We start from the raw sequence: 225,235 nt of genomic DNA, 5'->3' as shown, positions 1-225,235 counted from the left end.
CATCAGTTCGGTGCCGGCGTCGCCCGCTCGGACCGAACGGCACGTGTCGATCGCCGGCCCGGCGAAGGCGAGCGTCGGCGTCGAGAGTCGGTTCCTCGTCTCGGTGGACGGCGTCCGGACCGACGCGGCGGGGCCGGTCACCGTCTCCGTCTCCGTCGACGGCGAGGAGGCGCTCTCGCAGACCCTTCAGGAGGGGCCGGCAGCGTCGAACTCGTCCACGAGTTCGACGAGACGGGGTCCCACCGCGTCACCGCCTCCGTCGAGGGCGGCGACTTCTACCGGGCCAACGACGTCTACCGCAAGACCGTCCGGGTGGTCGAACGCCCGAAGATCCTCTACGTCTCGCGGGGGTCCTACCCCTTCCGCGACTACCTCGGCGAGCTCTACGACGTCGAGACGGCCGAGTCGGTGCCGGCGGATCTCAGTCCGTACTACGCCGTCGTCGTCCAGGACGTCGCCGCCCCCGACCTCGGCAACGTCGACGCGTTACAGGAGTTCGTCATCGACGGCAACGGGCTGTTCGTCGTCGGCGGCGACAACGCCTACGAGAACGGCGGCTACGAGAACGCCCCCATCGCCTCGATGCTCCCCGTGACGTTCGGCGAGTCCAGCGTCGGGAGTACGACCATCGTCTTCGCCATCGACGTCTCCGGGAGCGCCGGCGAGGGGATGCAGGTCCAGAAGTCCATCGCCCTGAACGCCCTCTCGCAACTCGGCGACACGAACACCGTCGGCGTCGTCGGCTTCAACTACCGGGCCTACAGCGTCGCCGATCCCCGACCGCTGGCGCGGAACCGGTCGGCGATCGAAGACCGGATTCGTCGCCTCCAGGCGGGCGGCGCGACGAGCATCGCCACCGGCCTCCGCGGGGCCGACGAGATGCTCGGGAGCCGCGAGGGGACGATCATCCTCATCAGCGACGGGCGCGACGACAGCCCCGAATCGGCCGTCGTCGCCAACCAGCTAGGGCGGGAGGGGACCCGCGTCATCGCCGTCGGCGCGGGGCCGAATCCGAAAGAGGAGACCCTCCGCCGCATCGCCTCCCAGTCCGGCGGGAACTACTTCCGCGCCGACCAGACCAACCGCCTGCGACTCCTGTTCGGCGGTGCCTCCCGTCGCTTTGCGGGCGACGGGCTGACCGTCGTCGACACCAGTTCCTTCATCACCTCGGGGGTGACGCTCGAGTCCAACCCCGGCAGAGCGAACGACGTGTCGGTGCGAAGCGGAGCCGACTACCTCGTGGCGACGGCCGACGGTGGCCCCGCGCTGACGTCGTGGCGCTACGGCCTCGGGCGCGTCGTCTCGCTGACCGCCTACGGAGCCGACGGAACGCTCGACGGCCTCCTCCGCGAACCCGACTCGTTGCTGTTGACGAAGTCCGTCAACTACGCCATCGGCGACCCCGAGCGCAAGGAGACGGGCGTGACGTCCATCTCCGACACCCGCGTCGGCGAGTCGACGACGATCACCTACCGCGGGTCCACCCGCCCCTCGGCTCCGGGCGTCCAGTTCAGCGCCGTCGGGGAGGACGTCTACCAGGCGCAGGTGACGCCGACGACCCCCGGCTACCGGACCGTCCTCGGCGCGGACTACGCCGCGAACTACCCCGCGGAGTACGGCGCGTTCGGCCCCGCTCCCGGACTGGCGTCCGCGGTTCGAGCGACCGGTGGCAGGCAGTTCGCGCCGACCGAGTCGGCGGCCATCGCCGAGTTCGCCCGCCAGCAGTCGACCCGGGTGCGCGACGTGCGCCAGTCGTGGGACTGGCTGTTCTACCTCGCGGCGTTGCTCGCCTTCCTCGCCGAAGTCGTCGTTCGGCGACTTCAAGTGTACCAAGGCCGTACACGGCACGAGAGTGGCTTGCCATGACCCTGATTGGCCGTTCGAGTAACCTCGCGCTCGTCCTCCTGCTGTGCGTCGCCGTCGCCGGCACCGCGGGAGCGACGCTGTTCTACCAGGAGTCTGTCGGCGAACTCGACGCCGAGAACAGCCAGCTCCACCGGGAGAACGAACAACTCCGCGAGGACCTCGAGCAGACGAACCGGGAACTCGAACGGGCGAGAGGCCGCCTCCGCGAACTGAACCAGAGCCTGAACACGACGAAAAGCGACGTCGAACAGGTGTCCGATAACCTCGAGAGCACCGAGGAACAGCTCGAAGCCACGGAGACGGACCTCGCCCAGACCCGGCAGAACCTCGAATCGGCGCGACAGCGCGTGGACGAACTCGAGAGCCGGACGGCCCAACTCCGCGATCAGGTGAATTCCCTCGAAACCACGAACGAGGAACTGCGGGCCGACAAGCGCGACCTCCAGAACGAAGTCGAGGACCTGCAGGCGGACATCGACGACCTGAACAGCGAGATCAGCAGCCTCGAAACGGAGCTCAGTCAGAGGGAACGACGCATCGAGAGCCTGGAGATCGCGCTCCAGCAGGCCTGCAACGCCATCAACGGCAGCAAACCCAGCGGGTGTAGTCTGGTCTGACGATGAACGACGAAACCGCCGCCCCGCGAATGCGTCGGGCCATCCGCCAGATCCGCCGCGAGGGGTACAAGATAGCCGTCGTCTACGCCGTCGTCGACGCCGCCGTCGCGACGTTGCTCTCGAATCTGCTGTTGCAGATTCTCGACGTGCCCGTCGTCCCGGAACGCCTCCCGCTCCCGGACGTCGTCGTGACTGCGCTCGAACGCGTCGGCGTCGCGCTGTCGGATCCGACGGTGGCCGCGGCGTCGGTGGTCGGCGTCGTCGTCGGGCTTCTCGTGTTCGCCGCCGAGGCGGTGATTCGGGCCCGGCGGCCGCTGGTCGAGCAGTTCGAGGCGGCCAATCCCGACGTTCGGGAGGCGCTTCGGACGGCCAGGGACGCCGTCGAGGATGGCCTCAAGAACCGTATCGCTCGGTCGCTGTACGAGGACGTCCTCGACGAGTTGCGACACGCGTCGAGCGTGGGGCTGCTCGACGTCCGGCGGGTCGCCGTGACGCTCGCCCTCGTCATCGCGTTGAGCTTCGTGAACATCCAGGTGGCGGTCGTCGACGTCTCCATCGGCGGGTTCGACGGCTCGGCCACCCCCAGCCCAACGGCGACCGGGAGTCGACGTACACCGGCCTGCAGAACGGCAGTTCGATCCTCGGCGATCCGACGAACGTCTCCGCCGGCGACGACGAACTGGAGGCGGGCATCGAGACGAGCGGGGACGGCACCGGCAACGCGAGCGACGTCCCGCGCGCGTACGACACCAGCGGATTCGCCGCGGGTGGAACCGTCGAGAGCCAGCAGGCGGGCTTCTCGGAGACCGAACGGCTCGAAGACGCGGAACTGATCCGTGAGTACAACCTGAGAATCAGAGAGAATGAGTGACCCACAGACCGACGTCGAGACCATCCAGGAACGCCTCTCAGCGGCGCGCGAAGAGGTCGGCAAGCGCATCGTCGGCCAGAAGGACGTGCTCGAACAGCTGTTCGTCTGCATCCTCGCGGACGGCAACGCCCTCCTGGAGTCGAATCCGGGCCTGGGCAAGACGTCGATGGTGCGGACCATCGCCGAGGTGACCGACCTCGAGTTCTCCCGCATCCAGAACACGCCCGACCTGATGCCGTCGGACATCACGGGCGCGGAGATCATCCGCGAGTCCGCCGGCTCTCGGGAGTTCGTCTTCGAGGAGGGCCCCATCTTCGCCAACGTCGTCCTCGCGGACGAGATCAACCGCGCGACGCCGAAGACCCAGGCCGCCCTGCTGGAAGCGATGCAGGAAAAACAGGTCACCGCCGCCGGCGAGACCCACGACCTGCCACGTCCCTTCTTCGTGCTGGCGACGCAGAACCCCATCGACCAGGAGGGGACCTACCCCTGCCGGAGGCACAGACAGACCGCTTCCTGCTGAAGATCCTCGTCGACTACCCCTCCTTCGAGGAGGAGCGCGACATCGTGAACCTCTACACGGCGGGCACGCCGGCCCCGCCCGTCGACAAGGTACTGACGCAGGCGGAGATCCGGGAGGCCCAGTCGCTCGCCCGCGACGTCCCCATCGCCGACGACATCCGCGACCGGGCGATCGAACTCGTCCGCCTGACCCGGGAGGTAGCGGACATCCAGTTCGGAGCCAGCCCCCGCGCCAGCATGGGGATCGTGTTGACCGCGAAAGCCCGCGCATTCCTCCGGGGACGCAACCACGTCAGTTGGGAGGACGTCGAGGCGATGGCCCCCGCCGTGTTGCGCCACCGCATCATCCTCGACTTCCGCGCCGAGCGCGAGGGCCGCACCACCGACGACGTGGTCGGCGAACTCCTCGACGCCGTATGACCATCGACCCCGACTTCCTCGACGAACTCGACCGCCTCGACGCGTCGCTGAAACAGCAGACCTCCTCGCTGAAGAAGGGCGAACACGAGTCGCCGAACGTCGGCGAGGGACTCACGTTCAGCGACTACCGGCGGTACGCCCCCGGCGACGACACCCGGCTCGTCGGCTGGCGTCTGTACGCCCGCACCGAGGAACTGTTCGTCAAGCAGTTCGAGGAGGAGCGCAACCTCACCGTCCACGTCCTCGTCGACGCCAGCGGGTCGATGGATTTCGGCGACGGCGACCACCACAAGTTCGAATACGGAGCGAAACTCGGCCTCGGGTTCGCCTACCTCACCGCCGAGGAACACAACGAGTTTCGCTTCTCGCTGTTCCGGGACGAGCCCGAACGCCTCGACACCGGGAAGTCGAACCGCGGTGAGGTGCTCCGCCTCGTCGACCGACTGAACGACGTCGAACCCTCGGGCGACGCCGACTTCGGGACCGCCTTCGAGGCGTACGCCGAATCCATCCGCTCCCGATCGCTGGTCGTCGTCGTCAGCGACTTCCTCGGCGACCTCGACGCCCTGGAGACGGGGGTCGCCGCCCTCTCGCGCAACGACGTCCTCCTCGTCCACGTCCTCGCGCCGGAGGAACTCGATCCGGACGCGGGCGGCGACACCATCTTCGAGGACCTGGAGTCGGACCTGACGCGACGGACCTACTTCGGGACGACGCTCGAGAAGCGCTACCGCCAGCGGCTCGAAGAACACGTCGAAGCCGTCGCCGAGCGGTGCCGTGACCTCCGGGCGACACACGTCACCGTCCGCACCGACGAGGAGTTCTTCGACGCCTTCGCCTCCCTCTGGATGGACTGAACCGGGCGGGTTTTCCCGCTGGCAGTCGTACCGCGACGACATGCCGTACGACGAACTCGCTCGTCTCCTCCGCGAGGACGAGCGATCGGTCACCGTCGGCGCGCTCCCCGACGGGAGCGTCGACGAGTACTACCGGGTCCGCGACGCGGAATCGTACGTCGCCTCCCGGGACGCCATCGCGGAGGCGATCCTCTCCGGACGCGACTCCTTCCGCCTCGAACACGTCATGACAGACCCCGGCGGGCAGTCGGTGAACATGGCTCGGCAGGCGGCCGCCCTCGGCGATCAGGTGACGCTGTACGGCCACCTCGACCACCCGATTTTCGACCTGGACTTCGAGACCGTTTCGATGGGTGCGCCCGCCGTCGTCTCCGTCCTCCTGTTCGACGCCGACGACCTGATGCTCGTCGAGGAGTCGGCCGACGTCAGAAACTGGACGTTCGCGGACCTCCGGGACGCCTGCGTCCACGGCGTGTCGGACTTTCTCGAACGCGACGCCATCTGCTGTGCCAACTTCGCCTCCGCGTTCGGCCTCCCGGACGCCCTCCACGCGATGGCCGCAGCGACCGACGACGGCAACACGTTCGTCCTCGACCCCGGTCCCATCTCGGCCGTCCGCGAGTCCCGGCTCGACGCCCTGCTGACCGCGCTCGAACGCCTCGCGTCCCCGTTCGACGTCGTGTTGAGCATCAACGCGGACGAGTGGCGTCGGCTCGTCGAAGTGACGGACGGGGCCGAGGTCGACGGCGCGGGCGTGACCACGGACTCCTCGACCGCATCCGTCGGCACGCCGGGATCGACGCCGTGGTGGCCCACCAGGAACGCGTCGCCGTCGCGGCGACGCCCGAAGGCGGCATGGAGGTGCCGAACCTGGAGATCATCCGGAACGTGACCGAGACGGGCGCTGGCGACCGGTTCTCCGCCGCCCTCGCTCGCGGTCTCGCCGCGGGGTGGGGGTGGGAGACCTCGCTCGCCCTCGGCAACGCCTGCACGTCGTACTACGTCGCCACGGGCCAGACGGCCGACCGGGAGGACCTGCTGACTCACGTCGCCGTCCACGATCCGATCTGACGAACCGAAACGCTATACTCCGTGGCCGACGCCCCACCGGCATGAGCTACCTCCCGTGGACCGTTCTCGCCCTCGTGGCGTACTCTCTCGTCGCCCCCTCGTCGGCTACGCCACGACGGGCGACGCGAGAGTGCCGAGTTTCGTCGCCGCGTTCTACACCAACAGCATCCTCGTCGTCGCTACCGTCGCCGTCGTCGTCTACGAGAACCAGAACGTCCTCACGTACGCTACCCACCCGAAGTCGCCGTATCTCTACGCCGCCGGCATCTGTCTGGCCGTCGGCATCCTCGCGTACTACCACGCCCTCTCGCTCGGCCCCGTCAGCGTCGTCGTCCCCGTCTTCGCGATGTTCCTCGTGACGAGTTCGCTCATCAGCATCGCCTTCATGAACGAGTCGCTGACCGCGCGCAAGCTCGCCGGCATCGGGTTCGCCGTTCTCGCCGTCGTCCTCGTCTCCGGGGAGTGAGACGGCGGGCGCACGTTTTATACCGGGGGACCCGCTACGGGGAGGTATGCCGCAATGCGAAATGTGCGGCGCCACGGGGGCGTCGCTGACGACCACGAAAGTCGAGGGGGCCGAGCTGGAACTCTGTGACGACTGTACGGACTTCGGCACCGAGGTCCGTTCGGAGTCGAGCGGCGGTTCCACCTCGACGAAATACTCGACGTCGTCGAGTTCGTCCGGCGGGGCCTCGAACTCCGACTCCGGCGGTTCGTCCGGCTCCGGCTCCCGCCGTCGGCGCGACATGTTCGACGACATGGAGGAGGTCGCCTCCGACTACGACGAACGCATCCGCCAGGCCCGCGAAGGCCGCGGGCTGAGCCAGGAAGACCTGGCGAACGAACTCAACGAGAAGACGAGTCTCATCCGCAAACTCGAACGCGGGGACGTCCTCCCGAGCGACGGCGTCCAGGAGAAACTCGAACGCGAACTCGACATCTCGCTCACCGAGGGCACCGACGTCGACGACGACGACTGGTCCGGTGGCTCCTCGACGACGACGACGCTCGGCGACGTCGTCAAGCGCAAGGACTGAGCCTCCCGTCGCGGCGCGTCGATGCGGTTCTGAGGCTGGATTCTTAACTTTCGGTCGGTCCTCTACCCGCGTATGCACCGCGTACCCGACTTCGACCACCAGAGCGGCCGTCACTGCGGAGCGGCGGCGCTTCGAAACCTCGCGGAGTACTACGACTGGGGCTACTCGGAACCCGTCTGCTTCGGCGTCGGCGGCGGCGTCGGATTCGTCACCGCCGACGAGGGGGCGTGGCGTCGGTTCCGCCCCTGTCCCGCGTGGCTCGAACGCGCCTTCTTCGAGAACCTCGACGTCCCGCACCTCGCCCGCGAGGACGAGGACGCCGACCAGGCCTGGAGCGACGTAACGGACCGCCTCGACGACCACGACCCCGTCGTGGTGTATCTCGATCCCGGTCGGCTGCCGTATCTCGACGACGACCACCTCCCGCCACACGTCGCTCTCGCCGTCGGCTACGACGACCACACCGTCCTGCTCTCGGACGCCACCCGCGAGGACCCACAGGAAGTGTCACATGCGACGTTCCGCGAGGCGTGGGTCGCCGAACGCGACGACGACGCGTACGGCTTCCTCGCCGTGACGCGCCCGGAGACGCTCGAAGACATGCAGACGGCGGCGACGCGGGGCGTCCGAGCGACGGCGACGGGGATGGTGTCCCCCTCGACGCCGGGTTCTCCACCGGCGGTCCGGGCGAGGAGGGGATTCCGGCGATGCAGTCGTTCGCGGCCGACGTGGCGGCCTGGGACGCCCTCTCGCGGCCGTCGGCCCCGTCGGCGCGGCCGTCCGGAGCGTCGGCTGGCACGGCGAGGGAGCGGCGCTCCGCGGACTCTACGCCGACGCGATCGACGAACTCTCCTCGTGGGCCAGGATCGGCGGGGGCGGGCCGGGACGATGCGGAGCGTCGCCGACGAGTGGCGGACCGTCCGCGAACTGTTCGAGGAGGCCCACCGCGACCCGGGCGACCCGTCGGACGAACTGGCGGAGGCCGCGAGCGTCCTCGGCGATGTCGTCGACCGGGAGGAGGCCTTCTTCGAGGACGTCCTCGACGCGCTCTGATCGACGCCCGGCGGGCGGCAGTATAAACCTATTTCTCCCACTCGCCTCTCGTACCGGGCATGTTCGTCCTCGTGAATCTGAAGGCGTACCCGTGTGATCCCGTCGAAGTGGCGACCGCCGCCCGCGACGTGAGCGACGAGAGCGGCGTCCCGATCGCCGTCGCCCCGCAAGCGGTCCACCTCCACGCCGTCGCCGACACCGGCGTCGAGACGTGGGCCCAACACGTCTCCCCGGTCGAACACGGCAGTCACACCGGGAGCACCCTCGCCGACGCCGTCGCCGACGCGGGCGCGACGGGGACGCTCCTCAACCACTCCGAGCGCCGCCTGAAACTCGCGGCCATCGACGCCGGCCTCGACGCCGCCGCGGACGCGGGTCTCGACACCGTCGTCTGCGCGAACAACCCCGAACAGGTGGGGGCGGTCGCTGCCCTCTCGCCCGACGCCGTCGCCGTCGAACCGCCGGAACTCATCGGCGGCGACGTCTCGGTCAGCACCGCCGACCCGGGAATCGTCGAGGCCGCGGTCGCCGCCGCCGACGCCGTCGATCCCGCCGTCGACGTCTACTGCGGGGCCGGCATCTCGACGAGCGACGACGTCGCGGCCGCCGAATCGCTGGGCGCGTCGGGCGTCCTCCTGGCGAGCGGCGTCGCCAAGGCCGACGACCCCCGGGCGGCCCTCGAAAGTCTCGTCACCGCCCGGTAGTCGCTACTCGATGATCTCCGCGTCCCGCCGGTCATCCTCGTCCGCGGGGGTCTCGTCCGTGTCGTCCGCGTCTTCGGCGTCGTCCAAGGTGGGGTACGACTCCTCGACGATTTCGGCGTCCTCCTCGACAAACCCGTCGTCTCCCTCGACGGACTCGTCGTCGACGAACTCCACGTCGTCGTCCTCGCCGTCCGCGGGCGGGCCGCCGGCCGACATCTCCGCCGCCAGCGTCTCCTCCTCGACGAACGCCTTCTCGACTGCGGCGACGAGGACGCCCAATTTCTCGCCGTCCAGTCGGTCGTCGTAGGCGTCGCGCACCAGATCCGGTACCGCGTAGCGGTAGGTGTCGCGACCGGCGTGCTCTATCAGGTTCCGCCGTCTGAGCGGTCGGTTCCGCCCGTAGGCCATGGTCGAGTCGCTGCTCCCGCCGGCGGCGACGTGCGCGTCGACCGGTTCGGCCGTCCCCGCCTCGCGGTAGTGGCGGAGCATCGCCAGCGAGATGTCCGGCAGGTCCTCGATTCGCGAGCGGAGCTTTCGGACGACGGCCGCGCGCGTGCCGGGCTCCGGCGCGTCCGTCGTCCCGTCCGTCGTCGACGGCACCGACGACACGTCCGGCCAGTCGGCCCGTTCGTAGTCGAACCCCGACTCGTCGTCGGCGTCACTGGCAGCCCCAGCGTCGTTTTCGACCGCGTCGACGGCGTCAGGATCTTCCTCGACCGCGTCGGAGTCGTCCGCGTCGTCCCCAGCGCCGTTGTCGCCGTCGGCGGGGTCGATCGTGACGTCCGCCGTCTGGCCGCTGGCGGCGTCCCCGTCCGACGTGCTCGCCGCGTCGGCGTCCGCCGCCATCTCCGCGCCGTTTCGGACCGCGTCGGCGTCCTCGTACGCGTAGAGGTCGGCCTGTTCGGCCGGAGCCGATCGGGGGTCGCCGCCGCGGTACGGCGCTTCGGCCTTCTGGAGCATCGCCTGTGCGAACTTGTCGGCCATCCGCTTGAGGTCGCGCGCCTCCTCCAGTTCCCCTCGAGTTCGCGGATCCGGCGCTCCTTTTTCTCCAGTTCCTGTCGCAGATCCGCGAGTTCGCTCTCGCGGCGTTCGCGTTCGTCGGTGATGTCGCGGAGTTCGTCCACCAGTTCGGCGTTCACCGACTTGAGTTCCGGCCGCTCGAAGTCGTCGAGTCCCGGCGTCGCCCCGGCGTCGAACGTCTGCTTGCGGTGGAACTGCACCCGGCGCACCGACTCGCTCCAGTCCGTCATCAGGAACGCCTCGCCGTCGTCGAGGTCCTCCACCGCGTCGGCGTGTTCCGCGTCGATGATGCGGGAGACGACCTTGGTGTCGTTGTTCCACGTCAGGCGGTGCCACACCAGCCAGTCGCACTGCGTGATGAAGTCCTTTTTCACGTCGGCCGGCCGCTGACTGATGCCGACGATGCCGAGGCCGTGTTTTCGCCCCCGCTTCCCGATCTTGATGAGCATCCGCCCCGTCTCGTCGAGACCGCCGCCCTCGGGGATGTATTCGTGGACCTCCTCGACGAGCATCAGGAACGGCTTTTTTAGTTTCTTCTCCTTGGCGAACAGCTGGCGGGCCGTCGCCAGGAGGAGTTCCTTCGCCACGTCGTCGTCCAGATAGCCCGACACGTCGAGGATGATGGGCACGTTGCCCTCGAGCGCGAGGCTCGCGAGTTTCTCGGCGTGTTCGGGGCTGACCTGGATGTCGCACTCGTCGTCGGCCCCCGCATGGAGGAGTTCGAACTCCTCTTTCAGGCCGTAATACTCCCCGTCGGTGTCGACGATGAGGATGGGGAAGTTGTTCGACAGGAGGTTCTCGACGACCACCGACGCGGTGTTCGACTTGCCGGACCCGGATTTGCCCGTGATGAACCCCCGTCCCGTGAGCAGCTCCACGACCGGGAGCGACACGGGCGTTCCGGGGCCGTCGGTTCCGCTACCGCCCGGTCCGTCGCTCACGTCCGCTACGGTGATGGTTTCCGTCTCCGTCATTCGATCGGGCGAATCGACGACGGCCGGCCCCATAGTTCCGCGTCAGACGGCCGTCTGACTGCCCGGGACGGAACCCGGTTTACTCGCCGTCGAAGTCGGTGAGCGTGGCCTGTCCCTCGGGTGCGACGTCGGAGCGGTCCGCCGGCGCGTCGGCGGTCGAGTCGCCGGAGCCGGCCGGTTCTGGTGGATCGTCGCCGCCGGCGTCGACGCCGTCCGTACCGTCGTCCCCGGGATCGGCGTCCACGCCTTCGCCGTCCCATCCGTCGAGGCGCGCTTGCTCGCCGTCGGCGAAACTCAAATTCGAGACGCGGACGCCGGCCTTGCGCACCGCGGTCTCCGAGAACTCCGCGAGCAGGTCGAGCGCGACGTCCGCGACGAGTTCGGCGTCGTCGACGGGGCCAGGGAGCGACCGCTCGCGAGTGTTCACGTCGAAGGGCGGTGTCACGACTTTGATGCCGATGGTTCGGTAGGTCGCGCCCCGCTCTCTGGCGCGTTCGGCGACGTCCGACGCCAGCGATCGCACCGTCTCGCGGAGTCGCTCCGCGTCGTCGGTCGCCTCGGCGAACGCGGACTCCCGCGAGAGGCTCTTGGGTCGGCCCGTCGGCGTCACCGGGCGGTCGTCGTCGCCGCGGGCGCGGTCGTAGAGGGCGCGGCCGCGTTCGCCAAAGCGGTCCCGGAGGCGCGCCGGGTCCGTCGCGGCGAGGTCTCCCGCCGTCTCGACGTCCAGCGACCGGAGTTCGCTCGCCGTCACCGGACCGACGCCGTGGACGTCCTCGACCGGGAGCGGCGCGAGGAACTCCCGGACTTCGCCAGGGCGGACGACGACGAGACCGTCCGGTTTGTCGTAGTCGCTCGCCACTTTGGCGGCGCTCATGTTCGGCGCGACGCCGACGCTCGCGGTGACGCCGACCTTGCGTTCGATGCGCTCTTTGACGTGACGGGCGTAGCCCTCCGCGAGCGGCCGGCCGTTCGCCTCGCGCCACGCCGTCCGGTCGGTGACGTCGAGGTAGGCCTCGTCGACGCTCACCTCGCGCACCACGTCGGCGCAGTCGTGGAGGATCGCTTTGATGTCCGCCGCGACCGACTCGTAATATCCCATGTCGACCGGGCGGTAGTGGCCCGCGTCCGTGGCGTCGAGGTCCGGATCCGCTCGGGCCGTCGATTTCGGCGGGAGCCGCCGCACTGCCTCGGAGATAGCCTGGGCGCTCTCGACGCCGTACTCGCGGGCCTCGTAACTCGCTGTCGCCACCGCACCGTGGGTCGCGCCGTCCTCGTAGCCCATGCCGACGACGACGGGTTCGCCGCACAGATCGGGATCGCGCAGTCGCTCGCAGGCCGCGTAAAAGCAGTCCATGTCGACGTGCAGGACGATGCGCTCACCGCCGTCGGCGTCCGCACCGGGCAACGTCTCCGTGCCCATACTCACCGTCCGCGCTGGACGGCCCTCAACGTTGGCCTTCCGGAGCGAAAGTGAACCTCGTCAGGAGTTTATTTCAACCGTTCCTGCAGGAACGACGGGTGGGCGGCGGTGACGCCGTCGATGGCGAGGATGTCTTCGCTGATGACGTCGCCGAGGGCGTCGCCGTCGGCGGCCCGGACCTCGGCCATCAGCATGTGGTCGCCGGAGGAGGTGTAGAGCGCCTCGACGGAGTCGAGTTCCTTTATCGCACGGGTCGCTTCGACGTAGCGCTCGCTCTCGACGTCGATGCCGACGAACGCGATCGACTGTCCGGAGAGTTTCTTCGGGTCGACGTCGGCCGAATAGCCGACGATGACGCCCTCCGACTCCATGCGCTGGATGTACTTTCGCACGGTTGGCTTCGAGACGCCCGCACGCTCCGCGATATCCGCGTAGGACGCCTGTGCATCCTCTTCGAGCACCGAGAGGATGCGACGTTCCGTAGACGAGGTTCCCATATCGGATGACTTTGTTCCCCCGAAAAAATATGTTGCGAAGCGAAAAAACGGTTCTCGACCGAAGAAAACAGAGACGCCCGGGACTACTTGTGCTTGTCGAGGAACAGGTCGTGGGAGCGCTCCCAGTCGTACTCCTCGTCGAAGTAGCGTTCGGCCAGCGGTTCCTCGGGCATCTCGCCGATGGCGCGTTTCTCCTGTCCGTAGGAGGGGCGATCGGAGTCGACGTAGAAGCGGCCGGTGAGGACTTCGCCCTCGTAGAGCGCTTCCTCCGTCTTCTGCATCATCTCGGAGGCCTCGCTTCGGTCGGTGGTGTCGAAGTCGTAGTCGTCGGATTCGTTGACGTCGATGTAGGGGACGTACTGCCGGGCATCCTTGTTCCACGTCGGACACTGCGTGAGGAAATCGATGTGCGCGAATCCGTCGTGTTCCATCGCCTCGACGATGATCTCCTTGGCCTGGTTCGGATTGACCGCCGCAGTCCGAGCGACGTAGGACGCGCCGGACGTGAGCGACAGCGACAGCGGCTGGATCGGTGACTTGGCGCTGCCGTGTGGCTGGGTCTTCGATTTGTGGCCCTTCGGCGACGTCGGCGACGTCTGCCCTTTCGTCAGCCCGAAGATCTCGTTGTTGAACACGATGTAGGTCATGTCGTGATTCTCGCGGGCCGTGTGGACGAAGTGGTTGCCGCCGATGCCGTAGCCGTCGCCGTCGCCGCCGGCCGCGACGACCTCCAGCCCTGGGTTGGCGAGTTTCGCCGCCCGAGCGATGGGAAGCGACCGGCCGTGGATGGTGTGGAAGCCGTAGCTCTCGAAGTAGCTGTTCAGTTTGCCCGAACAGCCGATCCCCGTACAGAGCAACACCTCGTCGGGCGAGCGCCCGACCTCGGGCATCGCCTGTTTCAGCGCCTTCAGGACGCCGAAGTCACCGCATCCGGGACACCACGTCGGCTGTGGCTCCATCCCCGGGGTGAACTCCTCTCTCTCTACCTCTCCTCGTTCGCCGATTGCTGAGAACGCGCTCATGTTTAGTCACCTGCTGCTGGGACGTATTTCGTGTTCTGCCCGGGGAGGTCCTCCCCGTCGATGCTCGCTTTGAAGCCCTCGACCACTTCGTCGGGCCGGAAGGGTTCGCCGTCGTACTTGAGGAGGCTCGACATCTTCTCGCCGTAGCGGCCGAGTTCCTTCTGAGCGAGGCCGCGGAGCTGTCCCGACGCGTTCATCTCGACGACGACTGCCTCCTCGACGCCGTCGAGGAACTCCGCGAGCTCCGCCGTCGGGAACGGAGCCATGTCGCTGATGCTGACCGCGCGGACGGAGTGGCCGTCGTCGTTCAGACGGTCGACGGCTTCCTTGACAGTTCCCTGCTGGCTTCCGAACGTTATCATCCCGTATTCGGCGTCCTCGGGGCCGAAGTAGGTCTGGTTGTCCTCCTCCTCGAGGTCGGCGCTGATGTGGTCGAACTTGCCGAGGCGGCGGTCCATCTGCAACACCCGGTTCTCCGGGTCCTCGTCGATGTGTCCCGGCTGGTGGTGTTCGTTGCCGGTGACGAGGAAGCGGCCGTCCTTCTGTCCGGGGAGCGAGCGCGGAGTGACACCCTTCTCGGCGTCGTACTGGAAGCGCTGGTATTTGCCCGTCGCGTCGTGGGGGGCGTCCTCCAGTTCCGCTTCCGTGATGACGCTGCCGGGGTCCGGGTTCGGCTCGCGGTCGAAGTGGCTCGCCGGCACGTTCGTCATCTCGCCGCCGAGTTTCTGGTCGTAGAGGACGATTGCCGGGAGCTGATACTCGTAGGCGAGGCGGAACGCCTGGCGGGTCTGGTCGTAGGCTTCCTCCGGCGTCCCGGGTGCGAGGACGACGCGAGTCGAGTCGCCCTGACTCGTGTAGAGGACGTGTTCGAGGTCGGCCTGTTCGGGTTTCGTCGGCAACCCGGTCGAGGGGCCGGCGCGCATCGCCTCGACGAGCACCACCGGGGTCTCCGACATCTCGGCCAGGCCGAGCGGTTCGGACATGAGCGCGAACCCGCCGCCGGACGATCCGGACATGGATTTCACGCCCGCGTGCGAGGCACCGATCGCCAGCGCCGCCGCCGCGATCTCGTCCTCGACCTGTTCGGAGATGCCGCCCACCTCCGGCAGGTTCTGGGACATGATGGTGAACACCTCGGTCCACGGGGTCATCGGGTAGCCCGCGATGAACCGACAGCCGGCGTCGAGCGCGCCGTAGGCGATGGCGTCGCTGCCCGAGAGCAGCGCCTGCTCTTCGTCGTGTTCGCCGCCGGGGACGGCGACGTCGTGCGTGTGATCGAACTCCTCCTGTGCCCGTTCGTAGGCGTGATGGAGGATCTCGACGTTCGGTTCGAGGATCTCGTCGGGCATCGCCTCGCCCATCAGGTCCTCGATGTGGTTGAGGTCCATCCCGGTGAGCGCCGCCGTCACCCCGACGCCCGCGGTGTTACGCATGACCTCGCGGCCGAAGTCGCGGGCCATGTTCCGCAGATCCATCGGGTAGACGTGCCAGTCGTTCTCCTCGGCGCGTTCCTCGAAGTCGTCGATCTCCGAGGCGTCGAGGAGGCCGGTGTCGTAGACGATGACGCCGCCCTCGCGGAGTTCGTCGAGGTTCTCTTCGAGCGGTTTCAGTTCCTCGTTGCCGTAGTAGGCGTTCTCGGACGGATTCCGCGCGAAGGAGTCTCCGAGCGCTAACAGGAAGTTGAATCCGTCGCCTCGCGCACGTACCGGTGTTTCCGATACACGTACTTCCGTGTACGTGTGACCGCCACGGATGCGCGAGGGATAATGACGATGCGTGAAAACGTGTCGCCCCGAACGCATCAGGGCCTTTGCGAAGTTCTGGCTCGTCGACGCGATCCCGTCACCGGAACCACCCGCGATTCGCCAGATGAGTTCGTCGTCAGTCATATGTGAATCACGGCCCTCGCGGGCCACTACCGGGATGATTTACGATGGCCTGACTAAAGCCTTTGCTATGCTTTACCAAGGAAAGATGATGAAGGACCTAATATAGCTAATGAATCGTGGGCGATCTTTCATGGGGCTTCGGCGGACGACGCACCTACTCGTTCTGTGGGCTACTCGGATGGTAGTCGGTGTCGTACTCGCCGGGTCGATCGTCCAGACGATCCGGATTGATTCGGCCGCCGAGGAGCATGAAGTCCACGAGCGTCAGCGCCACCATCGCCTCGACGACGGGGACGCCGCGCGGCGGCAGGACGGGGTCGTGTCGGCCGACGACCTGGATCTCCTTCCTTTCGCCCGTCTCCCAGTCCACCGTCGTCTGCGTCTTCGGGATAGAGGTGGGGGCGTGGAGCGTCAGTTCGCCGTAAATCGGCTGCCCCGTCGTGATGCCGCCCTGCAGGCCGCCGTGTTTGTTGCCGGCTGGCGTCGGGTCGCCTCGCGGCCCGTCGCCGCTCGACTCCGAGGCGCTCCCCGCCTCGCTCCCGTCGAACTCCCAGTCCTCGTTCCGTTCCGACCCGGTATAGCTGACGGCTTCCGCCCCGAGGCCGAACTCGAACGCCGTCGCCGCCGGGACGGCCATCAGCGCCTTGCCGAGACGGGCGGGCACAGAGTCGAACCGCGGCGCGCCCAGCCCGCGCGGGACGCCGTGGGCCTCGAAGTGGATGGCCCCGCCGATGGAGTCGCCTTCCTCCTGGTACTGTTCGATGCGTTCGCGCATCTCGGCGGCCGTCTCCGGGTGCGCACACCGCACTTCGTTTTCCTCCGAGTGTTCGAGCATCTCCTCGAAGGTGACCTTCGGCGCTTCGATGTCGCCGATCTGGCTCACGTGCGCCTTGATCTGAATCCCCTGCTGGTCGAGGATCTTCTTCGCGATCGCGCCCGCGGCGACCCAGTTGACCGTCTCGCGCGCCGACGACCGCCCGCCGCCGCCCCAGTTGCGCGTGCCGAACTTCGCCGAATACGTGAAGTCGCCGTGGCTCGGGCGGGGTGCCGTCACGAACGGCTCGTACTTGCCCGAGCGGGCGTCCTTGTTCTGGATGACCATCCCGATGGGCGTCCCCGTGGTGTAGCCGTCCTGAAGCCCGGAGTTGATGGTCACCTCGTCCGGTTCGCCCCGGCTGGTCGTAATCATCGACTGCCCGGGTTTGCGCCGGTCCAGGTCCCGTTGGACGTCCTCCTCGGAGAGTTCGAGGCCGGCAGGACACCCCGAGACGGTGACGCCCATCGCCGGGCCGTGACTCTCCCCGTACGTCGTGACCTGAAACAGTCGGCCGAAACGATTTCCGTTCATTGACGGGACAGTACCGCTCCAGGTCATAAAGCACGTCGAAGAAGCCGGGGAACGAGACGTCGACGTGTTCGGCCCCGCGGATCGTCGTCTCGCCGTCGGCGACGAGGCCCGCGACGGCGAGCGACATGATGACGCGGTGGTCGTCGTAGCCGTCGACCGTCGCGCCCCGCAGGTCCGTCTCGCCGCCGTGAACCGTCAGCGTGTCCGCCTCCTCGGTCACCTCGGCACCGAGTTTCTCCAGTTCCGTCGCCATCGCGCTCACCCGGTCCGTCTCCTTGTAGCGGACGTGTTCGCAGTTGACGATTCGCGTCTCGCCGTCGGCGGCCGCGCCGAGAACCGAGATCGTCGGCAGGAGGTCCGGCGTGTCGCCGACGTCCACCTCGACGCCCGTGAGCGCCGACCGCCGGACGGCGATGCGGCCGTCGTCCCGGTCCCAGTCGACGTCCGCACCCATCCGTTCCAGTATCTCCACGATCGCCGTGTCGCCCTGTGCGCTCGGATGCGCGCCGCCGACGAGCACCTCCTCGCCCTCCTCGGCGCCGAGCGCGCCCGCCGCGAGGAGATACGACATCGAGGAGAAGTCACCGGGGACGTGGTACTCGCCGTTCGGCGGTTCGTAGGACTGCCCGCCGGCGACGGCGAAGCCGTCCGGCGTCGCCTCGGCGTCGACGCCGAACGCCTCCAGCACCTCCAGCGTGATGTCGACGTACGGCGCGGATTTGAGTTCGGTTTCGAGGTGGACCCCTATCCCCTCCTCCGTCACCGCGCCGGCCATCAACAGCGCGGTGATATACTGCGAGGAGACGTCGCCCGGGATGGACACCTCGCCGCCCGAGACGGGCCCCTCGACGACGAGCGGTGCCTGTCCGTTCCCGCGGGTGCTCTCGGCGCGCCCGCCGAGCTGGTCGACGGCGCCGAGAAGCGGCCCCTGCGGTCTGGAACGGAGCGAGTCGTCGCCCGTCAGGACGGTGACGCCGTCGGCCAGCGCGGCACAGGCCGTGACGAGCCGCATCGTCGTCCCGCTGTTTCCGCAGTCGACGACGTCTGCGGGGACGGCCGGCCGGCCGCCGAACCCCGTCACTTCGACGTGGTCGCCGTCGCGTTCGACGTCGCCGCCGAAGGCGTCGACGGCGCGCGCCGTCGCCTGCGTGTCCGCGCTGTCGAGGGCGTCGTAGACGAGCGCGCCGTGGCTGTACCCCGCCGCGAGGATGGCGCGGTGGGTGTAACTCTTCGAGGGCGGAGCCCTCGCGGCACCCCGAACCGAGGACTGGGATATCGTGACGTCCATACCGTGCGGTGCGCGGGTAGGCGTATCAGCGTACCGGACGATGGCGGTTCGGCCGGTCGGCGTCGCGGTCGCTCGCGGGGCGGTCGCTCGCGGCGTCGGTCTCCCGTCCGCCGACCGTGGCGAAGCCAACGCCTTTCACCTCGCCGCCCGACGGTCCGGCATGGATCCGGACCTCTCCGCCCTCGACGACTTTCTGGGCGACGACTACGACGGCTACCTGCTGGACGCCGACGGCACCGACTCCGACCAGCGCTACCTCTCCGGCTTCGACGCGCCCGACCCCTTCGTGACCCTGTACACGCCCGACTGGACGCACCTCCTCGTCTCCGGGCTGGAATACGGCCGCGCGCGAAAGGAGAGCCGGGCGGACTCGGTGTCGCGGCTCGTCGATCACGGCTATCACGACCACGTCGACGCCAGCGGCCGCACCGTGGGCCGGGCGAAGACGATCGCCGACTTCCTCGACGCCCGCGGCGCGTCGTCGGTGGCGACGCCGTTTCGCTTCCCGCTCGGTCCCGCCGACGCCCTGCGCGACGCCGGCGTCGCCGTCACCCCCGAAGACGCGGACGTCGTGACCGAGATACGGGCCGTCAAACGGCCGGACGAACTCGATCGCATCCGTGAGGCACAACGCGCGAACGAGGCGGCGATGGCCGCCGCCGAGGAGCTGCTCGCGGCCGCCAGCGTCGACGACGGCGTCCTCTATCGCGACGGCGACCCCCTGACGAGCGAGGCGATACGGACGGAGATCGAACTGACGCTGCTCCGGAACGGGTGTGCGCTGGACGAGACCATCGTCGCCTGCGGGGCCGACGCGGCCGATCCTCACGACCGGGGAAGCGGCCCGATTCGGGCGAACGAAGCGGTCGTCGTCGACATCTTCCCGCGCGACAAGGCGTCAGGCTATCACGCCGACATGACTCGCACGTTCGCGGTCGGCGACCCGGGCGAGACGCTCCGGGAGTGGTTCGATCTGACCGACGAGGCGCGGCGTGCCGCCCTCGACGCCATCGAACCGGGAGTGACGGGCGCGGCCGTCCACGACGCCGTCTGCGACGTCTACGAGGACGCCGGACATCCGACGCTTCGGTCGGACCCGGCCGCGGAGACGGGCTTTATCCACAGCACCGGCCACGGCGTCGGCCTCGACGTCCACGAACTGCCGAGGGTGAGCCCCGACGGCGGCGAACTCGAACCGGGACACGTCGTCACCGTCGAACCCGGCCTCTACGACCCCGACGTTGGCGGCGTCCGAATCGAGGACCTCGTCGTCGTCACCGACGACGGCTACGAGAACCTCACCGACTACCCGATCGAATTCGTGGTCTGACTCGGTGAGGGCGCTCGCCCACTGGGATGTTCCAGCCGACGTTCCCGGTACCACAAGCGACTTTACCGCGATGGACGGAGAGCGACTGTGAACTGGCGGTACCGACACACGGTCCTCGCGCTCTGTACGCTCGCGTTCGCCGCGACGATGGTCGCGCGCCTCGTCATCAGTCCGGTCGTCCCCGACGTCACTGCCGGCTTCGACGTCTCGACAGGGGCCGTGGGGCTCGCGCTCTCGGGCATGTGGGCGGCCTACGCAGTCACGCAGTTCCCGTCGGGTATCCTCGGCGACAGATACGGCGAACGCGTCGTCATCCTCGCCGCCGTGGGCGTCACCGCAGCGGCGAGTCTCCTGCTCTCGGTCGTCCCCTCCTTTCCGGCCTTCGCCCTCGTCGTCGTCGTCCTCGGGGCAGGAGCGGGACTCCACTACAGCGTCGCGACGACGCTGCTCACGCGCGAGTTCGACGACATCGGCCGCGCCATCGGCGTCCACGTCGCCGGCGGGCCGATCGCGGGCCTCGTCGCGCCCATCGCCGTCACCGCCGTCGCCGCGCGATACGGGTGGCGGTCCGCGCTCGCTCTCGGTGCCGTCGTCGCCGTCCCCGTCTTCGGCCTGTTTCTCTGGCGCGTCCGACCGACTCCCCCGGTCCGCCCCGACCAACCGATGCGCGAACGCGTCGCCCTCTCACCGCTCACGGAGTTTCTCACCCGCCCCGCCATCGCCTACACGACGGCCCTCGCCGTCGCGGGGGCGTTCACGTGGCAGGCGACCGCCTCGTTTCTGCCGACGTTTCTCGTCGCCTACCGGGGCCTCCCCGAGACGACTGCGGGGCTCCTCTTCTCGCTCTACTTCGTCGTCAACGGCGTCGCACAACCGATCATGGGGTGGGTTTCGGACCGGTTCGCGCCCGACACCGCCGTCGTCACCAACATGAGTACGGGCGTCCTCGGCTTCGGGTTGCTCGTCGCGGGGCCGGACGTGGGGATGATCCCCGCGGTCGTCCTCGTCGGCGTGGCGATGACATGGGGCGCGCCGCTCCAGTCGCGCTACTTCGACCGCTTCGAGGCCGACGAGCGCGGGGCCGCGTTCGGCCTCGTCCGCACCGTCTACATGATTCTCGGCGCGTCCGGGAGCGTCGTCGTCGGCGTCCTCTCCGACACCGTCGGGTGGGCCGGCGCGTACGGCCTCCTCGTCTGCGTCATGGCCGTCGGCCTCTCGTTGCTCGCGGCGAATCGGGCCTTCCGCCTCGGCCTGTGATCGGGGCGACGGCGGCGACGACGTCGAGTTCGACCACGCTCGTCTCGTAGAGGTCCGCCACTTCGACGACACACCGGACCGGATACGGCTCGGAGACGTACCGCTCGTACACCTCGTTGAACTCGTCGAAGGCGGCCAAATCCGTGACGTAGACGGTGACCTTGAGTACGTCGTCGAACGACGCGCCGCCGGCTCCGAGCGTCGCGTCGACGTTCTCGAGGACTCGCTTTGCCTGTTCGGTCATCGTCTCCCCGACGATCTCGCCCGTCTCCGGATCGCCGGGGAGCTGGGCGACGTACAGCGTCTCGCCGTGAATCACGCCCTGGCCGATGGGGAGCGAATAGAGGTCGGTGAACGAGGGCGCGTCGTCCGTCGTGACTGGTTCCATACGTGAGCTTTCGGGCCCCACCGACGAATAGCTAGCTCTCCCGAGCGCCGGCCGTTCGCGGCGTTTCGGACGACGGCGGTCGTGGTCGAGTCGCGTGACCAACCCTTTTTGCACGTCGGGAATCAGAGCACCTACATGGATCTGCTGGTGGTCGGGGCGGGCGAGATGGGTCGATGGGTCGCCCGGACCGTCGACGCCGACGTCGCACTCGCCGATGTCGACCCGTCGACGGCCGACGCGGCCGCCGCCGAACTCGACGCCCGGTCGGTCGCGATCGGCACCGACGAGACGTTCGACGCCGTCTGTCTGGCCGTCCCCATCTCGACCGTCGCGGACGCCGTCGCCACGCACGCCCCCGCGCCGAGCGCGCCATGTTCGACGTGTCGGGCGTGATGGACGCCCCCTCCGCGCCATGCGCGAACAGCTGCCCGACCGCGAACGGGTGAGCATCCACCCCCTCTTCGCGGCGGCAAACGCGCCCGGTAACGTCGCCGTCGTCGCCGACGCGCCCGGCCCGGTGACCGACGCCGTCCGCGAGGACTTCCGGGCCGCCGGCAACGACTGCTTCGAGACGACGGCCGCCGAACACGACGAGGCGATGGAGACGGTCCAGGCGGGCGCACACACGGCCATCCTCGCGTACGCCCTCGCGGCCGAGGACGTGCGCGACGAGTTCGCCACGCCCGTCTCCGCCCGCCTCGACGACTTGGTTCGGACGGTCACCGGCGACACGCCGCGCGTCTATCGCGAGATTCAGGAGATGTTCGCGGGCGCGGACCGGGTCGCCGACGCCGCGCGCCGCCTCGCCGCCGCCGAGGGTGAAGCGTTCGACGAACTCTACCGCGAGGCCGGCCGCCACCCCACGACCGAGGCCGGGACCCGCCGAACCGAGGGCGAATGATCGACCGCGACGCCGTCCGCGCGAACGCGAAGTACCTCCGCAACGTCCGTCCGATCGACCCCGAGGAGATCGCCGACTACGTCGAGGGCCAGCCCCACCCGGCCGTCGTCCGGCGCGTCCTCCGCGAGGAGGCCTACGACCTCGCGCTCTTCGAACGCGACGACGGCACGTTCGTCCCCGCAGCCGACGACCCGGTTCCGCCGGGGTGGACTCCCGAGGCCCTCCCCGAGCGCTACGAGGACGCCCTCGCCGACCTCCTCGTCGAACGCTGGGGCATCGAGTGGTACGACGGCCCCTCCGGCGACCACCTCCGCGACGTCGTCAGCCGACTCAAGGCGGATTACTACCACCAGAACCCCGTCGAGTACGACTACGACGCCGCTCTCGGCTACGCCATCTACCACCTCCCCGACTACTACGCCGCCGTCGGCTACGTCCTCGACGACCTGGCCGAGCGGTCGCTGCTCCCGCGTCGCCTCCGCGTCCTCGACGTGGGCGCGGGCGTCGGCGGCCCCGCGTTCGGCCTCCACGACTACCTCCCCGATGATTCGGTCGTCGACTACCACGCCGTCGAACCGAGCGACGCCGCCGACGTGTTCACCCGCCTCGCCGACGAGACGCGGCGGAACTTCCGGACGGCCGTCCACGACGACCGCGCCGAGACGTTCGACCCCGAGGGGAGTACGACCTCGTCTTGCTGGCGAACGTCCTCAGCGAACTCGACGACCCCGTCGCCGTCGTCGAACGCTATCTCGACGCCGTCGCCGACGACGGGTCGCTCGTCGCGCTGGCCCCGGCGGACCGCAACACGAGCGTCGGACTCCGCGAGATGGAGCGCGCCGTCGCGCCGCCGGACGGCGACGTGACGATCTATTCGCCGACGCTCCGCCTCTGGTCCGGCGAGGCCCCGTCGGACGTCGGCTGGTCGTTCGACGAACGCCCCGAGATAGACGCGCCCGGAGTGCAGCGGCGACTCGACGAGGCCGGCGATGCCGACGGCACGTTCGTCAACACGTCCGTCAAATTCTCCTACTTCGTCGCCCGGACGGACGGAAAGCGACGGTGGGAGGGGCGCGCCGACGCCGATCGGTACGCGAAGATGGCCGAGATGGAACGCCACGTCACCGAACGGGTGGACGTGCTGGCGGTGAAACTCAGTCGCGACCTCGCGGACGACGGCAACTCCCTCTACAAAGTGGGCGACGGGAGCGAGTCGGTCGAACAGTACGCAGTCTGTACCCGGGAGTCGTCGCTGAACCGCGACCTGCGGACCGCCGACTACGGCGACGTCCTCGCGTTCGAGAACGTCCTCGTCCTCTGGAACGACGACGAGGAGGCGTACAACCTCGTCGTCGACGGCGAGACGGTCGTCGACCGGGTCGGCTGAATCGATGGGCCTTTTTCGGCCGCCGTCGGATGGGGTGGCATGGAATCCCCTCGCGTTCTTCTGACGAACGACGACGGCATCGAGAGCGTGGGCTTTCGAGCCGTCTACGACGCGCTCTCGGCGTTCGCGGACGTGACCGCCGTCGCCCCGGCCGCCGACAAGAGCGCCGTCGGCCGCGCCATGTCGAACGAAGTCGCTGTCAGGGAACACGAACTCGGCTACGCCATCGAAGGAACGCCCGCCGACTGTACGGTCGCCGGCCTGGAGTCGCTCTGTCCCGACGTGGACATGGTCGTCGCCGGCTGTAACAAGGGAGCCAACCTCGGTGCGTACGTGCTCGGGCGCTCCGGGACCGTCAGCGCCGCCGTCGAGGCGGCCTTCTTCGACGTCCCCGCGATCGCCGTCTCGCTGTACGTCCCCCTCGGCGACAGCGACTGGCGGGAGAAAGCGACCGACCCCGAAGACTACCGCGACGCCGCGCGGGCGACGGCGTATCTCGTCGAGAACGCCCCCGACGCCGGCGTCTTCGACCGAGCGGAGTATCTGAACGTCAACGCCCCGCTCCCCGGCGACGGCCCCGCGCCGATGGAGATCACGACCCCCTCGACGCTGTACGACATGCGCGCGGAACCGAACGGGGAAACCATTCGACTGCACGACTACGTCTGGGAGCGCATGCGCGAGGGCGACATCCCCGATCCGGAGGGCACCGACCGACGGGCCATCGTCGACGGGAAGATCTCCGTCTCGCCGCTGACTGCGCCCCACACCACTGAGCACCACGAGTCCCTCGACGCCCTCGCCGAGTCGTACTAGGCCGGCGACGCCCGCGGGGTCACTGCAGCGGACGCCGCGAGGCTGTCACCGCGGAACGACAGAGTCTATGTCGACGAGTGCGTTCGCACACCCATGCATCAGGCGTTCGTCGAGTTGCTGGAACGCAACGCTGACCACGCGGAGACGTTCGACTCCCGCTTCGACGACGTTCAGGACGCCCAGCGTCCGGACGCCGTCACGGTCTGTTGTTCGGACTCCCGCGTCCTGCAGGACCACGTCTGGGACAACGACCGGCCGGGGCACATCTTCACGTGCGGCAACATCGGCAACCGGGTCGTCCAGCGAACCGCCGACGGCGACGTCGTCTCCGGCGACGTCCTCTATCCCATCGCCCACACCGGAACGGACCTCGTCGTCGTGATGGGACACACCGGCTGTGGGGCCGTCACCGCGACGTACGACGCCCTGACCGACGGACTCTCCGAGCCACCGGGCATCGAACACTGCCTCGACCTGCTGAAACCGCATCTCGAAGCGGGGGTGGAGGCCCTCCCGGAAGACCTGGGCCGCGACGAAGCGATAAATCGTCTCGTCGAGTACAACGTCGACCGCCAGGTACAGTTCCTCGTCGCGAGCGAGCAGGTAACCGATGACGTCACCGTCGTCGGCGTCGTCTACGACTTCCAGGACGTCTACGGCGGCCAGCGAGGGGAAGTCCACGTGATCAACGTCGACGGGGAACGGGACGTCGACCGGCTGCGGGCGGCGCATCCGGACGTGGAATCGCGGATCCGTCGCCGCTGGGAGTACTGAACGGCGTCTGTCAGCGACGCGTCCGTTTCTCGGCCTGGTTCAGGTCTCGAACTGGCATCACGGGCTTTGCATAGATTGCCGCGTTCGTCGTGAGCAGTAGTGTTGGCACCAGCGTCACTCGATATCGGAAACGAGCGCACGGAAGGCCTTTGTGTAGTACTACCGTAGTACAAAATATGGCTCAGTCCGACGCCACTGCCAACGGGAACGACGAGAAGGTGAACCTCCGGCTACCGAAGGGTTTCCTCGCCGACTTGGACGAGCAGTGGCAAGAACAGGGGTACAATTCGCGTTCCGAGTTCATGCGTGAGGCCTTGCGCGACGCGGTGTACGGGACGCGACTCTCAAAGCGAGCACTCGAAGACCTGCTGGAGAGTGAACGGCAGTTCGAGGAAGGCGAGACGGTCAGTGCAGAAGAGGCCCGCGAACGGTTCGGCACGGATGGGTGAGGAGTGGGCGTGGGAACTCTCGAGCCGAGCGGCGGACGGACTCGGAGCACTCGACGCCGAGACGCAACAGCGAATCCTCGATAAGCTCGACGACGTGGTTTCGGACGAGTTCCGCGACCCGCCCGATTTCGCTAAACCGTTGACCGGCGCGAAGCCGTGGCAGTCGTTACGGGTCGGTGACTACCGGGCGATAGTCCGGTTCGACCGCAAAAACCAACAGATGCAGGTCGGTGCGGTCGGTCACAGGTCGTCCATCTACGACGAATTCCGGTAAAGGCACGACAGAGCGTCCCGGGGATAGAACGGGAACGGCCACCGCGGATCCGGAGAACAGCTATCGAAAAGAAATTCCGTAGCCGAACAGACGATACACAGCCTGAGCGGCCTTTTACAGCACCGACTTTCGCGTTTCTCGGCCTCGTTCGGGTCTCGAACTGGTGTTACAGATCCCGCATCCATTCTTCACACACCGCGTTCCTCGAGGCTCGGTGTCACGCAAAGATTGTATATCCGCCTTCGAGACGTCGGTGTATGGAAACGAGACGAATCGAGGAGCTCTCGACCGGACACGTCGACGACCTCCACCGGCTGTATCAGAACGAGTGGTGGACGGAGACGAGAGACCGGGAAGAACTCCCCCAGATGCTTTCCAGTTCCGACGAACTGTTCGGGATCGAGAACGCGGATTCGAGAGAACTCGTCGCGTTCGCCCGCGTCCTCACCGACTACACGTATAAGGCGCTTATTTTCGACTTCATCGTCGCTGAACCGCATCGGAACGAAGGGCTCGGAGCGCAACTAATGAGCGAAGTGCTCGGTGAGCCCCGCTTGGCCGACGTAGAACACTTCGAACTGTACTGTCTCGAAGAGATGACTGGCTTCTACGCGCAGTGGGAGTTCACGGAAGAACTCGGAGACCTCCGCCTGATGAGGCGCTGATTCGCTCCATCGATGAAATCCGTTGATTACCGAGATTCCCGTTGCTCGGCCTTGTTCAGGTAGCTAAAACCCATGATTCGAAGCTGCGTACTTTTTCGGTTCGTTCACTATTCCCGGCGTCAGGAAGTCACACCGGCTCGAACGATTCGATAACCTCACTGGTCGTGAACACCGACACGAGGTCTTGTGCATCGAAGTCGGAGTCGTCGCTCCACAGCCCAGCGTCACGAGCGAGCGCACAGGCGACGTACAGCACGTCGTCCGGGTCGGTATCACCTACCGCGTCTTCTGCCTCCTCGATGTACGGGTAGAACTCGCTGGCAGGCACCACCTCGATATACTGGAACAAGAGGTCGATAAACTGTTGAACTCTGTCCGAACTCAGTCTCGATTGCTCGACGATGAGACCTTCGTAATTCCCGATTTCGTCGTGGACGACTTCGGGTGTCAGAAGGTCCGGTTTGAGGGTGACAATGAGTTCTCGGGTCTTCGAGTCGGCAATGAGTGCCGAGATGACGACGTTCGCGTCGACGACCAACTTCATCCGTCCATGTTACTCCGACTCTTCTTCGAGGCGTTCCCGTGCGCTCTCGTTGATTTTGGCGGAAATTTCGTCTACGTCGGCTTCCGTGAGTTCGCTGTCCGCAGTGAGTTCATCCATCAGTTCGAGTTTCTCGATTTTATCTTGGATGGCCTGCCGAGTGACCTCGCTCCAGTTGAGTTCCGGGTGCTTCTCCATCCGCTGTTTGAGTGCATCGTCTACGTTGACCGTGATGGTGGGCATAGTAGAACTGTGGGGACACAGGATACTGTGTCTTACGGTGGACAGAATATACTAGTCGAACTAACCAGTTATGACCTCCGCTCGTGCCCAGTACGATTTCTCAACCGGGGCACCCGTAGAATACACATCCGAACACCAGATACAACGGAACGTAACCCAGCACGAGCAAGAGACCGAATTTAACGAACGCTTTCGAGGTGGTACGCGAAAAGCGACTGAACGGATAGATGATCGTTGCGAACAGGATCGCCGAAACGCCGATGATGGCGAGAGAGAACACCCCGATGATGCCGACCCCGGGAACCGACCGGCAAGCCCAACGAATTCGACGAGATTAATGACCAGAACGACCGCAATTAGCGCGCTTCCCGCTTCGAGCGGCTTCCTGAGTCGGTGCATGCTTCCTCTTAAATCCGGCCGACGGCGTTCATCAACTTTCTGTTCGTGTGAATAGCGACTCCTCTGGTGATCCCACTTCGATGCGAAAACCACACGTCGGTCGAACCGGCTACCAGAACTATTTTGCAGACGGCACCGTGGCGGAAGCTACCGATTTTCTCTCTGCTCCGCCTTGTTCAATTCGATGAGCAACCGGAAGATGGCCTTCACGAGGTTGCGGTCGACGTCGAACCGCTCGGCGAGTTCGGACACGCGTTCCATCACGCGCTCCTCCTGTGTCTCGTCGGTGGTCGGCAGGCCGCGTTCCGCCTTCACGTCGGCGACCGTTCCCGCGATGTACGTCCGACGTGCGACGAGTTCGACCAGTTCGCGGTCGATCTCCTCGATCTCCTCGCGGAGTTCGTCGAGCGTCATCCCGTCGGTAGTCATATCGTCCGTGCTCCGTCCGTTCGTGTTGTCGTCAGCCATGTCGTTCCCTCACGTTCGTTCCAGTAGTTGCGCACCTGTTCTAACGCCGATCGCTCGCCGACCGCGACGACGCTCGGACCCGTCCCCGAGAGCGAGACGCCCGCGACGTGGGGCATCGCCTCGACCGCCGGATCCGTCGGGAAGCCGAGCGCCGCCGAGAACGCCAGTCCGTTGACCGTCATCGCCTCGCCGTAGCGCCCGTCGAGAGCGAGCTCGGCGACCAGGTCGGCCATCGGCGCGACGCGTTCACAGCGGTCGACGGGTGCCTCCGCGCTGAACGCCCGTTCCGGCGGCGTCCACACGAGGACGTCCCAGTCGCGTTCGTCGCGCCGGCGGAGTTCGTCGTCGACGTTGTCGGTGACGGTGACGCCGCCGAGCATCGACGCGCTGGCGTCGTCGAACGCGCCGGTGACGGTGACGCCCGCCTCGCGGGCGGCGCGGACGCCCAGTCGGCAGGCGTCGACGCGTGACACCGCCGCATCGGAGTCGTCGCCCACGTCGACGCCGAGCGCGTCGAACGTCGCCAGTACCGTCGCGTTCGCCGCCGCGCTCGAACTCTTGAGACCGGCCGCCATCGGCACGTCGCTCTCGGTGTGGACGTGTCCCCCTCGCCGTCGCCGAACTGCTCGATTACGAGTTCGACACAGCGCTCGACGAGGCGCGTGTCGGCCTCCGGCGCGCCGTCGACGTCGCCGTCGACGCCGCTCGTGTCGTCAAGCGTGACCGTCGCCGTCGTCTCCGCGTCGATGGCGAACGCCGATCCGGTCCCCGTGGCGAGGGCGTTGAGGACCGTCCCCGCTCCGAGGGCGACTGCGCGGCCCTGTGCCTGCATACCGATAGGCGCGCGGACCGGACAGTTAGGTGTAGCGATTACCGCACGAACGCAGACCCCAGGAGGCCGCTCACCCCGCCGACGACGCCCGTGGCGACGCCGGCGACGAGGAGCGGCCCGATCGCCTGGTCGACGGCGTAGATCTGCTCCGTGCCCGGACCGCCGACCAGCGAGAGGCCGAACGTTCCGAGGCCGGCCATGACGAAAAACCCGACGAGCGATCCGCCGCCGGCGACGCCGCCCGCGAGCCGCCAGTCCAGAAACCGCGATCCGACGAGCACGCCGACGACGGTGCCGACGACCGGTCCGGCCAGAAACAGGGTCACGGTCGTCTGGAACGCCGAGAGCGAGACGAAGACGGGCCCGAACTCGGCGAGGGTCGCGCCGCTGGCGGCCGAGGCGAACTGGACGCGCGCCCAGTCCGTCGCCGCGTAGCTCACGACCCCGAGCGCGGCCCCGAGCGCCGCGAAGACGCCGACGACCAACCACAACTGTCTGGTGGCGGACCTCGACGACATCTATCGTCTCCAGAGCCACGTCCGGTCGAGCGGCCTGCTCCAGCCGACGCGTTCCTCCCACGCCACCCGCGACGGCGCGGCGACGAGCAGGTATCTGCCCGCTCGAATCAGAAACGCGTAGACGACGTCGCCCTCGTAGGTGTAGTAGATGCGTCGCCACGCGTCGCGGCCGAACGAGTACGTCCCCTCCTGGGCCACCGGCCCCTCGGTCAGGTTCGCGATGGCCCGCCCGGACGCGGCCGCGTCGGTGAACCGCTGGAGGAACAGCGACGTCGAGCGGTACGCCGTCGGGTCGAGCGTCTCCGGTTGGTCGTCCGCGGGCGGAACCGCGTACGACAGCAGGTAGACGTACTCCTCGCGACCGTCGGATTCGCCGACCGCTTCGAACCGGTCGCGAACCGGTGCGAGCGTCGCGTCGGGAAACGGGTCGCGCTCGACGTACCGGGGGCCGTTGTAGGCGTACGCGCGGTATCCGGTCGATCCGTGGTACAACTCGAAGAGCCCCGGGGCGACTTCGTCCTCGTCGTCTTCGTCATCGTCTTCGTCGCCGAAACCGTCGCCGTCGCTGTCGTGGAGCCACCGGTAGAGCCGGTTGTCTATCTGCCGGTCGGAGAGGCTGCGTTTGATGAACAGTTGGTTCCGGATGCTGCGGTAGAACGTCGCGAGGCGGGCCAACTCCTCGTCGACCCTGTCGAGGTCACCGCGCCCCGAGAACTTCCGGATCGTGTCGAGGTGGTGAGACGCCTCCTCCTCGACGAGCGCCTCGACGTCGAAGTGTGAGCCGAGCGCCGTCTCGGCCACGGAGTGGGCGTCCTCGGCGGCGGCAGCGACGTTCTCGATCGTGTTGGCGTTTATCTCCGCGTCGCGACGGACGCGCTCTATCGTGGCGATGGCCCGAGCGAGCGCGTCACGATAGGCCTCGACGGCGTCGTCGTACTGCCGGGCGAACCACGCTATCTCCCCGTCGATGCGTTCGAGTTCGGTCGCGAGGCGACGGTGACTCGGCGGTTCGTCGACCTGTGCGGGGGCCTCGTTCGCGGCGGTCGACCCCGAGTCGACGAGCGCCCGAGCGTCGCTCCCGCCGGACGTCTTCGGGTAGCGAACGTTCGAACCCCGCGAGAGACAGCCCGCAGCCCCGACGCCGAGGCCGGCACAGAGACCGACCAGATCCCGGCGTGAGAGTTCCATGCCGGCCCATCGAACGCGACCGATATATATGTGTGGCCGAGCCATGGCGCGACGTTTTCCCTCCGCCAGCGGTAGCTACCGGTATGCAACTGCGAAACGACGTGGCTCCGAGCACCCTCGGCGTCGACCTCCTCGAACACGGCGTGCAGGTGGAGTATCTCGACGGCCGGACCGTCCTCTATCGCGGCGTGCCCGAGGCGGTGACCGGGACGCTCCGGACGCCCCCGGAAAGCGGACGCACGTCCTCGTCACCGATCCCACCGAGACGGAGGGCGTCATGATGTACGTCAACGACCACAAGACCCACGACGACGTCCTCGAATCGACCGGTGTCGGCCGCATCATCCTCGACGCCGGCGAGGAGGAAGAACTCTTCCCGGGCGTGACCGTCCGCAGCGGCGAGGGACAGCGGACGGAGGTCGAGGCCGATCCGGAGACGGCCGGGGGTCGCGTGTTCGTCTTCGTCGAGGACGACTGGGGCGAGGACTCCTACGAGATCGTCGGCGAATGAGCCTCCGCAAACGCTGGCAGGAACTCGATCGGTCGACGGTGGCGAACGCCCCCGACCGGTACGGCGTCTACGAACTCGGCGACGAGAGCGGTGAGACGGTCGAGATCGACGCGGGCGTGCTACGGGACGAACTCAAGGAGGCGCTGGCCTACGGCGACGCCTCGAAGGTCAGGTGGACGACCGCGACCTCGCGGAAACACGCCGAGCGGTTGCTCGCCGAACACCGGTAGCCTACTGGAGATAGGACGGGTCCGACTCGTCGCAGTTCTCTTCGTGTTGACCGGCGTCCTCTTTCGAATCGAACAGCATTCCACACACGTCACACTTGTACCACGTCATGCCGTCCCGCTCGGTCGTGGAAACCATACGGGAACGTGTGTCGTCCCGCGATAAAACGATTGTCCCGGTTGCCGTCACGCCGCGGGCCAAGCGTCAAATGGTCCGCCGGCGAATCACTCCCCATGGCAGACGACGGCGCGGTGGAACTCACGGTTCGCGGCGCGGAAAGCGGGACGCCGGGCGCGGCATCGCGCGCCTGCCGGAGGCGGCCCGGCGCAAACTGGGCGTCCTGAGCGGCGACGCCGTCGTCGTCGAGGGCGAGCGCCCGGCCGTCGCCAAACTCTGGCCCGCGCGGGCGGGCGTCGATGCCGGCGCGATACAGGTCGACGCCGACACGCGGTCGAACGCCGGCGTCAGCATCGGCGACACCGTCCGGGTCCGCCGGGCGTCCGTGACGGACGCCGAGTCGGCGACGTTCCGCGCGCCCGCCGGCCTCGACGCCGACCGCGACGACGCCCGGTCGGCGCTCGCGTCCCACCTCCGGAGTCGCCCCGTCCGAGTCGGCGAACGCGTCCGCGTTCCGCGGCTCGGCGACGCCCCGTTCGTCGTCGCCGACACCGACCCCGAGGGGACGGTCCGCATCACCGACCGCACGACCGTCTCCGTCTCGTGGCCGTCGCGGGGAGACGCGGACACCGGCGAGGAGTCCATCGACTCGACCACCAGTGAGGGATTCCCCGATTCGACCACCAGTGAGGACGGGGGCGACGCGGCGCGTCGAGAGGCCACCGGGCCGTCGACGGCTCTCGCTCCGGAGACGGGCGTCACCTACGAGGACATCGGCGGCCTCGACGAGGAACTCGACCTGGTGCGCGAGATCATCGAACTCCCGCTCTCGGAACCGGGGCTGTTCGCCCGCCTCGGCATCGACCCGCCGAAGGGCGTCCTGCTCTACGGCCCGCCGGGGACGGGGAAAACGCTCATCGCCAAGGCCGTCGCCAACGAGGTGGACGCGACGTTCTTCCACGTCTCGGGGCCCGAGGTCATGTCGAAGTACAAAGGCGAGAGCGAGCAGCGCCTCCGCGAGACGTTCGAGGAGGCGGCCCGGTCGGCACCCGCCATCGTCTTCTTCGACGAGATCGACTCGATCGCGCCCGAACGCGAGGACGGCGGCGACGTCGAGAGCCGCGTCGTCGGCCAACTGCTCTCGCTGATGGACGGCCTCGACGCCCGGGGCGACGTCGTCGTCGTCGGCGCGACCAACCGCGTCGACGCCATCGACCCCGCCCTCCGTCGCGGCGGCCGGTTCGACCGCGAGATCGAGATCGGCGTCCCGAACGCGAAGGGACGACGCGAGATCCTCTCGGTTCACGCGCGGCGGATGCCGCTCGCCGAGGGCGTGGATCTCGACAGACTCGCCGAACGCACTCACGGCTTCGTCGGTGCCGACCTGGAGTCGCTGGTGACCGAGGCGGCGATGACCGCCCTCCGGCGCGCCCGCCGCGAGAACCTGGACACGTCGAGCCTCGAAGTGACCCGCGAGGATTTCGAGGCGGCATTCGTCTCCGTCGATCCGAGCGCGATGCGCGAGTACGTCGCGGAGTCGCCGACGGCGGGGTTCGACGAAGTGGGCGGCCTCGCCGAGGCGAAGCGCGTCCTCGAACGCGCGGTGACGTGGCCGCTCACCTACGGCCCCCTGTTCGAGGCGGCGAACGCCGACTCGCCCTCGGGCGTCCTGCTTCACGGCCCGCCGGGGACGGGGAAAACGCTCCTCGCGCGGGCTATCGCCGCCGAGAGCGGCGTCAACTTCATCCACGTCGCCGGCCCCGAACTGCTCGACCGCTACGTCGGCGAGAGCGAGAAGGCCGTCCGCGAGGTGTTCGATCGGGCCCGCCACGCCGCGCCGGCCATCGTTTTTTTCGACGAGATCGACGCCATTGCCACCGCACGCGGGAGCGGCGGCGACGACGCCGTCGGCCAGCGCGTCGTCTCGCAACTGCTGACGGAACTCGACCGCCTCACCGAGAATCCGAACCTCGTCGTCCTCGCGGCGACGAACAGGAAGGACGCCCTCGATCCGGCGCTGTTGCGCCCCGGACGCCTCGAATCTCACGTCCCCGTTCCGCCGCCGGAGGCGGACGCCCGGCGGGAGATACTCGACGTCCACACCCGGGAGACGCCGCTCGCAGACGACGTCGACGTCGACGAACTCGTCGCCCGGACGGACGGATACACCGGAGCCGACCTCGAAGCCGTCTGCCGGGAGGCCGCCCTCCGGGCCGTCGAGGACGTCGCCGAACGGTATCCCGGTCCGGCGGCCAACGCCCACGCCGACGAGGTGGTCGTCCGCGCCGAACATTTCCGCGCGGCCCTGGACGTGGTGCCGCCGTCGATCGGCTGACTTCGCGGCCGTCGCGTCCTCGGTGGCGGCATCGACGCCCTCAAACCCCGGTCGACCCTATCGGTCGGCGATGACTGACGACTGGATTCCGGACGACGAGTGGCGGACGATCGTCGCGAACGCGCCGATCGTCTCCGTCGACCTCGTCGTCCGCGTCGGCGACGACGGACACGTCGAGGACGGTATGCACGGCGAGGACGGCGTGCACATCGGAGGCGGCGTACTCCTCGGAAAACGCCGGAATCCCCCGCGAGCGGCGAGTGGTTCGTCCCCGGCGGGCGGGTCAGGAAAACGAGCGACTCGACGAAGCGGTTCACCGCGTCGCGCGGGCGGAACTCGGCGTCGACGTCGCCGTCGAACGCCGACTCGGCGCGTACGAACACCTCTACGACACGTCCGAACTCGACGGCGTCGACAGCAAACACTACCTCGCGAACGGGTTCGTCGTCCGCCCGGAGTCCGAGTCGTTCGCTCCCGACGACCAGCACGCCGAGTTCCGGCGGTTCTCGCCGCCGTTCCCCGACCTCCACCCGTACGTCGAGGCGTACCTCGCCGACGCCGGTCTCGCCGAGTAGCGGCCGGAACTCAGTCCCAGAACGACTGCGTTCGGGCGTACTGGCGCTCCTGCGCGAGGATGTCGCGGTAGAAGTCGTCCTCGTCCTCGCGGAGTTTTCCGATGATGCGGGCGGCGTTGTGTGGTCCGACGCCGCGGGCCGCCATCGCGACGACGGCCTGTTTGCCGTGGCTCTGGACGAGATTCGCCGACCGGTAGGCCCGCTTCGTCAGTCGCTCCTGTTCCTCGTCTTTGTCGTTCGATCGGACGGCCTGCACCGTCTCCTCGTCCCACGGGTTGAGCGCCGCGATCCGCGTCGATTCGCAGTGGGGACATTCGGGGCGGTCGGGGACGCGCTTGACCTTCGTGCGTCGCTCCCACTCCGCGCAGTGCAGACAGAGGAGGATGACCCGGTCGTTCCGGATGCGCTCTCTGATCGTCTCGATGACGCTGGCGTCGGCGTTCTCGGGGACGAGCAACTCTCGGCCGCTGGATCGGCCGCCCGTCCCGACGGGCGTCAGTTCGCCGACGGTCGCGACGTCGAGGTCGCCGTCCTGAACCCGACGGAGTACGTCCGCCGCCTCGTCGACTGCGAGGTCCGTGTGGAACACCTCCCTGACCGCCTCGTCGTAGACGGGCGTCCCCTCCAGCGCCGCGAGGAGGCGGTCCGCGCCGAACCGCCCCTCCCCCTGGTAGCGTTTGAGCGCGCCGAACTTCGCCGCCACCTGTGCGAGCGTGAACTTCAGCGTGTCCGAATTCTTCAAAGCGAGTTCGAGCAACGCCCCGACGTGGTCGGGGTCAGTCGACTCCAGCACGTCGACTACCTGCGACGGCCCCACTTTCGACGGCATCTCGAACTCGATTCGGTAGGGGTCGACCTCCATTCCGACCGAGGAGCCGGTGCGCTGGCCGACGAGGGCCGAAACGAGGCGTCCGAGCGTCTCGTTCACCCGGTGGCCGAAGGCTGCGTTCATCACCACCGTCCGGGCGCGGCCCTCGACCACGAGTCGATCGTCCGTCGGCATCGGAACGCCCGCCTCGACCTGTTTTTCGAGGGGTCGAGCGCCTCCGAGACGGTGTCCTCGTCGGCGGGATACCGCGAACGGAACTCGCGGGCGACGCCCGAGCGGTCCCCCCGGCCGCGAACTGGTCGGCGGCGACGCCGCGCATCTCGCCGACTTCACCCGCGACGGCCGCCGGCACCGGAATCTCCTGGCCGACCCACGACGGCACCTCGCCGCCGGGGTCCTCGATCGGTGCGACGTTCACCCGCGTCTCGTCCTCGTCGACGTCGTTGATGCGCCACAGCTCCCCCGCTGGATGAACACCTCGCCCGGTTCGGCGAAGTTGAGGACGAACCGCTCGTCCAAGGTGCCGACCTGCGTCCGCGAGGACATGTCGTACACCTCGTAGGTCTCCTCGTCGGGGATCATCGAGAGGTTGGCGTAGAAGTACCGCCACGTCCCCCGGATTTCTCCAGCAGGTCCTTCTCCTCGTCGAGCCACAGCAAGCGGTTCTTCGACAGTTCGCGTACCACTTCGCGGAATCGCTCCTCGGAGAGGTCGCGGAACGGGTAGGCGCGGGTGACGAGTTCGTAGGTCCGACGGGCGCTCACGTCGCCGTGGTCCATGACGATGCCGACGATCTGGTTGGCGACGACGTCGAGACTCCCGTGGTGGATGCGCGCGGGCTCGACGTCGCCGGCGGCGGCGCGGCGGGCGATGGCCATCGCTTCGAGGGTGTCGTCGGCGTGGCCCGTGACGATCGTCCCGTGGGACACTTCGTCCCGGCGGTGGCCCGCACGGCCGACTCGCTGGAGGAGGCGAGCGACTTCGCGCGGGCTACCGTACTGGACGACGTGGTCGACCCGTCCCACGTCGATGCCGAGTTCCATCGACGACGTACAGATGAGGCCGTCGATCTCGCCGGTCTTGAATCGCTCCTCGACGTCGACGCGGGCCTCTTTCGAGAGCGACCCGTGGTGGACGCCGACGGGTTCGCCGAGCGCCTTGAAGCGCGACCCAAGGGCCTCCGCCGTCTGCCGGGTGTTGACGAAGACGAGCGTCGACTCGTTGTCGCGGACGACGTCGCGTATCGCCCGGACGTGGCTGGCGATTTCGGCCTCCGTCGCCAGCTCGCCGGCCAGTCGCTCGTCTTCGTCCGTCACGTCGGGGTCGCGAACCGCGAACGACACGTCGCTGCCGGCGTCGACCTCGACGAGCGCGCAGTTGCGCCCGCCGGTGAGGAAGTCCCCGACGTCGCGGGGCGATCCCACCGTCGCCGAGAGGCCGATGCGCTGGAAGGGATCCGAAAGGTCGCGCAGGCGTTCGAGCCCGACCGTCAACTGCGCGCCGCGCTTCGAGGAGGCGAGTTCGTGTACCTCGTCGATCACGACGTGTTCGACGTCCGAGAGGGCTCTCCGGAGTTTCTTGCCCGTCAACATCGCCTGTAACGTCTCGGGCGTCGTCACCAGCACGTCCGGCGGATCGTCGGCCTGTTTCCCCCGTCGGTACTGCGTGGTGTCGCCGTGGCGGACGTCGACTTCGACGTCGAGATAGTCGCCCCACCACTCCAGTCGCTCGCGCATGTCGCGGTTCAGCGCCCGGAGCGGGGTCACGTAGAGCGCCGAGATGCCGAAGGTCGGTTCCCTGCGGGCGATCGCGTCGAACACGGGGAGCATCGCCGTCTCCGTTTTGCCCGTCCCCGTCGGGGCGATGACGAGGAGTTCTCGCCCGCCGCGAGCGGCGGGATCGCTCTGCGCTGTGGCTCCGTCGGCGTCGTGAATCCGCGCTCCGAGAGGGCATCACGGACCGCCTCGCCGAGATGCGTGAACGCGTCCATGCCGGCGACCGCTCGGTCTGCCATCGGCCGGCCCAGCGGGGCGACGGGATTAAGGTCTCCGTTCGACGCGACTCAGACCTCGCGGTAGGGCCCGAGGCGCGTCCCGTCGAGGAGATACGCCTCCGCCGAGTCGACAGCGTCGGGGAGGAACGGCGCGAGAAACGACTGTCCGTCGACGTTGATCCACGTCCCGCCCGACCTGTCGTTGAACGCCGGGAAGACGACCAGTTCGGGGTCGTTCCACACGGCGTCGTCCCCGCGCTCTTCGAACGGGCCGCGGCGGAGTCGACCGCGAAGCCACGCTCGTTCGACGCGACTACCGCCGACGCTGTCCCGTAGGCGGACGGCCGGATGTTCGTGCCCCAGACAGACCGTCTTCGCGCCGAGGACGGTCGGGTCGGGCCACGTGTGGCCGTGCAGCAACCCGACGTCGCCGAGGCGGACGCCCTCCGGCGGAGCGACGTCGATGCGGTCGCCGTAGGCGTCGTCGAGGCCGGCGTCGTGGTTGCCGGGGACGAGCGTCATCGGCACGCGGTCGGTCACGGCGTCCACGAGTGCCGTCAGTTCCTTGCGTTCCACGGTTCCGGGGTCGCCGATGCGGTGAGCGAGGTCGCCGAGGACGATCACCCGATCGGGGTCAGTGCGGTCACAGAGGGCGAGGAGGCGCGCCCGGCGTTCGTCGGCCCGGCTCTCCAGTTCGACGCCGCGCTCGTACCGCAGACCCGCCTCGATACCGGCGTGGTAGTCGGCGACCACGAGGGCGCGTTCGCCACCGATCCGTGCCGTCGCCGCGGGTTCGTTCGGAACCGGTTCGACCAGCGACACCGTCAGATCGCCTTGAGGCTGTCCTCTGTCGGTTCGTAACACTTCCCGCTCATCAGCGCGTTCTCGATGGCGTCCTCGGCGGCGTCGACGCCGACGCCGTGCTCGTCGACGACGGCCGCGACGACCGCGCTCCGGTCCGCGCCGTCGCCGTCGTCCAGTTCGTCCATCGCCTCGACGACGACGGCTTCGAGATCGAGGTCGTCGACCGACGCGTCAGTCGACGCGTCGGCGTCCGTCCCCGTCGACGCGTCGCCGTCCGCCGTCGTCTCGCCCGCCAGCGGTTCGTCGACGTCGGTGGCGTCGGTCGCCTCGGCGTCGACCGATTCAGTCGCCTCGGCGTCGACCGATTCGGACAGTTCGTCCGCGTCGGGGATGTCGATGCCGGCCTCGCCGGGGTCACCCACGTCGGCGGCGCTCTCGAAGCCGACGTCGTGGTTCGCCTCGACTTCGCGGCGTTCCTCCTCGCTGAGTTCGTACATCCCCTCCTCGACGTCCGACTGGTCGTCACCGGTGGGCTCGTCCGCCGCCTCCGACGCGGTCCCGTCCGGCGTTTCGTCCGCCATTCCCTCGGTGACCGACCCGCTCGTGTCGAAGTCGCCGAGTTCGTCGGTAGCCCCGTCGTCGGAGTCGGTCTCGGCGTCGGCCTCACCAGCGCTGGCCGTCGCCGACTCCGTCGACGGTGACTCGGCCGCCGTCGTCGTCGGTTCGGAGTCGGTCGTCGGTGCGGAGTCGGTCGTCGGTGCGGCGATCGATTCTTCGCTCGGTTCGTCCGACGCCGTCGATTCACTCGCCGTCTCCGTCGACGCGGCCGCCGGCGTCGTCGACTGCTCCGCGGCGAGCGCGTCGGGGACCGGGCCGACGCTCGTCGAGTCGCCTTCGCCCGGGGCGCGGTCCAGCGGGCGGACGCTCTCGCGTTCGTCGGCGACGACCTCCAGCGCGTCGACGGCGAGGCGGCGCAGGTCGTCGAGATACGCGCGGGTCGTCCCGTAGTGTTCGACGGCGAGCGGAATCCCGCTGGCCAGGGATTCGCCGTACCCTCGTTCGCGGAGCGCGGACTGCAACTCCGCGCCCGTCGCGTCGAGGTCGAGTGCGGCGTCGAACGCGCTCACCCGCTCGAGCGTCGCCTCGGCCGCCGAGACGACCCAGCGGTCGCGGGTCGACGCGTCCACCGTGCTGGCGCTCTCGGGACGGACCGAGGTGAAGATGCGATCGCCGTCGTCGGGTTCGAAGGTCCGGGCCTTCCCTGTCAGGGCGACGAACGACGGTCGTTCCGCCCGGTCGAAGAACGCCATCTCGTCGGGCTGGTACTGGCCGGCGTAGGTGACGAACGCGCCCGTCGGGTCGACGACGCGCGCCCGGAGGAGTTCCTCGTTGACGTCGTCGACTTCCGTGAGGACGCCGACGGCGAACAGCCGATTCACCCGCGCGCCGCTGGGTGTGACGACGTATTTCGGCGCTCGTTCCTCGTCGCTCTCGGAGTAGGAGACGGTGGCGTCGTCGAACTCCGCGGCGAACAGGCGGTGTGCGACTTCGCGCCCGGGGACGTCGCGCTCGCTCATTCTGCCACCCCCTCTCGGGCAGCGAATCGAGCAGCCGCTTCGCCCGGTCGGCCGGGTCGTCGTCGGTTTCGGCGAAGGCGTCGGCGTCCAGGTTCGCGCCGTACTCGTCGACCGAGAGCGTCCCGCGGACGCGGAACTCGCGGCCGACGAGGCGGTCACTGATCTCGTCGGAGACGACGTCCTTGTCCATCGCTTCGCGGGCCGCTTCCCTGGCTTTCTCGACGCCGCCGCCGTACACTTCGGCGGTGAGGTCGGAGCCGAGGACGGCCGTCAGCGTCCCGTGGCCGTCGTCGAGGATGGCTTTCACGCGCAGGTCGTCCTCGCCCTGAACGTCCCCGTGGACGCGACACTGGTCGTTCTGGACGACGCGCCCGCATTCGGGACAGCGCTCGATGAGCCCCGACCCGTCGCGCACCTCGATGACGTTGCCGACGACCTCCACGTCGAACAGCCCGCCCGTCGAGACGGCCTCGTCGATGCGCATCCGCGTCGCGGATTCGACGGCTTCCACCTCGCGGTCGAGGGTCGCGACGGTCGTGAACTCGGTGAGGTTCACCTGCGGGACGCCGCGGAACTCGCGGACGTAGACGTCTTCGAGTCGGAGGATCGCACCCTCCGTGAGTTCCTCGCGTCGCTGCCAGTCGGTAAAGGGCAGACGCGCCGTCTCGTCGGCGAGGACGCCCGACCGGATATCCGTCTCGCCGTCACGTCCGTCGATGGTTCGATCTTCGACGTCCAGCACCTGAACCTCGACGTTGTGCCCCCTGTCGCCGGGTCGCAGGTCGACGAGGTCGGCGTCGCCGCCGACTTCGTACGGCACCTCCACGGGGTCGCTCGCCATCGCGACCGTCGTGTTCGCGCCGAGGTTGAGTTCGGGTTCGCCGTCCCACTCGCGGACGTTGGCGTTGCCGATGGTCACGGTGTCGCCGGGTTCGAAGCCGAACTCCTGCCACGCGGTGTAGGAGATTTTTCCGGTTTCGTCGGCGAGTTGGCCCTCGCGGATGACCTGGTCGTCACCTTGATAGCGAATCGACCGGGTCCCTTTCGTCAGGACGCGGACGGTGACGGTTACCGCGCCGCTATCGGGGGTCACGTCGGCGACGTCCATCGCCGTCGGCGTCGAACTCGTCGCCTCGCCGCCGTGTTTCCGGCGGACGCTCTGTTTGGCTTCGTCTATCGGGACGCTGTACTGGAGCAGGTTCTCCAGGTCGGATTTGACCTCCTCTTTGTCGACACCGAGGTCGGAGGCGAGTTCCTCGGCATGGTCGTCGAGTTGCATCGCCGCGAGGTACGTCCCGACGTTATAAAAACCGTCGTACCTGCCAGCACCGAAAGCGGTTTTCCTCCCCGCCGCGACGCCTCGCGCATGGAGGTCGTCGTCAACGCCGCGACGAGCGTCGACGGGAAACTCTCGACGCGCGACCGGATGCAAGTCGAAATCAGCGGCCCGGAGGACTTCGACCGCGTCGACCGCCTGCGCGCCGCCGCCGACGGCGTCATGGTCGGCGTCGGCACCGTCCTCGCCGACGACCCGCACCTCACCGTCGACGAGGAGCCTCGCCGCGTGAGTCGCTTGCGGAACGGCCGCCCGGCGAACCCGGCGCGCGTCGTCGCCGACTCCCGCGCCCGCACACCGCCCGACGCCCGAGTCCTCGACGCCGCCGCCACGACGTACGTCCTCGTGAGCGACGCCGCCCCCGAGGAACGGACGGCGGCCCTCGACGACGCCGGGGCCGAAATCGTCGCTGCCGGCGACGCCCGCGTCGACCTGCCGAAGGCCCTCTCGGAACTCGACTCCCGCGGTGTCGACCGACTGATGGTCGAGGGCGGCGGCGAACTCATCTTCTCGCTGTTCGCGGCCGAACTGGTGGACGAACTCTCGGTGTTCGTGGGGTCGGTCGTCGTCGGCGGTCGCGACGCGCCGACGCTGGCCGACGGCGAGGGGTTCACCGACCCCGACGAGTTCCCGCGGCCGACGCTCGCGTCGGTCGAGCGTCTCGACGACGGCGTTCTGCTCTCGTACTCGGTCTGACGCGTTCGCGCCCGGCGTCGCCCCGGTCGTGCGCGGCGTCGACACACTACTCAACCGTTAAGGGTCCCCGGCCGTTATCCCCGTCCATGAGCACGCCCACTGCGGAGCTTGACGAGCCGATTCACGTCGAGAGCGAGGCCCACTTCGAGGAACTCGTCGCGGAGCATCCGGTCGTCCTCGTGGACTTCTACGCCGACTGGTGCGGTCCGTGCAAGATGCTCGAACCCACCGTCGAGGAGGTCGCAGCCGAAACCGACGCCGTCGTGGTGAAAGTCGACATCGACGAACTGCAGGAGTTCGCCCGCGACAGGGGCGTCCGGAGCGTCCCGACCCTCCAGTTCTACGCGAACGGCGAACCCGACGAACGCCTGGTCGGCGTCCAGGACAAGGCCGACCTCGTCGAAATCGTCGAGCGCCTCGCCTAACCGCCGTCGGCGAGAACTTTTAACGCCAGGGGTGGTAGGCCGTCGTATGATTTCACTCGACGAGGCCGTGACGGCCCGACTCGAATCACACGGCACCCGTTTCGAGGTTCTCATCGACCCCGACGCCGCCCTCTCGATCAAACGTGGCGAGTTCGAGGGGGACCTGGAGGACGTCATCGCCGCCGAGGACGTCTTCGAGGACGCCTCGCGCGGTGACCGGCCGGCCGAAAACGACCTCGAAGAGGTGTTCGGGACGACCGATCCGATGGAGATCATCCCGGAGGTCGTCAAGCGCGGCGAGATCCAGATCACGGCCGAACAGCGCCGCGAGATGCAAGAACAGAAGCGCAAGCAACTCATCAACCGCATCGCTCGCAACGCGGTCAACCCTCAGATGGACGACGCTCCCCACCCGCCGGAGCGCATCGAGCGCGCCCTCGAGGAAGCGGGCTTTCGCGTCGACCCGATGGAACCGGTCGAGACACAGGTCGACGACGCCCTCGACGCCCTCCGCCCCGTCATCCCCATCCGGTTCGCGGAGGTGACCGTCGCCGTCCAGGTCCCGGCCGACCACGCCGGTAGCGCGCAGGCCCGAATCCGGAAGTTCGGCGACCTGGAGCGCGAGGAGTGGCAAAACGACGGGTCGTGGGTCGGCGTCCTCACCTTCCCCGCCGGGATGCAAAACGAGTTCTACGACCTCGTGAACGAACTCACGAGCGGCGAGGCCGAGACGCGAATCATCAAGGACTCGGACGACCTGAACGTCCGCTAACCCTTCCGGAACCCGAGGAAGAAGCCGCCGGCGAATCCGGTCGAGATCGAGAGCGTCGAGAGGACGGTCATCGCCCAGTCAGGCGGCGCGCCACCCGCCGCGCTCTGTCCCGACTCGACGAACCCCGCGGTGAGTCGGCCCCAGTCCACCGTGAGGATGCCGCGCGATTCGAGGAATTTGAACAGCGCGAGTTCGAGACCGACCAGCAGGGCGATTATCTTGGCCACCTTCTTGGCCGCGAAGCCGATGACGCCGCCGATCACCGCCCCGCTGCCGAACTCCAGGCCGAGCTGCTGGAGGTCTATCTGCAGGAGACCGAGTTGTAACTGCGCCCACGCCATGCTCAGTGCCGTCACGTCCATACCGTATCTCCGCCGCAGTGCGTTAAGTCGTTTGTGGCGAGACGGAGTGCTCACGAAGGTTCAAGACCCAGGGCGAACAACGGTGGCGCATGTGTGACGCCGCGACAACCGAGGTGACGGACCCCCGCCCCTGAAAGCCCGTCCCGAGCGGAGTTTAAGTACGTCGAGCGACTAGTTCGAGTCGAGACAGTGCAGGAGAGCTACATATCTACGGGTCGCGAGGTGAACGCATGAAGGCGGTCGTCGCGAAGCGCGTCGACTCCGGGAGCCCGGACCTGAACGAGATCACGGACCTCGCCCGCGCCGCGGGCTACGAGGTGGTCGCCACGCTCGGCCAGACTCGGACGGAAGACGCCGCCTACGGCTTCGGCGAGGAAAAGTCGACGAACTGGCCGCGCTGGTGGCCGAGACGGACGCGGACGCCCTCGTCGTCGACAACCGACTCGGGCCGTACCAGACCTTCAACATCGGCGGGAAGCTCCCCGCCGACGCCGAAGTCGTCGACCGGTTCACGCTCATCCTCGACATCTTCGGCCAGCGAGCCCAGACGCGGAAGGCCCAGCTACAGGTCGAACTCGCGGAACTCCGGTACGAACTGCCGCGCGCGGAGGCCAAGGCGAGCCTCGCGAAACGCGACGAACGCCCCGGATTCATGGGTCTCGGCGAGTACGACGAGAGCCGCGAGCGCGACATCAAGACACAGATTTCGGACATCAAGCGGGAGCTCGACTCCATCGCCGAGAAGGAGGAAACCCGCCGCGAGAAGCGGCGCGAGTCCGGCTTCGACCTCGTGGCCCTGGCGGGCTACACGAACGCGGGGAAGTCGACGCTGATGCGCCGTCTCGCGACCGAACTCGACGTCGACGAGAACGCGGACCTCCACCCGGACCTCGATCCGACGGCGGAGTCGGAAGACCGTCTGTTCACCACGCTCGGCACGACGACCCGCCGCGCCGACGTCGGTACCCGGGACGTCCTCGTGACGGACACGGTCGGGTTCATCTCCGATCTCCCCCACTGGCTGGTCGAGTCGTTCCAGTCGACGCTCGACTCGGTCTACTACGCCGACCTGGTCCTGCTCGTCGTCGACGCGAGCGAGTCCGTCGAGGAGATGCGCGAGAAGCTCGTCACGTGTCACGACACGCTCTACGAGCGGAACGAAGCGCCGATCGTGACGGTGCTGAACAAGGTCGACCGGGTCGACGACGACGAACTCGCCGACAAGCGCGAGGCCCTTCAGGCCCTCGCGCCGAACCCCGTCGTCGTCTCCGGGCTCACCGGCGAGAACGTGGACGACCTGCGGGAGCGAATCGAACGGGAACTCCCCGACTGGCGCGAAGAGCGCCTCGTACTCCCGATGACGGACGAGACGATGAGCCTCGTCTCGTGGGTCCACGACCACGCCCACGTCGAGAACGAATCCTACGAGACCGACCACGTCGTCGTCGAGTTCGAGGCCCGACCCGCCATCGTCGACGAGGCCCGCGCGAAAGCCGGGGAGCTGACCCCGCCGAACCGCGGTAGCTTCGCACCCCGATCCAGTTACTATACCAACACTTATTGCCGATAGCGACGCCGTTCTGCGGAGAGTTACCATGCCAAGCGTTACCGAACTGCGCGAGATATACGAGGAGATGGTGACGGCCCGTCGCTACGAAAAACGCCTGCAAGAGGAGTATCTCGAGGAAAGCAACCGGCGTTCGACATCTCGGCGGGGCCGATTCCCGGCGAACTCCACCTCGCGGCGGGCCACGAAGCGTCCGCGGCGGGCGTCTGCCAGCACCTCCGCGACGCCGACACCGTCACCGCACCGCATCGACCGCACCACATCGCCATCTCGAAGGGGTGGACCTGAACCGGATGACGGCCGAGATCTTCGGTCGCCGGACCGGCCTCTCCAAGGGGAAAGGCGGACACATGCACCTGTTCGACCCCGACGTCAACTTCGCGTGTAGCGGCATCATCGCCCAGGGATGCCCGCCGGCCGTCGGCGCGGCGATGGCCGCGAAAAAGCGCAACACCGACGAGGTAGCCGTCGCCTTCCTCGGCGAGGGAGCCATCGACCAGGGCGGATTCTTCGAGTCGCTCAACCTCGCGAGCGTCCGGAACCTCCCCGTCGTGTTCGTCGTCGAGGACAACGACTGGGCCATCAGCATGCCGAAAGAGCGCGTGACGGACGTGTCGAACGGCGCACAGCGCGCCGAAGGTCACGACATGCACGGCGTCCGCGTCGACCGCGACGACGCCGTCGCGGTCTACGAGGCGGCCGCGGAGGCCGTCGGGCGCGCCCGCGACGGCAACGGCCCGACGATACTCGAAGTCCAGGTCCACCGCCGGATGGGGCATTTCATGGGCGACGCCGAGGGCTACCGCCCCGACGAGGACGTCGAGGCGGCGGAGATGCGCGACTCCGTCGAGCGCCTCGCCGCGGACCTGCGCAAACACGGCGTCGACGACGACGAACTGACGGCGATCCGTGACCGGGCCAGCGCCCGCGTCGAGGAAGCCATCGAGTTCGCCAAGGAACAACCCGAACCCGACCCCGAAGAGGCCTACGAGGACGTGTTCACGAATCCGCCGGCGGGCGCTACGGGGGTGAGGACTGATGTCCGAGACGCCGGGCGAACCCGTGGCGACCGAGCGCGAACTGACGATGAGTCGAGCGATGGTCGAGGCCATCAGCAGCGAGATGGCGGCCGACGAGGAGGTGTTCGTCATGGGCGAGGACGTCGCCGACTACGGCGGCATCTTCGACAGCACGCAGGGGCTCTTAGAGGAGTTCGGCCGCGACCGCGTGATGGACGTCCCCATCAGCGAGACGGGGTTCATCGGTGCCGGCGTCGGAGCGGCCCAGGCCGGAATGCGCCCGATCGTCGAACTGATGTTCGCGGACTTCTTCGGCGTCGCGATGGATCAGATCTACAACAACATGGCCAAAAACACCTACATGTCCGGCAGGTCGGTCTCCGTCCCCATGGTGTTGACGACGGCCGTGGGCGGCACCTACAACGACGCCGCACAGCACTCACAGACGCTCTACGGGACGTTCGCCCACCTCCCCGGGATGAAGGTCGTCGTCCCGTCGAACGCCTACGACGCCAAGGGGCTGATGCACAACGCCATCCGCGACGACGACCCGGTCGTCTTCATGTTCCACAAGCGCCTGATGGGACTGGGCTGGATGCCCGCACCGGAGGGGCCAAAGACGCCCGTCCCGGAGGACGACTACACCATTCCGTTCGGCGAGGCCGACGTGAAACGCGAGGGGACGGACGCGACGGTGGTCACCCTGGGCCTCCACGTCCACCGCGCGATGGAGGCTGCCGACGAACTGGTCGACGAGGGGATCGACACCGAGGTGATCGACCTGCGGACGCTCGTCCCCCTCGACGCCGAGACTGTCCTCGAGTCGGTCCGCAAGACGGGCCGTCTCGTCGTCGTCGACGAGGATTATCGCTCCTACGGCGTCACGGGTGAGATCGTCGCCCGCGCCGCCGAGGACGCCCTCGCCGACCTCGAAGCGGTCGAACGGGTGGCCATGCCCGACGTCCCCATCCCATACGCCCGCCCGCTCGAAGAGGAGGTCAATCCGGGCGTCGAAGACATCGCCGCCGCGGTCCGGGCGACCCGATGACCGGTGCCCGCGTCGCGGTGGATTCGGCCGCCGTCTGGCCCGAGGACACCGACGAGGACGAGGGCGTCGTCTCGAACTGGTTCGTCCGCGAGGGCGCACGAATCGAGGAGGGCGACGTCGTCTGCGAGATACAGGTCGAGAAGGTGAGCGTCGACGTCCCCGCGCCCGCGACGGGCGAACTCGACGAGATCGCCCACGGCGAGGGCGACGAGTTCCGCCGCGGCGACGCGCTGGCGTGGGTGACGACTTAGCGCGAGAGCGCCAGTTTCCGCGCGGTGTCCGCCGCGGGGTCCACCTCGTCCTCGAGGGCGATGCGCGTGACCCACTTGACGCTCTCCCAGCAGTCGCCGTCGGCGTCGCGGGGGACGAGGCGGGCCGGCCCGCCGCGGTCGGTCGGTATCGGGTCGCCGTCGAGTTCGAGAGCGAGGAGCGCGCCGCCGAGTCTGTCCAGCGGGAAGCGACACGCGTAGGACGGGTCGGCGGCGTGAACGACGCCGTGCGTCGCCGTGTCCGAGGGCCCGGCGCGGGCGAGGAGAGCGCCGACCGGAACGCCCCGCCACGTCCGCCCCTCGGCGTCGTCGTTGTGGACACAGGAGAACGCCTCGTCCGTCGTTTCGGTCGCCATCGACCGCAGATAGCCCCGGTCGAGCGAGAGCGGCCGGTCGACCGTGCCGCCGACGTCCAGCGCCCACTCGTCGGGGATCGGTGTGTCGGCCATCGCCGGTCGTCTGGGCGGGGGACGGATACGTCTTCTCCCGAACGAGTGCGGGATGCCAACACATATTTTCCGTCGGCACACGAGTAGGGGTATGACTCAACTGACGGCGTCCGCGTGGGGGATGGTCGAGGAAGCCGAGGCGGACGTGCCTTCGGTCACCGTCGAGGAACTGCGCGAGGAACTGGAAGCCGGTACGTGTACCGCAGTCGACATCCGCGACGTCCGCGAACTGTGGCGCGAGGGGACGATTCCGGGGGCGAAACACGTCCCGCGCGGGATGCTGGAGTTCTGGTCGGACCCCGACACCGAGTATTACCGGGATTTCATGGTCCCCGATCGGCGATACGTCCTGTTCTGTAACGAGGCCGGTCGGTCCGCGCTGGCCGCCAAGCGCCTCTCCGAGATGGGCTACGAGGACGTCGTCCACCTCGAGGGTGGATTCACGGCGTGGGAGGAGAGCGGCGGCGACGTCGAAGACGTCTCGCAGCGCGACTACGAGAGTTAGTCGGGGACCGGCTACTCCGGTCGGGGGATCGCTACGTCCACGCCGGTCTCCTCGGGCGACGATGGGTCGACGAGAACCGTCGCCTCCCCTCGACGACGACGCCGTCGCCGTCGGAGACGGTGGTTTCGAGGCGATAGCGGTTCTTCCCGAGGCGCTCGATGACCTCGCAGCGTGCGGTCACGGTGTCCCCGACGTCGACCGGTGCGACGAACTGGACCGACTGCGAGAGGTAGACGACCAGCCCCGGGAGGCGCGCCAGCGCCGCGCTCACGACGCCCAGCGCGAGGACGCCGTGGACGATGCGGCGGCCGAAGCGCGTCTCGCGGGCGTAGTCGGCGTCGAGATGGAGCGGGTTGGTGTCGCCGCTGGCCCGCGCGAACCGCTCGACGTCGCCCACCGAGAGCGTCTTGCTGAACGTCGCCACGTCGCCGACGTCGAGGCCGGCCTCCGACTCGTCGCTGTAGGTGAACTCCCAGTCCTCGACGTCCGAGTCGGGCGCTCCGACCTGACGCAGGAGGACCTGTGGGAGGTAGTACGAGAGCAGTCGGACGGAGACGAGGCCCGCGAGGTCGTCGCCGTCGAGGACGGGCAGTTGATCGACGCCGTGATCGCGCATCCGCCGGGCCGCGTCCTCGATGGGCTCCGACGCCGACGCGGTGACGAGGTCCGTGGACATGAACTCGCTCACCGTCGTTTCGAGCGGGCGGTCGTCGGCGAGGAGGAGACGAGGTCCGAATCGGCGACGATGCCGACCGGTCGGCCGTCCTCGCCTGCGACCACCAGCGATCCGACGTCCTCCTCGCGGAAGCGCCGCGCCGCCTCGCGTGCCGTCTCGTCCGGGGAGACGGTGACGACGTCCGTCGCCATCACGTCGCTCACGGGAACCGGGACAATCATACGGGGCAGTTCGGCCGGATCCGGCTTAACGTCCCCGACGGTGCTCACGCACCGGGCCGGCGCTCGCTCGCGACGCCGACTGCGGCACCGCTCTCGTCGGTGACGACGTGGACGGTCGTCCGCTCGCGCAGCATCCGGTCGCCCAACGACGCGAGAGACGTGGTCGCCGGAACGGACGCCGCCTCACGGGTGGCGATGCCGCCGACGGTGATCCCCTCCGGCAGTTCGTCGACGAGGACGGCCCGGGATTCGGTCGTCGCCGCCCCGTAGACGAAGAAAGCGAGCGGGACGAGGATGATCTGGAAGTTGAGGACGCCGACGACGGCGAACAGGAACGCGAAACCGACGCCCGTCGTCCCTGCGATGAGTGCGGCGTACAACTCGATCTGCTGGACGCTTCCGATGAGCCGCGCGAGGATCGAGAAAGATCAACAGCGAGGTGTTGATCCGAACGGGAACGCTCCAGATTTCACCGACCGTGAAGCTCCGCGTTAATCTACCGCCGCCCACGGAGAACTTAATTCCACTCCGGTGTCGACGGGGCTAACTGCGTAGGTGGCGATATTTTATTCCTATCCGGAAACTGATACACGTCCATGGGAACGGCACACGAGACGGGGACGGCCCCGGAAAACGCGAATCGGGTGGGGGAGGCCCCCGAGTCGGAGCTGCCGGCGACGCCGGGCGACGGCGAGGTGTCGGTCACCGAGGAGGGGACGGAACTCGAACGGACCATCGGTCTCGGCGGCGGCATCGCCGTCGGCGTCGGGACGATGATCGGTGCCGGCATCTTCGTCTTTCCCGGACTGGCGGCGGGTCGGGCCGGGCCGGCGGCGGCAGGGTCGTTCGCCATCGGTGCCGTCATCGCCCTGTTGGTGGCGCTGCCGGCCTCCGAACTGGCGACGGCGATGCCGAAATCGGGCGGCGGCTACTACTTCATCTCCCGGGCCCTCGGCGCGCTCCCGGGGGCCGTCGTCGGCATCAGCATCTGGCTGGGACTCGTCTTCGCCACCGCCTTCTACCTCGTCGGCTTCGGTAACTACGCCGCGGCCGTCCTCGACGAGGCCGGCGTCGCGATCGGCGGCGTCCCCGTCGTCGTCCCGCTCGCGCTCCTCTTTGGCGCGTTTCTCACGCTACTCAACGTGATGGGGACCGAAAACGCGGCGAAACTCCAGAGCTACGTCGTCGGCCTCCTATTGACGATCCTCGTCCTCTTTCTGGGCTACGGCGGCCTCGACGCCGTCGGCGTCTTCGGAACGGCGAGTACGCCCGAGCGATTCATGCCGTTCGGCCCGATGCCGATGTTCACGACGGCGGCACTCGTGTTCACCTCGTATCTCGGCTTCGCACAGGTGGCGACCATCGCGGGCGACATCCAACGACCGGGTCGGAACCTCCCGCTGGCGATGATCGGCTCCGTCCTCGTCGTCGGCGTGTTGTACGTCGCGACGATCTTCGTCTCCACGAGCGCGTTCGGAAGCGCTCGCCTCGCCGGGTTCGGAGAGACCGCCATCGTCGAAGTCGCGCGGGCCTTCGTCGGTCGGTTCGGTGCCGTCGCCATCCTTCTCGCCGGCCTCCTCGCGACGGTCTCCAGCGCCAACGCTTCCATCCTCTCGACGTCGCGGGCCGTCTTTGCGGTGAGCCGCGACGCCCTCCTGCCGAAGTTCGCGAGCCGGATGAATCTGCGCTACGGCACGCCCCACGTCGCCCTGTCGATGGCCGGCGGGCCGGTGTTGGTGCTGGTCGCGCTCGGCGAAGTCGAGGTGCTCGCGGAAGTCGCCTCCTTTCTCCACCTCGTCATGTACGGCCTGATGTGCGTCGCCCTCGTCGCGATGCGCCGCGACGAACCCGAGTGGTACGATCCGAACTTTCGCGTCCCGGTCTACCCCCTCGTCGCCGGCCTCGGGGGCTCTCCAGTTTCGGCCTCATCGCCTTCATGCAGCCCGCCTCGCAGATAATCGGCCTCGCCATCATGGCCGCGTCCGCCGGTTGGTACAAGTATTACGCGTCCAACGTCGCCCTCAAGGGGTGATCTGAATGGCCGACCCGTCCATCCGCGAACCGCCGCTGGTGCTCGTGCCCGTCGCGGTACTCGAAGGGCAGACGATTCCGGAACCGCTCGTCGAGTTCCTCGCCCCGTCCGACGTCGTCGTCCTCGGCTACCACGTCATCCCGGAACAGACGCCGGCCGAACAGGCGAGCCTGCAGTTCGAGGACCGTGCACAGGATGCCGTCGAGGACATCGCTCGGGTGTTCCGCGAGGGCGAGCACGACGTCGAGACTCGGGTGGCGTTCACCCACGACCGGGACCGCACCGTCGAACGCGTCGCCAGCGACGTCGGCGCGACGGCCGTCGCGTTGCCGAACCCCACGGGCGAAATCCGTGACGTGCTCGTCCCGCTCCGTGGGTTCGTCGACGTGGACCGACTCGCCGACCTGGTGGCGACGCTCCTTGCCGCCACGGACGGCCGGGTGACCGTGTGGGGACTCGCCGCCGGCGGGTCCGACTTCGACACGCGACGCGCCGTCGACGACGCCGTCGCCACGCTCACGGAACGCGGCCTTCCGGCCGACCGGATCACCGGCGAGACGAGCGTCGTCGAGAGCCCCGTCCGAGCCATCGTCGAACGCTCCGGAGAGTTCGACGCCGTCGTGATGGGTGAAGGCGGGGAGTCACTCTTCGCCGCGCTGTTCGGCGACGAGGCCGAACGCGTCGCCGAGGGCTCCGTCGCGCCCGTCCTCGTGGTCCGGAAGCGACTCGGCGAGTAAGGTCGGGTCGCGCCAGCGGCCGGTCACTCCGGCCGGAGTTCGAACCGGACGCCGTCCAGGATCTCCGCGTCGTCGACGTGGACCGACCAGTCGTGCGCGAGGACGATCTGTCGGACGCTCGCCAGTCCCATCCCGACGCCCGCATCCCCGTCTTTCGTCGAGAATCCGGGCGTGAACGCGCGGTCGCGGTCGGCCGGGTCGATGCCCGGTCCGTCGTCTTCGTAGTATATCCCGTCGCCCAGGGCCCGATTCGAACGGAAACGTCGTCGCCACCGTGTTCGACCGAGTTACCGACGAGGTTCTCCAGCAACCGCTGGAGCGCGTCGGGGTCGGCCTCGATACTGGCGTCGCCGACAACGGTGAACGACGCCGAGTCGGGCGGGTCGATCGCGATCCAGACGTCTTCGATTACGTCGCCGACGTCGACGCGTTCCGTCTCCGAGACGATCTCCCCAGTCCGGAGCGTGTCCACGAGTTCGGTTCGGAGGTCGTCGACGCGATCCATCGCTTCGGCGGCTTTCTCGACGTGTTCCAACTCCCCTGTCTCCAGAGCCAGTTCCAGCCGCCCACGGACTGCCGAGATGGGACTCTGCAGGTCGTGGGAGACGAGACTGGCGAACTCATCGAAGCGTTCGTTCCGCCGTTTCAGCTCGCGCTCGCGTCGTTTGCGCTCGGTGACGTCGTTCGCGGAGACCACAATCGCAGTCACCGTCCCGTCGTCGGTGACGGGTCTGAAACTCCCTTCGACAACCGTCGATATCTCTTCGTCCGTCCCGTGGACCGCCTCGTACTCGACGTACTCCCCGGACGCCGCCTCGGAGATCCACCGTTCGACGTCGCGTTGCTGGTCGTCGGACCACCACGGCGTCGTCGGGAACGGCTCCCCGATCACCTCGCTTCTCGTCGCGTCGACGTACTCGATCGCCGTCTCGTTCACGTCTAGCGTGGTGCCCTCGGCGTCCAACAGCCCGACGAGGAGGTTCGGATCGTTGAAGATCGCCTCGAAGCGCCGCTCGCGTCGCCTGGACTCCGTGACGTCCATGACGAACCCCTCAGCGTCCCGGCATCGCCCGACGCGTCGACGCCGCGGCCGCGCTCCCACACCCGCTTGACGTCGCCGTCGGCGGTCCGGATCCGATAGGTACACTGGAAGGCGTCCCCGTCCGAGAGCGCGTCCAGGACCTCCGCCCGGACCGCCTCCCGGTCGGCCGGATGAATCACGTCCGCGCCCCAGCTCACGTCGCCGTCTTCGAGTGCCGACGACGCGTAGCCGGTGAGCCGTTCGCACTCGCCTTCGACGTCCTCCATCGGCCAGCCCGGTTCGGTGCGACACCGATACACCATCCCCGGGAGGTTGCTGACGAGGGTTTCGAGCCGTCGCTTCTGGCGTTCGACGGCCCGCTGCGAGCGGCGGCGCTCGACCGCGTTCTCGATCCGGTTCGCCAGCAACGCGTAGTGGTCGGTGCCGCTCCCTTTCTGGAGGTAGTCAGTGACCCCCGCGGAGATGGCCCTGCTCGCGACCTCCTCGGATCCTCGCCCCGTGAACAGGATGAACGGCAACTCGGCGTCGTCCTCGCGAACCGCTTCCAGGAACTCGACGCCGTCCATCTCCGGCAGGTCGTGATCGGAGACGATACAGTCGACGTCGCGGCTCCCGAGCGCGTCGAGCCCCGCCCTCGCACTGGGTTCGGTCACGACCTCGATGCGGTCGTTCTCGCGTTCCAGATAGGCCGCAGTCAGCTCGGCGAATCCAGGCTCGTCGTCGACGTGGAGCACCTGAATCGAGCCGGGCATGGTCGACGCTTTCGGCTCGCAGACGTAAGAGCAGTTCCCTCCCGGAGACCCGCCGACCGGGTCACCCGGCCACGTCCGCACGGACTACGTTCCCGGCCCGAGATACCCCCACGCCAGAAGCCGGTCGCCGTCGCCGTCGATCCACCGCTCGCCGATGTCGTCGCGGTAGTACATATTCGGCATCACGATGTCGTCGATGCGGTCGTACGCCTGCTCGCGCGCCGCGTGCATCGTCGCTCCTTTGCCCGTCACGACAATCGGCATGCCGTTGTTACCGGCCGCCCGCCACTGGCCATCAATTTTCTTCGTGTCTTCGAGGTGAATCCCTTCTCGGCTTTCCGTCTCGAACACCACAGCCGCGTTTCGAGAGTTCTCATCGTACGTCTTCTCGTCGTCGAACGGGAACGGTGGTAGGACGACCCGAACGCCGATCTGGTAGCCGTTGTGAACTTCTAACTCGGGATCGTTCCCGTGGGCGAGGTCGTAGAAGAACTCGCCGGTCGACGACTCGAACGACTCTTCCTGCAACGCGATCGTCGGATATCCGAACCGCGGCGTGAACTCCAATGGATAGATACCGGTCTCGTTCACGATGCAGTTGATGTCGATGCTCCCGACGTAGCCCTCCTCGGCGAGCCAGTCTTCGAGTTTCCCGAAGGTCTCTTTGAACAGTTTGTTCTGGCTGGCCCAGAACATCGACGTTCCCATCTCGCCGGTCTGAGGGCCGATGTTTCCCGGGAACAGTTTCTTGTGCTCGAAATTGAAATTGACCTGGTCGATGAACTCGTTGCCGTTGAAGAACCCGCAGATGGCGATCTCCACACCTTCGACTTTCCGCTGCAGTTGGAACCCCTTCATCCGGTGTCCCCACGCCTTCTTGTAGGCGCGGAGCACGTCGACGACGTCGCTGCCGTCGTCCTCGTTCCCGACGTAGAGCAGTCGTTTAACGTTCTGGACTTCCCCAAGTGGCTTGATGACGTACGGGGCTGGGTTCTCCTGGACGTGCTGGATACCGGCATCGAAGTCGTGGAAGATGTGGTGCTCGACGGTGTTCACGCCGTGGTCTTCGAGAATCTCCATCGCATATCCCCGGTCCTCTTCGAGGTGATCGGTGTTCGGCGTCCCGCCGACAACGGCGTTCCCGTCCTCGCGGAGTTCCTCAGCGAGCGCGCCAGTCCCGATGTCGGAGCCGACCCAGATGTCGTCGAAAATGATGACATCCGCCCACTCGACTTCCGCGCGCCAGTCGTCCATCTTGGGCACGAACCCGTCGCCGATTTCCCGGTCGCTCTCCGCTTCGATGTAATACTTGACGTCGTGACCCTCGCGGTGAACCTGCCACGCGAGGTCGGTGATCAGTGCGGCGTCGGCCGAGACGAAGAGGAAGTGAGCGGACTCCATGGTCGTAGTTCGGGCGAGAGTGACTTGAGTTTGGCTGGCGGTGCCAGGCCGGGGAGTAGCCCCCAGCGGTCGTGCTCGACGTCCGGGTCGAAGGCGGCGCGACGTTCGCGGCGCTCCCCGCGGAGCGCGAATCGGAATCTGGTGATTTTAAACTCCCCAACCGCGTGAACTCGAACGAACCATGACCGAATGCGTCGAGTGTGGGGCGGAAGTGTCCCTCCCTGATTCGCTGGAAGTCGGAGAGATCGTCGACTGCCCGACCTGCGGTGCCGAACTCGAAGTCATCGACGTCGAACCGCCGGTTCTCGAATCGGCTCCGGAACTCGAAGAGGACTGGGGCGAGTAGTCGCCGCGTTCGCCGCCGACCGAGCAGCCGCGCCGCCGGCGAACACGTTCGCCCACAGGCGCAGGGTCGTTCGGCCCCTCCGTCCGCCTATGAGCGCGTTCCTTGGCGACGTCGACGCGGAGAAGCAACCGCCGATGACGATCCCCCTCCGTCATTTCGTCGTGGGCGTCGGACTGGCGGTTCTCGGCGGCGGCGTGGCGTTCCTCCCGGAATCCTCTGCGCTCGCACACGTCCACCTCCTCCTGGCCGGATGGATCTGTGTCACGATCATGGGCGCGATGACGCAGTTCGTCCCCGTCTGGTCGGGGACGACGCTCCACTCGCGCCGACTCGCCACCGCCCAACTCGCGCTCGTCACTGGCGGACTGCTCGGGTTCGTCGCGAGCGTGCAGGCGGGGGCGCTTCGGTGGACGCTCCCGTTCGGCCTCCTGATGGCCGCCGGATTCTGGGCGTTCGTCTACAACGTCGCACGGACGCTCCCGCGCGGCGGCCTCGACGCGACCGAGCGGCATTTCGCGATCGCACTCGGCTTCTTCCTGGTCGTCCCCGCGCTGGGCGTCCTCCTCGCCGCCGACCTCGCGACGCCGCTTCTCCCTCGGTGGGGGCTGGCACGTCCCGCCGTCCGCGCGGCACACGTCACGCTGGCCGTCTTCGGTGCCGTCCTGACGACGGTGCTCGGCGCGCTCTACCAGCTCGGGGGCATGTTCACCCAGTCGGAACGGGGACGCGTCGACGACGCACTCTGCCGCGTCGAGACGGCGACGTATCCTACCGGCGTCGCCGTCCTCGCGGGCGGGCGACTGATCGGCCACGCGGCCGTGGCCCGCGTCGGGGCGGCGGCGCTCCTCGTCGGCCTCGCCGCGTTCCTCGCCTTCTTCGCGCGACGGCTCGTCGGTGCGCGCGTCGATCCCTCGCCCGTCCTCCGGCGATACGCCGTCGCCGCCGTCGCGTTCGCCCTCTGGACGGTCGCGACGGCTCCCGCGTGGCTCTCGGCTCCGCTCGCTCCGTCGTCGCTGTTCGGCGCTCCCGGAACGGCGCACCTGCTCCTGTTCGGCGGCGTCGGCTTCGTCGTCCTCGGGACGCTCTATCACGTCGTCCCCTTCATCGTCTGGGTCCACCGCTACAGCGACCAACTCGGCTTCGAGCGGGTGCCGCTCGTGGACGACCTCTACGACGACCGCCTCGCTCGCGCCGACCTCGTCGCCTGCGTCGTCGGCGTCGGCGGCCTCGTCGGAGGCGACCTGGTCGGCCTGCCGACGACGCTCCCCGGCGGCGTCGCCGTCGTCGGCTTCGCCCTGTTCGGCGCGAACGTCGTCTCGGTCCTCGAAAATCACGGCCCGCACTCGCTCTCCGAACTCGTCCTGGGAGCGACCTTCCGCCGTCTGGTCGGCGGACTACGGTGAGGACGGCGGCCCGTCTCGACCCTCGGGGTCGAACATCCGCCGCATCGCCCGTCGCGTCTCGTCGTCCGCCGCCCGCCGGAGCGTCCGTGCCGGGACCGACGCGATCGACGAGACGACGGCGTCTGCCATCGCGGCCACCGTCTCCCGCTGGCCGTCGGTCAGTTCGCCCGCGGCTTCCAGTTCGGACAGCGCCCGGTCGAGTTCGCGTCGTTTCACGGCCTCGGTCCGCGCGCGGACGCGGGCCAGCGCCTCGCGGTCCGCGGCGTCCTCGCTTCCCGCGAACGTCCCCCGCCCGGCGGGCGCACGAGCGCGCGCTCAGGCATCGGCTTCCCACCGCCCGCCGGTCGGCATCGGTCCGTCGTACCCCGCCGGGACGTACGGACACAGCGGGTCGCTCGCCAGCGGATCGCCCGTGTACGCGAACGCGCGGGATCGACTCCCGCCACAGACACGTCGGAACGGACAGGCCCCGCATTTCCCCTTCAGACCGTCGGGATCGCGAAGAAACCGGAACAGCCCCGCGTCGCGATAGCAGTCCACCAGTCCCTCCTCGCGGACGTTGCCGGCGGACGCCGGGAGAAAGCCCGACGGGAACACCTCGCCGGTGTGGCTGACGAACGCGAATCCGTCGCCGGCGGTGACGCCCGTCCGGCGGCCGACGCCGTCGGATTCCGGGCCGTCCGGCGGCGTCGCCCCGCCGTCGCGTCGGCGCTGCATCGCGACCCGCCGGTAGTGGGGGCTTCGGTCGTCTTGACGCCGAACGGCGCTGATTCGCTCGTTTCTGCCAGCCACTCCATCACCCGCTCGGCCGCCTCGGGCGAGACGGGATCGAGCACCGTCCCGCGACCGACGGGAACGAGGAAGAACACCGACCAGAGGACGGCATCCAACTCCGCCACGAGGTCCGCGAGTGCGGGGAGTTCGTCGACCGTTTCCGCACAGACCGTCGTGTTGATCTGCAACGGGACGCCGGCGTCGCGGGCGGCCTCCGCGGCGGCGACGGTGTCGGCGAAACTGCCGTCCTCGCCGCGGAACTCGTCGTGGGCGGCGGCGCTGGCTCCGTCGACGCTGAGCGCCATCCGGCGGAGGCCAGCGTCGGCGAGGCGGTCCACGACGGCCGGCGTCAGCGACGACGTGCCACTCGGCGTCAGCGTCACGTTCAGCCCCCGATCGACGCCGTAGTCGACGAGTTCGAACAGGTCCGGGCGCGAGAGGGGTCGCCGCCCGAGAGGACGACCAGTTGTCCCTCGCCGAACTCGCGGGCCTCGTCGAGCAGCGCCTTCCCCTCCGCCGTCGTCAGTTCGTCGGGGTGGCGGTTCGGCCGGGCGTCCGCGCGGCAGTGTTTGCACGCCAGGTCGCAGGCCCGTGTCACTTCCCAGACGAGGACGAACGGCCTGCGGTCGGTGTCGACGGCGCGGTTCACGGTTCGACGTCCACCCGGGTGACGTGGCCGCCACAGCCACACTGGTCGACGTACTCCCACGACGCGTCGTCGCCGACCGCGTCTTCGAGCGCGGGGTAGAGATACGACTCGGGATGGCCGTGGTCGCCGTGGGTGACGAGGTTGACGTGGACGCCCGGCACCGTCGCCGCGACGGCGTCGAGCGCCTCCTCGACGACGAGAGCCCGATCCGCGGCGTGACGCGGCGTCTCCAGATTCGCCGACCACGAGGTGTCGTGTCGTTCGGCCGCTGCCGTGTCTCGTTCGCTCATGGCTCTGCGTTCGGTTCCCGTGGAGGAAAGCGAACTCCCGAACGTGTTCGACGGAGCGTCCGGTGAAAGCCGCGGCGTCTCCCACCGCGCCGGTGCGGCCGGCGGAGATGCGATTACACGACCGAATCCGACGAACCGGGATTCGAGCGGCACGAAGCCGACCGACGGGGTGGCCGACGCGACGAACGAGCACTTCCCGGCGGCGAACACGTTCGGGGATGGCTACCTGTTCGCTCCGCCCCTCGGTTCGACTATGGCGTCGACTCCGATCCGCCTCGAAGCGACCGACGCGCCCGCCGACCGACCTACTGAGACGATGGACGTGCGGACGGCACCGCCGCCGGAACCCTCCGGCGGACGCTCGAACGCCTCGCCGAACTCGACGACCGGACGGTGCTGGTACAACTGAACGACCGCGCGCCACAGCATCTCTTCCCCAGACTCGACGACCGGGGCTACCGATACGAGACGGTCGACGCCGACGACGCCGTCGTGACGGCGATCTGGAGGGCTTAGAGCCGCTCCCGGAGTATCGCCCGGTGGCTCCGTTTCTTCTCGCCGCTCTCGCCGACGAGCGCCAGTTCCTCGCCGTCGTCGCGTCGCCGGCGCAGGTCGGCGAGTGCCTCCCGCGCCGCCTCGGAGGCGTCCAGGTAGTCGGCGTAGCGACGGTCGAACGAGACGTTCTCCCACGCGGCGTTGTGCGCGCCCTCCTCGCAGAGGCCCCGCATCTTCAGGTCGTCGCGTTCCGCGGTGAACTCGTCGAGGAGCGACTCCGGCGGGCCGAGTTCCGGCCGGTTCTCGTCGACGACGGCGAGCACGGCCCGCGTCGGCCGACGGACGACGCCGATTCGGGCCGTCCCGTCCGGGAATTCGACCAGACCGTGGTACAGGGCGTCGGCGGACGCCTCCCGGAGCGGCGGCGCGGACTCGGTCATCGCTCCGGGCCGTCGAACACTTTCCCCGGATTGAGGACGCCGTTCGGATCGAGCGCGCGTTTGACGGCGCGCATCGCGTCGACGGCCGCCTCGCCGTGTTCTTTCGCGACGTAGGTCTGTTTCCCGAGGCCGATGCCGTGTTCGCCGGTCGACGTCCCGCCGAGTTCGATGGCCCGGTCGACGATCCGCGCGGACACTTCCTCGCCGAGGGCGACGTGGTCCGGGTCCGTCGGGTCGACGTAGACGGTGTAGTGGAGGTTGCCGTCGCCCGCGTGGCCGAAACAGGGTATCAGCAGGTCGTGTTTCTCGCCGAGTTCCTTCGCGTAGTCGATGATGCCGGGATAGTCGCTGATGGGGACGGTCACGTCGCCCGGCGTCAACGGCTTCATCTCCGGCCTGTAAGGTGCGAGCGCTTCGGCCAGTTCGCGGCGCATCTCCCAGAGGTCGTGCATCCCCGACTCGTCGTCCGCCACCTCGAACCGGCGCACGTCGTGGGCCTCGAAGACGGTCCGACAGAAGTCGATCTCCGCCTCGACGCCGTGGTTGGCGTGGAACTCGACGAACACCATCGGCGTGTCTGGCAGGCCGGCGTCGAGGTGGTCGTTCGCGATTTCCGCGCTCAGGCGGTCGATGAGTTCGATCTTCGCGACGTCGACGCCGGACCGGACGGCGTCGAAGACGGCCTGGGCGGCGTCGTCAGCTCGTCGAACAGGGCCCGTCCGCCTCGGATCTGCTCCGGACGGCCTCTCAGGCGCATCGTCGCCCGCGTGATGACGGCGAGGGTCCCCTCGCTCCCGACGACGAGGTCACGGAGGTTGTAGCCGCTCGACGTCTTGACCGCCTTGCTCCCCGCGGTGACGACCTCGCCCGTCGGGAGGACGGCCTCGACTTCCAGCAGCCAGTCCGAGACCTCGCCGTATCTGACCGTCTTCATCCCGCTGGCGTCGTTGGCGAGCATCCCGCCGATGGTCGAAATCTTTCCGGAGGAGGGGAGCGAGGAGAAAGAGCCCGTGTCTGGCGACGGCCTCGTTCACCTCGGATCCGAGGATGCCCGGCCCGACGTCCACCTGTAAGTCGTCGGGCCGGACGTCGTGGACCGCGTCCATCCGGTTCATGTCGAGGCTGATGCCGCCCGCGACGGGAACGGCGTTGCCTTCGAGACTCGTCCCGGCGGCGTAGGGAGTCACCGGGACGCCGTGGTCGTTCGCCGCCCGCAGCACGGCGGCGACGTCCGCGGTGCTCTCGGGCCAGACCACCACGTCCGGCTCGACGCCGTCCTCGCGAGGCGTCCCCCAGTCGTGGGCGTGATCCGTCCGGTCGGCGCTCGTCGTCGAAATCTGGTCGTCCGCCAGCCCCAGTTCGTCCAGGAAGGCGACGGCGTGGCTCATACGTGTTGTTCGGTAACAACGACCTATAGCTCTTCGGCCGGAACGACGGCGACGGCAAAAATCGAGGCGGAATCCGGCGCGTCACTCGATCTCGACCTGCTCGCCGCCCTCCGAGGGAGTCGCTTTCGGGAGCGTCACCGTCAGCACGCCGTTGTCGTATTCGGCCGTCACCTCGCTTTTGTCCACGGCCTCCGGAAGCCGAATCGACCGGCTCATCGACCGCCGGGTCCGTTCCTGTCGGATGTATCGGCCCTCTTGTTCCTCTTCGTGTTCCTCCTCGTGGTCCGCGTGGATTTCGAGCGTGTCGTCCGTGAGCTGGACGTCGATGTCGTCCTTGTCGAACCCGGGGAGGTCCGCGGTGACGACGAACTCGTCGTCCCGGTCCTCGAGGTCGATGCTCATCGACTCGCCGCTCTCGACGCCGAAGGGCGTCTCCTTCCACCGACTCGACTGGTCGAACTGCTCGGACATCTGATCGAACAGCCGCTCGAGCTCGCGGAACGGGTTCCGTTGTGACGTCATAGATCCGTGCGAAACTACGCCGAACGGCCCATTAAATGTACCTCCAATTTCATTTGCGTGAGACGGAAGGTTCGGCCCGCTCAGACGAGACTCCGGTAGCGGTTGTGCCACGGCCGGACGCGTTCGAACGCGCCGCTCGCTGTGAGCACGTCGTCGTCGGCGAATCGCCGGCCGATTATCTGCATCCCGACGGGTAACTCGCCGGCGGTGAATCCGGCCGGGATCGACGCCGCCGGATGGCCGGTGTAGTTGACGGGGTGGGTCAGACACCACCCGAGGCAGGGGTCGACCTCTTCGCCGTCGATCTCCGTCGGGCCGAGCGTCGTCCCTTCGTCCGCGTTCGCGATGGGCGGGACCGCGAGCGTCGGCGTCACGAGGAGGTCGTACTCGTCGAAGACGCCCTGCACGGCCTCGTAGACGTCGGTGCGGATGACGTCGTCCCGTTTGTACTCGACGGCGTCCAGCGAACTGCCGAGATCGAGGAGGTCCGCGAACTCGGGCGTCAGTTCGTCGCGGCGGGAGAGCAGGTCGACGACGCCGCCCGCCTCGAAGTTGGCGGCCATCTCCGCGTAGAGGACGCCGATCTGTCGCATCCACACGTCCGTCAGCGTCGCGTGGGAGTGGCCCAGGTCGAGGTCGATCTCGTCGACGCTCGCGCCCGCCGTCTCGAAGGCGGAAACGGCGTCGTCGACGACGGCCCGCACGCGTTCGTCGACGGGGAAGTCGCCGAAAGTCGGGCTGTACGCCACGTCGAAGCCGGTGACGCCGCGTCGACTCGCGGCGACGTAGCTATCCGTGTCGCCCTCGGGGAGGCTGAAGGGGTCTTCCGGATCCGGGCCGGCGACGACGTCCAGCATCAGGGCGGCGTCCTCGACGGTCCGGGCGTGCGGGCCGTGGTGGGTGTATGGCGTGTGGTTGGCGAAGGCGTCCGGGCGCGCCTTCAGCGGGACGCGTCCGAACGAGGGCTTGATGCCGTACACCCCCGAAAACGCCGACGGGATGCGGATCGATCCGCCGCCGTCCGCCCCCTGTGCGAGGGGAGCGAGTCCGTAGCCGACCGCGGCCGCCGCCCCGCCCGAGGACCCGCCGGCGTTGCGGTCGAAGTCGAACGGCGTGCTGGTCGGCCCGAACAGTTCGTTGTCGGTCAGGCCCTTGTGGCCGAACTCGGGGACGTTCGTCGTCCCGAGGATGATGGCCCCCGCGTCCTCCAGTCGCTCGGTCACGATCGCCGAGTACGGCGGCTGGAAGTCGCGGAGGGGAGCCGACCCGAACGTGTTCGTCAGGTCCTCCTTGAAGCCGAAGAGATCTTTCAGCGCCACCGGGACGCCGTGTAGCGCGCCGAGTCGCTCGCCGGCCTCGACGGCGCGTTCCGCCTCCTTCGCCTCCTCGCGCGCCTCGTCGAGTCGGGTCGCCGTGAAGGCGTTCACGTCGTCGTGATTCCGGATTCGCTGGGCGTACGTGTCGACGACCTCCACGGGCGAGAGGTCGCCGCGTCGGATGCGCGTCGCCAACTCCGCCGCCGGTGTGAGTGGATCTACCATGGCAGCCGTACGTGTTGTTTTCCCAATATATTAACTGTATCGCGGCGGCGCGAGAGACGACCGTGCACTTTTGCCGACGGCGTGAGTCGTCGTGGACATGACCGCAGACGACGTGCCGCCGGACGGGGACGACGATCCACCGGTCGAGGACGCCGACGGGGACGACGACACAGGGGAGGGCGTATCGACACACGATCGCCCGGACAGCGACCGGACGGCGATCGAGTCCGTCGACGCGGACGCCCTCACAGAGGGCTATCGGCTGCTCGACGAGAACCACCGTCTCCGCACGACGCTCCTCTACGCGACGGTGCTGGTCTCGGTGCTGTACGTCGCCCTCGTCGCCTCGACGCTCGTTTCGGCGCTCGGGCGCCTCTCGCTCGCCCGCGGCCTCTATCTCCTCGTCGCTGCGTCCCCTTCCTCGCGTTCGGGGTGCTGGTGCGTCGCCTCGGCGACGCTCTCGCGTCGCTGTCCGACCGGCGAGCGACGGTCGCCGACCGCCTGTTCCCGCCCGACGCGACGCCCGCCGTGGCCGACGAGACGCTCTCGGTGGACGAACTCGCCGGCGTCTACTTCCTCGCCTTCCTCGTCTGTGCCGGTGTCGGCGTCCTCGGAGTCGCTGCCGGGATGCTGGGGTGACCCCCGACCTGTTCGGATAATCCGGGGTCGTCACGACACCCGCCCGAGGAACTTTGTCACGCCGTCCGTACGCGGGCACATGCGCGGATTGTTCGTGGGCCGGTTCCAGCCGTTCCATCTCGGCCACTACCGGTTCGTCGAGTCGATCGTCACGGAGGTCGAGGAGGTGCTGATCGGCATCGGCAGCGCCCAGGCCTCACACACCGTCGAGAATCCCTTCACGGCGGGCGAGCGGATCAGCATGGTCCACGACGCCGTCGCCGACGTCCCGGCGACGACGATGGCCGTCCCCATCGAGGACATCGACCGCTACGCGGTCTGGGTCGCCCACGTCGCCGCCATCTGTCCGCCGTTCGAGGTGGTCTACTCCAACAACCCGCTCGTGGAGCACCTCTTCGAACGCGAGGGCTACGAAGTGCGGGGCGTGGAGCTGTTCGACCGAGAGCGGTATCGCGGAACCGAGATCCGCCGCCGGATGCTCGACGGCGAGGACTGGCGACGGCTCGTCCCCGACGCCGTCCCGCCCGTCGTCGACGAAGTCGACGGCGTCGAGCGACTGCGTCGCGCCGCGGAACACGGGAGCGACGAGTAGCGCGCCGCCGCGGCGTCGACGACCGCCGCTCTCTCCTCCCGTCGTCAGTTCGTGCAGAGGTCGTCGATGGTCCGGCACAGGATCTCGACGCCGTCGACCAGGAGGTCGGTCCGGGCCCACTCGTCGACCGTGTGCGACTGGGGCTCGTTCCCGGACCCCAGATGATGGCCGGGATGTTCGCGTCGTTGACGAAGTTTCGCTGATCGGTCGAGGCGACTTTGCCGTGTGGTGCCGTATCGACGCCGGCGACGTCCGCGGAGTGCTCTCGAACCACTTCCGCGATCTCGTCGTCGACGTCGATCTCGGCGGCCTCGTACGTTCGCGTCCGTTCGACGGAGACGTCGAATCCGTCCGCTCGAAGCGGATCGCAGAGCGCGTCGATCTCGTCGTCGATGTCGGCGACGTCCTCGTCGGGGAGGAACCGCCGGTCGAGGGTGAGCGTCGCGGAGTCGGGGATGACGTTCTCTTTCGTGCCCGCTTCGAGCATCGTCGGCGAACACAGGGACGTCCCGACGAGCGGGTGTTCCCGTTCCGAGATCCGTTCGCGGTAGCTCTGTAGGTGCTCGCTGAACGCGAAAAGCGCGTCCAGCACGTTCGCACCGAGGTGTGGTTGGCTGGCGTGGCTGGACGTTCCGCGGACCTCGATTTCGTACCAGGCGAGGCCCTTCCCCACCGTGTCGACCATCAGTTCGGTCGGTTCGAGGACGATCCCCCAGTCGCCGTCGATCTCTTCGAGGAGGGTTTTGGTCCCCGGTTCGGCTGTCTCTTCGCCGATGGCGCAGGTGAGAATCACGCGTCCGTCGACGCCGGCCTCGTGTGCCGCTCGGAGCGCGAGCATGCCCGCGGCGACGCCACCCTTCATGTCGCTCGCGCCGCGACCGTAAACCCGGTCGCCTTCGATCGTCCCGCCGAACGGGTCGTGGGTCCACTGTTCGGCGTCGCCCGGGGGACTACGTCGAGGTGCCCGTTGAGGACGAGCGTCCCCGCTTCCGGGTCGCCGTCGCCGACTTCGGCGACGACTTGCGGTCTGTCCTCGTACGGACGCGGCACGAGCTGTGCGTCGATCCCCCACTCGTCGAGGCGGCCGGCGACGAACTTCGCGACCGCTGCTTCCCGCCCCGGTGGGTTCTGCGAATCGAAGGAAACGAGGTCGGAGAGCAACTCGGCGGCTTCTTCCTGTGTGACGTCGCTCCGGACGTTCGTCGGTGTACTCATAGGTGAAGGGAGTAGTGCGGTCACATAAAACGTGCGACTGCTTACACGGCTCCGTCGCGCCACGAGGCGACCCGGTTAGCCGCGGACGTTTTCCCGAGACCACCCGATATGCGGCGTATGGCCGACCCCCTGGTCACCATTCCGACCGACGACGTCGAACTCGAGGGCGAACTCGTAGTGCCACAGGATGCAGAGGGCCTGGTCGTCTTCGCGCACGGAAGCGGGAGCAGTCGCAAGAGTCCGCGGAACAACTACGTCGCCGAGACGCTCCGCGAACGGAGGCTGGGGACGCTGCTGTTCGACCTCTTGACGGAAGAGGAAGACCAGATACGGGAGAACCGCTTCGACATTCCGCTGTTGACCGACCGGCTGGTCGCGGCGACCGAGTGGGTCCGAGAGCGGGAGGACGCGGGCGACCTGAACCTCGGCTACTTCGGTGCGAGCACGGGCGCGGCGGCCGCCCTCCGCGCCGCGGCCCGACTCGACGGCGACGTCGACGCCGTCGTCTCCCGCGGTGGCCGCGTCGACATGGCGTCCGAGGTGCTCCCGTCGGTGACCGCCCCCTCCCTGTTCATCGTCGGCGGCGCGGACACGCAGGTGCTCGAACTCAACCGCGAGGCGTTCGCAAAACTCCAGTGCGAGAAGGACCTATCCGTCGTCGAGGGCGCGGGTCACCTCTTCGAGGGGCCGGGCGAACTGGAGGAGGTGGCCGAACTCGCGGCCGGCTGGTTCGAGGAGCATCTGGCGTGACCGGGATGCTGGCGCTGTCCGCCACGACGGAGGGACGATGACTGCCGACGTCTGGTCCGACGTCCGGGAGCGGTGTGAGCGACGGCCGACGCTCGTGACGCCGGCGACGGACCGCCAGTTCACCGTCCGAGACGCCCGCGAGAACCGCGTCGACGTGCGCTTTGCCGACGGCTCCGAACGCGCCCTCTGGCGCGAGCAGTTCGAACTGCTCGCGGAGCGGATCCGGACCGACTCGGCGGGCGTCTCGCTCTCGGACCTGCCGCCGGGCGTCGAACCGTACGTCGCCGTTCTCAGCCTGTTGCCGGCCTACGCGGTCGACGACGACGCGTTGCGGGCCGTCGAAGAGCCGTCACCGGGGAGCCCGTTCACGGTCGAGCGCGAGGAGCGGACCGGGTTCGACCGCCTGCGGGCGGACACGCTCCTCCTCCGGCAGCTCCTCGAACGACGCGACGTCGACGTCGACCGCCTCGACGACCTCTCGACGGACGCCCTCGTCGATCTGTACGTCCTCCTCTCCGACGTCCACCGCGAGGCCGACGACCTGCGCCGAACGACGGGCGACGAACTCCTCGATCGGACGGACGGCGACAGCCTCCGCGGCCGGTTCGGGACGGTGGCGCGGACCGAACGCGAGCGTCGCCACCTGAAAGACGAGGAAGACGTGCTGTCCGCCCTGGACGAGGAAGGCATCCCGCACGAGTGGGTCCTCGGCATCGACCGGGAGAAACTCGACGTGGTGCTGGCGGTGACCGACCTCGATTCGGACGCCGTCTACGACGTAGAGACGCAGGTGTACGCCCAGAAGACGAGCGTCTCGGAGGAAGCCAAAGAGCGGCGACTCGGCGGCCTGCGCGACCGACTCGCCGCGACCGACGAGGCAGCGGCCGAAGAGATCCGCGACGAACTCGACGAACTCGAACGCCGCATCGACGAGCTGCTGGCCGATTAGCGTCTCCGGCTACCGCTCTCGCTTCATCTTCTCGACGACCCGGACGTCCTCGATACCGGTGTCGGGGTACTGTCCGGCGTCGTCTTTCTCCGCGGCTTTCACCATGTCCCAGACGACGTTGAGGCCGGTCGTGACGCCCTCCAGTGCCTCCATCTCACAGCCGGTCTTGCCCGTCGTCTCAACGGCGACGGTGAGGACCACCCGGTCGTCGCGAACGTCGAACTCGGTCTCGACGTTGGTGATCGGGATCTGGTGACACATCGGGACGGTCTCCCAGGTGTGTTTGACCGCCTGTACGGCCCCGATTCGGGCCGTCGCCAGCACGTCGCCCTTCCCGATCTCGTCGGCGCGGATGGCCTCGACGGTCGACGCCTGCAGGCGGATTTCGCCGCGGGCGACCGCCCGACGCGACGTGTCCGGTTTCTCGCCCACGTCGACCATCTGGACGTTACCTGACTCGTCGGTGTGAGTCAGTTCGTCGCGGGCGTCCTCGCTCGCCGTGGAATCCTCGCCCGTCGTCGCGTCGTCACTCATCGACGTCACCTCGCAGGGCGTGAGGGAGCCGATCGAGGAGATCGGAGGCGAGGAGGCCGTAGCCGCTCTCCTCGGCGATCAGGTCGCCCGCGCGGCCGGCGGCGTACGCGCCGACAGCGGCGGCGTCCAGAAGCGGGAGGTGGGGGTCGCGAGTCGCCGCGAGCGCGCCGACCGCGCCCGCGAGGACGTCGCCGGTGCCGCCGACGGTCATGCCCGGATTCCCGGTCCGGTTCGCGCGCGTCGTCTCGCCGTCCGAGATCACGTCGTACGCGCCCTTCACCAGCAGTACGTGCCCGAGTTCGGCCGCGAAGTCGGCGACGAGGGCCGCCCGTTCCTCCCAGTCGTCGGCGACGGGGCCGCCCATCGCTCGCAGTTCGCCCTGATGGGGCGTGCATATCAGGTCGGCGTCGGTCGCCACCTCGGGAACGACCTGCAGGGCGTCGGCGTCGACGACGACCCGCCCCTCGTACTCGTCGAGGAAGTCGGCGGCGGCGTCGAGGGTGGCGTCGCAGTCGCCGAGTCCGGGTCCGAAGACGACGGCGTCGTGGTCGGCCGCGAGGTCGCGGACGCGGTCGAGATGCGCCGGCGTGAGGCGGTCGCCCTCGAACGGGCGGAGGACGAGGCCCTCCTCGAAGGCCTGCACTTCGCGCGCGACGGAGTCGGGGCAGGCGACGCGAACGAGGTCGGCACCCGCCCGCATCGCCGCCTGGCCCGCGAGGGCGGGCGCACCGGTGTAGGGACCGCCGCCGACGACCAGCACCTCGCCGTGGTCGCCCTTGTGAGACGCGGGTCGGCGCGAGAGGCGTCGCAGGTCGCCGGGGCCGACGAACGTCTCGGCGGCGGCGGGGATGCCGATGTCGGCGACGGTGACCGCCGCGTCGAGGGCCGCGAGTCCGGGCTTCTCGTCGTGGAAGGTGACCACTCGGTCCGCCTCGACTGCGACCCCCGCCGCCTCGCCCGTGTCGGCGTCGACGCCGGAGGGGACGTCGACCGAGATGACCGTCGCTTCGCAGTCGTTGACGCGGTCCGCCACCGCCGCCTCGGGGTCGCGGAGCGCGCCCGTCACGCCCGTCCCCAACAGCGCGTCGACGACGACGTCCGGGTCGCCGAGCGCGAACGACCGCGAGTCGCGCACGACGCGGGCGTCGTACTCGGCCGTCCGGAGGGCGTCCCAGTTCTCTCGGGCGATATCCGTCGAGATGCTCTCGGGCCGGCCGACGAGGTGGACGACTACCTCGTAGTCGCCGAGAAAGCGCGCCGCGACGAACGCGTCGCCGCCGTTGTTGCCGCGGCCACAGACCAGCGACACGGCGTCACCGGGAGCGGTCACCTCGCGGACGGCGGCGGCGACGGCGTTCCCGCTCGACTCCATGAGCTGTTTCCGCGGGACGCCGAGGGCGGCCGCGTTCTCGTCGACCGCGGCCATGCGTGCTGCCGTAATCATGGTCGGGGGTTCGCACGCCCGTCCGTTAATCTCTCGGGTCCGGTGCAGCCACCGACGCACCACGTTACCGGGGCGCAAACTTTTCGTCTCCGGGGACGATGGTCGAGAGCATGGACGGCATCCACGACCTGGGCGGCATGGACGGCTTCGGCGACCTGCCCCCGGACGAACCGGACGACGCGTCGCCGTTCCACGAGGGATGGGAGGGCCGCGTGCAGGCGGCGTACATCGCCGGCCTCGGCAACGACGTGTTCAACTTGGACCAGTTCCGCCACCGCCTCGAACGACACGACCCGACCTACTATCTGGGGACGCCCTACTACGAGCGATGGCTGACCGCCGTCTCGCAGCTGTTCGTCGAAGCGGGCGTCGTCGACGAGGCGGAGCTGAAAGAACGCACCGCTGCGTTCGAGGCGGGCGAGGCGGAGCTGCCCGACGACGGGGGACCGTCGCTGTCCGAACTCGTTCCGGGCGTCGCCGATCACTACTGGTCCGCGCGACCCGACCGGGCCAAAGAGCCCGCGTTCGAGGTCGGCGACCGGGTTCGCGTTCTGAAAGAGCACCCGTCGGGCCACACCCGGTGTCCGCGGTACGTCCGCGGGGCCGCGGGCGAAGTCGTCGCCCACCACGGGACGCACGTCTACCCCGACGCGCACGCCCACGGCAAGGACGCGGTCGAACCGCTGTACAACGTCAAATTCGACGCCGCCGACCTCTGGGGCGCGGACCACACCGACGCCGACGCGGTTCGCATCGAACTCTGGGAACGATACATCGAGGCCGAAGATGAGTGACCACCACCACACGACCGACGCATCGACCGCCGACCGCCTCCGCGACCACGACCCGGAAGCCCGCGCTCGCGCCCTCCAGTCGCTGTTGATCGAGAAGGGGCTGTTGAGCGCCGAGGCCGTCGATGACGTCATCGCCACCTACGAGGACGACATCGGCCCCCTGACCGGCGCGAAGGCGGTGGCGAGGGCGTGGACCGATCCCGACTACCGGGAGCGGCTGACGTCCGACGGTATCGAGGCCGTCGCGGAGGTGAACGCCGACGTCAACGACGAGGTGATGGAACTGCGCGTCGTCGAGAACACGCCCGACACGCACAACCTCGTCGTCTGCACGCTCTGTTCGTGTTACCCGTGGGCGGTGCTCGGACTCCCGCCGACGTGGTACAAGACGCCTGCCTACCGCTCCCGCGCCGTCGACAAACCGCGCGCGCTGCTGGCCGAGGAGTTCGACACGCATCTCGACGACGACGTCGAGATACAGGTGTGGGACAGCAACTCGGAGATCCGGTATATGGTGCTGCCGCAGCGACCGCCCGGCACGGCGGATCTGAGCGAGGGCGAACTCGCGGAACTCGTCACCCGGAACTCGATGATCGGCGCGGAGCGGCTCGTATGAACGGCTCGCTCCCGTCCGGTGTCGGCGAGGACGCCCCGACGTTCGACGCGCCGTGGCAGGCCCGCGCGTTCGCCCTCGCCGTCGCCCTCACCGACGAGGACGACCTGCCGTGGGACGAGTTTCAGACCCGGCTCGTCGAGGAGGTCGACGCCGACCTGGAGGCGGGCGGCGACGCCGACGACGTCTACTATCGGCAGTGGCTGGCGGCCCTGGAGCGACTCCTCGTCGAACGCGACCTGCTCGACGCCGGCGAACTCACCGACCGCGTCGGCCAGTTCGAAGCGGGCGACCGCTCCGCACACGAGTTCGTCGACGGCGACCCGCACGCCCACACCGAGAGCCTCCCCGAGGGCCACGCGGAGGAGTGGCCACTCGCACGGTCACGACCACCGACACTGACTGTCGCCGCCGGACGCCACGAGTCGCAACGTTTGTGACGCGTATCGCCGAATCGTGGGTGTGACGCGACGCCTCTTCGGGACGCTCTGTGGCTTCGTCTTCCTCGTCAACTTCGGACGGGTCGCGTTCGCACCCCTGCTGGAGACGTTTCGGACGGCGTTCGACGTCGGCCCGGCGGCGGTGGGCGTCGTCGCATCGCTGGTGTGGATCGGGACGGCGCTCCCGCGAATCCCCGTGGGCTATCTCCTCACTCGGGTGTCGCGCCGATGGATCGTCGTCGCGACCGGGACGTTGCTCGTCGTCGCGGCGGCGACGACGGCGACGGCGACGTCTCTGGCGACGCTCCGCCTCGGCGCGTTCGCCGTGGGCGTCGCCTCCGGCGTCTACTACGCGGCCGCCATCCCCCTCGTCGGCAACCTCTTTCCCGACCGCGTGGGGCGGGCGGTCGGCCTCCACGGCACCGCGGCCCAGCTGGCCGCCGTCGTCGCGCCGACGGTGGCCGTCGCCGTCGTCGCGTTCGCGTCCTGGCGCGAGGTGTTCTGGCTGCTCGCGGCGACCGGCGTCGTCGTCACCCTCCTGTTCGTCGCCTTCGGCGACGGCGGCGACGGCGCTAACGCCGAACCCGATCGGGACTTCCTCGCCGCCGTCTCCCACTGGCGCGTCATCCTCGCCGGCGTCGCCATGGTCGGCGTGGCGGGGTTCGTCTGGCAGGGCGTCTTCAACTTCTACGTGACCTACCTCGTCGCCGCGAAGGGCGTGAGCCAGGGACACGCGGGCACCCTCCTGACAGTCGTGTTCGCGGCCGGAACGCCGGCGTTCTGGTTCGGTGGGCGTCTCGCCGACCGTCTGCCACACGTCCCGTACGTCATCGGCATCGTCTCGGCCTTCGCCGCGAGCGTGTTCGCGCTGACAGCCGTCGGCGACGGCCCGCTTCTCGTCCTCGTGAGCGTCGCGCTCGGTATTTCCATCCACGCGCTCTTCCCGACCCTCGACACGTACATGCTGGAGACGGTCCCCGACAACCGCGCCAGCGCCTACGCCGTCTACGGCGGCGTGGCGCTGCTGTTCGAGGCGACGGGGAGCAGCGTCGTCGGCTTCCTCACCGAAGCGGGCCGCTCGTTCGACGCGGTCTTCCGGGGGTTCGCGACCGGCCTCGTCCTGTTCGTGATCGTCCTCGTCGTCCTCTACCGTTCAGACAGGATACCGACAGGTAACTAACTGTTGCAGGCGGGCGATACGGTCGAGACGTATCAGCTCCCGATGTGGTTCCGAAGAACTTAGTACCGAGGACATGAACGGGTTCGCATATGTCAGGGCTGCTACCCTCCCAGTCCGATCACGACGTGGCGACCGAAGAGGGGGCTCCGCGTCCTCTCGTTGACCGACGACGACGCGGCCCATCTCATCCGGTCGCTCTCCTCGGAAACTGCGCGCGCTATCGTAGCCGCCCTCCACGAAGACCCCGCGACGGCGTCGGAACTCTCCGAGTCGGTATCGACGTCGCTTCAGAACATCCGCCACCACCTCGGCCAGCTCGAGGAGGTCGGACTCGTTCGCGTCGCCGACACTCGGTACTCGGTGAAGGGGCGAGAGATGAACGTCTACGCGCCGACAGAGGACTCTCTCGTCGTCTGTGTCGGCTCCGAGACGGACAAGGAACGCTTCTTGGACTCGCTGGAACGGCCGATCGGGGCGTTCGCGCTCCTCGCCGGCGTCGCTTTCCTCGTCCAGCGTGCGTTCGGTGCCGGCGTCGTCGACCTCGGCGGCCCCGGGACCGCCCCGCGCGTCGGCGACAGCGTCGGCGGGGCCGCCGGACCGATTCTCGGCCTCCTCCCACCGGGGCTCGCCTTTTTCGTAGGCGGCGCGCTCGCGCTCGCGCTCGTCGCGGCGTGGCACCACCGGAGCTAACCCCGACGGATGCCCCGAATCGACGCGACGGCGTGTGTCGTCCTGTTGGTGGTCCTCGCCGGCGTCGTCCCGGCGTTCGGCGGCGCGAACGCCGGACAGGCCCGCGATCCGGCCCTCGCCGCCGACGACCACCTGTCCGAGAAGGTCGAACGCGCCGTCGACCGGACCCCGGGGCCGGAAGCGTCGGTGCGGGCGTCCGTGCCATCCGCGCGGATCACGTCAGCGACCGTGGCACGACCGGCGAGGGCGTCCGCGTGGGCGTCATCGGAAGCGGCTTCGACGCCGCGAACCGCGTCGTGGGACCCCACGTCGCCGCTCACCGGCGCTTCTCCGACGACACCTTCGGCCCGCGAGCGACGGCCCACGACACCGCCGTCGCGGCAGTCGTCTCCGAGACGGCGTCGTCGTCCGACCTCTATCTCGCGTCCGTCGGACGGACTCCGACGGCCGCCGAGTACGCCGACGCCGTCTCGTGGCTGGTCGAACGCGACGTGAGCGTCGTCGTCGACTCGGGAAGCTACTTCCCAACCGTCGGCGGGCGGAGTGCGCGCATTACGAACGCGGCCGAACGCGCCGTCGAGACTGGCGTCGTCTTCGTCACGTCGGCCGGCAACTACGCCCGTCGCCACTGGTCGGGGCAGGGCGTCTCCGACGGGTGGGTCGCCTTCGACGACGGCGTGGAGGCGAACGCCATCGCGAACGGATCGCCGACGCGCGGACGGGTGTCGCTCCGGCTACGGTGGGCCTCCGGGGCGGATTACGATCTCTATCTCTACCGGCGGGGCCGCTTCGGCGGCGACAGCGTCGTCGCCGCGTCGACGGCCCGCGAAACCGGCCCGGGACGGACCGTCGAGGCCATCGACGTCGCCGTCCCTCGCGGGCGGTACTACGTCGCCGTCCACGCCCACCGCGGCGTCGACGCTCCCCGCCCCGTCCAGTTGTTCGCGGCGTATCACTCGCTCGAATACACGACGGCGCGGGGGAGCATGGTCGCTCCGGCGACGAGCGACCGGACCATCGCTGTCGGCGCGGCCGGCGAGGAGGGGCCCCGACCGTACAGTTCGCGCGACGCCACCGGCCACGTCGACGTCACCGCGCCGAGTCGGGCGTGGACCGACGCTGCCCCCGCGCTGGCCGGCACCTCCGCCGCCGCCCCGTACGTCGCCGGAACGGCGGCGCTGATGCAGTCGCGGAATCGGAACCTCTCGCCGTCGGAGGTCGAGACCATCCTCGAACGGACGGCCGGGAACGACACCGACATCGACGCCCTCGCCGCCGTCGACGCGGCGTCGACGGTCGGAACCCGCGCGACGCCCGACCGCACCCCGCCGGCCGACCGTACCCTCTCGACCGACGACGTCCGAACGTACGGCGGGGCCGGGTCGACGGCCGTCGACGGGACGGCGTCGCCGACGTCCGCCGAGAGCGCCGCCGGCGTCAACGAGACGCGACCGGAGGGCCGGGACGACGAGCGCCGGGCTTCCGGCCGACGTGACACCCGGGACGAGCGCGACAGCGAGAAGCGACCGGCCGACGACGAGCAGAGACAACCGGACGACGACAGGAGACAGCCGGACAACAAGAGACAACCGGACGACGACAGGAGGAACTGATCGGACGACGCCGGTCGCGATCGGACTTCCGAGACGGCCGACGACGCCGCCGGATCGACAGCTACACCCCGTCCGGAGACGAACGGGGGACTGTATGAGCCGCGGGCGAACCGTCGACGAGTCGCGCATCGGCGAGTACTGGGACTGGGTGACCGTCGCCCTCTTTCTCCTCGTCACCGTCGACTTGCTCACGTCGCTCGCGGCCGCCGAAGTGGTCGGACGGTCGGCGGAAGGCAATCCGCTCATGCGGTGGCTCCTCGGCCGGTCGCTCGGCGTCGTCGTCGCCGTCCACCTCGGCGTCGTCGTCCTCGTCAGCGTCACCTTCCACGTCCTCATGGGCCGTCTCCGTCGGACCTCCGCCCCGCAGTCGCGGTACTTCGCCCTCCTCCTCGAACTCTGGCTGGGGTCGCTGGTGGCGGTCGGACTCGCCGTCTTCGCGAACAACCTCGCAGTGATCGTCCTCGGGCGCAGTCTCCTCTGAGTCGACCGAGCCGGGCTTTTTATTCGAAGCCGACGCCATCCATCGTACGACGCCAATGGTTGGGCAGACGTGGGAGACGGTGTTCGGTCACGACGACCCCTATCCCGAACAGGTAGACGGTATCGAGACGGCCATCGAGACGGCGAACGCGGGCGGGTTCACCGTCGTCGAAGGGGCGTGCGGGACTGGGAAGACCATGCTCGCTCTCGCGGCCGGCATCGACCGGGTTCGCGACCCGGAGTCGTCGTACGAGCGCGTCCTGGTGTTGACGAGCGTCAAACAGCAGCTCCGACAGTTCGAGGCCGACCTCCGGACGATAAACGAGAATCTGCCCGACGACTGGCGGCCCGTCTCGGGCGTCACGCTCGTCGGCAAGGCGGACGTCTGTCCGTACAGCCGAGAGAACGTCGCCGACGTCGACGACGCCACCGTCTACGACCGCTGTGAGGGCCTCCGCGAACGGACGCGCAACCTGACCGACTCGACGACGGCGAGCGCGCTCGCCGCCGAGGCCCGCCGCGCCCAGACCGGCCTTGCCGACTCCGGGCGCGGCGGGCCGTCGTATCTCGAAACCGCCGGCGAGCCGACGCCGTACCTGCCCGAACTCCCGGAGTCCGGCGATACCGAGTACTGCCCGTTCTACGCGCAGTTCCTCGATGACCTGCCGGAGGACGGCGATCCCGTGGAGGCCGTCCCGTTCGACTTCGACGGCCGCGGCCTCGTCGACGTCGAGGACCTGGTCGCCCTCTCGGCGGGCCACGGCACCTGCCCCCACTCGATGCTCGGCGCGATCATCCCGCACGTCGAGGTCGTCGTCGGCAACTACTACCACGCGTTCGATCCGCAGACGGTCGGCTCGTTCACGGGCGCGCTACTGGACGACTCGACGTTCGTCGTCTGCGACGAGGCGCACATGCTCGAGCCGCGGGTCCGGGACCTCGTCAGCGACGGCGTGGCCGACGCGACCCTCCGGGACGCGGAGACGGAGCTGACGCGCGTCATTCAGCCCGTCGAGTTCGACGACGAGGAGCGGGAGGTAGTCGACACGGACGCCGAACTCGTGCGCGCCGAACTCTCGGACGCGGACGTGACCCTCCACGAACTGAAGCGGACCCGCGAGTTCGTCCGCGCCCTGCGCGAGGAACTCGACCGCCGGGTCACCGCCCACCTCGAGAGGGAGTACCCGGGGTGGCGCGCCGACCTGACGGCCCTCGACGACGACGAAATCCCGCTTCGCGACCCCGAGACCCCCGAACCCGACGCCATCTCCGAGTGGGCGCGGGAGGCGGGCTACGACGACGTGTGGGTGCGCGCCGAGGCGGTCGGTGCCGTCGTCGAGCGGACGTTGAACTCGGTCGAAGCGGAGGACAAACGCCGGGCGTCGCCGGCGGTCGGTCGGGCCCTCGGCGCGTGGTACCACGCCGACCACGAGCGCTACTTCCGCGAGGTCGACCTCGAACGGACGTGGGACGAGACGGAACCGCCGGACTCGTGGCGGCGGGCGTACAACGCCCGTCTCTCGCTTCACAACTGCGTCCCGGGCGACGCCATCGCCGCCCGCTTAGAGGAGTTCGGCGGCGGCGTCCTGATGAGCGCGACGCTCGAACCGCTCGACGTCTTCCGGACGGTCACGGGGCTGGACCGCCTCGAACGGCAGGGGCGACCCGTGGTCGAACGGACGTACGGCCTCTCGTTCCCGTCCGAGAACCGCGAGAGCTTCGCCGTCGACGCGCCCGCGTTCACCTACGAAAACCGAGGCCCCACGGGCGAGGAAAACGAGACGCGTCGCCTCTACGTGAACGCGGCGGCCGAAGTCGCCTCGCGCCCGGGGAACGTCCTCGTGGGGATGCCCAACTACGCCGAAGCCGAGTGGATGGCGGGCGCACTCGACGACCGGTTGGACGAGCCGGTCCTCCTCGACGAATCGAGCGACGACGGGAAGACGGAGTCGCTCAAGACGGATTTCTTCGGTGACGGCGACAAGGTGCTCGTGACCAGCCTCCGTGGCACGCTGACCGAGGGCGTCGACTACCGCGGCGACCGCCTGCACGCCGCCGTCGTCTGTGGCGTCCCGCTCATCGACACGACGAGCCCGCGGACTCGTGCGCTGGTGACGGCCTACGACCGCACCTTCGACGCGAGCGGATTCGAGACGGCGCTGACGGTGCCGGCGGTCAGGAAGGCCAGGCAGGCCGTCGGTCGGGTCATCCGCGGCCCCGACGAACGCGGCGTGCGCGTCCTCGTCGACGAACGGTACGCCCGCGAGCGCTGGAACGGCGTGCGCGAGTATCTCCCCGCGTACGAACGCGAGGAGTTCCAGCCCGTGAGCCCCGACATGCTCTCGCTGGGGCTGGATCGGTTCCTCACGTGAACACGCGGTAGGCGAACACGAGGAGGACGAGGCCGCCGCCGACGCTCACGACGGCGATCGATGGGAAGGCGACGCCGATGCCGTAGCGGGTGGCGACGGCACCGAACACCACCGGTGCCGTGGCGCTCCCGACCGCCGACGCCGTCTGCGTGATGCCGAACAGGCTACCGCTCGACTCGCGCTGGGCGTACTGCGAGACGAGCGTGTTGATGACGGGGAGGGTGGCGTAGACGGCGACGCCGACGGCGAAAAACCACGCCAGCAGGAAGGGGACGCTCGGCGGCAGGAGGATCGTAACGCCGACGAACGCGCCGGCGACGAAGAAGGTCGCCGCCAGCAACTTGGCGCGGTCGAACCGATCGGCGAGGCTCCCGAACCACAGCGACGCGACGGCACCGCCCACCAGCAAGACGAAAAAGACGACGTTCGACAGCGACGCCGACTCGCCCGCCCGCGCGAAGACGTAGGAGGTGGTGTATGTCCGGACGGCCCCGAACTGGAAACTGAACAGCACCTTCCCGACGACGAGGCCGGCGACCCACCCGGTCAGGGAGAGTTTCGCAAAGCCCGACAGCGACTCGCGGAGGCGCTCGCGGAGCGACAGGTCGGAGCCGCCGGAGCCCCCGCTCTCCGCGGACGTCTCCGCCGACGATCGGAAGAGGGCGACGAACACGACGGCGTAGCCGACGCCGACGACGGCGCTACCGGCGAGGGCGGTGCGCCAGTCGTAAACGGCGGCGAGGCCGCCCACCAGCGCCGGTGCGAGCATCGTCCCGACGATGCCGCCGAGTCCGTGGAGACCCATCGCCTTCCCCTCCGTCTCCGAGCCTTCGATGTCGCTGACGAGGGACATCCCCGCCGGGTGGTAGGTGCTCCCGCCGATCCCGGCGAGCACCTGCGACGCGGCGAGGACTAGATAGGACTCGGCGAAGCTCGCGAGGAACATCCCGCCCGCGAGGACGACCATCCCGCCGACGATGAGCGCTCGCTTCGACGTCCGATCGGCGAGAAAGCCGACCGGAAGCTGAAAGATCGTGTACATGACGAAGAAGACGGTCACCAGGAAGCCGGCTTCGGCGTAGCTGACGCTCAGATCGGCGACGAGAAGCGGCAAGATGGGCGGGAGCGCGACGCTGTAGAACTCGTTGATGGCGTGTGCCCCGCTCAACAGAAGCACCCGCCGGGGATGGGCGACTTCGAACAGACTGACGACCCGGGTACTCATCGTCGGTACACCGCAGAACGGCTACTTCAATTGCGGGGATCGACAGCGCGGGGCGCAGGGCTCACTGTGCGGGATTGGTCTCGTGCCACGACGACTCGCACTCGTCGCTACAGAAGTGGCGGTGTTCGACGACGCCGCCTTCGACCCACGAGACGACCCGGTGAGCCGGCTCCTCGACGATTTTCTTCCCGCACGTCACGCAGGTCGGGGCGTCGTCTTCGTCCACGTCTTCGCCGAGGTCCGACGTCGGATCTACCATGATGCCCGGTGGTATGACGCGACCGGCACTTGAAACCCGCTATTCGGCGATTCAGGCGCTCGGATGAGGGACGTCGACGGTGGTTCGCGCGCGGACGGACTCGACCGTTCGTTCGCGCCCGTCGGGCCACCGGACCCTCGCCCGGTCGGGCGTGGCCGTGCCGAGACCGAAGTGCGCGACGGGCTCCATCTGGCAGAGGTAGCCGCTGCCGGCGTCGACGGCGCGGGTCTGTCGGCCGTCGCTCGTTTCGAGCACGACCCGCGCCCCGCGGGCGGGCGCGCCGGCGGGCGTCGTCGGCCGGACGCGAACCCAGGCACCGTCGTTCGGGACGGCGTACAGCGACAGTGGTTGGGCCTCGCTCTCGCCGTGGACGACGAGCAGTTCGAGCGTCCCGTCGCCGTCGAAGTCGGCCACCGCCGCACCGGTGCCGTAGCCGCGGGCTTCGGTCGCCGCTCCGGGGTCGACCGCCGTCCAGCCGTCGCGGTGGGTGAACAGGCGGTTCCGCTGGCCGAGGCAGTTGATGAACAGTTCGGGACTGCCGTCGTTGTCGAAGTCGGCGGCGACCACGGTCCGGGCGCGCCCAGGCGTCGCGAACGCGGGCGGCGTGGCGTCGCAGAATCCGTCTCGCGTCCGTTCGAACAGGTGGTTCTCCCCTCCCAGTTGCAACAGGCGAGGTCGAACCGCGGACCGCCGGTCGGGCTGACGAGCGTCGCGCCGCGGGCGTGGCCGTGCGGGTCGGCGACGCCGTAGTCGTCGGCCACGTCGACGAAGCGCCCGTCGTCGTTCTGCAAGAGGAGGTTCGGACCGCGCTCGACGCCCACGAACACGTCCGTGCGGTCGGTGACGATCGGCCCGGTGACGAGCGACCGGCCACCCGTGGTCACGGCGAGGCCGACCGTCTCCGCGAGGTCGGTTATCTCCCGGTCGTCGCCGAGTTCGTAGAAGCGGGCGGGCGCACCGTACCCCGTCACCAAGATTCCGTAGCGACCCGTGCCGAGGCGGTCGATCGCGGCGACCGACCGACCGACCCGGCGGTTCGCTCGTCCGTCGTTGACGGTGTGCGAGAAGAGGTCGGTCCACCGGCCGTCATCAGGGTCGAGCAACAGGTCGGGCTCGGGGAGACGCCGCCGAACGACGCGCCGTTGTGGACGTACACCTCCTCCCGGCCGTCCTCGTCGAGGTCGGCGGCGGCCACCCCGAGCGCGTGGTTCCCCTCGTCGGCGAGGATGCCACAGGAGACGTCGACGAACTCGCCGTCGCGCCACGATAGGAATCGGTTCGGCTGACCGAATCCGGCGACGTACGCGCGCGGACCGTCGGGTGCGGGCGTCACTGCGACGCCGTACCCCCGAAACGGCGGGTTGGTAGTGATTCGGTCCGAGCGGTCCTCGAACATACCCGCTTCAAACGGTCCGTGGATAAGAGTTCCCGGGTTCGGCCCGTGCCTCCTGAAACGTTTTAGTTTCGCGGCGGCCAGCGTACACGTATGGACTACGAAGACAGTCTCGACCGGGCGCTCTCGGAGTCGCCGGACATCCAGAGTACGGGGAGTCGCTTCGAGGTTCCGATCCCCGAGATTCGAAGCGAGGGGAACGCCACGGTGTACGAGAACTTCCAGGCGACGCACGACCGACTGAATCGGGAGCCCAACCACCTGATGAAGTTCCTCCAGTCGGAACTCGGGACGAGCGCCCAGATCGACGACAGCGGGCGCGTCCGCCTGACCGGTGACTTCCGGCAGGCCCGCATCGAGAACGCCCTCGACGAGTACGTCGAGACGTTCGTCACCTGCACGGAGTGTGGCTCGCCCGACACCCATCTCGTCACGGAGAAAGGGACGACGGTGATGAAATGCGACGCCTGTGGCGCGCTCTCCTCGGTGCCGGATATCTAGCTATCCGGTTCGTCCCCGCCGTCGGACCGGGGGAACGTCCCGTCGACGACGGCGTCTCGATAGGCGGTAACGGCGGACGCCAGTTCCTCGCGGACGTCACCGAACTGTTCGGCGAACGGCGGCGACCGTTTCGAGAGCCCGACGACGTCCGTGAGGACGAGCACCTGTCCGTCGACGTCCGATCCCGCCCCGATGCCGATCACCGGGACGTCGAGGTCGTTCGAGACCTGCGAGGCGAGGGCCGCAGGGACGTGTTCGAGGACGAGCGAAAACGCGCCGGCGTCCTCGTGGGAACGGGCGAGTTGCCGAATCTCCGTCGCCTCTTCCGTCTCCGTCCCCCGCCTCGCGTAGCCGCCGAGCTGGTTGACGTGCTGTGGCGTCAGGCCGAGATGCCCCATGACGGGGATGCCCAACTGCACCAGCCGTTCGGTCAGGTCGACGGTGTGGGGCCCACACTCCAGCTTGACCGCGTCCGCTCCGGCCTCTTTCAACAAACGGCCGGCGTTCTCCACGCTCGTCGCTTCGTCGGTGCCGTAACTCAGAAACGGGAGATCGGCGACGACCAGCGCGTCCTCGACGGCGCGGACCACCGCGGCGGTCCGACTCGCCACCTCGTCGAACGTCACCGGGAGCGTCGACTCGTAGCCCAGGACGGCGTTCCCCATACTGTCCCCGACGAGTATCACGTCGACGCCGGCCTCGTCGACGATCTCCGCCGTCGGCGCGTCGTACGCAGTGAGCATCGTAATCGGCTCGCCCGAGTGGGTCCGGATCGTCTCGACAGTTGGCATACTGGAGGCTCGCACGCGGGCGTCTTTAATGCTCGACTCACCGATGTCCACGTTCGCGTTCCCACGCGTGGACGAGTGACAGCAGCGTCCGATTCACCGGAACCGAGATGCCGTGAACGTCCGCGCGCTCGACGACGTAGCCCGTGATCGCGTCTATCTCGGTCCGCCGTCCCGCGGACAGGTCGCGACGCATCGACGACTGGTTTCCCGCCGTCTCCCGAGCGACGCGCTCGACCGCGGCGATCGCGCTCGCGCCGTCGAGGTCGACTCCTTCGGAACGGGCGACGCGCGCACACTCCCGGGCGACGACGGGCGCGAGATCGGACGCCGGCCCCTCGGTCAGCGCGCGGTTCGGCGCGGCGACGAGCGCGGTCACCGGGTTGATAGCCGCGTTGACGGCCAGCTTCTCCCAGAGTCGTCGGCGGACGTCGCCGGCGAGCGTCGTCGGAACGTCCGCCGACGCGAAGGCGTCGCGGGCGCGGGACGCGGCGGCGTCGGCGTCGTCGGTCCACGGACCGAGGACGACGTCACCGCCCCCGCGCCACTCGACTTCGCCGGGGGCATCGCTCACGGCCCCGTAGGTAGCCGTTCCCGCGAGGACGGGACAGGAGAGCGCGTCGGCGAGAACCGCCTCGTTTCCCATCCCGTTCTGGAGCGACAGGACGGCACCCACGTCGCCGGTATCGAGGTCGCTGGCGGCGTCGCCCGTGTCGAACGACTTGACCGTCACGAGAGCGAGGTCGGCGGACAACCCGGTGCCGTCCGTCGTCGCCGCGGGACGGGCGACGAACGACTCGACGCCGCGAACCCGGAGGCCGGCGTCGCGAATCGCCGAGACGTGCGGGTCGCGCCCCACCAGCGTCACGTCGTGTACCCGCAAGAGGAGCGCGCCGACGAGGCTTCCGAGGCTACCCGCGCCGAAGACGACCAGTTCCATGCCGACCGCTAGTCCCAGAGTACGAAGTGGGTTGCGCTCGATTCGCGGGAATTCGACGCGCTCCGCGGACCAGCAACGCGATGGTGATCGAGAGTCAGTGAACGGAGTAGCAGTTCGCCGCCCTCGGTTCCGAACCGCCGTCGCTGCTCGTCACGAGGAGACCCCCGTCGACCACGGCGACGTTCGTCGGAAGCGTGTCGGGCGTCGCGCTCGCGATGGCGGCGTGGTCGCGCGCGCTCCTCGCGCGCGGTTCGGTTAGTCGAACTGTTTCAACGTCTCCAGGTCGCGGTCCGTACGCATGAACTCGGCGAGTCGACGCGTCGCGTGGCAGGACGGACAGGAGAAGTTCTCGCGGTGGGACGGTAGTTCGGTAGGAGTCTCCTCCCAGTCTTTACCACATTCGGGACACAGTAATCGCACGAACGCTTCGACCATACGCCGTGTGCGACGCGGAGCGTCAATAAAGGTTTGCTGCCTATCTCGAGCGGCGTCCGGGTTTCGACCGATCGGCTCGGTCCCGCCGGCCCCCGTCCACCGGGCGAGCAGGCGGTCGTCGATGGACTCGTACCGCGTCGATCGCTCGTCGAGATCGTGTCTCTCGGACAGAGCGTCGATCTCGCATCTCCCCCGCTCATCGGCCGTACGTCCGGGCGACGAGCCCGTGAGTGTAATTGCCATTCGAGAGCGCCGCGGAACGGTCGAAAGCCGGTCCAGCGCTGTCCGCTACCGCCCGACGTCACGTCTCGATCGCGTCGCCCGCGGCGATCCCGACCGTACGGTCGGCCCGAACGTGGGAGACCGGATCCGAGGCGACGGTCAGAGACCGACGCCGAGGTACTCCTGCAGTGTCCGTTCGTTCTCGCGGAGTTCGGCCGGCGTCGCCTGTTCGTGGATACGGCCGTTGTCCATCAGATAGACGCGGTCGGCGATGTCGAGGACCAGTTCGACGTTCTGCTCGACGACGACGATGCTGTACCCCGACTCGGCGATGTCGCGCGTAATCCCGGCGATCTCGGGGATCAGCGACGGCATCAGTCCTTCGGTGGGTTCGTCCATCAACACGAGTTTGGGGTCTCGCATCAGCGCCCGCGCCATCGCGACCATCTGCTGTTCGCCGCCCGAGAGCGTCCCCGCCTTCTGATCCAGTCGATCCTCGACGCGGGGGAATCGGTCGAAGATCGCCCGGACGACGTCGTCGTCCCGATCGGCCGTCCCGAGGCCCATCTCCAGGTTCTTCTCGACGGTCAGCTCCGGGAACATCCCCCGATCCTGCGGGACGTAGCCGATCCCCCTGTTGGCGATTTCCGGCGGCGACTTGCCGGAGATGACCTCGCCCTCGAACCGTATCGTCCCGGTCCGCGGCGGCGTCAGCCCGATGATGGACCGCATCGTCGTGGTCTTTCCCACGCCGTTACGTCCGAGGAGGGCGACGACCTCGTCGCTGCCCGCCTCGAAGCTCACGTCGTGCAGGATGTGGCTCTTGCCGTAGTACGTGTCGATGGCGTCGACGTCGAGCATCAGTACTCCTCCCGAAGTAGACCTGCTGGACCGTCTCGTTCCGTTCGATCTCCGCCGGCGTCCCCTCGGCGACGATCCGCCCGCGGTGGAGGACGGTCAGGCTGTCGACGAGTTCCATCACCAGGTCCACGTCGTGTTCGATGAGCACGATCGTCACCTCGCCGCGGAGTTCTTCCAGCAGTTCGACCACGGTCCGCGTCTCGCTCGCCGAGAGCCCCGCCGTCGGCTCGTCGAGCAACAGGAGGTCCGGGTCGCTCGCGAGTGCCAGCGCCAGTTCGAGGAGCTTCTGATCGCCGTGCGAGAGGTTCTCGGCCGTCTCGTCGGCGTATCGTTCGAGGCCGACGCGACCGAGGATTCCCGTGGCGCGGTCGATGCCTTCGCGGTCGTCGCTGTAGCGCGCGATCGGGCTCAGCAGCCGTTTCTGTCCGTTGATCGAGCCGAGGACGTTCTCGACGACAGTCAACTCGGGGAAGATGCTGGTAATCTGGAACGCCAGTGCCATCCCCCGCGAGGTGATCTCGTGGGGCGGAGTGTGCGTGATGTCCTCGCCGTCGAACCAGATCCGTCCCGACGACGGGTCGAGCATGCCCGAGAGCAGATTGAACACGGTCGTCTTGCCGGCCCCGTTCGGCCCGATGAGCCCGCGTATCTCGCCGTCGTGGACCTCCAGGTCGACGGCGTCGACGGCGACCAGTTCCCCGAAGCGCCGGGTCAGATTCTCCGTCCGCAGGATCGCGTCGCTCATCGGTGCTCGTCCCCCGTGGCGTCCGTCCCGGACTCCGACTCGGCGGCCCGCGCTCCGTCGTCGGCCCGCGCTCCGTCGTCGGCCCGCGCTCCGTCGTCGGCCCGCGCTCCGTCGTCGGCCGCCGACGTCGCGTCCGGCGACCCGAACCGCTCGCGCATCCGGGCGGCCACTCCGACCAGTCCCTCGGGTTCGAAGACGACTGTGAGCAACAGCAACGCGCCGACGACGAGGGGGTAGGCGTCCGTGAGTTCGCTGACGAAGTTTGACGCGCCCTCGACGAGGACGGCCCCGAGGACGGCCCCGAACAGCGTCGCCCGGCCGCCGACGAGCGTGTAGATGATCGCGTCGCCCGACACGACGAGGGAGAACTCGGAGGCGCTCACGAAGCCGGTGACGTAGGTGCTCAGGACGCCCGCGAGGCCGGCGAACGCCCCGCTGGCACTGAACGCGAACAGTTTGTAGGCCGTGACGTTGTAGCCGAGCATCCGGGCGCGCCGTTCGTTGTCGCGGATCATCCGGAACGCGAGCCCGACCGGCGAGTTCGCCAGCCGATACATGACCAGCAACGACGCGACGACGACCGCGAGGGTGAAGAAATACCGGAAGACCGGGTCGAAAAACGACAGGTCCCCGAGGCCGGGGAGGGCGACCGGCGGCACCGCGACGCTCCGGCCGTCGGTGCCGCCGGTGATCGACGTCAGACTCACCGCGGCGAGGTTCGCGATGAGGGCGATGAGGATCGTGACGATGACGAATCCGTGTGAACTCACCCGGGTCGCCACGAGGCCGAGGCCGACGGCGACGAGCGCGGTGGCGAGAAAGCCCGCGGCGAGGCCGACGAACACGCCCCGCCCGAAGTCCGTTATCGCGAACGTCGCGGCGTAGGCACCGACACCGAAGAAGACGGCGTGGCCGAAGCTCAACAGCCCCGTGTAGCCGTACAGCAGGTCGAACGCCGCGCCGTAGAGACCGAGGGCGAGGACGGAAGCGGCCAGAAACAGCAGGAAATCCCCGGCGACGAACGGGAACGCCACCGCGACGGCGGCGACCAGCCCCCACGCCCCGCGTTTCGGTGTCACCCGACCGACGGGCGTCTCGTGGGACTCCGTCATACCGCGTCCCCCTCGAAGATGCCGCCGGGTCGAACCAACACGAACGCGATCATCAGCGTCAGCGTCAGGATGCGCGCCCGCACCGGCGTCACGAACAGCGCACCCACGTTCTCGACGAGCGCGTACGTCAAACTGGCGACGAGGACCCCCGAAGGGAACCCAGGCCGCCGACGATGACGACGATGAAGGCGACGGCGAGGACGTCGAGTCCCATCAGGTGGTGAACGCTGACGATGGGGGCGAGCAACACGCCGGCCAGCGCGGCGAGCAGCGACCCGAGACCGAACGTGAAGGCGTACACCTTCGAGGTGGGGACGCCGAGCGCGCTCGCGACCTCGCGGTTCTGGCGGACGCCCCGCATCCACGTCCCGTAGCGCGTCCGGAACAGAAACAGGTAGAGTCCGGCCATCAGGGCGACCGCGACGACCGCCACGCTCAATCGGTACGTCGAGTAGGAGACGCCCGCGAACGACACCGTGCCCGAGATGGGCGCGGCGACGGAGCGGGTTCCGGGTCCGAAGCTCATCAGGGCCAGTTGCTGGAAGATCAACAACAGCCCGAACGTCGCGATCAACGTGATCGAGACGTCGTCCTCGATCGGTCGGAGGACGCCGCGTTCTATCGCCACTCCGATCATCCCGACGGCGAGCGGGGCGAGAAACAGCGCGACGAAGAAGCTCCCGGTGGCGTCGATGACGAACCACCCGATGACGGCACCGAGCATGTAGAGCGAGCCGTGGGCCATGTTGACGATCTCGAGCAGCCCGAAGATGAGGTTGAGCCCGAGCGCGATCAAGGCGACGATCAGCCCCCACGTGACTCCGTTGAGCACCGCGACCGCGACGTCGCTCGCGAGCGCCATCTCAGAGGCAGACAGTGGACGTCCGGCGGGTCCGTCCCGCGGTAGACCGCCCGTTCCCCGCCTGGGCACCGTCGGGTCGCCAGGCCGGCCGGCGCTCGTTCGTGAGGCCTCTCCCACCGGGATGGGTTCTCATAACTCGGGCAGGTGATTTCGAAGGTGGCGATATAAATGTTGCTGGCGACGGTCGGTCCCGGATCGAGGCCCGCTCCTGTCGGCCATCGAATTCGGTCACTGCATGGGCGTCCCGCTCCCGCGAACGGCCCGCTCGCGACGACTGCCGATTTATACCCATCCTCCGACGCGTCGAGAGGGAACGCAAAACCGACTGGGTATCACGACACACGGCCGACGACACAACTGTGCTCGGACGCGCTACCGGGAAGACCGACGGACGAGGCCGGAGTTGGAAGCCGAATCGCCACGTCGGCCACCCGAACGTCGCCCCGAACGCGTAGCGGGCGATCAGAAGGACTGGCCTTTCAGGTCAGCCCGCGGCTCGAAGCTCGGTTCGTCGACGACGACTTCCTTGAGTTTGGTCAGCGCGCCGCCGTCGATGCGTTCGATGAACATGTTCATGAACGCCTGGTGATCCTCGCCGCGGAAGAACTTCGGTCCCTGCGGGTACTTCGTGCCGCCCTCGACGGCGGGCCCGCTCTCGAACCACTCGATGAGCGCCTGGTGGTCGCTCGCGCCGGCCCAGTCGGTCGCGGACACGGCGTCCCGTATCCACGAGAGGGCCTCGTAAGAGGCGTTGATGTGACCGCCGAGGTAGACGTTGTCCGTCTCGGACGGGTTCGCCATCTCCCGGAGATGTCTCGTCCCCTCCGTCTCGTGTTCGCCGGGGTTCCGGGGCAGCATCGTCACGTACTCCGCGCCCTCGGCCCCGCCGCCGATGCTGCTGATGTCGACGCCCTCGACGGACGCGATCGCACCGAGACGCTCGCCCGGCGTTCCGAGATCCGAACTCTGCTGGAGGAAATTCAGCGACGACGCGCCGATGAGCGCGTTGAACAGCACCTCCGTGTCGTCGGGGACTTTGTTGAGATACGACGTCAGATCGCTCTCGCCCACCGGGACACCGATCGACGACAGGACTTCGCCGCCGCGCTGCTCGACGCCCGCCTTCACCGCGTCGCGATACTGCTGACCGAAGGCGTAGTCCTGATAGACGATCGTCCACTTCGAACCGCTGTCCATGCCGTGTTCGACGGCGATCTGTGCCGCGTGTTCGGTGCTGTGGTTGTTCCGGACGACCCACCGGTTCCCGTCCGCGCCGGTGATCGAGGGCGCTTCGCCGAGGGGAAAGTACGGAATTTCGAACTGATCTGCCAACGGGTTCGTCGCTATCGAGACGCCGGACGACTGCGATCCGATGACGAAGTCGACGTCGTCCTGCTGGACGAGTTTTCGGAACACCTGTCCGCCGACTTTCGCATCCGTCTCCGTGTCTTCGACCAGCAGCTCGACGTCGTCGCCGCCGATGCCCCCGTTAGCGTTGAGATGGTCGACGTAGTTTTCGAGGACGCGGCGGTGCCAGAAGCCGTAAATCGACAGCGCTCCAGTGAGGTCGGCCTGGAGGCCGATCTTGATGGCCCCGCCGCTTCCGTCGCCGACTCCGCCAACACAGCCGGCGAATCCGGTCATACCCGTTCCCGCAGCCGCCGCGACTCCCCTCAGCGCAGCGCGGCGGGATACCCGTCGATTGCCACGAGCTCCGTGGCGCTCGTCCTCGTCCGTCATTGAATTCGTCCTATGAGAAACTATCGGCCATGATATAGATTGTGGACCGGATGTGCCGGCCGAGTACGAACCGCTGTCGCTCGGACGACGTCTGTCTCGAACGCGGTTCGCCAGCGAGTCGGTCGAGGCGGAGCGCTCCCGGCGGCGACGGCGGCTATCGCCGCGTCTCCGGGTATCCGGCGAGCGCCCGCCCGTTCACGCCGGGAGATCCTGCGCCTCGAGGAGTTCCTTGTAGCGGTTGCGGATGGTGACTTCGGAGATGTTGGCCACCTCGGAGACCTCGCTCTGGGTGACTTTCTCGTTGGTGAGGAGGGCGGCGGCGTAGACGGCCGCGGCGGCGAGGCCGACGGGGCTCTTGCCGCTGTGGACGCCCTGCTCTTTGGCGGCCCGGAGCAGTTGCCGCGCCTGTCGTTCTGCCTCCTCGGAGAGGTCGAGTTCGGAGGCGAACCGCGGGACGTACTGCTCGGGATCCGCGGGCTGAATTTCGAGTTTCAGCTCCCGAACGACGTACCGATAGGTCCGCGTCAGTTCCATCTTCTCGACTCGGGAGACGTTCGCGATCTCGTCGAGCGAACGCGGCGTTCCGGCCTGCCGCGCGGCGGCGTAGAGCGCCGCGGTAGCGACGCCTTCGATGGAGCGCCCGGGCAGGAGGTCCTCGTCCAGCGCGCGGCGGTAGATGACGCTCGCGGTCTCGCGGACGTTCTCGGGGAGGCCGAGCGCGGAGGCCATCCGGTCGATCTCGCCGAGCGCCTGCTTCAGGTTGCGCTCTTTCGAGTTACGGGTTCGGAACCGCTCGTTCCAGGTCCGCAGTCGCTGCATCTGCTGGCGCTGGCGCGAGGAGAGCGTCTTCCCGTAGGCGTCCTTGTCCTGCCAGCTGATGTTGGTCGACAGCCCCTTGTCGTGCATCATCTTCGTCGTCGGCGCGCCGACGCGAGATTTGGAGTCGCGCTCGCTCGAATCGAACGCGCGCCACTCGGGACCGTGGTCGATGCCGTCCTCTTCGACGACGAGACCGCACTCCTCACAGACCGTCTCGCCGTGTTCTTCGTCGGTTACGAGGTGCCCGCTGCACTCCGGACACGTGGTCGTCCGGGACGCGTCGTCGCGTTCCCGCTCGTCCGATTCTGCCTGCCGTTGTGTTACCGGTTTCGTATCGCTCATGTGGGATGCTCCGTGTGGACGAACCCCTCGAAGAGAATATACGAGAAAACCCGGAGCGAAGGTCGTCCTTACGATGAGTAAGACCGTAAAGGATATAAAAATGTCGGTGTATGTCGAGAGGTAAATCCCGCACTACACGGCCATATACGCCCGAATATGAGGAAATACTCCGATAGGCGTGTGAACGAGTACCATATATACGTTTCGGTGGGTTCACCCGAGTTGGTCGACCTCGACCCGGTGTGGTCCGTTTGGCGTCTCGACGGTGGCGACGTCGACGATCGCGTCACGGACCGCGTCGCGCCACGCCTCGACGGCCGTCACGTGCGCGTCACGGTGTGCCTCCGTGGAGTAAGCGCCCTCGCGTCTGAGTCTGTCTTCGGTGTCGTCCAGTTCGGGGTACGGAGGGATCTCCTCGACCAGCGTTTCGGGACCGACGTGGATCGGGTTCGGCGACTCGGCGGCGTCGCCGTTCGACGGCCGGTGGAGCCGGGCGCGCATTCGACCGGAGAACGGCGGCGTCACGCGAAGGACGGTCCGCTGGCTGCTCCGGAGCGTCGATTCGAGAGCCGTCACGACGTCTTCGGATCGAACGGCGATGGAGACGACGGTCGTCGGATCGTCGCTTCCGCTCGGTGCGTCGTCGGTCATCTCGGGGCGGGGCCGCAGTTACGTGTACGTCGCCGTCCGGAGGCCGCTCCCACACTCCGGACAGCGCGCTCGGTACGCGAGCGAACTCACGTGCTGGTCGCACCGACTGCAGACGTACGAGGAGGGTTTCGACATGGAAACTCCGTAGGCGTCGACCCGTGTTAATACTTGTCATGGACACGGCCATCACCGCCGTCGATCGGCCGTCAGCGCCGATCACGACCCGAGGTCGAACAGTTCGGCCGCCTGTTCCATGTCCTTGTCGCCGCGGCCGCTGAGGTTGACGACGACGGTGTCGTGGTCGTCCGCGATCTGCTTCGCCAGCGCGATGGCGTGCGAAGACTCCAGTGCCGGGACGATTCCTTCCAGTTCGCTCAGGGTACGGAACGCCTCCAGCGCTTCTTCGTCGGTGATGCCGCGGTACTCACACCGGCCGACGGCGCGGAACATCGCGTGTTCGGGGCCGACGCCGGGGTAGTCGAGGCCCGCCGAGACGGAGTGGACATCGACGTCTTCGTCGATGACGCGGGTCTTCATCCCGTGGAGGACGTCCGATTTCCCCTCCGTCAGCGGGGCGGCGTGGCGTCCGGATTCCGCCCCTTCGCCGCCGCCCTCGCCGCCGTAGAAAGCCACGTCGTCGTCGCGGAAGGCGTGAAACAGGCCGATTGCGTTCGACCCGCCGCCGACGCAGGCGACGGCCGCGTCCGGCAGTTCGCCCGTCCGGTCGAGTATCTGTTCCCGTGCCTCGTCGCCGATGACCGACTGGAACTCCCGGACCATCCGCGGGAAGGGGTCGGGACCGACCACCGATCCGACGAGGTAGTGGGTGTTCTCGACGTTCTCCGCCAGATCTTCGAGCGCCGCGTCCACGGCGTCCGCGAGGCCCGCGTTTCCGCGGGTCACCTCGTTGACTTTGGCCCCCATCAGACGCATCCGGAAGACGTTCATCTTCTGGCGCTCGACGTCTTTTTCTCCCATGTAGATCTCCGTGTCGAGGTCGAATAGCGCGCCGACCATCGCCGTCGCGGTGCCGTGCTGACCCGCGCCCGTCTCGGCGATGAGGCGGTCCCGACCCGCCTTCTTCGCGAGGAGCGCCTGCCCGACGGCGTTGTTTATCTTGTGCGCGCCGCCGTGGAGCAGGTCCTCGCGCTTGAGGTAGATGTCGGCCCCGTACTCCGCCGAGAGGTTCTCTGCGTGGTAGAGCGGCGTCGGCCGCCCGGCGTACTCCTCCAGCACGTCGAGAAACTCCGCTCGGAACGCCGGCGTCTGGGCGACGTTCTCGAACGCCGTCGCCAACTGGTCGAGCGGTCCTTCGAGTAACTCGGGCACGTGGCGGCCGCCGAATTCGCCGAACTCGCCCGTGTCCTGATCCTGTGGAGCCATAATTCGCAAAGCGACACTGACGTATAAATATGTGTTGGGCCCGCACGCTCGCACCGGCGGGCGCGACGAACGCCCGCCGCGTCGCGAACGCGTCCCGACGAGCGTCAGACGACGTGGTCCGTGAGCGACCCGTTCGACGCGAACTGTCTCTCGGGATGCCACAGTTCGCCGAACTGACGGAAACCAACCGAGAGAGTGGAAGGCGCACCGATGCCAGATTACACTAACTGGAGAATGTTCCCGTTCGACGTAATGTGAAGATCCCGTCCGACTTTGTACCCCTGGCCCCCAGCGAGGTCGACGTAGCCCGAAAACCCGGCCATATCCTGATGGGCGGGGACGACGTGCTGAGGCTGGAGGGCATCCAGCATCTGGTAGTGACCCTCCTGGCGGAGGTGACCCGAGACGTGGACGTCGTCGTAGATGCGCGCTCCCTGCATCCGGAGGAGCCGTTCGGACTGGTAGCGCTGGCCCTCGTTGGTCGGTTCCGGGATGACACGGGCCGAGAAGATGACCTTGTCGCCGTCGTCGAGTTCGTACGGCGTCTCGCCGCGGCCCATCCGCGTCAGCATCGCGCGCGGTTCGCCCTGGTGGCCCGTGACGACGGGGAGGAAGTTCTCCTTGCCTTCGTTCATGATCCGCTCGAACGCGCGGTCGACCGATTTCCGGTGGCCGTACATCCCGAGATCGTCGGGGAACGTGACAGCGTCGATACGTTCGGCGGTGCCGGAGTACTTCTCCATCGACCGCCCGAGCAGGACGGGCTGGCGGCCGATGTCTTTCGCGAACTCGACGAGGCTGGAGACGCGGGCGATGTGCGAGGAGAACGTCGTCGCGACGATGCCGCCGTCGTAGTCCTCGATACTCCGCATGACGTCCTGGAGTTGGTCCCGAGCGACGGCCTCACTGGGCGTGCGTCCTTTCTTGTTCGCGTTCGTGCAGTCCTCGATGTAGCAGAGAACGCCCTCGCCCTCGCGGCCGATCTCGCGGAACCGCTTCATGTCGATGGGGTCGCCGATGACCGGCGTGTGGTCCATCCGCTTGTCGAGGCCGTAGACGACGGCACCCTCCGGCGTGTGGAGGACGGGGTTGATGGCGTCGATGATGGAGTGGGTGACGTTGACGAACTCCAGTTCACAGCGTTCGCCGATCTGCATCGTCTCGCCGGCCTCCATCTTCACCAGGTCGTTCTCCACGACGAACTTCCCTTCGTCCTGAATCTCCTCTCTGACGAGTTCGAGGGTAAACGGCGTGGCGACGATCGGGGCGTCGTACCGGTGTGCTAACTTGCTGATCGCGCCGATGTGGTCGAGGTGGCCGTGCGTCGGGACGATCGCTCGCACGTCGCCTTCCAGTTCCGACATGACGCGGTCGTCGGGAATCGCGCCCATGTCGATGAGGTCCAACGAGTGCATGCTCTCGGTCTGGAGGTTGTCGTGAATCAGTACCTTCGAGAGATTGAGTCCCATGTCGAAGACGACGACGTCGTCGCCGGCACGGACAGCGGTCATCTGACGTCCGACTTCCTCGTAGCCGCCAATAGTTGCAATTTCGATTTCCATAGTTGGGTCCGATCAGAGCGATCCCAGAACCCGTCGCAGAGTACGCCTGATGAAGGAGAGACGGACGATGATCCGGTTTCGACGACCGATCAGAGATCGGAGCCGCCAAATCGCAGGGAGCACGCGTCCGTCTCGGGGATAACACGTGTTTCGGTTACGAAGAGGTCGGTGGCCACGACGTAAATAGTCGGTGAAATTCGTCGTTCCCCTCGCGTCTCGGTGGTGGTTTCGTCGGGAGCGACCAGCATCGTAACCGTTTTTGAACGTTTGGAGAAGTCTTCACCATATCGGGGGTTCCACGAAGAATTCTCCCCAATTACTGACGAGGATTTCACGGAGCTTTTATCTCACAAACGATTTCACGGAGCTTTTATCTCACAAACGTATTCATCCGGACATCGTGAGTTCAGGGACCGGATTACTCCCCTCGTCGTGACCATCCTAGGGCTGGGTGTCGCTTCCCAGTTGCAGCCGACCGACTGGAGATCCCGAGCGTCCTCTTTCTCATTCTCGCGGGCATCGCCGTCGGCCCCGAAGGGCTCGACGTCGTCGGCTTGGACGCGTTCGGAGGCCCTGAACCGCTATCGGCCATCGTCGGACTCTCGGTGGCGATCATCATCTTCGAGGGAGCGTTCCATCTCAAACTCTCGAAACTGCGCCAGACCCCACGCGAAGCCTTTCGGCTGGTCACACTCGGTGCCGGCATCTCGCTCGTCGGGACGGCGCTCGCCGTCCGATTCGCGCTCGGCGCGTCGTGGGAGCTGTCGTTTCTCGTCGGATCGCTTCTCATCGCAACCGGTCCGACCGTCATCACGCCCATTCTGAACGTCGTTCCCGTCCGCGACCGCGTGGCCGCCGCACTCGAGACCGAGGGGATCGTCAACGACGTCACTGCGGCGATCCTCGCGGTGGCCGTCTTCGAAGGCGTCGTCGCCAGCGGGATCGGGATCCCCGCGTTGTTACAGGCGTTCGTCTCCCGGCTCGGCGTCGGCGTCCTCGTCGGCACCGTGGCGGCAGGCGTCCTCTGGTATCTCCTCGAACACGCCGATCTCTCGGCGTCGAACGCGGTGCGAAACTCGCGGTTGGTCGTCCTCGTCGGTGCGATCTCCACCTTCGGGATCGCGGAAGCGATCGCCGCCGAAGCGGGGATCGCAGCGGCGGCGACGGCGGGTGTCCTCCTCGGCAACGCCGACCTTCCCTACGAGGACGAGATCGCGGCGTTCAAAGGCGACGTCACGCTCGTCGTCCTCTCGTTCGTCTTCATCTCGCTGGCGACGCTGCTGTCGTTGGACGACCTCCTCTCGCTCGGCGTCGGCGGCGTTCTCGTCGTCGTCGCCGTCACCGTCCTCGTTCGGCCCGTGGCGGTGTTGCTCTGCACGCACGGAGAACAGTTCTCCGTCCGCGAGCAACTGTTCATGAGCGCGGTCGGCCCCCGGGGATCATCCCCGCGAGCGTGGCGACGCTGTTCGCGCTCGACCTTCGGTCGTCGAATCCCGAAGCCGCGACGATCCTCGTCGGGACCGTCTTTCTGGTCATCCTGACGACGGTCGTCTTCGAAGGCGGCTTCGCCCGACACATCGCACAACTACTCGAGGTACTTCCAATGCGCGTCATCATCGTTGGCGGCGGCCGCGTCGGTCGCGGCCTCGCCGAACGGCTGGAGGATCGCGGAGAGAACGTCATCGTCGTCGACAGCGACCAGAAACAGGTCGAAACGGCGCGAAATGCGGGGTTCACCGTCCACCACGGCGACGGAACCGACACGGAGGTGCTCCGATCCGCCGGCGCGGACAACGCCAAAATCGTCGCCGCGGCGACCGGAGACGACGACGCGAACCTGCTCGTCGCCCAACTCGCGAAGTCGAAGTTCGACGTCGACACGGTGCTCGCCCGCGTGAACACGCCCGGGAACGCCGAGGCGTTCGAGGAGTTAGGCGTCCGGGCGATTTCCGCCGACGAGTCGATCGCGTACGCCATGGACAACGCGATCGAACGCCCCGCGCTCTCCGAGTGGATGACCGAACTCGGTCGGACCGGCGACGTCCAGGAGATCGAAGTGACGGCGAAGAGCCTCGTCGGCAAGACCATCAGCGATCTCGACGAGGAACTCCCGGATGGCGTCCTGATCGCACTCGTGAGTCGGGACGGCGACTCTCAGCTCCCGGAATCGGACGTGACCCTTCGCCGTGGCGACCACCTCACGTTCGTCGGTCGCCGCACCGCGGTCCGCGAGGCCATCGAACGGTGTCATCCGGAACGTCACCGTTGACGCCCGCGAAGGAATCCTCGACGGACGCGCCGCCCGTCGCCCGGAATCGATCGCCCGCGCTGGCGTCGAACACCGAACAGTATTTTATGCCGTCAGTCTGTGCTCCGGACTGTCGATGATCGTACTCCACGCGAGTTTCCCGATCGATCCGGAGCGCCGTGACGAAGCCCTCGATCTCGTCGACGAACTCGTCGACAAATCGCAGGCGGAGGACGGCATGATCGAATACCGGGCGACGACGGACGTTCAGGAACCGAACGTCATCAGATTCTTCGAACAGTACGAAGACGCAGCGGCCTTCGAGGCCCACACGCAGACAGCCCACTTCCGGAAGTTCGAGGAGCGCCTCCCCGACCTCCTCGCCGGCGAGCCCGAAGTCGTCCGATTCGACGTCGACGACGCGACCGGACTCGACCTGTAGCGAGCGCCGACCGACGCGCACTACGGGGCCGCCGTCGGCTACTCGTCGTCGTCTTTGATGTCGGCGAGTCTGTCGACCAGGTCGTCGGTCGACGCGTCCGATTCGAACGTGACCTCTCCGTCGTGGTCGTTTTCGTGAACGCTCACGCCCTCGCTGTCGTCAGCGTTGACTTCCTGATTCTGCTGCTCGGATTCGTCGTAGCTCCCAAAACCCATACGTGGAGAAAGGCCGTCACCGATTAAAAACGTCCGATACGCGATTCGGGCGAGAGCGTGACCGCCGAGCGTCGTGTACGGCCGCGCTCGGCGAGGCTATTACTGTCTGGACGACGTACACGCCGCCGATGGAGTTCACAGTCGTCCAGGGCGACATCGCCGCCCAGCGCGCCGACGCGCTCGTGAACGCCGCGGGGACGAGTCTCCGGATGGGGAGCGGCGTCGCCGGCGCACTCCGACGCGGAGCGAACGGACCGATCGGCGAAGCGGCGGTTTCGAACGGGCCGATCGACCTCGGAGCGGTCGCCGTCACCGACGCATACGACCTCGACGCCGACTACGTCATCCACGCCGCAGCGATGCCCCACTGCGGCGATGGACGGGCCACCGCCGAAAGCATCCGCGACGCGACGCGGAACGCGCTCGCGAAGGCCGACGAACTGGGCTGTGAGTCGCTCGTCGTCCCGATTCTCGGGACGGGGAGCGGCGGGTTTCGACTTCGAGCGCGGAGCGGAAATCGTCTGCGAGGCGGTCCACGAGTACGAACCCGCGACGCTGGACGACGTTCGGGTGATCGCGTATTCGGACGCCGAACGTCGCACCGCACAGAGACTCGCCGACGGCGTGCGGTCGTCCTGATTACGTACCGTAGCGCGGCCGTCAGTCGTCACCACCGTCGGATAAGGGGTCGTAGCGCCCCCTCGTCGAACGGTAGTCGAATTCGATCCGACTCCCTGATCGTGTAACCCAGAGGACGCCGTCCACGAGTTCAGCGACGGCCTCCATCGCCCCCTCGTCGTGTGCCGTATAATCCACCCAAAGGAGGCAGAGCCCCGCCCCCGACCGAAATTCGGTGATCCGTTCGAGGACCGTACGGACGTGCGCGAGCGACGCTGCGTTCAGAGCCGGCGTGAGCGATCGGACGACGAGATGCCGATCCCCGCCCGCAACGAGGGCGTTTTCGGCCACGTCCGAGAGTGCCAACACCAGCCGTTCGAGGTCGTCCGGAGACGGCGTGAAGACGACCGGCGTCTCGCCGTGGAGCGCCGACACCGACTGCTGTTCCGACGCCGTATCGACCACTCTGAGCGTGGGCCGATTCGACTCCGAGCAGAGCGCGTCGTAGGCGTCGAGGGTCTCGCCGACGCCCTCGGTGGTCGTGACGACGAGCGCCGCATCGTCGCCCGTCCCGTACTCACAGAGGAGGCGGAGACCCACGGCGTACCGCGTTGGGTCGCCCGCACTCGCGACGAGGACGGTCGACCCAGCGTCGACGTCCGTGGGGAAGCTATCGACCTGCAACGGCGCTCTATCAGCGCCGCCGGAGTTGCCGCCCGTCACGGTTCAGCCGTCTCCTCGGCGACGCGGGTCGTTCGACGTTCCAGGCTGTTTCGATACCGCCTGTTTCGGGGAGTAGCGAGCACCACACGAGCGACGCTCGGCAACGTCGACGTACCCCTTCCAGCGGGCCGAAATCGGTAGTTCTCGGGCATGCGCCGTGCGCTCGACGAGGTCCGTGCCACAGTCCGAACAGGGGAGGTCTCTTTCGTGCATGGTCTGGGGTACGTGCCCAAGCCCCGTCGAGGAAACCCAGGGACCACCAGTGGGGACGGCATCCGGCACGGCGCATCTCAGAGCAGTGCCATCGAAGGACGCCTCCGACGCGGCGGCGAACCGATGGGCTAACGAGGAAAGGACGGGGCGGAGCCCGTAATACGGGCAACCCGTTCGCCCGTCCGTGATAAATCGATTTCGTTCCGTTCGATGCCGCCCACGGCGGGGCGGTCATCCGGTCGTCGGGGGCGGCCTCCTCAGTCGAATCTGAACGTTTCCAGATTTTTCGGGGCGTACGTTCGGACGTCGAACTCCTGGTAGAGCCCCGAGGAGAGCTGGTCCGTCGACGCCTCGTCGCCGTGGACACAGAGGACCTCTTCGGGACGGGGCGTCATCGTCCCGACGAAGTTCTCGAGACCCTGTCGGTCGGCGTGGCCCGAGAACCCGCTCACGGATTCGACGTCGAACCGGAGCGTCAACTGCTCGCTCCGGCCGCCACGGTCACTGAAGGGAATCTCCCGGCGGCCGCTCTGAATCCGCCGCCCGAGCGTCCCCTGTGCCTGATAGCCCACGAAGACGAGCGTGTTCTCCGGGTCGCTTCCGAGCAGTTCCAGCCACGACATGATCGGCCCACCGGTCACCATCCCCGACGTCGAGAGGATGATACAGGGTTCGCCGCTGGCGATCTCCTCGCGCATCTCCTGTCCGCCGTCGACCTGTTGGAACTGCTCGGCGAGGAAGGGGTTCTCGTCCTCGTGGAGGATCCGCTGGCGGAGGCCGTCGCGGAGGAACTCGGGGTAGGCCGTGTGAATCGCCGTCGCCTCGCGGATCATCCCGTCGAGGTAGACGGGCATCGTCGGCAGTCTGTCCTCCCGCATCGCCTCTTCGAGGACGAGCATGAGTTCCTGTGACCGACCGACGGCGAACGCGGGAATGACGACTTTCCCGCCGTCGTCGTACGTGTCACCGATCAGATCGACGAGCTTTCGCTCGCTGTCTTCCTGATCCGTCTGGTAGTCGTCGCGACGGCCGTACGTCGACTCCATGACGAGCGTCTCGGCGCGCGGGAAGTCGTTGACTGCGCCGTTGAACAGGCGCGTATCGGCGTAGTGAACGTCGCCGGAGAAGACGACGTTGTGGAAGCCGTCGCCGACGTGGAAATGGGAGACGGCGCTCCCGAGGATGTGGCCCGCGTTGTGGAACGTGAGCTTGATGTCCGGGGCGATGTCGGTGACGTCGCCGTAGTCGAGCGTGATGGTGTGTTTGAGTTCCTCGCGGACCATCTCGCTCCCGTACGGCGGCGTCCGTCCTTCCTTGGCGGCGACGTCGAGGTAGTCCAGCTGGAGGAGGCCCATCAGGTCGCGGGTCGCCTGCGTCGTGTAGACGGGGCCGTCGTAGCCGTATTTGAACAGGAGGGGAGGAGCGCGCTGTGGTCGAGGTGGGCGTGTGTCAGGACGACGGCGTCGAGGTTCGCGATGGGGTTCGCCTCGGGGGCCTGGAGGTAGGGGACTTCGCCCTCCGCGCCGGGTTTGTCGCCACAGTCGACGAGGACGCGCGTTTCGGGCGTACTGAGGATGAAACTCGCTCGCCCGACCTCCCGGCAGCAACCGAGCGTCGTCACGCGGACCCACTCGGTCTCGTGCATCGGTTCGCGGTGGATCTGTTCGCCGACGCGTTCGAGGAACTCCCGTCGCTCGTCGCGTTCCTGCATCAGGAAGTTCCGCACGTTGTCGACCGTCGAGGATTCCATCGGCGGCGTCCGTAGTACCTCCGTCGACCACCCGACTTCCTGCGAAATCTCTCGCAGCGTGCTCGCCCGGCGACCGATGACGAGGCCGGGTTTTTCGGCTTCGATCAGCACCTCGCCGGTCTCCGGGTAGAACTGGAGGTTCGTGATGCCCGCCTCGTCCGGAATCAGGTCGAGGATCTTCGGTTTCGCTTCGGACGGGGGCGACTGCGTTCCCGCCGCCGGTCGGATGGTAATTCGCTTGCGGACGGTGCTGGCCAACTCTCGAACCAGGCCGTCTCGCTCGGCGAATTTCCCGGGCGTCTCCGTGTAGACGACGAGTTCGGGGCCTTCGTACGTGACCCGCGAAATGGTGAGGTCGGCTGGTAACTCCGCTTCTAGTTTCGTTCGAACCGCTTCGATCGGGTTTTCGTTAGTACTCATACAGATGTGCGTTCGACGGCTGAGGACGACGGATTAATCGGGGAGTGGCAGCCGCATCTTCCGGCCGGAATCCGCTGGCGATTTCGTGGTCGTCGGTTCGGACGGCGCGTCGGGGTCGGTCTCCTCGTCATGGAGTGTGTCTCCCCGAGCGCGAGACGGACGGGACGCCCCGCCGACGTCCGAACGGTTGGAATCGTGCAACTAAAACTACCCGAGGGACGGTATAAACCTTTCCCGACGGCGCTCACCGCGGACGGCGACGAACTGCGACGACGGGACCGCGACCGGATCGCCCGGAGGGGATTTCGCGCCGTGGCGAACGACTCGATGGACTGTGCCTTTAAACAGTGCCTCGGCCTATCGTTCAGTACGTCACATGTCCCTGTACGCCCGGTGGAACCAGTACGGTGCTCGGCTCACTGTCGCGCTCACGCTGGCCGTCGCACTCCTGTCGGTGCTGACTGGTATCGCGAATATCGGCGCACAGAGCGTCGTCGGGCCGCTCGCCGCGTTCGTTCCCCCGTCCGTTCAACGGGTCGCCGGGTTCACTGGCGCGCTCACCGGCTTTCTGATGCTCACGAGTGCGATCGGCCTCCGACGGGGCCTCCGCCTCGCGTGGTATTCGACCGTCGTTTTGCTCCCGGTTACGGCGCTCCAGGGGCTGATGCAGTCCAGCCCGTTGTCGGTTCCGCTCATCGGCCTCTCGCTCATCGCCCTCCCGAACGCCGTGGCGAATCGCCGACGGTTCGACCGCGGACTCGATCTTTCGATATCCCAGTTGACCGCGCTGGCCGCGATCGTCGGTGCCCAAATCTACGGAACGGTCGGTACGTACGCGCTCCGCGACGACTTCACGACTGTCAGTACGCCCGTCGACGCGTTCTACTACACGCTGGTCACGGCGAGCACCGTCGGCTACGGGGACGCCGCGCCGACCTCGCAGGGGGCTCGTCTCTTCGGCATGTCGGTCGTCGTCCTCGGCACCGCGAGCTTCGCGCTCGCGCTCGGGACGTTACTCGGCCCGGCAATTGAAGCCCGTCTATCGCGTGCACTCGGACGAATGACCGACTCACAGCTCGAATTACTCGACAACCACGTCCTGATTCTGGGCTACGGTGACCTCACGGAGGCGATTCTCGAGGAGTTCACGCGCGACGTCGACGGCGAGACCGAGGTGTTGCTCATTACACCGGACAGCAAACAGGCCCAACGCCTCTCTGACCGCGATTTCGACGTGCTGATCGGTGATCCGAGCGACGAGGAGACCCTGTCTCGCGCTCACATCGGGGACGCGCGGGCGATTCTCGTCGCGACGAACAACGACGCCGAGGACGCGCTGTCGGTCCTGACGGCCCGCCATCTGAACGCCGACGTCTACGTCGTCGCCGCCGCGACGAACCGGGAAAACATCGGCAAGCTCGAACGGGCCGGTGCCGACACGGTCATCAGCCCGCAGAGCATCGCGGGACAGCTTCTCGTCCGAGCCGCGCTCGACCGCCGAGGAATGGACGACGCCGTGTCCCAGTTCACCGAGGATTGAGCGGACGGTCCCGCGCCGAGGCCGCTCCGGCGACGTCGGCGATCTCGAACGGCCCTGCGGGAGCGGCTCGGGCGTCACCACGGCGCTCCCATGATGGTTTAATGGGGCCGACCGAGTGACGTTCGCCATGGACAAGTGGCAGCGACGGACCATCATTTACTCGCTCGCGTTGACCGGCGTGATGCTCGTCTACGCCGTTCTCTATCACAACGGCATGCGGATCTTCGAGGGGAGTCCCTCTCGTTTCTCCACTCCCTCCAGGTCGTCGTCGAGACGTTCACGACGACCGGGTTCGGCTCGGACGCGCCGTGGACCAGCCCCGAGATGAACGCGTTGGTCATCCTCATGGACCTCACCGGGGTGGTTCTCATCTTCATGGCGCTCCCCGTCCTCGCGTTCCCCCTGCTCGAGGACATCCTCTCGACGACCGTCCCGGAAGCCGTCGAGAACGGCGTCGAGGATCACGTGGTCATCTGCACGTACACGTCGCGTGCCGAGGCGCTCATCGGCGAACTCGAGTCCTGGGACGTCGACTACGTCGTCGTCGAACCCGACCGCGAGCGGGCCACCGACCTCTACGAGGACGAGTACACGGTCATCCACGCGGACCCCGAATCAGTGGACGGACTCGAACAGGCGCAACTGGCCGCTGCTCGGGCGCTCGTCGCCGACGTCTCCGACCAGGTAGACGCGAGCATCGTTCTGACAGCCCAGGAGGTCGCCGAAGACGTGCCGATAATCAGCGTCGTCGAGGAGCCCGATCGAACGGCCTATCACCGGCTCGCAGGCGCCGACGAAGTGCTCTCCCCGCGGTCGCTCCTCGGTGAGAGCCTCGCGACGAAAGTGACGGCGTCTGTCACGACGGAGCTGGGCGAAGCGATCGAAATCGGGGCCGACTTCGAAATCGCGGAGCTTCCGATCCACCGGGGAGTCGGCTCGTCGGCACGACGCTGGCCGAGAGCGAGATTCGGGAACGGGCCGGCGTCAACGTCGTCGGTGCGTGGTTCCGCGGCGAATTCGAAACGCCGCCCAGTCCCGAGGCGACGCTCACGAACGGGACGGTGTTGCTCGTCACCGGTCGCGAGGACCAACTCGAACAGCTGAAGGAACTCACGCGCTCGGGAGTCCGGCGGTTCGACCGCGGCGAGACGATCGTCATCGGATACGGACAGGTCGGCCGGACGATCGCCGACGCGTTGGACGACGCCGGTCTCCCCGGACGGTAGTCGATCACACGGAGATGGACGGCGTCGACGTGGTCGGCGACGCGACCGACCCGGAGACGCTGCGAGAGGCGGGCATCACCGACGCCCGGTCGGTCATTCTCGCGCTCCCCGACGACACGACGACCGAGTTCGCGACTCTGGTGATACGGGACGCGAGCCCACAGACGGAGGTCATCGCCCGCGTCGAAGAGCCCCGGAGTATCCAGAAGATGTACCGTGCCGGTGCCGACTACGTCCTGTCGCTGGCCACGGTGAGCGGCCGGATGATCGCCTCGAAGATACTCGAAGACGAGGACGTGCTCTCGTTGGACCAGCAGATCGAGGTGGTTCGTACGCGTGCGCCGGCGCTGGTCGGCCGAACGATCGGAGACGCCCTCGTCAGATCGAAGACCGGCTGTACCGTCGTCGCCATCGAACGGAACGGAGACGTGCTCACGGAAGTCGGCCCGGACGTTCGCGTCGAAGCGGGCGACGAACTCGTCATCGCGGGGACCGACGACGGGATCCGCCGGTTCAACGAGTCGATGACCTGATCTCGATCCGGGACGCTCCGGCAGACGGGCCTCGGGGATCGAGCTACCTCGACTGGCAGTAGGAAATCGCGTCTCGGACGGCCTCCTTCCGGCCGATCAAGGTGACGTGATCGCCCGCCTCCAGCACGTCGTCGGCGTGTGGGATCCGGCTTTCGCCGCCTCGGCTGATGAGCGCGACGTAGCACTCGTCGGACAGCTCGTCGCCAAGTTCGGCGACAGTCTTGCCGACGGCCTCGCCCGCGGTCAACTCGATCTCCTGTACGTCGCCGATCCGGTCCATCTCCGTCATCCAGTGGGCGATCCCGGGCCGTTCGATGAAGTTGTCCATCGACCACGCGACGGACATGCCGGTCGGGACCGCCTCGATGTCGAGGTCTTCGAACGCGTCGACGTTGTCGGGCTGATTCACGCGGGCGATGACGGTCTCGACGTCGAACTGGCTCTTGGCGAGCTGGGCGATAAAGAGATTCACGTCGTCGTCGCCGGTCGCGGGAGCGATGACTTTCGCGTTCCCCGCGCCGGCGGCTTCGAGCACGTCGACGTCCGTGCCGTCGCCGTGCTTGACCGTGAAGCCGGCTTCGCGGGCCTCCTGGACCGCCTGGCTGTTGTTGTCGACGACGACGACTTCCTCACCTCGGTCTTCGAGGCGTTCGGCGAGCGCGCGCCCGACCCGTCCACCGCCGATCACGAGGATTCGCATGGGAATCACATTCAAGGCCTGTGCTATATGTCGTGCGAATCCGCCCTGAAAGACGACGGTCGCGAGGATGACGAGAAACACCGTTCCGACCAGCGTGGACGCCGCCTCCGGATTCGTAGCCCGGAGATCGAGCGCGAACAGCGTCGCCACGCTCGCGGGGATGATCCCCCGGGGGCCGATGGCTCCGATGAACAATCGCTCTCTGAAGGTGAACCGTTCACCGACGGTACACAGCAACACGAGGACGGGGCGGACGACGCCGGCGACCACGACGACCACGACCAACCCACCCACTCCGAGCGCGAGCAGGTCGCGGACCGACAGCAGCGCCGCCAGCGTGATGAAGACGAACGCCAGCACCAACAGCGTCACGTCGCCTTTGAATCGCTCGATCTCTTCCCGGTAGGGAATCTCCGCGTTCCCGAGGACGAACCCCGCGGTCGCGACCGCGGCGATGCCCGCCTCGGACGCGCCGAACTGGACCGCGATCAGTTCGGCCAGCGCGTACGAGACTAACGCCGCGATGAGCACGACGAGACGCGCGTTCTGGGGAGCGCTCTCCGCCGACAGGTCGACGTGTCGCAACACGTACCAGACGACGCCGGCGACGGTCACCCCCACACCGAGGCCGATGCCGAATCGCAGGGCGAACTCGGAGACGAGCGTGGCGAAACTGTGGTCCTCCAGCACCACGTATTCGAACGTGACGATCGCGAGAATCGCTGCCGTGACGTCGTTCACTACGCCCTCCGTCTCGAGCGTCGTCGCGACCCGTTCGCGGACGGCGACGACGTTCATGACCGGTGTGATAACCGTCGGCCCCGTCGCGACCAGTAGCGCGCCGACGAGAAACGCGAGCCCCCACGTCGTCTCGAGCGCATATCGGACGGCGAGCGCCGTCCCGATCAGCGACATCGCCGCGCCCAAGGTGACGAGTCTGATCGTTCCCGACGGCGCTTCGCGAAGGCGGTCGACGTGGAGGTGGAACGCGCCCTCGAAGACGATGATGGCCACGCTGAGCCCGACGATGGCCGGGAGGAGTCCCCGAACGCTGCCGGGTCTATGATCCCGAGTCCCTCGGGGCCGACCGCGACGCCCGCGAGAACGAGAAACAGGACGCTCGGAACGGACAACTTGTCCGCGAGGACCTGTGCGACGACGCCCAGCCCCATGATGGTCACGACCAAAACGATGGTCCCTGTCGCAGCGGTCACGAGATCTCGTCTGCTACATCACCGGTGAGGTACAATTCAGTTTCCCCTCCGAGGACCGCGGCGGTGATTCGATCGCGTCCGCCCGTCGTGGGCGGAACTTGCGTGCGTTCCGAGGCGACCAGTTCCCACGCTCTCCGGAGGTGAGCGTAGATACACAGCGCGCGTTCAGCGACGACCGCCTGACGAGGGGGACGACGAAGATCGGTCGTCGCTGACGACCGACGGATCGCCGGGCACGGGGCGTAAATCGGCTATCGGCGGGAAAGTTGGATACCGCGAGCGATCGTGTAGATCAGGACGCAGCGACCCCAGTAACCACGAACGCCCACCCGAGCATGTTCCCAATCCACCAGAAGAAACTCCTGGGTCTGTAGTATCCGATATTCGGAACTCCAGCGAAGCCGACGAGAGCAAGTGCGCCCCAGAAAAGAACGATAGCCGCGATTATCCCGCCTTCTCTGAGCATCTCTCGGAGATGTACCGAAGTGGGACCGGATTCAGTCGACACGAATCAACCACTGAGTTCTCCCGCGCATATAGTTTATGATGGCGAGGGCTCCGAGTGCTACTGCTATATTTGGCACTTGCCGAGCAGTTGATTCATCCTCTACGGGCTGCAACCTACGTGAATCGCCGTACAACGCCTCGTGCGTTCCCGTAGGGGTATCTGCGTGTCCCCCGAACGGTCCGTGAAGCCGGCTTCAGTTGGCATCAGCGACGACGGGCGCGAGCGCCGTCTCGACCTCGAAATCGGGGCCTTTTCTGCCGGAGATCTCCTCGACGACCAGTTCGTACTCCCGGAGCGTGTCGCCCCCGCGTTCCGGAAAGACGTGTTCGGAAGGGAACTGCTCGTTTTGCCCGACAGCGATCTCGGCTTCGGCACCGTCCTCCGGGAGTCGATTCAGCGTGCCGCGAACCAGCACGCTCGCGAACTCCCGCCGCGTGTTCGCCTCGTAGACGGTAAAACAGACGGTGTCCGTATCGTCGACGAACGCCCGCTTTTGGCTGTTCGAGGGCATGTCCAACAGGAAGTAGATTCTGCCGTTTCGGTAGCCGAACGACTCCGGCGTCCCGTAGGCGTCGCCGTCGGAACAGCTCGCGAGGACGCCCGTCTCCTGTCGTTCGAGAAACCCTCCGATCTCCGCGGACGTCATGCTGAGCATACGCCACCCACAAATCCGACCGATATAGATCACACCCCAACCGACTTGAAGGAAGCCTGTGACCACGCTCACTGTCCCGTCTCTGGTGTGCCGTCCCTCCGGACGACGTCGGCTGACGATCGTGACCCTGTCGTCAGATCTCGCTCCGTTCGACAGAAAGTGCGCCGGCCGGGAGTTCACCGAGCGAAGCGAGGTGAACGTCGGGCGGCGCACGACCGCAGGGAGTGCGCCGGCCGGGATTTGAACCAAAGCAAGACGGTCCGGGCGTGCGGCGCTTCGCGCCGTTCCGGGCTGCGACTTGCAGGGTTCAAAACCCTCTCGGCGATTTTCCTCACTCCGTTCGGAAAATGCGCCGGCCGGGATTTGAACCCGGGCCATGAGCTTGGAAGGCTCAGGTCCTACCACTAGACCACCGGCGCTCACGTCGTTCGCGTCCGGGCTCCGCCATCCGCAGGGCACCGGTTCGCACTCGAACATTCAAAAGCCCGCAATAAGACGGTTACGTTACTGGGCGCGACGTCGTCGCCGCGTACACGGCCGAGTCCGACCGGGAATCGCCCGATAGAGGGCCTCTACCCGGAAGACAGACGACCGACCGAGATAGGCGACTGCCTTATCACCGTCGGACACGAACTGGACGGTGACGACGTTCGAGCCAATGCATCAGCCAGTCGCCCCGTCCGGACCGACCCGGACCGACGATAGCCGCTGTAGAGCCCTCCCGCTGAACGACGTCGGACTCGTTCTGTACGACCCGACCGACGAGACGAACCAGTCGTGGCTGTCGAGTCGGGACCCGATATCGCTCCCGGAGTGGACCTGACGACGCGCGAGTCGCTCGAGCAGTGCGCTTTGCGCTTTCGTCCTACCGAAACGAAAGAGGGGTTGGGAAGGGGGCCTCGTGGGTCCGCCCGCCGACCGTCCATGTCAATGGCCGTGAGGGGTGGGGTGCCTCCCTGCGAGTCGGTCGGCGGACGCTCGGAGGTTCGTGAGCCCGCCCGATACGAGTGGGGCCTACGTACGTAGGGTGGCCGCTCAGTCGTCGCCGGTACCGAACGCCCGCGCAGCCTCGCGGACGGCGGGCGAGATGCCGGGGACGTCTCCTTCGGTGACGGGCCCGTCGGCGTCGATCTCGTCGAGGCTCCGGGGAACTCCCGGAGTTCCATGTGCGCGGCGAGGCCGGCTTTAGCGCCCTCGCCGATCGCGACGGGAATCTGGTTGTGGCCGGGCGTCACGTCGCCGACGGCGTAGACGCCGTCGACGTTCGTTCGGCCGTGGTCGTCGACGTCGATGGTGCCGCTGTCGGTCAGGTCACAGCCGAGGCCCTGCGCGAGGTCGGTGTTGTAGTCCGCGCCGTACATCGCGAAGCCGCCGGTGTACTCGCGGACGCTTCCGTCCTCGAATTCGAAGCTCTCCAGCCACCCGTCCTCGCGCTTGTTCATGCCCGTAAGCTCGTCGTCGACGACGTCGACGGGATGGGCCCGGAGCTGGCGGTCGGTGTCGTCGCTCCACGTCGGCTCGTCGCCCCGGAGGAGCAGGTCCACGTCGTCAGTGAAGTTGAGCATGATCATGGCGACGTGTGCGGCGCTCTCGCCGTGGCCCATCACGTAGACCGGTTCGTCGACGAACATGTAGGCGTCGCAGTGGAGACAGTAGTGGAGGCCACGCCCCGTCCGCGGGAGCGGCGGGTCGGGGCGTGCGTCGCTGAAGCCGGTGGCGAGGACTACCTGATCGGCGGTGTAACCGTCCTCGTTCGTTTCGACGCGGAAGCGGCCGTCTCCGTCGCGTTCGACGCCCGTGACGAAATCGCGGCGGTAGGTCGCGCCGTACTCCTGGATCTGCTCGCGGGCGGTCTGGAGATACTCGTTGCCCGAGACGTCCTCGGTGACGCCGATGACGTTGTGCGTCTCGAGCATCATCGCGGCCCGCCCGCCGCCGCGGTCGAGAACGACCGTGTCGTGCCCGAGTCGCGTCGTGTAGAGCGCGGCAGTGAGGCCCGCCGGTCCGCCGCCGACGACTGCTACCTCGAATCGCGTCGCGTCTTCGCGGTCTGTCTCGGTCATCGACGCTCACTTGTACTGCCGGGGGTTTAAACGCATAGCCACGATGCGTCCGCGGCGTCAATCCGGCCGGACGACGGCGAAACAGTTGCCGCTGGAGACGAACGACTCGCGGACGTCGAGGGCGCTCGATTCGAGGTCCGCCGCGAACTCCGCGGCGTCGTAAATGTGGTAGTATCGGGGGACCGTCTCGCCGCTCGGGAGCGTCCAGTCGACGGTGGTGTCGAACCCCTCCGTCGCGTCGAATCGCTCGTGGTCGACGCTCCACACGCTCACGAGCGCACGGCCCGCCGGTCCGAGGGCGCGCGCGAGTTCGTCCAGGCTCCGGACGCGCCGCTCGCGCGGCCGGAGGTGGTGGAGCGTCGCCACGTAGAGCGCCAGATCGAATCGCCCCCCGCGAACGGGGAGCGCCGACGCGTCGCCCTGCACGAACGCCGCGTCGAACCCCGGGCCGACGCTCGGGCGCGCGCCTCGTCGAGGAGTCCCCGACTCACGTCGACGCCGACCGCGCGCGTGGCCCGATCGGCGAGCAACTCCGTGTGACGCCCGTTACCACAGCCGACGTCGAGAGCGTCGTCCGCCGAGGCGCCGTCGAGAAACGTCTCTATCTCGGGCCACGGATACTCCCGCGTCTTGGAGAAATGCGACGCGATGCGGTCGTAGGTGGTCCGTGGATCCGAATCGGCCTCTGTCGTCGAGTCGGTCCGTGGGTCCGAATCGGCCTCTGTCGCCGAGTCGGTCCGTGGGTCCGAATCGTGGTCCATACGCGGCACAGGAGCGCCGCGAGTAAAGGCGGTGGGGGACGGAGGCCGCCGTCGGCGTCGACGGACTGGCGGACGTGGTGATCGGGTCAGTGAGCGGTCGACCTAAACGAGCATCGCGAACGCCACGTAGGTGATGGTGAGCAGGACCGTGGCGTGTTTGAGGCCGTCCTCGATGCCGCCCTCGGCGAGCTTCCCGGCGATGAGCCCCGAACACGCCGCCTGAATCGCGGAGACGTGGAAAAACAGGAGCTGGTAGGCCTCGGTGGGGACGTCCGCGCCGCCGAGCGAGAGACCGGGGATCCCGCTGACGGTGCCGGTCGTCGGGCTCGTCGCCTGACCGGCTGTGGCCACCGCGGGGATGAACGCCACCGTCAGCGCGGCGATGATGCCGAGAAAGACGAACACGGAGATGTAGATGACCAGCAGATAGGTGAGCATCTCCTGTCTGCGCGCCCGTCTGAGTCTGCGAGTGTCCTGTGCCTCGTCGGCCGCGATGCGCAGGACGGGCGCGATGTTACCGCTCGCGCGCATGGCGTTCGTGATGAGGACGACTGCCTGGGACACCATCCGGGCTCGGGCGCGGATCGCGAGGCGACGGAACGCCGTCTGCGTGTCGCCGCCCCACCGGACGTCGCGCCAGGTCCGCTTGACGTTCTCTTCGATCGCCCCGAGTTCGCTCCGGGAGACGCGTTCGAGGCTCTCGACGACGGTGAGGCCGGCCTCGTTGACGCTGGCCATCCGGTCGAGGAAGTCGGGCGTCGCCTCTTCGATGCGTCGCCGTCGGTATTTGTGCGTCTCGTATAAGAGCGCGTAGACGGCGAAGACGACGATTGCCGCCTCGAGGAACGGGTGGTCGAGCGTCTGCAGCGCGGACGGTCCGAGCGGGATCGGGATCGAGCGGGCGAGAATCCAGCCGAGTCCGAGCGGCAGCGTCAGGAGCAAGCTTACTTCCGGCCGGTGCAGGACCGACTCCAGGGGTTCGTCGAGCCACCGCCGAAGCCACTGCACGCGGTCGTACGCCGCCAGTCGGTCGCGGTTTCCGGCGTGCTCGGTAACGCCGCCGTCGGCCGTCGCCGCCGTCCGGTCGGTAGCCGCGGTCTCGGTCTGCGCGGCGGCGCTGGCTTCGAGTTCCTCCCGTTCGAGGGTACCGACCGCCTGCTCTTTCTGTGTCAGGCTGTCGACGTAGACGCCGAACGCGAGGCTCCCGAGCGGGATGCCGAGATACCCCACGACGCGGGTGAGCGTCAGCGTGTTCTCGATGACGAGGCCGATGACGACGAGCACCGTGATCAGAAACAGCGGGCCGGCCACCAGCGCCGTGACGTAAATTTCGGCGAACGTCGAGACGAGCTCCAGATACTGCTGTTGCTGGGCCTCCGCCTCCTCGCGGTAGCGCTCGTACTGCGCGTTCAGAAACGACGAGAGGTTACGCCCGCTGCCGAGGACGCTCGCGAGGTTCTCCGAGAACTCCTCGAGGCCGTCGCTCGGCGTCCGCCGGGCCATCCGCCTGAGCGCGGTCAGGACGTCCGTCGAGAAGGTGTCCATGTCCCGGACGGTGACGCCGACTTCCCGCGCGGCCTCGCCGTAGATGTCTTCGTTGCGTGCGAGCGCCTCCAGCACCTTCGGGAACGGCATGCCGCTCCGCGAGAGCGCGTACGTGAACGCGATCGTCCGGGGGAGCGACGCCTCGATCTTGCTCGCGCGCGCCGACGCCAGCTGATTGAGGTAGGTCCACCGGCCCCAGTACGTCCCGAACGCGAGGAGGCTCCCGATGGTCGCGCTGGCGAACAGCAGGATGACGAACAGGCCGACGGGAGTCACCCGAGAGAGGTTCGCGAGGGGGAGAGAAACCGGAGCGCCGGCGGGAGCGTCGCGCGGAGAGCGGGTTCGCTGACGGCGAAGAGTTCGAGGAGCCACGCGGCGGCGTAGACGCCGACGACGCTCCCGACGACGCCGGCGAGCCCGCTCAGCAACAGCGTCCGCGAGGCGTAGATCCGGTGGGTCTCCCCGACGTGTGCCGCCCGGAGGCGGGACACCTGCCGCGACTTCCGGGGGCTCTCCGAGGAGACGTAGTCGCCGAAGAGGGGAGTGCGACCCATGAGAGCAACAGATCGACCCGGCGACTGACTGGCACTGACGCGACGAGCACGACGAGCAGCAAGGCCGCCGCGAGCGGGAGGAGATAGAGCATCTCAGTCCCCGTCGAGCTCGGCTTCGACGCGGTCCATCACGCGGTCGGGGTGGGAGTAGTACTCGTTGACCAGGGCGGTGAACTGCCGGTAGTCGGTGACGCTTCGGTCGAGGAGAAACCGGAGAAACCGCCGCCGATCCCGGAGTTCTTCGAGCAGTTGGGTCCGCGTCCAGCCGCGTTCGTCCTGGATCTCGTCGAGGAGATTGCTGTCGTGTCGCTGGAAGGCGTCCTGTTCGGCCTGCCACGTGAAGGCGTTCGAGTAGTCGAGTTCGCCGGTTCGCTGGTCGATCCCGCCGATCTCGCCGATGGCGCGGGACCGACGGACGCGCTGGCCCTCGATGCGGATCAGCGCCTGCACGCAGAGCAAATCGAGCGACTGGACCATCGCCCGGGGGACGTTGATGGGTTCGTTCTCCAGGCGATTGATGACCGTCTCGATGCTGTCGGCGTGCATCGTCGAGAAGGTGGTGTGGCCGGTGTTCATCGCCTGAAAGAGGGTCATCGCCTCCTCCCCGCGCACCTCGCCGACGATGATGAACTCGGGGCGGTGGCGGAGCGCCGACCGGAGGAGGTCGTACATGTCGATGTCGGCCCCCTCGTGGAGCCGTTCCCGCGTGACGCTCGACAGCCAGTTGTCGTGGTAGAGGGCGAGTTCGCGGGTGTCCTCGATGGAGAGCACCTTCGCCCGCGGCGGGATGAACATCGAGACGGCGTTCATCGAGGTGGTCTTTCCGGACGCCGTCCCGCCGGCGAAGATGAGGCTCTTGTTGTTCTCGATGCAGAGCCACAGGTAGGCCATCTGTTCGACGCTGAACGTCCCGAACTCGATGAGGTCGATGGGCGTGTACGGTTCCTCGGCGTACTTCCGGATGGTGAACGCCGACCCGCGCGGGGTCACCTCCTCGCCGAGGGCGAGTTCGACCCGCGACCCGTCGGGCAGGGTCGTCCCGAGGACGGGTTCGCCGACGCTGATGTGGCGTCCCGAACGCTGTGCGAGTCGGATGACGTAGTCGTCGAGTTCCGGCTGCTCGTAGGTCACGTTCGTCTCGACGTCGGTATACCGGTCGTGATAGACGAAGATGGGCAGGTCGTAGCCGTCACAGGAGATGTCCTCGATGTGTGGGTCGTGCATCAGCGGGTCGATGCGGTCGTACCCGCGGAAATCTCGCAGGAGGTAGTAGCGAAGCGTGTAGAAGGTGTTCATGTCCACCTCGACGCCGTACTGTTCGAGGAGGGCTTTCAGCTCCTCGGTGACGATTGCCTCCTCGGAGTCACCCTGGTCGTCTCGGTAGAGGAGCGGATCGCGGATGTCGTTGCGAACCCGGTCCAGGAGCGTCGCCTCGAACCCCTCGACGTCGGGTTCGACGGCGTAGTAGCGGTGCTTGCTCTCCTCGTCGTCGTACGTCAGGACGACGTACGCGAAGGGCGCGTTCACCCAGTACCGTTCCACGATCTCCTCGTCCGACGGCACCGAAAACGTCGCGAGCGTCCCGTCATCCGCCGGTCGAAACGGCCGGACGTCGATGGCCGATCCGCGAAGCGTCTCGTACGTGCGGACGAGCTGTCGCCTGACGCTGTCGACGTCCAGCCCGACTCGGTGCCCGGACATGATCCCCGTTCGACGCGAGGTACGATTCGGGCGGACTTAAATCCGGGTATGGCGGCCGGTGAGCGCTCGACCGACGCGGATCGCCCGCGATCACGTCCGCTCGACGGTCAACAGGAGGACGCCGAAGCCGAGAAACAGGAGGACGCCGATCGGGAGGGGGTAGCCGGGGAGGCCGCGAGTGGTGACGAGATACGTCGCCGCGCCGAAGGCGACGCCCGCGAGGAGATGGCAGGCACCGAGTGCTCGCACCGGATCGACCGGGGAAGCTTCCACGCGCGCTTCGTCGACGTAGTAGAGCAGCGAGATGGCGACGGCGACGGCGAGGAGCATCGCGCCGACGACCCAGACGGAGTAGCCGACGTACGCGGAGGTGCCCGACTGGAGCGCCCGCGCCGAGAACAAATCGTGAATCGTGAGGCCGCCGACGGGCGAGAGGCCGACGACGTAGCGCACCTCGAAAAACGGGAACCAGACCGAGAGGACGCCGCCGACAACGTCTGGGGAGTAGGTCGCGTTCCACGGCACCAAGACGGCCAGCCAGGTCACTAACACCGCGAGTTCGCCGGCGTACTCCGAACGGACCCACACCATAGTCTCTGTCGCGCGCGCCAGCGAATAAAATCCACCGACCCGTCGGGTCATTGTGAATCGGTAGCAGTTGTCACGGGCGTTACGTACTTACCGCGTGAACCCCAAGACGCAAGTACGGAATGAGGCGTGATTACTTCGAGTTGGACGTGTACAACGTCGATTGGGTCGAAACCAACGACCCGCCCCGCAAGCCGACGGTAGAGATCGATTTCTACGGGCCAGAGGAGATGCTTTACGAACGCCTCATGAGCGCGGACGGAAAGCTTCTCTCGGCGTCGGAAACCGACGTCGCCTTCCGCCTACAGGAATCACTCGACGATCCGGACGCGACGGGCGTGGTCGCCGTGACGAATCGCCTGACCGGCGATTTCCTCCTGGAACTGAACGAGACGGCGGCGGACGTACTGCGGTTCGTCCAGGCCGCCCGCGAGTACGGCAAGTCCGCCGACGAGGACGGGCGCTATCGCGTCGAGATCAGCATCGACGGCGAGAACGTCGTCACGTACGAGAAAAGTACGTTGCTCGTCTACGACGCCGACGGGAGTCTCCTGCGGCGGGAGAGTCTCATCCCCTCGGGCGTCGAACTCAGCGGCAACGTCTGCGTCGACGTGCGTCATTTACGTATCCGGACGACGTGACCGAACGCGTGGAGAACGTCACCGACCGCATCAGCAACCCCTTCGGCATGCGACCCCCTGTGAGCGGTACGTCCCCGGATACGGCGACGCCAACGCCGATTTCCACGTGGTCGGCGACCACCCCGGCGTCCACGGCGGGGCCGAGACGGGCGTCCCGTTCACCGGGAGCGAGGCGGGCTACCGCCTCCAGCGGGCGCTCGCCGAGGTGGACCTCCTCGACTCCGTCGGCGACGCCCCCGACGTGAACGCGACGTTCCTCTCGTATCTACACATGTGCGTCGCCGACGGGACGCCCACGGACGACGCCTACGCCAACCTTGAGCGGTTTTTCGACGCCGAACTCCGCGCCATCGCCGCCCACGTCCTCCTGCCGGTCGGCGAGCGCGCGACGCGGCACGTCCTCGAACAGTACACCGCACAGGCCCGGAAGGTCACCGTCGACATGGTGAGCCTCCACGGTCAGGAGCTACTGGGTAGCGGTTGGCTGGTGGTGCCCGTGCGCGACCCGAACGAGTGGGAATCGGGCGATCACAGCCGTCTCGTCGAGGGCCTCACCGAACTCCAGTCGACCGACTACCGGCGGGAGAGCGACCTGGGCCGCTTCCTCCCCGGTAGCGAACCCTACCTCGTCCGTTGACGCTCCCCGGTAGCGAACCCTACCTCGTCCGTTGACGCCCCCGGTAGCGAACCCTCGTCGGCGCTCCGCGATCGACCGGACGTCGAAAACGACGCCCGAGGCGGCTTCTGAACCGACCGAACGTTTCGTAATATGAGGATATGTGTGGTATATGAGGAAGTATTCTCTGGGTAGTGGCTGATATTGATCCAATCAGCAATCTTTTTGTGACATATGCAGATTACAGAATCGACGCGCGTGGTCGGAGACGCCGGGCGCGTCACCGCGTCTGCGAGAAGGTGCTCCTCGCAGCACGGCTTGGTCAGTCCGGGACTGTCGGCTCGGTCCCGATTCTCACGGGTCCGCCGCTGTGTGGGCCCGTTTTCGAGGGTCGCTACGTGTCCGGGAGTATACGAAACCTTGAAACTCGTCACGGGGGTAGGATGGGGTATGGAACTGCGGGTCATCGAGAAAACCGACGACGAACTTCGCATGGAGATCGCCGGCGAGGACCACACGTTCATGAACGTCCTCAAGGGCGCGCTCCTGGAGACGGCGGGCGTCGCCGCCGCCACGTACGACATGAACCCCGAACAGTCCGGGGACAGACCGAACCCATCCTCTCGGTGAAGACCGAAGGCGACGTCGACCCGCTCGACGCCGTCGGTGACGCCGCCGGACGGGTGCGCGAACTGACCGACGACTTCCGCACCGCCTTCGAGTCGGCGGCCTGATTCTCCTCGCCACGGGCGTCCGTCACGCCGTCGCCGCGGCCGGACGGCCGGGCATCGTGAACGCCTTCGAGGCGACGGCGCGGCCGGCCGAGTCCACGAGTTCGAGCCGGACGTCGGTGCCGTAGGCCCCCACGACGACTCCCGGGGCCAGTGCTGGACGAACGCCGTCTCGGCCGCGGTACCCCGGTCGGCGGCGTCGGCGGGCGTCGTGAACACCACCAGCGAGTCGCCGGGGTCGAGCGCCGCCGGATCGAACGCGTATCCGCCGACCGGCGTCTCGTCGTCGCCGTGGTAGACGCGCACCTCCCAGCCGTCGAGGTCGACCGCGCCGCCGCCGGTGTTCCGGAAGACGAGTCGCTCCTCGCCCTCGGCCGACTCCGGTCGGGGTCGGACGTCGACGAACTCGAGGTTGCCGAGGCGGGCGAGTCGGTAGCCGATCCGCTCGAGTCGCTTCAGCGCGAGCTGGACGTACAGCCCGGTCAGGAACGCGGCGCCGGCCATCGTCTCCCGGACCAGCGTCGAATCCTCCATGAGGACGAGCAGCCCCGAATCGAGGACGAGATACATCCCCGCTCCGAGCGTCACCGCCGCCGGGAGCCGGACGCCGAGCGCGAGCAGTCGACGGGACGTGAGCCGAGCGAGCGCCTCCTCGTCGCGCCACATGCGAAAGAGGAACGTGAAGACGTAGGCGAGGCCACCCAGCAGGCTGAACAGGTAGACGTACTCCGGAACGTGGACCGGCGTGAACGCGGCGCTGTCGGGCACCGCCCGCACCACGCGAACGACGGGCCCCGCTCCGAGCGGCGAGACGGCGAACCGTCCCGACGCGGGCCAGCCAGCGGAGAGCGCGACCGCGACGGCGAGCGCGAGGAGATACGAGAACAGCAACCCCGTGCGCCCGAGATCGGCGTTCGCGTACCCCTCGCGCAGCGACCGGGGGACGCGCGCCGACAGCGCCTCGCGGACGTGGCGCGTCCCCGTCAGGGCCCCGGTAGCCGTCGTATCGGAGGTCGTTCCTGACGGCGATTCGGCGTCGTCTACCGCGTCGCGACCGATCGTCACCGACTCCCGTGACCGACCGCCCGGCAGCGAAATCGACGTCGAGGTGCCGTAGAACCGGTCGCCGAGGGTCCGGAACCCGTGGAGTATCAGACTGACGTAGAGTCCGGTGAGAAACGACGTGGCGGCGATAGTCGGTCCGAGATTCGACCCCGCCGGCTCCGTGCCGACGAAAAACTCCAGAAAGAGGTAGACGCCCGCCGCGAGGGGGGGGCGGCCGGAATCCGGAGCGCGTTCGAGACGAGCGCGCGCGTCTCGCAGTCGAACTTGCGGATGAGGAACGTGAAGGCGTACGCGAGCGCACCGAGGAGGCTGTAGACGTAGACCGCGACGGGGACCTGCACCAGCCCCGAGGGCGGGATCGACACCTCGGCGATGCTCCCGAACGCCGGGACGCGCAAGGGCGGCGCGAACGTGACCGTCCACCCAAGCGAGGCCGTGACGACGACGAGCACCAGGGCGACGTAGAGTGCGACGACGAGTCGAACTCCGAGACTGGTCGACGGAGTCGGGCGGGACATACGCCCTCTAGAAGCAGTTGACTATTTGAAACTTCCTGCGGCCCCGCTCAGAGCCGAACGGGAACGCCCCGTTCGTCGAGGTACTCCTTCACCTCGCGGATGGAGTACTCGTCGAAGTGGAAGATCGAGGCCGCGAGGCCGGCGTCCGCACCCGCCTCGGTGAACACCTCGTACATGTCTTCGGGGCCGCCACAGCCCGAGGAGGCGATGACGGGCGTCGAGACGCTGTCGCAGACCGCCGCCGTCAACGGGATGTCGTAGCCGTCTTTGGTGCCGTCGGCGTCGATGGAGTTGACGAACAGTTCGCCCGCGCCGCGGTCTTCGACTTCGCGGGCCCACGACACCACGTCCACGCCCGTGCCTTCGCGGCCGCCTTTGATCGTACACTCGAACCAACAGGACTCGCCGTCCACCGTCGCGTAATGTTCGCCGGCCTCGTCGTATCGGCGGCGGGCGTCGACGCTGATCACGATGCACTGACTGCCGAACGCCGCCGCGCCTTCGTTCACGAGGTCGGGGTTCTGGAGGGCGGCCGTGTTGATGGACACCTTGTCCGCGCCGGCTCGGAGCGTCTCCTTGATGTCCTCGCGGGTGCGGATGCCCCCGCCGACGGTGAGCGGGATGAACACCTCGTCGGCGACGCGGGAAACGGTGTCGAGCATCGTCGCCCGGCCCTCGGCGCTCGCCGTGATGTCGAGGAAGACGAACTCGTCGGCCCCTGCGGCGTTGTACTCTCGGGCCATCTCCACCGGGTCGCCGGTGTACTTCAGGTCCTCGAAGTTGACGCCCGTGTAGACCGCGGCGTCACCGTCCTCGTCCAAGTCGACGTCGATGCAGGGGATGATGCGTTTGGTCAGGGCCATTTCCTACCTCCAGATGCGTCGTCGGCCGTCAAAAGTCGTCTGATACGCGCAATCCGGGCGCGGTGTCGCCGTCGCTGTCCGCGTTAGTCCCGCTCTCGTCGCGCCTCGACGGTGAGCGCAGTCGCCGCGACGAACAGGAACAGCGTCGGCAGCAAGAAGAACCAGCCGATGCTGAACACGCCGACGACGGTGGTCGCCGCGCCCGCGACGACGGTCGTACCGACGAGGTACCGCCGCTCGGTCCAGGTCCCGTAGACGCCGAGCGCGACGAGGACGGACAGAACGAGCGCCCAGGAGAACAGCACGCCGGCGTTGCCGCCGCCGGCTGGTCCGAACGACCCGAGCAGGAAGTCGATTCCGGATTCGCACCCGCGGGTGACCGTCGGCGTGGTAGTCGTTGCGGAACCGTTGGCGGAGGCGGTGCCGCTGGCCGACTGCGCCTCCCAGCAGGAGACGGGGCCGAACGCGCCCAGCAGGTACAGCACGTGATGTATGCCGGCGAATGCCGCCAGCGTCGCGGCTACCCGGGCGAGTCGCCGGAGAGTCAGGTCGGGGACGTCCATGCCGGCACTACACCGGGGACGGGGTTTACGCTATCCACTGGCGGCCGTGACAGCGCGTGGCGGTACCGCCACGTCACCGAACGCTCCCGGGCCGATCCCGTCGACCCATCGTTCTCGCAGAATCGCGCTGACGCGATTCGCGCCGCCGACGGCCGTGGAACGACTCGCGGCCGCCCCAGTTCAGGTGTCTTTTTGTATCGGTACGCCGCACTCCCGCGCATGGACGATCACGACCACGAAACCGAGGACGGGCGCGTCACGTCACCGATGCAGGAGTTCACGATGGGACAGGTCGGCACCGGGTTCGTCGTCTTGCTCGTCGGACTCGCCGTCGTCTTCGGCGTGCCGCTGCTGGCGTGAGGTCACCGCCGTCGGCGACGCCATCGACGGTCAGTCGTCGGCGGGACCGGGTGCCGCGCCGGCCTGCCCGCTCCAGAGGTCGGCGTACGCCCCGCCGGCCTCGACCAGTTCGTCGTGAGTGCCCCGTTCGACGATCCGACCGCGGTCCATCACGACGACCTCGTCGGCGTCCCGAATCGTCGACAGCCGGTGGGCGATGACGAACGCGGTGCGGTCCTCGACCAGTCGGTCCAGACTCTCCTGGATGAGTTCCTCGGTCTCCGTGTCCACGTCCGAGGTCGCCTCGTCGAAGACGATGATCGCGGGGTCGTTCAAAAGCGCCCGGGCGATCGCGAGTCGCTGGCGCTGGCCGCCGGAGAGTTTCACGCCGCGCTCGCCGACCTGCGTGTCGTAGCCGTCGGGGAGTTCGCGAACGAAGGCGTCCGCCTCCGCGGCCTCGGCGGCCGATCTCACGCGTTCGCGCGCCGTCGCGTCGCCGTTCCACTCGGCTTCGAGGGCGGCGCGATCGCCGTAGGCGACGTTTTCCGCGACCGTGCCGGAGAACAGATACGGGTTCTGCTCGACGATGGCGATTTCGTCGCGCAGCGCCTGCAGGTCGTACTCCCGGACGTCGACGCCGTCGACGCGAACGGCCCCCTCGTCCACGTCGTGAAACCGGGCGACGAGCTTCAACAGCGTCGACTTGCCAGCGCCGGTCGCACCGGCGAGGCCGACCGTCGTGCCCGCGGGGACGTCGAGCGAGACGTCGTGGAGAACGGGATCGCGGTCGCCGTAGGCGAAGGTCACGTTCTCGAAGCGGACGTCGCCCTCGATCGTCTCGGGGCGGCGCGCCGGCGTCGGGCTGGTGATCGTCGGTTCGCGGCCGAGAAGCCCGAACACCCGCTCGGCGCTGGATTTGGCGAGCTGGTATTTGTTGGCGGATTTGCCGACCCGGCGCATCGGTGAGTAGAGCCGGCGAAGCAGGAGAAAGAAGAGGGCGAATCCGCCGAGCGTCAGCACGCCGTTCTCGCCGGGCGTCCCGACGATGATGTCCGTGCCGCCGACGTACAACACGAGGACGAAGACGACGCCCGTGAGCAGTCGGAGCGTCGCGAAAAAGCCCCGGCGGATGCGCAGGGCGTGGATCTTCTCGTCGTGATACGCTTCGCTCTGTCGCGCGACCCGTTCGCGCTCGAAATCGTAGCGGTCGAAGGCCTTGATGACGGCCGCTCCACCGAGGTTGTTCTCGAGGCGGGTGTTCAGTCGGGCGACCGTCTCGCGGATGGACTTGTACCGCGGCTCGATCCAGGTGAGAAACCGCCCGCTCGCGAGCCCGATGAGCGGGACGGGTGCCAGCGCGATCGCGGCGAGTTTCGGGGAGTACGTCCACAGGATCACGGCGATGCCGCCGACGGTGGCGACGACGCGGATGAGCTGTCGGAACTCCGTGTTGAGGAACTGTTCGAGGCGGTTGATGTCGCTGTTGAGAATCGACATCATCCCGCCGGTCTGGTGATCGACGAAGAAGTCCATCGAGAGGTGCTGGAGGTGGTCGTAGGTGTCGTTGCGGAGGTCTCGCTGTACCTTCTGAGCGGTCGACTGCAGTAGATAGCGGGAGGCAAAGCGCGTGACCGACCGGACGAGATACGCGAGGACGGCGATCGCGACGAGGCGTTCGAGGATCGCCAGCCGCGCCGCCTGTCCCGTTATCTGCCCGGCCGGCAGGAGGCCGACGTCGGTCAACAGCCCCGCGTCCCCGGACGCCCTGACGGCCCGGTCGATCGCCGCCGCGACGACGATCGGCGGGATGAGTCGGGCGAACCGCGTGAGAAACGCCGCGCCGACGCCGAGCGTCAACCGGACCCAGTACGTCCGGGCGTACGCCAGCAGACTCACCATCGGGTGGCCGTCGACGTTGTCGCGGACGTGTTCGAAGCCACCGTGGTCGTCCGACATGACAGCCTCTATCGGAGTCGCGTTCAAATATCCAGTGACTCCGGATGTCGGCGGTTACGGCGTCTGCGCGTCCCGCCGGAGGAACAGGCCGATTCAGTCCAGTTCGCGTTCGATGACCGACCGCAGGTCCGCGAGTTCCTCGGCCGCGTAGTTCAGCGTCTCCGAACCGACGGTGAGCGACAGCGCGCCGTCGTCAGTCGGCGTGCCGAGCGTCTCGACGGGCGCGACGCCCTCGAACGCCTCGCGGACGCTCTCGGGGTCGGTCGTCTCCACGACGGCCCGGCCGGGCGTCTCGTCGAACGCCGCCACGGCGTCGTCGAATTCGACCGCCACGCCCGTTTCGGCCGTCACCATCTCCGCCAGCGCCACCGCGAGACCGCCGTGGCTCACGTCGTGCGTCGACAGCGTCGACTCCCAGTTCGCGACGGCCGCGAGCGTCCGGACGACGGCCGCGGGATCGTCGGCGAGCGCCGGGAACCGGTCGCTGCCGCCGACCTGGGCGAGATATTCGGACCCGCCGAGGGCGTCGCCGTCCGCGCCGACGAGGAGGAGAGTTCCCCACCCGACAGCGACAGCGGCGGCGCGTCGTAGCCGTCCTTGGCACCGACCATCGCCAGCGTCGGCGTCGGCGGGATCGGGCCCGCGACGGAGTCGTTGTACAGCGAGACGTTGCCGCCGACGACGGGGACCGAGAGCGTCGAACACATCTCCGCGAGGCCGTCGACGATGGCCTCGAAGCCGCCGTACACGTCGGGTTTCTCGGGGTTGCCGCCGTTGAGACAGTCCACCGCCGCGAGAGGGTGGCCCCCTTGACCGCGAGGTTGGTCGCGTTCTCCAGGGCGACGGCGCGCGACCCCTCGTAGGGCGCGGCCGTCGTCCAGTTCGGGTTCGCGCCGGCGGAGATGGCGACGCCCGTCTCGGCCTCACGGACGGCGACGACGGCCGCGTCGTCGCCCGGGCGAAGCGCCGTCCGGACGCCGACTTCGTGGTCGTACTGCCGGTAGACCCAGCGCTTGCTCGCCGTGTTGGGACTCGACGCGACCGCTTCGAACGCCTCCCCGAGATCCGCGTTCGGCAGGTCGCGCTCCGTCTGTGTCGGCTCCACCGCGTCGAGGTCGTTCATCGGCGCGCCGTCCGCGAGGAACTCGGCGGGCACGTCGACCACCGTCTCGCCCTCGAACGTACAGACGTAGTTGCCCTCGGCCACCTCGCCGATGACCGAACAGCCGAGGTCGAAGCGCTCGGCGATCGCCTCGACGCGGTCGACGTCGGCCGGGCGCACCTCGTAACACATCCGCTCTTGGGACTCGGCCAGCAGGATCTCCAGCGCGTTCATATCGGGTTCGCGCTGGTGGACCCGGTCGAGTTCGATGCGCGCGCCGAAGCCGCCCTTGGCGACGAGTTCGCTCGACGCGCCGCCGAGGCCCGCCGCCCCGAGATCGCGAGCCGACCGAATCAGATCCTCGTCGATCAACGCCTCGTTGGCCTCGATGAGGAGTTTCTCCGTGTAGGGGTCGCCCACCTGCACCGCGGGGCGGTCCTCGGTCTCGGCGTCTTCGCTCAGGTCCTCGCTCGCGAAGGAGGCCCCGCCGAGGCCGTCGCGGCCCGTCGCGTTGCCCACGAGGACGAGTTTGTTGCCTGCACGCTTCGCTTCGGCGGTCACCAGTCGGTCGTCGGTGACGAGGCCGACGCAGGCGACGTTCACCAGCGGATTCCCCTCGTAGTCGGGGTGGAAGTCGACGCTCCCCGCCACCGTCGGCACGCCGATGGAGTTGCCGTAGTCGGCGATGCCCTCGACGACGCCTTCGAAGAGATATCGGGAGTGCTCGCGGTCGAAGGAGCCGAAGTAGAGGGAGTCGGCGAGCGCGATGGGGTACGCGCCCATCGACAAGGTGTCGCGGACGATGCCGCCGACGCCCGTCGCCGCGCCGTCGTACGGGTCGACGTACGAGGGGTGGTTGTGGCTCTCGATACCCATCGTGACGTACGTCTCGTCGTCGAGGGCGACGACGGCGGCGTCGTCGCCGGGGCCGACGACGACGTCGGGCGACTCCGAGTCGAACGCCGAGAGCAGCGGCCGGGACGATCGGTAGGCGCAGTGTTCGGACCAGAGATTCTCGAACAGGGCCGCCTCGGCGGCCGTCGGGTCGCGGCCGAGTTCGGAGACGATGACGTCGTGATCCGAGTCGGGAGGCTCATCCATCCCTGTGTTCATAACCACGGATGTAATGTCTTTCTATGCGCACGGACGTGGATACAATCGATCGGGGATCGGGCGAGCCCAGACCGGGGGCCTTTTTTACGCACCACACGAATAGAAGCCCGTGTTATCGGTCGAGTTGCACACGCACTCGTCGCTCTCCCACGACGGCCGGGATCCGGTGGATATGCTGCTGGAGCAGGCCGCAGCGATCGGACTCGACGCCGTCGCCGTTACGGATCACGACGAAATCGACGCCAGTCTGGAGGCGGTCGATCTCGCCCCGGAGTACGACCTCGTCGGCATCCCGGGGATGGAGGTGACGTGTGCCGCCGGGCACGTCCTCGCCCTCGGCGTCCGCGAGGCGGTGCCCGCCGGACTCCCGTTCGGCGAGACCCTCGATCGGATCCACGACCAGGGCGGCGTCGCCGTCGTGCCCCACCCGTTCCAGTCCTCGCGCCACGGCGTCGGCGCGCGCGTCTCCCGAGACGAACTCGCCGAGGCGGACGCCATCGAGGTGTACAACTCGCGCCTCCTCACCGGCCTCGCCAACCGCAAGGCCGAGCGCTTCGCCGTCGAACGCGGCCTCCCCATGACCGCCGGGAGCGACGCGCACATCAGCGAGATGGTCGGACAGGCGATCACGGAAGTCGACGTCGAAACGCGGACGGCCGCCGGCATCCTGGAGGCCATCCTCGACGGCCGGACGAGCGTCGTCGGTACGCGAACGCCGTGGCACATCAGTTTCCGTCAGGCCGCCGGCGGCGCGAAACGCCGGCTCAAACGCGGCTTCGGGAACCTGCTGTGATTCGCGGCACCGCGACCGAGACGGTCCGGCGGGCGCTCTCCGACGCCGACCCGTTGCCCGGGACCGCCGGCTTCGCCGGCGAACTCGATGGCCGCCTCGTCCGCGACGTCCTCGGCCGCCACCCGCTTTTCTCCGACGCCGACGATCCGTCGCGATGGAGTTTCGAGCCCACGGCACTGGAGTCGCCGCGCCGCGTGCCAGCAGGCACGGTCCGCACCGCCGCCGGCGACGAACGCGTCTGGACGCTCCCGGAGCCGGCCCCGCGCGACGCCGAGACGGCCCTCGACGCCGTCCGCGACGCCGTCGAGACCAGCGTCGGGGACGTCGCCGCCGACGACCTGGCCGTCGCCTTCTCCGGCGGCGTCGACTCCGCCGTCGTCGCGGCGGGCGTCCCCGACGCGCCGTGTTACGTCGTCGGCTTCCCCGGTGCACACGACGTCGAGGCGGCGCGCGCCGCGGCCGAGGCGATGAACCGAGACCTGCGCGTGGTCGAACTCGACCACGCCGACCTCGAACGCGCCGTCCCCGAACTCGTCCGGGCCACGGGGCGCACGAACGCGATGGACGTCCAGATCGCGCTCCCGCTCTATCTCGCCGCCGAAGCGGCCGCCGCCGACGGCTACGACCGACTCGCCGTCGGGCAGGGCGCGGACGAACTGTTTGGCGGATACGACAAAGTCGCCGCCCCCGGCGACGACCCCCGCGTCGGGGCCGACACCGTCCGCGGAGCCGTCCGGGAATGCGTTGAGACGCTCCCCGCCCAGCTCGAACGCGACGTCCTCGCCCTCCGGGCCGCCGGCGTCGACCCCGTCGCGCCGTTGCTCCACGACCGGGTCGTGCGGGCGGCGCTCCCCTTCCCGGCCGCCTGCTCGCCGACGTTGGCGAGCGGAAAATCGCCCTGCGTCGGGCGGCCGACGGCTGGCTCCCCGACGCCGTCGTCGACGCCGACAAGAAGGCCGTCCAGTACGGGAGCCTCGTCGCCCGCGAACTCGACCGCCTCGCGCGCCGGGCGGGCTTCAAACGCCGGATGGACGACCACGTCGGACAGTACGTCCGTTCGCTGGCCGAGTGATCACTCGCCGGCGACGTCGATCGCCTCCAGTCCGAGGCGGACGACGTCCGGATCCAGGTCGCTCCCGCGGAGATCCGACGGCTCGTACCAGCGCCACGCGTCCGCGCTCTCCTCTCCGTCCGCGGGGTCGACGTCGCGGGAGTCGACCGTGGCGTAGAAGATGTGATCGACGTGCTGGTGGCCGACGTGTCCGCCGTGGACGTTGACATCTTCGAGGAGGAGATGTCGGGGGCGCGGGATGGCGCGGACCGTCGGCGAGCGAACGTCGTCGAAGTCGGTCAGCAGCGTCGGATCGAGGCCGGTCTCCTCTCGCACCTCGCGAATCGCCGCCTCGTGCGGGAGTTCGTCCCGGTCGAGGTGGCCGCCCGGCGGGAGCCGGAGGCCGAGTCGCCGGTGGGCGTGGAGAGCAGTCGCTCCCTCGTTGACGATGTACGCCGTGGCGGTGACGTGTCGCGTCGTCTCCATAGCGACGAGAGGCGACGCGGTGGCTTCGGCGTTGCGGAGTGGCGCGGCGGTCGCCCGAACCGCGCCGTCCCGGAGACTGACCGGCAGCGGATCAGGGCAACTGGACCTGCTCTTCGGCTTCGAGGAGTTCGTGGTAGCGGTTGCGGATGGTGACTTCGGAGATGTTGGCCACCTCGGAGACCTCGCTCTGGGTGACTTTCTCGTTGGTGAGGAGGGCGGCGGCGTAGACGGCCGCGGCGGCGAGGCCGACGGGGCTCTTGCCGCTGTGGACGCCCTGCTCTTTGGCCGTCTTCAGCAGTTTGCGGGCGCGCCGCTCCGCCTCGTCGGAGAGGTCGAGTTCGGAGGCGAACCGCGGGACGTACTGCTCGGGGTCGGCGGGCTTGATTTCGAGGCCGAGTTCGCGGACGATGTAGCGGTAGGTGCGGGCGATTTCGTCCTTGTCGACGCGGGAGACGTTCGCGATCTCGTCGAGCGAACGCGGCGTACCGGCCTGTCGGGCGGACGCGTAGAGGGCGGCCGTCGAGACGCCCTCGATCGACCGGCCGGGGAGCAGGTCGTCGGCGAGCGCGCGGCGGTAGATGACGCTCGCGGTCTCGCGGACGTTCTCGGGGAGGCCGAGCGCGGAGGCCATCCGGTCGATCTCGCCGAGCGCCTGCTTCAGGTTGCGCTCTTTCGAGTCGCGGGTCCGGAACCGCTCGTTCCAGGTGCGCAGGCGTTGCATCTTCTCCCGCTGGCGCGAGGAGAGCGTCTTCCCGTAGGCGTCCTTGTCCTGCCAGCCGATGTTGGTCGACAGCCCCTTGTCGTGCATCATCTGGGTCGTCGGCGCGCCGACGCGGGACTTCTCGTCTTTCTCCTTGGAGTCGAACGCGCGCCACTCGGGGCCGCGGTCGATCTCGTCCTCCTCGACGACGAGACCACACTCGGTACAGACCGTCTCGCCGTGTTCCGTGTCGGTAGCGAGGTGGCCGCCACACTCCGGACATCGGAGCGTTTCGCCCTCGGCTGTCTCGTCTTCCTCTTCGAGCGCGCGAGTACGCTCGGTCGACCGGTCGCGTACACTTTCAGTCATTGGTTTGGATGGTGAGAGAAAAACCGCGATGACTCTCTGGTTCGATAAACCTTTCGACGCCGACGAACTTATATCTGACGGAGCAAGAACGACAGTTTCCGATTCGACAACGACAGTTCGGGATTTCCGACTCCGGCGGAGTCACCCAATCGAAACCCTTAGTGCCGGTCCGGGGCTGGCCTCACATATGAGCGAGACGCCCGTAGACGCCGAGGAAGTGCGTCACGTCGCCGACCTCGCGCGGGTCGACCTCGACGAGTCCGAACTCGAGGAGTTCGCCGCGCAGTTCGCCGACATCCTCGACTACTTCGACGCCCTCGACGAGGTGCCCGAAGTCGAGTCCGAGACCGACCTCGTGAACGTCATGCGCCCCGACGAGGTACGAGAGGGTCTCACACAGGAGGAAGCCCTCCGGAACGCTCCCGAAACCGAGGACGGCTACTTCAAAGGACCGCGGGTGTCATGAGCCTCAACGCGTTCATCACCGAGGAGACGATCGACGGCGCGGACGAGGGCCCCCTCGCCGGGCGGACCGTCGCCGTCAAGGACAACATCAGCACCGAGGGCGTCCGCACCACCTGTGGTTCCGAGATGCTCGAGGAGTACGTCCCGCCGTACGACGCCACGGTCGTCGAGCGCCTGAAGGAGGCAGGCGCGACCGTCGTCGGCAAGACCAACATGGACGAGTTCGGCATGGGCACGACCACCGAGACGTCCGCGTTCGGGCCGACGAAGAACCCGGTCGACGAATCGCGGGTCCCCGGCGGATCCTCCGGCGGGAGTGCGGCCGCCGTCGCCGACGGGCAGGCCGACCTGGCCCTCGGCACCGACACCGGCGGCTCCATCCGCTGTCCCGCCGCCTTCTGTGGCGTCGTCGGCATCAAACCCACCTACGGCCTCGTCTCGCGCTACGGCCTCGTCGCCTACGCGAACAGCCTCGAACAGATCGGCCCCATCGCGCCGACCGTCGAGGGCGCGGCCGAACTGCTGGACGTCCTCGCCGGCCCCGACAAACGGGACGCGACGACTCGCGAGGTGGAACGTGAGTCGTCGTACGCCGACGCCGCGGACGGCGACGTCGACGGCCTCTCCATCGGCGTTCCCACCGAACTCCTCGACGGCGCGGACGACGGCGTCCTCGACGCGTTCTGGGACGTCGTCGCCGACCTGGAGTCGCAGGGCGCGACCTACCACGAGGTCAACCTCCCCTCGGTCGAACACGCGGTCCAGGCGTACTACGTCATCGCCATGTCGGAGGCGTCGTCGAACCTCGCTCGCTTCGACGGCGTCCGCTACGGCGTCTCCGGTGGCTACGAGGGCAACTGGAACGAGTCGTTCGCCCGTTCCCGCGAGGAGGGGTTCGGCGCGGAGGTCAAACGGCGCGTCCTCCTCGGCACGTACGCCCTCTCGGCGGGCTATCACGACAAGTACTACGCGAAGGCCCAGGACGCCCGCGAGTGGATCAAGCGGGACTTCGACGACGCCTTCTCGGAGGCCGACGTCCTCGCCTCGCCGACGATGCCCGTCCCGCCGTTCGAACTCGGCGAGAGCTTAGACGACCCCCTGCAGATGTACCTCGCCGACGCCAACACCGTCCCCGTCAACCTCGCGAACCTCCCCGCCGTCTCCGTGCCGGCGGGCGACGTCGACGGCCTCCCGGTCGGCCTCCAGCTCGTCGGCCCGAAGTTCGGCGAGGCGACGATCGTCCGGGCGGCCAGCGCCGCCGAGTGAGCGCCCCGGCCGTCCGGGCGATCAGCGCCGCCGAACGAACTCCCGGCCGGCGGGAGTGAACGTTTTATCCCCCGCTGAGATGGCCCACGCATGTACGACTGTATTGTCGTCGGCGGCGGTATCGTTGGCACCTCTACGGCCTATCACCTCGCACGCGAAGACGTCGACACGCTTCTCGTCGACCGCAAGGACGACGGACGAGCGACGTCGGCCGGCGCGGGCGTCGTCTCGCCCGCGACGGTCGCTCACGACTATCCGGACTCGTGGTTCGAACTCGGCGCGGACGCGGCACGGTATTACGACGCGCTCGACGCACGCCTCCGCGAGGAAGCGGGCGTCGAGACGGGCTACGGCCACTGTGACCTGCTCACGGTCGCCATCGACGACGACGAACTCGCGCCGTTCGAGGCGAAAGTCGAAGAGATCCGCGACCGGCAGGACCGCCTCGGCACGCCGGCCGAGGGGACCCTCGAAGAGCTCTCTCCGTCGGAAGCGACGGACGCCTGTCCGGCGCTCGGCGACGTTCGGCGGGCGTTCCGGTACACGGACGCCGCGCGACTCGACGGGCAGGCGTTCACCGACGCACTGTATCGCGCCGCGACGACCCACGGCCTCCAGGTCGAACGCGCCGACGCCGAGGAGATCCGTACCGACGCCGGCGGGGTCACGGGCGTCGTCGTTCGCGGCGACGACGGGACGACGGTCTACGAGACGGAAAACGTCGTCATCGCCGGCGGGGCGTGGTCGTCCGCGTTCGCCTCGCAGCTGGGCGTCGACGTCCCGGTCGACCCACAGCGCGGGCAGATAGCGCACCTCTCGGTCGACGCCGACACGGCGAACTGGCCCATCGTGACGGCGTTCCGTGACCACTACATCGTCCCCCAACTGGACGGTCGGCTCATCGTCGGCGCGACGCGAGAGACCGAAAGCGGCTTCGACGCGCGCCTCACCGCCGCCGGCGTCCGCGAGGTCCTCGACGAGGCGCTCAGAGTCGCGCCCGGCGTCGACGACGCCACGCTCGCCGATCTGCGGGTCGGCCTGCGCCCTCTCGGCCGACGGCGTCCCCGTCCTCGGTGGCGTTCCCGACGTCGAGGGCGCGTATCTGGCGACCGGACACGGCCCCACGGGGCTGACGATCGGCCCCTACAGCGGTAAAATCGTCGCCGAGGCGATCCGGGGCGTGTCGCCGTCGTCGGATCTCGCGCCCTTCTCGATCGAGCGGTTCGATTAGAGGCGGTATCTTTTCGTCACCGCCGGACCCAGCCTACGACGAATGTACATCGTCATCGTCGGTGCGGGCGACATCGGGACGCCCCTGACCGAGATCGCGACGACGGGCGGCAACGAGGTGGTCGTCATCGAACGCGACGAGGCGAAAGCCGACGACGTCGCCGCCAACTACGACTGCCTCGTCATCAACGACGACGCGACGTCGAAGGAGACGCTCGTCGACGCCGGGGCCGACCGGGCCGACGCCCTCATCTCGACGACCGACCAGGACGCGACGAACATCATGGTCTGTCTCCTCGGGCAGGAGCTGGAGGTGCCCGACATCGTCTCGGTGGTCCACAACCCCGACCACATGGACATCTTCCGGCAGATCGGCGTGAACACGATGGAGAACCCCCAGCGTCTCATCGCCGAGTATCTCTATCGCGCCGTCAAACGCCCCTCGATCGTCGACTACATGCGCATCGGCGAGACGGCCGAAGTGTTCGAAATCGAGGTCGCCGAAGACGCCGACGTGGTCGGGAAGACGATTCAGACGGCGGTACGAGAGGAGTTGCTCCCCGACGACATCTTCATCGTCGCCGTCGAACGCGAGGGCGAGGCGAACCCGGTGACGCCGCGCGGTGACACCGAGATCCGCGCCGGTGACCTGCTGACGGTCTACTCCGAGCGCGGGGCGACGCCGGACGTGACGGACGTATTCGGCCACTTCGAGGACCGCTGATGCCGCGGCGTCGGACCGTCTCGGGCGTGCCGTCCGACCTCGCGACCATCGCACGTGACGTCGGGTCGTTGCTGGCGATGCAGGCCGGCCTGATGGGGCTCTCGGTCGTCGTCGCGTTCGCCTTCCGCGAGTGGTACGCCGCGGGGACGTTCGCGCTCGCCGGCCTCCTCACCGCCGGCGTCGGTCTCGGTGCGCGACGCGGCTTCGCCGACGCCCCGGACCCGGTGATGAAACACGGGATGATAATTGCCGCCGGCGGGTGGTTCGCCACCGCCGTCTTCGGGTCGCTGCCGTTCCTGTTGACGGCACACCTGACGCCGCCGGCCGCCGCGGCGGGCTTCGTCCCCGCCGGCGCGGAGTACGCCTCGAGCCTCCGATACTTCCGCGATCCGTTACACGCCCTCTTCGAGAGCATGAGCGGCTGGACCGGCAGCGGGCTGACGATGGCCGTCCACGAACCGTCGCTGCCGCGGACGCTCCAGTGGTGGCGCTCGCTCATCCAGTGGGTCGGCGGCGTGGGCGTCATCGTCCTCACGGTGTCCATCCTCGCTCGGCCGGGGAGCGGGAGCTACGCCCTCTACCGGAGCGAGGCGCGAGAGGAGAAGATCCACCCCAGCGTCGTCTCGACGGTCCACACCGTCTGGCGCATCTTCCTGCTCTACACCGTCGTCGCCGTCGTCGCCCTGTTCGCGGCCATCCACACGAGCGACTACGGGGCGACCCTCCCGCTCTGGGAACAGGGGTGGCAGGCGCTCAACCACGCCATGACGGGCCTCTCGACCGGCGGGTTCAGCGTCACCGACGACTCCATCGCGACCTACGGCTCGCCCCTCGTCGAGGGCGTCCTCCTGCCGGTGATGGCGCTCGGAGCCATCGCGTTCCCCGTTCACTACGCCGTCCTGTACGACCGGAACGTCCGGGAACTCGTCTCCGACCTCCAGACGCGCTGGCTGTTCGTGCTGTTCGCCGCCGGCGTCGTGGTCCTCTCGGTGCAGAACGCCGCGACGGTCGACGTCGCCACCGACGCCTTCGCCACGGGCACCGACTGGCTCGGCCTGTCGGCCGTCGGGTTCTCGAACGCCCAGACGGACGCGCTCCGCGATTCGACGTTCCAGTTCGTCAGCGCGCTCTCGTGTACGGGCTTTCAGTCCGCACCCATCGGACGGTGGACCGCGGGCGGGAAACTCGTCGTCTCGGGCGCGATGGTCGTCGGCGGGGCGGCCGGGAGCACCGTCGGCGGCATCAAGATCATCCGCGCGTACACCATCGGCCGCGGCATCCGCTGGCAGTTCTCGCGGGTGTTCCTCCCAGCCACCGCCGTCATCAGCGTCGAGATGGGCGGACGGCGACTCGACCGGGAGACGATGGAACGCGAGTTCAGCGAGGCGTCCATCGTCTCGTTGCTCTGGCTCGGCCTGCTCGCGGTGAGCAGTCTCGTCGTCGTCAACGTCGCCGGGCCGTCGTTCACCTACGCCGACGCCCTCTTCGAGGTGGCGAGCGCCCAGGGCAACGTCGGGCTCTCGACGGGCATCACCGGCCCCACCATGTCGCCGCTGATCGAAGCGATGTTCGTCCTCAACATGTGGATCGGCCGCCTCGAGATCATCCCCGTCCTCGCGTTCGTCCGGTCGATGCTCTACGGCCTCGAACCCCGGCTCTGAGGCCTCACCCGCGCCAGTACTCCGGCGTCAACAGGACGAGCACCGGGAGGATTTCGAGCCGACCGACCCACATCAGACAGATCAGGAACAGTTTCGCGGCGTTCGAGAAGTCGAGGTAGCTCCCCATCGGCCCGACGAGGCCGAATCCGGGGCCGACGTTGCCAAGCGTCGCCGCGGCGGTGCTCATCGCCTCCAGTACCGACAGCGAGAGGCCGGTGCGGAGGGCGTCCGTGAACAGGACGACGACGGCGACGACGAAGATGAGCAGATAGAGCACGGTGAAGGCGTAGATGCCCCGGATCGCGCGTTCGTCGATGGCGCGGCCGCCGAGTCTGACGGGGCGAACCGCTTCGGGGCGAGCGGTCGTAAACAGCTCCCGGCGGATGGATTTGAGGATGACGTACCAGCGGACGACCTTGATCGCACCGCCGGTCGACCCCGCGGAGCCGCCGACGAACATGACGAAAAGGAGGAGATACTGCGCCGGCGCGCTCCAGGCGTTGAAATCCATGCTCGCGTACCCGGTCGTCGTCATGATGGAGACCGCCTGGAAGGCGGCGTGTCGGAGCGACGGTTCGACACCGGCGACGACGGCTTCGCGGACGCCCGAGAGGTAGGCGGCGTCGAAGGTTCCGCCGGTCGGGGCCTGCGTCAGGAGGCCACCGCCGACGAACAACAGTACCGCGAGCACGGCGGTTATCGCGCCCATCACCCCGACGTAGAAGCGGAACTCGGAGTCGCGGACGAGATGTTCCGGCTCACCGGTGAGGACGTGCCAGAACAGCGCGAAGTTGGTCCCGGCGGCGACCATGAAGGGGATGACGACCCACTGGACGGCCGCGGAGAAGGCCTCGATGCTCCGCGCCTCGGGCGAGAATCCCCCGGTCGGCATCGTCGTCAGCGCGTGCGAGACGGCGTTGTAGAACGTCATCGCGTCGGCGTGACCGGTGAGGTGGAGGCCGTAGAGCAGGAGTATCTGGAGGACGGTGAAGCCGAGGTAGGCCCCCAGAGCGCGCGCGCCGTCTCGGCGATGCGCGGCGTCAGTTTCTCGATCCCGGGGCCCGGCGCTTCGGCGTCCATCAGTTGCGCACCGCCGACCGAGAGTTCGGGGAGGATCGCCACCGCGAGGACGACGATCCCCATCCCGCCGAGCCACTGGGTGAGCTGTCGCCAGAGCATGACGCCGCGGGTGTGCGTCTCCACGGAGATCGAGCCAAGCACCGTCGCGCCGGTGGTGGTGAACCCGCTCATGCTCTCGAAGAGGGCGTTCGCGGGGTTGGCGAGCGTCGACGTCGGGGCGACGGGCGCGGCGAGCAGCGGCACGCCGTGGGCCTCGACGAGATACGGGATCGCGCCGACGTGTCCGACGGCGAGCCACGTGACGGCGACCATCAGAAAGCCCTCCCGGGTGCGGATGTCCGGAACGGGACGCAGCGACTCCAGCGCTCGACCCAGCACCAGCGTCACGGCGATCGTGACGAGAAACGGCGCTATCGTCTCGCCGTAGAACACGGAGACAGCGAGGGGGAACACGAGCGGAACGGAGAGATACTTGAGGACCGTCCCGACGAGGCTGAGACTCGCACGGTAGTCCACGCGGAAGTTCATCACGGCAACGGTTCGAACTCGTGGGTCACGCGCATTAAACTACTGAACTATCCCGCCCGAACGCGACCTACAGGGCCGGCGTGACTTCGTCGACGGCGTCGGCGTCGACGAAGACGACGACGTGGTCGCCGGGTTCGATCTGCGTGTCCCCCGCGGCGTGACGAACTCACGGTCGCGGATGATCGCACCGATGACGACGCCGTCGGGGAGATTCGCCACGGACTCCTCGATGGATCGGTCGGCGAGGACCGACGCCTCGTCGATCTCGATTTCGAGCACCTCCGCCCGGTCGGTTTCGATGAGGGCGACGTTCTCGGCCCCGCCCTCGCGGGTGAACCGGGTGATCTCCTCGGCGACGACTTCCCGTGGATTGACGCCGATGTCGACGCCGACGGTCTCGAACAGTTCGACGTAGGCGGCGGTGTCGATGATCGCGACGGTCCGTTCGACGCCGAGTCGACGCGCGAGCAGCGAGACGAGGAGGTTCTTCTCGTCGGAGTCGAGGGCGGCCACCAGCAGATCCGCGTCGCCGACGTGTTCGCGTTCGAGGAAGTCGATGTCGGTGGCGTCGCTCTCCAGGACGACAGTGTTCGGCAGGTCCTCCGCGAGTCGCCGGGCGCGGTCCGGGTCCTGCTCGATGAGACGGGGGCGAAAGCCGCGTTCGCCCAGCAGCCGAGCGACGTGGTAGCCGATCTCGCTCCCGCCGACGATGACGACTTCCTCGGCGGTCCCCGGCGGTTCGTCCGGCGCGAGGGAGGTGGCGAACTTCTGGACGCTCTCGGGCGTCCCGATGACGACGACCCGGTCGCCGGCCCGGATGACCGTGCCCCCGCGCGCGATCTCGACGTCGCCGTTGCGGAGGATGGCCGCGAACGTGAGCGATTCGAAGCGGTCGGCCTCCATCACCGTCTGGTCGGCCACGGGGCTCCCCTCGGGAATCTCCAGCTCCGCCATCTGGACTTGTCCGTCGGCGAAGGGGTCGACGTCGCGCGCGGCGGGCAGGCCGACGACGCGGACGATGGACTCCGCCGCGAGGAGGTTGGTACAGACCATGAAATCCACGCCGAGAGCGGGCTCGGAGCGGCGCCACGTGCGGAGGTACTCGATGTTTTTCACTCGGGCGACGGTGAACGCCGAACTGACGGCCTTGGCCGTCGAGCAGACCACGATGTTCGTCTCGTCGTCGTCGGTGCTGGCGATGACCATGTCCGCCTTCTCCACCTCGGCGCGTTCGAGCGTCGAGAGCGAGGTGCCGTCGCCTTCGACGGCCAGGACGTCGAGCGAGTAGGTCATCTCCTCGACGCGTTCGGCGTCGCGGTCGACGACGACGACGTCGTGCGTGTCGTCGAGGTCGGCCGCGATACTCGACCCGACCTGTCCGGCACCGACGATGACTATCCGCACGGCGGGCCACCTCCCCGATTCATGGTCGACGTTCGCCCCGACGGACGTATCATCATTTCGCTTCCCGATCAGTCCGGCGTGCGGTGGATCCGAAGGGCGACGTCCCGTGATCGGCCTTCGAGGTCCGTGACGACGCGCGAGACGACGCGTTCGGCCTCGGAGCGGACGAGCGGACGGACTTTCGAGACCACCCGGTCGAGCGAGACGAACCGAGGGAGGTCGACGGTGCCGGTGCCCACCGAGTCGGGGTCGTACTCGACTTCGAGGAAGACGCGAGAGGCCGCCCCCGCGTCGTCGGGGACCTCCGGCGGGACGTCGTCGAGCGGGTCGATCCGCCAGCGCCCGCCCGCGTCGAGGCCGTCGACCAACCGCCAGTCGATGCGGGTCGGCGGCGACGTCGCCGTGACCTCGGAGCGAGCGGTGTAGGTCAGTTTCCACCACGCGAACTCCAGATCGTAGCGCGTCCCGGGCGACCCGTCGCCGTGGGCGTGCACCTCGCGGAGATGCTCCGAGTAGTCGGCGTAGCGCGGGAACTCCGTGAGGAAGTCGTACACCTCGTCGGGCGGGAGGCAGACGACGGTGCTGACCACGAGTTCGTCCACGGGGGAGTTTCGCGTCGGCGTGGGTAAGGATTGCGCCGCGAATCGCTACTTCCATGACCCACGTCACCGAACGACGTCCCATGTCCGAAGAGACGCGTGAAGTCATCGTCGTCGGCGGCGGCGTCGCCGGTCTCACCGCTGGCATTTTTACCGCGCGCGCAGGCCTCGACACGCTCGTCGTCGATCACGGCGAATCGATTCTCCGCCGGAACGCTCACCTCGAGAACTTCCCCGGCTTCCCCGCCGGCGTCAACTCCCGGCTGTTCGCCGACATGCTCGAAGCGCAGGCGTCGCGCAACGGCTGTGACCGGATCGAGAGCGCGGTGACGGGCGTCCACGAAGCCGACGGGGGCTTCGACGTGACGCTCGACGACGGCGAGACGCTGTCGGCCGACCGCGTCGTCGCCGCCTCGTGGGCCGACGAATCGTATCTCTCCGCGCTCGACGTGAGCGTCCGATCGGCGGGGAGCAAGGCGTTCCTGCAACCGGACCCCGACGGCCGCACCGACGTCGACGGGCTGTACGCCGCCGGCCGCCTCGCCGAACAGTACCACCAGGCCATCGTCGCCGCCGGCCACGGCGCGCGCGTCGGCATCACCCTCGTCCAGGACAGCGACACGCCGTTCTATCACGACTGGGTCGCCCCCGAGGGCTACTTCACCGACCGTGGGCGCGAGGTGCCGCCGGGCTGTGAAGAGATCGACGAGACGGAACGGCGCGCCCGCGAACGCGAGTCGATGGCGGCGATGCAGGAGTATTTCTCCGAGCCCCACCCGGACGAACCGACGCCGCATCCGAGCCTCGCGGACGACGAGTAGAAAACCGCGACCGTATTTAAGTAACCGCGCCCGAAACATCGCACGAATGCTCGAAGGTCGCAACGTCGCGCTCGGCGTCACCGGCAGCATCGCGGCGGTGAAAGTGGTCGAACTCGTCCACGAGTTACAGCGCCACGGTGCCTCGGTCCGCGGCGTGATGACCGAGAGCGCCCGGTCGATCGTCCACCCGTGGGCGCTCGAATTCGCCACCGAGCGCGACCCGGTGACGGAACTGACGGGCGCGGTCGAACACGTCGACCTCTGCGGGCGCGCGGGGTGGGCCGACGTCCTCCTCGTCGCGCCGGCGACGGCCAACACCGTCGGCAAGGTGGCCGCCGCCGTCGACGACACGCCCGTGACGACGTGTGCGACGACGGCGCTCGGCGCGGACGTACCGGTGGTCGTCGCGCCGGCCATGCACGAACCGATGTACGACCACCCCGGCGTCGCCGACGCCATCGACCGCGTCGAGTCGTGGGGCGTCGACTTCGTCCCGCCCCGACTGGAGGAGGAAAGCCAAGATCGCGAGCGAGGAGGCCATCCTGACCCACGTCGCCCGCGCGACGACGTCCCAGTCGCTCTCGGACGCTCACGTCGTCGTCACGAGCGGCGCGACGAGCGAGGCCATCGACCCCATCCGGACGCTCACGAACCGGGCGTCGGGCAAGACGGGGCGGGCCGTCGCGCAGGCCTGTTTCGTCCGCGGAGCGGACGTGACGCTCGTCCACGACGGGCCGGACGTCCCCTACGCCGACGTCGTCGAGGTGGAGTCGGCCGCCGAGATGGTAGCGGCGGTGTCGACCGCGACCGAGGACGCCGACGCCCTCGTGTCGGCGGCGGCGATCAGCGACTTCACCGTCGAGACGGCGGGAGAGAAAATCCGGTCGGGCGAGTCGCTGACGCTCGATCTCGAACCGACGCCGAAACTCGTCGACACGGTGCGCGAGGCGAACCCCGACCTCCCGATCGTCGGCTTCAAGGCCGAAACCTCCGGCGACGACGAGGCGATGGTCGAACGGGCGCGGACGTTGCGCGACCGGGTCGGACTCGCGTTCGTCGTCGCCAACGACGCCTCGGTCATGGGCGACGACGAGACGCGCGCGCTGCTGGTCTCCGAGGACGTCGCGGAGTATCGCGGCGACAAGCAGGGGTTGGGCGCTCGCGTGGCGGAGGCGTTGGCCGACGAACTGTCGTAGTCGTCGGTGCCAGCCGCTGTACTCGACGGCTGGCTCGTCGGTACCAGTCGCAGCGATCGACGGCCGGCTCGTCGGTGCCAGCGGCCTCAGTCGTCGGCCGGCTCGTCGGGCGTCGACCCGGTCTCGCCGGGCCACGAAGCGCCTTCGATGAAGGGGATTCCCATCCGCTGGGCGGCCCGCGAGATCATGTGCGCGCCGGTCGGTGCTGTCAGAAAGAGGAAGACGACGGTGACGAGCGACATCAGGCCGTCGCCGCCGGGGCCGTAGTAGACGAACCCGGCGAGAGCGACCGAGGCGGCACCGAGCGTGGTCGCCTTCGTCGTCGCGTGCATCCGGTTGTAGACGTTCGGCAAGCGCAGGAGACCGATGGTCCCCACGAGGAGGAACAGCGACCCCACGGTGACGAGGGCGACGACGAGGGCGGCGCGAATCGGGCCGACTGCGGTCGCGGCGGTTGCTTCGGTCATTCGATGATGTCCCCCTCCGTGACGTAGCGCGCCACGGCGATGGTGCTGATGAAGCCGATGATGGCGAGCACGAGGCTCACGTCGATGAAAAACCCCTGCGCCGTCGCCATCGAGTAGAGGGCGGCGATGGCGACGACGTTCGTCCCGATGGTGTCGAGGGCGACCACCCGATCGGGCGTCGTCGGCCCGCGGATGACCCGATAGCCGGCGAACAGCGTCAGTCCGCTGGCGACGACGAGCGCCGCCTGCAGGGCGACGTCGAGCGCCGCCGCGAGGTCAGTCGCCACGCTCTACCTCCCGTTCGGGGACGGGATCGCCGGGTTTGCGCGCCTCGTCGAAGATGACGAGGGCGTAATCCTCCCACCGGCGGATCGGTTCGAGGACCGTTTCGGGATCCGTGGCGTCGATGCTGTGGACGTACAGGGTGTTGGTGTCGTCGTCGTAATCCATGGTGAGCGTGCCGGGCGTGAGCGTGATGCTGTTGGCGATGGTCGTGACGGCGAGGCCCGTCTCGACGCGCAGGGGGACCTCGACCACCTCCGGGTTGATCGGCATCGACGGCGAGAGGACGCGCCGGGCCACGTCGACGTTGGCGGTGAGCAGTTCGTAGAGGAACGCCGCGATGTAGAGGGCGGCGTAGGGCGCGACTCGGACGGTCCGATCGAGTTGCGTCTCCCGCGCGTAGAACCGCCGGATGGCGAAGGCGATGGGGAAGCCGACGGCGAGGCCGATGACGAACTCCTCGGCCAACCGAACGGGCGTCAACTCGACGCCGCGGACGAAGATCCAGAGCACCGCGAGGACGAACCCGAAGAGGGGCCAGCGACGGCTCATTCGACCACCTCCGCGGGGGCGACGGCGTCGACGTAGCCGCCGGTGTCGACGGCGGCGCGGGCGGCGGCCTCCGCCGCGCCGTAGAGGACGTCGAAGCCGATACCGAACGCGACGACGGCGACGGCGAAGGCGACGAGGACGACGACCATCCCGCCGAGCGAGAGCGCCGCTTCGGCCGTCGACTGCCCGCCGTCGGGGACGACCGATCCGTCGTCGCCGAGGAACTCCTCGACGCGCTCGGACGGCTCACCCCAGAAGGCGGCGTTCCACGCCCGGGTGTAGTAGGCGATGGTGAGGACGGCTCCGAGCAAGGCGACGGCGAGCGTCGCCGCCGCGCCCGCCGCGCCCGTGGCGAACGCGCGGGCGGCCACGTCGAAGACGAGGAACTTCCCGAAAAAGCCCGAGAGCGGCGGGACGCCGACGAGCGAGAGCGCGCCGACGAAGAAGGCGGCCGAGAGGACGGGCGACCGGCCGGCGACCCCGCCGAGGTCCGCGAAGTCGGTGCTGCCGACGGATTCGCGGACGGTGCCGGCGACGAGAAAGAGCAGGCTCTTGGCGAGGCCGTGATTGAACGCGTAGACGAGACAGGCGGTCACGCCGAGGATCCGGACCGAGGGGACGGTGGCGGCGACGGCCAGCGGCAGGACGATGAAGCCCACCTGACTGATAGATGAGTAGGCGAGAACGGAATCGAGGTCGTCGCGGCCGACGGCACCGACGCCGCCGAAGAGGACGCTCGCGGCGGCCATGAGGAACAACACCGGGCCGAAAAAGTCGAGCGCCGAGTCGCCGGCGAGACCGGGGAGCGAGAGCGCCCGCGGGAGCGAGGCGGCCGCGAAGATCGTGAAGTAGAGGCGGACGACGGCGTAGACGCCCACCTTCTTGACGACGCCCGCGAGCATCGCCGTCACGGGGGCGGGCGCGGCGCGATACGCGGCAGGAACCCAGAACTGGAAGGGGACCAGGCCGGCCTTGAGCGCGAACACCGAGAACAGGACGGCCGCGAGGCCGAGGACGGGGAGGACGTTCACGTCGTACGCGGCCGGATCGGCCAGGCGACGGGCCAGGTCGGCCATGTTGAGCGTGCCCGTCGTCGCGTAGATGCCGCCGATGGCGACGAGCATGACGGCGCTCCCGAGGAGGTTCAACACCACGTAGTTGAGCGCCGCACGGGTGTGCTGTTTCCCGCCGTAGAAGAGGACGAGGACGTAACTCGACATGAGCATCACCTCGAACCAGACGAAGAGGTTGAAGATGTCGCCGGTGAGAAAGGAGCCGGAGACGCCGACCATCATGAAGTGATACAGCGGGTGGAAAGAGAGCCGCTGACCGAAGTCGTCGACGTAGAGGACGGCGTGTGCGAGCACGCCGACCGAGACGATGGCGGCGAGGCCGAGCATGAACGCGGCGAGGGCGTCGCCGACGAGCGTGATGCCGAAGGGCGCGGCCCAGTCGCCCACCTGGTAGACGAGCGTCTCGCCGCCGACGACGCGGTCGAACAGAGCGGCGACGGCTCCGAGGTAGGCGACGGCTCCGAGCAGGCTCACTCCCTGCAGGAGGCGGAGGTTCGGGCGGGTCAACAGCGTGAGGATGGCGGTACACAGTGCGACGAGCAGCGGTGCGATGACGGTGGTACTCATTGGTCGCCTCCGAGTTCGTAGACGTCGATGGTTCCGTGTTCCTGATAGACGCGATACGTGAGCACGAGCGCGAGGGCGCTCGTCCCGAAGCCGATGACGATGGCCGTGAGGACCAGCGCCTGCACCAACGGGTCGCTGACGGCCGTGCCGCCCCCGCCGTGACCGTGGCCGACGGGCGCGAGGCCCTCCAGGCCGCCCATCGTGACGAGGTAGACGTTCGCGGACTGGCTGACGATGGTGACGCCCCAGACGACCCGGACCACGTCGCGCCGGAGGACGAGGAAGGTTCCGAGCGCGAACAGCAGGCCGAGGACCGTCGCGAGGACGAACTGGGTCATTCGGCTCCCACCTCCGCGATGATGGTCAACAGCGCACCCACCACGGTGAAGTACACCCCGAGGTCGAACGCGAGCGCGGAGGCGACTTCGAGTTCGCCGTAGAGCGGGAGGTGTTCGACGAACAGCACCGCCTGCGTGAGAAACGGCAGGTCGAACAGGAGGAGCGAGGCCGCTCCCCGCCGCAAGCGCCAGGCCGAGCGCGAACAGCCGGCGGTAGACGGAGACCATGCCTTCGTCGACTTCGTCGCGCCTGTCGAGGATCGTCGCCTGGAGGTAGTCCAGCCCGAAGATGACGTAGACGAGGACGAACGCCGTCGCCGTGAGCACCCCGCCGATGAAGCCGCCGCCGGGGAGGTTGTGGCCCTGCAACAGAAGCGAGATGGCGGTCACGAGGATGATCGGGACGACGACGCGGACGACGGTCCGGGCGACGACGGTCGTCGACCGGTCGACGTCGCTCGGCCGGGGTGATTCGGCCGCGGCGACGTCCTCGTTCGCGGGCGCGTCGTCGCTCATTGCGTCTCACCCTCGAGCGCATCCGAATCAGCGTCAGCACGGCGATCGCCGCCATCGCGACGACCGAGATCTCGCCCAGGGTGTCGAACCCGCGGAAGTCGACGAGGATGACGTTGACGACGTTCCCCCGCCGCCGTAGTCGACGATGAGCGATCCGTGTTCGGACGGGACGCCCGCGCGTTCGGCGAGGAACTGCGCGAGCGCCTTGTTCGGGTTCGACGCCGTCGAGACGAGCACCGTCACGAACACCGTCACGCCGACGACCAGGGAGAGCGCGGCGTCGCGGACGGCGACGGCGGCCCGCGGCCGCCCGTAGAACGCGGGCAGGCGGTCCAGGACGAGCAGGAAGATGACCAGCACGAGCGTCTCGACGACGAGCTGGGTCAACGCGAGGTCCGGGGCGTCCGCGAGGATGTAGAAGATGGCGACCATGAAGCCGACGATGGAGAGCGTGAGGACGCCCGCGACGTGCGAGGGGGCGATGCCGACGGCGAACGCCCCGACGACGGCCACCAGCAACACGAGGAGGATGGGCGTCGTCACCGCGAGTTCCGTCAGCGGCGGGAGCGAGACGCCGAGGGCCGCGTAGCCGCCGAGCGCGAGCGCACAGACGGCCGCGAGCGCCCAGATGACGTACGTCCGCAGGAGGCCGTTCTGGACGAGCGGCGTGACGCGCTTGCTCAGTGCCGTCGCGCCGTCGACGGCGTTGTCGTACCACCAGTTCGCCCGCACCGGTCCGCTGAGGAGCGTGCGAACGCCGGCGTGGATGCGGTCGTAGAAGGGGAACAGAACCGCGCCGAGCGCCATCGTGACGAGGCTCATGACGAAGTACGGCGACAGTTCCGTCGGCAAGTGGACGGAAAAGGAGTGCGCATCTCCGGGGACGACGCTGCCGTAAACGCCGCCGACGAGGCCCTCGATGAAGGCGTTCGGTTGCCCCGAAATCGCCAGCACGAGGACGCCGAGTACCGCCGGTGGGACGAGCATCGTCACCGGCGGACGGTGGACGTGGCCCAACCCATCGGGTTCGTCACCGAAGAACAGCGAGGCGAACTTGATGGAGTAGAGGAACGTGAAGACGCTTCCGAAGACGGCGACGACCGGGAACAGCCACCCGACGCCGCCCATCTCTTCGGCGGCGTAGTAGGTCGCTTCGAACAGCAGTTCCTTCGAGTAGAAGCCGTTGAACGGCGGAACCCCCGCCATCGACAGCGAGGCGACGACGGCGACGACCGCCGTGACGGGCAGGTGTTTGCGGAGGCCGCCGAGTTTGGCGATGTCGCGCGTTCCGGCCTCGTGGGCGACGATGCCGGCGACCAGAAAGAGCGCGGCCTTGAACGAGGCGTGGTTCAGGATGTGAAACGCGCCGGCCTCGGCACCGTAGGCGTTGGCGAAGCCGAACCCGGCGACGATGAGGCCGAGATGCGAGGCCGTCGAGTAGGCGAGCAGCTCCTTGATGTCGGTCGCGCTCACGGCGAGGACGGCGGCGACGGTCATCGTCAGGAGGCCGAGGACGGCAAAGAGCGTCGTCCATTCGCCGAGGATCGGGGCCTCTGGGGGTAAAAAGAGCGGGCGGAATCGGCCGACGAGGTAGACGCCCGCTTTGACCATCGTCGCGGAGTGGAGGAACGCCGAGACGGGCGTCGGCGCTTCCATCGCGTTCGGGAGCCAGATGTGGAAGGGTACCTGCGCGGATTTGGTGCCCGCGCCGAGCGCGAGCAGGAGGAGGACGGGGACGAGGAGTCCGGCGTCGCCGAGGGCGGTGCGGACGGCGTCGGCGTGTTCGATCAGGACCGGAATCCGGTAGGTGGTCTCGGGCAGGGCCTGCCCCGACGCCCAGACGAGCACCAGGAATCCCACGAGCATGAACAGTCCGCCGGAGACGGTGATCAGCATCGACTTCCGGGCGGCGTACTTCGACGCCTCCTCGCCGGTGTAGTGGCCGATGAGGAGGAACGACGAGAGGCTCGTCAGCTCCCAGAAGACGAACAGTGCGACGAGGTCGGCGGCGAGCGCGACGCCGAGCATCGACCCCATGAACGCCAGCAGCGAGGCGTAGTATTTCGCCTGTCCGGGTTCGCCGTGCATGTATCCGCCGGAGTACGTGAGGATGAGGACGCCGACGCCGCTCGCCAGAAACGCGACGAGCAGGGCGAGACCGTCGACGTAAAAGGCGAGCGAGACGCCGAGCGAGGGGATCCACTCGACGGCGACGCTCCCGTGCGCGCCCGCGAAATACAGTTTCGAGACGAGCGCGAAGCAGGCGAGGGCGACGGCCGCCGCGTAGTAGGCGGTCCGCTCGCCGAGGAGACGAAAGACGAGCGGCGTGACCGCGGCAGCGACGAACGGAAGAAAGACGACGGCGAGGACGACGTCCGTTGTCGGTGGCACGTGCGTGTTTCCGGAGAGATTGGACTTAGGTGTTGTCAAACGAGACGAGGCCGGAGGCGTCGCGAGACTCGATCCCGTGGCGACGCACGTCGGCGACGCGTCGAACCGACGGGGCGGGGAGTGAGACGCCCCGCCTAGCAGGGCGGTCGCACGGGGCGGAGACGCCGGGAATCGCCATCTTTTATTCCCGACCCCCGCTACGAACGACATGGACCAGTTGCGGCAGTCGCTCCTCGACGCGCCGATCATCGAGAAGGAGACTACCAGTACTTCGTACACCCCATCAGCGACGGCGTGCCGATGCTCCGGCCGGAGCTATTGCGCGAAATCGTCATCAAGATCATCCGCAAGGCGGACCTCGAAGACATCGACAAGATCGTCACGCCGGCGGCCATGGGCATCCACATCTCGACGGCCGTCTCGCTGATGACGGACATCCCGCTGGTGGTCATCCGCAAACGCCAGTACGGCCTCGAAGGCGAGGTGTCGCTGGCCCAACAGACGGGCTACTCCGAGAGCGAGATGTACATCAACGACGTGGAGGCGGGAGACCGCGTCCTCGTCCTCGACGACGTCCTCAGCACCGGCGGGACGATGAAGGCCGTCCTCGACGCCCTCTCGCACATCGGTGCGGAGGTCATCGACGTCGTCGCCGTCATCAAGAAGGCGGGCCCGAACGAACTCGACGACGCGGACTACAGCGTCAAGACGCTCATCAACGTCGACGTCGTCGACGGCGAAGTCGTCGTCACCGACCCGTACGGCGACGGCTAAGGGTCGCGCGAGCCGTCGTCTCTCCGCGGTTGCGCCGACCGATGGGTATTTGTGCGAACCACCGTTTTAGACGAGTATGTGGCTTGCTAACACCCGTCGACGGGCGTCGAGCGGGGAGACGTCGCGCCGCAGGGACCTGCTCAGGCTCCTCGGGGCGGCGGGGGTGGCGGGTCTCGCCGGCTGTTCCGGCGACGGCGGGGCCGGAACGGGGACAGGGACCGGTGCCGAGACGGGGACGTCGGCCGGCGGTGGACGGTCGGACCAGGTGACGTACACGAGCGCCAGCAGCGTCGACGCGCAGTCGCTGAACTGGCTGACGACGGCGGACTCCACCTCCGGGGCGTTCGTCACGGCGACGCTGGACGGCGCGTGGGCAATCAAGCCGGGACAGGAGATCTTCCCGCTGTGGGCCGACGTCTCGACGGACGACGGCCGCGTCTACGAAATCGAACTCCGGGACAACCTCCGGTGGGGCGGCGACTACGGCCAACAGACCGCCGAGGACTGGGTCTACATGATCCGGAACGTCTTCCAGGCCGAGCCCAACTGGAGCGGCTACCCAAACGCCGGCGACTGGTTCCGGCAGAACCCCGACTCGGGACAGCGCGAACCCATCCCCGTCGAGAAGACGGGGACGTACACCTTCGAGATCCAGTTGTTCGACGTCGACCCGTCGTTTCCGTTCAAGCCGGTCATGTGGCGACAGCAGTGCATCCCGCGGGCGCTGCTGGAGCAGTACGTCCCCGAGAAGGACGGCGAGGGTCTCCGGCAGGACGAGGAGCTCAACACGCTCGCGTACACGGGGAATCTCGGCCCCTACACCTTCGAGGAGTGGGATCGGACCTCGCAGTACGTCGTCACGCGCAACGACGACTACTACCTCCACGACGCCGACGTGCCGGACCGGTTCACGAACGCGCCCTACTTCGAGGAGAAGGCGTTCCAGATCCTCAAAGAGGAGAGCGCCCGCCTCGGTGCGTTGCGGGCGGGTGACGTCCACTCGGCCGGCATCCCGCCGGACAAGGCGTCGCAGTTCGAGACCCTCGAGTCGGTCTCCGTCAACGTCACGCCACAGCCGTACGCCCGCATCCTCGTCTACAACATGCGCGCGAACGGGTGGGAGCCGTTCCGGGCGAAGGCCGTCCGGCAGGCGCTCGCGTTCGCGGTGAACAAGCGGGCCATCGTCGAGAACGTCCTCCGCGGCTACGCCGAGGTGGCCCAGACCATGCAGCCCAGGTGGTCGAAGTGGTACGACGACAGCACTGTCGTCGAGTACGGCGTCGGCGATCGATACGGCTCCGAGACGACCCGTTCGCGCCTCGCCGACGCGCTCTCGGAGACGGAGTACGCCTACGACGGCGACGCCCTCGTCGACGGGTCGGGCGAGCAGGTGACGCTCACGCTGTATTTCGACCAGGGCCAGCCGACCGAACAGACCATCGGCGAGTTCGTCGCCCAGGAGATCCAGCAGAACGCGGGCATCGCCGTCGAACCGAAGTCCATCTCGACGTCGACGTTCCAGGACAAGTTCGTGAAAACCTCACCTCCACAGGGAGTCGAACCGGAGTGGAGCGCCGGCGTCTTCAACGGGGGCCGCGCGACGTCGCCACGAGCGCCGAACCGTGGGACATGTCCATCAATCTCCAGTTCAACACCTACCCGTTCACGCCCGCTTCCAGCAAGGGCTTCTTCGAGAAGCAGGGGGGATCAACTTCTACGGCTACTACCCCGAGGCGGACATCGCGGGGCTCTACGAGCAGGCGTCGCAGACGACGGACGAGGCGCGGCGACAGGAGCTGTTCGGGGAGGCGTTCGGGCTCATCAGCGAGGAACAGCCCTTCGGCTTCCTCGCGATGCCGTCGTCGATATCGGGCTACGACGAACGGGTCGTCGGCTACGACGAGGAGTTCAACACCGGTTGGGACTCCCAGACGTGGCGCTTCAGGTAACATGAGCATGCGCTGGTACGTCGTCCGGCGGGTCCTCTGGGCCGTCGTGGCGACGTATCTCATCCTGTCGGTGACGTGGGGGTTGCTGGCGCTGACGCCGAATCCGGCGGCCGAGCAGTTGCAGTTTCGGGCGGCCGCTGCGGCGGGTCGGCGGAGGCGGCGCGCGAGGCGTTCGAGGCGCGTCGAGGGCTGGATCGGCCGCTGTGGGATCGATACAGCGACTACATGGTCAACATGGTGACGCTGAACTGGGGTGGTCGGACAGTCGATCCCAGCCCGTGATGGAGGCCATCGCGGGGGCGATACCCTACACCGCCGTCTACTCCGTGCCGACGACCATCCTCTCGGTCCTGCTCGGTCTGAGCATCGGCCTCTACTCGGCCACCCACCAGTACACCAGGACCGACTACGCCGCCACCTTCTTCGCGTTTTTCGGCTACGCCATCCCCAACTTCTGGTTCGCCATCGTTCTCCTGCTGGTGTTTTCGGTCCAACTGGGGTGGTTCCCGGTAGTGTTCGACCCCGACGTGCCGCTCGTCGGGTTCGCGATGGCCCACCAACTCGTCTTACCGGTCGTCGTGCTGGTGACCGGGACGATCGCGGGCGTGATGCGCTACTCCCGGGCGGAGGCCCTTGAGTACGTGCAGGCGGAGTTCGTCAAGACGGCGAAGGCGAAGGGGGCCGGCGAATTCCGCATCCTCACCCGCCACGTCCTCCGGCCGGCCGCGGTGCCGTTGATGACTATCCTCATCGGCGACATCCTCGGTATCTTCCTCGCGGCGTCGTATCTCGTCGAGGTGGTGTTCGGCATCCCGGGGCTCGGCCAGCTCTCGTACAACGCCATCCTCGCCCAGGACACCGCGCTGGTGCTGGGGACGACGCTCATCTTTACGTTCGTCGCCGTCATCGGCAACCTGATACAGGACATCGCGTACACGATCCTGGACCCGCGAATCGACTACGGTGACCGCTGATGTCGGCGGACGAACCAGCCGAGACGTTCGAATCGGTGGACTGGGACGAGACGGGCAGCCGGTTCTCGACGCTGTCGCGACGGGACAGGGGGCGATCGCGTCCCTGGCCCTCGTCGCCGCCGCCTTCGGCTACGACTACCACCTGCTGTCCGCCGACCGACCGACCCTGACGTGGCCGATCCGCTGGAACGTCACACAGCTCGACTGGCTCTTTATCGTCACCCTGCTTGCGCTCCTGTTTTACGTCGCCGTCCCGCTGTACAGCAACCGACGCCTGACGGCGCACTACTGGGCCGAGTTCCGGAAGAACAGCCTCGCGGTCGTCAGCCTCGTCTATCTCGCCGCCGTCTTTCTCGTCGGCGTCGTCGGACCGATCTTCCTCTCGAAGCCCCAGCTCGCGCTCGCACAGAGTCACCAACCGCCCGTGTATACGGCGGTGAACGCGGCGGTGCCGGTCAACTGCCTCGGCGACGTTGCCAGCGGGATGTGTCACGGGACGTGGGCCCACCCGCTCGGGACGACCAGCGACGGGAAGGACGTCCTCGTCCTCGTCGTCTACGGGATGCAGGTGAGTATGAAAGTCGGCCTCATCTCGACGCTGCTCGTGGTGACCATCGGTACGACGGTGGGGACGGTGGCCGCCTACGCCGGCGGCCTCGTCGACGAGGTGTTGATGCGCTACGTCGACGTCCAGCTCGTCTTCCCCGCCTTCTTCCTCTATCTCCTCTTGAACTACCTGTTCGGCGGGAGCCTGTTCATGTTCATCGTCATCTTCGGGCTCACGGGCTGGGGGAGTATGGCTCGCCTGGTCCGGTCGGAGGCGCTCCAGCGGAGCGAGGAAGCGTACATCACGGCCGCCGACAGCGCGGGGGCGGGCACCCTCTACGTCATCCGTCGCCACCTCGTCCCGAACGTCTCGAACAGCGTCATCACCGCCGCGACGCTGCTCATCCCGGGGTTCATCCTCTTCGAAGCGGCGCTCTCCTTTCTCTCGCTCGGCGACCCGACGGTCCCCTCGTGGGGACAGGTCATCGCGGCCGGCCGGAGCGACCTCGGCACCGCGTGGTGGGTGTCGACTTTGCCCGGCCTCTTCCTGTTTACGACCATCCTCGCGTTCAACTTCGTGGGCGACGCCCTCCGCGACGCGCTCGACCCGCGACAGGAGACATAGATGGCAGACGAACCACTCCTCTCGGTCCGAAACCTCGAAACGAAGTTCCACACGGACGAGGGCGTCGTTCGCGCCGTCGACGGCGTGAGCTTCGACGTCCGCCGCGGCGAGACGGTCTGTCTCGTCGGCGAGTCCGGCAGTGGAAAGACCGTCACTGGCGAGTCTCTCACCCGCCTCGTTCGGAGCCCGCCGGGCGAGGTCGCAGGCGGCGAAATCTACTTCGACGGGCGGGACGTCCTCGACATGAGCGACGCGGAGTTGCGGGACCTCCGCGGCGGGCGCGTCGGCCACATCTTCCAGAACCCGCAGGGAGCGCTCAACCCGGTCTACCCCGTCGGCTGGCAGATCGTCGAGGCGATCCGACTCCACGAGGAGGTTCCGAAGGCGGAGGCCCGCGCCCGCGCGGTCGACCTGCTCAACCGGGTCGGCATCCCGGAGGCGACCCGTCGATTCGACGACTACCCCCACGAGTTCTCCGGCGGCATGAAACAGCGCGTCGCCATCGCGATGGCGCTGGCGACGAACCCGGCCCTCCTCGTCGCCGACGAACCGACGACGGCGCTCGACGTGACCATCCAGAACCAGATTCTCCGCCTCCTGGAGGAGCTACAGGAGGAGTTCGACATGAGCGTCCTGCTCATCACCCACGACCTGGGCGTGGTCGCGGAAGTCGCCGACCGCGTCGTCGTCGTCTACGCGGGGAAAGTGATGGAACGCGGCGACGTCTTCGACGTGTTCGAGAACCCGTCTCATCCATACACGCGGGCCCTGCTCCGGTGTCTGCCGGGCCGCGGCGGACGGCTCGACGGCATCGACGGCCGCCTGCCGTCGGCGACGGACCCCCGCCGGGGTGTCGATTCCACCCCCGCTGTGACCACGCCGTCGACGCCTGCCGGACGGGCGGACAGCCGCCGCTGTACGCCCTCAGCGACGATCACGACGTCTCCTGTGTCCACTACGGGCCCGACGGCGACCCCGAGGTCGTCCGTGGCGACGAATCGGCGGGATCGGCCGTCGGTCCCGGGGACGGCGGGCACGTCGGGGACGACGCGCACGTCGGGGACGGCGGGCACGATCCGGACGGCGAGAGCGGCGACGGGGGAACGAGCCGTGACCCGCCCGATTCTCGACGTCCACGAGCTGCGGAAACACTATCCGGTCACCGAGGGCGTGCTTCGAAAGGAGGTGGGTCGCGTCCGCGCCGTCGACGGCGTCAGTTTCACCGTCGACCGGGGTGAGACGGTCGGCCTCGTCGGCGAGTCGGGGTGTGGGAAGTCCACCGCCGCCACCTCGCTCCTGCGGCTCGAAAAGCCGACCGGCGGACGGGTCGTCTTCGACGGCGAAGACGTGACGGGCTACGACGACCGCGAACTCAAGCGGTTCCGCCGGCGGGCGCAGATGATCTTCCAGGACCCCACGTCGAGTTTCGATCCGCGGATGAGCGTCGGCGAGGCCGTCGCCGAACCCCTGCGCGTCCACGGGATGCGCGACAGGAACCGTCGGCGCGCCATCGTCGGTGACCTCCTCGACCGGGTGGGGTTGGACGCCGCCGACTTCGACCGCTACCCCCACGAGTTCTCGGGCGGCCAGAAACAGCGCATCGCCCTCGCGCGCGCACTCGTCATCAACCCGGATCTCGTCGTCGCCGACGAACCCGTCAGCGCCCTCGACGTGAGCGTGCAGGCGGACATCCTCCGCCTCATCGAACGCGTCCAGTCGGAGTTCGGCCTCGCTCTCCTCGTCATCAGCCACGACATGGGCGTCGTCAGGGAGATCTGCGACCGGGTGGCGGTGATGTATCTCGGCGAGATCGTGGAGACGGGGCCGACCGAGGAGATCTTCGAGGACCCGCGCCACCCCTACACCGAGGCGCTCCTCGGGTCGACGCCGATTGCCGACCCCCGGCGGCGCGGACAGGGGACGGTCCTGACCGGCGACGTGCCGAGTCCGTCCGACCCGCCGCCGGGGTGTCGCTTCCACACCCGGTGTCCGGCCGTCATCCCGCCCGACGACTACGACGTGTCGTCGGCGACGTGGCGCGCGGTACTGGACCTCCGCCTCCGCGTCGAGACCGAGGGCATCGACCTCGAAGCCGTCGAGGAGTACGTCACCGAACGGGGGAGGCGGGCCCCGACGCCGTGACGGAGGCGATCCGCGAGGAGTTCGACGTGCCGCCGGAACTCCCGGACGCGACGGCCGAACGCGCGCTTTCGTCGGCCCTCGACGCCGTCGTCGCCGGCGACCGAGAGGCCGCCGTCGAGCGACTCGCGGCGGCGTTTCCCACCGTCTGCCGGCAGCGACGCCCCGGCTTCCGCCTCCAGGAAGGGACCTCGACGCCGACCAGTGGACGGCGATTCGGTCGCTCCGGACGTGGCTGGCGGCCCAGTGCAACGACGACCCGCAGTCGGTGGCGGCGCTGCTCGCGGAGCGAGAGAGCGCGGGGCGACGGTCCGCAGACCGTTCGAGCGATCGACGCCGGCAGGAAGACGCCGGGACGCCCGCCGAACGCCGCCGGCGCGTCCGCGAGGCGTTCGGCGTTCCGGACCGTTTGCCCGACGGCGACGCAGAGCGCGCGGTGGCGTCCGCGCTCGATTCGCTCCTGTCGGAGGACTACGAGGCCGCGGCGGCGACGCTCTACGACGCCTTCGACCCGCTACGGGCCGCCGCGTGCCACCTCGAAGCCGACGCGCCCCGTGACGCGCCGGGCGACGACTGACGCCGCGGCCGGCGTCGCGAGTCACTCGATTTTGAACGCGGGCTCTTCGACGCGTTCGCTCTTGCAGTCGGGACAGCGCGACGGGTCGTTGATCGGGTCGTCGAAGCCGTCGAAGCCACACTCGCGGCAGGTCGGCGGCGCGACGAGGAACTGCTCGTCGGCGTCCGAGAGCGACCGGGCGACGTGCCGGAGGTGGTCGAGGACCACGCTCCGGGGACGCCGACCGTCGACGCGAGCGCGCTCGCCGTCGCCGCCTCCGCGCGGAGTTCGTCGGCGAGGCGCTGTCGGGTCGTCGATTCCATACGTGTCCTCGGGGGTGAGGGATCATCCGGCTTTCCATCCGATGCAAAAAGAACTTATCGACGTAGCGGGTCGAGCCAGTCATGAAGGCTATCGTCCTTGCGGGGGTACGCGACCCGTCTCTGGCCGATAACGAAACATCGGCCCAAGATGTTCCTCCCGGTCGGTGAGGAGACCGTCATCGACACCATCTTCGCGGACCTCGAAGCCGACGAGCGCATCTCCGAGGTGTTCGTCAGCACGAACGAACGCTTCGCGGAGGAGTTCGAGGAGTACCTCTCCGACAGCGCGTTCGAGAAGCCGACGCTCTCCGTCGAGGAGACCACCGCGGAGTCCGAGAAGTTCGGCGTCGTCGGCGCGCTCGCCCAGCTCATCGACCGCGAAGGCATCTCCGAGGATCTCGTGGTCGTCGCCGGCGACAACCTCATCAGTTTCGACATCTCCGATTTCGTCGACTTCTTCGAGGCGAGAGCGTCGCCGACGATCGCCGCCTACGACGTCGGATCGAAAGACCGCGCCCGGTCGTACGGCCTGGTCCAACTCGACGACGACAGGGTCGTCGACTTTCAGGAGAAACCGGACGACCCCCAGAGCACGCTCGTCTCCATCGCCTGCTACGCGTTCCCCGCCGAGACGCTCCCCCTGTTCGAGCGGTATCTCGACGCCGGCGAGAATCCCGACGAACCCGGCTGGTTCGTCCAGTGGCTCCAGCCGCGAGAAGATGTCTACGCGTTCACCTTCGACGGCGCGTGGTTCGACATCGGGACGCCCGAGAGCTACCTCGACGCCGTCGCGTGGTATCTCGACGGCGACGCGCACGTCGCGACGGACGTCACGCTCGAAAACGCGACGCTCGGCGACAACGTCCACGTGATGACCGGCGCGGAGATCGTCGACTCGACGGTCGATCACTCCGTGATCTTCCCCGACGTGACCATCCGGAACTCGGACATCCGGCGGACCATCGTCGACGAGGAGACCACGCTCGAAAACCTCGACCTCGCGGACGCCCTCATCGGGGCGCACTCGACGGTGACCAACGGGGAGTGAATCGGTCGCGACGAACCTATCCGAGTCGGGCGTCGGTGACGTCGAGATATCCTCGCGTTCCCTCCCAGACCGTCTCGTAGGAGAGGTCGATGGGGCGGTCCATGTGCGGCGCGTCGGTCACCAGCGTCTCGAACTCGCCCCCTCGCCGAGGAGGTGGACGCCGTACGTTTCGTTGAGCGCTTCGAGGTCAGACAGGGCGTCGGCGTCGAGGGTGCGGCCGAGCCACGACTCGTCGAGACCGGCCGCCGCCACCTGAACGATCGTAATCTCGAAGCCGGCGTCGAGCATCTCGTCGGCGAGCGTTCGCGGGTCGCGTTGCCAGAGCGGCGCGAACAGGTCGACGCCGAGGCGGTCGCACATCGCCTCGATACGGGAGGTCTGGTACTCGCTCTCGACGGCCCCGGCGGTGACGCCCGCGAGGGGGACGTCGAGATTCCGGAGGGCGGCCTCCAGCGGTTCGAGTTCGGCGTCTCCCTGCGCGCCCGAATCCGTCACGTCGCCGGCCTCGAAGTCGTCGGGTTCGATTTCGACGAGGTCGATGCCGACGCTCTCGGCGGCGAGGCGGGCCAGCCGCGTCGCCGGGACGTGGAACATGTAGGAATCACCGGCCGGATGAACGGTCACCAGCCGAGTCACGTTCAGATCGCGTTCGAGCGCCCGGTAGAGCGCCCACGACGAATCCTTGCCGCCGGAGAAGAGGCTCGCCCACGCTCGCTCGTCTGTCATCGGTCTCCGTACGCAGTGTGGGGGTTTACGGGCTACGGTCGAGAAGTCGCCGACGACAACCCTTATGGAACGCCCACGATACTCACTGCCATGGAAGACGTTTTCGTCGCACGACTGATGTCCACCTCGATCTACACGGTGTCGCCGGACACGCTCGTGGAGGACGCGGCACGGGAGATGCTGGAAAACGAAATCGGATCGGTCGTCGTCGTGGACGAGGCGGGCGAGACCGAAGGGATCCTGACGACTACGGACTTCGTCCGGATCGTCGCCGAACGCAAGCCCAAGGACCGCACGCCCGTCTCGACGTACATGAGCACGGACGTCGTCACGGTGACCGCACAGGACACCGCCCGGGAGGCGGCGGACGTGATGATCGCGCACGGCTTTCACCACCTCCCCGTCGTCGACGAGACGGAGGGGCTCATCGGCATGGTGACGACGACCGACCTCACGGGCTATCTCTCCGACGCCGAGTCGCCGTCCCCCGAGTGACTACATGTAGCCGAGGTCGCGCAGGCGCTCCATCAGATCCTCTTTGTCCTGCGCGCGGCCGGCGCGTTCGACGGTGTTGTCGAGGTCCTGCAGCCACGCGGGCACGTCGTCGGACTTCTCGGTGCTGATCTCGCTCCCGAGCGACCGGAACCCGGCGAAATACTTGGGGCTCACGGGGACGTCCTCCTGCGTGAGGCCGTTCGGCAGGTCGTCCGCGCCCGTCGGCACGTAGCCGTCGTCCGGGAACTCGTCGACGGTGTCGGGGACGACGTAGTTCCAGAAGGCGTCCCAGACGTCGGCTTCGGCGAACTGGAGGATGGGCTGGATGCGGTCGTGGGGCGGGTAGATGTCCGGGTCGTGGCGCGGACTGAAGAACGTCTCGTCGGCGCGGGCCTCCTGTTCGTCCCACCGAACGCCCGAGATGACGCCGTCGATGTCGTGGGTTTCGAGGGCGTCGTTCAGGGCGACGGTCTTCAGGAGGTGATTGCCGACGTAGGTGTCGAGCAGGAACGGGAACGTGTCGTCCTCGTACTCCAGAATCTCGCGGACGTGGTGCCGATTGTGGTCCGAGAGGTCGGCGACGGGTATCTGGTCACCGGGTTCGAGGCCGTGTTCCTCGACGTACTCGCCGACGTCGTCGTTGCGGGCGTAGATCACGTCCAACCCCCACTCGTCGGCCCAGCGATCGACGAAGTCGTGGATGGCGTCGAAATGCTGGAAGTGGTCGATGAAGACCGCGGGCGGGAGTTCGTAGCCGAACTGCTCGGCCACCTCCTTGATGAAATAGAGCGTGAGCGTCGAGTCCTTGCCGCCGGTCCACATCACCGCGGGACTGCGGTACTGTTCGAGACCGATGCGCGTCACCTCGATCGCTTTCTCGATTTTGTCTTCGAGCGTCGGATACGTCTCGGGCGTCTCGCCCTCGCCGTCGGTGTAGTCGACGTCGAGGTAGTCGGGGAAGTCCTCGCTCATCGTGTAATTAGATCTAATTAGCGGCGTAAAGTGTTTTTGGAGTTCCGACGGCTGGCGTCGGGGCGGTTACGACGCCGAACGGAACCGCTTCAGGGCCACGCGAACGCCGATTGCAGCGAGCCACAGGACCGGACGGGGAATCGACGAGATGGTCTCTCGTGTCTCCCTGACGAGGCTCGCCGACGTGGGTCCCTGATCCCGAGAATCCCCATCAACACGTCTAAGCCGTAGAGGACGGCTCGCCGAAGGAATCCGACGACGGCGATCGTCGCGGCGGTCACCTTCAGTTTCTCGGTGAACGGTGATTCCCGCATCCAGTCGGAAATCCGTGACCGGGGGTCAGAAATGTCAGGAATGTAACCTTGAACTGCTAATAGCTGCTTCGGTTCCCGGAGCGGCCGATCGTCGGAAGTGAGGACTCTACGGGAGGAACTGCCGGAAAACGACCCACGGTGCCGAGCGTCGAGAATCGACCTTAGCTGATGAACTTGTTGTCGCGCCAGTTGACGCCGTTACCGCCGTTCCCGTCGTGCTGAGGGTTCTCGACGACTTCGATAGACGCCGGTCGGTCCTCCCCTTCGACGATGCGGCGGGCCTTCAGATCGCCGTCGTCTTCGACGATGGCGGTCAGCGCGCCTTTCTCCGCCAGCAGCGCGATGTCACAGAGGACCTCGAACATCGGGTACTGGAGGGCGGTGTTCTGGAGCACCGTCTCGCGGTCGCCTTTGAAACAGGCGAACTCGACGAGTTCGGAGGGAATCTCTTCTTCCTCTTCGTCCCACGGACCGCCGGCGCGCGGCGGTTCCTCCTCGTAGACGCGGGTCTCGGTGACGCTCGCTTTCAACTGCGCAGTCGGCGTGTACTTGCTGAGGTTGCCGTCGGCGGCGACGGCTTTCAGGATGAGGGTGTTGTTCCGTCGAGTGACGTCGACGTCTTGAATCTCCGAGGGAGTTCCGGATCGTCGTCGAAGTATGTCTGGACGTCTTCGAGTGGCAATTCCAGCGTCGAATGGAGTCGATATACGCGGCCTGACATAATTACTGGTGAACGTGGCGCGACTGCACCCGTCTACTTGGTGGTACGGGTCGTGTACTTATATGACCTACTCTTTCCTTCATCGTCACGACACGACGGTCAGTCGTCCGTGAGCGTCGCTTCGAGTTCGCCGCGCTCGTCGAGTTCGGCGAGGACGTCGCTCCCGCCGACGAACTCGCCGTCGACGTAGGTCTGGGGAATCGTCTCCCACCCGCTGTGGGATTCGAGGGCGGCCCGGTACTCCGGCAAGGCGGGCAGGACGTCCATGGTTTCGAACTCCGAGACGTACTGGCCGATGAGGTCGAGGGCCTTCTGTGAGTAGCCACACTGGGGCATCAGCCGATTACCTTTCATGAAGAGCACCACGTCGTTGGCGTCGATGGCCTCGTCGACGCGTTCCTGGACCTCTTCCTGGTCGAGTTCGTTTCCGGGCTGGAACGTCATATCCCTACGTACGGGAGGCCGACGGATATGGATTGCGACGCGCGCCCGCCGCCGTTCGCGGGGGTCGTCGTACGCCGTCGGCGGTTCAGAGGTCGTCGACGAGATCGGCGGCGACGCCCGTGTAGTCCGCCGGCGTCAACGCCCGGAGTTCCTCGCGCACCGACTCGTCCACGTCGAGGTCGGCAAAGAGGTCACGAAAGTCGTCGAGGGTCGTCCGCTGACCGCGGGAGAGGGCCTTGACGCGTTCGTAGGCCTCGGTGTCGCCCTCGCGCCGGAGGATGGTCTGGACCGCTTCGCCGATGATCTCGGGATTGGCTTCCAGTTCCTCGCGCATGACCGTCCCGTTCGGGACGACTTTTCCGAGGCCGATTTCGGCCTTCCGGTAGCCGATGAGACAGTGCGCGAGCGCGGCCCCGACGTTCCGCTTCACCGTCGAATCCGAGAGGTCGCGCTGGAGGCGGGACGTGGTGACGTAATCGGCGAGAAAGACGAGGTCGGAATTGGCCTTCGAGAGGTTGCCCTCGCTGTTCTCGAAGTCGATGGGGTTGACCTTGTGGGGCATCGTCGACGACCCCGTCTCACCTTCCACCGTTTCCTGCCCGAGATAGCGGTCGGAGACGTAGAGCCACGCGTCGCGGTCCAGATCGAGGAGGACGTTGTTGACGCCGCGGAGAGCGTCGAACAGGGTGGCCAGGTCGTCACAGGGGTTGACCTGCGTGGCGAGGGGCGTGTGGTCGAGGCCGAGACTGGTGACGAACTCGCGGGCGAACGCGCGCCAGTCCACGTCGGGGTAGGCGGCGACGTGGGCCGCGTAGGTTCCGCTCGCGCCCGCGAGTTTGCCCGAGAGCCCGTCGGCGGCGTCGCGGACGCGACCCATCGCCCGGCCGAGGCGGGCGGCGACGACGGCCATCTCCTTGCCGAACGTCGTCGGCGTCGCGGGTTGGCCGTGCGTGCGCGCGAGCATGGGCGTGTCGCGGTAGTCGCGCGCGAGGGTCGCGAGCTCGTCGCGCACGTCCGCGATAGCGGGGAGGAGGACGTCCTCGACGGCCGGTTTGACGAGCAGTCGGTGGGCGAGGTTGTTCACGTCCTCGCTCGTGAGGCCGAAATGGATCCACGGGTGGAGCGACTGCTCACACTCCGTGCGGACGAAATACTCGACGGCCTTGACGTCGTGGTTAGTCGCCGCGAAGCCCCGAGCGCCCTCGGTTTCGAGGCGCTTGATCAGGTCGGCGTCGTCGGCGTCGAACTCCTCGTAGCAGGCACGAAGCGAGGCGCGTTCGTCGGGGTCGACGGCGACGGGCGTCGCGTCGAGGTCGGCGAGCGCGAGCAGGTATTCGACTTCGACGCGGACGCGGGCGCGCATGAGCGCGCCTTCGCTCGCGTACGGCACGAGCGGCTCGGTGTAACGCGCGTAGCGACCGTCCAGCGGTGAGACGGCGTGCAGGGAGCCACGGTCGGTCATGTCTCCGACTGCGGCGACTGTCCCCAAGAGCGTGTCGGTCCGAAGCCACGTCCGTGCATATCAGAGTCGAATATGATCGCCTACGCGGGGGATATAGCCACACTCGTGTATATCGAGGTCGCGGCGAACACAATACATTTGAGAGTGGCGTGCGCGACACCGACTATGAAGCTAGCCGGCATGGCCTCGAATCGCGGCCGGAACCTGATGCACATCGCCGACCTGTCTCCCGGCGACGTCGAACTCGCCGTCGTCCTCACGAACGCCGCGGACGCGCCCGTCGTCGAGGAGGCGGAAAAGCGCGGCGTACCGACGGAGACGGTCGTTCGCGAGGAAAGCGAGAGCCGGGCGGCCCACGAACGGCGAGTCGTCGACGCCCTCGACGCGTACGACTTCGACCTGGTCTGTCTCGACGGCTACATGCGCATCCTCTCGGAGACGTTCCTCGATTCGATGCCGACGACGCTGAACGTCCACCCCTCTCTCCTCCCCTCGTTCCCGGGGACGGACGCGTGGGGCGACGCCCTCGACACCGGCGTCGCGGTGTCCGGATGTACTGTCCACGTCGTCACCGACGCCACCGACGACGAGGCCAACGTCGTCGAGGCGGACGTCGACGGCGGCCCCGTCGTCACGCAGGAAGCCGTCCCCGTCTACGAGGGCGACACCCGCGAGGACCTGCAGGACCGCATCCTCTACGAGGGGAGTTCCGAGCGTACCCGCGAGCGGTCCGCTGGTTCGCCGACGGGGCCGTCACAGTCGAGGGCGACACCGTCACCGTCGACGGCGACGCCGGCGGGGCGTTCCCCGACCGGCGCGTCCTCTCGGACGACAAGGCCGACGAACTCCGCTACGGCGAGAACCCGCATCAGGACGCCGCAGTCTACCGAGACGCCACCTGCGACGAGGCGAGCGTCGTCCACGCCGACCAGTTGAACGAGGGGGCGAAGGCGCTCTCGTACAACAACTACAACGACGCCGACGGTGCCCTGAACCTCATCAAGGAGTTCGACGACCCCGCGGCGGCGGTCATCAAACACACCAACCCCGCCGGCTGCGCCACCGCCGACACCCTCGCGGCGGCGTACGACCGGGCGCTCGCGACGGACCCGATGAGCGCGTTCGGCGGCATCGTCGCCCTCAACCGCGCGTGCGACGCCGACACCGCCGAACTCGTCGTCGACTCGTTCAAGGAAGTCGTCGTCGCCCCGGGCTACACCGACGACGCCCTCGACGTCCTGACGGGGAGAAGAACCTCCGGGTGCTCTCGGTCGGCGAACTCGGCGATCGGACGGAGCCGCTGACCGAGAAGCCGCTGGTCGGCGGCCGACTCGTCCAGGAACGCGACCTGTGGGCACCCGACGTCGACGACCTCGAAGTCGTCACCGAACGCGAACCCACCGACGAGCAGCTGGAGACGATGCTGTTCGCCTGGCGCGTCCTCAAACACGTCAAATCCAACGGCATCCTCCTCGCCGACGGGACGGAGACGGTGGGCATCGGCATGGGGCAGGTCAGCCGCGTCGACGCCGTCCGTCTCGCGGCCATGAAAGCCGACGAACACGCCGAAGGCAAGGACGCCGAGGGCGCGGTCATGGCCTCGGACGCCTTCTTCCCGTTCCCGGACGGCATCGAGGAGGCGGCGGAGGCGGGCATCGAAGCGGTCGTCCAGCCCGGCGGGTCGGTGAACGACGACGACGTCGTCGAAGCGGCGAACGAACACGGGATGGCGATGGCGTTCACCGGCCGGCGGTGTTTCCGGCACGACTAGTGGCGGAAACTCGAAGCGCGAGTGTTAGCAAGGACGCAGAACGTTTCATATCGTATAGGTATGGACTCCGTACGGGCCGCTACGGACGGCGTATATTTCCGAAAATCGGGAGACTAAGCCCACTTCGTGAGCCACCTGTCACTGAACAAAGATATCATAGAGAGATTGATATAATGGGGAAGCGTACGGGGTGGCGTTCATGGTACACGTACTTCTGTTTCCGGGAATCCCCGGCGGCATCGAGCTGATGGTCGTCCTCCTCATCGTGGTCCTGTTGTTCGGGGCGAACAAGGTCCCCAAACTGGCGCGGTCGTCGGGTCAGGCGATGGGGGAGTTCAGGCGCGGACGACAGGATGTCGAACGCGAAATCCGGGAATCGACGGCCCGGCCGAGTGCCGACGCCGTTACGGACGCCGACGTCGAAGCGGAACTGGTCCGATAGCGCCGTCGCTGGCCAGTCTACTGTTCGAAGTATGAATGTGGACGGCGGGTTTGCCCGGCGTTCCGGCGCGGGGAATCCCGGTTGCCTCCTCCACCCCGCGGCCCTTCGAGCGACGCACGTTCGGCGGTCCGCTGCTCGCTTCCGCGCCTGGCGGGGTACCACCGACGAATCGTGGCGGGGCGTCCCTGCGGACGCGTACCACGAACCGCTGTCCCCGAAGGACGAGGTTTCTACGTTGGCTCCCGGGGCCCGCACCGGTCTGACCGGACGCCCCCGAGTTCGGTCCCCGCTAAAGACCATATCGCGGGTAACGAGCAGGGCCTAACTGCCCGACCTAGTCCACTCCATCCTACTCCGTTGGCTCATAAGGGCCTTTCGACTTTTCACGAAATCGCACGATGGCTCTCAGACGACGGCACGGGCGTAGACGGCGGCGGCGACGCCGACGACGGCCGTCGAGGCGACGAGATACCAGCGGTGGTCGGTGATCCACGACCCGGGGTAGCCGTAGACGGCGTCGAGGGAGACGGTCGAGGCCCACGCGACGGCGACGGCGACCATGGCGACGCCGAGGACGAGCGCGAGACCGGCGGCGACGTCGGGATCCGTGCGACCTCGAACCGCCGCGAGAAAGACGACGACACCAAGGAGGGCGAAAAAGACGACGGCCGTCACACCGACGGGGCCGGCGGCGTAGTACCGCCCGAGTTCGGCCCCCAGCCCGACGCGGCTACGTAGGGCGCGGCGAACGTGAGCACGACCGCGAGGCAGCCGGCGATGCCGGCGATCGGCGCGGCGCGTTCGAGTTCCATAGCGGCCACTGTATCGCCGGTCGGGATAACGGTTGTGACAACCGACGAGCGGCAGTGGGTGGCTCCGCCGTCCGGGAGCTGTCGTGCCGCAAGGGTAAACGGTAAAGCGGAGGAATACGCGCTTGGATTATGGAGAACGTAGCGATAATCGGCGCTTCGATGACCCAGTTCGGCCAGCGAGACAGCTGGGTCCGCGAGTTGCTCGCGGAGGCAGGGACGGCGTGTCTCGACGACGCGGGCGTCGCGCCCGACGCTGTCGAGCATCTGTACGTCTCGAACATGGCCAGCGGAGAGTTCGAAGGACAGACCGGCGTCCCGAACGCCCTCGCTCACGACCTCTCGGCGGTGCCGGCGTACACGGCCCGCATCGACCAGACGAGTTCGAGCGGCAGCGCGGGCGTCTACCACGCGTGGCAGTCGGTCGCGAGCGGGTCGAGCGACATGACGTTGCTCGTCGGCGGCGAGAAGATGACCCACAAGACGACGGCCGAGGCGACGGACGTCATCGCGTCGCTCACGCATCCGGTAGAGTACAAACAGGGCGTCACCCTGCCGAGTTTCGCCGGCCTGACGGCGCGACTCTACCTCGATACGTACGACGCGCCCCGCGAGAGCCTCGGCAAAGTCGCCGTCAAGAACCACAAGAACGGCGTGGACAACCCCAAAGCGCAGTTCCAGAAGGAGGTGGATCTGGAGACGGTGCTGGAGTCGCCGATCGTCGCAGACCCCCTGCGACTGTACGACTTCTGTCCCATCACCGACGGCAGCGCGGCGCTGATGTTCTGTCCCGAGTCCGTCGCCAAGGAGTACGCCGACGACTACGTGCTCGTCTCCGGCGTCGGCGGTGCGACGGACACGCACGTCGTCCACGAACGCGCGGACCCGACGACGATGCGCGGCGTCGTCGAATCGAGCGACCAGGCCTACGAGATGTCGGGCTACGGTCCCGACGACATCGACGTGGCCGAACTCCACGACATGTTCACCATCCTCGAGTTCCTCCAGAGCGAGGACCTCGGCTTCTTCGAGAAGGGCGAGGGATGGAAGGCAGTCGAGGAGGAGTCACCGACCGCGACGGCGAGTTGCCGATCAACACCTCGGGCGGTCTGAAGTCGAAAGGTCATCCGCTCGGTGCCAGCGGCGTCGCACAGGCGGTCGAAATCTACGAACAACTGCAGGGCGAGGCCGGCCCCCGGCAGGTCGACGCCGAGGTCGGTCTGACCTGTAACGTGGGCGGCTTCGGCAACTGCGTCATCACCACCATACTGGAGCAAGCATGATGGAAGCATACCGCTACTCTGACGGGAGCATCACCTACCCCGGCCACGACATCGGGCCGGACGGCAGCGAACCGGTCGACACGGTCGATCTGAGCGAGTACACGGCCGAGGTCGTCACGTGGACGAGGAGCACGGCGACGCCGCCGGGCGTGCGCGCGCCGAACACGCTCGCCATCGTCGAGTTCGACGTCGACGGCGAGCCCGTTCGCGCCATCGGTCAGGTGACGACAGAGGAGATCGAGATCGGCGACAAGATCCGACCGGTCTACGTGGACGAACTCCGCGAACCCGGAGCGGGCATCCGCGAACCCGAGAGCCAGGAGTGGGACGGCTACCGGTTCGAACCGGTTTAGGCCTCTTCCTCGGCCCGGCCGTCGATGAGGACGATGGCCTCGCCGTCGATGACTGCGTCGCCCGCCTCGTTCTCGACGACGGTCGTGAGCCGGTAACGGCCGTCGCCAAGGTCTTCGACGACCTCGCAGACGGCGGTCACCGTCTCGCCGACGTCGACGGGCTGGAGAAACTGCAGGTCCTGGGAGAGATACACCGTCATACCGCCGGGGAGGCGCGCGAGTGCGGCGCTGATGAGTCCCGAGACGAGCGTCCCGTGGACGATCTGCCGGCCGAACCGCGTCTCCTCGGCGAACTCCGGATCGAGGTGGAGCCGGTTCGTGTCGCCGCTGACGCGGGCGAACTGTGCGACTTCCTCCTCGGTCAGTTGCTTCGTGAACCGGACGGTGTCGCCGACGGAGACTTCCCCGGGACGTCCGTCGTGCGCTCGACGTCCCACTCCGGCGTCGAGTACGCTGCTCGGGCGTCTCCGCAGGCTGGCGCTTTCCGCTCTCACCGTTGGCGACGGCGGGGAAGAACGGGTTCGCTTCGAAAAACCCCTTGTACAGGTGGCCGACGCTGTTCGAGAAGTGTTTCCCGGATTCCATCCACGCCTCGGTGACCGCCTGCATCGAGGACGCGGTGGATCGCGATTGATCGCCCATATTGCGATGATTGTTAGCCATGGTCGTAATGAGTGTGTCGCTTCGGGTGTATTCCTGGCCCATTCCACTGAATGTCATTGAATGGAATTAGATGGCATCGAAAGTAAAGCTTATGCAGGTGGGGCCCATCGTATCGGGCAAGGATGACGAACGACGACGAGTCACCGATGTGGTCACCGGCCGCGTTCACGAAGCAGATGCAGGAGGCGAGCGAGGACGCGTTCCAGCAGCAGCTCGAACTCTTCAAACAGTCCACGTCGGGTGGCGGGTTCGGCGGCTTCTCCCAGCTCGGTGCGATGAGCATGGGAACGGCGGTGTTCAAAACTCGCGTCCAGAGCGGCGGCCGCATCAGCATCCCTGACGCCGAGCGCGAGGCCGTCGGCATCGAGGAAGGCGACATCGTGCAGACGATCGTCATCCCAGTCAAACGAAACAACGAGTGAGCTATGAGTGCTAACAACCCCTTCACGTCGGCGTTCGAGATGCAGCGAACGATGATAGACCAGAGCCAGCGAGCCATCGAGGCGTCCCTCAAGACCCAGCGGGTCGCGACGGACACGTTCTTCGACGGCGTCGAGACGACCAAATCCCTCCAGAAGAGCGGTCTGACGCTCTCGAAGCGCGCCGTCGAGACCTACCTCGACGGCCTCGGAACGGTCCTCCCGGAGGAGTCCGTCAAGGAACTCCGCGTCGCCGTCGACGAACAGTACGAAGCGGTCGACGAACTCCACGAGGACGCCTGGAGCGCGGTGCTGGAGAGCCTCGAAGAGGCCGAGAACTCCTTCGACGAACTGAGCGAGGCGCAACTCCAGATGGTCGAAGACGGCTTCGAGGCGATGCTGGAGATGCAGTCCGACGCCGAGCAGACCGCGGAGGAGGCCGTGGAAACTGCCGAGCGACTGACCGAATCCGCCTGAGCGCGGGTTTTTTGCCGTACACCTGCTATTTCAACCATGGTTAACGACGCGAGTTCCGCGTTCGACGGGGAGATGGAGTCGTTCGTAGAGCGCATGACCGAGACGTACATGAACGCAATCGACCAGAACCTCGACGCCCAGCCGAAACTGATGGAGGCGTGGATGGACGCCACCGAGGAGAACCTCTCCGAAGAGAACGTCCGCGAGAGCTACGAGGGATCGCTACAGGCCTACGAGGCGTGGATGAACGCGGCGGAGCGTTCGTTCGACCGCCTCGGCGACGCGCTGGAAGGCGAGGAGGTCGACGCCGCGGAGTTCCGCGACATCTGGCTCGCGTCGGCGAACGAGGCGTTCAAGGAGACGATGGCGACGACGGCGTTCGCCGCCGCGACGGGCCAGTCCGTCGAGGAGGCGCTGAACGCCCAGCAGCAGGTCGAGGAGATGACCGAGGAGTCGCTGCACGCCGTCGGCTTCGCGACGGTGGGCGACGTCCGCGAAGTCGGCGAACGACTGGTCGAACTCGAGCGCCGCACGCACGCCATCGAATCCAAACTCGACCGACTGTTAGAGGAGCGATGAACCCCCTCACGTTCCCGTTCGACGCACAGCGCCGGATGGTCGAACAGGCGACGGAACACGTCGACCGCGCGAAAGTAGCGCCGGACCGCCTCGAAGACCTCACGGAGGTCGGCGTCGGCGAGACGCCGAGCGACGTCGTCTACGAGGAGAACAAACTGAAACTGCTCCACTACGAACCGATGACCGACGAGCAGTACGACGTCCCCATCCTCTTTACCTACGCGCTCATCAACCGGCCGTACATCCTCGACCTCCAGCCGAACCGGAGCGTGGTCCGGCGGATGCTCGAAGCCGGCTTCGACGTCTACCTCATCGACTGGGGCGAGCCCTCGAATCTCGACGCGTCGCTGTCGCTGTACGACTACGTCGAGCGCTACATCGACAACTGCGTCGACGAGGTCCGCGAGCGTTCGGGCGTCGACGCCATCAACGTCCTCGGCTACTGCATGGGCGGGACGATGAGCGTCATGCACGCCGCACTCCACCCGGAGAAGGTGCGGAACCTCGGCCTGATGGCGGCCGGGCTCTGTTTCGAGGGGACCGGCGGCATCCTCGAACTGTGGGGCGACGAGGACTACTACAGCCCGGAGACGGTCGCCGAGACGTTCGGAACCGTTCCTTCGGAGTTCTTGGACGTCGGCTTCGCCCTGATGGACCCGGTCCACAACTACGTCACGAAGTACGCCAACCTCTACGACAACTTGGAGGACGAGGCGTTCGTGGAGAACTTCGCCCGGATGGAGAAGTGGCTCAACGACGGCGTCGACCTGGCCGGCGTTGCCTACCGCGAGTTCCTCGAGGACATCTACCAGGAGAACAAGCTCTACGAGAACGAACTCTACGTCGGCGACGAACGCGTCGACCTGGGGAACCTCACCATGCCGGTGTTACAGGTCGTCGGCGAGTACGACCACCTCATCCCGCCGGACGCGAGCAAGCCGTTCAACGAGGCCGTCGGCAGCGACGACACCGAGATCATGGAGTACAGCACGGGTCACATCGGGCTCTCGGTCTCGCGGTCGGCACACGAGAACCTCTGGCCGGAGGTCGCCCAGTGGTACGCCGACCGGTCGTCGATCGAGACGGAGCCCGAGGAGGTCGAAGCGGAGGCCCTGACGGAGGCCGTCGCCGTCGAGGCCGAGGACGTCGCCGTCGAGGCCGAGGAGATCCAGGACCTCGAAGTCGTCCACGGCGTCGGAGCCGCCTACGCGGAACGGCTCTACGACGCCGGCGTCAGGTCGCTCGCCGACCTCGCCGACGCTGACCCCGCCGACCTCGCGTCCCGAATCGACGTGTCCGAGTCCCGCGTCCGCGAGTGGGTCGACGAAGCGATCGAACTGACGTCGTAGTCGCCGCCCCGTCCGGGCCAGCGACGAGTCGTCCGACGGTACCAGCGGCTCCCGCCGTGAACTGACCGTCTCGCGGGCGTGTTTCACTAAGGACATATAATCACAATATTACAATATACCGAATATGCACCATATATGGGCCACGCTTATTACTTAGAACTCCAACATTTCAGGTAGCCATGAGCGCGACGGAATCCACCCGAACGCAGAGTCGTACCCCGCCCGCCGAACTCGTGTCGGCCGAATCGAAGCAGTGTACTTCTACCTCCGGTCGTGTGAGAGCGCGACCGTCGACGACCTGCACGAGTCGCTCGGCATGAAGAAGATAACCATCTACCCCGTCCTCGACAGTCTCCGCGGACGCGGCCTGGTCGCCCGCGACGGGCAGTCGTTCCGCGCGACTGCGGCCTGAACGCCGCCCTCCGTCTCAGTTCACTCGTCGGCGTCGTCGCCGCGGATCTCGTCCCGTATCGAGTCGAGTTCCGACGTCACGTCGACGTCCGAGGAACTGGTCGAATCCGCGACGTCGGCCGTCGAACCGCCGTCTTCGCCCGCCTCGCGCACGTCGACGCCCGCGTCCGAGGACGGTTCGCCCGCGCCACGCCGGGCGTCGTCGAGTCGCGCCTCGACGTCGGCCGCGAGGTCGCGCGCGTCGGTGACGAGTTCGCGCGCGGCCGGATCGTCGGGCAGGTCCGCACCTTCGAGCGCCGACCGGAGGTCAGAGAGTGCGCGCCCGACCGTCGCTCTCGCACCGGGCGGGAGCTCGCGCGCCCGGTCGTCCGTCGCCGCCGGATCGGCGAGACGGAGCAGTCCCCGGACGAGTTCGAGCGCCTCGATCGTCGCCTCCAGCGTCGCGACGAGCGTCGGGAGGGTGTGTGACTCCGTGAACCGGAGGAGTTCGAGCGGCGACGGCGGACGGGGTCGCCGCCGCCGGGGCCTTCCCGGTCGATCCCCGTCCAGCTCCTCGCGCAGCGCGTCGAGGGTCCGTTCGAGTTCGTCCAGTTGCGTTCGCAGGTCGTCCTCGGCGGTCATGGATACCGGGGGTAGGCGGCGCGACCACCTAACTCCCGCGGCGCGGTCGGTCAGCCGATCCCACCGGATACCGGCGCCTGCCGCTGGGCGGCGTCCGGGGTTGGACAGAAGGGAAACGCTCTTTTGGTCGTCACACGCAGTTCCCGAATATATGACCGACGGGGACGACGAGACGCCCGCCGACGAGGAGTCGGGGGCCGACGAGACCGGAGACGTCACGGCCGAAGACCTCGAAACGCGCCTCGACGAGGCCGAGAACGCCATCGACGCCGCCGAGACGGAAGCCGACCTCGACGACGTCGAGGAGACGCTCGACGCCGTCGAAGCCGACCTCGAATCGGCGGACCTCCCCGAACCGGAGGAAGACGACGAGGCCGACCCCCGCGAGGAACTCGAGTCCCGTCTCGCGGACCTGCGTGACGCTCTCGACGACGCGCGCGGCCCCTACGCCGAGGACGTGGTCGACGTCCTCGACGAGGCGGCGACGACGCTCGCCGAGACGGAGTGGACCGAGACGGGCGAAGACGAAATCGTCGACGCCGTCGAGGCGTTCGCCGACGACGTCGCCGAGACACTCGACGGGTCGTTCGCTCCCGACGGCCGCGACGTCGAGGCGCTCGTGGACGCGGTCGACGCCGTCGCCGACGCAGTGAGCGACGCGGCCCTCGACCCCGACGAGGACGCCGACGACGTCGCCGCGCTCCTCGACGCCGCCGACGGACTGGTCGACGGCCTCGACGCCGCCGAGGAGTGGGACGACCTGGAGACCCACGTACAACTTCGGGCGCAGGGCTACTACGACGTCCTCGGCCACTACAAGGACTTCCCGCCGGAGTGGGCCGCACTCAAGGAGTGGGAGAAGCGTGGCAACGTCGAGATGGTGTTGCTCGCCCTCGACAGCCTCCAGTCGGACTTCATGGAGCGACACTGCCTCGAAGCGCTCGCCCGGATGAACGACGACGCGGCCTTCGAGGCGATGCACCAGCGCGCCGGCAAGCGCGACAAGCCCGGCATCGAGGTGCTGGGCAAGATGGCCGCCGAGGACGCCGTCGAGACGCTCGTCGAATACGTCGACGCCGACTCCGACCCGCAACTCCAGAAGGTGACGTTCAAGGCGCTCGGCGAGATCGGCAGCAAGGAAGCCACGCAGGCGCTCGCGGACAAACTCGTCATGGACAACGATCAGGTCCGCCCCTACGCCGCCCGCGCGCTCGGCCTCATCGGCGACACCCGCGCCGTCGACCCCCTCGCCGACGCCCTCGCGGACGACGAGAGCGATCGGGTCCGCGCCGCCGCGGCGTGGGCGCTGCGCCAGATCGGCACGGAACGCGCCCTCGAAGCGGCCGCCGAGTACGAGGACGACCCGTCGTTCCTCGTCCAGAACGAGGCCGAACGGGCCGCCGACGCGTTGGCCGTCGCACAGGCGGCCCAGCTCCCGAGAAACGCCGCGACGAACAACAGCGAAAACGCCAGCGCGATACAGAACGCCCCGACCCGGCCGAACCAGGTGTACTCCGACGCGTCGTCCAGTTTGGTGTCGACGCTGTAATCACGAAACTCCTCGTGGAACTCGACGTAGCTCGGCAACTGGAAGAACTCGATGAACACCAGCGCCCCGCCGAGCGCGCCGAGTGCGTATCCCGCGAGTCGGAGGACGTTAGCCACCGCTACCATGCGCACTGACGCGAGGGACGGCGGCAAAAAGCCACCGGAGGAGATTTATCACGGAAGACGGGGCCACTCCGGGCCGTGTTCAGACAGGCCCTCGTCGTCCTCGTCGTCGTTTCCGCCGTCGTCGCTCCCGTGAGCGCTCAGTCGTCCGGCGGCGTCGCCAGCGACGCCGGCCTCGTCGGCGCGTACCCCAACCCCTCGGCCGACGGCGACGTCGGCGAGTTCGTCGTCGTTCGCCTCCCGCCCGACTCGTCGAACTGGAGTCTGACCGACGGCGAGACGGTCGTCTCGATCCCGGACGACCGTCCGGCGAGGACCGTCGCCGTCGCGACCGATCCCTCCACCGCCGAGACGATCGTTCGAGACCTGCCCGTCGTCGACGTCTCCTCGCTCGCCCTCTCGAACGCGGGCGAGACCCTCACGCTCCGCCGCAACGGCGTGGCCGTCGCGACGCTCGCATACGAGGACGCGCCGGAGGGCGAACGCGTCGTCCGGCGGGACGGCGAGACGCGGTGGCGACCGATCGGCCTCGACGTCCGCGACCCACACGCGTTCGGTGCGGCGAACGCGACGGCGTTCGTCCTCCCCGACTCACCGGCCGTCCCCGTCGAGACGCTCCGTCGCGCCGACGAACGCATCCTGCTCGCGGGCTACACGTTCGCCTCCGAGCGCGTCGCCACGGCGCTCGTCGACGCGGCCCGCCGCGGGGTTCGGGTGCGCGTCCTCGTCGAAGGCGAACCGGTCGGGGGCATCAGTGCCACCCAGGCAGCCGTCCTCGATAGACTCGTCGCGGCGGGCGTCCCCGTCGCCGTCGTCGCCGGCGACCGCGCCCGCTTTCGCTTCCACCACGCCAAGTACGCCGTCGCCGACGACCGGGCGCTGGTGATGACCGAGAACTGGAAGCCCGCCGGCGTCGGCGGTCGGAGCAGTCGTGGCTGGGGCGTCGTCGTCCGGTCGGCGGCGGTGGCGACCGACCTCGCGTCGCTCTTCGAGCACGACGCCGACGGGCGCGACACCGTCCCGTGGGAACAGTTTCGCGCCGGACGGGCGTTCGAGGAGAGCGCCCTCGCCAACGACTCGTATCCCGCGAACGTCGACCCGCGAGGGGTGCGGGCCGACCGCGTCACCGTCCTCACGGCCCCGGGGAACGCCGAACGCGCCCTCGTCGCCCGCATCGATCGCGCCGACTCCCGAGTCGCCGTCGTTCAGCCGACGATCGGGGGTCGTGAGACGCCGCTCCTGCAGGCGACGCTCCGGGCGGCCGAACGCGGCGTCGAGGTCCGGATCCTCCTCTCGGGCGCGTGGTACGTCGCCGAGGAGAACCGGCGACTGGTCGAGCAGTTGAACCGGCGCGCGGACCGCCGCGACCTCCCGCTCCGGGCGAAGGTGGCGACCCCGGACGGCCGGTTCGAGAAGATTCACGCGAAGGGGCTCGTCGTCGACGACGCCGTCGCCGTCGGCAGCCTCAACTGGAATCGGGTGTCCGCGGGGAGAATCGCGAAGTCGTCGTCGTCCTCGACGGGGAGGGCGTCGCGTCGTACTTCCGGCGCGTCGTCACGGCGGACTGGAAAAGCGGGGGCCGCAACTCCCGCCGGCAGTGGCCGTCGCCGTCGGCCTCGCCGTCCTCGTGGCCGCGGCCGTCGCCAGCCGCCGGCTCCGCTTCGACCCGGATTAGTCGAGCGACGCGGTACTCGACAGTTCCTCGTCCAGTTCGGCGTCGGCCATCTTGGCGACGAGGCTGTCGATGACCTCGTCGCGCATGCCCTTGACGAACTTGATGGAGCCGACGACGAGGTGGCCGCCGCCGGAGACGCCGCCGCCGACGACTTCCTCGTTGAGTTCCGCGACCATCTCGGGGATGTCGAGGCGGACGCCGTCGGACCGGAGGACGGCGAAGTCGGGGCCGTAGCCGATAGTGATGACGGGGTCTCCCGTTTCGGTCACCTTCCGATCGTGGAGTTGGCCCGTCGTCTTGCCCGGCGCGGGGTAGGTGAACCGGTGGGCGAAACTGTCGAGGTCGACCCGGTAGAGGTGGGCCTCGTTGGCGAGGCGTTCGTGTTCGACGTGCGGTTCGAGCGCGGCGAGTTGCCGGTCGACGTCGCGCTCGGCCCGGGTCGAGAGGAACTCGACGAGTTCGCGGTGCCGACCCTCGTCCTCACAGCCGACGTTCAACACGTCGCTGACGAGGGTCTTGCCGGCGCTGTACTTCAGCCAGTGGGCGGCGTAGTCCAGGGCTTCGCCGATGCGTTCGAGGTCGCCGCGGTCGTAGCCGGTCTCCGCGGCGAGGTCGAGATACGACTCCATCGCCTCGGCTTTCGAGCGGTCGGACAGACCGGCCACGGCGGGGACGTGGCGGAGTTCGTCGGTCACGGTCGGGTCGATCATCCGCGCGAGCTCGACGCACATCATCCCCGTCGTGATGCGATAGTCCTCGTCGTAGAGGTAGGGGTTGACGTGGGCGTCCAGCAGCGGATTCACCGCCTCGGGATCGGGATGGTGGTGGTCGACGACCACGATGGGCATGTCGTAGTGGGCGAGGTTCTCGTAGGCGGGGACGTCCTCCTCGGTGCTCCCGTTGTCGAGCATCAACAGGAGCGGGAGCTTCTGTCCGTGGCGGGCCCGCCCTTCGAGCGCGAAGTTCAGATCGCGGGTGACGTCTTCCATCTCGTAGAAGGGGGCCTTGCTCGGGAGGCGCTTGAACAGGTGTCGCGGCGCGTCGGCGTCCTCGTGGACCTCCGCGATGAAGCGTTCGAGGGCGAGCTGAACGGGCAGCGACGCGCACATCCCGTCGCCGTCGGCGTGGTGACGCACCCGGATTGGTCGCCCTTCGAGCACCGTCCGCCGGAGCTGTCGGGCCACCTCTTCGAGGTCGTCACGGAGTTTCTCGAAGGCGGGCCACTCGATCAGGGGCTCGACGGCGTGCGGTTCGGCGCGTTCCGTCAGCCCGGCTTCGAGACGGGTCCGGACGGCGTCGGCGACGTCCCCCGTCAGGGCGTCGAGCGAATCGACCTCGATCTGGGGCGCGCCGTCGTGTTTCTCGACGGTACCGGAGATGCGGACGACGTCGTCGAGTTCGACGTCGGGGTAGGCGCGAACGCCCGCCTCCTCGAAGGCGGTACAGGCGACGATGCCGCTCTCGTCGGCGACGCGAAAGACCGTCGGTCCACCGGTCTGTTTGATCTGCGCGACGGTTCCCTCGATGGTGACGGCGTCGCCGATGGCGAGGTCCGACACCGGCGTGACGTCGGGGTCGTGGTCGACGGCGACGGTACGGTACTCCTCGAGCGTCTCCTCGACGAACGACAGGTCGCCGTTCTCTCGAATCTCGTCGAGGCAGACGATGAGTCGGTCACCGACACCGTACGACCCGGCGAGATTCGACTCGTGGACGAGTCCGGAGACGTCGTCCGAGAGGTCGACGAAGACGCCGTACTCGACGACGCCGTTGACGACAGCGTGGTAGCGTTCGCCCTCCTCGACGTCGGTACGCGTACAGTTCGGCGCGAGATCGTAGACGGTAGGACGTGAATCGGCGGTGCCGGAATCCCCGGCGCTCCCAACAGTCATAGATGTGCAGGTGCGTGGCCGGTGTTAAGCCTTACAGAATGTCCCGGCGACCTACCGGAACCCTTAGATGGAAACGCCACCGACGTTCGATCATGCGGCTCTTCCGGTCGAGCGAACTCCTCGGCATCGCCGCGGAAACCCTCGAATTCGTCCGCGACTCGGCGGCCGAAACCCACCCCGACGAGTATATGGGCCTCCTCCGTGGCGAGGACGCACGCCGTCTCGGCCTCGACCGCGAAGGCACGGTCATCACGGATGTCCTCATCATTCCCGGAACGACGTCGAACCCGGTCAGCGCGACCGTCAGGACCGACATGATCCCGAACGACGTCCGTGCGGTCGGATCGGTTCACTCCCACCCGAACGGCGTCCTCCAGCCCAGCGACGCCGACCTGAACACGTTCAACCGCGGCGACGTCCACATCATCCTCGGCGCGCCCTACGGCCCGGACGACTGGCGGGCGTTCGACAGCGGCGGTGAGCCGCGTTCGCTTGACGTCCTCGACGTCGACCTCGACGACCCCGAGGCCTTCTTCGACTTCACGCAGGAGGATCTCGACACCGACCTATGACGCTGGTCATCGCACAGGGGACGTTCGACCTGCTCCACCCCGGTCACCTCCACTATCTCTCCGACGCCGCCGGGATGGGCGACGAACTCCACGTCATCATCGCGCGGCGGGAGAACGTCACGCACAAGGCGAAACCCGTCCTCTCGGACCGGCAGCGACGCGAGGTGGTCGACGCACTGGAGATGGTCGACGAAGCGCACCTGGGCCACCCCGAGGACATCTTCGTCCCCATCGAACGCCTCGACCCGGACGTCATCGCCCTCGGCTACGACCAACACCACGACGCCGACACGCTCCGCGACGCGCTCGACGCCCGCGGCCTCGACTGCGAGGTGCGGCGCGCCTCGGCGCGGGAGCGACGCTACGAGGACGAACTCCTCTCGACGGGACGGATCATCGAACGAATCGTCGACGAGCGCTGTTAGGCGTCAGTTCGCCGCGAGAGTGGTCGCCGACTGCTGTGGCTCGACGTTCTGGGAGGAACTTTTCTGCTCCTGGATGTACTGCTCGTACTCCTCCTGGGAGACGACTTCCACCGTGAACATCATCTGGGAGTGGGCGACGCCACAGAACTCGGCGCAGTAACCCTGGTAAGTGCCTTCCTCCAGGGCGACGGTCTTGATGGTAGACACCTGTCCGGGCATCGCGTCCTGTTTCAGGCCGAGTTTCGGGACGTGGAACGCGTGTATCACGTCCGTCGAGGTGACGTTGATGTAGACGTCCTGATTTTTCGGGATCACGATGGTCGTGCCGCTCGCCGAGACGTTCTCCTCGGGGTAGCTCATCCGCCAGCCCCACTGGAAGGCTTCGGCGTGGACGACGACGTCGTCTTCCTGTGGCGCGATCTCCTGCTTGTCGTTCTGGAAGACGACGTTGTCGTTGGCGAGAACGCCGTAGGACGCGACGCCGACGAACAGGAGAATAACGGCCGTCGCCACGGTCCACGTGATCTCGAGGCGGCGGTTCTCCTTCGTCGGCTTCGCCTCGTCGGCGTCCTTGAACCGAAGCACCGTGTAGAGGAGAATGGCCTCGACCAGGATCGTGATGGGTACGGCGACCCACATCAGTTTGTTGTTCAGCCCGTTGATGAGCTCCGACGTCACTGACGTCTGCGCGGCCACCGGCTCGGCAGCGAGGGAGAGAACCGCCAACCCGAGCAGAGGCACAGCGCGAGGCGCAACCGTTTCATACTCTATCGGCCGTTGGAAATGTCCACGTAAATAGCTACTGACTCCGTTCACGGCGGGGCGATAGAGGGGTGAAAGCGCGGATTCTAAATACGGGGGTTCCAAACTATGCCGTCAGTGACGTAGCCGTGTCAGGAAACACCTCCCCCGGTTTCACGGGCTTCTCGCGGCGACGGCGATGGGCGTCTATCTACTCCTGCTCGTCGGCGCGACGACGGCCGTGACCGACGCCGCGTCCGCTTGCGCCGCGTGGCCGGCCTGCGGCGACGGCTGGACGCTCCCGCGGACGACGAGCGGCCTCCTCGCCGTCGGGCACCGCGTCGCCGCCGTCGCCGTTGGCCTCCTCGTCGTCGCCGTCGCGTCCCTCGCCTGGCGCGAGCACGCGGCGACCCGCGTCCGCATTGCCCTCACCGCCTCGCTCGCGCTCTACCCCGTGCAGGCCGGGGTCGGCGCGCTCGTCGCGACGAGCGCGGAGTCGCTCCTCCTCTCTGCTACCCACCTGATCGTCGGGATGGCTATCTTCGGCGGCCTGGTGGCCGCCCTCGCGTGGACGCTCGAACTCGCGACGGGTACGCCCGACGAAACCGCGCCCGGCCCGGCGCGAGTGGACGCCGGGGACGCGAGCGCCGGACCGACGCCCGCCGTCCCGGACGGGACGGTCGCTCGGGCGACGGCGACGGCGCGCGCGTACGTCCGGTTGATGAAGCCCCGACTGATGTGGCTCCTCTGTCTGGTCGCGACCGCAGGGATGGCGCTCGCCGTCGGCCCCGGCTCCGACCTGCCCCTGCGGACCGCGCTGGCGACGCTCGGCGGCGGCGTCCTCTCGATCGGTGCCAGCGGGACGTTCAATCACGTCCTCGAACGCGACGTGGACCGGCGGATGAACCGGACCAGCGACCGACCGCTCGCGGTCGACCTCGTCTCCGTGCGCAACGCGCTCGCGTTCGGCGGCCTCCTCACCGTCGGATCGCTCGCGCTCTTCGCCTCCGTCAACCTCCTCGTGGCGATCCTCGGCCTCGCCGCCATCGTCTACTACAGCGTCGTTTACACGCTCGTGTTGAAGCCGAACACGGTCCAGAACACGGTCATCGGCGGCGGCGCGGGCGCGCTCCCCGCGCTCATCGGTTGGGCCGCTATCACCGGCGAAATCGGGTTGGGTGGCCTCGCCATCGCGACGGTCATCTTCCTGTGGACGCCCGCGCACTTCTACAACCTCGCACTCGCTTACAAGGACGACTACGCGGCCGGCGGCTTCCCGATGATGCCCGTCGTCCGCGGCGAGACGGAGACGCGAAAGCATATCCTCTGGTGGCTCGGCGCGACGCTCGCCGCCGCGGGCGGCCTCGCGCTGGCCGACGCCCTCGGCTGGGCGTACGTATTGACGAGCGTCGTCTTCGGCGCAGCGTTCCTCTGGGCCGTCGTCCGCCTCCACTACGAACAGACCGAGTCGGCGGCGTTCCGCGCGTTCCACGCCTCGAACGCCTACCTCGGAACCCTCCTGCTCGCAATCGTCGTCGACGCCGTCGCGGTCTGATGAACCGCCGTTATCTCGCCGGCGCGCTGCTGGTCAACAGCCTCCTCCTGTCGACGCTTTTCTACGTCGTCGTCGCCGACGGCCCGCTCGGCCCCCGCGCTACGCGCTCTACGGACTGACGTGGATCGCCGTCGGCGTCGTCGCCGTGACGGCGACGCGCGTCCCGCCGGCGAGCGACGGCACCCGACGGCGCGCGCGGCTACTGGCCGGCGGCTACTTCGCCGTCCTCGCCGTCGCCGGCGGCCTGGTGACGGCGTCGGGGCCGATGGGCCCGACCGGCTTCCGCGTCGCCTTCCTCCCGCCCGGCTGGGGGCCGGCGCTCGTCTACGGCGGGACGCTGGTGAACGTCGTCTTGATGCCCGCACGGGTCGTCGGCTACCTCGCCCTCGCGTATCTGATCTACGCGACGGCCGTCGACGCCGCGGGGGCCGCCGTCTCCGGCGTCGTCGGCATCTTCTCCTGTGTCTCCTGTTCGTGGCCCGTCCTGGCGTCGCTTTCGACGTCCCTCCTCGGCGGCGGATCGGCCGTCGCCGGCGCGGTGACGACGCTCTCGTACGACCTCTCGACGCTCGTCTTCCTCGTCACCGTCGCCTTGCTCTACTGGCGACCGTTCGTCGGGTGGGACACACCAAGTGCTTAACCCCGTTCGAATGGTACGTCACATCATGACACGCGTGGAGATCGAGTACTGCGTGCCGTGTGGTTTCCTCGAACGCGCGGAGCGAGTGCAACACGCCCTTCTCGAACGGTTCGGCGAGGAACTCGACGCCGTCGCTCTCGTGACGGGAGCACACGGCGTCTTCCACGTCGACGTCGACGGCGAGACGGTGTACGACAAGGACGAGGCCGACGAGGCGTTCGACGTGGAGGCCATCGTCGACCGGGTTGCCGACGCGGTCGGTGCGGCGGCCTGAGGAGGGCGCGTATCGGGGACTGTGCGGACGTCGCAGGCGACGCGCCCGACGTGTGAGGCGGTTCGAAGTGGGGACGTAACAGAACCCTTACCTCAGGACCGCGTCGACTGTCGAGCATGGCTGAGGCACTCGTCGCCGAAGACGTCCGCAAGCGCTACGGTGACGCCGTCGCCGTCGACGGCGTGTCGTTCTCCGTCGCGGAGGGCGAGGTGTTCGGCCTCGTCGGCCCGAACGGGGCGGGCAAGACGACGCTCGTCCGGTCGCTGACGGGGACGACCCCGTGTGATGGGGAGATCCGGGTGCTCGGCGCGTCGCCGCCGGCTCTCGACCCGAACCGGGTGGGGTTGCTCCCCCAGTCGTTCCGGCCGGCCGACCGCCTCACCGCGCGCGAACTCGTCCGGTACTACGCGGGCCTGTACGACGAGCCACGCGACCCCGACGCCGTCATCGCCGACGTCGGCGTGACCGACGCCGCCGACCAGTGGTACGAGAACCTCTCGGGCGGGCAACGGCGTCGGGTCTGTGTCGGTGCGGCCCTCGTCAACGACCCGGACGTGCTCTTTCTCGACGAACCGACGACCGGCATCGACCCCGCCGGGCGTCGCGCGCTCTGGGACCTCTTTTCGGACCTCGCGGCCGGCGGCACGAGCATCTTCCTCACCAGCCACTCGATGGGCGAGGTCGAACGCCTCGCCGACCGGGTGGGTCTGCTGCGCGACGGCGAACTCGTCGCGGTCGGCGACCCCGACGCGCTCGTCGCGGAGTACGGCGGCGAGAGCCGACTCGTCGTGGAGACGGGGGAGCGGGCGCAGACGCCCTCGCCGACGGCTACGAGTCGGAACTCGTCGACGGCGAACTCGTCGTCTACGACGTCGCCGCCGAGAACATCGGCGACGTGGTGCGCGCCCTCGAAACGGCCGGCGTGACGTTCGACTCCTTCACGTGGACGGAGCCCGATCTAGAGGACGTCTACCTCCGACTGACGGGCGAGACGCTCGACGACTTCGACGCCGACGCCCGGGCTGGTGGTGCGCGATGAGCCGCATCCGGCGGATTCGCGCGGAGTTCGCCGCCGCCCTCCGCTCGTTTCTCCGGCGGAAGACGGCGGTGTTTTTCACCTTCTTTTTCCCCGTGCTCATCATCCTCATCTTCGGCGCGGTCGTCCAGACGCAGTCCGTCGGCGGCGGCCTGTTCGCCGAACCGCCGGCCTACTACGTCCCGGGCTATCTCGCCGTCGTCGTCGTGTTCACGCCCCTCTCCCGCGTCGGCAGCACCATCGCCCGCCACCGCGACGGCAACCGATTCGAGAGACTCGCCGTGACGCCGCTCCGTCGCTGGGAGTGGCTGCTCTCACACACGGCCGTCAACGTCGTCATCATCGGCCTGTCGAGCCTCCTGCTGTTCGCGCTCGTCCTCCTCGTCACCGGCGCGACGGTCGTGGTGTCGCCGGCGCTCCTGGTGCTCGTCCCCCTCGTCGCCGCCGCCGTCGCCCTGTTCTGTGGCGTCGGGGCCGTTCTCGGTCGCGTCGCCGATTCGCAGGACGGCGTCATCGCCGCGAGCAACACCGTCGCCCTCCCGGTGTGGATGCTCTCGGAGACGTTCGTCCCGCCGTCGATGCTGCCGTCGTGGTTTCGCCCCGTCGTCGCCGCCTCGCCGCTCACCTACTTCTCGCGGGGCGTCCGAGCGCTCACCGCCGGCGGCGACTGGGCCGGTGACTTTCTCGTCGTCGTCGTCGCCGCCGCCGTCGTCTTCGCCGTGGGTGCGTCCGTCATCCCGCGGACGGACTAACCGTCTCCGCCGCCGTCCGCGGTCGCCGGCGAGGGGTCGCCGTTCTCGGTCGCGCGCTTTCGCGCGGCCAGCGCCGTCCGGAGTCGGTCGGACAGCGTCTCGCGCAGGCGTGTCGCCGTCTCGGCGTCGACGTCCACCGCGGCGGCGTCGTGGCCGGCGACGGAGAGCGACCCCGCGGTGTCGGCGGTGACGGTGGCGACGCGCCAGCGACGCTGGAACGCCGTTCGCGAGTCGATGACGGTCTGAATCCGGTAGTAGGGCACCACCTTCGTCCGGCGTTTGAGGACGCCGTTTCGGGTGACGACGTGTGAGTCGCCGAGCCAGTAGCCCCGGTGTTTCCACTTGGCGTGGGCGGCCACCGGGACGAGCGGCGCGGCCGAGAGCGGAACGTACCACGGGATACCGGCGGCGAGGAACGCCTCGACGCCGTAGAGCGCGCCCGCGAGGACGGCGAGAGCGAGGCCGTAGCGAACGGCGTAGCGCCGTCGGACCCGCTTCGGCGGTCGCTCGAACTCGGGCGTCCCGAACGCTTCGACGTCGTTCGCCAGCGCGAACACCCGGTCGCGGGACGCGAGCGGAATCACCGACGCCGACTGCTGTCCCTGCCCCTGGCCCTGTCCCGGCGTGTAGCCCGCGGTCTCGACCGCGAGGGTGGCGTAGCCGAAGTGGCGTTTCAGCGGGTCGTCCGTGACGGTGAGCGTCTGGACTTTGTCGAGCGGGATCGACCCGTCGTATCGCTGGAACAGGCCGCGTTCGTACTGGAGTTCGTCGCCGACGCGAGTGAGGCGGAAGCCGTAGTAGTTCACTATCGCCGCCAGCGCACCGACGATCCACGAGACGAGTGCGACGCCGACGGCGATGGCAGCGACGCCGCCGAGTAGCACGACCAGACCGCCCGAGTCGGGGAGGTAGGGCGCGAGCACGGACCCGACTCCGGAGAACAGGAAGAGCAAGATTCCGGGCACCCGCAGATCGAACGCGAACGCGCCGACGAGCAACAGGTCGCCGTTCGAGAGCGAGAAGAGGAGTTCGCTCTCCTCGGCGGCTTCCTCCCCGCCGTCGCCGCGCCGCGTTTCAGCCGGCGGATCTCCCCCTGCAGGCGCTTTGCCTCCTCGAAGGAGACGTACCGGATGGCCGCCTCGGTTTCGCTCCCGCCGGCCGTCTCGAAGTCGACGGCGGCGATGCCGAGCAGTCGCTGGACGACGCCTCGCCGGATGTCGACGTTCTGGATGCGCCGGAGCGGAATCTCCCGGTTCCGCCGGGCGAACACCCCCGAACGGATGTCGAAGGTGTCGGCCGTGAGTTCATACTCGTACCGCCGGTAGCGGGCGAGTTCGTAGCCGACGAGCGCGAGGACGGCGACGCCGACGAGGACGACGGCGACGGCGACACCGCCGATCGCGCCGACGAGCGCCGACGCGCCGGAGGCGACGGCGACGGCGGCGGCGACGGCGACGCTCGCGCCCCGCTGGAGGATCCGGTACGGGACGGTCAGTGGCGAGAGATTCATACGGCGTCTTCGCCCTCGGCCCGGATGGCGAGTCGTTTCAGCCGCTCCCGGAGGTCGTCCGCGCCGTCGGGGGCGAGTCCGGGGACGGTCACGTCCGCGCCGCGCGATCCGGCCGTGTAGACGACGACGCTCGCGAGGCCGACGACGCGTTCGATCGGGCCGCGCGAGGAGTCGACGTGCTGGATGCGGACGAACGGGACCACCGTTCGGACCCGGGTGACGACGCCGCGTTCGAGGTAGATCGCGTCGTCGCGAATCTCGTAGCGCCACACCCGGTAGCGCAGGGCGGCGTGGACGACGCCGGCGAGCGCGAGGACGGCGAACACCGCGAGCGGCGTCCCCGCGGGAATCCGGCCGTCGAAGACGACGCGCCCGGCGACGAAGACGGCGACGGCGACGACGGCGGCGAGGAGAAGCGCCTGCGCGGCCCAGAGGCGTCGCACGCGGGGGTGGAGTCGGTTCATCGGCGGCGCGAGGGAACGCGGCAGTACGGCGGGTGACCTGTCATGGGATGTGATTCCGGAGGGGTGCGCAAATAAGTACGGTTCAGAGGGCGTCGAGGAGAGCGTCCACGTCCTCGGGCGTGTTGAACGCGTGGACGGAGGCGCGCACGGCGTCGGGATACGGCAGCGATCGGATGTAGACGTCCGACTCCGCGAGTCGCTCGACCAGCGCCTCCGGATCGTCGGCGTCGAAGGTGACGAGGCCGGATTCGTACGCCTCCGGGCTGAGAAGCCGGTCTCCGAGGCCGGCCTTCAGCCGGTCCGTCAGGCGTTCGATGCGCCCGGTGATGGTGTCGAGGCCGACGTCTTCGAGAGTGACGATGGCCTCGATCAACCCCTGATATGGGGCCGGATTGGCCGTGCCGACCTCGAATCTGGGCGCACCGGATTTCAGTTCGAGGTGGTCGGCCGACGCGTCGACGACGCTCCGGTAGCCCACCTGTGCGGGCGTGAGCGAGTCGGCGACGTCCTCGTCGACGTAGAGGTAGCCGGCCCCCACGGCCCGAGCATCCACTTGTGGCCCGCGGCGGCGGCGAAGTCGGCCCCCATTCGTGGACGTCGACGGGCGTCTGTCCCGGCGACTGCACGGCGTCGACGAGGGCGTACGCGCCCGCGTCGTGTGCGACGTCGACGATCTCCTCGACGGGCAGGCGCGTCCCGTAGTTCCACGTGATCGAGTTGAAACAGAGGAGCCGAGCGTCGGCGACGGCGTCTTTCAGTTCGTCCATGTCGACTCTCCCCTCGTTCGTTTCGAGGACGCGGACCTCGACGCCGCGGCGTTCGAGGTTCCACCACGGGACGACGCCGGCGGAGTGTTCGAGGTCCGTGCGGACGACGACGTCGCCGGGTTCCCAGTCGATCGCGGCGGCGACGCGACTGATGCCGTCGGCGGTGCTGTCGGTCAGGGCGATCTCGTGGTCGTTCGCGCCGACGAAGTCGGCCACGGCGGCGCGGGCGTCGTCGAACGTCTCGAAGGCGGCGGGGTAGGCTCCTCGCCGACGGGCGCTTCGTACTCGTGGTGTTCGACGAACTCCGTCGTCGCCTCGACGACGCGGCGGGGGCGGGCCCCGACGCGCCGGTGTTGAAGTAGATGCCGCGGCCGAGCGCGGGAATGTCGGCGCGGAGTGCTTCGGGCGTCATGCCCGACCGTCCGGCGGGCACGCACGTCAACGTTAGGGCGACGGCGATCGTTACGGTGCTCCCGGCCCTCGATCGCGGGATCGCGTACGCCGATCGCGCGCCGTCGGCCGTCGGTCACGGCGTGCTGGCGATGGCGCGCTCGACCCGTCGCCGGGCCGTATCGACGAGGTCGCCGAACGCCGCGACGGCCGCGAGAACGGGGTAGACGCTGTCGTGGTCGGCGTAGAGGTAGTCGGTCACGTCCACGTCGAGGTCCGGGAGGGTTCGTCGGTGGGCGGAGAGCGTCGCCTGTCGCCGGGCGGCCACGCGGTCGAGACGCGACTCGACGTGACAGATCGCGGTTCGCAACTCCACGAGTTCGTCGAAGCCGCGGTCGGTGAGGGCGTCGAGTCGAGAGCGACCAAGTCGTCGCGCAGCTCGTCGAGTTCCGCGTCCGCGACGGCGACGGATTCGGCCTCCCGGTCGAGGAGGTCGAGGAACTCGGCTCGGTCGGTCGCCGCCGACCGGGCCGCCGCCGTCAGCGCGTCCTGTAGTTCGGCCGTGAGCGTCTGCGATCCGAAGACGGCGGCGGCGACGTCGTTCCCGAACTCGGTGGCGAGGCTCTGTGCGTATCCGTCGCCGTACTCCCGATCGTAGTGCGGGACGGACATGACGGTCTCTTCGTACGCCTCACGGACGCTATCGAGCGAGCCGTCGGTATGTCTCAAGCGCGGCGCTCGTCGCGTCGCCGGAACCCGCGTGGGCGTCAGTTCGCCGACGCGCCGACGGAACGCGCGGAACGCCTCGCGTTCGTCCCCGCACTCCCGGCGCTCCCGTTCGACGACGCGCCGCGCGGACGCGAGCCGATCAGCCATAGCTGTCGCGGGGTCGCCGTCGCGGCTCGTCGGCCGGTCGCGGGCCGGGTGACCGGACTGGTATCCCCCGAAGCCCGGCGTCCGTATCGTCCCGATTCATCCCGATGGGCAATCCGCAGGACTGCCCGATAAGTGTGTTGCCCCGACGGATTTCCCCGGGTATCCCACGGAGCCGGTCGGAGACGCCCGGCGGTCCGACCCCGACCGGCCGAGAGCAGGGTTAGTAAAAACCCCGTTTGTTCTTTGGAAGGCGTTATCACGCTCGCGTGTCGAGTGCCGCCCATGTCACGACGAACGCTCGTCGTCGTCTCGCTCGCCGTGCTGGTCCTGGTAGCCGGCTGTGGCGGTTCCGGCGGGGCCGCGGTGAGCAGTGGCGGCGCGGGCGGCGACGGTGCACAGGGACTGGACGCGGCCCAGGAAGCGGGCGGCGACGCCGGCCAGGCCACGGGCGACGACGCGGTGGTGCAGGCAGGGCGCATCGTCATCAGGACGGGAACCGTCCGTCTGGAGGTCGACTCCTACGGCGCGGCTCGCCGGAATCTGACCGCGGCAGTCGAAGCCCGGGGCGGATACGTGAGCGACGCCAGCCAGCAGGTCCACCGGAACGGCGAGGCGACGTGGACCTCGGGGCGCGTGACTATCAGAGTGCCCAGAGAGAACTTCTCGGCGATGATGACGACGGTCCAGGCGGAGGGGCGAGTCCTCGAGTCGCAGACGAACACGCAGGACGTCACCGACCGCGTGGTCGACCTTCGCGCCCGGCTCGATAATCTCCGGGCGGAGCGCGATCGACTCCGGACCCTCTACCAGCAGGCAAACGACACCGAGGACGTCCTCGCGGTGGCCGAGCGCCTCTCGGACGTGCAGGGGAGATCGAGCGCACGGAGGCCAAACTCCGGACGCTCGAACAGCGGGTGGCCTACTCGACGATCACCGTCGAACTGCAGGAACCGCGACCGGACCGCCCCGCGCCGGAGCAGTGGTACGACACGCCCGTCCTCGGTGCGTTCCTCGACTCGGTCCACGGCGTCACCGTCGTCCTGCGAGCACTGGTGGTCGGCACGGCGTACGCCGCTCCCTACGTCCTCGCGTTCGGCGGCCCGCTCCTCGCGGCGTTGCTTCTGTTCCGGCGGCGACGGGGCTAACTACGTCGCCGTCGCGACGGCCGAGCGGATGGCCGTGAGCGTTTCCGGGTTCGACGCGCCGACGTAGACGTCGTCGCGTTCCCCCGAGACGACGCCGCTCTCCGACGCGAGCAACGCGCCCGCGTACTGCTCGTGGCCCTGCGGGTGGACGTAGACCAGCCCCTCGATCGCGCCCCGAGCCAGCAGGCCGAAGTCGACGGTCGGCGACCACGTCTGGATGACCCGCTTGGACTGCTCGCGGAGCGATCGCTCGATGCGCTGGGCCGTCGCGGCGCGGTCGGGGTCGCGTATCGCCGGCAGTCCGACGACCAGCGAGACCGTGCCGCGGTCGAGCGACAGCTCGCTGTCGGCCGACAGCGGGTCGCCGTTGACCGTGGCTCCCTCGCCCCGACGGGCGAGATAGAGCGCGTCGGGCACGGGTTCGTAGATGGCCGACACCAGCGGGTCGGTGCCGCCTTCGGGGAGGGCTGCGACGGCAGTGCTGAAAGAGGGGATACCGCTGGCGAAGTTGTTGGTGCCGTCGGGGGTCGACGACCCACTCGATTCCCTCCCCGTCGTTTCGGCCCGACTCCTCGGAGTAGAAGGCGTGGTCGGGGTACGCGTCGCGGATGACGTCGCGGACGCGGCGTTCAGCCGCCCGGTCGACGTCTGCACGCACGTCGTCGGTTCCGAACTCGCCCGCGACGGGGCCGGCCCGGAATTCGTCGGCGAGGAACTCCCCGCCTGCCCGCGCGGCCCGTTTGGCCACGCGAGCGAGATGATCGCGTCCCGTCTCGTCCATGGGCGGCCTGGGCGAGGGGCGGCAAAGAGACGTTCGGTCACGTCGGACCGAGGGGAGAGGTTTTCCGGCGTGCGTCCGACGGACGGATCATGCGTCTGGAGGATCCGGTAACGATCGGCGGGCTGACGATACCGAACCGCCTCTATCGCGCCCCGCTCCTCGAATGTGCGGGCAACGGCGAGGACGCCGTCGACCGTCTCGTCTCGGAGCTCGAACCCGCCGCCGAAGCGGGTGCCGGACTCGTCTGCCAGGGCGCGACCGTCGTTCGCGGCGAGGGCGGCTGTGCCGCCCCGGAATGACTCGGGTTCACGACCCGGCGTTCGTCTCTCGGCTCTCCCGGCTGACAGACCGGATTCACGACCACGGCTCGACCATCGCGATCCAGCTCGAACACGGCGGCCTGCGGAGCATGGAGACGTGGCACGCGGGCTACCGCGAGGCGAACCCCGACGTCCAGCAACTGGCCGTCTCTCGCCCGCCGTGGCCGCTTCGCCTCCTCGATCGCGTGGGATTTCTCTCGTACGACCCGCGCGTGATGACGACCGAGGAGGTGTACGACCTGGCGGCGGATTTCGGCCGCGCCGCCGGACACGCCGTCGACGCCGGCTACGACGCCGTCCACCTGGCGGGCGCGAACATGGGCGTCGTCCAGCAGTTCCTGTCACCCTTTACAACCGTCGCGACGACGAGTTCGGCGACGGCGTCCGCTTTCTCGAGGTCGTCCACGACGAAATCCGGGCCGCGGCGGGCGACGTCCCGCTGCTGACCAAGGTGCCCGCCGAGACTGCGGCCCCGCCGTTCGTCCGGCGACGCCTCTCGGAAGCGGACGCCGTCGACGTCTGCCGACGGCTGGCCGAGCGCGGCTTCGACGCCCTCGTCCCCGTCGTCGGATCGGTGTTCTGGGACATGAGCATCGTCCGCGGGGCCTACCCCGAACGGGCGTGGCGCGACGACCGATTCCGGGCGGGGTACGCCGACGCCTTCGGCGGCCGCCTCCGGGCGAAACTCGTCGCCCTCGGTAACCGCGTCGAGTCGCTCGCCTACGACTTCGACCCCGCGTGGAACGCCGGGCTCTGCGCCGCCATCCGCGACGCGGTCGACGTCCCCGTTCTCGCGGAGGGCGGGATCCGCGACCGCGGACAGATCGACTCGCTCCTCGGGAGCGACTGCGACATGGTCGGAAGGGCACGCCCCTTCTACGCCGAACCGCGACTCCCGGCGCGACTCCTCGACGCCGGCGCTGACACTCGCGCCGCCTGCCGGTCGTGTAACAACTGCACCGTCCCGCAGGTCACGGGCGCGGACGGCGTCTGCCGGACGCCCGACGTCCTCGACGCCGTCGGACGCCTCCGGAAAGCGGGCGCGTACGACCGTGAGGAACGAAGCTAACCCCAGGCCCGTACTGAATTGTTCGAATCGTACAAAACTGTTAACTCGGGCGCGACCGAAAGGGGAGCGATGAGCGACGCAGACGAACTCGAAGACATCCGACGGAGAAAGCGCGAGCGACTGGAGGCGAAACTCCGTGACGGCGACGCCGCGGCGGGGGCCGCCGACGAGTCGGGCGTCCCGGACGAGCCGATTCGCGTCGAGGGGAGCGACCACTTCGCCGACGTGATCGAGTCGTACGACGTCGTCCTCGCGGACTTCTACGCCGACTGGTGCGGGCCGTGTCAGATGCTCGAGCCGACCGTCGAGACACTCGCCGCGAAGACCGACGCCGCCGTCGCCAAAGTCGACGTCGACGCCCACCAGACGCTGGCGTCGCAGTACCGCGTCCAGGGCGTGCCGACGATGCTCCTCTTCTCGGGCGGCGATCCGACCGAGCGCGTCGTCGGCGTCCGCGACGAGGCGACGCTGGCGGCCCTGATCCGGGACGCCTAAAGCCGCGCCCGAACGGCCCTGAACTCCGGTATCTCGACGTCGACGACGGTCGCGAGGGCGTCCGCCGCGCCGAGCAACCACTCGGCGCGTTCGAGGCGCGATTCGAGGTCGCCCGGCCCGATGCGGAAACGATCGACCAGTTCCTCGGCGTCCGCCCCTCGCTCCACTCGTAGACGATGCGGGCCGTCTTGACGGCCGTCAGCCACTCCTCGAACGCCTCCGTCTCCCCCATCGGCGTGGTGAACTCCGCGGCGTGGGTCCGGGCGAACTGGTACATGTCGGCGCGTTCGCGGTTGCCGAGGTAGGTGTCCTGCATGTCGGGCGTGTCACAGACGATCTCCAGCGCCGTCAACGCCGACGCCTCGGCCATGCCGTCGGCGGTTCGGACCCCGTCGACGATGCGCGCGCCCGTCTCCGGGCTGACGTACTGCTTCGACACCTGTGCGCCGAGTTCCGTCGCCGCCAGCCCCCGAATCGGCCACCATCTCCATCTCGACGAGGTCGGAAACGACGGCTTCGAGCGTGTCCGAGAGGTCGACGCCCGGCGTCTGGTGGGCGTAGAAGGTCGCGTCGAGCAAGTCGAGGACGCTCTCCCGGGAGTCGGCGAATCCCGAGGCGACCACCGAGAGGACGTGCGTCCGGAGCGCCCGCCGATCGGCGAGTTTCGACTCGACCGCCTCCGGGCCGGCCTCCACGTACCGCGTACGGAGCTCCTCGCGGGTGTTCTCGTCGCCGACGAGGACCGCCTCGCCGTACGGGTCGAGGTGGGGACGGCCCGCCCGACCACACATCTGGTGGACTTCGAGCGTCGGTAGCCACTCCATACCGGCCCCCGTGTAGCGTCGCTGGTCGCGGACGACGACGCGCCGCGCGGGGACGTTCACCCCCGCCGCCAGCGTGGGCGTCGCGCAGATGACCGCGAGGTCGCGATTTCGAAAGGCCGTCTCGACGGCGACGCGGTGGGCGTTCCGTAGCCCCGCGTGGTGGAAGGCGACGCCCGCGCTCGCGCAGTCGGCGAGGCGACGCCCCGTCGCCGTCCCGTCGAGGTCCCGAACGTCGGCCGCGACGTCGGGGGCGGCCGCGACGTCCGCCTCGGCGAGGCGTTCGGCCAGCGTCTCGGCCTCTCGGCGCGAACGGACGAACGCGACCGACTGTCCGCCCGACTCGACGGCGTCCGCGACGAGAGCGACCGTCGCCTCCGTGGCGTCCTCGCTCGCGCCCACGTCGAGCGTCGTCCCGTCGTCGAAGTTCACGGTTCCGTCGGCGTAGACGCCCGTCCGCAGATCCACGGGCCGCCACGTCGTCTCCACCAGCGTCGCATCGAGCCAGTCGGCTATCTCGTCGGGGTTGGCCACCGTCGCCGAGAGGGCGACGATCTGGACGCCCGGCGTCCGCCGCTGCAGCGTCGAGAGCGTCACCTCCAGCGTCGGCCCCCTTCCTTCGCTCCCGAGGAGGTGCACTTCGTCGACGACGACGCAGGCGAGATCGGAGATCCAGTCCGCCCCGTTGCGGATGGCCGAATCCACCTTCTCGCTCGTGGCGACGACGACGTCGTGGCCGGCGAGGCTCTCGGCCGACGAGTCGAAATCGCCCGTCGAGATGCCGACGCTCACGCCGGGGAGAGCGTCGAACGTCTCGTACTTCTCGCGGGCGAGCGCGCGGAGGGGACGATGTAGAGCGCGGGGCCGTCCGCCGTCAGCATCGCCAGCTCCGCGACGAAAGTTTTGCCGCTCGCGGTGGGGATGGCGGCGACGAGGCGTTCGCCGTCGGTGACGCCCGCTTCGACGGCCGCGGCCTGTGGCGGATAGAGATCCTCGATCCCTCGCGACTCGAAGTGGTCGATCACCTCCCCGGAGAGCGGGAGGTCCCGAACGTGCATCACTCGTCTCTGGATCGCGTTCGTATATAAATCACCGGCTGACTCGCGCCTTTCGGCCGCTCGCGCACCGCCGGCTGAAGTGGCCGGTCGTCGCCGGGCCGGACTCCCCGTCCGAGAGTTAGAGGTAGCCGTGGTCGGCCAGTCGCTCGACGGCTTCCTGCAGGCGCCTCTGACTGGCGGCGTAGGAGATGCGGGCGTAGCCGGGCGCGCCGAACGCGCTCCCGGGGACGGTGGCGACGTGGGCGTCCTGAATCGCGCCCTCGCACCACGCCTGATCGTCCTCGTCGACCGGCAGCATCATGTAGAACGCGCCGTCCCCGACGGGGACGTCCACGCCGTGGTCGCCGAACAGGTCGACCAGCATGTCGCGGCGTTCGCGGAAGGCCTCGACCATCTCGTCTACGGCCGCCTCGGTGTTTTCGAGGGCCTCGACGCCCGCGCGCTGGACGAAGTTCGTCGCACAGGAGACGGAGTGCGAGTGGAGTTTGCCGGCCTGCGAGACGAGCGACTCGGGAGCGCAGAAGTAGCCGAGCCGCCACCCAGTCATCGCGTAGGCCTTCGAGAAGCCGTTGACCGTCACCGTGCGGTCCTCCATACCGTCGAACGCGGCGAGACTCGGCTGTTCGACGCCGTAGGTGATCTGCTCGTACATCTCGTCGGAGATGACGGTGACGTCGTGTTCGACGGCGAGATCGCGGACGCCCTCGTAGGCGGCCTCGGAGTAGACCGCGCCCGTGGGGTTGCTCGGCGAGTTGACAACGAGCAGTTCCGTCTCGTCGGAGACTGCCTCGGCGAGGTCGTCGAGCGCGGGTTCGAGTTGGAAGTCGTAGGGTGCGAGGTCGACCCTGTTGAGCGACCCGCCCGCGAGTTTCGCCATCGCCTCGTAGGAGACCCACGCCGGGTCGAGCAGGACGACCTCGTCCCCAGCGCGGGACGACGTCCCGCGGGCTGACGAGCCTTGCTCGTCGTCGCCGTCGACGAGCGACTGGAACACTTCGTAGAGGGCCTGCTTGCCGCCGGGCGTGACGACGACGTTCTCCGGGCCGCAGGTGATGCCGTCGGCCTGCAGTTTCTCGGCGATCGCCTCCCGGAGTTCCGGGATGCCGTTCGACGAGGTGTAGCCCGTGTGGCCGGCGTCGAGGGCGTCCTTGGCCGCCCGCGAGACGTTCTCGGGCGTATCGAAGTCCGGTTCGCCGACCGAGAGGTCCACGACGTCGACGCCCTCCGCTTCGAGTTCGCTCGCGAGGTTGCTGATAGCGAGCGTCGCGCTGGGTTCTACCCGCTCGACGCGCGCCGCGAAGTCGAATTCGCTCATGGTAGCGACTGGACCAACTCAACCGCGGCGTTTACCGCTTCCGCTCCTTTCTCGACGCGCTCCCGTGCCTCGGCCCCGCTCATCCCCGGACCGCTGACGCCGAAGCTGACCGGCGTATCCCGGTCGAGGCTCACGTCCGTGAGCGCCTGCGCCGTCGCGTCCGCGATGACCCGGTCGTGGTCGGTGTCGCCCGTAACTATCGCACCGACGACGGCGACGGCGTCGACGTCGTCCCGGCGGGCCAGTCGGTCCGCCGCCAGCGGCGAGTCGTACGTCCCCGGCACGCGAACCACGTCGACGACCGCCGCGTCCCGTTCGTCCGCCGCCTCGCGGGCGGCCTCCTCCATCGGTTCGGTGACCGACGCGTTGAACGCCGCGACCACCAGTCCCAGTGTGACCATAGTCGCCGGGTCGCCGCGCCGGATGATAGAGGTGTCGAACGGGGGTGCGAAAGCACAAGAGTTGTATCCCACCCCGCGAGAGAGTACGACCATGCGTTCGGAGGAGGGGACCGGCCGGACCCTGTTTGCCGTCCTCGCCGTCACCGCCGTCGCGCTCGCGGTTCGCCTCATCGGCCTCGGCACCCGCATCTTCCACTGGGACGAGGGCCGGGTCGGCTACTGGATACTCCGCTACCACGAGAGCGGCCAGTTCTCGTATCGGCCCATCGTCCACGGTCCCTTCCTCTTTGTCACCAACGACTACGTCTTCTCCGTCCTCCCGCCGTCGGACTTCAGCGCCCGTCTCGTCGTCGCCCTCGTCGGCGGACTGCTCCCGCTGTCGGCGTGGCTGCTCCGCGACCGGTTGCGCGACGCCGAAGTCGTCGCCCTCGCGGCCGTCCTCGCGGCGAATCCCCTTCTCGTCTACTACTCGCGGTTCATGCGCAACGACGTCCTGGTGGGGGCGTTTGCGTTCGTCGCGCTCGCGCTGTTCGTCCGCGCCGTCGACGCCGGGAAGACGTGGCCGGTCTTCCTCCGCGGCGTCGCTCGCGCTCGCCTTCACCGCCAAGGAGAACGCCCTCATCTACGTCCTCTGCTTTCTGGGGGCGGGGTTTCTCCTCCTCGACCACCGGCTGTTTCGCGCCGCCAAGTCCGGCCGGTCCGTCCGGACCGTCCTGTTCGACGACTGGCGGCTCGCGCTCGCCTACCGCCTCCAGCGCTGGGGTGGGAGCGTCGCCGCCGGCCTCGCCGTCACCGCCGCCGTGGCAACCGGGGCCGCCGCCGTCTTCTTCGCGGTCATCGTCTTCTTCTACGCGCCGCGCCCGGACCTCTGGACGGCGCTCGCGAACCCGGCGCTCCTCCCGGGCGTCGTCGAGACGGCCACCCTCGGGACGTGGGAGCAGTTCTGGGGCCTCTGGGTCGAGGGGCACACCAGAGCCACGACTACCTCCCCTTCCTCTACGACTACCTCGAGACGCTGGTCTACGGCGCACCGGTCGTCCTCGCGTTCGCCGCCGTCGGCGTCGCCGTCGACGGTTACCTGGACGACGCCTACCGTGAGATCGTCGCCTTCGCCGCCTACTGGGGTGCGGTGAGCGTCCTCGGCTACCCCGTCGCGACGGACATCCGCGCGCCGTGGGCCGTCGTCCACGCCGTCGTTCCGCTGGCGATTCCGGCCGCCGTCGGCGTCGCCCACCTCTACCGAGTCGGCCGGCCGACGCTCGCCGGCGACGGGTCGATCCGCGCCCGCGCCGACTCGCTGGCGACCCCCGAGTCGCGTCGCGCCGTCGTCGCCGCGGTGCTCCTCCTCTCGGCCGCCGTCGGCGTCGCGGGGGCGAACGCCGCCTACATGAACAGCGCCAGCGACGACACGGAGCAGGTACTCCAGTGGGCACAGCCCGAAAACGACCTGAAGGAGACGCTCGACCGGGTCCGCGTCGTCGCCCGGGCGAACGAGGACGAACCGGACGTCCTCTTCTACGGGACGACCACGCCGAGCGGCGGGGCGGTCAGGTTCTACGTCGAGAACGAGAGCAGCCTCCGGCAACCTCCGGCGGGCGGGCCGGCGTGGCACACCCGGCTCCCCTGCCGTGGTATCTCGAACGCTACGGGGCGACGGTGACGAGCACGCCGCCGGAGGAGGGAACGCTCCCGTCGGACCCGCCGCCGGTCATCGTCGCCTACTCGTGGAACGAGACTGACGTCGCCGAGCAGGTGTCGGGCTACAGCGCCAACACCCACGACTTCCGCCTCTGGAGCGATCGCATCGTCGTCTTCGTCGACGAGTCGGAGCTGGCGGCCGCACGGGCCGACTGACGCGATCGGACGTGGGGCCGGCCCCGCACGGATGTGACCACAGACGTGTACATCTCGTCGGAGAAGGTGGCAACGTTTATGCAGTAATGTCCACGAATGCGTCCCGTGACAGTCACCGTACCCGGACCGACGCTCGGCGTCGTCGGCGGCGGCCAACTCGGGCGGATGCTCGCCGAGGCGGCCGCCCCGCTCGGCGTCGACGTCGTCGTCCTCGACCCGACACCGGACTGCCCGGCCGCGCCGGTGGCCCGCGACCAGATCGTCGGCGACTTCGACGACGCGGACGCGATCCGCGAACTGGCCGCTCGCGTCGACGCGTTGACGTTCGAAATCGAGTTGGCCGACGCCGACGCCATCCGCTCCGCCAGCGCTGAGGCGGGCGTCCCGGTCCAGCCGTCGCCCGAGACGCTCCGGAAGACGGGCGACAAACTCGCGGAGAAGGAACTGCTCGACGAGGCGGGAATCCCCGTCCCCGAGTACCGCCGCGTCGACGGCGTGGCCGACCTCGAAGCCGCAGTCGAGGAGTTCGGAAGTGTCATGCTGAAAGCCCGCCACGGCGGCTACGACGGCCGCGGGAACGCCCCCGTCGCCGACCCCGACGAGGCGGCGGCCGCCCTCCGCGAGGCCGTCGGCACGGCGGACGACCCCGACGCCGTCGCCGAGGCGTTCGTCGACTTCGAACGCGAGGTGTCGGTCATCGGCGTCGCGGGAGCCGACGGCGTCCGCACCTTCCCCGTGGGCGAGAACGTCCACGAAGAGGAGATTCTGCGGGAGACCGTCGTTCCCGCGCGGACGAGCGAAGACGTTCGCGAACGCGCCGACGCCGTCGCCCGGGACGTCCTCTCGGTCCTCGACGGTCGGGGCGTCTTCGGCATCGAACTGTTCGAGACCGCGGCCGGCGAGATACTCGTCAACGAGATCGCGCCCCGGCCCCACAACTCTGGCCACTGGACCATCGAGGGCGCGACGGCCTCGCAGTTCGAACAGCACGTCCGCGCCGTCCTGGGGTGGCCGCTGGGGTCGACCCGGTTGCGCGCCCCGACGGTGTCGGTCAACGTCCTCGGCGACGTGGCCGAACCCGAGCCCGCGCGGCTCTCGGGCGTCGAAGCGGTGCTGGACGCCGACGCCGCGCACCTCCACTGGTACGGCAAACGCGAGGTGCGTCCGCTCCGCAAGATGGGCCACGTTACCGCGACGAGCGAGTTCGCCGGCGGCGACGACGTGAACCGACTCCTGTCCGCGGCCCGCGACCTGCGGGACGGACTGACTTTCACCAATGAGTGACGTACAGAGTCTCATCGACGACCTGCGAGCGGAGGCGGCACAGGAACGCGACCCGGAGACGACGCCCGACGTGGGCATCATCATGGGGTCGGACTCGGACCTCGACGTGATGGCGGGGGCGTTCGACGCGCTCCGCGAACTCGGCTTCGAGGAACAGACCGACTTCGAGAACCCGCCCGACTCCCGGTTCACCTTCGAGAGCTACGTCGTCTCGGCCCACCGGACCCCCGACCTGATGTACGCCTACGCGGAGGCGGCCGCCGACCGGGGACTGGACGTCATCATCGCGGGCGCGGGCGGCAAGTCCGCCGATCTGCCGAACATGACCGCCTCCATCGCCTACCCCATCCCGGTCGTCGGCGTCCCCGTCCAAGAGAAGTCGGTCGACTCGGTCATCGGGATGCCGACGGGCGCGCCTCTCGTCGCCGTCGACGCCGGCAAGTCGTTCAACGCCGGCCTCTCGGCCGGCCAGATTCTCGCCCGCGCACACGAGGAGCTCGTGGACCGCCTCGACGCGTACCACGACGACCTCAGAGGCGGCGTCGCGACGGTGTCGCGCGATTTACACGACCTCGGTATCGACGGGTTCCGGAGCCGTGACGGCTGACGACGGCCGAACGGGATTCTCGAAAGCGGCCGAAACAGCCGGATTCGAGGGCCTCAGGCCCCGCATCTCGTGACGGGACATTAATCAATGCTTATGGGGGAGCGCTTCTAACCGCCGCATTGACAGGGAAATCAGGCATGAATCAATGGATAGCAATCGGTATGCTTGGGGTCGTCGGCGTCGCCCTCCCCATCGGGATGATGGTGGCGTCGGCGTTGATACGCCCGAGGGTACCAGAACAGGGGAAGACCGCCACCTACGAAAGCGGCGAGGTGCCGACGGGGACGGCGCGCATCCAGTTCAACATTCAGTACTACATGGTTGCGCTGCTGTTTCTCGTCTTCGACATCGAGACCGTCCTCATCTTTCCGTGGACCGTCATCTACCGGTCCGCGCTCGCGGAGGGCGTCAGCCTGTCGAAGGCGCTCGTCCCGATGCTGGTGTTCATCGGCGTCCTCGTCGTCGGCCTCGTCTGGGCGTGGCGCAACGGCGCAGTCAGTTGGGTGACCAGTCCGCGTGCGCTCCGACGGAAAACGGAGAGGCAACAATGAGTAGCGACCAGGAACGACCGTTCCACACGACCGGAGACGTACAGACCGAGACCCGCGAGGCCCGCACGGGTGCGGGCACCGACAACCGGTTCAACTCGAAGCTTCGAGAGGCGTTCGGCTCGTCTCCGTTCATCCTCACGAAGTTCGACAAGTTCATGAACTGGGTCCGCGGGTCCTCGATGTTCATGCTGCAGTTCGGGATCGCGTGTTGTAGCATCGAGATGATGCACACCTACGCGGTCAAACACGACCTCGATCGGTTCGGGGCGGGCGTGCCGCGCGCCTCGCCGCGACAGGCGGACGTCATCATCGTCCCGGGGACCATCGTCTCGAAGTTCGCCCCGCGGATGAAGCGCGTCTACGACCAGATGCCCGAGCCGAAGTTCGTCGTCGGGATGGGGTCGTGTACCATCTCCGGCGGCCCGTTCCAGCAGGGGTACAACGTCGTCAAGGGTGCCGAGGAGGTCATCCCGGTGGACATCCACGTTCCGGGCTGTCCGCCGCGCCCGGAGGCGCTCGTCTACGGCGTCGCCAAACTGCAAGAGCGGATCGCCAACGGCGAGAGTTCGCCGGTGACCGTCAAACCGTACGAACTCGAACAGTTCAGCGACCTCGACCGCGACGAAGTCGTGGACAAACTCGCCGACCAGATCGACGAAGACGACCTCGTCATGCGCTACAACTGGGCTGATTCGCCATGAGCAAAGGAGAGTCGCTCCCGGAGACGACCGAACCGACGACGGCCGACGACGTCGCGGCCCTCATCGGCGACGACCTCCTGGATCGCGAGGAACACGTCAACGCGCCGGGGTTCGTCATCCGCCCGGACAGCGTCCAGGACGTCCTCTTTCGCCTGCGCGACGAGGCGGGCTACGACCACCTCTCCTGTGTCAGCGCCCAGGAGTACGAGGACCGCTACGAATCCATCTACCACCTCAAGAAGTTCGACGACCCGACCGACGAGGTCAGCGTCGTCGTCCCCGCGGCCAAGGACGACCCGGTCTCGGAGTCGGCCGAGCCAGTCTTCCGCACGGCCGACTGGCACGAACGGGAGGCGTACGACCTCGTGGGCATCGAGTACGACGACCACCGGACCTCCGACGGATTCTCCTCCCCGAGACGTGGCAGGGGCATCCCCTCGGACTCGACTACGACCAGGATCGGCCACAGATCGTGCCGCTCCGCGAACACGCCAACCCGCTCCAGGAGGACCACGAGGACGACGACGGGGACACGATGTTCCTCAACATCGGCCCCCACCACCCCGCGACCCACGGCGTGTTGCACCTGGAGACGGTGCTGGACGGCGAACAGGTGATCGACGTCGAGTCCGACATCGGTTACCTCCACCGCTGTGAGGAGCAGATGGCCCAGCAGGGGACCTACCGCTACCAGATCATGCCCTACCCGGACCGCTGGGACTACATCTCCGCCGGCCTCCTCAACGAGTACGCCTACGCGCGCGCCGCCGAGGACCTCGCCGACATCGACGTGCCCGAGTACGCACAGGTCATCCGGACCATGGGCGCGGAGATGTGTCGCATCGCCAGTCACATGCTCGCGGTGGGGACGTTCGCACTCGACGTCTACGGCGACTTCACGGCCATCTTCATGTACGCCATCCGCGACCGGGAGAAGATGCAGGACCTGCTGGAGGACCTGACCGGCCAGCGGCTGATGTTCAACTACTTCCGACTCGGCGGGGTCGTCTGGGACCTGCCCGAACCCCGCGAGGAGTTCTTCGAGAAGGTCCGTGACTTCCTCGACGAACTGCCGGAGGCGCTCGAAGAGTACCACGACCTCATCTCGACCAACGAGATCCTACAGGTTCGCACCGTCGGCACGGGCGTCCTCCCGCCGGACGTCGCCAAGAGCTACGGCGCGACCGGCCCGGTCGCTCGCGGGTCGGGCATCGACTACGACCTGCGACGCGACGACCCGTACGGCTACTACGACGAACTCGACTGGGACGTCTGCGTCGAGGACGGCTGTGACAACTACTCGCGGCTGCTCGTGCGCCTGCGAGAAGTCGAGGAGTCGGCGAAGATCATCGAGCAGTGTATCGACCTGCTCGAAGACTGGCCCGAGGACGAGCGGACGATTCAGTCGAACGTCCCGCGGACGCTCAGACCCGAAGACGACAAGGAGATCTACCGCGCCGTTGAGGGCGCGAAGGGCGAACTCGGTATCTACATGCGCGCGGACGGGACGGACAAACCCGCCCGCTTCAAGATCCGAAGCCCGTGTTTCTCGAACCTGCAGACGCTCCCGGAGATGTCGAACGGCGAGTACGTACCGGACCTGATCGCCGCACTCGGGAGCCTCGACATCGTACTCGGAGAGGTGGACCGCTGATGGTCGGGGGCGTCTTCCTCCAGCAGACGACGACGGCGAACGCCTCCGCGACCACCGGTCCGACGCTGCTCCCCGAGACGATCGCCGGGGTCCTCGGCGGGAACGGCATCCTCGTCGACGTCGTGAGCGGCTTCATCGCGGCGTTCATCGTCGCCAACATCATGCTCGTCATGACGGCCGTCGCCGGGCCGTGGGCGAAGCGGAAGATCACGGCGGCGTTCACCGACCGCATCGCCGTCAACCGCGTCGGACCGTTCGGCCTGCTCATCATCGTCGCGGACGCGGTGCGCCTGCTCTCGAAAGAGCTCGTCGTCCCAGACGACGTCGACCGGCCGGCGTGGGACCTGGCACCCATCGTGCTCCCGTTCTCGGCGCTGCTCGGCTTCGCCGTTATCCCGATGGGGAGCGGCCTGCAGTTGGCCGACCCCGAGACGGGGCTGGCGTTCGTCTTCGCCGTCGCCTCCATCGCCTCGATCGGGCTGGTGATGGCGGGCTACGCGTCGAACAACAAGTACTCGCTGCTCGGCGCACTGCGCTCGATCGCGCAGAATATCGCCTACGAGATCCCGCTGGTCATCACGGCGGCGTCGGTGGTCATCTTCGCCGGCACGCTCCAGATGAGCGAGATCGTCGCCGCGCAGACGGAGACGTTCGTCTCCGTCGCCGGCGTCTCCATCCCGCAGTGGTACGCGTTCGTCAACCCGTTCGCGTTCGTGCTGTTTCTGATCGCGAACATGGCGGAGATCGGCCGGAATCCGTTCGACATCCCGGAGGCACCGACCGAGATCGTCGCCGGGTACCAGACCGAATACTCCAGCGTCTACTTCGTCCTGTTCTACCTCGGGGAGTTCATCCACATCTTCCTCGGCGGGGCGATCATGGCGACGCTGTTTCTCGGCGGCCCGGCCGGGCCGGTGTTGCCGGGGTTCGTCTGGTTCGTCATCAAGATCTGGGCGTTCTTCCTGTTCACGCAGTGGGCGCGGTCGGCCGTGCCCCGCGTGCGCATCGATCAGCTCATCGAAATTGGCTGGAAAGGAATGCTCGTGCTTTCCTTCGCCAACCTGGTTCTCACGGCCATCATCGTGGGGGTGATCGCATGATTGGAATCCTCAAGTCCATGGCAGTAACGATGAAACACGCGCTGGACGGCAAGACGTTCACCGTCGAGTATCCCGACGTCGCACCCGAGGTGTCGCCGCGATTCCGCGGCGTCCACAAATTCAGCCAGGAGCGGTGTATCTGGTGTCGGCAGTGCGAGAACGTCTGTCCGAACGACACCATCCAAATCGTGATGGACGACCAGCGCAACGGCGAACAGTACAACCTCCACATCGGGCAGTGCATCTACTGCCGCCTGTGTGAGGAAGTGTGTCCGGTGGACGCGATCTTGCTGACGCAGAACTTCGAGTTCACCGCCGACACCAAAGACGAGTTCGTCTACAACAAAGAACAGCTCAAGAACGTCCCGTGGTACAAGGGCATCGACCCCCTCGCGTCACGGAACCCGGACCGCGGCGCGTGGGTCGGGGAAGGCGAAGGCGAGGTCGATTACCAGTGAGATGAACTTCGGGAGCCCCGTTCCGTGTCGGAGCGGGGAATCTCGAAACGTTCAAAGGAATACCTCAAAGAGATTTCACACAATGGTCTACGAAACCATCGCGTTCGCGCTGTTCGCCCTCGTCACCCTGGGCAGCAGCCTCGGCGTCGTCCTCGTGCGGGACGTCTGGCACTCCGCACTCCTGCTCGGGGGCGCGCTGCTGAGCGTCGCGGTGCATTACGTGATGTTACAGGCGGAGTTCCTCGCCGCCATGCAGGTGCTCGTCTACGTGGGCGGGGTCCTCATCCTCATCACGTTCGCCGTGATGCTGACGCGAACACAGCCGGAGGTGAGTAACGCATGACAACCAAACCGGAACTGAAACTCGGGTCGCATCTCGTGCCCGGACTCGCGGCAGTCGCGCTGTTCGTCGTGATGGCCGCCGCGTTCCTCGGTGCACCCTTTGGCGAACCGGCCGGCTTCCCGGCCGACGCCAACATCACCGCGAGTATCGGTTACGCGCTGTTCAACATCGACCTCGGGGCCGTCGGTGCGGAGGGCTTTCTCGTGCCCTTCGAGATCATCGACCTCGTCCTCGTGGCCGCGCTCGCGGGCGCGGTGATGCTCGCCCGGCGCGAGGAAGAGGGTAGCGTCGTGACGCTGCTCGCCGACGGCGGCCGCGAGGTGCGGCGCGCCATGTCGGCCACCGAAGACGAGGAGGGGAGCAGTAATGGTACCGCCACAGTGGTATCTCCTGCTCTCGGCGGCCGTCTTCTGCATCGGCCTGTTCGGCATCCTGACGCGGCGCAACGCGCTGCTGTTCCTGATGTCGGTCGAGCTGATGCTCAACGCCGCCAACATCAACCTCGTCGCGTTCTCCGTCTTCTGGGGGAACGTCACGGGGCAGGCGTTCAGCCTGTTCACGATGGCGCTGGCGGCCGCGGAAGTCGCGGTCGGCATCGGCATCATCCTCGTACTGTATCGCAACTTCAAGGACGTCGACGTCACCAAGGCGACGACGATGAGGTGGTAACTCATGGTAGGTGCATTCGACTACGCTCCGGCGATCGTCCTGTTACCGTTCCTCTCGTTCCTCGTCGCGCTGGCCGGCGGGAAGTACCTCCCCAAGGGCGGGGCCTTCGGCGGCATCGCCGCCACCGCGGGGTCGCTCCTGCTGTCCGTCTGGGTGTTCCTCACCGTCAGCGGCGGGGAGACGCACAACGATACGCTCTACACGTGGGTCGCGGGCGTGAGCGAGGAGACGGTCAGTCTCGAGCTCGGGCTGTTGCTCGACCCGCTGTCGGCGATGATGCTCATCATCGTCTCGCTCGTCGCCCTGCTCGTCCACGTCTTCAGCCTCGGCTACATGAACGACGAAGGCGAGACGGGTCTGCCGCGCTACTACGCCGGCCTCGGCCTCTTTACGGCGTCCATGCTCGGGTTCGTCGTCGCCGACAACCTGCTGATGGCGTTCATGTTCTTCGAGCTGGTGGGCCTCTGTTCGTACCTGCTCATCGGCTTCTGGTTCCGTCAGGAAGGCCCGCCGAGCGCCGCGAAGAAGGCGTTTCTCGTCACCCGCTTCGGGGACTACTTCTTCCTCGTCGGCGTCGTCGCGGTCTTCGCCACCTTCGGCACGGCGGCGTTCGCCGGGCCGGACTCCTTCCCGCACATCGCGGAACTGGCCATGCCCGGCGGCGAATCACCCGACGGCGCGGTCAACACCTTCGGCTTCGATCCGCGGACGTGGTTCACCATCGTCGGCCTCCTCGTCCTCGGCGGCGTCGTCGGCAAATCCGCGCAGTTCCCGCTTCACACGTGGCTGCCGGACGCGATGGAGGGCCCGACGCCCGTCTCGGCGCTCATCCACGCCGCGACGATGGTCGCGGCCGGCGTCTACCTCGTCGCCCGGATGTACGGCTTCTACGCGCTGTCGCCGACGGCGCTCGCCATCATCGCGTTCATCGGCGGCTTCACCGCGCTGTTCGCCGCGACGATGGGCGTCGTCAAGCGCGAGATCAAACAGGTGCTGGCGTACTCGACCATCTCCCAGTACGGGTATATGATGCTCGGCCTGGGGGCGGGCGGCTACGTCGCCGCGACCTTCCATCTGATGACCCACGCCTTCTTCAAGGCGCTCCTGTTCCTCGGCGCGGGGTCGGTCATCATCGCGATGCACCACAACGAGAACATGTGGGACATGGGCGGCCTCAAAGAGAAGATGCCCGTGACCTACTACACGTTCCTCTCGGGGTCGCTCGCGCTCGCGGGCATCGTCCCCTTCGCGGGCTTCTGGTCCAAAGACGAGGTTCTCTACGAGGCGCTCGTCCACGGACTCGGCGGTTCGACGCTCCTGCTCGGAGCCTACGCCATGGGCCTCGTCGCCGTCTTCTTCACCGGCTTCTACACCTTCCGGATGGTCTTCCTGACCTTCCACGGTGAACCCCGGACGGAGACGGCACGGGACCCCACGGCGTCCGCTGGAACGTCAAGGGGCCGCTGGTCGTCCTCGGCGTCCTCGCTGCGACGGCCGGCCTCGTCAACATGACGCCCGTGGCCGAGATGCTCGGCATGCCCGGCATCGAACTGCTACACAAGTGGCTCGCCCACGGCGGCATCGAGATGACCACGAGCGAACATTACGTCACCCTGCTCGAAGAGCAGGCCGACTACCACGCGACGCATCTGAGCCCGCTGGTGCCCGGTCTCGTGTCGCTCGGGCAGCGCTCGCCGGCGCGGGCCTCGCACACGTCCTCTACAACGTCCCCTCGCCCGAGCGTCACACCGACAAACTCGGGGCGATCAAGACGCTGTGGTACAACAACTACTACCAGGACGAACTCCAGGTCTGGCTGGCTGACGGCGTCGTCCGACCGCTCGCGCGGGCGGCCGACAAGTTCGACCAGGGCGTCGTCGACGGCGTCGTCGACGGCGTCTCCAGCGTGAGCCTCTTCGCCGGCGGTCGCGTCCGGCGCATCCAGACCGGCATCGTGAGTAACTACGCCGCGCTCCTCACCCTCGGGCTGACGGCGCTCGTTCTCGTCTTCGGCATCATGGGAGGGTGGTTCGTATGATCATCGAAGCACTCATCGCCGTGACGTTCGTCGCCGCGCTGGTCGTCTTCGTCGCCCCCGACGAGGTCGCCGGCCGCCTGGCGGCGGCGCTCAGCGTGCTCCCCGTGCTCGGGAGCCTCTACATGTGGAGTAGCTACGACGCCGCGGGCAACGCCCTCACGGGCGGGTCCGTCGCGTTCGAGACGATGGTTCCGTGGCTGGAACTCGGGGGTACACCCTGCACTGGCACGTCGGCGTCGACGGCATCAGCATGCCGCTGGTGGTGATGACCACGATTCTCACGTCGCTGGCCATCTTCAGCGCGTGGACGCCCATCGACGACCGCCAGTCGCAGTTCTACGGCCTGTTCCTCTTCATGGAGGCGAACCTGCTCGGCGTCTTCATGGCGCTCGACTTCTTCGTCTGGTTCATCTTCTGGGAGGCCGTGCTGGTGCCGATGTACTTCCTCATCGGCATCTGGGGCGGGCCGCGCCGGAAGTACGCCGCCATCAAGTTCTTCGTCTACACCAACATCGCCTCGCTGGTGATGTTCATCGGCTTCGCGGCGTTGGTGTTCGGCCTCGGCGACTCCGTGTCGTCGTTCGATCTGCCCGCGATCTCCCGGGCGTTGCGCGGCGGCGAACTCGGATCGCTCTACGGCGTGTCCGCGGAGACGCTCAAGGCCGTCGCCTTCGTGGCGATGTTCCTCGGCTTCGCGGTGAAGGTACCCATCGTGCCCTTCCACACGTGGCTGCCGGACGCCCACGTCGAAGCCCCGACGCCCGCCTCCGTCGTGCTGGCGGGCGTCCTCCTGAAGATGGGGACCTACGCCCTGCTCCGGTTCAACTTCACGATGATGCCCGACCAGGCGACGGCCTTCGCCGTTCCCATCGCCGCCGTCGCGGTCCTCAGCGTCATCTACGGCGCGATACTCGCGCTGGCTCAACAGGACCTCAAGCGCATCGTCGCCTACTCGTCGGTGTCGTCGATGGGCTATGTCATCCTCGGCCTCATCGCGTACAACACCTACGGCGTCGGCGGTGCCACCTTCCAGATGATCGCCCACGGCCTCATCTCCGGCCTGATGTTCATGGGCGTCGGCGTCATCTACAACACGACCCACACGCGGATGGTCGGCGACATGTCCGGCATGGCCGACCGGATGCCGGTGACGACGGGCATCTTCGTCGCCGGCGCGTTCGGCTACATGGGTCTGCCGCTGATGGCCGGCTTCGCCGGCGAGTTCTTCATCTTCAAGGGCGCGTTCGCGTCGACGGTGCACGCGTCGATGCCGCTGTTCACCGCGGCGTCGATGTTCGGCATCGTCATCGTCGCTGGCTACCTGCTCTTTGCGATGCAGCGGACGCTGTTCGGCCCGTTCCGCCTCGACACCGACTACGAGGTGACGACGGCGGCGCTCCACGAGACGGTGCCGATGTTCGTCCTCCTGCTCTGTATCATCGCGCTCGGCGTCGATCCGGGTCTCTTCTTCCGGATGATCCAAGACGCCGTTAACCCCTCGTCGGAGGTGGTCTCCCGTGATCCCGCTCCAGATGCAACTGCCGAGCTGGGCGGCGCTCGGGCCGGCGCTCGTGCTGGCGCTGACGGCGCTCGTCCTGCTGGGCCTCGACAGCATCGACCCCGACTCGACGCACAGTTCCGCGCTCGCGGGCATCTCGGCGCTCGGCGCGCTCTCGGCGCTCGGCCTCGCCGGCTGGTATCTGCTGGCCGGCACCGGACAGGCGTCGACGGGCGGGCCTATCCTCCTCTACGGCGATGCCCTCGTCGTGGACGGGATGAGCCTGTTTTTCTCCGTCATCTTCGCCAGCGTGGCGGCGATGGTCATCGTCGCCAGCTACGACTACCTGAAGGGACGCACCTACCAGGCCGAGTTCTACTCGCTGGTGATGCTCGCCGCGACGGGCATGACGCTGATGGCGTCTTCGAACTCGCTTGCGTCGGTGTTCGTCAGCCTCGAACTCGCCTCGCTGCCCTCCTACGCGCTGGTGGCGTTCCTCAAGCGCAACGAGGGCAGCGTCGAGGCGGGGCTGAAATACTTCCTCATCGGCGCGGTCTCGTCGGCGGTGTTCGCGTTCGGCATCAGCCTCGTCTACGCCGTCACCGGGTCGCTCCTGCTGTCTGACGTCGCTTCCGGCCTCGTCGACGCCGGTGACTTCGTCGGCGTCGCGGGCGTCGGCGTGTTGCTGATCGCCGGCGGGTTCGCGTTCAAGACGGCGTCGGTGCCGTTCCACTTCTGGGCCCCCGAGGCGTACGAAGGCGCGCCCGCGCCCATCAGCGCCTTCCTCTCCTCGGCGTCGAAGGCCGCCGGCTTCGCCGTCGCCTTCCGCGTCTTCGTCGAGGCGTTCCCCATCGCGTCCGTGGTTCCGATGGGCATCGACTGGCCGCTGCTGTTCGCCGTGTTGGCCGTCGTGACGATGACCCTCGGCAACTTCGCCGCGGCGACACAGGAGAACGTCAAGCGGATGCTCGCGTACTCCAGCATCGGGCACGCCGGCTACGCGCTCATCGGCCTCGCCGCCCTCTCGCAGGGCGGCCCCAACGGCCAGGTCATGGGCGCGAGCATGGCTCACCTGCTGGTCTACGGCTTCATGAACACGGGGGCGTTCCTCTTTATCGCCCTCGTCGAACACTGGGAAGTCGGCCGCACCTTCGAGGACTACAACGGCCTGGCGACGAAGGCCCCGGTGGCCTGTACCGCCATGACCGTCTTCATGTTCTCGCTGGCCGGCCTCCCGCCGTTCGGCGGCTTCCTCTCGAAGTACGCCCTGTTCTACTCGGCCGTGCAGGGCGGCTTCTGGTGGCTCGCCGCCGTCGGTGCAATCAACAGCGCGCTCTCGCTGTTCTACTACTCCCGCGTCGTCAAGGCGATGTGGATCGAGGAACCGAGCACGCCGTTCGAACTCGAATCGAAACCGGTCGGCCTCTACGTCGCCGTCATGTTCGCGGCCGTCGGGACGCTCCTGTTGCTCCCCGGCTTCGGACCGGTGGTCGAGACGGCCCAGACCGCCGCGACGGCGCTGTTCGCCTGAACCGGCGTTTCGGTCTTCTTTTCGCTGAGAACGAGACGGTCAGGAGAGAACGCTCTCTAACGCTTCGGCGACGTCTTCGGACCGGCGCATCGTCAGGCCGTCCGTCGTCACGAACACCCCGTGGTCGCCGACGGTGACGCGCGTGACGTAGCCGTTCTCGAAAGACCGGATCGTGTAGCGGTAGTCGCCGAGTTCGGATCCGCGGTAGGCCGTATGCGTCCGGAAGCCGTGCGATTCGAGTTCGACGAAACCCGCGAGGTCGGCGTCGGCTTCGAGGTCGGAACGGAGATAGACCTGCTCGTAAGCGTCGGGCGTGAAGTACGTGATGCTCCGGAGACTGTCGCCGACGGCGGTCCGGCAGGCGCTTCGCAGCTGCTCGCCCAGCGACGAGTCCGCTAACTCGGCTGTCGCTTCCATGGTGTTTACTAGCAACCCACACGAGATGTTAATTCCATCGGGGGGTCACGTGACGGAACGACGCGCACGACCCCGTCGTCGTGACGGGAGGGTTTTCCGGCACGACCCCGTCGTCGTGACGGTAGGATTTTCCGGCACGACGACGACGGGAGAGCATGGTCAGTCGGCTGGTGCTCGGCTGTGGGTCCGTCGGGCGGCGCGTCGTCGAGTCGCTCTCGACCCGTGGGGAGTCGCCTCGTGCCGTCGTCGCCGACGAGAGTCAGGCGGAGACGCTCCGCGAGGCGGGCGTGGAGGCGACAGTCGGCGATCCCGCCGATCCGGCGGCGTACCCGGAGATGGACGTAGACGTCGTGCTGGTGTTCGGTGACGACGCCGCGACGAACCGTCGGGCGGCCGCCCGCGCCCGCGACCGGTTCCCGGCGGCGTACCTGGCGGCGTTCGTCGACAGGAACGCCGACGACGCGGACCGGCGAGCGATTCGAGACGTCGCGGACGACGTCGTCGACGCCCGGTCGCTGCTGACCGACCACGTGACGGGCGTGGCCACGGGCCACGCGGCGACGCGCATCCACCACCTCCTTCGCGTCCTCCGGAGCATCGACGGGTCGCTGGCGGTCGTCATGCACGACAACCCCGACCCGGACGCCATCGCGTCGGCGATCGCCCTCGTTCGAATCGCCCGAACCGTCGGCGTCGACGCCGACCCGTGTTACTTCGGCGACATCTCCCACCAGGAGAACCGGGCGCTCGTCAATCTCCTTGATCTGAACCTCCGGAACGTCACGTCGCCGGACGACCTCGCGGAGTACGGGGATCGCGCTGGTCGATCACTCGCGTCCCGGCGTCAACGACGGCCTCGACGAAGACACCGACGTCGACGTCGTCGTCGACCACCACCCGCCGCGAGCGCCCATCGAGGCGCGGTACGTCGACCTGCGGAGCGAAGCGGGGGCGACGAGTACCCTCCTCACGGAGCATCTGAAACGGCTCGCCATCGAACCCGACGAACAGCTCGCGACGGCGCTGCTGTACGGCATCCGCATCGACACCCGGAACTTCACCCGCGAGGCCGGCGAGGCCGACTTCGAGGCCGCCGCGTTCCTCGTCCCGTACGTCGACACGGAGATCCTCGAAAAAGTGGAATCCCCGAGCACGAGCGCGGAAGTCGTCGAGACGCTGGCGCGAGCCATTCGAAATCGGCGCGTCCGCGACGACGTCCTCGCCACCGGCGTCGGAGCCATCCGCAACCGCGACGCTCTCGCGCAGGCGGCCGAACACCTCCTCAACATGGAAGGGATCCGGATCACGCTCGTCTACGGTTTCATGGAAGGGACCGTCTACGCGTCGGCCCGCGCCCGCGGCGCGGACGTCGACCTCGGCGAGACGCTGCGCGACGCCCTCGGGTCCATCGGGAACGCCGGCGGGCACGCCGACATGGCGGGCGCACAGATCCCGCTCGGCATCCTCTCGAACGTCGGCGACCAGGCGGACGAGTCGCTCGCGTCCGTCGTCGACGACGTCGTCGCCCAGCGCTTCTTCGAGGCGCTCGAAACAGCGCCGCGCCCGCCGGTCTCGACCGAGGAGATCGCCTTCGAGTTTCCCTTCGACGAACGCTCGTAAGGGCACCCTTTTGAGTTATCCCCACATACCACGGGTAATGGCCGGGAACGCGACAGTCAAAGATTACATGACCAAGGACGTGGCGACCGTTTCGCCCGACGACACCGTCGCGGAGGTGTCGCGACGGATCGTCGAGAGCGACGGGCACAACGGCTTTCCGGTCTGTGACGGCCGTCGCGTCGAGGGGTTCGTCAGCGCGCGCGACCTGTTGCTCACGGACCCCGAGGCCCGCATCTTCACCGTGATGGCCGACGACCTCATCGTCGCCCACCCCGAGATGAAGGTCAACGACGCCGCCCGGGTCATCCTCCGGTCCGGAATCCGCAAACTCCCCGTCGTCGACGACGCCGGCAACCTCGTCGGCATCATCTCGAACACGGACGTCATCCGCAGTCAGATCGAGCGTGCCACCCCGGAGAAGGTGGGCAAACTGATGCGGACGCTCGAACAGATCCACGACATCGAAGTAACGGAGGAACAGCGGACGGTGCGTCTGGCGAACCTCACCCCGACGCAGGCGCGGGTCTACGCCGACGAACTCGAAGGGCGGAGCTACGAACTCGAACGCGGCCTCGCCGAACCGCTGGTCGTCATCGACAACGCCGGCACCCTCCTCCTCGCCGACGGCCACCACCGCGTGATGGCCGCCCGCAAGACCGGGATCGACGAGATGGACGCTTACGTCATCGTCGTCGACGCGGCGGACGCCGTCGAACTCGGCATGCAACGCACCGCCGAGAAGGAAGGGCTCGAATCCATCGACGACATCGACGTCGTGGACTACGCCCGCCACCCCTCGTCGAGGCGACCCAACGCCTCCAGTAGTCAGGCCGCGCCGCCCTCGGCGTCGCCGTCCGCGCTCGACGTCTCGACACCGACCAGGTCCAGCGTCGCGTCGATCCGTCCGAGCGCCGAGAGCGCGTAGTAGCGCAGGTACGCCAGCACGGGCACCTGCAGGACGAGCGACGCGACGAGGACCGAGAGGAGAAACAGGACGCCGAGGAGGCCGAGGACCACCCAGCCTGCGAGCCCCGGGCCGCCGAGCGCCGAGAGTCCGAGGTAGACGGCTCCGCCGACGAGGGCGAAGGGGATAGCGACGACGAGTCCGACCAAGAGCGTCGCGATGCCGACGGCGAAGCCCGCGCCCATAGCGAGGGCGAACCGCAGGAGGACGTAGAGACCGACCTCCTTCCACTCCGACCGGACCAGCGGCCAGACGCGCCGCCAGCCGTCGAGGATGCCCCGGTCTTCGACGAGCATCGCCGGCACGACGAAGTCCGTCGTGAGACGGTTGATGACGCCGAAGACGAGCGCGACGAGTCCGAAGACGGCGACGGCCGGTAGAACGAGGAGGAACGCGGCGGGAGTGACGCCGAATCCGAGACCGAAGATCGCGAGCAAGGGGACGGCGACGAGCGCAAGTCCGACGAGGCCGAGGGCGAGGCGGAACCCGAACAGCCACAGACCGCGGCCGAGGTTGGCGCGGAAGGGACGGCGGAGGTGAATCTCGCGGTCGCGGAGACCCGTCACGAGGACGAACTCCATGACCGCCCCCACGAACATCCACGCGACGACGACGGCGACGGCCAGGAGGGCGACGGCGACGACGACGAGGAGCAGCGACTCCACGGCGGGGACCTGGGGGAGTTCCTCCGCGGGGACGTCGCCGGGCGTCGTCCCCGAGGTACCGCCGCCCTGCGCGGGCGCGCCACCGCCGCCACCGAGGAAGAACGCGAGGACGGCCAACCGGAGCCACGTCCCGCGATCGATCGGGAGGAGCAAGTCTTCGGTCGCCTGCCGCGCGTCGCTGAGGGCCTCGAACGCAATCCAGGACATAGCCTACCTGTACTGTGAGATGACAAAAACCCGGTGGTAGCTCAAAACGCTTTTCGGGACGGTGCCGTAAGTCCGGGCATGACGCCGTTCGAACGCCGGACGCGAGCGGTCCAGCGACGCCTCGACGACGCGGGCGCGGACGGACTCGTCCTCTTCCCGAGTCGGAACCTCTACTACACCGCGAGCGTCGACGAGGAGCCGACCGAGCGGGCGCTGCTCCTGTTCGTTCCCGCGTCGGGCGACCCCGTCTTCGTCGTTCCCGAACTCTCCGGGGAGGAGGTCAGGGAGGCGACGTGGGTCCCCGACGTCAGGACGTGGAGCGACGACGCGGGCCCCGACGCCGCCATCGACGCTGCCGTCGCGAACTGTTCGCTCCGCGACGACCACGTCCTCGTCGACGACACGATGTGGGCGCAGTTCACGCACGACCTCCGCGACCGCCTCCCCGACGCGACGTTCGGCCTGGCGAGCGAGGTGCTCTCGGCGCTCCGGCGTCGGAAAGACGAGGCCGAACTGGCGGCGCTTCGCCGGGCGGCGAACGTCGCCGACGCCGTCGTCGAGGACCTCCGCGAACGCGGTGCCGACGTCATCGGGTCGACGGAGCGGGACCTCGCCCGCTACGTCGAGGAGCGCCTCGCGGCCCACGGCGGCGAGAGCGTCGCCTTCGAGACGATCGTCGGATCCGGGCCGAACGGTGCGAAACCACACCACGCCCACGGCGACAGGGAGATACGCGCGGGCGACCCCGTCGTCCTCGATTTCGGGACGCGCGTCGACGCCTATCCGAGCGACCAGACCCGGACGCTGGTGTTCGGGGGCGACCCCTCGGAGACGTTCGAACGCGTCCACGCCCTCGTCAGAGAGGCACAGCGGTCGGCCGTCGAGGCCGTCGAACCCGGCGTCACCGCGGGCGACGTCGACGACGCGGCGCGGTCGATTATCGAACGGGCGGGCTACGGCGACGAGTTCGTCCATCGAACGGGCCACGGCGTCGGCCTCTCGGTCCACGAGGAACCGTACATCACGGCCGACAGCGACACCGAACTGGAGGCGGGGATGGTCTTCAGCGTCGAACCCGGCGTCTACCTCCCGGGCGAGTTCGGCGTCCGCATCGAGGACCTCGTCGTCGTCACCGAGGACGGCCGTGAGCGACTGAACCGGACCGACCGCGGGTGGCGGTGCTGAAGTCGAAGCGTCAGTCCACGTCGAGAAGCGACTCCACGTCGGCGTGTTCCGACAGGAGGCGGTACATCACGTCGACGGTGTGGGCGTCGCGGGTGCGACCCCCGCGGATAACTTCCTCGGCGCGTTCGATGGTGGTGAGAGTGTCGCCGGTGACGAGCAACACGGGCATGCCTCTCTCTTCTGCCTTGCCGATGACCGTCGCGGAGGGTCGGTGGCCCCCGTGAGGACGAGACATTTGACGCCCGGCGCTTCGAGGGCGGCGGTCTGGATGTCGGCCCGGTCGCCGCCGGTCACGACGGCGGCGGATTTCGTCCGGCGGAAGAATCGTAGGGCCTCGTCCGCGCTCATCGCGCCGACGAGGAAGCGTTCGACGAGGTCGTCCGTCTCGGCGTCGGTGAGGACGTCGGCCCCGAGTTCGTCCGCGAGGTCGGCCACGGTGACGCCCGCGAGGTCGGCCTCCCGCGGGAGGACGCCGAGGACGGGGACGCCGCGACTCTCCAGAAACGGCACGAGTTCGCTCTCGACGGTGTCGTAGACGGCGTCGGCGACGCGGTTGAAGAGGACGCCCGCGAGTCGGTCGCCGACGTATTCGGCGGCCGCGAGGATGTCGTCGACGTCGGCCGGGCGTTCGTACTCGGCGACCAGGACGACGTCGGCGTCGAGCAACTCGGCCACGTCGGGGTCGGTCAGATCGACGATTCCGCCGGTCCAGAGACGGCCGCCGCCCTCCAGGAGCATCAGGTCGCGCCCCTCGGCGACGGCGTCGAAGCTCTCGCGCACCCGGTCGTGGAGTTCGTCCGGGCGTTCGCGCCCCTCCATCGCCCCCTCGACGAACGTCGGCGAGTAGACGATCGGCTCCATCTCGTGCATCTCGGAGCCGGTATCGAGGAGTTCGCGGGCCAACAGCGGGTCCTGATCGAGCGTCTTGCCGACGCGACTCTGGAGGCGCGTCCCCTTCGGTTTCATGTAGCCGACCGAGAGGCCGCGCTCTTTCGCGTGGCGGCCGAGTGCGATGGTGATGGCCGTCTTGCCTGTGCTTTCGTCCGTTGCGGTGACGAGTATGGTTTTCATAGCTTCTCCGGGTCGACGGTGAGTCGGACGTCGATGGCCTCGACGCCATCGGGCGTCGCGACGAGGGGATTGACGTCCAGTTCGAGGATGGCGGGGAAGTCGGTGACCAGCTGCGAGAGGCGCTGGATGGACTCGGCGATCGCCTCCCGATCTACCGGGTCGCGGCCGCGCGCGCCGCGCAGCAGGGGGCCGCCTGGATCTCCTCGGTCATCTCGTGGGCGTCGGACCCCGAAACGGGCGCGACGCGGAAGGTGGTGTCCTCCATCACCTCGACGAAGATGCCGCCGAGGCCGAACATCAGGAGGGGGCCGAACTGCGGGTCGCGGGTCGTCCCGACAATGGTCTCGACGCCGGCGTCGATGTCGACCATCTCCTGGACCTGCACGCCGAGGATGGTCGCGTCGGGCTGGTAGTTCCGTGCCCGCGTGATCAGATCCTCGTAGGCGTCGTAGACGTCTTCGTTTGCGACGCCGACTCTGACGCCGCCGATGTCGGACTTGTGGAGGATGTCCGGGCTGACGATCTTCATGGCGACGGGGCCGCCGATGGATTCGGCCACGTCCAGTGCGTCGACTGGCGAGTCCACCACCTCGCCAGCCGGCGTCTCGATGCCGTACGCGTCGAGCAGCCCCATCGCCTCGACGCCGAGACGGGTGGTGTCGCGCTCCTCGGCCCGCTGGAGGATCTCGCGGGCGGCCTCCCGGTTGACGTCGAACTCGGTCGGCGTCTCGTACTCGCGTTCGCGGACGTGGCGATACTGCGCGAGGACTTCGAGGCTCCGAACGGCGCGCGCCGGGTCGAAGTAGTTGGGGATGCCCACCTCGTTGAGCGCGGACTCGGCCCGCCGGGCGCGTTCGCCGCCCATCAGACAGGTCGTTATCGGCGTCCCGTGGCTCTCCTGCAGGGAGACGACGTCCTCGGCGAGGCGTTCGAAGTCGAGGACTGCCGTCGGGGCGGCGAGGACCACCGCACAGCCGACGTCGTCGTCGGCGAGGGCGACGTCGAGCGCGCGGCGAAACCGGTCGTTGTCGGCGTCGCCGATGGCGTCGACGGGGTTGTAGACGTTCGCCGTCTCGGGCAGCACCTCGCGTAAGCCGTCGATCGTCTCCCCGCGAACGACGCCAGCGAGAGGTCGGAGTCGCCGACGGCGTCCGTCGCCATGACGCCGGGACCGCCGGCGTTCGTGATTACGGCCACGTCGTCAGTCGAGGGGAGCGGTTGGCCGGCGAGTACCTGTGCGGCGTCGAAGAGGTCCTGCACCGTCTCGGCGCGGATCACGCCCGCCTGTTCGAGACCGGCGTCGTAGGCCTCGTCGCTGCCGGCGATGGCCCCTGTGTGAGAGGAGGCGGCCTGCGCGCCGGCATCGGTGCGCCCCGACTTGACGACGACGACGGGCGTCTCGCGGGTCACCTCGCGGGCCGCCTCCAGGAACGCCTGCCCGTCGTCGATGCTCTCCAGATAGCCGACGATGACGTCCGTCTCGGGGTCGTCGCCCCACGCCCGGACGAAGTCCGTCTCGTCCAGGACGGCCTTGTTGCCGAGCGAGACGACGTCCTTGAAGCCGACGTTTCGGTCGCTCGCCCAGCCGAGGACGGCGGTCACGAACGCGCCCGACTGACTCATAAAAGACATCGATCCCGGTCGGGCGTTCGTCGGAGCGAAGGTCGCGTTCAGCCCCGAGGGCGTGCTGATGATGCCGAGGCAGTTCGGGCCGACGAGGTTCAGGTCGTAGCGTTCGGCCACCTCGCGGAGTTCGCGTTCGCGAGCGGCACCCTCGCTCCCGGTTTCGCCGAAGCCGGCGCTGACGACCACCACGTTCCGGACGCCCGCCTCACCGGCCTCGCGGACGACGTCGACGGCGGCGGCGGCCGGCACGACGACGACGGCGAGGTCGGCCCGGGCTGCCGACAGGTCGTCGACGCAGGGGATACCGAGAACCGTCTCGTAGTTCGGGTTGACGGGGACCACCGTACCGCGAAAGTCCGCGCGCAAGTTCTCCACGATCGCCCGACCGACGGATCCCTCGCGTTCGGTCGCGCCGACGACGGCGACCCGTTCGGGACCGAACAGCGCGGATGCTTCTCCCATCGTCTCCCGAGTCGCTCCCTCGAAGCATAAAAGCAGGTGCGAACTCCCCGCGGCGGAGAGAGCGACGCTACACCAGGTCGTCGGGTGCGTGGTTCTCGCGCGTTCGTTCGACTTCCGTCGCGTATCGCTCGCGCGTCTCGGGGTCGTCGACGGTGCCGAGGTTCGACGGCTCGGCGTCGACGGCGGCCGTCGTATCCCGGACGTCCGTGAAACTCGTCAACGAGCGCTCCTTGCGGAGATACCGACGGCCGTCCGGCGTCGCGTAGACGAGGATGATGATGTTCTGTTCGTCGTCCGAATAGGTGCGTTCGGCCAGCCACACCCGGACCGAATCGTCTGTCATTCGGCGTCGTCTACGTCGCCACCGCGTATGATGCCTTCGACGTCGGCCACGCCGGTCTCATTCGGTGACGTCGGCGGGCGTCGCGCCCGACAGCGAGAGCAGCTCGTCGGGCGAGATCGGAAAGACGGCCTGTGGGGTGCCGGCGGCGGCCCAGACGGTGTCGTACGCGGTGAGCGTCTCGTCGAACAGGATGGGGAGGTCGGTCTCGTGACAGAGCGGCGGGACGCCGCCGATGGCCCACCCCAGCGTCTCGCGGATGTCGTCGGCGTCGGCCATCGTCACGGCGTCCGGTTCGACGTCGAAGTGGGACGCGAGTTTCGACTCGCTCACGCGGTTCGCGCCGCTGGTGACGACGACGACCTGATCCTCGCCGACGTCGAAGACGAGGCTGCTGGCGATCTGGCCGACCTCACAGCCGACGGCGTCGGCGGCGTCTGCCGCCGTCTTCGTCCCCTCGGGGAACTCCCGGATGTCGACGTCGAGTCCGTATCGTTCCCGAGCGCGCGACGCGAACTCCTCTGCTCTCGGATGCATGCCTCCCCGACGGGCCGCTACCCCTTAATGATTCCCGGATTCGATCGACGTCGCCCCCTCGCCGGCGTGGAGTCGTCGGGTTTAGGCTCGCCAAAAGTATCGGAGAAATGATAATACTTATTCCCGTCGCTGCCGACGTTTCGCCGATGGCACTCCTGGAGAATTTCGTTTTCGTCTTCATCGCGGGCCTCGTCACGGCGCTCGCGACGGGGATCGGAGCGCTCCCGTTTTTCCTCGTCGACGACGTGAGCGACCGCTGGAACGTGGCGCTGTGGGGGCTCGCGTCGGGGATCATGGTCGCGGCGTCGGTGTTCGGCCTCATCTTCGAGGGGTTGGCCGAGGCGGCGTCGCCGCTGGAGGTTGTCCCGGGTCTCCTCGCCGGCGTCGTCCTCGTCGTCGTCGCCCACCGCATCATCGAGGGGTACGAGGTGAACCCCAAACGGTACGAGAAGGCGGACTTTCGGAAACTGCTCCTGATTCTCGGCGTGTTGACGGTCCACAGTTTCCCGGAGGGCGTCGCCGTCGGCGTCGCCTTCGCCGACCTCGGACTCGCGGGCGGGCCGGACGCCGTCGCGATGTTCGGCTTCGTCGTCCCGCTACTGGCTATCTTCATGACCGTCGCCATCTCCATCCACAACGTCCCCGAGGGACTCGCCATCTCCATTCCGTTGCGGACGCTCGGCGTCTCGGAGTGGCGGATGGTCTGGTGGGCGGTGTTCTCGAGTCTCCCGCAACCCCTCGGCGCGGTCCTCGCCTACGGGTTCGTCCGTGTCGCGCGCGAGTTTCTCCCCATGGGCTTTGGCTTCGCCGCCGGCGCGATGATCTTTCTCGTCGTCACCGAGTTCGTTCCCGAAGCGCTCGAAATCGGCGAGGACTTCCCGGCGGCGGCAAGCGCGAACTCGCCGCTGGCGTCGTCGCCGGCGTCGCGGCGATGGTCCCCTTGCTGTTCGTTTAGTGCTGGTGGCCGGTCGCTTCCGCGAAGGAGACGCCGAACCGCTCCTCGAACAGGCTTTCGGCCTTCTCGCTGATCTCGACGAGGTCCTCCGGAACCTCACCCTCCGAGTGGTGGACGATGGAGTGCGCTCGCTGGACGAACGAGAGGAGAGCGACTTCCGCTACGACGGTGGCCGGCGACTCGTCCTGTTCCGAGAGGACGTCGACCAGACCGTCCGGCAGTTCGACGGTGTCCGTGTCTCCGTTCGGTGCTTCGATGGTGTACGTCTCGACCATAGACTGCCTCGGACGCCCCGACGTAAGGGTCTGTGGGATTCCGGCGCGTACCCACGCCTCTCGGCCAGCGTCCGAGCGTCCCGTCGGACACCCCGCTACTCGCCCTCGGGCGGTCGGTCCTCGTCCACGTCCACGTCGAACGTCTGTCGATAGAGCGCGACACAGAGGGTCGATCGCCGTTGACTCCGCGACGTGGCGAGCTGTCGGTAGACGTCACCGAACATGATTAGGCCAGCCTAAACTCCCGGCGGATAAATATCTGTCGCGGCGTCGGTCGGTGGGAACGCCGCTCGAAGTTCGGAAGCGCGGCGATCGACCGTCCCGTCGACGCCGTGGAGCGGGCCGGGCGACGTTCGGTCGGCGTCCGCCGCTGACGCCACCGCCGGTCCATCGACCGGCGTTCGTCCGCCACGCTCAACTCGCCGGAAGCGAATCGTACGCTATGGACATCCAGGTTTCGGCCCCGGGACGGCGACGCGCCGGCTGGTGGGCGGTGGGCGGCGTGAGTCTGGGCATCGTCGCCCTCTTTCTGTACGCGTTCGTCGGCACGTTCGTCTCCGGGCTGTTCGTCTACTACGCGGCCCGGCCGCTCCACAGACGGCTCGAACGCCGCCTGACGAAGACGCTGGCCGCGACGACGACGGTACTGGTGTTGGTGCTCCCGGGCCTTCTCGTTCTCGGCTACGCCGCCGTCGTCGCGTTCCGCGAACTCGCCGCCGTCGCGGGGCCGGAGGTGACCCGTGCTATCCTGACCCGGCTCGCCCTCGACTCGGGGACGTTCAGCGACCTCCTCCGGGACCCGGTGGCGTTTCTCGTCCAGTTCGAACGCCTCGGCCAGCTCCAGGAGAATCTGCTCGTCACGCTCCGGCAGTTCGGCGTCGTCGTCCGGGGAGTCGTGCATCTCACCCTCGCGCTGGCGTTCGCCTTCTTCCTCTACCGCGACGGCTCCCGCCTCGAAGGCTGGTTCGCGAACGAGATCGGTGGCAAGGGAACGAGCGTGTACGCCTTCGTCGAGGCCATCGATCGCGACCTGGAGGCGGTCTACTTCGGCAACCTGCTGACGGTGCTCATCGTCACCGGCTTCGCCGTCCTCGTCTACAACGGATTCAACGCCGCCGTCCCGCCCGCGCTTCGACTTCCCGTCCCCACTCTCCTCGCGTTGCTGACCGGGCAGCGACGTTCGTTCCCCTCGTCGTCGGCAAACTCGTCTACCTCCCGGCGACGGGCTATCTCGTCTGGGAGACGCTCCGGACGGGGGCCGGCAACCTCGGCGTTCCGGCCGCGTTTCTCGGCGCATCGTTCGTCCTCCTCGACATCCTCCCGCAGTCGCTCATCCGACCGTACGTCGCGGGGCGGACGCTCCACATGGGACTGGTCCTCTTCTCGTACGTCCTCGGAACGGCGCTGTTCGGCTGGTACGGCCTGTTCTACGGCCCGCTGCTGGCCATCGTCGTCGTCCAGTTCGCGAACGTCGCCTTCCCGGAACTCGTCCGCGGCGACGACGTGACCGCCGCCACCGCGGCCGCCGTCGACATCGGCACCGACCCCCGGACGCGGACGGAACGGTCGGTGACGGCGCGGAATCCGACGACGACCGCGCGGCGTGAGTCGCGTCGCGGACGCGACGGCTATCGAGCGTCGGAAACGCGGCGCTGTGACTCAGTCGTCGGATTCGGCGGCCGCGGGTTCAGCCGCCTCGACCCCTTCGCGTTCGACGTCTTCGAGATAGGTGTCGGCGTCGATGGCGGCCTTACAGCCCATCCCGCCCGCCGTGATCGCCTGCTGGTAGTAGTGGTCGACGACGTCGCCGGCACCGAAGATGCCGTCGACGTCCGTCGCCGTCTGACCGGCCCCGTCGCCGCCTTCCGTCCGGATGTACCCCTCGTCGTCCATCCGGACGCCCGTGTCTTCGAGGTACTCCGTGTTCGGCGTGTGGCCGATGGCGTAGAAGACGGCCCCGACGTCGAAGTCGAACTCCTCGGTCTCCGGATCGTCCGGTCGCTCCGTCGGGTGGCCCTCGGGGTTCCGGACGAGGGTGACGCGGTCGACGCCCTCCTCTTTCGACCCGTGGAGCTCCGTCACCTCCGTGTTCAGCATGAGTTCGATCTCCCCGTCGTCGACGTGGTCCATCAGTTTGTCCACCCAGTAGTCCTCGGCGCGGAACTCCTCGCGGCGGTGAGCGAGATACACCGTCGAGGCGAACTTCGTGAGGAAGACGGCCTCCTCGCAGGCGGCGTCGCCGCCGCCGACGACCAGAATCTTCTCGTCGCGGAAGAACGCGCCGTCACAGGTCGCACACGTCGAGAGCCCGTAGCCCATCAGTTCATCCTCGCCGGGGACCCCGAGCGTCCGCGCGCTCGCGCCGGAGGCGGCGATGACGGCGTCGGCCGTGTAGACGTCGCCGTTGGTCATCGTCACGCGGAAGGGGCGTTCGGAGTCGTCGACCGACTCGACGACGCCGTTTTCCACCTGCGCGCCGAACTTCCGGGCCTGTTCTTTCATGTTCTGGACGAGTTCCGGCCCGCTGATCCCCTCTGGAAAGCCGGGGTAGTTGTCGACGTCCGTCGTCAGCGTGAGTTGGCCCCCGGTTCGTCGCCCTCGAACACCAGCGGGTCGTTGTTCGACCGCGCGGCGTAGATGGCGGCGGTGAGGCCGGCGATCCCCGTCCCGGCAACGATGAGTCGTCGATGTTCGACGACGTCGCTCGTAGCGTCACTCATGGGGAGGAGTTCGTCGTCGTGCCGTCTATACTTTGCGCTGTCGGGCGGCCGGCGAGGCGAAGTGCTTACCCCGCCAGCGCCGGTTTCGACGCCTATGACCGCCGACCTGGAGGAGAAGACGGCCCGGTACGGGCGGATGCTGCCGACGCGCTCGACGTCGCGGAGATCCGAGCCCCGCCGGGCACGCCCCTCGGCGACGCGGCCGTCGAGTGCCGCGAGATGGCCGAGTCGTACCTCGACGACGGCCGACACTTCCGCGAAGAGGGCGACCCCGTGAACGCGCTGGCGTCGTACTCCTACGGCTACGGCTGGCTCGACGCCGGCGTCCGGTTCGGCCTGTTTTCCGTCCCCGACGACACCGACCTCTTCACGACGTGACCGCTTCGACGCGACGGCGTTGCGAAACGACCGCCGTCGCCGCGGCGCGTCCGTCGACTCACCGACGGTCGCTCACTCGTACATCTCCGGCCGGCGATCGTCGAGATACGTCAACGTCTCGTGACCCCCGGAGTCGAGGTCGACGTCCGCCGTGATCTCCACCTCGACGTCCTCGCCGGCGGTGACCAGCGGCGCGCCGGCGGCCGAGACGATGCCGCTCGCGCCGTGGAACTCGAGGTCGCCCTCGGTTCCGATCCTGTTGCAGAGCACGTGTGGCCGAACGTTCTCCATCGCTCGGGCGCGCAGGAAAGCGTCCATGTAGTCCTCGAACGGACGCATCTGACACCAGATCGAAATCAGCGCCTCCGCCCCGTCGAGCGTCAACTTCCGGGCCACTTCCGGGAACTCGACGTCGTAACAGATCATCACGCCCAGTCGACCGGCCGACGTGTCGATCACGGGCAGCGCGTCTCCGGGGGCAAACGCCTCGCTTTCGGCGTCGTATAGGTGAGATTTGGCGTACGTATCGGTCCATCGGCCGTCGTCGAGGACGGCCGCGGCGTTCCGAACGCCGGAGTCGTCGGCGATCGGCGTCCCGACGATCACGGTGACGTCGTCCGTTAGCCGAGCCACGCGGTCGAGTTCGTCGGCCGCCTCGGCGGCGATCGCGGTCGGATCGCGGTCCGCGAGCGAGAGGTCGTATCCCGAGAGGTACATCTCCGGGAACACGAGCAGCTCCACGTCGTCCCGACGGGCGCGGCGAATCGACTGCTCGAGTTTGTTCGCGTTCTCGGACACGGCGCCTAACGCGGGATCGACCTGAGCAACGCGCGTTCGCATACGGCGACTTCTCTCACATGCCGGCTTATACGTTTCGCGGATCGAACGGTCGGTTGCGCGACTCGGTCGGGACGACAGAATCTCCCGCTCGTTCGCTCGGTCTCTTCGCTCACTGCGCGGGACCGGATTTGAACCTCAGTCACTCCGCTTCGCTCCGTTCCCTGCTTCAAATCCGGTCTGCTCGTTCCTTCGTTTCTCGCTCCGCTCGAAAACTCAGTCACTGCGCGGGACCGGATTTGAACCGGCGGACCCCTACGGGACAGCGTCCTAAGCGCTGCGCCTTTTCCTGGCTTGGCTACCCGCGCGCAGACGCAACTGGGTCGATTTCGGATAAGTAACTGTCGTTCTCGCCGATGCGGAGACGCTCGTCCGGTACGAACGGGACGAGGCGGCCGGCGAGCGACCGGGACGCCGTCGCAGTGCGCGTCGCCGCCTCGACGCAACGACCGAGGTTTATGTACGGTGGCGGACAACGGAGTGGTATGTACCGCGCGAGCGACCACGTCGACAACGAGGAGTGGGTCGCCGAACTCGACCGGGCGGCGGACCGCCTCGGCCTCGGGTCGCGCGCGAAGACGACGGCGACGGACCTCTTTCTCTCACACGTTCCGGAGAAAGAGCGGTCGAAGCGAGCGGTGGCTGCGGCGAGTCTCTACGCGGGTGCGCTGGTCGCCGGCGAGGAACGGTCGCAGTCGGCCGTCGCCGACGCGATGGACGTGGCCCGGTTGAGCGTTCACAATCGGTGGAAGGGGATACTGGCGGACGCGGGATTCGAGCCGCCGGAGTGGTGATCACTCGGCGGGACGGCCGGAGCGCTCGGGCGTGAGGTTGCCGTGGCGATCGATCTCGCCGCGGACGATGCGCGTCGAGGAGATGCGTTCGCCGTCCTCGGCGGGGACGTGGTCGACCACCTCGATGCGAAGGGGTCGAAGCCGCGCTGTTCGCGGATGTCGTTGATCCGCTCTGCGCCCTTCCGGGTCTCCGGCGAGACGACGATGGCGTCGAACTGCGGTTCGGTGGCGATGCCGGTCGGGTCGTCGAGTTTCCGTACCTCGAACTCCCGGTCGTACTTCTCGGCGTACCGTTCCAGTTCCTCCTCTAAGTCACGTTTGCGCTCCTCGTACGAACGGATGCGTCGCGGTTCGTGGCGCGTTTCTGGGGCGAGTTCGTCGCTCGTCAGTCCGACCGTGACGTCGCCGAGTTCGAACGCGCGTTCGAACAGAGCGTCGTGGCCGTCGTGGATCGGGTCGAACGTCCCCCCAGCGCGACGTGCATACCGACGACACGGAACGGCATCACTTAAACGGGTCGCTCCCGGGTCAGGCGTCGTCGGCCTCCTCGACGGTGATTCGAACCGGTTCCTGATCGGCGTCCTCGTCGCCGCCGAGGCGTCGGTCGAGGTTGAAGACGGTGTTGAGCTGGGACTGCACCTGTCCGACGGCGTTGCGGACGAGGTCGCTCGGCGCGATGGCCTCGTACTCGTAGGGGTTGTTACCGGCCCCGGCGCTCGCTCGCTTGCTCCGCGTGACAGTCCCCTCCTCGTGCAGTTGGGCGAGCGCCTCGCGGACGGTGCTCGGATAGAGACCGGTACCGTCGGCGACTTCTTCGCTCGTGGAAGCGGGATGCTGGCGCAGGTAGACGTAGATGCGGGCGCGCGTCTCGGTGTCGAGCAGCCACGCCAGCAGATCCACGACGCCCTCGTCGAACTCGGAGACGGCGCGGTCCGCCTCCGCTTCGAGGCGATCGCGAGCCGACGACGCGTCGTCCTCGGCGACGCGGCCGTCGGTCGGGCCGTTCGAACGCCCCTCGTCGGCCGGGTCGCCGTCGCTCGCTCCGTCTTCGGTCGTGCCGTCGCCGGGATCGTGGTCGGACATATGTTCTACGCCGAAGGTCAGAACTAACCTCGGAAAAGCCTTTCTCCGCTACGCGAGCGCCAGGTCCTCACAGAGGGCATCCAGTCCGTCCCGTTCGAGGATGCGACGCTGGCGTTCGGCCCCGCTCTCGGTCTCGTGGAGCGTCCGCAGCGCGTCGACTCCGAGGCGGTCGGTCTCCCGGTCGACGACCGCCGGCAACGACACCGTGGCGTCGCCCGAGCGGTCGACGAACGACGCGTCGTGGCCGTGGCGCATCGCACGCCATTTGTTCTCGTCGAGGAACTCGCGCCGGAGGTCGGTCCCCGATTCGCCGTCCTCGTAGCGTGCCGCGAGATCGAGGACGAGCGCGTGGACGTACTCGACGAACGCGAGGACGCGGTCCGGGTCGGCCTGCGCGTCGGGGGTACGCACCTCGACGGTCCCGTGGCCGGTGTGGGGGCGCACGTCGAACCAGAGTTCGCCCCGGTCGTTTATCGACCCTGTCTCGACCATCCGGCGTTCGAAGTCGAGGTAGCTCTCGAAGTCCTCGAACGCCGTCGGGACGCCGGTGTTTGGGAGGTTCTCGAAGATTTTGGCGCGGGCGGAGGCGAGTCCGGTGTCGAAGCCGTTCCAGAACGGGGAGTTGGCCGAGAGGGCGAGAAGCGGGGGAGATACCACCGGAGTTCGTTCGCGATCCACGTCGCCTTGTCGGCGTCGTCGACGCCGACGTGGACGTGGAGGCCGGCGGTGGTGTTGCGGTGCTGGGGATACTGGATGCGGTCGAGCTGGGCGCGATAGCGGGGTTTCTCGGCGTGGTCGAGTTCGCGCCACTTCGCGGTGGGGTGGAGGCCGGCGGCGGCGACGCGGTAGCCGTGTTCCGCCGCGTGGTCGACGAGCGCCTCGCGGACCTCCAGCAAGGCCGGGCGCGCGTCGTCGAGCGATTCGATGCGCGGCGTCTGTGTCTCGATGGTGAACTTGAACAGTTCGTGGTCGAGTCGCCCCTCGAGTACGTCGGGCGGGTCGCTCCCGTAGACGAGGTCGTCGATGCCCGACGTCGGCCGGCCCGTCTCGTCGACGACGAAAAACTCCTCCTCGATGCCGAGCGTTCCCATCCGCGCGAACGCGTCCCGCGAACCCAGATCCATCGGCCACTCTTTGGACAGCCCCGATTAAATATCCCGCCGGTCGCGTGTCGCTACTCCCCGAGCCGAATCCGCCTGTCGGCCCACGACGCGAACGCGTCCAGTACTTCGCGTTCGCGCCGCGAGACCGGGTCATCGGTTCCGAGTTCGTCGCTCTCGAAGGCGTTGACGACGGCGGCCTCGGCGCGGTCACAGTAGCCCGTGAGCCGCGACGGCGACGAGTCGGGGTGCTGGAACGGGATGGTGGCGTCGTTGACGAAGACGGCCGCGGGGTCGGCCGGAGCGGCGTCGAAAAGGTCGACGGCGCGCTCGGCGTTGTCGCGGGCGAGTTCGAGCGCGCGCGCCTCGTCGCCCTCGCTGTCGGCCCGCGGGGCGTGCGCGTCGAGGACGCCCTGCCACGAGTCGGCGGGGACGGTCGTAAAGCGCGAGAGGCTGCCGCCGAATAGTTGGCCGTCGCGGTAGACTTCGGGTGCGAACTCGAAGACGGCGACGCCCTCGGGACCGTGGCGATCGACCCACGCGTCGAGGGCGGCGGCGGTGAGACGGGTCTTGCCGGTCTTTGCGGGGCCGGTGACGAGCGTCGACCCCGACAGCGGAAACGGCAGCGACCCGCTCATCGGTCGCCGGTCGGCGCGCCGGCCGTCGCGGTCCCGCCGAGCAGGTACTTGACGACCAGTCCGACCGTCGCCAGCGTCATCGCGAGGGCGAACGCGACGACGAACGTCGCCGCGGGGTCGCTGCCGACCGACTGCAACTGCTCGCGGACGAACGAACCCGCCGTGACGCTGGCCACGCCGAACAGGACGACGCCGCCGACGTTGGCCAGCGTCGGCGTCGGTTCCGAGACGGTCTCGGAGTTGAGGAGGACGAGGACGACGGCGATGGCGAACGGCGTCCCGACGAGGCCGAACGCGAGGACGAGGACGAGCAGGGGGAAGAACGCGCCCCCGAGGAACGCGCCGCCGGCCGAGAGGAGCGCGACGAAAGCGAGGAGCGCCCGGTATCGGGAGTCGGAGACGTCAGTCTCCCAGCCGAACTTGTCGGCGACGAGATACGGCGGAACGACGGTGTTGCCGCCGAGCGTCGAGACGGCCGCCCCCAGAGACCGAGCAGGAAGAGCCACTGCGCAGCGGGGCCGACGAGCGGGCCGAGCGCCTGCGCGGCGGCCGTCGCGGTCAACTCGCCCGCCGAGATCGAGGGGTCGTGGAGAACGCTCGCCGTCACGAGGAAGATCGCGAGGCTGTAGATACCGAACGCGCCGAGCATCGAGACGCCGACGTCGAGTTTGGCGAGGCCGTAATCCGAGCGGGTCCATCCGCGGGCGCGCATCGTGTACGACTGCATCGTCACCAGCGTGATGTGGACGGCACCGCCGAGGATGCCGGCGGCGACGAGTGCGCCGTCGATGCCGGCGGGAACGTGCGGCACGAGTCCCGAGACGGCCGCGCCGGCGTCGATGGGGACGACGAACAGCGACGCGAAGAAGGCGAGGACGACGGCGGAGACGAGGAGTTTCGCGCCGAGTTCGGCGACGCGATAGCCGCCGCCGGCCAACCCCGCCGCGAGGGCGACGGCCCACGCGACGCCCCAGACGCGGGCGTCGACGCCGGTGACCGCCGCGCTCACGTCGGCGACGGTTTTCATGATGACGAGCTGGGCCAGCCCCGCCGCGAGGACGGCGTCGACGACGAGGATCCACGCCCACGTCTCGCCGAGATGTTCCTCGACGGTCGAGACGATGCCGGTCGTCCCCGAGAGGAGTCCGAGTCGCGTCGCGAGATACTGGGCGAGCGCGCCGAGCACGGCCGAGAGGACGACGATCCAGAGGAGCGCGTAGCCGAACGTCGCGCCCCCCGTGATGAGACTCGCCATCGTCGCCGGGCCGGCGGCGATCGCGCCCGCTGCCACGTCGGCCCCATCCGTTCGAGCGTCGCGGACAGCGACCCCGCGCCCTGTGAGTCGGTCATGTCGCCGTCTTGCCGCCGAACGAGTAAAGTGTTATTACACGGTTGTACTACGGAGTACCGAGGGGGACGCCGTCAACGGCCCCGTCGCCGAATTCGCGCGTGAACCGGTGTCGGGTCGCTTCCGACCACCTCGGCTCCGACCGCTCCCGAAGCCAGGCGGTGAATCGTTCGGCGTCGCCGCCGGCGAAGGTCACACTGACCACTCCTCTTCGCGCCACGCGGCGTCCCAGAAGCGATACTCGTAGCGGGCGGAGGTGACAAACAACTCGCGGTAGCGTTCCTTCTCGCTCGCCGTCGCGTCGGCGGCGACGTCGTCCATCAGATCCAGACACCACTGCGTGAGTTCCGAAAACTCCTCGCCTGCGTAGGTCCGAATCCACTCGGCGTAGCGTTCGTCGTCCGGCATGCCCCGCGCTTCGAGGCGGCGACCCGTCTCGTTGAATCCCCACATACAGGGAAGGAGGGCGGCGACGACGTCGCCGAACGTCCCGTGTGCACCGGCGCGAACGAGGAAGTCGGTGTACGCCCGCGTCGTCGGCGAGGGCTCCGTCGCCTCCAACTCGTCCTCGCTGATGCCGAAATCGGCGGCGTAGGACCGGTGGAGGTCCATCTCCGTGTTGACTGTCTCCGACAGCAGTTCGGCGAACGTCCCCATCCGGTCGAGCGACGGGGCTTTCGCCGCGCCGTAGGCGAAGACGCGACTGTACTCGGTCAGGTAGACGTAATCCTGCCGGACCCAGTGTTCGAACGGGTCGGTGTCGAGGGTGCCCTCGCCCAACCGCGCGACCATCGGGTGGTCGAGGATGGCCTGCCATATCGATTCGGCCTCCGGTTCCAGTTCGTCAGTGAACGCCATACTGGGCGACGTCGCCGGAGGACCAAGAACGTTATCACCGGATTGTATCACAAGGTGTTGATTCGGGCGACGACCGTCACCGTGGACGTGCGATGACGGCGAGGTGGTCGGCGTGGTACGGTTCGAGGCGTTCGGTTTCGACGATCTCGAACTCCTCACGCAGCTCGTCGAGCACCGATTCGAAGACGTCCTCGGGGGCGGCGGTGACGTCCTCGCTCCGGGCTTTGATCGCCGCGAGCAACCGGCCGTCGTCCGCGAGGAACTGCCGATTGAGGGCGGCGACGCGGGCCTGTCCGCGCGTGGCCACGTCCTGAACGAGAACGTCGAGACCCGCTTCCACGACGTGGGCGTACGTCCGCGGTTTCCGGGCGTCTTTCAGGAGGGGAAGAGATTCCCCCGGTCCTCGGCGACGTCGAGGAGGTCGCGCGCGGGCCGCGGGGCGAACTCGACGGCGTACGTCGGGCCGCAGACGTCGGCGACGTGGCTGACCGTCGTTCCGCTCGCCGCGCCGAGATAGAGGACGGACTCGCCGCCCCCGAGCCCCGTCTCCATCCCGAGTTCGAGCATCGCACCGAGTTTCGAGCGGTTCGGGTCCCAGCGTCGCCACGGGCCGTCGGTCGGTTCGCCGTAGACGGGCGACCCGCGCGTGGCGAGGCCCTCGCGCCCGTCGAAGTCGCGGCGCGTCACGCCGTCGGGAAGGCTCATCGCTCACCCCGTTCGCGGATGGTGGCGATGCGGTCGGCCAACTCCTCGTGAATCTCCGGGCGGTAGTCGCCCGAGTAGTGGTCGATGCGGGCGGCGATGGCGAGTTTGCCGGCGAAGGCGCGCGCCGCCGAACCGCGGTCCTCGGGGCGCGTTCCGTGGACGTACTCGTGGGTGAAGATGACGCCGTGTTTCGGCGACGGCGCGCGGCCGGCGAGGTGGGCGAAGAGGGCGTCCTCCGCGCCGAGGACCTGTACGGTTCCGCTCGGCATCTTCGCGAGGGGTTCGAGCCCACCTGCGAGGGAGACGAGACGGGCCGTGAGGACGGGGCCGGCCATCTCGCACAGGTTGGGCGCGACGGCGGGTGCGGTCCGTTCGATGAACGCCCGCAGGTCGGCGGCTTCGTCGTCTAACTCTCGGACGCGTCTCGACAGCGAGACGGCCCGATGCTCGGCCGTCGTCTCCGGGGTCCGATCGGCGATTTCGCGTGCGCCCTCGACGCCGCCGGACACCTCGTCGAAGAGCGTTCCGGCCCACTCGACGGCCCGTTCGGCGAGTTCGTTGGCGGTGCGTTCGGCGTCGTCCATAGCACGAACACCATGCCGAAGTTGTTGATCGTCTGCCCTTTCTCGCTCCCGGACCGCTTCCCGCGCCGCGTTCACAGTAGCAGCATGGAGCAGGCGATAGTAGTCGTCTTCGTCGTCCGCGAAGCCGGCCTCGACCGCCTGCATCGGCCAATCCGCTGGTTCCGCTGCGCTCCCGTGTTCGATGGCATCACGGGCCGTAGCCAAGTCCCCGGACTCCGCGCCTCGGAA

At 68.0% G+C, this 225,235-nt stretch carries 180 protein-coding genes, 2 tRNA genes, 1 other RNA gene and 70 pseudogenes (2 of these 253 cut by a window edge); 121 read left to right on the top strand and 132 right to left on the bottom strand.

Translation table 11 applies throughout. The features are described 5' to 3' along the window. The 11 genes and pseudogenes from ACFQJD_RS06710 to tpiA form a co-directional block, all read left to right on the top strand. Positions 1-1,866, top strand: a pseudogene (locus ACFQJD_RS06710) (VWA domain-containing protein) (it extends 500 nt beyond the left edge of the window). After that, positions 1,863-2,483 (top strand): chromosome partitioning protein, encoded by a 621-nt coding sequence (locus ACFQJD_RS06705; protein ID WP_379797047.1) that lies wholly within the window; start codon positions 1,863-1,865, stop codon positions 2,481-2,483. Before ACFQJD_RS06710 ends, ACFQJD_RS06705 begins: the two are co-directional and overlap by 4 nt. Positions 2,484-2,485: 2 nt before the next feature. Continuing rightward, entirely contained in the window at positions 2,486-3,316 is an 831-nt protein-coding gene (locus tag ACFQJD_RS06700) for a DUF7502 family protein (protein WP_379797045.1), read from the top strand. Positions 3,317-3,346: 30 nt separating this feature from the next. Then, positions 3,347-4,296: pseudogene (locus tag ACFQJD_RS06695) on the top strand (AAA family ATPase). Continuing rightward, positions 4,293-5,153: a DUF58 domain-containing protein gene (locus ACFQJD_RS06690; protein WP_379797043.1), complete on the top strand. Its 861-nt coding sequence runs from the start codon at positions 4,293-4,295 to the stop codon at positions 5,151-5,153. The pseudogene ACFQJD_RS06695 and the gene ACFQJD_RS06690 overlap by 4 nt, the downstream one beginning before the upstream one ends. Positions 5,154-5,193: 40 nt before the next feature. Continuing rightward, the gene (locus ACFQJD_RS06685) at positions 5,194-6,045 is read left to right on the top strand and encodes a hypothetical protein (RefSeq protein WP_379797041.1); all 852 of its coding nucleotides are present in this window, start codon (positions 5,194-5,196) and stop codon (positions 6,043-6,045) included. Continuing rightward, positions 6,009-6,224, top strand: coding sequence for a PfkB family carbohydrate kinase (locus ACFQJD_RS06680; protein ID WP_379797040.1), 216 nt, complete (start codon positions 6,009-6,011; stop codon positions 6,222-6,224). Before ACFQJD_RS06685 ends, ACFQJD_RS06680 begins: the two co-directional genes overlap by 37 nt. Positions 6,225-6,265: 41 nt before the next feature. Then, positions 6,266-6,690: pseudogene (locus tag ACFQJD_RS06675) on the top strand (EamA family transporter). Between the two features lie 46 nt (positions 6,691-6,736). Further along, positions 6,737-7,261: a multiprotein bridging factor aMBF1 gene (locus tag ACFQJD_RS06670; protein ID WP_379797038.1), complete on the top strand. Its 525-nt coding sequence runs from the start codon at positions 6,737-6,739 to the stop codon at positions 7,259-7,261. A gap of 72 nt (positions 7,262-7,333) precedes the next feature. Further along, a complete protein-coding gene (locus ACFQJD_RS06665) occupies positions 7,334-8,314 on the top strand; it encodes a BtrH N-terminal domain-containing protein (RefSeq protein ID WP_379797036.1) in 981 nt (326 codons plus the stop codon). A 59-nt stretch (positions 8,315-8,373) separates the two neighbouring features. Continuing rightward, positions 8,374-9,018 carry a triose-phosphate isomerase gene (gene tpiA, locus ACFQJD_RS06660; RefSeq protein WP_379797034.1) on the top strand — a complete coding sequence of 215 codons (645 nt, stop codon included), beginning with the start codon at positions 8,374-8,376 and terminating at the stop codon, positions 9,016-9,018. A 3-nt stretch (positions 9,019-9,021) separates the two neighbouring features. Here the strand turns inward: tpiA and ACFQJD_RS06655 are convergent. From ACFQJD_RS06655 to aroA, 7 genes and pseudogenes are all read right to left on the bottom strand, one after another. Further along, positions 9,022-11,012: pseudogene (locus ACFQJD_RS06655) on the bottom strand (ATP-binding protein). Between the two features lie 79 nt (positions 11,013-11,091). Beyond that, positions 11,092-12,432, bottom strand: coding sequence for a DNA polymerase IV (gene dinB, locus ACFQJD_RS06650; RefSeq protein ID WP_379797032.1), 1,341 nt, complete (start codon positions 12,430-12,432; stop codon positions 11,092-11,094). Positions 12,433-12,500: 68 nt separating this feature from the next. After that, a complete protein-coding gene (gene lrpA1 / locus ACFQJD_RS06645; RefSeq protein WP_379797030.1) occupies positions 12,501-12,929 on the bottom strand; it encodes an HTH-type transcriptional regulator LrpA1 in 429 nt (142 codons plus the stop codon). A gap of 83 nt (positions 12,930-13,012) precedes the next feature. Continuing rightward, positions 13,013-13,951 carry a thiamine pyrophosphate-dependent enzyme gene (locus ACFQJD_RS06640; protein WP_379797028.1) on the bottom strand — a complete coding sequence of 313 codons (939 nt, stop codon included), beginning with the start codon at positions 13,949-13,951 and terminating at the stop codon, positions 13,013-13,015. Positions 13,952-13,953: 2 nt separating this feature from the next. Beyond that, the gene (locus ACFQJD_RS06635) at positions 13,954-15,840 is read right to left on the bottom strand and encodes a 2-oxoacid:acceptor oxidoreductase subunit alpha (protein WP_379797026.1); all 1,887 of its coding nucleotides are present in this window, start codon (positions 15,838-15,840) and stop codon (positions 13,954-13,956) included. Between the two features lie 154 nt (positions 15,841-15,994). After that, positions 15,995-17,188 carry a chorismate synthase gene (aroC, locus tag ACFQJD_RS06630; protein WP_379797024.1) on the bottom strand — a complete coding sequence of 398 codons (1,194 nt, stop codon included), beginning with the start codon at positions 17,186-17,188 and terminating at the stop codon, positions 15,995-15,997. A 19-nt stretch (positions 17,189-17,207) separates the two neighbouring features. Further along, positions 17,208-18,476 (bottom strand): annotated as a pseudogene (aroA, locus tag ACFQJD_RS06625) (3-phosphoshikimate 1-carboxyvinyltransferase); the annotation flags it as partial. Between the two features lie 160 nt (positions 18,477-18,636). Between aroA and ACFQJD_RS06620 the strand changes: the two are divergent. Together ACFQJD_RS06620 and ACFQJD_RS06615 are read left to right on the top strand one after the other, a co-directional pair. After that, complete coding sequence (locus ACFQJD_RS06620) at positions 18,637-19,806, top strand: M24 family metallopeptidase (RefSeq protein WP_379797022.1); 1,170 nt, start codon at positions 18,637-18,639, stop codon at positions 19,804-19,806. Between the two features lie 87 nt (positions 19,807-19,893). Beyond that, complete coding sequence (locus tag ACFQJD_RS06615; RefSeq protein WP_379797020.1) at positions 19,894-21,063, top strand: MFS transporter; 1,170 nt, start codon at positions 19,894-19,896, stop codon at positions 21,061-21,063. Here ACFQJD_RS06615 and ACFQJD_RS06610 read toward each other — a convergent pair. Beyond that, positions 21,005-21,451, bottom strand: a complete 447-nt coding sequence (locus ACFQJD_RS06610) for a Rid family detoxifying hydrolase (RefSeq protein ID WP_379797018.1) — start codon at positions 21,449-21,451, stop codon at positions 21,005-21,007. The genes ACFQJD_RS06615 and ACFQJD_RS06610 overlap by 59 nt on opposite strands. Positions 21,452-21,586: 135 nt before the next feature. On the opposite strand from ACFQJD_RS06610, the pseudogene ACFQJD_RS06605 reads away from it, so the two are divergent. From ACFQJD_RS06605 to ACFQJD_RS06575, 7 genes and pseudogenes are all read left to right on the top strand, one after another. Then, a pseudogene (locus tag ACFQJD_RS06605) lies at positions 21,587-22,352 on the top strand (prephenate dehydrogenase/arogenate dehydrogenase family protein). Next, positions 22,349-23,739: pseudogene (locus ACFQJD_RS06600) on the top strand (small ribosomal subunit Rsm22 family protein). Before ACFQJD_RS06605 ends, ACFQJD_RS06600 begins: the two co-directional pseudogenes overlap by 4 nt. A gap of 39 nt (positions 23,740-23,778) precedes the next feature. Further along, the gene (surE, locus tag ACFQJD_RS06595; protein WP_379797016.1) at positions 23,779-24,555 is read left to right on the top strand and encodes a 5'/3'-nucleotidase SurE; all 777 of its coding nucleotides are present in this window, start codon (positions 23,779-23,781) and stop codon (positions 24,553-24,555) included. A 93-nt stretch (positions 24,556-24,648) separates the two neighbouring features. Continuing rightward, the gene (locus ACFQJD_RS06590; protein WP_379797014.1) at positions 24,649-25,329 is read left to right on the top strand and encodes a carbonic anhydrase; all 681 of its coding nucleotides are present in this window, start codon (positions 24,649-24,651) and stop codon (positions 25,327-25,329) included. Between the two features lie 176 nt (positions 25,330-25,505). Then, positions 25,506-25,778, top strand: a complete 273-nt coding sequence (locus ACFQJD_RS06585; protein ID WP_379797012.1) for a ribbon-helix-helix domain-containing protein — start codon at positions 25,506-25,508, stop codon at positions 25,776-25,778. Further along, on the top strand, positions 25,771-26,052 hold the full coding sequence (locus ACFQJD_RS06580) for a type II toxin-antitoxin system RelE family toxin (protein ID WP_379797010.1): 282 nt from the start codon (positions 25,771-25,773) through the stop codon (positions 26,050-26,052). Before ACFQJD_RS06585 ends, ACFQJD_RS06580 begins: the two co-directional genes overlap by 8 nt. A gap of 257 nt (positions 26,053-26,309) precedes the next feature. Further along, positions 26,310-26,717 carry a GNAT family N-acetyltransferase gene (locus ACFQJD_RS06575; protein ID WP_379797008.1) on the top strand — a complete coding sequence of 136 codons (408 nt, stop codon included), beginning with the start codon at positions 26,310-26,312 and terminating at the stop codon, positions 26,715-26,717. 127 nt (positions 26,718-26,844) lie between these two features. Here the strand turns inward: ACFQJD_RS06575 and ACFQJD_RS06570 are convergent, their stop codons facing one another. The 6 genes and pseudogenes from ACFQJD_RS06570 to ACFQJD_RS06545 form a co-directional block, all read right to left on the bottom strand. After that, a complete protein-coding gene (locus ACFQJD_RS06570; protein ID WP_379797006.1) occupies positions 26,845-27,261 on the bottom strand; it encodes a PIN domain-containing protein in 417 nt (138 codons plus the stop codon). A 9-nt stretch (positions 27,262-27,270) separates the two neighbouring features. Then, positions 27,271-27,501: a hypothetical protein gene (locus ACFQJD_RS06565; RefSeq protein ID WP_379797004.1), complete on the bottom strand. Its 231-nt coding sequence runs from the start codon at positions 27,499-27,501 to the stop codon at positions 27,271-27,273. A 546-nt stretch (positions 27,502-28,047) separates the two neighbouring features. Next, positions 28,048-28,368, bottom strand: a complete 321-nt coding sequence (locus tag ACFQJD_RS06560; protein WP_379797002.1) for a chorismate mutase — start codon at positions 28,366-28,368, stop codon at positions 28,048-28,050. Continuing rightward, positions 28,326-29,200 (bottom strand): annotated as a pseudogene (locus tag ACFQJD_RS06555) (shikimate kinase). The gene ACFQJD_RS06560 and the pseudogene ACFQJD_RS06555 overlap by 43 nt, the downstream one beginning before the upstream one ends. 38 nt (positions 29,201-29,238) lie before the next feature. After that, a complete protein-coding gene (locus tag ACFQJD_RS06550; protein WP_379797000.1) occupies positions 29,239-29,691 on the bottom strand; it encodes a hypothetical protein in 453 nt (150 codons plus the stop codon). 27 nt (positions 29,692-29,718) lie between these two features. Next, entirely contained in the window at positions 29,719-30,906 is a 1,188-nt protein-coding gene (locus ACFQJD_RS06545) for a hypothetical protein (protein WP_379796998.1), read from the bottom strand. An 83-nt stretch (positions 30,907-30,989) separates the two neighbouring features. Here ACFQJD_RS06545 and ACFQJD_RS06540 point away from each other — a divergent pair. Together ACFQJD_RS06540 and ACFQJD_RS06535 are read left to right on the top strand one after the other, a co-directional pair. Then, a pseudogene (locus ACFQJD_RS06540) lies at positions 30,990-31,417 on the top strand (DUF5796 family protein). Next, on the top strand, positions 31,414-31,647 hold the full coding sequence (locus ACFQJD_RS06535) for a DUF7508 domain-containing protein (protein ID WP_379796997.1): 234 nt from the start codon (positions 31,414-31,416) through the stop codon (positions 31,645-31,647). The pseudogene ACFQJD_RS06540 and the gene ACFQJD_RS06535 overlap by 4 nt, the downstream one beginning before the upstream one ends. Position 31,648: 1 nt before the next feature. Here the strand turns inward: ACFQJD_RS06535 and ACFQJD_RS06530 are convergent, their stop codons facing one another. Further along, entirely contained in the window at positions 31,649-31,783 is a 135-nt protein-coding gene (locus tag ACFQJD_RS06530; RefSeq protein ID WP_379796995.1) for a DUF7128 family protein, read from the bottom strand. Positions 31,784-31,853: 70 nt separating this feature from the next. Here ACFQJD_RS06530 and ACFQJD_RS06525 point away from each other — a divergent pair, with 70 nt between their 5' ends. Together ACFQJD_RS06525 and ACFQJD_RS06520 are read left to right on the top strand one after the other, a co-directional pair. Further along, a complete protein-coding gene (locus ACFQJD_RS06525; RefSeq protein WP_379796992.1) occupies positions 31,854-34,097 on the top strand; it encodes an AAA family ATPase in 2,244 nt (747 codons plus the stop codon). A 260-nt stretch (positions 34,098-34,357) separates the two neighbouring features. After that, positions 34,358-34,672 (top strand): hypothetical protein, encoded by a 315-nt coding sequence (locus ACFQJD_RS06520; protein WP_379796991.1) that lies wholly within the window; start codon positions 34,358-34,360, stop codon positions 34,670-34,672. A 10-nt stretch (positions 34,673-34,682) separates the two neighbouring features. Here the strand turns inward: ACFQJD_RS06520 and ACFQJD_RS06515 are convergent. The 4 genes and pseudogenes from ACFQJD_RS06515 to ACFQJD_RS06500 form a co-directional block, all read right to left on the bottom strand. Beyond that, positions 34,683-37,515: pseudogene (locus tag ACFQJD_RS06515) on the bottom strand (DEAD/DEAH box helicase). Between the two features lie 48 nt (positions 37,516-37,563). Beyond that, complete coding sequence (locus tag ACFQJD_RS06510) at positions 37,564-38,316, bottom strand: metallophosphoesterase (RefSeq protein ID WP_379796988.1); 753 nt, start codon at positions 38,314-38,316, stop codon at positions 37,564-37,566. 2 nt (positions 38,317-38,318) lie between these two features. Then, positions 38,319-39,875 carry a hypothetical protein gene (locus ACFQJD_RS06505; protein WP_379796986.1) on the bottom strand — a complete coding sequence of 519 codons (1,557 nt, stop codon included), beginning with the start codon at positions 39,873-39,875 and terminating at the stop codon, positions 38,319-38,321. Between the two features lie 13 nt (positions 39,876-39,888). Next, positions 39,889-41,154: pseudogene (locus ACFQJD_RS06500) on the bottom strand (Single-stranded DNA binding protein); the annotation flags it as partial. An 87-nt stretch (positions 41,155-41,241) separates the two neighbouring features. Here ACFQJD_RS06500 and ACFQJD_RS06495 point away from each other — a divergent pair. From ACFQJD_RS06495 to ACFQJD_RS06485, 3 genes are all read left to right on the top strand, one after another. Beyond that, complete coding sequence (locus tag ACFQJD_RS06495) at positions 41,242-41,907, top strand: 2,5-diamino-6-(ribosylamino)-4(3H)-pyrimidinone 5'-phosphate reductase (RefSeq protein WP_379800429.1); 666 nt, start codon at positions 41,242-41,244, stop codon at positions 41,905-41,907. An 86-nt stretch (positions 41,908-41,993) separates the two neighbouring features. Continuing rightward, positions 41,994-42,332 (top strand): thioredoxin, encoded by a 339-nt coding sequence (gene trxA / locus ACFQJD_RS06490; protein ID WP_379796984.1) that lies wholly within the window; start codon positions 41,994-41,996, stop codon positions 42,330-42,332. 46 nt (positions 42,333-42,378) lie between these two features. Continuing rightward, positions 42,379-43,104, top strand: coding sequence for a ribosome assembly factor SBDS (locus ACFQJD_RS06485; protein ID WP_379796982.1), 726 nt, complete (start codon positions 42,379-42,381; stop codon positions 43,102-43,104). Here the strand turns inward: ACFQJD_RS06485 and ACFQJD_RS06480 are convergent. Next, positions 43,101-43,466 (bottom strand): FUN14 domain-containing protein, encoded by a 366-nt coding sequence (locus ACFQJD_RS06480; RefSeq protein ID WP_379796979.1) that lies wholly within the window; start codon positions 43,464-43,466, stop codon positions 43,101-43,103. The genes ACFQJD_RS06485 and ACFQJD_RS06480 overlap by 4 nt on opposite strands. Positions 43,467-43,696: 230 nt before the next feature. On the opposite strand from ACFQJD_RS06480, the pseudogene hflX reads away from it, so the two are divergent. The 4 genes and pseudogenes from hflX to ACFQJD_RS06460 all read left to right on the top strand — a co-directional run bounded on the left by hflX (position 43,697) and on the right by ACFQJD_RS06460 (position 47,351). Further along, a pseudogene (hflX, locus tag ACFQJD_RS06475) lies at positions 43,697-45,036 on the top strand (GTPase HflX). A 52-nt stretch (positions 45,037-45,088) separates the two neighbouring features. Further along, positions 45,089-46,106: pseudogene (locus ACFQJD_RS06470) on the top strand (thiamine pyrophosphate-dependent dehydrogenase E1 component subunit alpha); the annotation flags it as partial. Continuing rightward, positions 46,072-47,100 (top strand): alpha-ketoacid dehydrogenase subunit beta, encoded by a 1,029-nt coding sequence (locus ACFQJD_RS06465; protein WP_379796977.1) that lies wholly within the window; start codon positions 46,072-46,074, stop codon positions 47,098-47,100. The pseudogene ACFQJD_RS06470 and the gene ACFQJD_RS06465, both read left to right, overlap by 35 nt. Next, positions 47,097-47,351 (top strand): lipoyl domain-containing protein, encoded by a 255-nt coding sequence (locus tag ACFQJD_RS06460; protein ID WP_379796975.1) that lies wholly within the window; start codon positions 47,097-47,099, stop codon positions 47,349-47,351. Before ACFQJD_RS06465 ends, ACFQJD_RS06460 begins: the two co-directional genes overlap by 4 nt. Here the strand turns inward: ACFQJD_RS06460 and ACFQJD_RS06455 are convergent. Continuing rightward, positions 47,348-47,818, bottom strand: coding sequence for a molybdopterin-dependent oxidoreductase (locus ACFQJD_RS06455; protein WP_379796973.1), 471 nt, complete (start codon positions 47,816-47,818; stop codon positions 47,348-47,350). The genes ACFQJD_RS06460 and ACFQJD_RS06455 overlap by 4 nt on opposite strands. Before the next feature lie 91 nt (positions 47,819-47,909). On the opposite strand from ACFQJD_RS06455, the gene ACFQJD_RS06450 reads away from it, so the two are divergent. Next, on the top strand, positions 47,910-48,323 hold the full coding sequence (locus ACFQJD_RS06450; RefSeq protein WP_379796971.1) for a rhodanese-like domain-containing protein: 414 nt from the start codon (positions 47,910-47,912) through the stop codon (positions 48,321-48,323). A gap of 31 nt (positions 48,324-48,354) precedes the next feature. Here the strand turns inward: ACFQJD_RS06450 and ACFQJD_RS06445 are convergent, their stop codons facing one another. Genes ACFQJD_RS06445 through ACFQJD_RS06435 form a run of 3 tightly spaced genes read right to left on the bottom strand, consistent with a single transcriptional unit; the run spans position 48,355 to position 49,600 of the window. Beyond that, on the bottom strand, positions 48,355-48,999 hold the full coding sequence (locus ACFQJD_RS06445; protein ID WP_379796969.1) for a MaoC/PaaZ C-terminal domain-containing protein: 645 nt from the start codon (positions 48,997-48,999) through the stop codon (positions 48,355-48,357). A gap of 8 nt (positions 49,000-49,007) precedes the next feature. Then, positions 49,008-49,220 carry a cyclic nucleotide-binding/CBS domain-containing protein gene (locus ACFQJD_RS06440; RefSeq protein ID WP_379796967.1) on the bottom strand — a complete coding sequence of 71 codons (213 nt, stop codon included), beginning with the start codon at positions 49,218-49,220 and terminating at the stop codon, positions 49,008-49,010. A gap of 44 nt (positions 49,221-49,264) precedes the next feature. After that, positions 49,265-49,600 carry a hypothetical protein gene (locus tag ACFQJD_RS06435; RefSeq protein WP_379796965.1) on the bottom strand — a complete coding sequence of 112 codons (336 nt, stop codon included), beginning with the start codon at positions 49,598-49,600 and terminating at the stop codon, positions 49,265-49,267. 216 nt (positions 49,601-49,816) lie between these two features. On the opposite strand from ACFQJD_RS06435, the pseudogene ACFQJD_RS06430 reads away from it, so the two are divergent. Then, a pseudogene (locus ACFQJD_RS06430) lies at positions 49,817-51,252 on the top strand (APC family permease). A 5-nt stretch (positions 51,253-51,257) separates the two neighbouring features. Then, positions 51,258-51,989, top strand: coding sequence for a universal stress protein (locus ACFQJD_RS06425; RefSeq protein ID WP_379796963.1), 732 nt, complete (start codon positions 51,258-51,260; stop codon positions 51,987-51,989). A gap of 23 nt (positions 51,990-52,012) precedes the next feature. Here ACFQJD_RS06425 and ACFQJD_RS06420 read toward each other — a convergent pair whose 3' ends face one another. The 4 genes and pseudogenes from ACFQJD_RS06420 to ACFQJD_RS06405 form a co-directional block, all read right to left on the bottom strand. Beyond that, complete coding sequence (locus tag ACFQJD_RS06420; RefSeq protein WP_379800427.1) at positions 52,013-52,219, bottom strand: ATP-binding protein; 207 nt, start codon at positions 52,217-52,219, stop codon at positions 52,013-52,015. A gap of 476 nt (positions 52,220-52,695) precedes the next feature. Then, positions 52,696-53,031, bottom strand: a pseudogene (locus ACFQJD_RS06415) (PAS domain-containing protein); the annotation flags it as partial. Further along, a complete protein-coding gene (locus tag ACFQJD_RS06410; protein WP_379796961.1) occupies positions 52,929-53,783 on the bottom strand; it encodes a response regulator in 855 nt (284 codons plus the stop codon). The pseudogene ACFQJD_RS06415 and the gene ACFQJD_RS06410, both read right to left, overlap by 103 nt. Positions 53,784-53,867: 84 nt before the next feature. Beyond that, positions 53,868-55,184: a phosphoribosylamine--glycine ligase gene (locus tag ACFQJD_RS06405; RefSeq protein WP_379796959.1), complete on the bottom strand. Its 1,317-nt coding sequence runs from the start codon at positions 55,182-55,184 to the stop codon at positions 53,868-53,870. A gap of 181 nt (positions 55,185-55,365) precedes the next feature. Between ACFQJD_RS06405 and lysW the strand changes: the two genes are divergently transcribed. Together lysW and ACFQJD_RS06395 are read left to right on the top strand one after the other, a co-directional pair. Beyond that, complete coding sequence (lysW, locus tag ACFQJD_RS06400) at positions 55,366-55,530, top strand: lysine biosynthesis protein LysW (RefSeq protein WP_379796957.1); 165 nt, start codon at positions 55,366-55,368, stop codon at positions 55,528-55,530. Positions 55,531-55,619: 89 nt separating this feature from the next. Then, positions 55,620-56,933: a hypothetical protein gene (locus ACFQJD_RS06395; protein ID WP_379796956.1), complete on the top strand. Its 1,314-nt coding sequence runs from the start codon at positions 55,620-55,622 to the stop codon at positions 56,931-56,933. Here ACFQJD_RS06395 and ACFQJD_RS06390 read toward each other — a convergent pair. From ACFQJD_RS06390 to ACFQJD_RS06380, 3 genes and pseudogenes are all read right to left on the bottom strand, one after another. After that, complete coding sequence (locus tag ACFQJD_RS06390) at positions 56,925-57,179, bottom strand: hypothetical protein (RefSeq protein ID WP_379800425.1); 255 nt, start codon at positions 57,177-57,179, stop codon at positions 56,925-56,927. The two genes, ACFQJD_RS06395 and ACFQJD_RS06390, sit on opposite strands and share 9 nt — an antisense overlap. Positions 57,180-57,248: 69 nt before the next feature. Continuing rightward, positions 57,249-58,356, bottom strand: a pseudogene (locus ACFQJD_RS06385) (TIGR04053 family radical SAM/SPASM domain-containing protein). Beyond that, the gene (locus ACFQJD_RS06380; RefSeq protein ID WP_379796954.1) at positions 58,353-58,646 is read right to left on the bottom strand and encodes a CGCGG family rSAM-modified RiPP protein; all 294 of its coding nucleotides are present in this window, start codon (positions 58,644-58,646) and stop codon (positions 58,353-58,355) included. Before ACFQJD_RS06380 ends, ACFQJD_RS06385 begins: the two are co-directional and overlap by 4 nt. Positions 58,647-58,899: 253 nt before the next feature. Between ACFQJD_RS06380 and ACFQJD_RS06375 the strand changes: the two are divergent. Beyond that, a pseudogene (locus tag ACFQJD_RS06375) lies at positions 58,900-59,162 on the top strand (DUF2249 domain-containing protein). Here the strand turns inward: ACFQJD_RS06375 and ACFQJD_RS06370 are convergent. The 4 genes and pseudogenes from ACFQJD_RS06370 to ACFQJD_RS06355 all read right to left on the bottom strand — a co-directional run bounded on the left by ACFQJD_RS06370 (position 59,159) and on the right by ACFQJD_RS06355 (position 63,032). Next, positions 59,159-59,581 (bottom strand): DUF488 family protein, encoded by a 423-nt coding sequence (locus tag ACFQJD_RS06370; RefSeq protein ID WP_379796952.1) that lies wholly within the window; start codon positions 59,579-59,581, stop codon positions 59,159-59,161. The pseudogene ACFQJD_RS06375 and the gene ACFQJD_RS06370 sit on opposite strands and share 4 nt — an antisense overlap. Next, positions 59,578-60,969, bottom strand: a pseudogene (locus ACFQJD_RS06365) (FAD-binding oxidoreductase). Before ACFQJD_RS06365 ends, ACFQJD_RS06370 begins: the two are co-directional and overlap by 4 nt. An 81-nt stretch (positions 60,970-61,050) precedes the next feature. Continuing rightward, entirely contained in the window at positions 61,051-61,440 is a 390-nt protein-coding gene (locus tag ACFQJD_RS06360) for an Hsp20/alpha crystallin family protein (protein WP_379796949.1), read from the bottom strand. A 131-nt stretch (positions 61,441-61,571) separates the two neighbouring features. After that, positions 61,572-63,032 (bottom strand): amidase, encoded by a 1,461-nt coding sequence (locus ACFQJD_RS06355; RefSeq protein WP_379796947.1) that lies wholly within the window; start codon positions 63,030-63,032, stop codon positions 61,572-61,574. A gap of 718 nt (positions 63,033-63,750) precedes the next feature. Here ACFQJD_RS06355 and ACFQJD_RS06350 point away from each other — a divergent pair. Beyond that, the gene (locus ACFQJD_RS06350) at positions 63,751-64,263 is read left to right on the top strand and encodes a nicotinamide-nucleotide adenylyltransferase (protein ID WP_379800423.1); all 513 of its coding nucleotides are present in this window, start codon (positions 63,751-63,753) and stop codon (positions 64,261-64,263) included. Between the two features lie 205 nt (positions 64,264-64,468). Here ACFQJD_RS06350 and ACFQJD_RS06345 read toward each other — a convergent pair. Both ACFQJD_RS06345 and ACFQJD_RS06340 read right to left on the bottom strand, forming a co-directional pair. Further along, a pseudogene (locus tag ACFQJD_RS06345) lies at positions 64,469-65,164 on the bottom strand (M20 family metallopeptidase); the annotation flags it as partial. Then, positions 65,122-65,478: a hypothetical protein gene (locus ACFQJD_RS06340; protein WP_379800594.1), complete on the bottom strand. Its 357-nt coding sequence runs from the start codon at positions 65,476-65,478 to the stop codon at positions 65,122-65,124. The gene ACFQJD_RS06340 and the pseudogene ACFQJD_RS06345, both read right to left, overlap by 43 nt. Before the next feature lie 117 nt (positions 65,479-65,595). On the opposite strand from ACFQJD_RS06340, the gene ACFQJD_RS06335 reads away from it, so the two are divergent. Further along, positions 65,596-66,228 carry a dienelactone hydrolase family protein gene (locus ACFQJD_RS06335; protein ID WP_379796945.1) on the top strand — a complete coding sequence of 211 codons (633 nt, stop codon included), beginning with the start codon at positions 65,596-65,598 and terminating at the stop codon, positions 66,226-66,228. 37 nt (positions 66,229-66,265) lie between these two features. Next, entirely contained in the window at positions 66,266-67,177 is a 912-nt protein-coding gene (locus tag ACFQJD_RS06330) for a hypothetical protein (protein WP_379796943.1), read from the top strand. 9 nt (positions 67,178-67,186) lie between these two features. Here the strand turns inward: ACFQJD_RS06330 and moaC are convergent, their stop codons facing one another. Together moaC and ACFQJD_RS06320 are read right to left on the bottom strand one after the other, a co-directional pair. Next, positions 67,187-67,711, bottom strand: coding sequence for a cyclic pyranopterin monophosphate synthase MoaC (gene moaC, locus ACFQJD_RS06325; protein WP_379796941.1), 525 nt, complete (start codon positions 67,709-67,711; stop codon positions 67,187-67,189). Further along, complete coding sequence (locus ACFQJD_RS06320; protein ID WP_379796939.1) at positions 67,704-69,155, bottom strand: NAD(P)H-hydrate dehydratase; 1,452 nt, start codon at positions 69,153-69,155, stop codon at positions 67,704-67,706. The genes moaC and ACFQJD_RS06320 overlap by 8 nt, the downstream gene beginning before the upstream one ends. A 110-nt stretch (positions 69,156-69,265) precedes the next feature. Here ACFQJD_RS06320 and nthB point away from each other — a divergent pair, with 110 nt between their 5' ends. The 5 genes from nthB (at position 69,266) to ACFQJD_RS06295 (ending at position 72,872) form a co-directional block, all read left to right on the top strand. Next, entirely contained in the window at positions 69,266-69,949 is a 684-nt protein-coding gene (gene nthB, locus ACFQJD_RS06315) for a nitrile hydratase subunit beta (protein ID WP_379796937.1), read from the top strand. After that, positions 69,942-70,565, top strand: a complete 624-nt coding sequence (nthA, locus tag ACFQJD_RS06310) for a nitrile hydratase subunit alpha (RefSeq protein ID WP_379796935.1) — start codon at positions 69,942-69,944, stop codon at positions 70,563-70,565. Before nthB ends, nthA begins: the two co-directional genes overlap by 8 nt. Continuing rightward, the gene (locus ACFQJD_RS06305; RefSeq protein WP_379796933.1) at positions 70,562-71,002 is read left to right on the top strand and encodes a nitrile hydratase accessory protein; all 441 of its coding nucleotides are present in this window, start codon (positions 70,562-70,564) and stop codon (positions 71,000-71,002) included. The genes nthA and ACFQJD_RS06305 overlap by 4 nt, the downstream gene beginning before the upstream one ends. A gap of 22 nt (positions 71,003-71,024) precedes the next feature. After that, positions 71,025-72,182 carry an MFS transporter gene (locus ACFQJD_RS06300; RefSeq protein WP_379796931.1) on the top strand — a complete coding sequence of 386 codons (1,158 nt, stop codon included), beginning with the start codon at positions 71,025-71,027 and terminating at the stop codon, positions 72,180-72,182. Positions 72,183-72,341: 159 nt separating this feature from the next. Beyond that, positions 72,342-72,872, top strand: coding sequence for an ArsR/SmtB family transcription factor (locus tag ACFQJD_RS06295; protein ID WP_379796929.1), 531 nt, complete (start codon positions 72,342-72,344; stop codon positions 72,870-72,872). On the opposite strand, the gene ACFQJD_RS06290 is transcribed toward ACFQJD_RS06295, so the two are convergent. Further along, positions 72,869-73,192 carry a hypothetical protein gene (locus ACFQJD_RS06290; protein ID WP_379796928.1) on the bottom strand — a complete coding sequence of 108 codons (324 nt, stop codon included), beginning with the start codon at positions 73,190-73,192 and terminating at the stop codon, positions 72,869-72,871. The two genes, ACFQJD_RS06295 and ACFQJD_RS06290, sit on opposite strands and share 4 nt — an antisense overlap. On the opposite strand from ACFQJD_RS06290, the gene ACFQJD_RS06285 reads away from it, so the two are divergent. The 3 genes from ACFQJD_RS06285 to ACFQJD_RS06275 all read left to right on the top strand — a co-directional run bounded on the left by ACFQJD_RS06285 (position 73,169) and on the right by ACFQJD_RS06275 (position 77,337). Further along, positions 73,169-74,485, top strand: a complete 1,317-nt coding sequence (locus ACFQJD_RS06285; RefSeq protein ID WP_379796926.1) for a S8 family serine peptidase — start codon at positions 73,169-73,171, stop codon at positions 74,483-74,485. The genes ACFQJD_RS06290 and ACFQJD_RS06285 overlap by 24 nt on opposite strands. A 94-nt stretch (positions 74,486-74,579) precedes the next feature. Further along, on the top strand, positions 74,580-74,966 hold the full coding sequence (locus tag ACFQJD_RS06280) for a hypothetical protein (RefSeq protein ID WP_379796924.1): 387 nt from the start codon (positions 74,580-74,582) through the stop codon (positions 74,964-74,966). A 55-nt stretch (positions 74,967-75,021) separates the two neighbouring features. After that, the gene (locus tag ACFQJD_RS06275; protein ID WP_379796922.1) at positions 75,022-77,337 is read left to right on the top strand and encodes an ATP-dependent DNA helicase; all 2,316 of its coding nucleotides are present in this window, start codon (positions 75,022-75,024) and stop codon (positions 77,335-77,337) included. On the opposite strand, the gene ACFQJD_RS06270 is transcribed toward ACFQJD_RS06275, so the two are convergent. From ACFQJD_RS06270 to ACFQJD_RS06255, 4 genes are all read right to left on the bottom strand, one after another. Continuing rightward, positions 77,330-78,562: an MFS transporter gene (locus ACFQJD_RS06270; protein WP_379796920.1), complete on the bottom strand. Its 1,233-nt coding sequence runs from the start codon at positions 78,560-78,562 to the stop codon at positions 77,330-77,332. The genes ACFQJD_RS06275 and ACFQJD_RS06270 overlap by 8 nt on opposite strands. Positions 78,563-78,623: 61 nt before the next feature. Beyond that, a complete protein-coding gene (locus ACFQJD_RS06265; RefSeq protein ID WP_379796918.1) occupies positions 78,624-78,821 on the bottom strand; it encodes a DUF7576 family protein in 198 nt (65 codons plus the stop codon). 51 nt (positions 78,822-78,872) lie between these two features. Next, positions 78,873-79,487 (bottom strand): CRTAC1 family protein, encoded by a 615-nt coding sequence (locus ACFQJD_RS06260; protein WP_379796916.1) that lies wholly within the window; start codon positions 79,485-79,487, stop codon positions 78,873-78,875. Positions 79,488-79,788: 301 nt separating this feature from the next. After that, entirely contained in the window at positions 79,789-80,217 is a 429-nt protein-coding gene (locus ACFQJD_RS06255; RefSeq protein ID WP_379796914.1) for an FG-GAP repeat domain-containing protein, read from the bottom strand. A 90-nt stretch (positions 80,218-80,307) separates the two neighbouring features. On the opposite strand from ACFQJD_RS06255, the gene ACFQJD_RS06250 reads away from it, so the two are divergent. After that, on the top strand, positions 80,308-80,715 hold the full coding sequence (locus ACFQJD_RS06250) for a translation initiation factor IF-2 subunit beta (protein WP_379796912.1): 408 nt from the start codon (positions 80,308-80,310) through the stop codon (positions 80,713-80,715). Here ACFQJD_RS06250 and panB read toward each other — a convergent pair. The 13 genes from panB to ACFQJD_RS06185 form a co-directional block, all read right to left on the bottom strand. Then, on the bottom strand, positions 80,712-81,506 hold the full coding sequence (gene panB / locus ACFQJD_RS06245; protein WP_379796910.1) for a 3-methyl-2-oxobutanoate hydroxymethyltransferase: 795 nt from the start codon (positions 81,504-81,506) through the stop codon (positions 80,712-80,714). The genes ACFQJD_RS06250 and panB overlap by 4 nt on opposite strands. 37 nt (positions 81,507-81,543) lie before the next feature. Beyond that, positions 81,544-82,443 carry a ketopantoate reductase family protein gene (locus ACFQJD_RS06240; RefSeq protein WP_379796908.1) on the bottom strand — a complete coding sequence of 300 codons (900 nt, stop codon included), beginning with the start codon at positions 82,441-82,443 and terminating at the stop codon, positions 81,544-81,546. Between the two features lie 255 nt (positions 82,444-82,698). Beyond that, the gene (locus ACFQJD_RS06235) at positions 82,699-82,878 is read right to left on the bottom strand and encodes a hypothetical protein (protein ID WP_379796906.1); all 180 of its coding nucleotides are present in this window, start codon (positions 82,876-82,878) and stop codon (positions 82,699-82,701) included. 381 nt (positions 82,879-83,259) lie between these two features. Further along, positions 83,260-83,961, bottom strand: coding sequence for an ABC transporter ATP-binding protein (locus tag ACFQJD_RS06230; RefSeq protein ID WP_379796904.1), 702 nt, complete (start codon positions 83,959-83,961; stop codon positions 83,260-83,262). Beyond that, positions 83,855-84,706, bottom strand: coding sequence for an ABC transporter ATP-binding protein (locus ACFQJD_RS06225; RefSeq protein WP_379796902.1), 852 nt, complete (start codon positions 84,704-84,706; stop codon positions 83,855-83,857). Before ACFQJD_RS06225 ends, ACFQJD_RS06230 begins: the two co-directional genes overlap by 107 nt. Then, the gene (locus tag ACFQJD_RS06220) at positions 84,703-85,818 is read right to left on the bottom strand and encodes a branched-chain amino acid ABC transporter permease (RefSeq protein WP_379796900.1); all 1,116 of its coding nucleotides are present in this window, start codon (positions 85,816-85,818) and stop codon (positions 84,703-84,705) included. Before ACFQJD_RS06220 ends, ACFQJD_RS06225 begins: the two co-directional genes overlap by 4 nt. Then, positions 85,815-85,949, bottom strand: coding sequence for a hypothetical protein (locus tag ACFQJD_RS06215; protein WP_379796898.1), 135 nt, complete (start codon positions 85,947-85,949; stop codon positions 85,815-85,817). The genes ACFQJD_RS06220 and ACFQJD_RS06215 overlap by 4 nt, the downstream gene beginning before the upstream one ends. After that, positions 85,946-86,680 carry a branched-chain amino acid ABC transporter permease gene (locus tag ACFQJD_RS06210; RefSeq protein WP_379796896.1) on the bottom strand — a complete coding sequence of 245 codons (735 nt, stop codon included), beginning with the start codon at positions 86,678-86,680 and terminating at the stop codon, positions 85,946-85,948. Before ACFQJD_RS06210 ends, ACFQJD_RS06215 begins: the two co-directional genes overlap by 4 nt. A gap of 462 nt (positions 86,681-87,142) precedes the next feature. Then, a complete protein-coding gene (locus ACFQJD_RS06205; RefSeq protein ID WP_379796894.1) occupies positions 87,143-88,324 on the bottom strand; it encodes an ABC transporter substrate-binding protein in 1,182 nt (393 codons plus the stop codon). Positions 88,325-88,615: 291 nt separating this feature from the next. Beyond that, positions 88,616-89,581, bottom strand: a complete 966-nt coding sequence (locus ACFQJD_RS06200; RefSeq protein WP_379796892.1) for a transcription initiation factor IIB — start codon at positions 89,579-89,581, stop codon at positions 88,616-88,618. A gap of 213 nt (positions 89,582-89,794) precedes the next feature. Then, entirely contained in the window at positions 89,795-90,232 is a 438-nt protein-coding gene (locus ACFQJD_RS06195) for a hypothetical protein (protein ID WP_379796890.1), read from the bottom strand. 216 nt (positions 90,233-90,448) lie between these two features. Beyond that, entirely contained in the window at positions 90,449-91,615 is a 1,167-nt protein-coding gene (gene trpB, locus ACFQJD_RS06190) for a tryptophan synthase subunit beta (protein ID WP_379796888.1), read from the bottom strand. A 218-nt stretch (positions 91,616-91,833) separates the two neighbouring features. Beyond that, the gene (locus ACFQJD_RS06185) at positions 91,834-93,177 is read right to left on the bottom strand and encodes an RNase J family beta-CASP ribonuclease (RefSeq protein ID WP_379796885.1); all 1,344 of its coding nucleotides are present in this window, start codon (positions 93,175-93,177) and stop codon (positions 91,834-91,836) included. Positions 93,178-93,594: 417 nt separating this feature from the next. Between ACFQJD_RS06185 and ACFQJD_RS06180 the strand changes: the two are divergent. Together ACFQJD_RS06180 and ACFQJD_RS06175 are read left to right on the top strand one after the other, a co-directional pair. Then, a pseudogene (locus ACFQJD_RS06180) lies at positions 93,595-95,446 on the top strand (cation:proton antiporter). A gap of 115 nt (positions 95,447-95,561) precedes the next feature. Continuing rightward, positions 95,562-95,867: a putative quinol monooxygenase gene (locus ACFQJD_RS06175; RefSeq protein WP_379796883.1), complete on the top strand. Its 306-nt coding sequence runs from the start codon at positions 95,562-95,564 to the stop codon at positions 95,865-95,867. A 38-nt stretch (positions 95,868-95,905) separates the two neighbouring features. On the opposite strand, the gene ACFQJD_RS06170 is transcribed toward ACFQJD_RS06175, so the two are convergent. Beyond that, the gene (locus tag ACFQJD_RS06170; protein WP_379796881.1) at positions 95,906-96,082 is read right to left on the bottom strand and encodes a DUF5786 family protein; all 177 of its coding nucleotides are present in this window, start codon (positions 96,080-96,082) and stop codon (positions 95,906-95,908) included. Positions 96,083-96,210: 128 nt separating this feature from the next. Here ACFQJD_RS06170 and ACFQJD_RS06165 point away from each other — a divergent pair. After that, a pseudogene (locus ACFQJD_RS06165) lies at positions 96,211-96,721 on the top strand (macro domain-containing protein). Positions 96,722-96,742: 21 nt separating this feature from the next. On the opposite strand, the gene ACFQJD_RS06160 reads toward ACFQJD_RS06165, so the two are convergent. Continuing rightward, positions 96,743-97,423: a DUF7504 family protein gene (locus tag ACFQJD_RS06160; protein ID WP_379796878.1), complete on the bottom strand. Its 681-nt coding sequence runs from the start codon at positions 97,421-97,423 to the stop codon at positions 96,743-96,745. A gap of 470 nt (positions 97,424-97,893) precedes the next feature. Then, positions 97,894-99,806: pseudogene (locus ACFQJD_RS06155) on the bottom strand (beta-CASP ribonuclease aCPSF1). Between the two features lie 376 nt (positions 99,807-100,182). Between ACFQJD_RS06155 and ACFQJD_RS06150 the strand changes: the two are divergent. Together ACFQJD_RS06150 and ACFQJD_RS06145 are read left to right on the top strand one after the other, a co-directional pair. Then, the gene (locus ACFQJD_RS06150; RefSeq protein WP_379796876.1) at positions 100,183-101,346 is read left to right on the top strand and encodes an NAD-binding protein; all 1,164 of its coding nucleotides are present in this window, start codon (positions 100,183-100,185) and stop codon (positions 101,344-101,346) included. Positions 101,347-101,473: 127 nt separating this feature from the next. Next, a pseudogene (locus ACFQJD_RS06145) lies at positions 101,474-103,105 on the top strand (potassium channel family protein). A 43-nt stretch (positions 103,106-103,148) separates the two neighbouring features. On the opposite strand, the pseudogene ACFQJD_RS06140 reads toward ACFQJD_RS06145, so the two are convergent. From ACFQJD_RS06140 to ACFQJD_RS06125, 4 genes and pseudogenes are all read right to left on the bottom strand, one after another. Further along, positions 103,149-104,977: pseudogene (locus ACFQJD_RS06140) on the bottom strand (cation:proton antiporter). A 334-nt stretch (positions 104,978-105,311) separates the two neighbouring features. Then, positions 105,312-105,527: a hypothetical protein gene (locus tag ACFQJD_RS06135; RefSeq protein ID WP_379796874.1), complete on the bottom strand. Its 216-nt coding sequence runs from the start codon at positions 105,525-105,527 to the stop codon at positions 105,312-105,314. Positions 105,528-105,720: 193 nt separating this feature from the next. Then, the gene (locus ACFQJD_RS06130) at positions 105,721-106,182 is read right to left on the bottom strand and encodes a pyridoxamine 5'-phosphate oxidase family protein (protein WP_379796872.1); all 462 of its coding nucleotides are present in this window, start codon (positions 106,180-106,182) and stop codon (positions 105,721-105,723) included. Between the two features lie 348 nt (positions 106,183-106,530). Further along, positions 106,531-106,601: transfer RNA gene (locus tag ACFQJD_RS06125), tRNA-Gly, on the bottom strand. 239 nt (positions 106,602-106,840) lie between these two features. Between ACFQJD_RS06125 and ACFQJD_RS06120 the strand changes: the two genes are divergently transcribed. After that, positions 106,841-107,005 (top strand): hypothetical protein, encoded by a 165-nt coding sequence (locus ACFQJD_RS06120; RefSeq protein ID WP_379796870.1) that lies wholly within the window; start codon positions 106,841-106,843, stop codon positions 107,003-107,005. A gap of 212 nt (positions 107,006-107,217) precedes the next feature. Here the strand turns inward: ACFQJD_RS06120 and ACFQJD_RS06115 are convergent. The 5 genes and pseudogenes from ACFQJD_RS06115 to ACFQJD_RS06095 all read right to left on the bottom strand — a co-directional run bounded on the left by ACFQJD_RS06115 (position 107,218) and on the right by ACFQJD_RS06095 (position 113,397). Beyond that, positions 107,218-108,245 (bottom strand): annotated as a pseudogene (locus tag ACFQJD_RS06115) (NAD(P)/FAD-dependent oxidoreductase). 57 nt (positions 108,246-108,302) lie between these two features. Further along, a pseudogene (locus ACFQJD_RS06110) lies at positions 108,303-109,006 on the bottom strand (class I SAM-dependent methyltransferase). A 102-nt stretch (positions 109,007-109,108) separates the two neighbouring features. Beyond that, positions 109,109-111,197: pseudogene (locus tag ACFQJD_RS06105) on the bottom strand (type II secretion system F family protein). 1 nt (position 111,198) lies between these two features. Then, positions 111,199-112,806: a type II/IV secretion system ATPase subunit gene (locus ACFQJD_RS06100; protein WP_379796868.1), complete on the bottom strand. Its 1,608-nt coding sequence runs from the start codon at positions 112,804-112,806 to the stop codon at positions 111,199-111,201. 90 nt (positions 112,807-112,896) lie between these two features. Next, positions 112,897-113,397, bottom strand: a complete 501-nt coding sequence (locus ACFQJD_RS06095) for a DUF7549 family protein (protein WP_379796866.1) — start codon at positions 113,395-113,397, stop codon at positions 112,897-112,899. Between the two features lie 119 nt (positions 113,398-113,516). On the opposite strand from ACFQJD_RS06095, the gene ACFQJD_RS06090 reads away from it, so the two are divergent. The 4 genes and pseudogenes from ACFQJD_RS06090 to ACFQJD_RS06075 all read left to right on the top strand — a co-directional run bounded on the left by ACFQJD_RS06090 (position 113,517) and on the right by ACFQJD_RS06075 (position 116,405). After that, positions 113,517-114,035 (top strand): DUF5793 family protein, encoded by a 519-nt coding sequence (locus ACFQJD_RS06090; protein WP_379796865.1) that lies wholly within the window; start codon positions 113,517-113,519, stop codon positions 114,033-114,035. A gap of 106 nt (positions 114,036-114,141) precedes the next feature. Next, complete coding sequence (locus tag ACFQJD_RS06085; protein WP_379796863.1) at positions 114,142-114,672, top strand: uracil-DNA glycosylase family protein; 531 nt, start codon at positions 114,142-114,144, stop codon at positions 114,670-114,672. 429 nt (positions 114,673-115,101) lie between these two features. After that, positions 115,102-115,385: pseudogene (locus ACFQJD_RS06080) on the top strand (DNA-directed RNA polymerase subunit L). 150 nt (positions 115,386-115,535) lie between these two features. Next, positions 115,536-116,405 carry a hypothetical protein gene (locus tag ACFQJD_RS06075; protein WP_379796861.1) on the top strand — a complete coding sequence of 290 codons (870 nt, stop codon included), beginning with the start codon at positions 115,536-115,538 and terminating at the stop codon, positions 116,403-116,405. Between the two features lie 128 nt (positions 116,406-116,533). Here the strand turns inward: ACFQJD_RS06075 and ACFQJD_RS06070 are convergent, their stop codons facing one another. The 3 genes from ACFQJD_RS06070 to ACFQJD_RS06060 all read right to left on the bottom strand — a co-directional run bounded on the left by ACFQJD_RS06070 (position 116,534) and on the right by ACFQJD_RS06060 (position 118,391). Then, positions 116,534-116,965: a hypothetical protein gene (locus ACFQJD_RS06070; RefSeq protein ID WP_379796859.1), complete on the bottom strand. Its 432-nt coding sequence runs from the start codon at positions 116,963-116,965 to the stop codon at positions 116,534-116,536. A gap of 47 nt (positions 116,966-117,012) precedes the next feature. Then, positions 117,013-117,828 carry an imidazole glycerol phosphate synthase subunit HisF gene (hisF, locus tag ACFQJD_RS06065; protein ID WP_379796857.1) on the bottom strand — a complete coding sequence of 272 codons (816 nt, stop codon included), beginning with the start codon at positions 117,826-117,828 and terminating at the stop codon, positions 117,013-117,015. Between the two features lie 83 nt (positions 117,829-117,911). Beyond that, entirely contained in the window at positions 117,912-118,391 is a 480-nt protein-coding gene (locus ACFQJD_RS06060; RefSeq protein WP_379796855.1) for a hypothetical protein, read from the bottom strand. Between the two features lie 219 nt (positions 118,392-118,610). Here ACFQJD_RS06060 and ACFQJD_RS06055 point away from each other — a divergent pair, with 219 nt between their 5' ends. Then, positions 118,611-118,751 (top strand): DUF7550 family protein, encoded by a 141-nt coding sequence (locus tag ACFQJD_RS06055; RefSeq protein WP_379796853.1) that lies wholly within the window; start codon positions 118,611-118,613, stop codon positions 118,749-118,751. A 30-nt stretch (positions 118,752-118,781) separates the two neighbouring features. Here the strand turns inward: ACFQJD_RS06055 and ACFQJD_RS06050 are convergent, their stop codons facing one another. Next, positions 118,782-120,686: an ABC transporter ATP-binding protein gene (locus tag ACFQJD_RS06050; RefSeq protein WP_379796851.1), complete on the bottom strand. Its 1,905-nt coding sequence runs from the start codon at positions 120,684-120,686 to the stop codon at positions 118,782-118,784. A 93-nt stretch (positions 120,687-120,779) separates the two neighbouring features. After that, positions 120,780-122,889, bottom strand: a pseudogene (gene purL, locus ACFQJD_RS06045) (phosphoribosylformylglycinamidine synthase subunit PurL). 121 nt (positions 122,890-123,010) lie between these two features. On the opposite strand from purL, the gene ACFQJD_RS06040 reads away from it, so the two are divergent. Both ACFQJD_RS06040 and ACFQJD_RS06035 read left to right on the top strand, forming a co-directional pair. Next, on the top strand, positions 123,011-123,694 hold the full coding sequence (locus tag ACFQJD_RS06040) for a PHP domain-containing protein (RefSeq protein ID WP_379796849.1): 684 nt from the start codon (positions 123,011-123,013) through the stop codon (positions 123,692-123,694). Further along, a pseudogene (locus ACFQJD_RS06035) lies at positions 123,694-124,766 on the top strand (asparagine synthase C-terminal domain-containing protein). The gene ACFQJD_RS06040 and the pseudogene ACFQJD_RS06035 overlap by 1 nt, the downstream one beginning before the upstream one ends. On the opposite strand, the gene ACFQJD_RS06030 reads toward ACFQJD_RS06035, so the two are convergent. Then, positions 124,767-125,231 (bottom strand): NUDIX hydrolase, encoded by a 465-nt coding sequence (locus tag ACFQJD_RS06030; protein ID WP_379796847.1) that lies wholly within the window; start codon positions 125,229-125,231, stop codon positions 124,767-124,769. It abuts the pseudogene before it with no gap. A gap of 91 nt (positions 125,232-125,322) precedes the next feature. Beyond that, the gene (locus ACFQJD_RS06025) at positions 125,323-126,300 is read right to left on the bottom strand and encodes a transcription initiation factor IIB (protein ID WP_379796846.1); all 978 of its coding nucleotides are present in this window, start codon (positions 126,298-126,300) and stop codon (positions 125,323-125,325) included. Between the two features lie 187 nt (positions 126,301-126,487). On the opposite strand from ACFQJD_RS06025, the gene gatC reads away from it, so the two are divergent. The 5 genes and pseudogenes from gatC (at position 126,488) to ACFQJD_RS06000 (ending at position 131,646) form a co-directional block, all read left to right on the top strand. Further along, positions 126,488-126,766, top strand: coding sequence for an Asp-tRNA(Asn)/Glu-tRNA(Gln) amidotransferase subunit GatC (gene gatC, locus ACFQJD_RS06020; protein ID WP_379796844.1), 279 nt, complete (start codon positions 126,488-126,490; stop codon positions 126,764-126,766). Continuing rightward, on the top strand, positions 126,763-128,031 hold the full coding sequence (gatA, locus tag ACFQJD_RS06015; RefSeq protein ID WP_379796842.1) for an Asp-tRNA(Asn)/Glu-tRNA(Gln) amidotransferase subunit GatA: 1,269 nt from the start codon (positions 126,763-126,765) through the stop codon (positions 128,029-128,031). The genes gatC and gatA overlap by 4 nt, the downstream gene beginning before the upstream one ends. 90 nt (positions 128,032-128,121) lie before the next feature. Next, positions 128,122-129,262, top strand: a pseudogene (locus tag ACFQJD_RS06010) (NAD(P)/FAD-dependent oxidoreductase). A gap of 42 nt (positions 129,263-129,304) precedes the next feature. Next, positions 129,305-129,985: a potassium channel family protein gene (locus ACFQJD_RS06005; RefSeq protein WP_379796840.1), complete on the top strand. Its 681-nt coding sequence runs from the start codon at positions 129,305-129,307 to the stop codon at positions 129,983-129,985. Beyond that, the gene (locus ACFQJD_RS06000; protein WP_379796838.1) at positions 129,985-131,646 is read left to right on the top strand and encodes a TrkH family potassium uptake protein; all 1,662 of its coding nucleotides are present in this window, start codon (positions 129,985-129,987) and stop codon (positions 131,644-131,646) included. The genes ACFQJD_RS06005 and ACFQJD_RS06000 overlap by 1 nt, the downstream gene beginning before the upstream one ends. A 4-nt stretch (positions 131,647-131,650) precedes the next feature. Here the strand turns inward: ACFQJD_RS06000 and ACFQJD_RS05995 are convergent. The 3 genes and pseudogenes from ACFQJD_RS05995 to ACFQJD_RS05985 form a co-directional block, all read right to left on the bottom strand. Further along, positions 131,651-133,254 (bottom strand): annotated as a pseudogene (locus ACFQJD_RS05995) (TrkH family potassium uptake protein). Between the two features lie 67 nt (positions 133,255-133,321). Beyond that, positions 133,322-134,658, bottom strand: a pseudogene (gene trkA, locus ACFQJD_RS05990) (Trk system potassium transporter TrkA). A 68-nt stretch (positions 134,659-134,726) separates the two neighbouring features. Beyond that, positions 134,727-135,260, bottom strand: a complete 534-nt coding sequence (locus ACFQJD_RS05985) for a type II toxin-antitoxin system RatA family toxin (RefSeq protein ID WP_379796836.1) — start codon at positions 135,258-135,260, stop codon at positions 134,727-134,729. Between the two features lie 80 nt (positions 135,261-135,340). On the opposite strand from ACFQJD_RS05985, the gene ACFQJD_RS05980 reads away from it, so the two are divergent. Continuing rightward, positions 135,341-136,078, top strand: coding sequence for an FAD-dependent oxidoreductase (locus tag ACFQJD_RS05980; protein ID WP_379796834.1), 738 nt, complete (start codon positions 135,341-135,343; stop codon positions 136,076-136,078). 46 nt (positions 136,079-136,124) lie between these two features. Further along, a pseudogene (coaBC, locus tag ACFQJD_RS05975) lies at positions 136,125-137,274 on the top strand (bifunctional phosphopantothenoylcysteine decarboxylase/phosphopantothenate--cysteine ligase CoaBC). 86 nt (positions 137,275-137,360) lie between these two features. Here the strand turns inward: coaBC and mnhG are convergent. The 7 genes and pseudogenes from mnhG to mbhE form a co-directional block, all read right to left on the bottom strand. Then, complete coding sequence (mnhG, locus tag ACFQJD_RS05970) at positions 137,361-137,741, bottom strand: monovalent cation/H(+) antiporter subunit G (RefSeq protein ID WP_379796832.1); 381 nt, start codon at positions 137,739-137,741, stop codon at positions 137,361-137,363. Then, the gene (locus ACFQJD_RS05965) at positions 137,738-138,028 is read right to left on the bottom strand and encodes a monovalent cation/H+ antiporter complex subunit F (protein WP_379796830.1); all 291 of its coding nucleotides are present in this window, start codon (positions 138,026-138,028) and stop codon (positions 137,738-137,740) included. The genes mnhG and ACFQJD_RS05965 overlap by 4 nt, the downstream gene beginning before the upstream one ends. Next, positions 138,018-138,575, bottom strand: coding sequence for a Na+/H+ antiporter subunit E (locus ACFQJD_RS05960; protein WP_379796828.1), 558 nt, complete (start codon positions 138,573-138,575; stop codon positions 138,018-138,020). Before ACFQJD_RS05960 ends, ACFQJD_RS05965 begins: the two co-directional genes overlap by 11 nt. After that, the gene (locus ACFQJD_RS05955) at positions 138,572-140,215 is read right to left on the bottom strand and encodes a complex I subunit 5 family protein (RefSeq protein WP_379796827.1); all 1,644 of its coding nucleotides are present in this window, start codon (positions 140,213-140,215) and stop codon (positions 138,572-138,574) included. The genes ACFQJD_RS05960 and ACFQJD_RS05955 overlap by 4 nt, the downstream gene beginning before the upstream one ends. Further along, the gene (locus ACFQJD_RS05950) at positions 140,212-140,553 is read right to left on the bottom strand and encodes a sodium:proton antiporter (protein WP_379800421.1); all 342 of its coding nucleotides are present in this window, start codon (positions 140,551-140,553) and stop codon (positions 140,212-140,214) included. Before ACFQJD_RS05950 ends, ACFQJD_RS05955 begins: the two co-directional genes overlap by 4 nt. Beyond that, a pseudogene (locus ACFQJD_RS05945) lies at positions 140,550-141,069 on the bottom strand (MnhB domain-containing protein). Before ACFQJD_RS05945 ends, ACFQJD_RS05950 begins: the two are co-directional and overlap by 4 nt. Before the next feature lie 10 nt (positions 141,070-141,079). Further along, positions 141,080-143,460 (bottom strand): annotated as a pseudogene (gene mbhE / locus ACFQJD_RS05940) (hydrogen gas-evolving membrane-bound hydrogenase subunit E); the annotation flags it as partial. A 208-nt stretch (positions 143,461-143,668) separates the two neighbouring features. On the opposite strand from mbhE, the pseudogene hpt reads away from it, so the two are divergent. From hpt to ACFQJD_RS05910, 6 genes and pseudogenes are all read left to right on the top strand, one after another. After that, positions 143,669-144,234 (top strand): annotated as a pseudogene (hpt, locus tag ACFQJD_RS05935) (hypoxanthine/guanine phosphoribosyltransferase). Between the two features lie 76 nt (positions 144,235-144,310). Continuing rightward, positions 144,311-146,188, top strand: coding sequence for an ABC transporter substrate-binding protein (locus tag ACFQJD_RS05930; RefSeq protein ID WP_379796825.1), 1,878 nt, complete (start codon positions 144,311-144,313; stop codon positions 146,186-146,188). Between the two features lie 2 nt (positions 146,189-146,190). After that, positions 146,191-147,157, top strand: a pseudogene (locus ACFQJD_RS05925) (ABC transporter permease). Next, positions 147,157-148,328 (top strand): annotated as a pseudogene (locus tag ACFQJD_RS05920) (ABC transporter permease). Before ACFQJD_RS05925 ends, ACFQJD_RS05920 begins: the two co-directional pseudogenes overlap by 1 nt. Continuing rightward, a pseudogene (locus ACFQJD_RS05915) lies at positions 148,329-149,389 on the top strand (ABC transporter ATP-binding protein); the annotation flags it as partial. It lies immediately after the preceding pseudogene. After that, positions 149,277-150,470: an ABC transporter ATP-binding protein gene (locus ACFQJD_RS05910; RefSeq protein ID WP_379800419.1), complete on the top strand. Its 1,194-nt coding sequence runs from the start codon at positions 149,277-149,279 to the stop codon at positions 150,468-150,470. The pseudogene ACFQJD_RS05915 and the gene ACFQJD_RS05910, both read left to right, overlap by 113 nt. Here the strand turns inward: ACFQJD_RS05910 and ACFQJD_RS05905 are convergent. Continuing rightward, positions 150,436-150,612, bottom strand: a complete 177-nt coding sequence (locus tag ACFQJD_RS05905; protein ID WP_379796823.1) for a hypothetical protein — start codon at positions 150,610-150,612, stop codon at positions 150,436-150,438. The genes ACFQJD_RS05910 and ACFQJD_RS05905 overlap by 35 nt on opposite strands. Before the next feature lie 123 nt (positions 150,613-150,735). On the opposite strand from ACFQJD_RS05905, the gene ACFQJD_RS05900 reads away from it, so the two are divergent. Further along, the gene (locus tag ACFQJD_RS05900) at positions 150,736-151,044 is read left to right on the top strand and encodes a hypothetical protein (RefSeq protein WP_379796821.1); all 309 of its coding nucleotides are present in this window, start codon (positions 150,736-150,738) and stop codon (positions 151,042-151,044) included. Between the two features lie 21 nt (positions 151,045-151,065). Here the strand turns inward: ACFQJD_RS05900 and ACFQJD_RS05895 are convergent. Beyond that, a pseudogene (locus tag ACFQJD_RS05895) lies at positions 151,066-151,346 on the bottom strand (transcriptional regulator). A gap of 81 nt (positions 151,347-151,427) precedes the next feature. On the opposite strand from ACFQJD_RS05895, the pseudogene ACFQJD_RS05890 reads away from it, so the two are divergent. Continuing rightward, positions 151,428-152,394, top strand: a pseudogene (locus tag ACFQJD_RS05890) (sugar phosphate nucleotidyltransferase). Between the two features lie 16 nt (positions 152,395-152,410). Here ACFQJD_RS05890 and ACFQJD_RS05885 read toward each other — a convergent pair. Beyond that, positions 152,411-153,120, bottom strand: a pseudogene (locus ACFQJD_RS05885) (diphthine--ammonia ligase). Between the two features lie 90 nt (positions 153,121-153,210). On the opposite strand from ACFQJD_RS05885, the gene ACFQJD_RS05880 reads away from it, so the two are divergent. Continuing rightward, on the top strand, positions 153,211-153,615 hold the full coding sequence (locus ACFQJD_RS05880) for a CBS domain-containing protein (RefSeq protein WP_379796819.1): 405 nt from the start codon (positions 153,211-153,213) through the stop codon (positions 153,613-153,615). Here ACFQJD_RS05880 and ACFQJD_RS05875 read toward each other — a convergent pair whose 3' ends face one another. The 5 genes and pseudogenes from ACFQJD_RS05875 to purB all read right to left on the bottom strand — a co-directional run bounded on the left by ACFQJD_RS05875 (position 153,616) and on the right by purB (position 157,528). Beyond that, positions 153,616-154,587 carry a phosphoadenosine phosphosulfate reductase family protein gene (locus ACFQJD_RS05875; RefSeq protein ID WP_379796817.1) on the bottom strand — a complete coding sequence of 324 codons (972 nt, stop codon included), beginning with the start codon at positions 154,585-154,587 and terminating at the stop codon, positions 153,616-153,618. It abuts the gene before it with no gap. Between the two features lie 89 nt (positions 154,588-154,676). Next, positions 154,677-154,901 carry a hypothetical protein gene (locus ACFQJD_RS05870; protein WP_379796815.1) on the bottom strand — a complete coding sequence of 75 codons (225 nt, stop codon included), beginning with the start codon at positions 154,899-154,901 and terminating at the stop codon, positions 154,677-154,679. A 161-nt stretch (positions 154,902-155,062) separates the two neighbouring features. Next, positions 155,063-155,622: pseudogene (locus ACFQJD_RS05865) on the bottom strand (hypothetical protein). A 99-nt stretch (positions 155,623-155,721) separates the two neighbouring features. Then, positions 155,722-156,066, bottom strand: a complete 345-nt coding sequence (locus ACFQJD_RS05860; RefSeq protein WP_379796813.1) for a glutaredoxin family protein — start codon at positions 156,064-156,066, stop codon at positions 155,722-155,724. Between the two features lie 85 nt (positions 156,067-156,151). Continuing rightward, on the bottom strand, positions 156,152-157,528 hold the full coding sequence (gene purB, locus ACFQJD_RS05855; RefSeq protein WP_379796811.1) for an adenylosuccinate lyase: 1,377 nt from the start codon (positions 157,526-157,528) through the stop codon (positions 156,152-156,154). Positions 157,529-157,693: 165 nt separating this feature from the next. On the opposite strand from purB, the pseudogene purH reads away from it, so the two are divergent. Together purH and ACFQJD_RS05845 are read left to right on the top strand one after the other, a co-directional pair. Further along, positions 157,694-159,299 (top strand): annotated as a pseudogene (gene purH, locus ACFQJD_RS05850) (bifunctional phosphoribosylaminoimidazolecarboxamide formyltransferase/IMP cyclohydrolase). A gap of 199 nt (positions 159,300-159,498) precedes the next feature. Beyond that, positions 159,499-159,741, top strand: a complete 243-nt coding sequence (locus ACFQJD_RS05845; RefSeq protein ID WP_379796809.1) for a Sec-independent protein translocase subunit TatA/TatB — start codon at positions 159,499-159,501, stop codon at positions 159,739-159,741. 35 nt (positions 159,742-159,776) lie between these two features. Here the strand turns inward: ACFQJD_RS05845 and ffs are convergent. The 3 genes from ffs to ACFQJD_RS05830 all read right to left on the bottom strand — a co-directional run bounded on the left by ffs (position 159,777) and on the right by ACFQJD_RS05830 (position 160,553). Further along, positions 159,777-160,086, bottom strand: an RNA gene (ffs, locus tag ACFQJD_RS05840) — signal recognition particle sRNA. A gap of 60 nt (positions 160,087-160,146) precedes the next feature. Continuing rightward, positions 160,147-160,416, bottom strand: a complete 270-nt coding sequence (locus tag ACFQJD_RS05835) for a DUF7548 family protein (RefSeq protein WP_379796807.1) — start codon at positions 160,414-160,416, stop codon at positions 160,147-160,149. After that, complete coding sequence (locus ACFQJD_RS05830) at positions 160,413-160,553, bottom strand: DUF7548 family protein (RefSeq protein WP_379796805.1); 141 nt, start codon at positions 160,551-160,553, stop codon at positions 160,413-160,415. The genes ACFQJD_RS05835 and ACFQJD_RS05830 overlap by 4 nt, the downstream gene beginning before the upstream one ends. 129 nt (positions 160,554-160,682) lie before the next feature. Here ACFQJD_RS05830 and ACFQJD_RS05825 point away from each other — a divergent pair. Next, positions 160,683-161,833: pseudogene (locus tag ACFQJD_RS05825) on the top strand (thiolase C-terminal domain-containing protein). Continuing rightward, complete coding sequence (locus ACFQJD_RS05820) at positions 161,833-162,186, top strand: OB-fold domain-containing protein (RefSeq protein WP_379800416.1); 354 nt, start codon at positions 161,833-161,835, stop codon at positions 162,184-162,186. The pseudogene ACFQJD_RS05825 and the gene ACFQJD_RS05820 overlap by 1 nt, the downstream one beginning before the upstream one ends. On the opposite strand, the pseudogene ACFQJD_RS05815 reads toward ACFQJD_RS05820, so the two are convergent. Next, positions 162,183-162,828: pseudogene (locus tag ACFQJD_RS05815) on the bottom strand (MaoC family dehydratase). The gene ACFQJD_RS05820 and the pseudogene ACFQJD_RS05815 sit on opposite strands and share 4 nt — an antisense overlap. A gap of 143 nt (positions 162,829-162,971) precedes the next feature. Between ACFQJD_RS05815 and ACFQJD_RS05810 the strand changes: the two are divergent. From ACFQJD_RS05810 to ACFQJD_RS05790, 5 genes are all read left to right on the top strand, one after another. After that, positions 162,972-163,271, top strand: coding sequence for an AbrB/MazE/SpoVT family DNA-binding domain-containing protein (locus tag ACFQJD_RS05810; RefSeq protein ID WP_379796803.1), 300 nt, complete (start codon positions 162,972-162,974; stop codon positions 163,269-163,271). 3 nt (positions 163,272-163,274) lie between these two features. Beyond that, the gene (locus tag ACFQJD_RS05805) at positions 163,275-163,745 is read left to right on the top strand and encodes a hypothetical protein (protein ID WP_379796801.1); all 471 of its coding nucleotides are present in this window, start codon (positions 163,275-163,277) and stop codon (positions 163,743-163,745) included. Positions 163,746-163,781: 36 nt separating this feature from the next. Beyond that, positions 163,782-164,324 (top strand): poly(R)-hydroxyalkanoic acid synthase subunit PhaE, encoded by a 543-nt coding sequence (locus ACFQJD_RS05800; protein ID WP_379796799.1) that lies wholly within the window; start codon positions 163,782-163,784, stop codon positions 164,322-164,324. Then, positions 164,321-165,673: a PHA/PHB synthase family protein gene (locus tag ACFQJD_RS05795; RefSeq protein WP_379796797.1), complete on the top strand. Its 1,353-nt coding sequence runs from the start codon at positions 164,321-164,323 to the stop codon at positions 165,671-165,673. The genes ACFQJD_RS05800 and ACFQJD_RS05795 overlap by 4 nt, the downstream gene beginning before the upstream one ends. Positions 165,674-165,926: 253 nt before the next feature. Beyond that, positions 165,927-166,085, top strand: a complete 159-nt coding sequence (locus ACFQJD_RS05790; protein WP_379796795.1) for a helix-turn-helix domain-containing protein — start codon at positions 165,927-165,929, stop codon at positions 166,083-166,085. 20 nt (positions 166,086-166,105) lie between these two features. Here ACFQJD_RS05790 and ACFQJD_RS05785 read toward each other — a convergent pair whose 3' ends face one another. Next, positions 166,106-166,705, bottom strand: coding sequence for a DUF7547 family protein (locus ACFQJD_RS05785; protein ID WP_379796793.1), 600 nt, complete (start codon positions 166,703-166,705; stop codon positions 166,106-166,108). A 151-nt stretch (positions 166,706-166,856) separates the two neighbouring features. On the opposite strand from ACFQJD_RS05785, the gene ACFQJD_RS05780 reads away from it, so the two are divergent. Then, on the top strand, positions 166,857-168,254 hold the full coding sequence (locus ACFQJD_RS05780; protein WP_379796791.1) for a HEAT repeat domain-containing protein: 1,398 nt from the start codon (positions 166,857-166,859) through the stop codon (positions 168,252-168,254). 173 nt (positions 168,255-168,427) lie between these two features. Here ACFQJD_RS05780 and ACFQJD_RS05775 read toward each other — a convergent pair whose 3' ends face one another. Further along, complete coding sequence (locus tag ACFQJD_RS05775) at positions 168,428-168,925, bottom strand: hypothetical protein (RefSeq protein WP_379796789.1); 498 nt, start codon at positions 168,923-168,925, stop codon at positions 168,428-168,430. Between ACFQJD_RS05775 and ACFQJD_RS05770 the strand changes: the two are divergent. Beyond that, positions 168,815-169,801, top strand: a pseudogene (locus tag ACFQJD_RS05770) (phospholipase D-like domain-containing protein); the annotation flags it as partial. The gene ACFQJD_RS05775 and the pseudogene ACFQJD_RS05770 sit on opposite strands and share 111 nt — an antisense overlap. 246 nt (positions 169,802-170,047) lie before the next feature. Here ACFQJD_RS05770 and ACFQJD_RS05765 read toward each other — a convergent pair. Next, positions 170,048-171,943 (bottom strand): DHH family phosphoesterase, encoded by a 1,896-nt coding sequence (locus tag ACFQJD_RS05765; RefSeq protein ID WP_379796787.1) that lies wholly within the window; start codon positions 171,941-171,943, stop codon positions 170,048-170,050. A gap of 92 nt (positions 171,944-172,035) precedes the next feature. Between ACFQJD_RS05765 and ACFQJD_RS05760 the strand changes: the two genes are divergently transcribed. Both ACFQJD_RS05760 and ACFQJD_RS05755 read left to right on the top strand, forming a co-directional pair. After that, positions 172,036-172,515 (top strand): Mov34/MPN/PAD-1 family protein, encoded by a 480-nt coding sequence (locus ACFQJD_RS05760; protein WP_379796785.1) that lies wholly within the window; start codon positions 172,036-172,038, stop codon positions 172,513-172,515. Beyond that, positions 172,512-172,940, top strand: coding sequence for an adenylyltransferase/cytidyltransferase family protein (locus ACFQJD_RS05755; RefSeq protein ID WP_379796783.1), 429 nt, complete (start codon positions 172,512-172,514; stop codon positions 172,938-172,940). The genes ACFQJD_RS05760 and ACFQJD_RS05755 overlap by 4 nt, the downstream gene beginning before the upstream one ends. Before the next feature lie 3 nt (positions 172,941-172,943). Here ACFQJD_RS05755 and coxB read toward each other — a convergent pair. Further along, a pseudogene (coxB, locus tag ACFQJD_RS05750) lies at positions 172,944-173,704 on the bottom strand (cytochrome c oxidase subunit II). A 176-nt stretch (positions 173,705-173,880) separates the two neighbouring features. Here coxB and cyoE point away from each other — a divergent pair. The 5 genes and pseudogenes from cyoE (at position 173,881) to ACFQJD_RS05725 (ending at position 177,938) form a co-directional block, all read left to right on the top strand. Continuing rightward, positions 173,881-175,236, top strand: a complete 1,356-nt coding sequence (cyoE, locus tag ACFQJD_RS05745; protein ID WP_379796781.1) for a heme o synthase — start codon at positions 173,881-173,883, stop codon at positions 175,234-175,236. Further along, positions 175,236-175,876: pseudogene (locus tag ACFQJD_RS05740) on the top strand (hypothetical protein). Before cyoE ends, ACFQJD_RS05740 begins: the two are co-directional and overlap by 1 nt. Positions 175,877-175,901: 25 nt before the next feature. Continuing rightward, positions 175,902-176,150 carry a SelT/SelW/SelH family protein gene (locus ACFQJD_RS05735; protein ID WP_379796779.1) on the top strand — a complete coding sequence of 83 codons (249 nt, stop codon included), beginning with the start codon at positions 175,902-175,904 and terminating at the stop codon, positions 176,148-176,150. Between the two features lie 116 nt (positions 176,151-176,266). Beyond that, positions 176,267-177,189: pseudogene (locus tag ACFQJD_RS05730) on the top strand (ABC transporter ATP-binding protein). Next, complete coding sequence (locus tag ACFQJD_RS05725) at positions 177,186-177,938, top strand: ABC transporter permease (protein ID WP_379796777.1); 753 nt, start codon at positions 177,186-177,188, stop codon at positions 177,936-177,938. Before ACFQJD_RS05730 ends, ACFQJD_RS05725 begins: the two are co-directional and overlap by 4 nt. Here the strand turns inward: ACFQJD_RS05725 and ACFQJD_RS05720 are convergent. From ACFQJD_RS05720 to ACFQJD_RS05695, 6 genes and pseudogenes are all read right to left on the bottom strand, one after another. Beyond that, positions 177,935-178,822, bottom strand: a complete 888-nt coding sequence (locus ACFQJD_RS05720) for a PH domain-containing protein (protein WP_379796775.1) — start codon at positions 178,820-178,822, stop codon at positions 177,935-177,937. The two genes, ACFQJD_RS05725 and ACFQJD_RS05720, sit on opposite strands and share 4 nt — an antisense overlap. After that, positions 178,744-179,448, bottom strand: coding sequence for a PH domain-containing protein (locus ACFQJD_RS05715; RefSeq protein ID WP_379796773.1), 705 nt, complete (start codon positions 179,446-179,448; stop codon positions 178,744-178,746). The genes ACFQJD_RS05720 and ACFQJD_RS05715 overlap by 79 nt, the downstream gene beginning before the upstream one ends. Beyond that, positions 179,445-179,912 carry a PH domain-containing protein gene (locus tag ACFQJD_RS05710; RefSeq protein ID WP_379796770.1) on the bottom strand — a complete coding sequence of 156 codons (468 nt, stop codon included), beginning with the start codon at positions 179,910-179,912 and terminating at the stop codon, positions 179,445-179,447. Before ACFQJD_RS05710 ends, ACFQJD_RS05715 begins: the two co-directional genes overlap by 4 nt. An 82-nt stretch (positions 179,913-179,994) precedes the next feature. Continuing rightward, positions 179,995-181,091, bottom strand: a pseudogene (locus ACFQJD_RS05705) (aminotransferase class V-fold PLP-dependent enzyme). Between the two features lie 114 nt (positions 181,092-181,205). After that, entirely contained in the window at positions 181,206-181,331 is a 126-nt protein-coding gene (locus ACFQJD_RS05700; protein WP_379796768.1) for a hypothetical protein, read from the bottom strand. Further along, the gene (locus ACFQJD_RS05695) at positions 181,328-181,945 is read right to left on the bottom strand and encodes a DUF7260 family protein (RefSeq protein ID WP_379796766.1); all 618 of its coding nucleotides are present in this window, start codon (positions 181,943-181,945) and stop codon (positions 181,328-181,330) included. The genes ACFQJD_RS05700 and ACFQJD_RS05695 overlap by 4 nt, the downstream gene beginning before the upstream one ends. 282 nt (positions 181,946-182,227) lie before the next feature. On the opposite strand from ACFQJD_RS05695, the pseudogene ACFQJD_RS05690 reads away from it, so the two are divergent. Further along, a pseudogene (locus tag ACFQJD_RS05690) lies at positions 182,228-183,090 on the top strand (DUF4349 domain-containing protein). On the opposite strand, the gene ACFQJD_RS05685 reads toward ACFQJD_RS05690, so the two are convergent. Together ACFQJD_RS05685 and ACFQJD_RS05680 are read right to left on the bottom strand one after the other, a co-directional pair. Next, positions 183,091-183,744, bottom strand: a complete 654-nt coding sequence (locus ACFQJD_RS05685) for an inositol monophosphatase family protein (protein WP_379796764.1) — start codon at positions 183,742-183,744, stop codon at positions 183,091-183,093. After that, positions 183,674-183,871: pseudogene (locus ACFQJD_RS05680) on the bottom strand (inositol monophosphatase); the annotation flags it as partial. The pseudogene ACFQJD_RS05680 and the gene ACFQJD_RS05685, both read right to left, overlap by 71 nt. A gap of 89 nt (positions 183,872-183,960) precedes the next feature. Between ACFQJD_RS05680 and ACFQJD_RS05675 the strand changes: the two are divergent. Together ACFQJD_RS05675 and ACFQJD_RS05670 are read left to right on the top strand one after the other, a co-directional pair. Beyond that, positions 183,961-185,260, top strand: a pseudogene (locus tag ACFQJD_RS05675) (NADH:flavin oxidoreductase). A gap of 69 nt (positions 185,261-185,329) precedes the next feature. Next, positions 185,330-185,755: a thioredoxin family protein gene (locus ACFQJD_RS05670; protein WP_379796763.1), complete on the top strand. Its 426-nt coding sequence runs from the start codon at positions 185,330-185,332 to the stop codon at positions 185,753-185,755. Here the strand turns inward: ACFQJD_RS05670 and ACFQJD_RS05665 are convergent. From ACFQJD_RS05665 to ribH, 3 genes and pseudogenes are all read right to left on the bottom strand, one after another. Continuing rightward, positions 185,752-187,634 (bottom strand): annotated as a pseudogene (locus ACFQJD_RS05665) (DEAD/DEAH box helicase). The gene ACFQJD_RS05670 and the pseudogene ACFQJD_RS05665 sit on opposite strands and share 4 nt — an antisense overlap. 118 nt (positions 187,635-187,752) lie before the next feature. Then, on the bottom strand, positions 187,753-188,949 hold the full coding sequence (locus ACFQJD_RS05660) for a pyridoxal phosphate-dependent aminotransferase (protein ID WP_379796761.1): 1,197 nt from the start codon (positions 188,947-188,949) through the stop codon (positions 187,753-187,755). Beyond that, a complete protein-coding gene (gene ribH / locus ACFQJD_RS05655; RefSeq protein WP_379796759.1) occupies positions 188,946-189,350 on the bottom strand; it encodes a 6,7-dimethyl-8-ribityllumazine synthase in 405 nt (134 codons plus the stop codon). The genes ACFQJD_RS05660 and ribH overlap by 4 nt, the downstream gene beginning before the upstream one ends. A gap of 91 nt (positions 189,351-189,441) precedes the next feature. On the opposite strand from ribH, the gene ACFQJD_RS05650 reads away from it, so the two are divergent. The 15 genes and pseudogenes from ACFQJD_RS05650 to ACFQJD_RS05580 all read left to right on the top strand — a co-directional run bounded on the left by ACFQJD_RS05650 (position 189,442) and on the right by ACFQJD_RS05580 (position 203,638). After that, a complete protein-coding gene (locus ACFQJD_RS05650) occupies positions 189,442-191,010 on the top strand; it encodes a flippase activity-associated protein Agl23 (RefSeq protein WP_379796757.1) in 1,569 nt (522 codons plus the stop codon). Next, positions 190,956-191,204 (top strand): hypothetical protein, encoded by a 249-nt coding sequence (locus ACFQJD_RS05645; protein WP_379796755.1) that lies wholly within the window; start codon positions 190,956-190,958, stop codon positions 191,202-191,204. Before ACFQJD_RS05650 ends, ACFQJD_RS05645 begins: the two co-directional genes overlap by 55 nt. 105 nt (positions 191,205-191,309) lie before the next feature. After that, positions 191,310-192,488, top strand: coding sequence for a 5-(carboxyamino)imidazole ribonucleotide synthase (locus ACFQJD_RS05640; RefSeq protein ID WP_379796753.1), 1,179 nt, complete (start codon positions 191,310-191,312; stop codon positions 192,486-192,488). Next, on the top strand, positions 192,481-193,095 hold the full coding sequence (purE, locus tag ACFQJD_RS05635) for a 5-(carboxyamino)imidazole ribonucleotide mutase (RefSeq protein ID WP_379796751.1): 615 nt from the start codon (positions 192,481-192,483) through the stop codon (positions 193,093-193,095). Before ACFQJD_RS05640 ends, purE begins: the two co-directional genes overlap by 8 nt. A gap of 137 nt (positions 193,096-193,232) precedes the next feature. After that, positions 193,233-193,646 (top strand): NADH-quinone oxidoreductase subunit A, encoded by a 414-nt coding sequence (locus tag ACFQJD_RS05630; protein ID WP_379800414.1) that lies wholly within the window; start codon positions 193,233-193,235, stop codon positions 193,644-193,646. Continuing rightward, the gene (locus ACFQJD_RS05625) at positions 193,643-194,347 is read left to right on the top strand and encodes an NADH-quinone oxidoreductase subunit B (RefSeq protein ID WP_379796749.1); all 705 of its coding nucleotides are present in this window, start codon (positions 193,643-193,645) and stop codon (positions 194,345-194,347) included. Before ACFQJD_RS05630 ends, ACFQJD_RS05625 begins: the two co-directional genes overlap by 4 nt. Then, positions 194,344-196,001 (top strand): annotated as a pseudogene (locus ACFQJD_RS05620) (NADH-quinone oxidoreductase subunit D). Before ACFQJD_RS05625 ends, ACFQJD_RS05620 begins: the two are co-directional and overlap by 4 nt. After that, entirely contained in the window at positions 196,001-197,101 is a 1,101-nt protein-coding gene (locus tag ACFQJD_RS05615) for a complex I subunit 1/NuoH family protein (protein WP_379796747.1), read from the top strand. Before ACFQJD_RS05620 ends, ACFQJD_RS05615 begins: the two are co-directional and overlap by 1 nt. After that, positions 197,098-197,559, top strand: coding sequence for a NuoI/complex I 23 kDa subunit family protein (locus ACFQJD_RS05610; protein ID WP_379796745.1), 462 nt, complete (start codon positions 197,098-197,100; stop codon positions 197,557-197,559). Before ACFQJD_RS05615 ends, ACFQJD_RS05610 begins: the two co-directional genes overlap by 4 nt. A gap of 82 nt (positions 197,560-197,641) precedes the next feature. Beyond that, a complete protein-coding gene (locus tag ACFQJD_RS05605; protein WP_379796743.1) occupies positions 197,642-197,902 on the top strand; it encodes an NADH-quinone oxidoreductase subunit J in 261 nt (86 codons plus the stop codon). After that, positions 197,899-198,267 (top strand): annotated as a pseudogene (locus ACFQJD_RS05600) (proton-conducting membrane transporter); the annotation flags it as partial. The gene ACFQJD_RS05605 and the pseudogene ACFQJD_RS05600, both read left to right, overlap by 4 nt. Position 198,268: 1 nt before the next feature. Then, positions 198,269-198,571, top strand: a complete 303-nt coding sequence (gene nuoK, locus ACFQJD_RS05595) for an NADH-quinone oxidoreductase subunit NuoK (RefSeq protein WP_379796741.1) — start codon at positions 198,269-198,271, stop codon at positions 198,569-198,571. A gap of 3 nt (positions 198,572-198,574) precedes the next feature. Next, a pseudogene (gene nuoL / locus ACFQJD_RS05590) lies at positions 198,575-200,609 on the top strand (NADH-quinone oxidoreductase subunit L). After that, a pseudogene (locus ACFQJD_RS05585) lies at positions 200,606-202,119 on the top strand (complex I subunit 4 family protein); the annotation flags it as partial. The pseudogenes nuoL and ACFQJD_RS05585, both read left to right, overlap by 4 nt. A gap of 7 nt (positions 202,120-202,126) precedes the next feature. Next, a complete protein-coding gene (locus ACFQJD_RS05580) occupies positions 202,127-203,638 on the top strand; it encodes an NADH-quinone oxidoreductase subunit N (protein ID WP_379796739.1) in 1,512 nt (503 codons plus the stop codon). Between the two features lie 39 nt (positions 203,639-203,677). On the opposite strand, the gene ACFQJD_RS05575 is transcribed toward ACFQJD_RS05580, so the two are convergent. Continuing rightward, positions 203,678-204,055 (bottom strand): DUF7522 family protein, encoded by a 378-nt coding sequence (locus tag ACFQJD_RS05575; RefSeq protein ID WP_379796737.1) that lies wholly within the window; start codon positions 204,053-204,055, stop codon positions 203,678-203,680. Positions 204,056-204,210: 155 nt separating this feature from the next. Between ACFQJD_RS05575 and ACFQJD_RS05570 the strand changes: the two are divergent. Together ACFQJD_RS05570 and ACFQJD_RS05565 are read left to right on the top strand one after the other, a co-directional pair. Further along, a pseudogene (locus ACFQJD_RS05570) lies at positions 204,211-205,675 on the top strand (DHH family phosphoesterase). Positions 205,676-205,712: 37 nt separating this feature from the next. Further along, positions 205,713-206,500: pseudogene (locus tag ACFQJD_RS05565) on the top strand (CBS pair associated ParBc domain-containing protein). Here the strand turns inward: ACFQJD_RS05565 and ACFQJD_RS05560 are convergent. Continuing rightward, complete coding sequence (locus tag ACFQJD_RS05560; RefSeq protein ID WP_379796735.1) at positions 206,501-207,511, bottom strand: DUF7544 domain-containing protein; 1,011 nt, start codon at positions 207,509-207,511, stop codon at positions 206,501-206,503. It abuts the pseudogene before it with no gap. Positions 207,512-207,589: 78 nt separating this feature from the next. Between ACFQJD_RS05560 and ACFQJD_RS05555 the strand changes: the two genes are divergently transcribed. Then, the gene (locus ACFQJD_RS05555; RefSeq protein ID WP_379796733.1) at positions 207,590-208,696 is read left to right on the top strand and encodes a M24 family metallopeptidase; all 1,107 of its coding nucleotides are present in this window, start codon (positions 207,590-207,592) and stop codon (positions 208,694-208,696) included. Between the two features lie 66 nt (positions 208,697-208,762). Here ACFQJD_RS05555 and ACFQJD_RS05550 read toward each other — a convergent pair whose 3' ends face one another. The 4 genes and pseudogenes from ACFQJD_RS05550 to ACFQJD_RS05535 form a co-directional block, all read right to left on the bottom strand. Further along, positions 208,763-209,767, bottom strand: a complete 1,005-nt coding sequence (locus tag ACFQJD_RS05550; protein ID WP_379796731.1) for a phosphotransacetylase family protein — start codon at positions 209,765-209,767, stop codon at positions 208,763-208,765. After that, a pseudogene (locus ACFQJD_RS05545) lies at positions 209,764-211,855 on the bottom strand (acetate--CoA ligase family protein). The gene ACFQJD_RS05550 and the pseudogene ACFQJD_RS05545 overlap by 4 nt, the downstream one beginning before the upstream one ends. Before the next feature lie 67 nt (positions 211,856-211,922). Beyond that, positions 211,923-212,198: a hypothetical protein gene (locus tag ACFQJD_RS05540; RefSeq protein ID WP_379796729.1), complete on the bottom strand. Its 276-nt coding sequence runs from the start codon at positions 212,196-212,198 to the stop codon at positions 211,923-211,925. Positions 212,199-212,255: 57 nt separating this feature from the next. Beyond that, complete coding sequence (locus ACFQJD_RS05535) at positions 212,256-212,732, bottom strand: YbaK/EbsC family protein (RefSeq protein ID WP_379796727.1); 477 nt, start codon at positions 212,730-212,732, stop codon at positions 212,256-212,258. 146 nt (positions 212,733-212,878) lie between these two features. Here ACFQJD_RS05535 and ACFQJD_RS05530 point away from each other — a divergent pair. Then, positions 212,879-213,687: pseudogene (locus ACFQJD_RS05530) on the top strand (ZIP family metal transporter). Here ACFQJD_RS05530 and ACFQJD_RS05525 read toward each other — a convergent pair. Then, on the bottom strand, positions 213,684-213,962 hold the full coding sequence (locus ACFQJD_RS05525; protein ID WP_379796726.1) for a DUF7545 family protein: 279 nt from the start codon (positions 213,960-213,962) through the stop codon (positions 213,684-213,686). The pseudogene ACFQJD_RS05530 and the gene ACFQJD_RS05525 sit on opposite strands and share 4 nt — an antisense overlap. A 95-nt stretch (positions 213,963-214,057) precedes the next feature. Further along, on the bottom strand, positions 214,058-214,186 hold the full coding sequence (locus ACFQJD_RS05520; RefSeq protein WP_379796724.1) for a hypothetical protein: 129 nt from the start codon (positions 214,184-214,186) through the stop codon (positions 214,058-214,060). A 218-nt stretch (positions 214,187-214,404) separates the two neighbouring features. Between ACFQJD_RS05520 and ACFQJD_RS05515 the strand changes: the two genes are divergently transcribed. Then, positions 214,405-215,469 carry an AI-2E family transporter gene (locus ACFQJD_RS05515; RefSeq protein WP_379796722.1) on the top strand — a complete coding sequence of 355 codons (1,065 nt, stop codon included), beginning with the start codon at positions 214,405-214,407 and terminating at the stop codon, positions 215,467-215,469. A 152-nt stretch (positions 215,470-215,621) separates the two neighbouring features. On the opposite strand, the pseudogene ACFQJD_RS05510 reads toward ACFQJD_RS05515, so the two are convergent. Beyond that, positions 215,622-216,682 (bottom strand): annotated as a pseudogene (locus ACFQJD_RS05510) (NAD(P)/FAD-dependent oxidoreductase). Between the two features lie 94 nt (positions 216,683-216,776). Here ACFQJD_RS05510 and ACFQJD_RS05505 point away from each other — a divergent pair. Then, positions 216,777-217,060: pseudogene (locus ACFQJD_RS05505) on the top strand (DUF357 domain-containing protein). A gap of 72 nt (positions 217,061-217,132) precedes the next feature. Here the strand turns inward: ACFQJD_RS05505 and ACFQJD_RS05500 are convergent. Both ACFQJD_RS05500 and ACFQJD_RS05495 read right to left on the bottom strand, forming a co-directional pair. Further along, positions 217,133-217,900, bottom strand: coding sequence for a carbon-nitrogen hydrolase family protein (locus ACFQJD_RS05500; RefSeq protein ID WP_379796721.1), 768 nt, complete (start codon positions 217,898-217,900; stop codon positions 217,133-217,135). A 221-nt stretch (positions 217,901-218,121) separates the two neighbouring features. Beyond that, a tRNA-Leu gene (locus ACFQJD_RS05495) sits at positions 218,122-218,205 on the bottom strand. A gap of 177 nt (positions 218,206-218,382) precedes the next feature. On the opposite strand from ACFQJD_RS05495, the gene ACFQJD_RS05490 reads away from it, so the two are divergent. Next, the gene (locus tag ACFQJD_RS05490; protein ID WP_379796719.1) at positions 218,383-218,691 is read left to right on the top strand and encodes a transcription initiation factor IIB family protein; all 309 of its coding nucleotides are present in this window, start codon (positions 218,383-218,385) and stop codon (positions 218,689-218,691) included. Here the strand turns inward: ACFQJD_RS05490 and ACFQJD_RS05485 are convergent. The 8 genes and pseudogenes from ACFQJD_RS05485 to ACFQJD_RS05450 all read right to left on the bottom strand — a co-directional run. Next, positions 218,692-219,175, bottom strand: a pseudogene (locus ACFQJD_RS05485) (phosphopantetheine adenylyltransferase). A 44-nt stretch (positions 219,176-219,219) separates the two neighbouring features. Further along, positions 219,220-219,774 (bottom strand): helix-turn-helix domain-containing protein, encoded by a 555-nt coding sequence (locus tag ACFQJD_RS05480; protein WP_379796717.1) that lies wholly within the window; start codon positions 219,772-219,774, stop codon positions 219,220-219,222. A 48-nt stretch (positions 219,775-219,822) separates the two neighbouring features. After that, positions 219,823-220,898 (bottom strand): annotated as a pseudogene (locus tag ACFQJD_RS05475) (glutamate--cysteine ligase). A 50-nt stretch (positions 220,899-220,948) separates the two neighbouring features. Further along, the gene (locus tag ACFQJD_RS05470; protein ID WP_379796715.1) at positions 220,949-221,512 is read right to left on the bottom strand and encodes a hypothetical protein; all 564 of its coding nucleotides are present in this window, start codon (positions 221,510-221,512) and stop codon (positions 220,949-220,951) included. Then, positions 221,509-222,814: pseudogene (locus ACFQJD_RS05465) on the bottom strand (divalent metal cation transporter). The gene ACFQJD_RS05470 and the pseudogene ACFQJD_RS05465 overlap by 4 nt, the downstream one beginning before the upstream one ends. A 238-nt stretch (positions 222,815-223,052) precedes the next feature. Then, positions 223,053-223,718: a thiaminase II gene (gene tenA, locus ACFQJD_RS05460; protein WP_379796713.1), complete on the bottom strand. Its 666-nt coding sequence runs from the start codon at positions 223,716-223,718 to the stop codon at positions 223,053-223,055. 76 nt (positions 223,719-223,794) lie between these two features. Then, a pseudogene (locus tag ACFQJD_RS05455) lies at positions 223,795-224,423 on the bottom strand (fibrillarin-like rRNA/tRNA 2'-O-methyltransferase). Next, positions 224,420-225,235, bottom strand: partial view of an NOP5/NOP56 family protein gene (locus ACFQJD_RS05450; protein WP_379796711.1) — the 3' portion only. Its footprint extends 30 nt past the window's final position; the window shows 816 of its 846 coding nt (coding positions 31-846); its start codon lies beyond the right edge, outside the window; its stop codon occupies positions 224,420-224,422. The pseudogene ACFQJD_RS05455 and the gene ACFQJD_RS05450 overlap by 4 nt, the downstream one beginning before the upstream one ends.

The sequence above is a fragment of the Haloplanus sp. GCM10025708 genome (genome assembly GCF_042663985.1).
Classification (GTDB): domain Archaea; phylum Halobacteriota; class Halobacteria; order Halobacteriales; family Haloferacaceae; genus Salinirarus; species Salinirarus marinus.
Note: the sequence above shows the minus strand (reverse complement) of the source record. Positions and strands in the feature narration are given on the sequence as shown.

Bases quoted from the DNA above. Each gene is read 5' to 3' on its own strand.
- ACFQJD_RS06240 (WP_379796908.1), bottom strand. From the start codon at position 82,443: ATGGAACTGGTCGTCTTCGGCGCGGGTAGCCTCGGAAGCCTCGTCGGC.
- ACFQJD_RS06690 (WP_379797043.1), top strand. From the start codon at position 4,293: ATGACCATCGACCCCGACTTCCTCGACGAACTCGACCGCCTCGACGCG.
- ACFQJD_RS06680 (WP_379797040.1), top strand. From the start codon at position 6,009: ATGGAGGTGCCGAACCTGGAGATCATCCGGAACGTGACCGAGACGGGC.
- hisF (WP_379796857.1), bottom strand. From the start codon at position 117,828: ATGGCCCTGACCAAACGCATCATCCCCTGCATCGACGTCGACTTGGAC.
- ACFQJD_RS06340 (WP_379800594.1), bottom strand. From the start codon at position 65,478: ATGAGTACACCGACGAACGTCCGGAGCGACGTCACACAGGAAGAAGCC.
- ACFQJD_RS06305 (WP_379796933.1), top strand. From the start codon at position 70,562: ATGAACGGCTCGCTCCCGTCCGGTGTCGGCGAGGACGCCCCGACGTTC.
- gatA (WP_379796842.1), top strand. From the start codon at position 126,763: ATGAGCCTCAACGCGTTCATCACCGAGGAGACGATCGACGGCGCGGAC.
- ACFQJD_RS06545 (WP_379796998.1), bottom strand. From the start codon at position 30,906: ATGGAACTCTCACGCCGGGATCTGGTCGGTCTCTGTGCCGGCCTCGGC.
- ACFQJD_RS06535 (WP_379796997.1), top strand. From the start codon at position 31,414: ATGAGCCTCCGCAAACGCTGGCAGGAACTCGATCGGTCGACGGTGGCG.
- ACFQJD_RS06425 (WP_379796963.1), top strand. From the start codon at position 51,258: ATGGCCGACCCGTCCATCCGCGAACCGCCGCTGGTGCTCGTGCCCGTC.
- ACFQJD_RS05470 (WP_379796715.1), bottom strand. From the start codon at position 221,512: ATGAGCGGGTCGCTGCCGTTTCCGCTGTCGGGGTCGACGCTCGTCACC.
- ACFQJD_RS05755 (WP_379796783.1), top strand. From the start codon at position 172,512: ATGACGCTGGTCATCGCACAGGGGACGTTCGACCTGCTCCACCCCGGT.
- ACFQJD_RS06320 (WP_379796939.1), bottom strand. From the start codon at position 69,155: ATGATTACGGCAGCACGCATGGCCGCGGTCGACGAGAACGCGGCCGCC.
- ACFQJD_RS06410 (WP_379796961.1), bottom strand. From the start codon at position 53,783: ATGCCCGGCTCGATTCAGGTGCTCCACGTCGACGACGAGCCTGGATTC.
- ribH (WP_379796759.1), bottom strand. From the start codon at position 189,350: ATGGTCACACTGGGACTGGTGGTCGCGGCGTTCAACGCGTCGGTCACC.
- ACFQJD_RS06095 (WP_379796866.1), bottom strand. From the start codon at position 113,397: ATGGTGTGGGTCCGTTCGGAGTACGCCGGCGAACTCGCGGTGTTAGTG.
- ACFQJD_RS06355 (WP_379796947.1), bottom strand. From the start codon at position 63,032: ATGGTAGATCCACTCACACCGGCGGCGGAGTTGGCGACGCGCATCCGA.
- ACFQJD_RS05625 (WP_379796749.1), top strand. From the start codon at position 193,643: ATGAGTAGCGACCAGGAACGACCGTTCCACACGACCGGAGACGTACAG.
- ACFQJD_RS06090 (WP_379796865.1), top strand. From the start codon at position 113,517: ATGAGGCGTGATTACTTCGAGTTGGACGTGTACAACGTCGATTGGGTC.
- ACFQJD_RS06270 (WP_379796920.1), bottom strand. From the start codon at position 78,562: ATGAGTACCCGGGTCGTCAGTCTGTTCGAAGTCGCCCATCCCCGGCGG.
- ACFQJD_RS05500 (WP_379796721.1), bottom strand. From the start codon at position 217,900: ATGCGAACGCGCGTTGCTCAGGTCGATCCCGCGTTAGGCGCCGTGTCC.
- ACFQJD_RS05660 (WP_379796761.1), bottom strand. From the start codon at position 188,949: ATGAGCGAATTCGACTTCGCGGCGCGCGTCGAGCGGGTAGAACCCAGC.
- ACFQJD_RS05715 (WP_379796773.1), bottom strand. From the start codon at position 179,448: ATGAATCTCTCGCCACTGACCGTCCCGTACCGGATCCTCCAGCGGGGC.
- ACFQJD_RS05930 (WP_379796825.1), top strand. From the start codon at position 144,311: ATGTGGCTTGCTAACACCCGTCGACGGGCGTCGAGCGGGGAGACGTCG.
- ACFQJD_RS06665 (WP_379797036.1), top strand. From the start codon at position 7,334: ATGCACCGCGTACCCGACTTCGACCACCAGAGCGGCCGTCACTGCGGA.
- panB (WP_379796910.1), bottom strand. From the start codon at position 81,506: ATGCCAACTGTCGAGACGATCCGGACCCACTCGGGCGAGCCGATTACG.
- ACFQJD_RS05520 (WP_379796724.1), bottom strand. From the start codon at position 214,186: ATGTTCGGTGACGTCTACCGACAGCTCGCCACGTCGCGGAGTCAACGG.
- ACFQJD_RS06100 (WP_379796868.1), bottom strand. From the start codon at position 112,806: ATGTCCGGGCACCGAGTCGGGCTGGACGTCGACAGCGTCAGGCGACAG.
- ACFQJD_RS06225 (WP_379796902.1), bottom strand. From the start codon at position 84,706: ATGAGCGACGCGATCCTGCGGACGGAGAATCTGACCCGGCGCTTCGGG.
- ACFQJD_RS06060 (WP_379796855.1), bottom strand. From the start codon at position 118,391: ATGGACGTCCCCGACCTGACTCTCCGGCGACTCGCCCGGGTAGCCGCG.
- ACFQJD_RS05785 (WP_379796793.1), bottom strand. From the start codon at position 166,705: ATGACCGCCGAGGACGACCTGCGAACGCAACTGGACGAACTCGAACGG.
- ACFQJD_RS06640 (WP_379797028.1), bottom strand. From the start codon at position 13,951: ATGAGCGCGTTCTCAGCAATCGGCGAACGAGGAGAGGTAGAGAGAGAG.
- ACFQJD_RS06590 (WP_379797014.1), top strand. From the start codon at position 24,649: ATGCATCAGGCGTTCGTCGAGTTGCTGGAACGCAACGCTGACCACGCG.
- gatC (WP_379796844.1), top strand. From the start codon at position 126,488: ATGAGCGAGACGCCCGTAGACGCCGAGGAAGTGCGTCACGTCGCCGAC.
- ACFQJD_RS06495 (WP_379800429.1), top strand. From the start codon at position 41,242: ATGGAGGTCGTCGTCAACGCCGCGACGAGCGTCGACGGGAAACTCTCG.
- ACFQJD_RS06705 (WP_379797047.1), top strand. From the start codon at position 1,863: ATGACCCTGATTGGCCGTTCGAGTAACCTCGCGCTCGTCCTCCTGCTG.
- ACFQJD_RS06000 (WP_379796838.1), top strand. From the start codon at position 129,985: ATGCCGCGGCGTCGGACCGTCTCGGGCGTGCCGTCCGACCTCGCGACC.
- ACFQJD_RS06525 (WP_379796992.1), top strand. From the start codon at position 31,854: ATGGTCCGCCGGCGAATCACTCCCCATGGCAGACGACGGCGCGGTGGA.
- lysW (WP_379796957.1), top strand. From the start codon at position 55,366: ATGACCGAATGCGTCGAGTGTGGGGCGGAAGTGTCCCTCCCTGATTCG.
- ACFQJD_RS05795 (WP_379796797.1), top strand. From the start codon at position 164,321: ATGAACCCCCTCACGTTCCCGTTCGACGCACAGCGCCGGATGGTCGAA.
- ACFQJD_RS06220 (WP_379796900.1), bottom strand. From the start codon at position 85,818: ATGACGGAGTCCCACGAGACGCCCGTCGGTCGGGTGACACCGAAACGC.
- ACFQJD_RS06170 (WP_379796881.1), bottom strand. From the start codon at position 96,082: ATGGGTTTTGGGAGCTACGACGAATCCGAGCAGCAGAATCAGGAAGTC.
- tpiA (WP_379797034.1), top strand. From the start codon at position 8,374: ATGTTCGTCCTCGTGAATCTGAAGGCGTACCCGTGTGATCCCGTCGAA.
- ACFQJD_RS06405 (WP_379796959.1), bottom strand. From the start codon at position 55,184: ATGGAGTCCGCTCACTTCCTCTTCGTCTCGGCCGACGCCGCACTGATC.
- ACFQJD_RS06700 (WP_379797045.1), top strand. From the start codon at position 2,486: ATGAACGACGAAACCGCCGCCCCGCGAATGCGTCGGGCCATCCGCCAG.
- ACFQJD_RS06370 (WP_379796952.1), bottom strand. From the start codon at position 59,581: ATGACCGAGTCCGCGCCGCCGCTCCGGGAGGCGTCCGCCGACGCCCTG.
- ACFQJD_RS06530 (WP_379796995.1), bottom strand. From the start codon at position 31,783: ATGGTTTCCACGACCGAGCGGGACGGCATGACGTGGTACAAGTGTGAC.
- ACFQJD_RS05630 (WP_379800414.1), top strand. From the start codon at position 193,233: ATGAATCAATGGATAGCAATCGGTATGCTTGGGGTCGTCGGCGTCGCC.
- ACFQJD_RS05540 (WP_379796729.1), bottom strand. From the start codon at position 212,198: ATGACAGACGATTCGGTCCGGGTGTGGCTGGCCGAACGCACCTATTCG.
- nthA (WP_379796935.1), top strand. From the start codon at position 69,942: ATGAGTGACCACCACCACACGACCGACGCATCGACCGCCGACCGCCTC.
- ACFQJD_RS05870 (WP_379796815.1), bottom strand. From the start codon at position 154,901: ATGCGGGAATCACCGTTCACCGAGAAACTGAAGGTGACCGCCGCGACG.
- ACFQJD_RS06330 (WP_379796943.1), top strand. From the start codon at position 66,266: ATGACTGCCGACGTCTGGTCCGACGTCCGGGAGCGGTGTGAGCGACGG.
- ACFQJD_RS06030 (WP_379796847.1), bottom strand. From the start codon at position 125,231: ATGGAGACGACGCGACACGTCACCGCCACGGCGTACATCGTCAACGAG.
- ACFQJD_RS05800 (WP_379796799.1), top strand. From the start codon at position 163,782: ATGGTTAACGACGCGAGTTCCGCGTTCGACGGGGAGATGGAGTCGTTC.
- ACFQJD_RS06230 (WP_379796904.1), bottom strand. From the start codon at position 83,961: ATGCTCGACGTCGACGCCATCGACACGTACTACGGCAAGAGCCACATC.
- ACFQJD_RS06350 (WP_379800423.1), top strand. From the start codon at position 63,751: ATGCGCGGATTGTTCGTGGGCCGGTTCCAGCCGTTCCATCTCGGCCAC.
- ACFQJD_RS06070 (WP_379796859.1), bottom strand. From the start codon at position 116,965: ATGTCCCGCCCGACTCCGTCGACCAGTCTCGGAGTTCGACTCGTCGTC.
- ACFQJD_RS05575 (WP_379796737.1), bottom strand. From the start codon at position 204,055: ATGGAAGCGACAGCCGAGTTAGCGGACTCGTCGCTGGGCGAGCAGCTG.
- ACFQJD_RS05845 (WP_379796809.1), top strand. From the start codon at position 159,499: ATGGTACACGTACTTCTGTTTCCGGGAATCCCCGGCGGCATCGAGCTG.
- ACFQJD_RS06565 (WP_379797004.1), bottom strand. From the start codon at position 27,501: ATGCCCACCATCACGGTCAACGTAGACGATGCACTCAAACAGCGGATG.
- ACFQJD_RS06150 (WP_379796876.1), top strand. From the start codon at position 100,183: ATGTCCCTGTACGCCCGGTGGAACCAGTACGGTGCTCGGCTCACTGTC.
- ACFQJD_RS05610 (WP_379796745.1), top strand. From the start codon at position 197,098: ATGATTGGAATCCTCAAGTCCATGGCAGTAACGATGAAACACGCGCTG.
- lrpA1 (WP_379797030.1), bottom strand. From the start codon at position 12,929: ATGGGAACCTCGTCTACGGAACGTCGCATCCTCTCGGTGCTCGAAGAG.
- ACFQJD_RS05830 (WP_379796805.1), bottom strand. From the start codon at position 160,553: ATGGAACTCGAACGCGCCGCGCCGATCGCCGGCATCGCCGGCTGCCTC.
- mnhG (WP_379796832.1), bottom strand. From the start codon at position 137,741: ATGACCGAAGCAACCGCCGCGACCGCAGTCGGCCCGATTCGCGCCGCC.
- ACFQJD_RS06360 (WP_379796949.1), bottom strand. From the start codon at position 61,440: ATGTCCGAGCAGTTCGACCAGTCGAGTCGGTGGAAGGAGACGCCCTTC.
- ACFQJD_RS05765 (WP_379796787.1), bottom strand. From the start codon at position 171,943: ATGACTGTTGGGAGCGCCGGGGATTCCGGCACCGCCGATTCACGTCCT.
- ACFQJD_RS06005 (WP_379796840.1), top strand. From the start codon at position 129,305: ATGTACATCGTCATCGTCGGTGCGGGCGACATCGGGACGCCCCTGACC.
- ACFQJD_RS06050 (WP_379796851.1), bottom strand. From the start codon at position 120,686: ATGTCGGACGACCACGGTGGCTTCGAACACGTCCGCGACAACGTCGAC.
- ACFQJD_RS05550 (WP_379796731.1), bottom strand. From the start codon at position 209,767: ATGAAAACCATACTCGTCACCGCAACGGACGAAAGCACAGGCAAGACG.
- ACFQJD_RS06585 (WP_379797012.1), top strand. From the start codon at position 25,506: ATGGCTCAGTCCGACGCCACTGCCAACGGGAACGACGAGAAGGTGAAC.
- ACFQJD_RS06130 (WP_379796872.1), bottom strand. From the start codon at position 106,182: ATGCTCAGCATGACGTCCGCGGAGATCGGAGGGTTTCTCGAACGACAG.
- ACFQJD_RS05560 (WP_379796735.1), bottom strand. From the start codon at position 207,511: ATGTCCTGGATTGCGTTCGAGGCCCTCAGCGACGCGCGGCAGGCGACC.
- ACFQJD_RS05760 (WP_379796785.1), top strand. From the start codon at position 172,036: ATGCGGCTCTTCCGGTCGAGCGAACTCCTCGGCATCGCCGCGGAAACC.
- ACFQJD_RS06670 (WP_379797038.1), top strand. From the start codon at position 6,737: ATGCCGCAATGCGAAATGTGCGGCGCCACGGGGGCGTCGCTGACGACC.
- ACFQJD_RS06465 (WP_379796977.1), top strand. From the start codon at position 46,072: ATGTCCGAGACGCCGGGCGAACCCGTGGCGACCGAGCGCGAACTGACG.
- moaC (WP_379796941.1), bottom strand. From the start codon at position 67,711: ATGAGTGACGACGCGACGACGGGCGAGGATTCCACGGCGAGCGAGGAC.
- nuoK (WP_379796741.1), top strand. From the start codon at position 198,269: ATGGTACCGCCACAGTGGTATCTCCTGCTCTCGGCGGCCGTCTTCTGC.
- ACFQJD_RS05980 (WP_379796834.1), top strand. From the start codon at position 135,341: ATGTCCGAAGAGACGCGTGAAGTCATCGTCGTCGGCGGCGGCGTCGCC.
- ACFQJD_RS06250 (WP_379796912.1), top strand. From the start codon at position 80,308: ATGGACTACGAAGACAGTCTCGACCGGGCGCTCTCGGAGTCGCCGGAC.
- ACFQJD_RS05960 (WP_379796828.1), bottom strand. From the start codon at position 138,575: ATGAGCCGTCGCTGGCCCCTCTTCGGGTTCGTCCTCGCGGTGCTCTGG.
- ACFQJD_RS06570 (WP_379797006.1), bottom strand. From the start codon at position 27,261: ATGAAGTTGGTCGTCGACGCGAACGTCGTCATCTCGGCACTCATTGCC.
- ACFQJD_RS05535 (WP_379796727.1), bottom strand. From the start codon at position 212,732: ATGCATCCGAGAGCAGAGGAGTTCGCGTCGCGCGCTCGGGAACGATAC.
- ACFQJD_RS06275 (WP_379796922.1), top strand. From the start codon at position 75,022: ATGGTTGGGCAGACGTGGGAGACGGTGTTCGGTCACGACGACCCCTAT.
- nthB (WP_379796937.1), top strand. From the start codon at position 69,266: ATGGACGGCATCCACGACCTGGGCGGCATGGACGGCTTCGGCGACCTG.
- ACFQJD_RS06335 (WP_379796945.1), top strand. From the start codon at position 65,596: ATGGCCGACCCCCTGGTCACCATTCCGACCGACGACGTCGAACTCGAG.
- ACFQJD_RS05525 (WP_379796726.1), bottom strand. From the start codon at position 213,962: ATGGTCGAGACGTACACCATCGAAGCACCGAACGGAGACACGGACACC.
- ACFQJD_RS05605 (WP_379796743.1), top strand. From the start codon at position 197,642: ATGGTCTACGAAACCATCGCGTTCGCGCTGTTCGCCCTCGTCACCCTG.
- ACFQJD_RS06685 (WP_379797041.1), top strand. From the start codon at position 5,194: ATGCCGTACGACGAACTCGCTCGTCTCCTCCGCGAGGACGAGCGATCG.
- trxA (WP_379796984.1), top strand. From the start codon at position 41,994: ATGAGCACGCCCACTGCGGAGCTTGACGAGCCGATTCACGTCGAGAGC.
- ACFQJD_RS05695 (WP_379796766.1), bottom strand. From the start codon at position 181,945: ATGGCTGATCGGCTCGCGTCCGCGCGGCGCGTCGTCGAACGGGAGCGC.
- ACFQJD_RS06055 (WP_379796853.1), top strand. From the start codon at position 118,611: ATGGACGATCACGACCACGAAACCGAGGACGGGCGCGTCACGTCACCG.
- purB (WP_379796811.1), bottom strand. From the start codon at position 157,528: ATGACCGACCGTGGCTCCCTGCACGCCGTCTCACCGCTGGACGGTCGC.
- ACFQJD_RS06255 (WP_379796914.1), bottom strand. From the start codon at position 80,217: ATGTTCGAGGACCGCTCGGACCGAATCACTACCAACCCGCCGTTTCGG.
- ACFQJD_RS06200 (WP_379796892.1), bottom strand. From the start codon at position 89,581: ATGAGCGATACGAAACCGGTAACACAACGGCAGGCAGAATCGGACGAG.
- ACFQJD_RS06445 (WP_379796969.1), bottom strand. From the start codon at position 48,999: ATGTCCACGGACCTCGTCACCGCGTCGGCGTCGGAGCCCATCGAGGAC.
- ACFQJD_RS05805 (WP_379796801.1), top strand. From the start codon at position 163,275: ATGAGTGCTAACAACCCCTTCACGTCGGCGTTCGAGATGCAGCGAACG.
- ACFQJD_RS06185 (WP_379796885.1), bottom strand. From the start codon at position 93,177: ATGGAAATCGAAATTGCAACTATTGGCGGCTACGAGGAAGTCGGACGT.
- tenA (WP_379796713.1), bottom strand. From the start codon at position 223,718: ATGGCGTTCACTGACGAACTGGAACCGGAGGCCGAATCGATATGGCAG.
- ACFQJD_RS06460 (WP_379796975.1), top strand. From the start codon at position 47,097: ATGACCGGTGCCCGCGTCGCGGTGGATTCGGCCGCCGTCTGGCCCGAG.
- ACFQJD_RS06175 (WP_379796883.1), top strand. From the start codon at position 95,562: ATGATCGTACTCCACGCGAGTTTCCCGATCGATCCGGAGCGCCGTGAC.
- ACFQJD_RS06025 (WP_379796846.1), bottom strand. From the start codon at position 126,300: ATGACTGAAAGTGTACGCGACCGGTCGACCGAGCGTACTCGCGCGCTC.
- ACFQJD_RS05490 (WP_379796719.1), top strand. From the start codon at position 218,383: ATGTACCGCGCGAGCGACCACGTCGACAACGAGGAGTGGGTCGCCGAA.
- aroC (WP_379797024.1), bottom strand. From the start codon at position 17,188: ATGAACGGAAATCGTTTCGGCCGACTGTTTCAGGTCACGACGTACGGG.
- trpB (WP_379796888.1), bottom strand. From the start codon at position 91,615: ATGGCTCCACAGGATCAGGACACGGGCGAGTTCGGCGAATTCGGCGGC.
- ACFQJD_RS05780 (WP_379796791.1), top strand. From the start codon at position 166,857: ATGACCGACGGGGACGACGAGACGCCCGCCGACGAGGAGTCGGGGGCC.
- ACFQJD_RS06580 (WP_379797010.1), top strand. From the start codon at position 25,771: ATGGGTGAGGAGTGGGCGTGGGAACTCTCGAGCCGAGCGGCGGACGGA.
- ACFQJD_RS05880 (WP_379796819.1), top strand. From the start codon at position 153,211: ATGGAAGACGTTTTCGTCGCACGACTGATGTCCACCTCGATCTACACG.
- ACFQJD_RS05710 (WP_379796770.1), bottom strand. From the start codon at position 179,912: ATGAACCGACTCCACCCCCGCGTGCGACGCCTCTGGGCCGCGCAGGCG.
- ACFQJD_RS06205 (WP_379796894.1), bottom strand. From the start codon at position 88,324: ATGACCGGATTCGCCGGCTGTGTTGGCGGAGTCGGCGACGGAAGCGGC.
- ACFQJD_RS06395 (WP_379796956.1), top strand. From the start codon at position 55,620: ATGAGCGCGTTCCTTGGCGACGTCGACGCGGAGAAGCAACCGCCGATG.
- ACFQJD_RS06450 (WP_379796971.1), top strand. From the start codon at position 47,910: ATGACTCAACTGACGGCGTCCGCGTGGGGGATGGTCGAGGAAGCCGAG.
- ACFQJD_RS06480 (WP_379796979.1), bottom strand. From the start codon at position 43,466: ATGGACGTGACGGCACTGAGCATGGCGTGGGCGCAGTTACAACTCGGT.
- ACFQJD_RS05515 (WP_379796722.1), top strand. From the start codon at position 214,405: ATGGACATCCAGGTTTCGGCCCCGGGACGGCGACGCGCCGGCTGGTGG.
- ACFQJD_RS06485 (WP_379796982.1), top strand. From the start codon at position 42,379: ATGATTTCACTCGACGAGGCCGTGACGGCCCGACTCGAATCACACGGC.
- cyoE (WP_379796781.1), top strand. From the start codon at position 173,881: ATGGGCGTCTATCTACTCCTGCTCGTCGGCGCGACGACGGCCGTGACC.
- ACFQJD_RS06380 (WP_379796954.1), bottom strand. From the start codon at position 58,646: ATGAGCGAACGAGACACGGCAGCGGCCGAACGACACGACACCTCGTGG.
- ACFQJD_RS05670 (WP_379796763.1), top strand. From the start codon at position 185,330: ATGAGCGACGCAGACGAACTCGAAGACATCCGACGGAGAAAGCGCGAG.
- ACFQJD_RS05735 (WP_379796779.1), top strand. From the start codon at position 175,902: ATGACACGCGTGGAGATCGAGTACTGCGTGCCGTGTGGTTTCCTCGAA.
- ACFQJD_RS06235 (WP_379796906.1), bottom strand. From the start codon at position 82,878: ATGGTCGAAGCGTTCGTGCGATTACTGTGTCCCGAATGTGGTAAAGAC.
- ACFQJD_RS05555 (WP_379796733.1), top strand. From the start codon at position 207,590: ATGACGCCGTTCGAACGCCGGACGCGAGCGGTCCAGCGACGCCTCGAC.
- ACFQJD_RS06455 (WP_379796973.1), bottom strand. From the start codon at position 47,818: ATGGCCGACACACCGATCCCCGACGAGTGGGCGCTGGACGTCGGCGGC.
- ACFQJD_RS06635 (WP_379797026.1), bottom strand. From the start codon at position 15,840: ATGACTGACGACGAACTCATCTGGCGAATCGCGGGTGGTTCCGGTGAC.
- ACFQJD_RS05820 (WP_379800416.1), top strand. From the start codon at position 161,833: ATGGAAGCATACCGCTACTCTGACGGGAGCATCACCTACCCCGGCCAC.
- ACFQJD_RS06195 (WP_379796890.1), bottom strand. From the start codon at position 90,232: ATGACCGACGACGCACCGAGCGGAAGCGACGATCCGACGACCGTCGTC.
- ACFQJD_RS05725 (WP_379796777.1), top strand. From the start codon at position 177,186: ATGAGCCGCATCCGGCGGATTCGCGCGGAGTTCGCCGCCGCCCTCCGC.
- ACFQJD_RS06120 (WP_379796870.1), top strand. From the start codon at position 106,841: ATGCATCAGCCAGTCGCCCCGTCCGGACCGACCCGGACCGACGATAGC.
- ACFQJD_RS06505 (WP_379796986.1), bottom strand. From the start codon at position 39,875: ATGAGCGAGCGCGACGTCCCCGGGCGCGAAGTCGCACACCGCCTGTTC.
- ACFQJD_RS06610 (WP_379797018.1), bottom strand. From the start codon at position 21,451: ATGGAACCAGTCACGACGGACGACGCGCCCTCGTTCACCGACCTCTAT.
- ACFQJD_RS05810 (WP_379796803.1), top strand. From the start codon at position 162,972: ATGACGAACGACGACGAGTCACCGATGTGGTCACCGGCCGCGTTCACG.
- ACFQJD_RS06280 (WP_379796924.1), top strand. From the start codon at position 74,580: ATGAGCCGCGGGCGAACCGTCGACGAGTCGCGCATCGGCGAGTACTGG.
- surE (WP_379797016.1), top strand. From the start codon at position 23,779: ATGGAATCCCCTCGCGTTCTTCTGACGAACGACGACGGCATCGAGAGC.
- ACFQJD_RS05615 (WP_379796747.1), top strand. From the start codon at position 196,001: ATGGTCGGGGGCGTCTTCCTCCAGCAGACGACGACGGCGAACGCCTCC.
- ACFQJD_RS05650 (WP_379796757.1), top strand. From the start codon at position 189,442: ATGCGTTCGGAGGAGGGGACCGGCCGGACCCTGTTTGCCGTCCTCGCC.
- ACFQJD_RS05480 (WP_379796717.1), bottom strand. From the start codon at position 219,774: ATGTCCGACCACGATCCCGGCGACGGCACGACCGAAGACGGAGCGAGC.
- ACFQJD_RS05950 (WP_379800421.1), bottom strand. From the start codon at position 140,553: ATGACCCAGTTCGTCCTCGCGACGGTCCTCGGCCTGCTGTTCGCGCTC.
- ACFQJD_RS05955 (WP_379796827.1), bottom strand. From the start codon at position 140,215: ATGAGTACCACCGTCATCGCACCGCTGCTCGTCGCACTGTGTACCGCC.
- ACFQJD_RS05875 (WP_379796817.1), bottom strand. From the start codon at position 154,587: ATGAGCGAGGACTTCCCCGACTACCTCGACGTCGACTACACCGACGGC.
- ACFQJD_RS06620 (WP_379797022.1), top strand. From the start codon at position 18,637: ATGGATCCGGACCTCTCCGCCCTCGACGACTTTCTGGGCGACGACTAC.
- ACFQJD_RS06265 (WP_379796918.1), bottom strand. From the start codon at position 78,821: ATGGTAGATCCGACGTCGGACCTCGGCGAAGACGTGGACGAAGACGAC.
- dinB (WP_379797032.1), bottom strand. From the start codon at position 12,432: ATGGGCACGGAGACGTTGCCCGGTGCGGACGCCGACGGCGGTGAGCGC.
- ACFQJD_RS06440 (WP_379796967.1), bottom strand. From the start codon at position 49,220: ATGATTGTCCCGGTTCCCGTGAGCGACGTGATGGCGACGGACGTCGTC.
- ACFQJD_RS05860 (WP_379796813.1), bottom strand. From the start codon at position 156,066: ATGACGTTCCAGCCCGGAAACGAACTCGACCAGGAAGAGGTCCAGGAA.
- ACFQJD_RS06560 (WP_379797002.1), bottom strand. From the start codon at position 28,368: ATGGCTGACGACAACACGAACGGACGGAGCACGGACGATATGACTACC.
- purE (WP_379796751.1), top strand. From the start codon at position 192,481: ATGAGTGACGTACAGAGTCTCATCGACGACCTGCGAGCGGAGGCGGCA.
- ACFQJD_RS06575 (WP_379797008.1), top strand. From the start codon at position 26,310: ATGGAAACGAGACGAATCGAGGAGCTCTCGACCGGACACGTCGACGAC.
- ACFQJD_RS06210 (WP_379796896.1), bottom strand. From the start codon at position 86,680: ATGGCGCTCGCGAGCGACGTCGCGGTCGCGGTGCTCAACGGAGTCACG.